Annotated in this window: 207 protein-coding genes, 5 tRNA genes, 1 pseudogene and 1 riboswitch (2 of these 214 only partly in view); of the genes and pseudogenes, 162 read left to right on the plus strand and 51 right to left on the minus strand. The window is 58.8% G+C overall.

Features of this window, described 5'->3' with window-relative positions; genetic code table 11:
- Positions 1-213, plus strand: partial view of an ATP-dependent Clp protease ATP-binding subunit gene (locus tag FYJ74_RS00280; RefSeq protein ID WP_154527637.1) — the 3' end only. Its footprint begins 2112 nt before the window's first position; only the last 213 of its 2325 coding nucleotides appear in the window; the start codon falls outside the window, past its left edge; the stop codon is at positions 211-213.
- A 77-nt stretch (positions 214-290) separates the two neighbouring features.
- On the plus strand, positions 291-953 hold the full coding sequence (locus tag FYJ74_RS00285) for a Crp/Fnr family transcriptional regulator (RefSeq protein WP_154527638.1): 663 nt from the start codon (positions 291-293) through the stop codon (positions 951-953).
- A gap of 219 nt (positions 954-1172) precedes the next feature.
- Here the strand turns inward: FYJ74_RS00285 and trxA are convergent, their stop codons facing one another.
- On the minus strand, positions 1173-1481 hold the full coding sequence (gene trxA, locus FYJ74_RS00290) for a thioredoxin (protein WP_154527639.1): 309 nt from the start codon (positions 1479-1481) through the stop codon (positions 1173-1175).
- Between the two features lie 244 nt (positions 1482-1725).
- Between trxA and proB the strand changes: the two genes are divergently transcribed.
- The 3 genes from proB (at position 1726) to FYJ74_RS00305 (ending at position 5979) form a co-directional block, all read left to right on the plus strand.
- The gene (proB, locus tag FYJ74_RS00295) at positions 1726-2844 is read left to right on the plus strand and encodes a glutamate 5-kinase (RefSeq protein WP_154527640.1); all 1119 of its coding nucleotides are present in this window, start codon (positions 1726-1728) and stop codon (positions 2842-2844) included.
- A 30-nt stretch (positions 2845-2874) separates the two neighbouring features.
- The gene (locus FYJ74_RS00300) at positions 2875-4128 is read left to right on the plus strand and encodes a glutamate-5-semialdehyde dehydrogenase (RefSeq protein ID WP_195838751.1); all 1254 of its coding nucleotides are present in this window, start codon (positions 2875-2877) and stop codon (positions 4126-4128) included.
- A gap of 699 nt (positions 4129-4827) precedes the next feature.
- Positions 4828-5979: a hypothetical protein gene (locus FYJ74_RS00305; protein ID WP_154527642.1), complete on the plus strand. Its 1152-nt coding sequence runs from the start codon at positions 4828-4830 to the stop codon at positions 5977-5979.
- A gap of 61 nt (positions 5980-6040) precedes the next feature.
- Here FYJ74_RS00305 and FYJ74_RS00310 read toward each other — a convergent pair whose 3' ends face one another.
- Genes FYJ74_RS00310 through xth form a run of 4 tightly spaced genes read right to left on the minus strand, consistent with a single transcriptional unit; the run spans position 6041 to position 9268 of the window.
- Positions 6041-6508 carry a hypothetical protein gene (locus tag FYJ74_RS00310; protein WP_154527643.1) on the minus strand — a complete coding sequence of 156 codons (468 nt, stop codon included), beginning with the start codon at positions 6506-6508 and terminating at the stop codon, positions 6041-6043.
- Between the two features lie 2 nt (positions 6509-6510).
- Positions 6511-6912, minus strand: a complete 402-nt coding sequence (locus FYJ74_RS00315; RefSeq protein WP_154527644.1) for a hypothetical protein — start codon at positions 6910-6912, stop codon at positions 6511-6513.
- A 36-nt stretch (positions 6913-6948) separates the two neighbouring features.
- Entirely contained in the window at positions 6949-8481 is a 1533-nt protein-coding gene (locus FYJ74_RS00320; protein ID WP_154527645.1) for a YbaK/EbsC family protein, read from the minus strand.
- Between the two features lie 16 nt (positions 8482-8497).
- Positions 8498-9268: an exodeoxyribonuclease III gene (xth, locus tag FYJ74_RS00325; protein ID WP_154527646.1), complete on the minus strand. Its 771-nt coding sequence runs from the start codon at positions 9266-9268 to the stop codon at positions 8498-8500.
- 181 nt (positions 9269-9449) lie between these two features.
- On the opposite strand from xth, the gene FYJ74_RS00330 reads away from it, so the two are divergent.
- Together FYJ74_RS00330 and FYJ74_RS00335 are read left to right on the plus strand one after the other, a co-directional pair.
- Positions 9450-10070, plus strand: a complete 621-nt coding sequence (locus FYJ74_RS00330) for a hypothetical protein (protein WP_154527647.1) — start codon at positions 9450-9452, stop codon at positions 10068-10070.
- Between the two features lie 188 nt (positions 10071-10258).
- On the plus strand, positions 10259-11008 hold the full coding sequence (locus tag FYJ74_RS00335) for an N-acetyltransferase (RefSeq protein WP_154527648.1): 750 nt from the start codon (positions 10259-10261) through the stop codon (positions 11006-11008).
- A gap of 115 nt (positions 11009-11123) precedes the next feature.
- Here the strand turns inward: FYJ74_RS00335 and FYJ74_RS00340 are convergent, their stop codons facing one another.
- Positions 11124-12356, minus strand: a complete 1233-nt coding sequence (locus FYJ74_RS00340) for an HD domain-containing protein (RefSeq protein WP_154527649.1) — start codon at positions 12354-12356, stop codon at positions 11124-11126.
- 160 nt (positions 12357-12516) lie between these two features.
- Here FYJ74_RS00340 and FYJ74_RS00345 point away from each other — a divergent pair, with 160 nt between their 5' ends.
- Complete coding sequence (locus FYJ74_RS00345; protein ID WP_154527650.1) at positions 12517-13266, plus strand: transporter substrate-binding domain-containing protein; 750 nt, start codon at positions 12517-12519, stop codon at positions 13264-13266.
- Between the two features lie 86 nt (positions 13267-13352).
- On the opposite strand, the gene FYJ74_RS00350 is transcribed toward FYJ74_RS00345, so the two are convergent.
- Entirely contained in the window at positions 13353-16511 is a 3159-nt protein-coding gene (locus tag FYJ74_RS00350) for an ankyrin repeat domain-containing protein (protein ID WP_154527651.1), read from the minus strand.
- 226 nt (positions 16512-16737) lie between these two features.
- Between FYJ74_RS00350 and FYJ74_RS00355 the strand changes: the two genes are divergently transcribed.
- The 7 genes from FYJ74_RS00355 to FYJ74_RS00385 all read left to right on the plus strand — a co-directional run bounded on the left by FYJ74_RS00355 (position 16738) and on the right by FYJ74_RS00385 (position 23806).
- Positions 16738-18348 (plus strand): PucR family transcriptional regulator, encoded by a 1611-nt coding sequence (locus FYJ74_RS00355; protein WP_154527652.1) that lies wholly within the window; start codon positions 16738-16740, stop codon positions 18346-18348.
- 360 nt (positions 18349-18708) lie between these two features.
- A complete protein-coding gene (locus FYJ74_RS00360; protein ID WP_154527653.1) occupies positions 18709-19428 on the plus strand; it encodes a DUF5058 family protein in 720 nt (239 codons plus the stop codon).
- A gap of 27 nt (positions 19429-19455) precedes the next feature.
- Complete coding sequence (locus FYJ74_RS00365) at positions 19456-20112, plus strand: hypothetical protein (RefSeq protein WP_154527654.1); 657 nt, start codon at positions 19456-19458, stop codon at positions 20110-20112.
- Positions 20113-20235: 123 nt separating this feature from the next.
- On the plus strand, positions 20236-21420 hold the full coding sequence (locus FYJ74_RS00370; protein ID WP_154527655.1) for a M20 metallopeptidase family protein: 1185 nt from the start codon (positions 20236-20238) through the stop codon (positions 21418-21420).
- A 15-nt stretch (positions 21421-21435) separates the two neighbouring features.
- A complete protein-coding gene (gene yajC, locus FYJ74_RS00375) occupies positions 21436-21699 on the plus strand; it encodes a preprotein translocase subunit YajC (protein ID WP_154527656.1) in 264 nt (87 codons plus the stop codon).
- 139 nt (positions 21700-21838) lie between these two features.
- Positions 21839-21957, plus strand: a riboswitch (SAM riboswitch).
- A 106-nt stretch (positions 21958-22063) separates the two neighbouring features.
- Entirely contained in the window at positions 22064-23248 is a 1185-nt protein-coding gene (gene metK, locus FYJ74_RS00380) for a methionine adenosyltransferase (protein WP_154527657.1), read from the plus strand.
- Between the two features lie 168 nt (positions 23249-23416).
- Positions 23417-23806 carry a hypothetical protein gene (locus FYJ74_RS00385; RefSeq protein ID WP_154527658.1) on the plus strand — a complete coding sequence of 130 codons (390 nt, stop codon included), beginning with the start codon at positions 23417-23419 and terminating at the stop codon, positions 23804-23806.
- 149 nt (positions 23807-23955) lie between these two features.
- Here the strand turns inward: FYJ74_RS00385 and FYJ74_RS00390 are convergent, their stop codons facing one another.
- The 3 genes from FYJ74_RS00390 to typA form a co-directional block, all read right to left on the minus strand.
- The gene (locus FYJ74_RS00390) at positions 23956-24126 is read right to left on the minus strand and encodes an indolepyruvate ferredoxin oxidoreductase subunit alpha (RefSeq protein WP_154527659.1); all 171 of its coding nucleotides are present in this window, start codon (positions 24124-24126) and stop codon (positions 23956-23958) included.
- A 106-nt stretch (positions 24127-24232) separates the two neighbouring features.
- Positions 24233-25225: an NAD(P)H-dependent glycerol-3-phosphate dehydrogenase gene (locus FYJ74_RS00395; RefSeq protein ID WP_326830828.1), complete on the minus strand. Its 993-nt coding sequence runs from the start codon at positions 25223-25225 to the stop codon at positions 24233-24235.
- A 16-nt stretch (positions 25226-25241) separates the two neighbouring features.
- A complete protein-coding gene (gene typA, locus FYJ74_RS00400) occupies positions 25242-27116 on the minus strand; it encodes a translational GTPase TypA (RefSeq protein WP_154527661.1) in 1875 nt (624 codons plus the stop codon).
- Between typA and FYJ74_RS00405 the strand changes: the two genes are divergently transcribed.
- Positions 27100-27459, plus strand: a complete 360-nt coding sequence (locus FYJ74_RS00405; protein WP_154527662.1) for a hypothetical protein — start codon at positions 27100-27102, stop codon at positions 27457-27459. The two genes, typA and FYJ74_RS00405, sit on opposite strands and share 17 nt — an antisense overlap.
- On the opposite strand, the gene FYJ74_RS00410 is transcribed toward FYJ74_RS00405, so the two are convergent.
- From FYJ74_RS00410 to FYJ74_RS00420, 3 genes are all read right to left on the minus strand, one after another.
- The gene (locus FYJ74_RS00410) at positions 27456-27812 is read right to left on the minus strand and encodes a hypothetical protein (RefSeq protein WP_154527663.1); all 357 of its coding nucleotides are present in this window, start codon (positions 27810-27812) and stop codon (positions 27456-27458) included. The genes FYJ74_RS00405 and FYJ74_RS00410 overlap by 4 nt on opposite strands.
- 313 nt (positions 27813-28125) lie before the next feature.
- Positions 28126-29643, minus strand: coding sequence for a DUF1846 domain-containing protein (locus FYJ74_RS00415; protein WP_154527664.1), 1518 nt, complete (start codon positions 29641-29643; stop codon positions 28126-28128).
- 8 nt (positions 29644-29651) lie between these two features.
- Positions 29652-30143: a YchJ family protein gene (locus FYJ74_RS00420; protein WP_154527665.1), complete on the minus strand. Its 492-nt coding sequence runs from the start codon at positions 30141-30143 to the stop codon at positions 29652-29654.
- Positions 30144-30360: 217 nt separating this feature from the next.
- Between FYJ74_RS00420 and FYJ74_RS00425 the strand changes: the two genes are divergently transcribed.
- Positions 30361-30747, plus strand: coding sequence for a (deoxy)nucleoside triphosphate pyrophosphohydrolase (locus FYJ74_RS00425; protein ID WP_154527666.1), 387 nt, complete (start codon positions 30361-30363; stop codon positions 30745-30747).
- Positions 30748-30815: 68 nt separating this feature from the next.
- Here the strand turns inward: FYJ74_RS00425 and FYJ74_RS00430 are convergent, their stop codons facing one another.
- Together FYJ74_RS00430 and FYJ74_RS00435 are read right to left on the minus strand one after the other, a co-directional pair.
- Entirely contained in the window at positions 30816-32102 is a 1287-nt protein-coding gene (locus FYJ74_RS00430) for an amidohydrolase (protein ID WP_154527667.1), read from the minus strand.
- The gene (locus FYJ74_RS00435; protein WP_326830829.1) at positions 32099-33316 is read right to left on the minus strand and encodes a M20 metallopeptidase family protein; all 1218 of its coding nucleotides are present in this window, start codon (positions 33314-33316) and stop codon (positions 32099-32101) included. The genes FYJ74_RS00430 and FYJ74_RS00435 overlap by 4 nt, the downstream gene beginning before the upstream one ends.
- Positions 33317-33428: 112 nt before the next feature.
- On the opposite strand from FYJ74_RS00435, the gene tmk reads away from it, so the two are divergent.
- The 32 genes from tmk to FYJ74_RS00595 all read left to right on the plus strand — a co-directional run bounded on the left by tmk (position 33429) and on the right by FYJ74_RS00595 (position 62622).
- Positions 33429-34034 (plus strand): dTMP kinase, encoded by a 606-nt coding sequence (tmk, locus tag FYJ74_RS00440; protein WP_154527668.1) that lies wholly within the window; start codon positions 33429-33431, stop codon positions 34032-34034.
- A complete protein-coding gene (locus tag FYJ74_RS00445; protein ID WP_154527669.1) occupies positions 34031-34846 on the plus strand; it encodes a DNA polymerase III subunit delta' in 816 nt (271 codons plus the stop codon). Before tmk ends, FYJ74_RS00445 begins: the two co-directional genes overlap by 4 nt.
- On the plus strand, positions 34776-36236 hold the full coding sequence (locus FYJ74_RS11850) for a PSP1 domain-containing protein (protein WP_154527670.1): 1461 nt from the start codon (positions 34776-34778) through the stop codon (positions 36234-36236). The genes FYJ74_RS00445 and FYJ74_RS11850 overlap by 71 nt, the downstream gene beginning before the upstream one ends.
- Positions 36237-36239: 3 nt before the next feature.
- Positions 36240-37169, plus strand: a complete 930-nt coding sequence (gene ftsY, locus FYJ74_RS00455) for a signal recognition particle-docking protein FtsY (protein ID WP_154527671.1) — start codon at positions 36240-36242, stop codon at positions 37167-37169.
- 21 nt (positions 37170-37190) lie between these two features.
- A complete protein-coding gene (gene purB / locus FYJ74_RS00460; protein ID WP_154527672.1) occupies positions 37191-38483 on the plus strand; it encodes an adenylosuccinate lyase in 1293 nt (430 codons plus the stop codon).
- A gap of 33 nt (positions 38484-38516) precedes the next feature.
- On the plus strand, positions 38517-39524 hold the full coding sequence (gene glpX, locus FYJ74_RS00465; RefSeq protein WP_326830830.1) for a class II fructose-bisphosphatase: 1008 nt from the start codon (positions 38517-38519) through the stop codon (positions 39522-39524).
- A gap of 344 nt (positions 39525-39868) precedes the next feature.
- A complete protein-coding gene (locus FYJ74_RS00470; RefSeq protein WP_154527673.1) occupies positions 39869-40687 on the plus strand; it encodes a Nif3-like dinuclear metal center hexameric protein in 819 nt (272 codons plus the stop codon).
- Positions 40674-41417, plus strand: coding sequence for a segregation and condensation protein A (locus FYJ74_RS00475; protein WP_154527674.1), 744 nt, complete (start codon positions 40674-40676; stop codon positions 41415-41417). The genes FYJ74_RS00470 and FYJ74_RS00475 overlap by 14 nt, the downstream gene beginning before the upstream one ends.
- Complete coding sequence (gene scpB / locus FYJ74_RS00480; protein ID WP_154527675.1) at positions 41389-42024, plus strand: SMC-Scp complex subunit ScpB; 636 nt, start codon at positions 41389-41391, stop codon at positions 42022-42024. The genes FYJ74_RS00475 and scpB overlap by 29 nt, the downstream gene beginning before the upstream one ends.
- Complete coding sequence (locus FYJ74_RS00485) at positions 42011-42727, plus strand: pseudouridine synthase (protein ID WP_154527676.1); 717 nt, start codon at positions 42011-42013, stop codon at positions 42725-42727. The genes scpB and FYJ74_RS00485 overlap by 14 nt, the downstream gene beginning before the upstream one ends.
- Positions 42728-42753: 26 nt before the next feature.
- On the plus strand, positions 42754-43419 hold the full coding sequence (gene cmk, locus FYJ74_RS00490) for a (d)CMP kinase (protein ID WP_326830831.1): 666 nt from the start codon (positions 42754-42756) through the stop codon (positions 43417-43419).
- The gene (locus tag FYJ74_RS00495; RefSeq protein WP_154527678.1) at positions 43412-44050 is read left to right on the plus strand and encodes a lysophospholipid acyltransferase family protein; all 639 of its coding nucleotides are present in this window, start codon (positions 43412-43414) and stop codon (positions 44048-44050) included. Before cmk ends, FYJ74_RS00495 begins: the two co-directional genes overlap by 8 nt.
- 50 nt (positions 44051-44100) lie before the next feature.
- A complete protein-coding gene (hflX, locus tag FYJ74_RS00500) occupies positions 44101-45177 on the plus strand; it encodes a GTPase HflX (protein WP_326830832.1) in 1077 nt (358 codons plus the stop codon).
- Positions 45178-45193: 16 nt separating this feature from the next.
- Complete coding sequence (locus tag FYJ74_RS00505; RefSeq protein ID WP_154527680.1) at positions 45194-46075, plus strand: YicC/YloC family endoribonuclease; 882 nt, start codon at positions 45194-45196, stop codon at positions 46073-46075.
- A 3-nt stretch (positions 46076-46078) separates the two neighbouring features.
- Entirely contained in the window at positions 46079-46342 is a 264-nt protein-coding gene (locus FYJ74_RS00510; protein ID WP_009163576.1) for a DUF370 domain-containing protein, read from the plus strand.
- A complete protein-coding gene (gene gmk / locus FYJ74_RS00515; RefSeq protein ID WP_154527681.1) occupies positions 46329-46904 on the plus strand; it encodes a guanylate kinase in 576 nt (191 codons plus the stop codon). Before FYJ74_RS00510 ends, gmk begins: the two co-directional genes overlap by 14 nt.
- A gap of 11 nt (positions 46905-46915) precedes the next feature.
- Positions 46916-47248: a DNA-directed RNA polymerase subunit omega gene (locus FYJ74_RS00520; RefSeq protein ID WP_154527682.1), complete on the plus strand. Its 333-nt coding sequence runs from the start codon at positions 46916-46918 to the stop codon at positions 47246-47248.
- A gap of 21 nt (positions 47249-47269) precedes the next feature.
- Positions 47270-49057 carry a primosomal protein N' family DNA-binding protein gene (locus FYJ74_RS00525; RefSeq protein WP_154527683.1) on the plus strand — a complete coding sequence of 596 codons (1788 nt, stop codon included), beginning with the start codon at positions 47270-47272 and terminating at the stop codon, positions 49055-49057.
- A 32-nt stretch (positions 49058-49089) separates the two neighbouring features.
- Positions 49090-50421, plus strand: coding sequence for a ribosome biogenesis GTPase Der (gene der / locus FYJ74_RS00530; protein ID WP_154527684.1), 1332 nt, complete (start codon positions 49090-49092; stop codon positions 50419-50421).
- Between the two features lie 56 nt (positions 50422-50477).
- Positions 50478-50795 (plus strand): HU family DNA-binding protein, encoded by a 318-nt coding sequence (locus FYJ74_RS00535; RefSeq protein WP_268233973.1) that lies wholly within the window; start codon positions 50478-50480, stop codon positions 50793-50795.
- Positions 50796-51229: 434 nt separating this feature from the next.
- Positions 51230-52441, plus strand: a complete 1212-nt coding sequence (locus FYJ74_RS00540; RefSeq protein WP_154527686.1) for a DUF3798 domain-containing protein — start codon at positions 51230-51232, stop codon at positions 52439-52441.
- A gap of 232 nt (positions 52442-52673) precedes the next feature.
- Positions 52674-54272 carry a sugar ABC transporter ATP-binding protein gene (locus FYJ74_RS00545; RefSeq protein WP_154527687.1) on the plus strand — a complete coding sequence of 533 codons (1599 nt, stop codon included), beginning with the start codon at positions 52674-52676 and terminating at the stop codon, positions 54270-54272.
- Positions 54269-55312 carry an ABC transporter permease subunit gene (locus FYJ74_RS00550; protein WP_154527688.1) on the plus strand — a complete coding sequence of 348 codons (1044 nt, stop codon included), beginning with the start codon at positions 54269-54271 and terminating at the stop codon, positions 55310-55312. The genes FYJ74_RS00545 and FYJ74_RS00550 overlap by 4 nt, the downstream gene beginning before the upstream one ends.
- Entirely contained in the window at positions 55312-56424 is a 1113-nt protein-coding gene (locus FYJ74_RS00555; RefSeq protein WP_154527689.1) for an ABC transporter permease, read from the plus strand. Before FYJ74_RS00550 ends, FYJ74_RS00555 begins: the two co-directional genes overlap by 1 nt.
- A complete protein-coding gene (locus tag FYJ74_RS00560; protein ID WP_154527690.1) occupies positions 56421-56807 on the plus strand; it encodes a DUF6672 family protein in 387 nt (128 codons plus the stop codon). Before FYJ74_RS00555 ends, FYJ74_RS00560 begins: the two co-directional genes overlap by 4 nt.
- 164 nt (positions 56808-56971) lie before the next feature.
- Positions 56972-57592 carry a 30S ribosomal protein S4 gene (rpsD, locus tag FYJ74_RS00565; protein ID WP_154527691.1) on the plus strand — a complete coding sequence of 207 codons (621 nt, stop codon included), beginning with the start codon at positions 56972-56974 and terminating at the stop codon, positions 57590-57592.
- 165 nt (positions 57593-57757) lie between these two features.
- Positions 57758-58507 carry a 2,3-diphosphoglycerate-dependent phosphoglycerate mutase gene (gene gpmA / locus FYJ74_RS00570; protein ID WP_154527692.1) on the plus strand — a complete coding sequence of 250 codons (750 nt, stop codon included), beginning with the start codon at positions 57758-57760 and terminating at the stop codon, positions 58505-58507.
- A 99-nt stretch (positions 58508-58606) separates the two neighbouring features.
- Complete coding sequence (locus FYJ74_RS00575; protein ID WP_154527693.1) at positions 58607-59485, plus strand: lysophospholipid acyltransferase family protein; 879 nt, start codon at positions 58607-58609, stop codon at positions 59483-59485.
- Between the two features lies 1 nt (position 59486).
- Entirely contained in the window at positions 59487-59924 is a 438-nt protein-coding gene (locus FYJ74_RS00580) for a RuvC family protein (RefSeq protein WP_154527694.1), read from the plus strand.
- Between the two features lie 19 nt (positions 59925-59943).
- On the plus strand, positions 59944-61308 hold the full coding sequence (locus FYJ74_RS00585) for a chloride channel protein (RefSeq protein WP_154527695.1): 1365 nt from the start codon (positions 59944-59946) through the stop codon (positions 61306-61308).
- Between the two features lie 266 nt (positions 61309-61574).
- Complete coding sequence (locus FYJ74_RS00590) at positions 61575-62150, plus strand: hypothetical protein (RefSeq protein ID WP_154527696.1); 576 nt, start codon at positions 61575-61577, stop codon at positions 62148-62150.
- A gap of 91 nt (positions 62151-62241) precedes the next feature.
- Positions 62242-62622, plus strand: coding sequence for a hypothetical protein (locus FYJ74_RS00595; protein ID WP_154527697.1), 381 nt, complete (start codon positions 62242-62244; stop codon positions 62620-62622).
- Between the two features lie 422 nt (positions 62623-63044).
- Here the strand turns inward: FYJ74_RS00595 and FYJ74_RS00600 are convergent, their stop codons facing one another.
- The 3 genes from FYJ74_RS00600 to FYJ74_RS00610 all read right to left on the minus strand — a co-directional run bounded on the left by FYJ74_RS00600 (position 63045) and on the right by FYJ74_RS00610 (position 66919).
- Positions 63045-64142 (minus strand): ABC transporter ATP-binding protein, encoded by a 1098-nt coding sequence (locus FYJ74_RS00600; protein ID WP_154527698.1) that lies wholly within the window; start codon positions 64140-64142, stop codon positions 63045-63047.
- Complete coding sequence (locus FYJ74_RS00605; RefSeq protein ID WP_320633539.1) at positions 64142-65827, minus strand: ABC transporter permease; 1686 nt, start codon at positions 65825-65827, stop codon at positions 64142-64144. Before FYJ74_RS00605 ends, FYJ74_RS00600 begins: the two co-directional genes overlap by 1 nt.
- A gap of 105 nt (positions 65828-65932) precedes the next feature.
- On the minus strand, positions 65933-66919 hold the full coding sequence (locus FYJ74_RS00610) for an ABC transporter substrate-binding protein (RefSeq protein ID WP_195838753.1): 987 nt from the start codon (positions 66917-66919) through the stop codon (positions 65933-65935).
- Between the two features lie 232 nt (positions 66920-67151).
- Between FYJ74_RS00610 and FYJ74_RS00615 the strand changes: the two genes are divergently transcribed.
- A complete protein-coding gene (locus tag FYJ74_RS00615; protein ID WP_154527700.1) occupies positions 67152-68114 on the plus strand; it encodes an ABC transporter substrate-binding protein in 963 nt (320 codons plus the stop codon).
- An 87-nt stretch (positions 68115-68201) separates the two neighbouring features.
- On the opposite strand, the gene FYJ74_RS00620 is transcribed toward FYJ74_RS00615, so the two are convergent.
- On the minus strand, positions 68202-69476 hold the full coding sequence (locus tag FYJ74_RS00620; RefSeq protein WP_154527701.1) for a Glu/Leu/Phe/Val family dehydrogenase: 1275 nt from the start codon (positions 69474-69476) through the stop codon (positions 68202-68204).
- 464 nt (positions 69477-69940) lie between these two features.
- On the minus strand, positions 69941-70558 hold the full coding sequence (locus FYJ74_RS00625; protein WP_154527702.1) for a class I SAM-dependent methyltransferase: 618 nt from the start codon (positions 70556-70558) through the stop codon (positions 69941-69943).
- Positions 70559-70787: 229 nt separating this feature from the next.
- Between FYJ74_RS00625 and FYJ74_RS00630 the strand changes: the two genes are divergently transcribed.
- From FYJ74_RS00630 to recQ, 4 genes are all read left to right on the plus strand, one after another.
- The gene (locus tag FYJ74_RS00630) at positions 70788-72098 is read left to right on the plus strand and encodes a Na+/H+ antiporter NhaC family protein (RefSeq protein ID WP_154527703.1); all 1311 of its coding nucleotides are present in this window, start codon (positions 70788-70790) and stop codon (positions 72096-72098) included.
- A gap of 258 nt (positions 72099-72356) precedes the next feature.
- The gene (locus FYJ74_RS00635; protein WP_154527704.1) at positions 72357-73640 is read left to right on the plus strand and encodes an ArsB/NhaD family transporter; all 1284 of its coding nucleotides are present in this window, start codon (positions 72357-72359) and stop codon (positions 73638-73640) included.
- A gap of 54 nt (positions 73641-73694) precedes the next feature.
- Complete coding sequence (locus FYJ74_RS00640) at positions 73695-74174, plus strand: CBS domain-containing protein (protein ID WP_320634391.1); 480 nt, start codon at positions 73695-73697, stop codon at positions 74172-74174.
- Positions 74175-74264: 90 nt separating this feature from the next.
- On the plus strand, positions 74265-76133 hold the full coding sequence (gene recQ, locus FYJ74_RS00645; RefSeq protein ID WP_326830833.1) for a DNA helicase RecQ: 1869 nt from the start codon (positions 74265-74267) through the stop codon (positions 76131-76133).
- 56 nt (positions 76134-76189) lie between these two features.
- Here recQ and rsmA read toward each other — a convergent pair whose 3' ends face one another.
- Both rsmA and FYJ74_RS00655 read right to left on the minus strand, forming a co-directional pair.
- Entirely contained in the window at positions 76190-76999 is an 810-nt protein-coding gene (rsmA, locus tag FYJ74_RS00650) for a 16S rRNA (adenine(1518)-N(6)/adenine(1519)-N(6))-dimethyltransferase RsmA (protein WP_154527705.1), read from the minus strand.
- A 55-nt stretch (positions 77000-77054) separates the two neighbouring features.
- Positions 77055-77132 (minus strand) — tRNA-Pro (locus FYJ74_RS00655).
- 231 nt (positions 77133-77363) lie between these two features.
- On the opposite strand from FYJ74_RS00655, the gene ychF reads away from it, so the two are divergent.
- From ychF to FYJ74_RS11585, 28 genes and pseudogenes are all read left to right on the plus strand, one after another.
- Positions 77364-78455, plus strand: coding sequence for a redox-regulated ATPase YchF (gene ychF, locus FYJ74_RS00660; protein ID WP_154527706.1), 1092 nt, complete (start codon positions 77364-77366; stop codon positions 78453-78455).
- Between the two features lie 35 nt (positions 78456-78490).
- A complete protein-coding gene (locus FYJ74_RS00665) occupies positions 78491-78925 on the plus strand; it encodes a hypothetical protein (protein ID WP_154527707.1) in 435 nt (144 codons plus the stop codon).
- Between the two features lie 71 nt (positions 78926-78996).
- Positions 78997-80862: a polysaccharide biosynthesis protein gene (locus FYJ74_RS00670; RefSeq protein WP_326830834.1), complete on the plus strand. Its 1866-nt coding sequence runs from the start codon at positions 78997-78999 to the stop codon at positions 80860-80862.
- Entirely contained in the window at positions 80859-81341 is a 483-nt protein-coding gene (locus FYJ74_RS00675) for a type II secretion system protein (RefSeq protein ID WP_154527708.1), read from the plus strand. Before FYJ74_RS00670 ends, FYJ74_RS00675 begins: the two co-directional genes overlap by 4 nt.
- Before the next feature lie 53 nt (positions 81342-81394).
- Positions 81395-81967, plus strand: coding sequence for a signal peptidase I (gene lepB, locus FYJ74_RS00680; protein ID WP_154527709.1), 573 nt, complete (start codon positions 81395-81397; stop codon positions 81965-81967).
- Complete coding sequence (locus tag FYJ74_RS00685) at positions 81967-82833, plus strand: YlqF/YawG family GTPase (protein WP_154527710.1); 867 nt, start codon at positions 81967-81969, stop codon at positions 82831-82833. The genes lepB and FYJ74_RS00685 overlap by 1 nt, the downstream gene beginning before the upstream one ends.
- Positions 82830-83390 (plus strand): ribonuclease HII, encoded by a 561-nt coding sequence (locus FYJ74_RS00690; RefSeq protein ID WP_326830835.1) that lies wholly within the window; start codon positions 82830-82832, stop codon positions 83388-83390. The genes FYJ74_RS00685 and FYJ74_RS00690 overlap by 4 nt, the downstream gene beginning before the upstream one ends.
- 45 nt (positions 83391-83435) lie before the next feature.
- Positions 83436-83930 (plus strand): YraN family protein, encoded by a 495-nt coding sequence (locus tag FYJ74_RS00695; RefSeq protein ID WP_154527711.1) that lies wholly within the window; start codon positions 83436-83438, stop codon positions 83928-83930.
- A complete protein-coding gene (locus FYJ74_RS00700; RefSeq protein ID WP_154527712.1) occupies positions 83914-85425 on the plus strand; it encodes a YifB family Mg chelatase-like AAA ATPase in 1512 nt (503 codons plus the stop codon). Before FYJ74_RS00695 ends, FYJ74_RS00700 begins: the two co-directional genes overlap by 17 nt.
- On the plus strand, positions 85422-86489 hold the full coding sequence (gene dprA / locus FYJ74_RS00705) for a DNA-processing protein DprA (RefSeq protein ID WP_154527713.1): 1068 nt from the start codon (positions 85422-85424) through the stop codon (positions 86487-86489). The genes FYJ74_RS00700 and dprA overlap by 4 nt, the downstream gene beginning before the upstream one ends.
- 18 nt (positions 86490-86507) lie before the next feature.
- Positions 86508-87389, plus strand: a complete 882-nt coding sequence (locus tag FYJ74_RS00710; RefSeq protein ID WP_154527714.1) for a pyruvate, water dikinase regulatory protein — start codon at positions 86508-86510, stop codon at positions 87387-87389.
- A gap of 70 nt (positions 87390-87459) precedes the next feature.
- The gene (gene ppsA / locus FYJ74_RS00715; protein ID WP_154527715.1) at positions 87460-89838 is read left to right on the plus strand and encodes a phosphoenolpyruvate synthase; all 2379 of its coding nucleotides are present in this window, start codon (positions 87460-87462) and stop codon (positions 89836-89838) included.
- A 160-nt stretch (positions 89839-89998) separates the two neighbouring features.
- Complete coding sequence (locus FYJ74_RS00720) at positions 89999-90268, plus strand: hypothetical protein (protein WP_154527716.1); 270 nt, start codon at positions 89999-90001, stop codon at positions 90266-90268.
- 24 nt (positions 90269-90292) lie between these two features.
- Entirely contained in the window at positions 90293-92593 is a 2301-nt protein-coding gene (gene topA / locus FYJ74_RS00725; protein WP_154527717.1) for a type I DNA topoisomerase, read from the plus strand.
- Positions 92594-93931 carry a methylenetetrahydrofolate--tRNA-(uracil(54)-C(5))-methyltransferase (FADH(2)-oxidizing) TrmFO gene (gene trmFO, locus FYJ74_RS00730; protein WP_154527718.1) on the plus strand — a complete coding sequence of 446 codons (1338 nt, stop codon included), beginning with the start codon at positions 92594-92596 and terminating at the stop codon, positions 93929-93931.
- A 177-nt stretch (positions 93932-94108) separates the two neighbouring features.
- Positions 94109-94996 (plus strand): tyrosine recombinase XerC, encoded by an 888-nt coding sequence (locus FYJ74_RS00735; RefSeq protein ID WP_229769269.1) that lies wholly within the window; start codon positions 94109-94111, stop codon positions 94994-94996.
- A 2-nt stretch (positions 94997-94998) separates the two neighbouring features.
- Positions 94999-95541 (plus strand): ATP-dependent protease subunit HslV, encoded by a 543-nt coding sequence (gene hslV / locus FYJ74_RS00740; RefSeq protein WP_154527719.1) that lies wholly within the window; start codon positions 94999-95001, stop codon positions 95539-95541.
- Positions 95541-96947, plus strand: a complete 1407-nt coding sequence (gene hslU, locus FYJ74_RS00745; protein ID WP_154527720.1) for an ATP-dependent protease ATPase subunit HslU — start codon at positions 95541-95543, stop codon at positions 96945-96947. Before hslV ends, hslU begins: the two co-directional genes overlap by 1 nt.
- Before the next feature lie 30 nt (positions 96948-96977).
- Positions 96978-97868, plus strand: coding sequence for a GTP-sensing pleiotropic transcriptional regulator CodY (gene codY / locus FYJ74_RS00750; RefSeq protein ID WP_154527721.1), 891 nt, complete (start codon positions 96978-96980; stop codon positions 97866-97868).
- Positions 97869-97985: 117 nt separating this feature from the next.
- Positions 97986-98612, plus strand: a complete 627-nt coding sequence (locus FYJ74_RS00755; RefSeq protein ID WP_195838754.1) for a transglycosylase SLT domain-containing protein — start codon at positions 97986-97988, stop codon at positions 98610-98612.
- 63 nt (positions 98613-98675) lie between these two features.
- Positions 98676-98981 (plus strand): hypothetical protein, encoded by a 306-nt coding sequence (locus FYJ74_RS00760; RefSeq protein WP_009164346.1) that lies wholly within the window; start codon positions 98676-98678, stop codon positions 98979-98981.
- A 37-nt stretch (positions 98982-99018) separates the two neighbouring features.
- Positions 99019-99450 carry a S1 RNA-binding domain-containing protein gene (locus FYJ74_RS00765; RefSeq protein ID WP_154527723.1) on the plus strand — a complete coding sequence of 144 codons (432 nt, stop codon included), beginning with the start codon at positions 99019-99021 and terminating at the stop codon, positions 99448-99450.
- Complete coding sequence (locus FYJ74_RS00770; RefSeq protein ID WP_154527724.1) at positions 99451-100035, plus strand: DUF501 domain-containing protein; 585 nt, start codon at positions 99451-99453, stop codon at positions 100033-100035.
- Positions 100036-100098: 63 nt separating this feature from the next.
- Positions 100099-100174: transfer RNA gene (locus FYJ74_RS00775), tRNA-Lys, on the plus strand.
- A 7-nt stretch (positions 100175-100181) separates the two neighbouring features.
- Positions 100182-100257, plus strand: a tRNA-Glu gene (locus FYJ74_RS00780).
- Between the two features lie 9 nt (positions 100258-100266).
- Positions 100267-100342 (plus strand) — tRNA-Thr (locus FYJ74_RS00785).
- Positions 100343-100401: 59 nt separating this feature from the next.
- Positions 100402-100572: pseudogene (locus FYJ74_RS00790) on the plus strand (type II toxin-antitoxin system RelE family toxin); the annotation flags it as partial.
- A gap of 82 nt (positions 100573-100654) precedes the next feature.
- Positions 100655-100960, plus strand: coding sequence for a hypothetical protein (locus FYJ74_RS11585; RefSeq protein WP_195838768.1), 306 nt, complete (start codon positions 100655-100657; stop codon positions 100958-100960).
- A 115-nt stretch (positions 100961-101075) separates the two neighbouring features.
- On the opposite strand, the gene FYJ74_RS00795 is transcribed toward FYJ74_RS11585, so the two are convergent.
- The 6 genes from FYJ74_RS00795 to FYJ74_RS00830 form a co-directional block, all read right to left on the minus strand.
- Positions 101076-102353, minus strand: a complete 1278-nt coding sequence (locus tag FYJ74_RS00795) for a TRAP transporter large permease (protein ID WP_154527725.1) — start codon at positions 102351-102353, stop codon at positions 101076-101078.
- Between the two features lie 14 nt (positions 102354-102367).
- Entirely contained in the window at positions 102368-102877 is a 510-nt protein-coding gene (locus FYJ74_RS00800) for a TRAP transporter small permease subunit (RefSeq protein WP_154527726.1), read from the minus strand.
- 91 nt (positions 102878-102968) lie between these two features.
- Positions 102969-103949 carry a TRAP transporter substrate-binding protein gene (locus tag FYJ74_RS00805; protein ID WP_154527727.1) on the minus strand — a complete coding sequence of 327 codons (981 nt, stop codon included), beginning with the start codon at positions 103947-103949 and terminating at the stop codon, positions 102969-102971.
- A 96-nt stretch (positions 103950-104045) separates the two neighbouring features.
- Entirely contained in the window at positions 104046-104978 is a 933-nt protein-coding gene (locus FYJ74_RS00810) for a hydroxymethylglutaryl-CoA lyase (RefSeq protein ID WP_154527728.1), read from the minus strand.
- A gap of 52 nt (positions 104979-105030) precedes the next feature.
- Complete coding sequence (locus FYJ74_RS00815) at positions 105031-106227, minus strand: CaiB/BaiF CoA transferase family protein (RefSeq protein WP_154527729.1); 1197 nt, start codon at positions 106225-106227, stop codon at positions 105031-105033.
- Between the two features lie 606 nt (positions 106228-106833).
- On the minus strand, positions 106834-107709 hold the full coding sequence (locus FYJ74_RS00830; protein WP_229769270.1) for an isocitrate lyase/PEP mutase family protein: 876 nt from the start codon (positions 107707-107709) through the stop codon (positions 106834-106836).
- A 245-nt stretch (positions 107710-107954) separates the two neighbouring features.
- Between FYJ74_RS00830 and FYJ74_RS00835 the strand changes: the two genes are divergently transcribed.
- The 42 genes from FYJ74_RS00835 to pfkA all read left to right on the plus strand — a co-directional run bounded on the left by FYJ74_RS00835 (position 107955) and on the right by pfkA (position 154436).
- Positions 107955-108995, plus strand: a complete 1041-nt coding sequence (locus tag FYJ74_RS00835; protein ID WP_154527730.1) for an AraC family transcriptional regulator — start codon at positions 107955-107957, stop codon at positions 108993-108995.
- A 1230-nt stretch (positions 108996-110225) separates the two neighbouring features.
- Entirely contained in the window at positions 110226-113783 is a 3558-nt protein-coding gene (nifJ, locus tag FYJ74_RS00840; RefSeq protein WP_154527731.1) for a pyruvate:ferredoxin (flavodoxin) oxidoreductase, read from the plus strand.
- 245 nt (positions 113784-114028) lie between these two features.
- A complete protein-coding gene (locus FYJ74_RS11695) occupies positions 114029-114253 on the plus strand; it encodes an aconitase family protein (RefSeq protein ID WP_229769271.1) in 225 nt (74 codons plus the stop codon).
- Positions 114254-114905: 652 nt separating this feature from the next.
- The gene (locus tag FYJ74_RS00850; RefSeq protein ID WP_154527733.1) at positions 114906-115739 is read left to right on the plus strand and encodes a P-loop NTPase family protein; all 834 of its coding nucleotides are present in this window, start codon (positions 114906-114908) and stop codon (positions 115737-115739) included.
- A gap of 184 nt (positions 115740-115923) precedes the next feature.
- Positions 115924-116139 (plus strand): 4Fe-4S dicluster domain-containing protein, encoded by a 216-nt coding sequence (locus FYJ74_RS00855; protein ID WP_154527734.1) that lies wholly within the window; start codon positions 115924-115926, stop codon positions 116137-116139.
- 17 nt (positions 116140-116156) lie between these two features.
- Positions 116157-117209 (plus strand): 3-methyl-2-oxobutanoate dehydrogenase subunit VorB, encoded by a 1053-nt coding sequence (gene vorB, locus FYJ74_RS00860; RefSeq protein ID WP_154527735.1) that lies wholly within the window; start codon positions 116157-116159, stop codon positions 117207-117209.
- A 13-nt stretch (positions 117210-117222) separates the two neighbouring features.
- The gene (locus tag FYJ74_RS00865) at positions 117223-117966 is read left to right on the plus strand and encodes a thiamine pyrophosphate-dependent enzyme (RefSeq protein WP_154527736.1); all 744 of its coding nucleotides are present in this window, start codon (positions 117223-117225) and stop codon (positions 117964-117966) included.
- 11 nt (positions 117967-117977) lie between these two features.
- Positions 117978-118529 (plus strand): 2-oxoacid:acceptor oxidoreductase family protein, encoded by a 552-nt coding sequence (locus FYJ74_RS00870; RefSeq protein ID WP_154527737.1) that lies wholly within the window; start codon positions 117978-117980, stop codon positions 118527-118529.
- A gap of 376 nt (positions 118530-118905) precedes the next feature.
- Positions 118906-119553: a histidine phosphatase family protein gene (locus FYJ74_RS00875; RefSeq protein ID WP_040550392.1), complete on the plus strand. Its 648-nt coding sequence runs from the start codon at positions 118906-118908 to the stop codon at positions 119551-119553.
- 132 nt (positions 119554-119685) lie between these two features.
- Positions 119686-120276: a sigma-70 family RNA polymerase sigma factor gene (locus tag FYJ74_RS00880; RefSeq protein ID WP_154527738.1), complete on the plus strand. Its 591-nt coding sequence runs from the start codon at positions 119686-119688 to the stop codon at positions 120274-120276.
- Between the two features lie 25 nt (positions 120277-120301).
- Positions 120302-120922 carry a hypothetical protein gene (locus tag FYJ74_RS00885; protein WP_154527739.1) on the plus strand — a complete coding sequence of 207 codons (621 nt, stop codon included), beginning with the start codon at positions 120302-120304 and terminating at the stop codon, positions 120920-120922.
- A gap of 26 nt (positions 120923-120948) precedes the next feature.
- Positions 120949-122733, plus strand: a complete 1785-nt coding sequence (locus tag FYJ74_RS00890) for a BamA/OMP85 family outer membrane protein (RefSeq protein WP_154527740.1) — start codon at positions 120949-120951, stop codon at positions 122731-122733.
- 59 nt (positions 122734-122792) lie between these two features.
- Positions 122793-124070 (plus strand): hypothetical protein, encoded by a 1278-nt coding sequence (locus FYJ74_RS00895; RefSeq protein ID WP_154527741.1) that lies wholly within the window; start codon positions 122793-122795, stop codon positions 124068-124070.
- 28 nt (positions 124071-124098) lie between these two features.
- The gene (gene lpxD, locus FYJ74_RS00900) at positions 124099-125142 is read left to right on the plus strand and encodes a UDP-3-O-(3-hydroxymyristoyl)glucosamine N-acyltransferase (RefSeq protein ID WP_154527742.1); all 1044 of its coding nucleotides are present in this window, start codon (positions 124099-124101) and stop codon (positions 125140-125142) included.
- Positions 125111-125941, plus strand: coding sequence for a UDP-3-O-acyl-N-acetylglucosamine deacetylase (lpxC, locus tag FYJ74_RS00905; RefSeq protein ID WP_154527743.1), 831 nt, complete (start codon positions 125111-125113; stop codon positions 125939-125941). The genes lpxD and lpxC overlap by 32 nt, the downstream gene beginning before the upstream one ends.
- A gap of 96 nt (positions 125942-126037) precedes the next feature.
- Entirely contained in the window at positions 126038-126481 is a 444-nt protein-coding gene (gene fabZ / locus FYJ74_RS00910) for a 3-hydroxyacyl-ACP dehydratase FabZ (protein ID WP_154527744.1), read from the plus strand.
- A gap of 1 nt (position 126482) precedes the next feature.
- On the plus strand, positions 126483-127301 hold the full coding sequence (lpxA, locus tag FYJ74_RS00915; protein ID WP_154527745.1) for an acyl-ACP--UDP-N-acetylglucosamine O-acyltransferase: 819 nt from the start codon (positions 126483-126485) through the stop codon (positions 127299-127301).
- Entirely contained in the window at positions 127301-127774 is a 474-nt protein-coding gene (locus FYJ74_RS00920) for a KdsC family phosphatase (RefSeq protein ID WP_154527746.1), read from the plus strand. The genes lpxA and FYJ74_RS00920 overlap by 1 nt, the downstream gene beginning before the upstream one ends.
- Positions 127775-127777: 3 nt before the next feature.
- Positions 127778-128884, plus strand: a complete 1107-nt coding sequence (gene lptG, locus FYJ74_RS00925) for an LPS export ABC transporter permease LptG (RefSeq protein WP_154527747.1) — start codon at positions 127778-127780, stop codon at positions 128882-128884.
- Positions 128881-129705, plus strand: a complete 825-nt coding sequence (locus FYJ74_RS00930; RefSeq protein ID WP_154527748.1) for an LpxI family protein — start codon at positions 128881-128883, stop codon at positions 129703-129705. Before lptG ends, FYJ74_RS00930 begins: the two co-directional genes overlap by 4 nt.
- Positions 129690-130796, plus strand: a complete 1107-nt coding sequence (locus FYJ74_RS00935; RefSeq protein ID WP_154527749.1) for a lipid-A-disaccharide synthase — start codon at positions 129690-129692, stop codon at positions 130794-130796. Before FYJ74_RS00930 ends, FYJ74_RS00935 begins: the two co-directional genes overlap by 16 nt.
- Positions 130793-131902 carry a glycosyltransferase family protein gene (locus FYJ74_RS11700; RefSeq protein ID WP_229769272.1) on the plus strand — a complete coding sequence of 370 codons (1110 nt, stop codon included), beginning with the start codon at positions 130793-130795 and terminating at the stop codon, positions 131900-131902. The genes FYJ74_RS00935 and FYJ74_RS11700 overlap by 4 nt, the downstream gene beginning before the upstream one ends.
- Positions 131883-133628, plus strand: coding sequence for an ABC transporter ATP-binding protein (locus FYJ74_RS00940; RefSeq protein WP_229769273.1), 1746 nt, complete (start codon positions 131883-131885; stop codon positions 133626-133628). The genes FYJ74_RS11700 and FYJ74_RS00940 overlap by 20 nt, the downstream gene beginning before the upstream one ends.
- Positions 133625-135862 (plus strand): tetraacyldisaccharide 4'-kinase, encoded by a 2238-nt coding sequence (lpxK, locus tag FYJ74_RS00945; protein WP_154527751.1) that lies wholly within the window; start codon positions 133625-133627, stop codon positions 135860-135862. The genes FYJ74_RS00940 and lpxK overlap by 4 nt, the downstream gene beginning before the upstream one ends.
- Before the next feature lie 30 nt (positions 135863-135892).
- Positions 135893-136744 carry a 3-deoxy-8-phosphooctulonate synthase gene (gene kdsA, locus FYJ74_RS00950; RefSeq protein ID WP_154527752.1) on the plus strand — a complete coding sequence of 284 codons (852 nt, stop codon included), beginning with the start codon at positions 135893-135895 and terminating at the stop codon, positions 136742-136744.
- 8 nt (positions 136745-136752) lie between these two features.
- Positions 136753-137760, plus strand: coding sequence for a KpsF/GutQ family sugar-phosphate isomerase (locus tag FYJ74_RS00955; protein ID WP_229769274.1), 1008 nt, complete (start codon positions 136753-136755; stop codon positions 137758-137760).
- 2 nt (positions 137761-137762) lie between these two features.
- Entirely contained in the window at positions 137763-139016 is a 1254-nt protein-coding gene (locus FYJ74_RS00960) for a 3-deoxy-D-manno-octulosonic acid transferase (protein ID WP_154527754.1), read from the plus strand.
- 22 nt (positions 139017-139038) lie between these two features.
- On the plus strand, positions 139039-140238 hold the full coding sequence (locus tag FYJ74_RS00965) for a hypothetical protein (RefSeq protein WP_154527755.1): 1200 nt from the start codon (positions 139039-139041) through the stop codon (positions 140236-140238).
- Between the two features lies 1 nt (position 140239).
- Positions 140240-140968, plus strand: a complete 729-nt coding sequence (kdsB, locus tag FYJ74_RS00970) for a 3-deoxy-manno-octulosonate cytidylyltransferase (RefSeq protein ID WP_154527756.1) — start codon at positions 140240-140242, stop codon at positions 140966-140968.
- Between the two features lie 93 nt (positions 140969-141061).
- Positions 141062-142222 (plus strand): nickel pincer cofactor biosynthesis protein LarC2, encoded by a 1161-nt coding sequence (gene larC2, locus FYJ74_RS00975; protein ID WP_154527757.1) that lies wholly within the window; start codon positions 141062-141064, stop codon positions 142220-142222.
- Between the two features lie 2 nt (positions 142223-142224).
- Positions 142225-143373 (plus strand): ELM1/GtrOC1 family putative glycosyltransferase, encoded by a 1149-nt coding sequence (locus FYJ74_RS00980; RefSeq protein ID WP_154527758.1) that lies wholly within the window; start codon positions 142225-142227, stop codon positions 143371-143373.
- Entirely contained in the window at positions 143370-144407 is a 1038-nt protein-coding gene (locus FYJ74_RS00985; protein WP_154527759.1) for a glycosyltransferase family 4 protein, read from the plus strand. The genes FYJ74_RS00980 and FYJ74_RS00985 overlap by 4 nt, the downstream gene beginning before the upstream one ends.
- Positions 144408-144504: 97 nt before the next feature.
- Positions 144505-145602 carry a glycosyltransferase gene (locus FYJ74_RS00990; protein ID WP_154527760.1) on the plus strand — a complete coding sequence of 366 codons (1098 nt, stop codon included), beginning with the start codon at positions 144505-144507 and terminating at the stop codon, positions 145600-145602.
- A 1-nt stretch (position 145603) separates the two neighbouring features.
- Entirely contained in the window at positions 145604-146869 is a 1266-nt protein-coding gene (locus FYJ74_RS00995; RefSeq protein ID WP_195838755.1) for an O-antigen ligase family protein, read from the plus strand.
- A 46-nt stretch (positions 146870-146915) separates the two neighbouring features.
- A complete protein-coding gene (locus tag FYJ74_RS01000) occupies positions 146916-147905 on the plus strand; it encodes a hypothetical protein (protein WP_154527762.1) in 990 nt (329 codons plus the stop codon).
- The gene (locus FYJ74_RS01005) at positions 147895-148920 is read left to right on the plus strand and encodes a glycosyltransferase family 9 protein (RefSeq protein ID WP_154527763.1); all 1026 of its coding nucleotides are present in this window, start codon (positions 147895-147897) and stop codon (positions 148918-148920) included. The genes FYJ74_RS01000 and FYJ74_RS01005 overlap by 11 nt, the downstream gene beginning before the upstream one ends.
- Positions 148917-149921 carry a glycosyltransferase family 9 protein gene (locus tag FYJ74_RS01010; protein WP_154527764.1) on the plus strand — a complete coding sequence of 335 codons (1005 nt, stop codon included), beginning with the start codon at positions 148917-148919 and terminating at the stop codon, positions 149919-149921. The genes FYJ74_RS01005 and FYJ74_RS01010 overlap by 4 nt, the downstream gene beginning before the upstream one ends.
- Positions 149922-149928: 7 nt before the next feature.
- Positions 149929-151422 (plus strand): D-glycero-beta-D-manno-heptose 1-phosphate adenylyltransferase, encoded by a 1494-nt coding sequence (rfaE2, locus tag FYJ74_RS01015; protein WP_154527765.1) that lies wholly within the window; start codon positions 149929-149931, stop codon positions 151420-151422.
- Positions 151415-151960, plus strand: a complete 546-nt coding sequence (locus tag FYJ74_RS01020) for a D-glycero-alpha-D-manno-heptose-1,7-bisphosphate 7-phosphatase (RefSeq protein WP_195838756.1) — start codon at positions 151415-151417, stop codon at positions 151958-151960. Before rfaE2 ends, FYJ74_RS01020 begins: the two co-directional genes overlap by 8 nt.
- 10 nt (positions 151961-151970) lie before the next feature.
- Positions 151971-152558, plus strand: a complete 588-nt coding sequence (locus FYJ74_RS01025; protein WP_154527767.1) for a D-sedoheptulose-7-phosphate isomerase — start codon at positions 151971-151973, stop codon at positions 152556-152558.
- Between the two features lie 60 nt (positions 152559-152618).
- A complete protein-coding gene (locus FYJ74_RS01030) occupies positions 152619-153353 on the plus strand; it encodes a hypothetical protein (protein ID WP_154527768.1) in 735 nt (244 codons plus the stop codon).
- Between the two features lie 120 nt (positions 153354-153473).
- Complete coding sequence (gene pfkA / locus FYJ74_RS01035) at positions 153474-154436, plus strand: 6-phosphofructokinase (protein ID WP_120372035.1); 963 nt, start codon at positions 153474-153476, stop codon at positions 154434-154436.
- On the opposite strand, the gene hypF is transcribed toward pfkA, so the two are convergent.
- Positions 154433-156694, minus strand: a complete 2262-nt coding sequence (gene hypF / locus FYJ74_RS01040; RefSeq protein WP_154527769.1) for a carbamoyltransferase HypF — start codon at positions 156692-156694, stop codon at positions 154433-154435. The two genes, pfkA and hypF, sit on opposite strands and share 4 nt — an antisense overlap.
- A gap of 78 nt (positions 156695-156772) precedes the next feature.
- Here hypF and FYJ74_RS01045 point away from each other — a divergent pair, with 78 nt between their 5' ends.
- The 4 genes from FYJ74_RS01045 to FYJ74_RS01060 all read left to right on the plus strand — a co-directional run bounded on the left by FYJ74_RS01045 (position 156773) and on the right by FYJ74_RS01060 (position 162440).
- Positions 156773-157810: a tRNA-specific 2-thiouridylase gene (locus tag FYJ74_RS01045; protein WP_154527770.1), complete on the plus strand. Its 1038-nt coding sequence runs from the start codon at positions 156773-156775 to the stop codon at positions 157808-157810.
- 14 nt (positions 157811-157824) lie between these two features.
- Positions 157825-160266, plus strand: a complete 2442-nt coding sequence (locus tag FYJ74_RS01050; protein ID WP_154527771.1) for a Lon protease family protein — start codon at positions 157825-157827, stop codon at positions 160264-160266.
- Positions 160263-160967: an endonuclease III domain-containing protein gene (locus FYJ74_RS01055; protein WP_154527772.1), complete on the plus strand. Its 705-nt coding sequence runs from the start codon at positions 160263-160265 to the stop codon at positions 160965-160967. The genes FYJ74_RS01050 and FYJ74_RS01055 overlap by 4 nt, the downstream gene beginning before the upstream one ends.
- A gap of 153 nt (positions 160968-161120) precedes the next feature.
- A complete protein-coding gene (locus FYJ74_RS01060) occupies positions 161121-162440 on the plus strand; it encodes a replication-associated recombination protein A (RefSeq protein WP_154527773.1) in 1320 nt (439 codons plus the stop codon).
- Positions 162441-162511: 71 nt separating this feature from the next.
- On the opposite strand, the gene FYJ74_RS01065 is transcribed toward FYJ74_RS01060, so the two are convergent.
- Positions 162512-162597, minus strand: a tRNA-Leu gene (locus tag FYJ74_RS01065).
- Between the two features lie 231 nt (positions 162598-162828).
- Between FYJ74_RS01065 and FYJ74_RS01070 the strand changes: the two genes are divergently transcribed.
- From FYJ74_RS01070 to FYJ74_RS01090, 5 genes are all read left to right on the plus strand, one after another.
- Entirely contained in the window at positions 162829-163140 is a 312-nt protein-coding gene (locus FYJ74_RS01070) for a YerC/YecD family TrpR-related protein (protein ID WP_154527774.1), read from the plus strand.
- A gap of 340 nt (positions 163141-163480) precedes the next feature.
- Positions 163481-164023, plus strand: coding sequence for an FmdE family protein (locus FYJ74_RS01075; protein WP_154527775.1), 543 nt, complete (start codon positions 163481-163483; stop codon positions 164021-164023).
- Complete coding sequence (locus tag FYJ74_RS01080) at positions 164020-165135, plus strand: iron ABC transporter substrate-binding protein (protein ID WP_154527776.1); 1116 nt, start codon at positions 164020-164022, stop codon at positions 165133-165135. The genes FYJ74_RS01075 and FYJ74_RS01080 overlap by 4 nt, the downstream gene beginning before the upstream one ends.
- Before the next feature lie 3 nt (positions 165136-165138).
- Positions 165139-166209 (plus strand): FecCD family ABC transporter permease, encoded by a 1071-nt coding sequence (locus tag FYJ74_RS01085; RefSeq protein WP_326830837.1) that lies wholly within the window; start codon positions 165139-165141, stop codon positions 166207-166209.
- Positions 166206-166985: an ABC transporter ATP-binding protein gene (locus FYJ74_RS01090; protein WP_154527777.1), complete on the plus strand. Its 780-nt coding sequence runs from the start codon at positions 166206-166208 to the stop codon at positions 166983-166985. Before FYJ74_RS01085 ends, FYJ74_RS01090 begins: the two co-directional genes overlap by 4 nt.
- A gap of 130 nt (positions 166986-167115) precedes the next feature.
- Here FYJ74_RS01090 and grdD read toward each other — a convergent pair whose 3' ends face one another.
- From grdD to yedE, 4 genes are all read right to left on the minus strand, one after another.
- Positions 167116-168270 carry a glycine/sarcosine/betaine reductase complex component C subunit alpha gene (gene grdD / locus FYJ74_RS01095; protein WP_154527778.1) on the minus strand — a complete coding sequence of 385 codons (1155 nt, stop codon included), beginning with the start codon at positions 168268-168270 and terminating at the stop codon, positions 167116-167118.
- A 12-nt stretch (positions 168271-168282) separates the two neighbouring features.
- Complete coding sequence (gene grdC / locus FYJ74_RS01100; protein ID WP_154527779.1) at positions 168283-169812, minus strand: glycine/sarcosine/betaine reductase complex component C subunit beta; 1530 nt, start codon at positions 169810-169812, stop codon at positions 168283-168285.
- Between the two features lie 334 nt (positions 169813-170146).
- On the minus strand, positions 170147-170356 hold the full coding sequence (locus FYJ74_RS01105; protein WP_154527780.1) for a sulfurtransferase TusA family protein: 210 nt from the start codon (positions 170354-170356) through the stop codon (positions 170147-170149).
- 11 nt (positions 170357-170367) lie between these two features.
- On the minus strand, positions 170368-171465 hold the full coding sequence (yedE, locus tag FYJ74_RS01110) for a YedE family putative selenium transporter (protein WP_154527781.1): 1098 nt from the start codon (positions 171463-171465) through the stop codon (positions 170368-170370).
- Positions 171466-171636: 171 nt separating this feature from the next.
- Between yedE and FYJ74_RS01115 the strand changes: the two genes are divergently transcribed.
- From FYJ74_RS01115 to FYJ74_RS01215, 21 genes are all read left to right on the plus strand, one after another.
- Entirely contained in the window at positions 171637-171858 is a 222-nt protein-coding gene (locus FYJ74_RS01115; protein WP_154527782.1) for a DUF3343 domain-containing protein, read from the plus strand.
- Positions 171859-171966: 108 nt separating this feature from the next.
- Positions 171967-172158, plus strand: coding sequence for a hypothetical protein (locus tag FYJ74_RS01120; protein WP_154527783.1), 192 nt, complete (start codon positions 171967-171969; stop codon positions 172156-172158).
- Complete coding sequence (locus tag FYJ74_RS01125) at positions 172151-172540, plus strand: translation initiation factor (protein ID WP_229769276.1); 390 nt, start codon at positions 172151-172153, stop codon at positions 172538-172540. The genes FYJ74_RS01120 and FYJ74_RS01125 overlap by 8 nt, the downstream gene beginning before the upstream one ends.
- 99 nt (positions 172541-172639) lie before the next feature.
- Entirely contained in the window at positions 172640-174553 is a 1914-nt protein-coding gene (locus FYJ74_RS01130; protein ID WP_229769277.1) for a transketolase, read from the plus strand.
- A gap of 9 nt (positions 174554-174562) precedes the next feature.
- A complete protein-coding gene (locus FYJ74_RS01135; protein ID WP_154527785.1) occupies positions 174563-175114 on the plus strand; it encodes an epoxyqueuosine reductase QueH in 552 nt (183 codons plus the stop codon).
- A 15-nt stretch (positions 175115-175129) separates the two neighbouring features.
- Positions 175130-176245 carry a M24 family metallopeptidase gene (locus FYJ74_RS01140; protein ID WP_154527786.1) on the plus strand — a complete coding sequence of 372 codons (1116 nt, stop codon included), beginning with the start codon at positions 175130-175132 and terminating at the stop codon, positions 176243-176245.
- Positions 176246-176345: 100 nt separating this feature from the next.
- The gene (gene rd / locus FYJ74_RS01145) at positions 176346-176507 is read left to right on the plus strand and encodes a rubredoxin (protein WP_154527787.1); all 162 of its coding nucleotides are present in this window, start codon (positions 176346-176348) and stop codon (positions 176505-176507) included.
- A 200-nt stretch (positions 176508-176707) separates the two neighbouring features.
- A complete protein-coding gene (gene miaB, locus FYJ74_RS01150) occupies positions 176708-178015 on the plus strand; it encodes a tRNA (N6-isopentenyl adenosine(37)-C2)-methylthiotransferase MiaB (protein ID WP_320634266.1) in 1308 nt (435 codons plus the stop codon).
- Between the two features lie 21 nt (positions 178016-178036).
- Positions 178037-178654, plus strand: a complete 618-nt coding sequence (locus tag FYJ74_RS01155; protein ID WP_154527788.1) for a helix-hairpin-helix domain-containing protein — start codon at positions 178037-178039, stop codon at positions 178652-178654.
- Between the two features lie 6 nt (positions 178655-178660).
- Positions 178661-180073, plus strand: a complete 1413-nt coding sequence (locus tag FYJ74_RS01160) for a ComEC/Rec2 family competence protein (protein WP_154527789.1) — start codon at positions 178661-178663, stop codon at positions 180071-180073.
- A gap of 22 nt (positions 180074-180095) precedes the next feature.
- Entirely contained in the window at positions 180096-181097 is a 1002-nt protein-coding gene (locus tag FYJ74_RS01165; RefSeq protein ID WP_154527790.1) for a tRNA dihydrouridine synthase, read from the plus strand.
- A gap of 1 nt (position 181098) precedes the next feature.
- The gene (lysS, locus tag FYJ74_RS01170) at positions 181099-182637 is read left to right on the plus strand and encodes a lysine--tRNA ligase (RefSeq protein ID WP_154527791.1); all 1539 of its coding nucleotides are present in this window, start codon (positions 181099-181101) and stop codon (positions 182635-182637) included.
- Between the two features lie 128 nt (positions 182638-182765).
- Complete coding sequence (locus tag FYJ74_RS01175; RefSeq protein WP_229769278.1) at positions 182766-183941, plus strand: cation diffusion facilitator family transporter; 1176 nt, start codon at positions 182766-182768, stop codon at positions 183939-183941.
- 345 nt (positions 183942-184286) lie between these two features.
- Entirely contained in the window at positions 184287-186332 is a 2046-nt protein-coding gene (gene ligA / locus FYJ74_RS01180) for an NAD-dependent DNA ligase LigA (RefSeq protein WP_407692114.1), read from the plus strand.
- The gene (gene gatC, locus FYJ74_RS01185; protein ID WP_154527792.1) at positions 186325-186621 is read left to right on the plus strand and encodes an Asp-tRNA(Asn)/Glu-tRNA(Gln) amidotransferase subunit GatC; all 297 of its coding nucleotides are present in this window, start codon (positions 186325-186327) and stop codon (positions 186619-186621) included. Before ligA ends, gatC begins: the two co-directional genes overlap by 8 nt.
- Positions 186621-188081, plus strand: a complete 1461-nt coding sequence (gene gatA / locus FYJ74_RS01190; RefSeq protein ID WP_154527793.1) for an Asp-tRNA(Asn)/Glu-tRNA(Gln) amidotransferase subunit GatA — start codon at positions 186621-186623, stop codon at positions 188079-188081. Before gatC ends, gatA begins: the two co-directional genes overlap by 1 nt.
- Positions 188081-189553, plus strand: a complete 1473-nt coding sequence (gatB, locus tag FYJ74_RS01195; RefSeq protein ID WP_154527794.1) for an Asp-tRNA(Asn)/Glu-tRNA(Gln) amidotransferase subunit GatB — start codon at positions 188081-188083, stop codon at positions 189551-189553. The genes gatA and gatB overlap by 1 nt, the downstream gene beginning before the upstream one ends.
- 99 nt (positions 189554-189652) lie before the next feature.
- Positions 189653-191737, plus strand: coding sequence for an elongation factor G (gene fusA, locus FYJ74_RS01200; protein ID WP_154527795.1), 2085 nt, complete (start codon positions 189653-189655; stop codon positions 191735-191737).
- 93 nt (positions 191738-191830) lie between these two features.
- Positions 191831-192586: a triose-phosphate isomerase gene (gene tpiA, locus FYJ74_RS01205; RefSeq protein WP_154527796.1), complete on the plus strand. Its 756-nt coding sequence runs from the start codon at positions 191831-191833 to the stop codon at positions 192584-192586.
- A gap of 101 nt (positions 192587-192687) precedes the next feature.
- On the plus strand, positions 192688-193038 hold the full coding sequence (locus FYJ74_RS01210) for a hypothetical protein (protein WP_154527797.1): 351 nt from the start codon (positions 192688-192690) through the stop codon (positions 193036-193038).
- 222 nt (positions 193039-193260) lie between these two features.
- On the plus strand, positions 193261-194244 hold the full coding sequence (locus tag FYJ74_RS01215; RefSeq protein WP_154527798.1) for an NAD(P)-dependent oxidoreductase: 984 nt from the start codon (positions 193261-193263) through the stop codon (positions 194242-194244).
- A gap of 71 nt (positions 194245-194315) precedes the next feature.
- Here the strand turns inward: FYJ74_RS01215 and FYJ74_RS01220 are convergent, their stop codons facing one another.
- Positions 194316-195230 (minus strand): TIGR01212 family radical SAM protein, encoded by a 915-nt coding sequence (locus tag FYJ74_RS01220; protein WP_154527799.1) that lies wholly within the window; start codon positions 195228-195230, stop codon positions 194316-194318.
- Positions 195231-195466: 236 nt separating this feature from the next.
- On the opposite strand from FYJ74_RS01220, the gene FYJ74_RS01225 reads away from it, so the two are divergent.
- From FYJ74_RS01225 to FYJ74_RS01235, 3 genes are read left to right on the plus strand one after another with little or no spacing between them, the layout of a single operon-like run.
- Positions 195467-198571, plus strand: coding sequence for an efflux RND transporter permease subunit (locus tag FYJ74_RS01225; RefSeq protein WP_154527800.1), 3105 nt, complete (start codon positions 195467-195469; stop codon positions 198569-198571).
- A 1-nt stretch (position 198572) separates the two neighbouring features.
- Positions 198573-199865: a TolC family protein gene (locus FYJ74_RS01230; RefSeq protein ID WP_154527801.1), complete on the plus strand. Its 1293-nt coding sequence runs from the start codon at positions 198573-198575 to the stop codon at positions 199863-199865.
- A complete protein-coding gene (locus tag FYJ74_RS01235; protein ID WP_154527802.1) occupies positions 199862-200950 on the plus strand; it encodes an efflux RND transporter periplasmic adaptor subunit in 1089 nt (362 codons plus the stop codon). The genes FYJ74_RS01230 and FYJ74_RS01235 overlap by 4 nt, the downstream gene beginning before the upstream one ends.
- 57 nt (positions 200951-201007) lie before the next feature.
- Here FYJ74_RS01235 and FYJ74_RS01240 read toward each other — a convergent pair whose 3' ends face one another.
- Positions 201008-202324 carry a M18 family aminopeptidase gene (locus tag FYJ74_RS01240; RefSeq protein ID WP_154527803.1) on the minus strand — a complete coding sequence of 439 codons (1317 nt, stop codon included), beginning with the start codon at positions 202322-202324 and terminating at the stop codon, positions 201008-201010.
- 211 nt (positions 202325-202535) lie between these two features.
- On the opposite strand from FYJ74_RS01240, the gene clpB reads away from it, so the two are divergent.
- Complete coding sequence (gene clpB, locus FYJ74_RS01245) at positions 202536-205145, plus strand: ATP-dependent chaperone ClpB (protein ID WP_154527804.1); 2610 nt, start codon at positions 202536-202538, stop codon at positions 205143-205145.
- A 124-nt stretch (positions 205146-205269) separates the two neighbouring features.
- On the opposite strand, the gene FYJ74_RS01250 is transcribed toward clpB, so the two are convergent.
- The gene (locus FYJ74_RS01250; RefSeq protein WP_195838757.1) at positions 205270-214578 is read right to left on the minus strand and encodes an ESPR-type extended signal peptide-containing protein; all 9309 of its coding nucleotides are present in this window, start codon (positions 214576-214578) and stop codon (positions 205270-205272) included.
- Positions 214579-215195: 617 nt separating this feature from the next.
- Here FYJ74_RS01250 and FYJ74_RS01255 point away from each other — a divergent pair.
- On the plus strand, positions 215196-216185 hold the full coding sequence (locus tag FYJ74_RS01255; protein ID WP_229769279.1) for a biotin--[acetyl-CoA-carboxylase] ligase: 990 nt from the start codon (positions 215196-215198) through the stop codon (positions 216183-216185).
- 47 nt (positions 216186-216232) lie between these two features.
- Here the strand turns inward: FYJ74_RS01255 and pgsW are convergent, their stop codons facing one another.
- From pgsW to hpf, 11 genes are all read right to left on the minus strand, one after another.
- Positions 216233-217273 carry a poly-gamma-glutamate system protein gene (gene pgsW, locus FYJ74_RS01260; RefSeq protein ID WP_154527807.1) on the minus strand — a complete coding sequence of 347 codons (1041 nt, stop codon included), beginning with the start codon at positions 217271-217273 and terminating at the stop codon, positions 216233-216235.
- The gene (locus FYJ74_RS01265) at positions 217270-217707 is read right to left on the minus strand and encodes a poly-gamma-glutamate biosynthesis protein PgsC/CapC (protein WP_320634221.1); all 438 of its coding nucleotides are present in this window, start codon (positions 217705-217707) and stop codon (positions 217270-217272) included. The genes pgsW and FYJ74_RS01265 overlap by 4 nt, the downstream gene beginning before the upstream one ends.
- Positions 217704-218699, minus strand: a complete 996-nt coding sequence (locus tag FYJ74_RS01270; protein WP_154527808.1) for a Mur ligase family protein — start codon at positions 218697-218699, stop codon at positions 217704-217706. Before FYJ74_RS01270 ends, FYJ74_RS01265 begins: the two co-directional genes overlap by 4 nt.
- 101 nt (positions 218700-218800) lie before the next feature.
- The gene (gene rsfS / locus FYJ74_RS01275) at positions 218801-219154 is read right to left on the minus strand and encodes a ribosome silencing factor (protein ID WP_154527809.1); all 354 of its coding nucleotides are present in this window, start codon (positions 219152-219154) and stop codon (positions 218801-218803) included.
- 17 nt (positions 219155-219171) lie between these two features.
- Positions 219172-220479 (minus strand): LCP family protein, encoded by a 1308-nt coding sequence (locus tag FYJ74_RS01280; RefSeq protein ID WP_154527810.1) that lies wholly within the window; start codon positions 220477-220479, stop codon positions 219172-219174.
- The gene (gene nadD, locus FYJ74_RS01285) at positions 220476-221135 is read right to left on the minus strand and encodes a nicotinate-nucleotide adenylyltransferase (protein ID WP_154527931.1); all 660 of its coding nucleotides are present in this window, start codon (positions 221133-221135) and stop codon (positions 220476-220478) included. The genes FYJ74_RS01280 and nadD overlap by 4 nt, the downstream gene beginning before the upstream one ends.
- Positions 221136-221137: 2 nt before the next feature.
- Complete coding sequence (gene obgE, locus FYJ74_RS01290) at positions 221138-222439, minus strand: GTPase ObgE (protein WP_326830839.1); 1302 nt, start codon at positions 222437-222439, stop codon at positions 221138-221140.
- Between the two features lie 102 nt (positions 222440-222541).
- The gene (gene rpmA / locus FYJ74_RS01295) at positions 222542-222817 is read right to left on the minus strand and encodes a 50S ribosomal protein L27 (RefSeq protein ID WP_154527811.1); all 276 of its coding nucleotides are present in this window, start codon (positions 222815-222817) and stop codon (positions 222542-222544) included.
- Positions 222817-223140, minus strand: a complete 324-nt coding sequence (locus tag FYJ74_RS01300; RefSeq protein ID WP_326830840.1) for a ribosomal-processing cysteine protease Prp — start codon at positions 223138-223140, stop codon at positions 222817-222819. Before FYJ74_RS01300 ends, rpmA begins: the two co-directional genes overlap by 1 nt.
- Positions 223137-223451, minus strand: a complete 315-nt coding sequence (rplU, locus tag FYJ74_RS01305) for a 50S ribosomal protein L21 (protein WP_154527812.1) — start codon at positions 223449-223451, stop codon at positions 223137-223139. Before rplU ends, FYJ74_RS01300 begins: the two co-directional genes overlap by 4 nt.
- A gap of 197 nt (positions 223452-223648) precedes the next feature.
- Positions 223649-224179: a ribosome hibernation-promoting factor, HPF/YfiA family gene (gene hpf, locus FYJ74_RS01310; protein WP_154527813.1), complete on the minus strand. Its 531-nt coding sequence runs from the start codon at positions 224177-224179 to the stop codon at positions 223649-223651.
- A gap of 194 nt (positions 224180-224373) precedes the next feature.
- On the opposite strand from hpf, the gene FYJ74_RS01315 reads away from it, so the two are divergent.
- The 3 genes from FYJ74_RS01315 (at position 224374) to ade (ending at position 228891) form a co-directional block, all read left to right on the plus strand.
- Complete coding sequence (locus FYJ74_RS01315; RefSeq protein WP_154527814.1) at positions 224374-225573, plus strand: pyridoxal phosphate-dependent aminotransferase; 1200 nt, start codon at positions 224374-224376, stop codon at positions 225571-225573.
- Positions 225574-225780: 207 nt separating this feature from the next.
- Entirely contained in the window at positions 225781-227103 is a 1323-nt protein-coding gene (locus FYJ74_RS01320; protein WP_154527815.1) for an NCS2 family permease, read from the plus strand.
- 87 nt (positions 227104-227190) lie between these two features.
- Positions 227191-228891: an adenine deaminase gene (gene ade / locus FYJ74_RS01325; protein WP_326830841.1), complete on the plus strand. Its 1701-nt coding sequence runs from the start codon at positions 227191-227193 to the stop codon at positions 228889-228891.
- Positions 228892-228962: 71 nt separating this feature from the next.
- On the opposite strand, the gene frr is transcribed toward ade, so the two are convergent.
- The 3 genes from frr to tsf form a co-directional block, all read right to left on the minus strand.
- Positions 228963-229511 carry a ribosome recycling factor gene (gene frr, locus FYJ74_RS01330; RefSeq protein WP_154527816.1) on the minus strand — a complete coding sequence of 183 codons (549 nt, stop codon included), beginning with the start codon at positions 229509-229511 and terminating at the stop codon, positions 228963-228965.
- 20 nt (positions 229512-229531) lie between these two features.
- The gene (pyrH, locus tag FYJ74_RS01335) at positions 229532-230245 is read right to left on the minus strand and encodes a UMP kinase (RefSeq protein WP_154527817.1); all 714 of its coding nucleotides are present in this window, start codon (positions 230243-230245) and stop codon (positions 229532-229534) included.
- Positions 230246-230404: 159 nt separating this feature from the next.
- Positions 230405-230686: the final stretch of a translation elongation factor Ts gene (gene tsf / locus FYJ74_RS01340; protein ID WP_154527818.1), read on the minus strand. 312 nt of this gene lie beyond the right edge of the window; only the last 282 of its 594 coding nucleotides appear in the window; its start codon lies off the right edge, out of view — the gene reads right to left on this strand; the stop codon is at positions 230405-230407.

Here is a 230686-nt window from a genome sequence, read left to right on the forward strand (position 1 = left end):
CTCAAGGCCGCGGCGGTCCAGAATCAGGGGGCCCGGCCGCTGCGCCGCCTGATCCAGACGAAGATCGAAGACCCCCTGTCGGACCTGATCCTGTCCGGCGAGGTGCCTGACGGCTCTACGGTGGACTGCGTCCTCGACGGCGAAGCGCTCGCGTTCAGCGCGCGCCCGCCGCGCCGCCGCGCCAGACGGGAGCTGGCTGCTGTTTCCGAGTAAACGAAAGCCGCCGAAAAACTTCGGCGGCTTTGTCGTAAGAAGTTGTCCGGCATGGACGGCGAAGGAAGGCGAATCCCATGGAATTGAAAGACTGTTTCCCGTTTTGGGAGCGGCTGACGGCGGCCGAGCGGTCGGAGCTGGAAGCGGCGGCGCTCGTCCGCGGCGTCGAGGCGGGGGTGCCGCTCCATACCGGTTCGGCCGACTGCGACGGCCTGATTGCCGTCATGGACGGACAGATCCGCGCCTTTATCCTCTCTCCGGAAGGACGCGAGCTGACTCTGCACCGCCTCGTTCCCGGCGACATCTGCCTGTTTTCGGCGACCTGCGCCGTGCCGGGACTTCGTTTCGACGTCAGCGTCGAGGCGGAAAAAAACTCGCTGCTGTGGGTGCTCCCGCCGGCGGCATGCAAGCGTCTGGTGGCGCGGTCGCTGGTCTTCGCGAATTTCATCGGCGAGGTCGCGGCCTCCCATCTGTCCGATATCCTCTGGCTGGTCGAACAGGTGCTGTGGAAAAGTTTTGACGCCCGTCTGGCGGAATTTTTGCTGGAAGAGAGCGAGCTGGAAGGGACGGGGAAGCTGAAGATCACTCACGAGAAGATCGCCGCCCATCTGGGCACGGCCCGCGAAGTGGTGACGAGGATGCTGCGCTACTTCCAGGACGAGGGCATGGTGCGGCTTTCCCGTGGCTGCATCGAGCTGCTTGCGCCGGACAAAATGGCGCGGCTGACGGCAAAAAAATGAATCGGAACCTTGCGGAGCGAAAGCGCCCGACGGATGATCCGTCGGGCGCTTTCGCTCGTTTTCGTGCCGGTTTTTCGTTAAAAAGGGCGAGTTTTTTTTCGACTTTTTCAGAGCGCCGGAAGCGCGTCGAAAAACTGTATGAAACCGCGGCCCAACGCGGCGTTTTCAATAATGCTCTCTCATTGGAAATCAGTACCGGTCCGTGTTTTTTCGCGCCGGCTATTTGAGCATGGCGAGCACGTTTTCCTTCGACTGCACGCCGACGGCGCGGCCGGCGGGAGCGCCGTTTTTGAACAAAATCAGCGTGGGGATGCTCATGACGCGGAACGAGGCCGCCAGTTCGGGCTGTTCGTCCACGTTGACCTTGCCGACTTTGAAGCCCGAAGCTTCGGCGGCGATCTCGTCGAGGACGGGCGAAAAGGCGCGGCAGGGGGCGCACCACGGCGCCCAAAAATCGATCAGCACCGGTTCGCTGCTTTGAAGGACTTCGCTCTGAAAATTTTCGCTGGTAAGGACGATCGGCGTCATTTTTTGTTTCCTCCTGATAAATTGCCGAAGTTGCCCGGCTGCGGGCTGGGCTTTTTATTGACGAGATAAGTATAAATGAAGGGTCCCGTTTTGTCAGTGACAAAGTTACGAAGCGGCGTTTTGGATGCGCTGAAATCGACGAGCTTCCGGAGAACGTCGGGCGCCGATTTTTCGTGGTACAATAAACCACACATTTCGGGGTCGAAATGAATTACAAGTGTTTCAACAGGGAAGGTGCGTTTCAATGGATCGCAGCGAGCTGAAAAAATGTCGCCGCGTGGTGGTCAAGGTCGGCACGAGCACCATCACGCACAGTAACGGGAAAATAAATATCCAGCGCATGGACAGGCTTTGCCGCGCTTTGGCCGACCTTCACAACCGCGGTACCGACGTGCTGCTCGTTTCGTCAGGAGCGGTCGGCGCCGGCATGGGACGCCTCGGTTACGCGGAAAAGCCTTCCAGCTTGCCGGTCAAGCAAGCGTTGGCGGCGGTGGGGCAGGGGCTGTTGATGCAGATGTACGAAAAGCTTTTCTCCGAGTACGGCTGCACGACCGCGCAGATCCTGCTGACTCGCGCCGGCTTCAACGACCGCTCGCGCTATCTCAATCTGTGCAACACCATGCACGCTCTCGCCGACATGAACGTGATTCCCGTGATCAACGAGAACGACACGATTGCCGTGGACGAACTCAAATTCGGCGACAACGACACGCTGTCGGCCCTGGTCGCCTGCGCCGCCGGCGCCGATCTGCTGATCATCCTTTCCGACATTGACGGGTTGTACGATGCCGATCCTCGCGTTCACAAAGATGCCAAGCTGATCCATGAGGTGCGCACCGTTTCGCAGAGCATCCGCGACAACTCGGGCAGCAAGGGCAGCAGCATGTCCTCCGGCGGCATGTACACCAAGATCACGGCTGCCGACGTGGTGCTGCCGGCGGGCATCCCGCTGGTGATCGCTTCCGGTGCGGCGGAGAACGTGCTGTACCGCATTCTCGACGGCGAGGTGCTGGGCACTCTGTTCGTCCCGCCGATGGAGCACCGTCACGCGCGCAAGCAGTGGATCGCGGCCAACCGTCCCTTCGAGTCGGTGACAATCGACGCGGGAGCCGTCAAAGCGCTGACGGAACAGGGCGGCAGCCTGCTGGCCAAGGGCATCACGGCCGTCAACGGCGAATTCGAAGCCGGTCGTCTGTTGGCGGTGCTGGCTCCGGACGGGCGGGAGATCGCCCGCGGCCTGACGAATTTCAATTCGCGGGACCTGAAAAAGATTATGGGGCGCCGCAGCGATGAGTTTGAAGCGCTGCTGGGCGTGAAGGACTTTGACGAGGCTATTCACCGCGATAATCTGACGGTGCTTTAGCTCTCGACGTTTGAGAAATGGGGGATGATCATGGACGCATCGTTGATTTTGCACGAAATGGGAAAGAGGGCCCGCGCTTCCGCGGCCGTGCTGGCACAGGCCAGTTCGGCGAAGAAAAACGAAGCGCTGCGGGCCATGGCGGCGGCGCTGCGCGCCCATAAGGACGACATCCTGGAGGCCAACGGGCGCGACATGCGCGGAGGAGAGGAAAACGGCCTCGGCCAGGCGATGTTGGAGCGATTGAAGCTCACGGAGCAGCGCGTAGAAGACATGGCGGTCGGCATCGAAGAGGTGGCGGCGTTGCCCGACCCGATCGGTCAGACGGTGCGCGGTTATGTCAATTCCGACGGGCTGGAGATTGCGCAAGTGCGCGTGCCGCTCGGCGTGATCGGCGTCATCTACGAGTCGCGTCCCAACGTGACCGCCGATACGGCGGCGCTCTGCCTCAAGTCGGGCAACGCGGTGATTTTGCGCGGCGGGAGCGAAGCCATGGATTCCAGCCGTGTGATCGTCAGCGCGTTGATCGAGGCCGTCTCCTCCGCGGGGCTGCCCGAAGGCTGCATTCAGCTGCTCGACGTGCCCGGCCACGAGGCGACGACGGCGCTGATGCGGCTGGACGATCTGGACGTGCTGATCCCGCGCGGCGGCCGTGGTCTGAAAAAAGCCGTGCGCGAGCACTGTACCGTGCCCTGCATCATGACGGGCGACGGCGTGTGTCACACGTATATCGCCGCTTCCGCCGATCCGCAGATGTGCGTGCCGATCGTCATCAACGCCAAGACGCAGCGGCCTTCGGCGTGCAACGCCATGGAGACGCTGCTGATCCACAAAGACGCGGCGCCGAAGGTTCTGCCGGCCGTGGCCAACGCGCTGGTGGCTCACGGCGTGGAGCTGCGCGGCGACGCCGCGGCCCGCGAGATCTTTGCGGATATGGAACCGGCTGCCGACGAGGACTGGGGGACGGAACACCTCGACCTGATCCTCTCGGTCAAGATCGTGAACTCGCTCGACGAGGCTCTGGCGCACATTGCCCGCTGGGGCACGGGACATTCCGAGAGCATTCTCACGACCGATTACGCCGAGGCGGAAAAGTTTCTCGATCGCGTCGATGCGGCGGCGGTCTACGTAAACGCCTCAACGCGCTTCACCGACGGCGGCGTCTTCGGCCTGGGCGCGGAAATCGGCATCAGCACGCAGAAGCTGCACGCCCGCGGCCCCATGGGCATCGAGCAGCTGACCAGCACGAAATACAAGATTCGCGGCAGCGGCCAGATTCGGCGCTGAGCGATGAGTCCCTGCGGGGGCGCCCGGATGGAAGGCGCTGAGCCGAAGAAACGGATGCTCTCAGGCGGCGTTTTCCAGTCTGTTTTTCTCTTGGCGCTGCCCATCATGGTGGGGAATTTTTTTCGAAAGCGCCGGCAGAACTGCGCGACGAGACGATGGCCTGCACGCTCCTGTTTCTGAACGCCGCGGCGATCATGGGAATTTTCGTGCCCGGCGGTTCCAAACCGATGATCGTCCAAGCAGACGGCCTTTATCTGGGGCCTTAAGCGGTTTACCTCGCCCTCAGCGCGATCGACGTGGTGATGCAGAGTTTCTTTCGCGGGCTGGGCGAGTTTCGTATCGCGATGATCGTTTCGCTGCTGCAGACCGTCCTGTGCGTGATCCTTTCGTTCTGGCTGGTGCCGTCGCTGGACATCCCCGCTATCGCGCACGCTGCGGCGGTCGGCTGCCGATTTTCTTCGTGCTCAGCGTTCTTTCGCACCGCCGGTTGCGGCAGATCGACATGCGGCTCCAGCGTGCCTGAAAAACGCGTCCCCTCGCTCGGTGCGGAGCAAGGGGAACTTTGGCGTCGGGCGTTTCATTTTTGCCGTGGAGTTTGGGATATTGTGCAAGTCATCATTGACATCGGCGCAGATTTCCTGTATGAAAAGGGCGCGACACGCACGATCACCCGGGAGAATCCAAGGGGGTACGGAAGGAATGAAAGCTTTCAAGGGCGCGCTGTGGCTGGCCGCGCTGCTGTCACTGGCCGGCGCGGTCATGGCGGGGCGGGCTTGCGCTGCGCTGCCGGAGGCGGTGGTGTCGGAATGGGAAAACCTGACAGGGACTCTTGACGAGGCCACGGTTCTGCGCGAGAAGCAAAAACGTTTGCCGGAAAGTTCTTGGCTGGGCGCCGACCGGCAGAAGACGGGCGCCAAGATCGCCAAGCTGTTGCGCCGGGCTCAGGGAATTTTGCTGTCCTCGGAGACGCTCAAGCTGGTGGATCGTTCCGAGGAGATCAAAGAACGTCTGCCCAAACTGTATCAGAGGATCGAAGAATACAAGAACAAGCGTATCGGCGCGCCGCAGAAGTCCTACAATCCGTTTGTGAAGACGGTGAAGGACTGCGACGAGACGATCGCCGAGGCCGAGAAGGACGTCAAGCGTCTGCGCGGCGAGCTGGCGCAGATCCGCGATGCGATCACGGCGGAGCTGCGCGGCTGGGGACTGAAGCTGACGGACGCGCAGGCCGACGTGCTGTTCTCGTCGGTGGTCGGCGACAGCCTGCTGCGCAACGCCGTGATCTTCGAGAACGTCAAAGGCGTCACGGCGCAGCTGACGCAGCTTATGGCGCAGAACAAAGACGACACGTCCATCGCCCGCAAATATTATGGCATGTACGTGACGCTGATCGACGTGTTGCTGGACACGCAGCACGGATTCGTGAACAAGATCGACGGCGAATGGCGGCCGCAGGTGAAGAAGATTTCCGAAGGCGCTGCCGCCAGCCTGAAGGAAGCCCGTGCGGCGCTGAACCGCAGCGACTTCTCGGCGGATCAGAAGGCGATCTTCCGCAGCAACGCGGCCTCCAACGAAATGACGGTGAAAGCGGCCGAACAGTATCTGAAACTGCTGGACAACCAGAAGACAAGCGTGCAGAACTGCATCCGCAGCATCGAACGCGACCGCGAGGTGGCGGCCAATACCTACGCGACGGTGCAGCACATCAGCGACATGAACGCGGTGATCCAGTCGGGCATGCAGCTGTTCGACATGCTGGCGGCGATGCAGCTGCCGGAGCTTCAGGCTTTCGACAGCTCGGGCGTGCGCCGCGAGTTCGACGAGATCACGCGCCGCCTGCAGCAAAAATAGCTTCGCAGAGAAAACGGGGCCGGTTCCCATCAGGGGGAGTCCGGTCCCGTTTTTTGTGCGGTCATTGTTTTTCGGCGATCTTTTTCCAACGCTGGTTCAGCTCGTTGCCGATCGCGAGATAATCGGTCTCTTTTTGCTGAAGCTCTTCGAGGTCCTTTTTGTAGCGCTCTTTCCAATACCGAGACCGTTTGTCCGCCTGGGCGGCGGTCATGGAACCGCAGAATTCAATGAAGAAGGTCATGGCGGTCTGCAGGCTGCGCAGATAGGGGCGCATGGTCATGAAGAACTCGTGCAGCGGATCTCCGGCCTCGAGCTTGAGTTCGCGCACTTCGTCAAGCATGGACTGCGCCTCTGTTCTCAGCGCGCCGGCTTTCGCCGCCGCCGCCGCGGGATCGACGCGCTTCAACCCCAGCGCTTTCAGAAACGAGAATTTGAAGATGCTGTTCTGCACCTCGATGTAGCCGCGCACCACAGCGTTTACACGCTGTCCGAAGATGACGGCGTTTTCTTTTGTCAGCGCGAAGGACACGGCTACTTCCCGCTTTCCGCCAGGGAGACGATGAAGTCCGTCAGCTGCGCTTCCAGCGTCTCGTAAGCGGTCCGGGCGCCCGGGGACAGCTGCGTGGAATGCGGCGGCATGGCGAGCAGCTCTTTTTTCAGGTTCTCGACGTTGGCGCCGATTTTTTCCGTCAGGATGGCAACGGCCCGCTCATGGCCGCTGGCAGCGGCTTGCTCGCGTCCCTTTTCAACGAGCGCCTGGCCGAGGGAGACGGACCTCATCACCGAAGCGGCCAACGATTTGTCCAGCCGCGAGACGCTCTTGAGCAGGTCGCGCCCGGGATTGGAGACGAGATAGGGAGAGAGGGCGAACACGCCGCAGAGCAGCAGGGCTATCGAAACGAGGAATCGCTTTTTTCTGAGATCGAGTTTCACGTTCAGCACGCTCCTTTTCATGACGCTTTCATTGTATCACGTCCGGAACGGACGGCGCTCCGTGGCCGAAAAAGTTTCCTGCTGCGCGGCAAACTGTGCGGGCGAGAGCGTTTCGGTGCGGCCGTTTCGCGTTACGTCGAACAGCCAGCCGCCTTCGCCCTTTTTGAGGCAGACGGTCTGCGGCGCGCGGATCGCCGCGGCCTCGGCCTGGCGATTTTCGAACGCGCCGCTGCGGTCGTCGCCGACGACGCGGAATCCGGAGCTTTCGAGCGCGTCGATCAGCGGCGCGAGCGCGTCCGGCGTTTTGTCGCCTTCCCAGTAAACGTAGACGTCGAACGGGGCGATCTTGTCGGGCCAGCGTTCGGCGTATTCGCTCACGGCCGAAAGCAGCGCCGTCAGGTCGATCTCGGCGCTCCACGCGGGGACGCGGGTTTTTCCGGAACCGTTGAAAAAGGTCAGCGACGGTTCGGCAAGGCAGGCCGGGTCCACGGGGCGGAAGACGGCGACGGAGCGCAGTTCGCTCTTTTTCAGCGCCGCGCCGCAATTGGGGCAACGGTCGCCCGCCTGGAGCAGCGTCACGTCGGCGACGAAATCGGTCTTGAAATCGCGGCCCCAGCAGGCCCCCATTTTATGAAAGCCGGGCTTGTTGGCGCCGACGACGGCGTTTTTGACGCCGACGGCGCTGGAATCGGCAAGCAGCGTCACCGGGGCGGGCAGCCCCACGGGGCCCATATAGCCGGCCGAATCGCCCATGACGGCGGCCAGTTCGGCCGGTTCGGCGGGGCGGACGGACGCGCCCTGGAACGCGGCGCGGACTTTTTCCAGACAGACGTGGCGGTCGGCGCGCAGGATCACGGCGGCCAGGCCGCGCCCCTCGACGGCGTAGAACATGCACTTGACGACCTGCGACGGCGCGATCTTGAGATATCCGCACAGTTTCTCGACGGTGGAGCAGTCCGGCGTGGCCACTTCGCGCAGCTCTTCCGGCGCGGCGTCCGACGCCTCTTCGCCGAAGCGGCAGGGGCTGTCGAAGGCGGCCGTCCAGCCGCAGTCGGGACAGGCCAGCCCTTCTTCGCCGCGGAGCGGCGCTTCGGAACGGCACAACAGATCGACGCGATGCCCCGCGGGCGTCAGACGATCGACGCGGCGCACGCGAGCCCCCAGCGAGCAGACGGCGCTGCCGACGGTGCGCAGCGCGTCGTTGGCCATTTCGAGCGAGGCTTCGAAATCGCCGTGCAGTCCCAGCAGGCGGAGTTTGTCTCCGCGGCGCTCGGCGAAGAGCACCGGCAGGTCGCCGGCGCGTTTGATCAGGCGCACGGCGGCGTCGAGGGCGCCGCGGGCGGAAGCGCCGCAGTCGAGGCGCTGCGGGCGGAAGGCCTCGAGTCTGCGAAGCAGAAAGTCCTCGGCGCGCTGGAAGAGGATCCTCCCCTCCGGCAGCAGGATCAGCGTTTCGTCGTTGGGGTTCCAGAGGCCGTAACCGCCCTGCGCGATTTTGGCCAGGCCGGGATCGCGCAGTTTCGAGGAGCGCCCGCTCGAGACGGGCATCAGCAGTTCGCTCATCCATTTCATGGCGTTCTCCCTGCCCTCAGTCGGCGAAATCGGCCAGCATGGGCGTGTGGTCCGAGGGCTTTTCCCAGCCGCGCGGCTCCGCGTCGATCCAGCAGGCCAGGCTTTGTTTCGCCAGCGAGGGGGTGGCGAGCATGTGGTCGATGCGCCAGCCGATGCGGCGTTCCAGCGCGTTTTTGACGCGGTAATCGAAAAACGAGTACAGCTCCTCGCCGGGGTGGTGGACGCGCAGCAGATCGATGACCAGCGGCGCGCAGAGCTGCGCGAAGAGATCGCGCAGCTCCTTGACGAAGCAGACGTGTTCCTTTTTGTTGGCGGGATTGGTCACGTCCAGCTCGGTCGGGGCCACGTTGAGGTCGCCGGTCCAGAGCAGCTTTTCGTCCTTGCGCGCGGCGATCAGGGCGGCGGTGCGGCGCAGGAATTCCTTTTTGGCCTCGTAGTCGGGGTGGGTGATCTCCTTGCCCTGCGGCACGTAGGTATCGAGGATCCAGATGTCGCCGAAGCGCGCGGCGATCAGGCGCGTGTCCCAGAGCGGCGACGCGCCGTCGGCGAAGCCGTGGATCACTTCGTCAGGCTCTTGTTTCGAGAGGATGGCGACGCCGTTGTAGGATTTCTCGCCGCGGAAGGCGGCGCGGTAGCCGAGTTTTTCCACGTCGGCGAGGGGGAACTCCTGATCCTGCACTTTCGTCTCCTGCAGGGCCAGCACGTCCACGCCCGCGCCGGGCAGCCAGCGTTCGAGGATCGGCAGGCGGCTGCGCAGCGAATTTACGTTAAAAGTAGCGACTCTCATGACACGACCTCCGCAAAAATGTGTGTGCTGAAAAAACGCGCGGCGGAACGCGCCGCCGCCGAAAAACGACTCAAGTCTTTTTTTTCGCGCGGTTTCGATTATAATCGTTGAAGCAACGTCGAACTTCGCGGAAAACAGGGCTTGTTTGTTCCTCATTATACCCGATAGGGCGGTGAAAAGAGTGATTCGTCCCGAATTTTTCGAGCGGCGCGACCTGACGCCGCTACAGCGCAGCTTCCTGGAATTTCTCAAGGCGTTCCTTTTCATGGTGGAGAGCGCGGCCGGTTCCTTCGAGGAAAACCAGCCCTCCAATTCGCTGCAGACGGCCCATCAGGCCGAAGTGCTCGACGAACTGGCGCTGAACTGTCTCGATCGCTGCGAGCCGCGCGATCGCCGTTCCGTCAGGGAAACGCTGGAGATGGTCGCTTTGATGCGGCGCAGTGCGGCGGCGCTGAAGAAACTCTGCACGGCCGCCGCGGCGCCGCTGACCGGCCTGGATGAGAGCCGCGCCTTTCTTGGCTCGCTGTGCCGCTGCGTGGCCGATCGGATCGACTGGTCCCACAAGCGCCAGCTGCTCGGCTCCCAGCACCGCGGCGCCGAAGAAGAGGATCTGGAACTGTCGCTGTCGGAGCTGCCTTCCACGCTGGCGGGCGAGCGGCGCATCGAACGCGTGGAGGCGCTGCTCGATTTCCGCGACGCGCTGCTGGCGGCGCGGGAACTCTTCGAGGCGGTCGGCGACATCCGCCGCACGACCGACGAGCTGTTTCCGGTCAACGAGGAAAAGTACTGGCGCAGAAGCTGAGTCCGCGTCAAAGAAAATACATAATAAAAAACGGCGGAGACCGAGCATCCGTTTTTCATCGGTTCTCTTGCTGCTTATATGCCGTTTTTTATGAGAAACGCCTTTTCGTGGACTGAGAGTCCTGTGTGGTTATGGTTATGCATCGAGTCCTGGCGGCCAAGAAAGCGACAGCATAAGGAGCAAAGGAAATGGGCGGAGACTATGTGAATCTGACAGTCGGCAACCTTGACGCGGAGCACGTGTGCTGCGCAATTGCGGATAAGAAATATCAGGGCGGCGTGGCAGCCAAAAAACAATGGCTTAAGGAACGTATCCGGGAAGGGCATGTCTTTCGTAAACTCAATGAACGGGGAAAGGTGTTTATCGAGTACGCGCCCTTGGAATCATCATGGGTTCCCGTGTGCGGCGAAAACTATATATATGTCTATTGCCTGTGGGTGGCCGGCTCATTCAAAGGCAAAGGGCACGCGCGGGATCTCATCGAGTACTGCATCGCTGACGCAAAGGAAAAGGGGAGATCCGGCGTATGCGCTCTGAGCTCAAAAAAGAAGAAGCCCTTTTTGTCCGAAAAAAAATTCCTGCTCAAGTATGGTTTCGAGGTAGCGGATACCGCCGGAGATGATTACGAGCTGTTGGCTTTGTCGTTTGACGGGCGGAAACCCCGCTTTTCTGAAAGTGCGAAAGCGATGAGGACCAACGACAGAGCGCTGACAATCTACTATGGGGTGCAGTGTCCGTATATTCCGAACTGCGTTGAGCAAGTGCGGATGTATTGTGATAAGAACCGCATCCCGCTGAATTTGGTCGCAGTCGACACTTTGGAAAAAGCCAAAAGAGTCCCATGTATTTTCAATAACTATGCGGTTTTTTACAACGGCGCTTTTCAAACGACACATTTATTGAACGAAACGTTTTTGAAGAAGATGCTCCATTTATAGGCGGGCGACTTCTCGGTACAGTTAAAGCTGACCGTCTTCACGGGCGGTATCGGGATTTAGGAACTGTTCCGCGTGGAACGTTTTTGGGAACGAGCGGCGGAGCGCTGCCGCGGCATTATTTCCTTTCGAGCACCAGCCGGGCGAGCGCTTCGGCCAAGCGCTCGTTCACCCACCGACCGCGCGCCTGCGGCGGCAGATCGGCGGGGAACGCCAGACGGGCGCGTTCTTTGTCGAGGACGGCGGCGTATTGGTCGTAACGCCGCAGAAAGTCGGGCAGCGCGCCGTGATCGGCGCGAATCACGGCGGCGACTTCCGCCGCGTCGAAACCGCCGCGCCGCATCTCCCCGATGACCGCCACGATAGCGCCGAGGCGGCGCAGGCGGGGGAGCCGCATGTGATTGGCGATCATAAAGCGGGCGAAACGATACCACGGTCGCGGCAGCGTCATGCGGCCGTTGAACCGTTCCAGCGCGGCCAGCCCCCGTTCCTCGTGGCCGACGTGGTGCGGCCACTTCTCCCGCGGCGTCAGCCCTTTGCCGAGGTCGTGGACGAGGGCGGCGAAGCGCGTCGCCTCTTTCGGCGTCAGCGCGGCCGTGCGGCGCAGGACCGCCATCGTGTGCGCGAAGGCGTCGAGCCCGCGGTGGGAGAGCGCCGGCTGCTGCACGCCGATCAGCGCCGCCAGCTCGGGAAAAACGGCGTCGAGAATCCCGGCGTCGCGCAGCGCGGTGAAAAAAAGTTCCGGCCGCGGGGAAGCGAGCGCCTTGCGCATCTCGGCGAAAACGCGCTCGGCCGGTTCCCGCGCCAGTTCGCCGCGGCAGGCGGACATCAGTTCGACCGTGCCGGGGGCGATGGAAAATCCAAGCTGGGCGGCCTGACGGGCGGCGCGCAGCGCGCGGACGGGATCGTCGCGGAAATGTTCCGACGTGGCGCGGATGATTTTGTTCTCGATGTCACCGCGCCCGCCGAACGGGTCGACCAGCTCGCCGCCGGGCAGGCGGACGGCCATGCTGTTCATGCGCGTGTCGCGGCGGTACAGGTCTTCTTCGATGGTCGTATCGGGGCTGAAGCGCGCTTCGAAACCGCGATAGCCCGTCCCGGCCTTGCGCTCGGTGCGCGCCAGCGCCACTTCGCTGAGTCGGCCGCCGACTTCCAGCAGGTAAACGGGAAACTGCCGCCCCACGGAGCGGACTTGGAATTCGCGCTCGAGCGTTTGCGCGTTGAGGCCGCAGACGACATAATCCTTGTCCTCGGACGGGCGTCCGATGAGGCGGTCGCGCACCCAGCCGCCGACCACGTAGAGCTGGCCGCCGAGCGCAGCGACGCGCCCGGCGAATTCGCTTTCATTCATGCACAGTCACCTCGTTTCTGCGGAGAAATCGAATTGCCGAAAACAATAAACTATTTTTTAATTCAAACTTGACAGATGAACTGAATAGTAATAATATACGTCGCAAGGACGAAACCGGTCCGTAAAAAATCCGCACATCATTTCAGGAGGTCGTTTTAAAATGTTCAAACGCATCGCCGCACTTTCCGCTCTGTTTGCTTTGGCCGCAAGCGCCGCTTTCGCGGCTTCGGCCCTGGACAAGGACACGCTGGTCGCCGCGACCGAAAGCACCTACCCTCCCTACGAGTCGCGCAACGAAAAGGGCGAGCTGGTCGGCTTCGACATCGAGCTGACCGAGACGGTCGCCAAAAAACTGGGAAAAAAGGTCGAATGGCTCGACATGCCCTTCGATTCGCTGATCCCGGCGCTGATGTCGGGCAAGGTCGATCTGGTCGCCGCCGGCATGTCGGCGACGCCGGAGCGCGCCAAGCGCGTCAACTTCTCGGCGCCGTACGAGATCTCTTTCAGCGCTTTCGTCACGGGAGTCGAGAATCCTCCCAAGGACACTGACGAGCTGGCCGGCAAGGTCGTGGCGGTGCAGATCGGCACGGTGCAGGAAAATTTCGCGCGCAGCCTCGGCAACGTGGAAGTGAAAACGTTCCAGAAATTCGACGACTGCGTGCGCGAGGTCGTGCTCGGCCGCGCCGCCGCGACGCTGATGGACATCCCCGTGGCGAAGCAGTACGTGCAGGCCAAGGATTTTGCCGGCAAGGTCACGGTCGCGTTCAACAAACAGATCACCGGCGCCGACAAGGCCATCGCCATGCCCAAGCAGGACGAAGCGCTGACCGCCGCGGTCAACGGCGTCATCGAGGAAATGGACAAGAGCGGCGAGCTGGCGGCTCTGCGCGATAAGTGGTTCAAAGAGTAACGCTCATCGATCCTTTGAGAAAAAGCCCCTGAAACGGCCTGTGCCGGATTCAGGGGCTTGTTTGTCGTCGCGGCGCTCGGGGAAGGTTAATTCGTCTTGATCGGCGACGGCGGGACGGAGTTGGCCAGCACGGACTGCTTGGGCTGGCGGTGAGATTCTTCCACGGATCTGAGCGCGTTTTTTTGGATGATCTCCAATTTTTTCAGCTCGGCGGCGTGGCTGGCGTCTTTCTGAGCCAGCAGGGCAACGAGGCGCTTTTCATACTCCTGCTTGAGCGCGGCGATCAGTTCCTCGCCGCTGCGGGCGGCGGCGTTCCGAACCTGTTCGATTTCCGAGGCGCGCCGCGCCGCCAGCTCCCGTTCGCGCTCCGCCAGCCGCCGCGCAAAGTCGACGCGCAGCGCGGCCATGTCCTGTTCCTTCTGCTGCTCCGCGCGGGCCAGCGCGCTTTTCAGGCTAAGCTCGGCCCGCGCGGCGGCTTGTTCCATCTCCTGGCGGTGTTTGGCGTTGAGAACGTCCCTGGAAGTGTCGAACTCGATCTGCTGCTGCGTTTGCTGTTCCTTGAGCATCTTGTCGTAGCGGAGTTCCGCCTGACGAAGCGATTGGGCGTAGGCCGTTTCGAGAAGCCGGCTGGCTTCCTGCCGACCCTGCTCGATGCCGGCTTTGGTCGCCGCGGCCTTTTCTTCCGCGGCCGCGCGCTTTTGAGCTTCGGCGGCGGCCATGGCCGCGTTCAGCGCTTCGCAGCTCTGGAACTGGGCGGCGTCGAAAGCGCGCCGCAGGGCGGAGACTTTTTCGTTCAGTTCGTCGCCATGGTCCTTCTTGAGTCGATTCAGCTCGTCGGTGTACTGGGCTTCCAATTTGGAAGCGGCGTCGAACATTTCCTGACGATGAACGGTCTCCAGACGGGCTTTTTCGATCTCGAACGCGGCTTTGAGCTGAGTGTCCTGCGCCGCCAGCTTCTTGTCCAGCTCGGCGTGGAGCTGTTTCTCCCGGCTGTCCAGACGGGCCTGAACTTCAGCCAGATCCCGGGCGGACTTTTCTTTCTGCGAGTTCAGCTCGGCTTCCAGAGCGGCGGAGATTTCGCGTTCCTTCCGCAGGCTGGCGTTCAGCACGGCCAGCGTCTCGTTGAACTGCTTCTTCAGGGCGGAGTTCTCCTGCAGGGCAGCTTCCATTTTCTCGTGGAGTTCTTCGTCTTTCTGGCGGCTTAACTCCGAGATTTTGGCCTCGTGGGCTTCTTCGAGGCGCTTCTGCTGCTCGATCAGTTCCATGGCGTGCCGACTCCGTTCCTGAAGGAGCGTGTGCCGCTGTCGTTCTTCCAGGGCGGCAACGGCTTCCCGAATTTCCGCGTTAAGCTTCTGTTCGTTTTGCTGCGTAACTTCCTGCAGCTCTCTGGCATGCCGATTCTTGAGCTCGGTCAACTGCTGTTCGTATTTCAGGGCGTTTTCTTCAAGCAGACGAGCCTGACGGGATTTCAGGTCGATAACTTCCTGTCGGTGCTGAGACAGGGCCACGCTTTGATATTGAACGGCCTGGCGGCTCTTTTCCTCGCCGGCACGGATTTGGGCATTCAATTGCTCCACTTCATTTTTGTGAGCTTCCTCGAGATGGGACTTGACCGTCGCCAAATTGTTCTCCGCCTCGGCGCGTTCTTTGCCGAAATTGGCTTCGGCGGCCGCTTTTTCTTCGGCCAGCTGATCCGATCGCGCTTCGGCGGCCTGCAGGCGAGCAACGAGCGCGTCGATTTCGCCTTTCTGCTTTTGGAAGTTCAGCGTGTTTTCTTCAACCAGTTTGAGGTTTTTCTGCATTTCGCTCTGCCATAGCGCCGTCAGCGTGTCGATGTTCCCGCGGTTCAGCTCCAGATCTTTTCGCTGGCTGGCTTGGAGTGCCGTCAGATTATCGGTGAGCCGGCGGATCAGGGCGTTCTGCTGTGCCGTTTGTTCGTGGCTGGCCTGAAGCTGTTTTTCGGCGTTTTGGGCCGTCTGCGTTGCGAGGTCGGCTTTTTTCCGCAGTTCGGCAGTGGCTGTCGTGAGGCGAAGGATCTCGTGCTGGTCAGCGGCCATTTTTTTATAGAGCGGCGCGACCCGCGGATCGTCCGCGGCGCCGCCGGCGCTTTTCTGGCGCTCGGCGCCGATCTGGATGCCGCGTTCTTCCGCTTCGTTCACGCTTGCGGCAATGGAGGCAAGCAGCTGCAGATCCTCGGTGGCGAACGCCGGATTGGCCTGGGCGTAATCGAGGGCGGTCTTGCCGTCGACGTCGCGGTAATCGACGCGGGCTCCGTGCGCGAGAAGCGCGGAAAGGACGTTCGGGTTGCCGTTCGCCGAAGCGGCCAGGATCAGCGCGGTGCGGCCGCGGCCATCGCGGGCGTTTTCGCGGGCGCCCCACTTCATGAGAACGCCGACGACGTCGGGATGTGCGTTGTACTGCGCGGCCCACATCAGCGGCGTCAGGCCGTCGACGGGAGCGTTCGGATCGGTGCGCGCTTCGAGGTAGAGGCCGACGCGCCGGGCCGTACCGCGGCGGCAGAGTTGGGCGAAGCGTTCCGGTCCCATGGGCGCGGGGGCATTCTTTTGCCGCGTACGCTCTTTGAGCGTGACCAGCTGTTCGGGAGCGTATTTTCTGCTGTTTTCTATGTAGCTCCAGGCCGTCTTTTTGTTGGCTCCGGTCACGGTCGGATCGGCGCCTTCGTCAAGCAGCGTGATCAGAACTTCGAAGGCGTTGCCGGCCCGCGCGGCCAGCATGAACGGTGTGGCGCCGGAGTTATCCGCGGCGGCAAGATCGGCGCCGAGATCGATCAGCGCCGCCGTGATCTCGGGATGGGGATTGCGCGCCGCGGCGAAGCTGAGCGGCGTCCAGCCGCGGGAGCCGCGTTCCTGCAGCTCGGCTCCGGCCGCGACCAGGGCGACGATAATCTCGGGATTGTCGCTGTCCTGGGCGGCGACCGCCAGGGCGCGCAGGTTGTCTTTGTTGGCGGCGTTGACGTCGCTTCCGGCGTTGACGAGCAGTTTGATTTTGTCGGGATCGGCGGCCTTGCCTTTGGCCTGAGCGGCCATCATCAGCGGCGTGTTGCCTTTGGCGTCGGCTTTGCCGACGGAGATCCCTTCGTCTTTTAGAGCTGCGGCGACCTGCAGCGCGTCGCCGTTGAGGCAGAGGTCCATGAACTCCTTCTGCGAAAGTCCCCACGCGGGGGTACAGAAACAGACGGCGGCGAACGCGAAAAACGCCGAGAACTTGCTTTTGAGCAGAGTCATGATTTCTGGAAAGCCTCCTTGAAATTTGCCTTGAGAGAATTTTCATGTAGAATTGAGACACCCGTCCCCGTTGGCGTCGGGCGTGTTGTCTTTTTCCGCTGCAGGGCGGCAAAATAAAGGCGGACGTTGACGAGCGAAGACGATACTTTACATAAATCAACTTCATAATAGTACTATACTTTGCATGAAGTTCGCAAGTTCAAAATGCATAAGGAGATCTTGAGCGATGACGACAACTGTGCGAGAAACGTTGGCCCTTGAATCTTTCAAAGGATTTCATGTGCTGGCGGGATTTGGCGGGCTTGACCGGGAAATTTCCACCACGACTTTTATCGAAGCCCCCGATTCGTGGAAATGGATCCGCGGCGGCGAGTGCGTGCTTACGCTGGCCTACGCGTTTCAGACGGAGGAACAGCTGCTCGCGCTCGTCCGCGAACTGATCGAGCGTCAGGCCACCTGCATTGGCATCAAGACCGAACGCTACATCAAACAGGTTCCCCAGTCGGTGCTCGATTTGGCCGACCAGCACAAATTCCCCATCATCGACATCCCCATTTCCGTCCCCTTTGCCGCCATCATTCATCCGGTGCAGTCGCTGATCATTCACGATCAGGCGCGTCTGCTCAAATACTCCGAAAAAGTTCGCCACACCTTTTTCGGCCTCAGCGTGCGGGCGGCGGAGATTGAGGAGATCATGCAGGTGCTCTGCGAATTCACGCACGTGGATCTGGCCTTCATGGATCTCGCGACGGACAGGAAATACATTTTCTCCGATTCGCCCCAGCTGCCGGCGGCGTTGGGTACGCTTCCGCTCAAGGACGTGCTGAATCTTTATCCCCACGAGGACGTGATGCTCAACGGCCGGCTTCTGGGACACCTCATTTTCGACGCCGACGCCGAAAAGCTCAAAGACCGCTGGTCGGAGATCCCGATCAACCAGGCCAAAGGCGCGCTGCTGCTGTACTTTCAGCGCCGCGAAGCTCAGCATCAGGTGGAATCGCGTTATCGCAACGAATTCGTGCAGGATCTGATCACCCGCAACATCCGCATGGAGCAGGAGGCGTGGAACCGCGCCAAAAGCTTCAACTGGAATCTCGAAGGCCCCCAGCGCGTGGTCATCGTCGACATCGACAACTACAAGAGCTGCCTGACCCGCGCCATTTCCGGCGGCCAGGGCGTGAACGCCATCGAAAACAGCAAGTCGCGCATCTACGCGATCGCCCGATCGTTCCTGGCGCGTCTTAACGGCGGAAAATATCCCTACGCAGAGATGAGCGACTCGATTGTCTTTATCTTTCCTTCGGGCGACGAAAACGGGGGAGGATTCTTTAACGACCTGCTGCGGCGCACTCTGGTCGATATGATGAAGGTAATCCAGACCGAAACCGGTTTTACGGTGACAGTCGGCGTGGGCGATCCGTGCAACAACGTCTTCGACTGTCCCGAAAGCTACCGTCAGGCCCAGCAGGGACTTGAACTTCTGCGTCTCAGCACGGGCGGCAACGTCATCGCATCGTGGTCGGAAATGGGAGTCTATAAACTGCTGCATGGCGTGGCCGGAACTTCCGAGGGCCGCAGCTTCATGGAGCGCTATCTGGGGCCGCTCCTGAACGATGAACGGCCTGCCGGCGCCACGCTGCTGGATACGCTTCAGACGACGGTGAGCTGCAATTGGAACTTGAAAGATGCGGCCATGGCGATGGACGTTCACTATAACACGCTCAAGTACCGTTGGCGGAAGATCTGCGATCTCCTCGGCATCGATCCGTCCAAAAGCGGCGACCGACTCAACGTGATGATCGCATTGAAGCTGTACCGCATGCACAAAAACGCGTAACGGAAACAGCCGATCCTCATGGCCGTATGATGGTAAAATGTCGGCGCAGTATTGTCTCTTGAATACAAAACAAGCCACGGGAGCATGAAAATAGTCTCTCGTGGCTATTTTTATCGACGTTAATTTGTTGTAATTCGAAAAATCGATATAAAAAAAAGAACTCAGATCGACGTTATGAAAAAATCTCCTTGTTTTTTGTCTTTTAAGAACATTGATGTTTGTGAAAGAAATATTTATGATAGAAACGACGTCGGCGGTGAGCGCTGAAGGAGAAAAGCTGACGTGAGGCTTTATCGAAAAAGGCCGGAACGTTGTTCCGGTTCATTTTATGGCGATCATTTTCGAGGAGGTACGGTTTTCATGGAGTCTTTGCAGGAAGTTATGAGAATTGGCAACCAGCCCATGGTCTGGGCTCTCTGCGCCGTCACCGTCGTGGTGTCGCTGGTCCAGTCGCTGCTGTTCACCCGTCTGGCCAAGAGGACGGCCCGCGAAGCGCAGATCAATCCGGAAATCACCAAGACGGCGTTCCGCGTCGGACTGATCTCGGCGATCGGTCCCGCCATCGGCGTCTTCATCGTCATGGTCGGGCTGATGGCGACGATCGGTTCGCCCATGGCCTGGCTGCGCCTGTCCATCATCGGCGCGGCCCCCACCGAGCTGACGGCGGCCACTTTGGCGGCCGAAGCGGCCGGCAGCGGCCTGGGCAAGGAGAATTTCACGCTTCAGGTCATGGCCGTGACCTGGTTCGCGATGGCCCTGAACGGCTGCGGTTGGCTCCTTGTCAGCGGGCTTTTCGCTCCCTATCTGGAAAAACTCCGTGAAAAAATGGGCGGCGGCGACACGAAATGGCTGGCCGCGATCGGCGGCGCGGCCTCTCTGGGCGTCTTCGGCTATCTGTGCAGCAACGAGATCCGCCGCGGCACGGGCAACATGCTCGCCGCGCTGACCGGAGCTGTGGCGATGGTCTTCCTGGTTAAGTGCGTCGTGCCGAAGCATCCCAAGCTCACCGAATACGCGCTCGGCATCGCCATGCTTTTCGGCATGGCCTGCGCCGTGATCCACGACGTCGTCATGATGTAACCAGGATGGATGAAGGAGGCTTTTTCTATGGATCTGAACGCTCAGTGGAAAAAAGGTTGTATCCGTATCGGCACGCCGACGAATCTTCTCGCCGCGGCCACGAGTTTTTTGCCCGTTTTGTGGCTGTGCAGCGCGTATAACTGCTGGCCCAGCCTCGACGTGGTGCTGAAGGCCTGGGGGCTTGTGGCCGCGTCCTTCGGTGCGTTCTATTTCGTCGAGCCGATTTCCTATTATTCCGTGATCGGCCTTTCCGGGTCGTATCTCGTGTTCCTTTCCGGCAACATTGGCAACATGCGCGTGCCCTGCGCGGCGCAGGCCCTCGACGCCACGCACACCGAACCCGGCACGCTTCAGGCCGAAGTGGTCTCGACACTGGGTATCTGCGGCTCCATCGTCACCAATCTGATCGCCGTCCTCCTGGCCGCGTTCATCGGCGCGTCCGTCGTTGCCGCGCTGCCCAAGGTCGTTTCCGACGCTTTCGTCAAGTACGCGGCCGGCGCGATTTTCGGCGGCACTTTCGGCAACTTCGCGATCAAATATCCCAAGATTGCCGTTTTCGGCCTCGCCATCCCTCTGGCGCTGATCTACTTCGCCAAAACTCCGGCCTACGTTACCATCCCCGCGGCGGTCTTCGGCTGCATCGCCATCGCCCGCGCGTTCTACGTGATGGAGAAGAAAGCCTGATTTACCGAAACTGTCCAAAAAAGGTGGATTTCGAACCTCTGTATCGAGTCAGGGCGGGGACGGGCCGTCTTTCGCCCTCTCTTTTATCACGTGTATGTCATGGACTGAAAGGAGCTCTTGAATATGTGGGAGAAATGCCAATCGCTTCAAAACGATCTCGTGGCGCTGAGGCGCCGGTTCCATCAGATCCCCGAGCTGGGCGAGGATCTTCCCGAAACTCAGGCGCTGCTGTGCGCGGAACTTGACAAGATGGGGATCCCTTACAAGAGGAACACGCTCGATTCCGGAGTCGTCGCTCTGATCGAAGGCGGCAAGTCCGGCAAAGTCGTGGCCCTGCGCGCCGATATGGACGGGCTGCCCATCGCGGAAGCGACGGGGCTGCCCTTCGCTTCCCGGCACGAGGGGCGGATGCACGCCTGCGGCCACGACACGCACATCACGATGCTTCTCGGCGCCGCCAAAGTTCTGAACGAGAACAAAGCCGACCTGAAGGGGACGGTCAAGCTGATCTTCCAGACGGCCGAAGAGACCTGCACCGGCTCCCAGATCATGCTCAAGGAAGGCGTGATGGAGAATCCCCACGTCGACGCCGTGTTCGGCATGCATATCGGCACCATCATCGACCCCAGTATCGCCGCGGGGACGGTGATCGTAACGCCCGGCTGCTGCATGGCGTCGTACGATCATTTCGTACTGCGCGTGACGGGCAAGGGCTGCCACGGATCGACGCCCGAGAAAGGCGTTGACCCGATCGTCGTCGCGTCCAACATCGTGCTGGCTCTGGAGGAGATCGTCGCCCGCGAGGTGCCTTCCACCAAGGCGGCGGTCGTTACCATCGGCCGGATCCACGGAGGCATCGCCTACAACGCCATTCCCGGCGAGGTGGAGATCGAGGGGACGACGCGTGCGCTCGAAGAAGACGTGCGTCAGTATCTTGGCAAACGCATCGGCGAGATCGCCGCAGGCATCGCCAAATCCTACCGCGCCGAGTGCGCGTACGAGATGATCTGGGGCGCGCCCCCCGTGGTGAACGACGAAGAAATGGCGAAACTGGCGGCCGGCGCCGCGGCCAAAGTGCTGGGCGAAAGCGGCGTGATCACCTCCATTCCCGCGCCGAACATGGGCGGCGAGGATTTCGCGTTCTATCTCAGGGAACGTCCCGGCGCTTTCATGTTCCTGTCCTCGTCGAACCACGAAAAGCACACCGACGGCCCGCATCACAACCCTCATTTCGACGTTGACGAAGACGTGTTCTGGAAAGGTTCGGCGGTCTTCGTTTCCATCGTCGAAGATTATCTCGGCAAATAAGACGGCCGCCCGGCGATGCAAAGCAAAGGCCTGTACTACACGCTGCTCTACGTCGGCGTCTTGATCGTTTTTTATTATCTCTTCATCCTGATCCCGGGAAAGAAACGGAAGCGCGCGCACGACGAGATGCAGCAGTGCGTGAAATCCGGCGACCGCGTCGTGACCATCGGCGGCGTCAAGGGAACGGTAGTCGAGGCCGGCGAGGAAACTCTGGTCATTGAAACGGGCGGCAGCCGCATCGAAATCCTTCGCGGCGCCGTGCAGATGGTCTGCAAATAATTTTTAACGCTCCCGGGGGCGTACTGCCCTACGTCGTCGGGAACAAGGAGAGGGAGCTTGCGAGGAGGCGCAAGCTCCCTTTTGTACGCTTTTGTTTGGTTGACAACTTTATGGGGCTGTGTATAATGAATCGGTAAAACTCTTATCGCGAGTGGCTGAGGGACTGGCCCGACGACGCCCGGCAACCTGCCCGTAAGGGAGTGTGGTGCCAAAACCAGAGACCGGCTTTTGCGATCGAGCCGGATCGGATGATGAGAGGAGCATACTCGGCGGCTTGTGAGTCTCTCCTCGTGGAGAGGCTCTTTTTTTATCTCGAGAAAGACACGTGACGGCATAACCATTCCACTTTAACGGAGGTACTGTAATGGCGGAAAAAATCCTTATTTCTTCGGAATCGGTGACCGAAGGCCACCCCGACAAACTGGCCGATCAGATTTCCGACGGCGTGCTCGACGCGATTCTCGCGCAGGACCCGATGAGCCGTGTAGCCTGCGAAACGCTGGTTGCCACCGGGGCGATCATCGTCGCCGGCGAAATCACCACGAAGGCCTACGTAGATATTCCCGGCATCGCCCGCAAAGCCGTGCTCGACGTGGGCTATAACCGCGCCAAATTCGGCTTTGACGGCGAAACCTGCGCCGTGTTCACCCAGATCGACGAGCAGTCCGGCGACATCGCCATGGGCGTTGACAAAGCCATGGAGATCCGCGAGTCGGAGATGGACGACGACCAGATTGACCGCGTCGGCGCCGGCGATCAAGGCATGATGATCGGCTACGCGACCGACGAGACGCCGGAATTCCTGCCCATGCCTTTTGCCTTGGCGCAACGCCTGGCCCGCCGCCTTGCGGCCGTGCGCAAGGATGGGACGTTGAACTGCCTGCGTCCCGACGGCAAGACCCAGGTCACGCTCGAATACCGCGACGGCGTTGCCGTCGCGGCTGACACGATTGTGGTGTCATCGCAGCACAGTCCTATGGTTTCGCTGGAGGAACTGCGCGACCTGATTATCCGAAACGTCATCGAACCGGTTATGCCCAAAGAATTGATGAAGAATCCTCGCATCCTCGTGAATCCTACGGGACGTTTTGTCCTCGGGGGACCGATGGCCGACACGGGACTGACGGGACGCAAGATCATCGTCGACACGTACGGCGGCATGGTGCCTCACGGCGGCGGCGCTTTCTCCGGCAAAGACCCGACCAAGGTGGACCGTTCGGGCGCCTACATGGCTCGCTACGCGGCCAAGAATGTCGTCGCGGCCGGGCTGGCCAGGCGTTGTCAGATCCAGGTGGCTTACGCCATCGGCGTGGCTCGCCCCGTTTCGGTGCACGTGGAGACGTTCGGCACTTCCCAACTCAGCGAGGAACAGCTGACCGAGCTGATGCGCGCCAACTTCGATTTTCGTCCCGCGGCGATCATCCGCGATCTCGAGCTGCGCACGCCGCAATATCGCCGTTTGGCCGCTTACGGGCACATGGGGCGTATCGACCTCGAACCTCTTCCCCGCTGGGAGAAGCTTGATCGCGTCGACGCTCTGCGACGCTGACGGAAAAGGCAGGCAGGCCTTCGCAAAATTTTGCGAGGGCCTGCCTGCGGTCTGGAGATGCCATGCGGAAAAGTTGTTCTTTGGGGTTGAATGCTGGTATAATTTTTACGGTCGGAGCAAAGACGTTTTCATGTGCCGTTTGAGAAAAACTTTAATGAGGTGAGATCGATGATCAAACGCTTGTTCGAGTGTCTGGCGCTGGGAATCCTGGCGGTGCTGGGCCTGGCGAAATTGAGGGGGAAAAAGGTCAATCCTCTGGCGCTGCGTGTGCTGCTGGGCATTCTTTGTCTCATGGCGATCTTCGTGGATTCCTCGCTGGTTCTTCTTTACGCGGGAACGTGGCTGCTGTTTTTGCTGGCGGGAGACGTGGGAAGAAGATTCAACGTCAATCTGAGCCTTTTTGTGCCCGCGGGGGCGGAAAACGGCAATGCGTCTTTTGAAGCGGAGGAAAATTCCGCGCTGATCCAGCCTGTTGAAGATATGACGACGGGATCCTTAAAGTTGGCTTTCTTGAAGAAGCCGCTCTCTCTTCTTGTCAAACGGAAGGGTAAAAAATAGATGATCTCTGCGGAGCCTCTTTTCCCGCCTCGCACGAGCTGGAGGGGAGAGAGGCTCCTCTGATTGCAAAACGAAAACCACCGGCACTGCCGGTGGTTTTCGTTTTGCAAAAAAATAAGGCCGTTCGTTGGGGAACGGCCCGATATTTCTTACAGGGAGATTGCTTCAACGGGGCAAGCGCTGACGCAGGAACCGCACTCCACGCACTTGCTCTCATCGATTTTGGACTTGCCATCCTCAAGAGTGATTGCCTCCACGGGGCAAGCACCCTCGCACGCACCACAGCCGACGCAGGTGTCGACGTTAACCTTAGCAGCCATTCTATTGCACCTCCTTCGCTTTTTGTCATTGACCAAAGTTTACAATAAGTCTTTGACATGCGCAAGAGTTAGCTTTTGTGTCAAGTGGAGTGCGCCTAAAAAGGGGTCATTCCGGTTTGGGATCGCGAGTCAGCAGATTCTGCAAAGCGTCTTTAAGATCGAGGCGACCGTAAAGGACTTCATGGACTGCGGAAGAGATCGGCATTTCGACGGAGAACTTTTCCGAGAGTTTCTTGACGGCCTTCACGGTATAAGCGCCTTCGGCCACCTGGCCAAGTGCGGCTGCGGCCTCGTTCAGCGTCATTCCGCGGCCGATCATCTCGCCAAGACGAAAGTTGCGCGAGTGGCGGCTGTAAGCTGTGACCATCAGATCGCCTATGCCGGCGAGGCCGGAAAAAGTCTGAGGACGGCCGCCCAGCGCGACTCCCAGACGGGTAATCTCCGAAAGACCGCGCGTGACCATCGCCGCCGTGGCGTTGTCGCCTATCTCCAAACTGTGAAGGAGTCCCGAAGCGATGGCGACGACGTTTTTAACGGCGCCGCCGACTTCCACTCCGGTTACGTCAGGATTCGTATAAACGCGGAATGTCTCTCTGTTGAGGAGCTTTTGCCACAGCGTCGCGGATTCCCGATTCCGCGAAGCGGAAACGAGCGCCATCGGCAAGTTGCGTATCACCTCTTCCGCGTGGCTGGGCCCCGAAAGGGCCGTGTAGGCCGCTCCCGGGAAAAATTCCTCCATCAGCTGGCTTATGAGCTTTAACGAACTTATTTCAACGCCTTTGGCCGCATTGGCGATTTCGACGTGTGACGTATAAAAAGGAACGAGCTTTTCCAGCGTCGCGCGCAGGAACTGCGTGGGGGTGACAAAAAGCCAGTAATCGGAGAACTCTGCCGCTTCCTGCAGCGCGTGTGCGGCATGAACCAGCGGAGAAAGCTGGAAATCCTGGAGATAAGAAGGATTGTAGCCGTTTGCGTTGATGGCGCGCGCTTCTTCTTCGACAAAACACCAGAGGCACACCTCATGACCGCTGCGGGCAAGGCTCTGCGCCAGCGCAGTTCCCCATGTGCCGTTTCCCCAAACTGTGACTTTGCTGTTCACCTGAATCGCTCCTTTATCAAATTTCGTTCTTGATCTTTTCAGCCTTCTTGCGTTCGGTCATATCGAGAATCGTCTTGCGGATGCGCACTTCCTTGGGCGTGGCCTCCACGAGCTCATCGTCTGCGATCCACTCCAGCGCCCGATCCAGAATGACTGTGCGGGGAACGTCGAGGTGGATCCCCATTTCCTTGGTCGACGAGCGGTAGTTCGTCTGAGCTTTTCTCTTGGTGGGATTGCAGGGAATGTCATTGGGGCGGGAATGCTCGCCGATCACTTCGCCGGCGTAAACTTCCGTGCCGGGACTGATGAAGAGCACCCCGCGCTCCTGAAGGTTCTCCAGCTGATAGCTCGTCGCAGTTCCCGTGTCCATGCTGACCATCGAGCCTCGGTTGCGGCTGACGACTTCGCCGCGCCACAGGTCGTAGCCGCGGAAACGCGAAGACATGATGCCGAGGCCGCGCGTGTCCGTCAGGAACGTGTTGCGGTACCCCAGCAGCCCGCGGGTGGGAATGTCGAATTCCATGCGGACGATTCCCGTGGAAAGGTTGTTCATGCTGACCATTTCGGCCTTGCGCCCCGCCAGTTTCTCGATGACTACGCCCTGATACGTTTCGGGAACGTCGACGATCAGCTGTTCGATCGGCTCGAGAAGATGCCCCGACTCGTCGGTCTTGGTGATGACTTCGGGGCGGGAAACGCACAGTTCCGAGCCTTCGCGGATCATCTGTTCCACCAGAATGGCCATCTGCAGCTCGCCGCGTCCGGAAACCTTCAGGCCGTCGGGGCGTCCCAGGTCTTCGACCCTCAAGGCGACGTTCGTCTGGCACTCGCGCTCGAGCCGGGCTTTGAGCTGCCGCAGCGTCAGCGGCGTGCCGTCGCGTCCGGCAAAGGGGCTGTTGTTGACGAGGAAGAACATGGAAACCGTCGGCTCTTCGATGTCGAGCGGGTGGAGCGTTTCGCCGTTCAGCGCTTCGGAGGCCATCGTATCGCCGATGCTGATCGACTTGGGACCGGAAAGCCAGACGATATCGCCGGCGAAAACTTCGTCGACTTCGACGCGCTCAAGACCGCGCGTGACCCAGAGATGAACGGCTTTCTCCTGATTGGAGGAAACCGTCTCCCAGCCTTTTTTGCGGTCGTTTTCGTCGATCCATTTGGTGCGGCTGTGAACGAACGTGTCGTTTTTATGCAGCGTTCCCGCGACGACGCGGCCGCAGGCGATCTGTCCGACGTAATCGTTCCAGGCCAGCGTGCTGACCTGCATGAGGAATGGCTTGTCGGCGGTGGCGGGAGGCGGCGGAACCCTGTCGACGATGGTCTGGAACAAGGCGTCCATCTCTTCATGGGCATCCTTTTCGAGGTCGCGCACCAGCCAACCGGCCAGCCCCGAGCCGTAAAGCACGGGAAAATCGGCCTGTTCGTCCGTGGCGCCGAGTTCGAGAAACAGATCGAAAGTCTTTTCAAGCGCCTGATAAGGCGTCGCCGCCGGACGATCGACCTTGTTGACGACGACGATCGGTTTCAGCCCCATGGCCAGCGCGCGGGAAAGGACGTAACGCGTCTGAGGCATGGGGCCTTCGTTGGCGTCGACCAGAAGGAGAACGCTGTCGACCATCGAAAGGACGCGCTCTACCTCGCCGGAAAAATCGGCGTGCCCGGGAGTGTCGATGATGTTGATCAGGTATCCGTTCCATTCGACGGTACAATGTTTGGACGTAATCGTGATGCCGCGCTCGCGTTCGAGTTCGCCGCTGTCCATGACGCGCTCCGCGATCTGGGCGTTTTCGCGGAACGTGTGGGCGCCGCGGAAAATGGAGTCGATCAGCGTGGTCTTGCCGTGGTCGATGTGAGCCACGATCGCGAGATTTCGAATTTTGTCTACTGAATACATAAGAATGCTCCTTAACTTTGCCGGATCGCTGCTGGAAGATGCCTTTCAAAAAAGAAATAATACAGCAGATTCCTCTAAAGTACAAGTTAGGGCTTCCGGCAAAAATCACAGAGGAACGCAGATGATGCTCTGCATTCCTCTGTCACTCGGCTTAGCGAAATTCGGTCATGATGTAGTAAAGCACGATGAGCAGGGAGAAACCGCAGACGAAGTCGAACGCGGCTTTCCCCGGGCGGCCGGCGCGCCGAAAGGAAAAACCCAGCCAGAAAAATGCCAGGGCACAGAGACAAAGGATCAACGGCGCTATCGCAGAAGTGAACATGTGCATGGTCTCCTTTTCTAAAAGCCGGACGGAGAATGGGAAACTTCGTTTTGAGGCGCGAGGAGTTCGTAGAATTCGTTTTTCCCGTGGCGTGCCGGTGCAGTTTCGTCGTTATTCTCCGCGAGCTTTTTCTTTTTATCCAGCTTTATCGAAATCCCCAGGCTGACGCCGCCGTGGGCAGGGCGGATTCTCGCGCTTTCGGCTTCGATTCCCAAAAGGCCGAGCGGTGCCTGTACGGCATTCAAAGTCGCTTCGTCGAGGTCCGTTATCGTCTTGCCGGCGCCCTCGACAAATTTTTGGATCCCTGGGGAAAACTTTATCCCGCTCTGCTGATCCTTGTCCTCAAGAAATTCGTGAGACGTCTCTTCGCGCACAAATCCCGTCTCGACTTTGCCGTGGGCGTTGCCGACCCCCTTAAAGCGAGGAAGCTGCGCAGGCTCCGGAGAAGAGCGATGATGGTTCTGAGCCGTCGCTGCCGGAACAGACGGGATCGTTGTGGCCGTGACGCTGTTGTCCGGAACGGCGAGTGCCGCGGAGAATGACGCGCAGACGAGGAAAAATACGCCGGCTGCGAAAAAGGATTTTCGTGCCGTGAAAGCCAAAAGGATCACCTCCTGATACTCGAAAGCTCCTGTTCGGTTCAGTCAATTTTAGCATAAAGAAAAGCCGACGGCACGCCGTCGGCTTTTACTCGTCGAAAAGACTTTTGCTCGAAAAAGACGGATCACTCGTGAGATTCATGCCCAGTTTGCGGAAGCCGCTCTCGTCGCCAGGCGTCGGGATGTGCGAGAGGTGACATTCCCGGTTCCTCAGATGACGCAGCTGTTCCACCGCGGCGGCGGCGGCAGGGTTGGAAGTGGCGCTGATGCTGAGGGCAAGCAGAGTTTCCTCAAGGTCAAGGGCCAGTTTGTTCTCGCCGAAAATCTCTTTCTTGAAATACGAAAGGGACTGGAGGATGTTGTGCGGCAGCAAGTCGATATCGTCGGGAATGTGAGCGAGGATTTTGGCTGCGTTCAGCACGGCGCTGGAAGAAGAATGGAGCAGCGGAGAGTTCTTTCCCGTTACGATCGTGCCGTCGGCAAGTTCGATGGCCGCTCCGGTAAAGATGCCGCCGTCGCCTTTGCCGCGCGCCTGGCCTTCTTTGACAGCTTCCCGCGCCGGAATCACCACGCGGCGGTATTCGGGCAGAAGATCCAGCTCTTTCATGATCAGACTGATGCGCTGGAGACAGTTTTTGTCCGCCTGCCCGAGCGCGACCTCGCAGGAGGTGCGGAAATAGCGGCGAATGATCTCCTGACAGGAGGCTTCGCGCACGGCGCCGTCGTCGACGATCCCCCAGGCGATCCGGTTGACGCCCATGTCCGTGGGCGACCTGTACCCGGCGTCGCCGCCGGTAATGCGGCAGAGGATCCGCTGGAGGATGGGGAAGGCTTCCAGATCGCGATTGTAATTCACGGTCTTTCGGTCGTAGGTCTCGAGATGAAAATGGTCGATCAGATTCACGTCGCCGAGGTCGGCGGTCGCCGCCTCATAGGCCAGATTCAGCGGATGCTTGAGCGGCAGGTTCCAGACGGGGAAGCTCTCGTATTTCGAATAGCCAGAATGGATGCCCCGCTTGTAATCGTGATAGATCTGCGAAAGGCACGTCGCCAGTTTGCCGCTGCCGGGGCCCGGCGCGGTAACCACGACGATCGGTTTGGTAGTGGGGATGTAGTCGTTGCGCCCGTACCCGTCTTCGCTGACGATGGTGTCCACGTCGGTGGGGTAGCCTTTGGTGGCGTAGTGAGTATAAACGGCGATGCCGCGGTTCTCGAGGCGTCGGCGAAAATTCTGGACGGTGGGCTGGCCTTCGAAACGGGTGATGACCACTCCGGCCACGCGCAGGCCGCGCTGCGTGAACTCGTCGATCAGACGGAGAACTTCGGAATCGTACGTGGTGCCGAAGTCGGCGCGGATCTTTTTGCGCTCGACGTCTCCCGAGTAGAGGCAGATGATGACTTCCGCCTCGTCGCGGAAACTCTCCAGCAGGCGCATCTTCACGTTGGGATCGAAGCCGGGAAGGCAGCGCGCCGCGTGATAGTCGAAAATAAGCTTGCCGCCGAACTCGAGGTAAAGCTTTTGCCCGTTGTGCCCGACCCGTTCCGCGATGGCCGCGGTTTGCTCCTTCAGGTATTTTTCGTTGTCGAAGCCGATTTGAGAAGCCATGGAAAGACCTAACGATTTTTGCCGCAGCAGAACTTGTATTTCTTTCCGCTTCCGCAGGGGCAAGGATCGTTTCGTCCCACTTTCGGGGCCGAACGGACGTACGTTTCGGGGACGATCTGACCGTCCACGAAGAACCAGTTCCCGTTGATCTTCTTGAAGTACGATTTCTCGTGGTGGTTTATTTTTTTGCCCTCAAGTTCGAAGCTGGCCACGAATTCGACGACGCCGTCGTCATCGTCCGGACCGCCGCCGATCGTGCTGAGGATCTCTATGCCGAGCCAGCGCGCCGAACGTGACCATTCTTCGGTCGCTTCCTTGCTGACGTTCTCCCGTGTTTCCGGATCATGGCTGGAAATGATAAAGTCGACGTCGCCGGTCGTGTAGGCCACGTAGCGGGCCTTCATCAGTTCTACGGCAGTTTGGGCACGGCGGCTGCCTTTGATGATGAGGCGGCAGCATTCTTCCAATTCACGGTTCGAACCACAAGGGCAAAGGGACATGATGGAGCTCCTTTCAGAAAATGCAGAAGATTGGCCGGAGGAGGCAAAAGTCTGCTCCGGCTGAACATTGTCTCATTATAGCACTTCTTCAGCGAAAGACGTGGGCTGCGAACTCGACCGCGCATAAATCGGCAGAGCTGCCTTGCGCAATCCGGGAGGACTGTTACAATAAAAATAACGGCGGAAAACCCACCGTGAGAAAGCGAGGAATGATGCCATGATCGACGTGGCGGCTGCCATTATCTGCGACGATAAAGGGAAAATTTTGATTTGCCAGCGGCAGGGCGGCGGAAACTGCGCCGATCGTTGGGAATTTCCCGGCGGCAAGCGCGAGCCCGGGGAATCCATGGAAGAATGTCTGATTCGCGAATGCCGCGAAGAGCTGGGCATCTGCCTCGAGCTGGACGGGCTTTATGCCGATCTGAGCTACGCTTATCCGGACGGGACGATCCATTTCAATTTTTTCAAGGCCCGGATTCAGAGCGGAACGGCGGCGATGAACGTGCATCAGAAAATATGCTGGGTCGCGCCGGAGCGGCTGTTGGATTTCGACTTCTGCCCGGCCGACGAAGGGATCGTTCGCCACCTGGCGGCGGGACGATAGCATGATTACGACGAAAGCGGGGAATTTGCGGCGAAGCGGACTCCCCGCTTTCTGCCGTTTCGCGTTCATTATCTTCCGGAAAGGCGCCTGATAGCGCCGCAGAGAACCTCGTAGCCGATGGGCAGGCAGGCCTCGTCGAAATCGAAATGGTCGTTGTGGTGCCCGGCGGCGATGGTCGCTCCCAGGCCGACGTACGTGGCTTGGCCGCCGCGATCCTGCACGCGCTTCATCATCCAGCAGGCGTCGTCGCTCCCAGACATCAGCTGTTTGGGGAAGACTTTCGTCACGCCTTCGACCTCGCGGGCCGCGTCGCAGATGACGTCGACGATCTTCCGATCGCTGTCGGCGGTGTTCGCCTCGCCGCGTTTGCAGATCTCCACCTTGCAGTCGTACATGGCGGCGGCCCCCTGGATAACCTGAACGGCGCGGTCGTACACATATTTGAGAATGTCGTCGGTCGCGCCCCGCGTCTCGATTTTCATGGCTGCCCTGGGGGGCACGACGTTGCGCCCTTCGCCGGCCTGAAGCACGCCGACGTTGATGCGCGTCGGCCCGTCGTGATGCGGGGCGATGGCGTGGAGGTTCAGCGCGGCCGAAGCGGCCGCCAGCAGCGCGTTTTTCCCCTGATTGGGTTCGCCGCCGGCGTGAGCGCCCTTGCCGGTGAAATCGACGTCGATCTTGGTGGTGCAGAGGAAGCCGTAGGTGCCGCCGTACACGGTCCCCGTCGGTACGCCGAGGCCGAGATGGAGCGCGATGAACCAGTCCACGTCGTCCAGCAGGCCGGCCTGCGTCATCGCGTAGCCGCCGCGCACGCCTTCTTCCGCCGGCTGAAAGAGAAAACGGATCTTGCCTTTGAAGGAGTCTTTGTGTTCGGCGACGTATTCGGCCACCGCCAGGCCGATCGCGGTGTGCCCGTCGTGGCCGCAGGCGTGCATCCAGCCCTTGTTGACGGAGCGGAATCCTTCCCTGGCGGGAAGGTGCCCTTCGTCCGCGGCCTCGTCGGTATCCACGCAGTCGATGTCGAAGCGCATGGCGACGACGGGACCTTCGCGCCCCATGTCCAGCTCGGCGGAAAGCCCCGTGGTGCCGTTCGTCCGTTTTACCCATGCGGGCTCGGCCCCCTGATCGACGGCGCGCCGCATCTGCGCTTCGACATCGATCGTCCGTCCCATGGCCGTCTCCGGTCTGATGAAATCCCCTCCGAATCTCAAGGCATAGCCAAGCCGGTCCATGATCTGGGCGACTTTGGCCGTGGTGCGGAACTCTGTCCAGCCGGTCTCGGGATAACGGTGGAAGTCGCGGCGGCGTTCGATCATTTTCTGAATGCGGTTGCTTTCGGTCGTCGTGCGGGTCATTTTTTGAGTCCTTTCAGGTCGGATTCGAGAAGTTTCAGCGCCATCGACGCGAGGTACTGAATCCCCCAGGGGAAGCACGCGGGGTCGGGAAGGAACCGGTCGTTGTGGAGCGCCGGCATGTCTTCGGGCTTGACGCCGTCAGGACGGCAGCCGAGCCAGGCGAAAGCGGCCGGGACTTTCAGCGTATAGAACGAAAAATCCTCGCCGGTCGGCGGCACGGGAAGATCGGGCAGCACGCCCTTTTCGCCCAGAACGTCGCGGATCACCTCTCGGCCGATGCTCACGAGCCGTTCGTGGTTCATCGTCGCCGGGAATCCTCTCTGATAATCGATCTCGGCCGTGCAGCCATATGCGGCGGCCGTGTTGGCGACCGCACGCTCGATCCACTGCGGCAGCTTTTTGTGATCCGCCTCGTCGAAGCTGCGCACCGTGCCGTCGAGGTCGACGCGGTCGGGGACGATGTTGTAGCGGTCGCCGCCTTTGATGGTGCCGATGGTGATGACCGCGGTATTGCGGGGACACAGGTTTCGTGAAATAATAGGCTGAAGCGCCATGACGACGGCCGAGGCCGCCACGATGGCGTCGACGCCCCGGTCGGGCATCGATCCGTGACTGGCGACGCCTCGGATCGTGGCGCGAAGGTGATCGGAAGAAGCGGACACCGCGCCCGCCTGCAGCCCGATCGTTCCCGTTGCCAGCGTCGGCCAGACGTGAAGACCGATGATCGCGTCGACGTGAGGATTTTCGAGCGCGCCGTCGCGGATCATTCCCGGCGCGCCGCCGGTTGGCGTCATCTCCTCCGAGGGCTGGAAGATGAACTTCAGCGAGCCGGCGAGCTGTTCCTTTATCTCGCAGAGCACGTGGACGGCACCCAGCAGGATCGCCGTGTGGGCGTCGTGCCCGCAGGCGTGCATCACCCCAGGAACTTGCGAGGAGAAGGGGCAGCCCGTGTTCTCCTGGATGCTCAGCGCGTCCATGTCGGCGCGCAGCGCGATGCACGGCCCGGGCCGCGCGCCCTTTAGGAGCGCGACGACGCCGTGACCGCCGACGTTCGGACGAATCTCGTCCAGCGGCAGGCCCTTCAAAATATCGTACACGAAAGCCGCGGTTTTCTCTTCGTGGTAGCTGAGTTCAGGATAAGCGTGGAGATGGCGGTAAAACGTCATGTAACGTTCGCGGTATTTCTCTTCGAGTTCTCTGACGAGCTGGTTCACCGTAGATCGCCTCCAAATGGATTGATTCGTGTAAAATGTTCGTGGCTTATAGTATAACTTTAGAAGCGCACGCATTCCAGTAAAAATTTCATTCTGGTGGAGTGAGGCATAAATGTTCATCACGATAGAAGGGATCGACGGCTCCGGCAAGTCGACGCAGGCCAGGCGTCTCGCGGCGCGTTTGAGGCGCGAGGGCAAAAAAGTGACGGAGACGCATGAACCGGGAGACTGGGCGCACGGGGATATTCTGCGCGCTCTTCTGCTGAACGGGCGGCTCCGGCATCCGCTGACCGAGATCATGCTTTTTGTGGCCGACCGGTGCGAACACGTCGCGCAGGTCATTCAACCCGCGCTGGATCAAGGGGAATGGGTCGTTTGCGACCGCTATAACGACTCCACCCGGGCCTACCAGTGTTGGGGACGCGGACTGGAAGAAGACATGCTGGAGAGCCTGATAAAGTGGTGCGGGATTCCGGAGCCGGATCTGACCGTCTGGCTCGACCTCCCGGTGGAAGAAGCGAGGAAGAGGATGTCGGGGCGCGGCGAAAGCGATAGGATCGAAAGCGAAGACTTGAAGTTCCATCGGGCCGTCGCCCGCGGATTCAGGAAATTGGCCGAAAGGAACGCTTCGAGATTTTTCAGAGTCGACGCCCGGGCGGGCGAGGATGAGATCGAAGAAGCGGTCTTCTCCGAATTGAAAAGGCGTTGCGTCAGATGAGTCAGAGCGAAGTTTTTTGGCAGAGTGACGTTCATTGGCGCGATTTGCTGGAATTTATCGCTCGGGGATCGATCCCCGGTTCGATCGGCATCGAGATCCGTCTGCCCTGGCAGCGGGAAGTCATGCTCTCGCTGGCTCGCCGCATCCTGTGCGAATCAGGTTCCGCCTGCGGCCGGTGCCCGTCGTGCCGGGCCTGGGTTGACATTGAACATCCCGACCTGTTGGTGGCCGGAGAACCGGATGCGCCAGCGCCCATCGACGAATGCCGCGCGAAAAGCGCCGACCTGTCGCTTTCTCCCGTCGTCGCGCCGGTGCGACTTCTGGTGTTTTACGCCCCCGAAAAGATGAGCCCGGGAGCTGTGAACAGTCTGCTCAAGATCACCGAAGAACCGCCGTCCAAAGGACGTCTTCTGTATATGATGGACCGCGGCACTATTCTTTCTACTTTGCGAAGTCGTCTGTGGATGTTGTCATTCTCCGTGGAAGAAAAAATCGAACCTTTGACGCCTCCGGCTTCTCAGTCCGAATGGCTGCGCTGGTTGAAAGACAACGAGAAAAACGACGGACAGAAATGGTACGCCATGGCGCATGGCTATGCGTCGTGGCTCTGCAAAAACGGGGAGCTGAAGCGCGCCGGCATGCTGCGTCAGCTTGCCGAGACGGCGCTCGCCACCCACCTGTCCGCGGCGATGTGGACAGATCTTTTGTTTCTTCTGTTGAGAGAGGAGTATCCCTTTGAGCATGTATTTGACGATTTTCGGCAAACCGCGTTACCTGGGGCTGATCGTTGCCGAAAACAACATTCGTTTTGAAAAAGGAGAGCAGCTGCTCGTAGAAAGTTCGCGGGGGACGGAGATCGCCGTCGTCGCCGGAGAGATCACTGAACGCCAGGAAGCTCTTTACCGGGCCATAGACAACCGTCAGGAAGGGCAGTCGGGCAACGATTCCGGGCTTCAGAACGTAACCTTTCTGCACAAGGCCGAGACGGAAGATCTGGAGAAAGAAAGGAACAACCGCGGCGAAGAAGAGCGCGTTCTTGTCGCCGCCAGACAGGTATTGAGTCGTCATGATCTCGACATGAAACTGGTCGACGTGGAATACATGAATGACCGCAAAAAGCTGTTCCTGTATTTCACTTCCGAGCAGCGCGTCGATTTTCGCGCTTACGTCCGGGATCTGGCCCGAGAATTCCGTACGCGCATCGAGCTGCGGCAAATCGGCGTCAGAGACGAGTCCAAAGTGGTCAAAGGGATCGGCGCCTGCGGCCGCGTCTGTTGCTGCAGCTACTGGCTCCATCGTTTTATGCCGATCGGCATTAAAATGGTCAAGGAACAGAATCTGGCTCTTAATCCGACCAAAATCTCCGGGCTGTGCGGACGGCTTATGTGCTGCATGAGCTTTGAACAGAACACGTACCATGAATTGTGGAAGGGATTGCCGTCCCACGGAGCCAAGATCAAAACGGAACAGGGAACGTGGATCTTGACGGGCGTCGATCTGACGACGCGGACCTGCAGCATTCACGGGCCGGAGGGGAACGTCAACATTCCCGTGACGATGTATCAGCAGTTCAAGGAAACGCTGCTTGCCGGCAAAACGTGGAGCAACGATGAACACGGCCTTGACGAGAGAGGGCAGCCGTTGATGGCGTTTGATGGAGAAGCCCCGCTTGTTGGCGAGGAGCGCGGCTGTTTCAGATGTGACGGCTGTTGTCAGTACAGCGGAACGAAAAGAATGTCGGGCGATTGCGACGAAACGCGGGTGACGGTTGCAAGCGTTGCTGACGCAACAGCGGGCAATGAGAAAGGCACTGCAGAATATGCAGAAGCACGCCGCCGGCATCGCCGGAAGAACACCCGCGTTTTTGCAGCAGGGGGCAAGGCAGACTCTAGGAACAAAGAGGAGCCAATTGGGGAGCAGAAGAAAGCGGGGCAGAAAAATATTCTCCAGAGGGACAAGGCAAAAACTCCCTCAAGATCGTCCGGCTCCAAAAATCAGAAGCGCAGAGACGAGCAGGGGACCGACGCGCAGCAGTCCCAGATCTCTGGAAGCATGGAGGCGGCGGTGTCGGCAGAGCAGCGCCGCTCGGGAGCGTGGGGGCAGCGGACCTCCGGTCATGGATTTCATCGCCCGAGCTCCAGGAAAAGATCTGTCTCTGAACCATCTTCGCGGGCAGATTCTTCTGAGGAGGGGAAACTCTAGCCCATGTCCTTTTTCGACACGTTGAAAGAGAAACTCAACGGCGTTCGTCATCGCTGGAGCGCCAATATAACGCGGCTCTTCGGCGGCACGATCGACGAAAACTTTTGGCTGGAGCTTGAAGATGTGCTGATCGCCGGCGACGTGGGGCTGGAGACGACGGAAACTTTCCTTGACGAAATGCGAGCGTATCATGCGCGACGCCGCTGCGATGGAAAAGAGCTGCTCCGACATTTCAAGGGCGAACTGATGAAACGTCTCAACGAAGTCCCATGCATGGGGGCGCCCCTGCAAAGCGGCGAAAATGGTCTCTCGGTCATTTTGATGGTCGGCGTGAACGGCAGCGGAAAAACGACCACGACGGGAAAGCTGGCCTGGCTTTACAAAAAGTCGGGCAAAAAAGTCATCGTCGCCGCCGCGGACACCTTTCGGGCCGCGGCGATAGAGCAGCTGCAGGTCTGGGGCGAAAAAAGCGGGATCCGCGTGATCGCGCAGAAGCAGGGCGGCGATTCGGCCGCGGTCGTCTTCGACGCGCTCTCGGCAGCGCGGTCTTCCGAGGCGGATGTCCTGATCGTGGATACCGCGGGAAGGCTTCAGTCCAAGCACAATCTTATGGAAGAACTGGGAAAGATCTATCGGGTGATCAAGCGTGAAGTCGGGAAAGAGCACGTGGAAAGCATCATCGTGCTCGATTCGGTCATCGGTCAGAACGCTTTCCGGCAAGCGGAAGTCTTCAACGAAGTGGCGCCGCTGACCGGCGTCGTTCTCGCCAAGTACGACAACACGGCCAAAGGCGGGATCGTCTTGTCGATCGCCGACAAGCTCGGTCTGCCCATTCGTTACATCGGTCTTGGCGAAGCGCCGGAAGACCTGAAACTTTTCAACGCCGAAGAATTCGTGGAAGCTCTTTTCGGAGAAACGGCGCCGGAAAATTAACTTATTGGAGGCTCGTATAGCATGATCCCACGGTATGAGACGAAAGAAATGAAAGAAATCTGGTCTCTCGAGAACCAGTATCGGAGCTGGGAAATCGTAGAACTGGCCGTTTGCCACGCCTGGGCGAAAGACGGCGTCATCCCGGCCGAGGCGATGGAGAAAATCGACGCGCGCAGCGGCTTCGACGCCGACGAGATCCTGAAGATCGAGGCCGAAGTCCAGCACGACATGATCGCTTTCGACACGAACATGGCCGACCATGTGGGGCCGGAAGGCCGTTACATCCATCTCGGCCTGACCAGCAGCGACGTGGAAGACACGGCGAGCGCCCTTCGCCTGCGGCAGTCGCTGGACGTCGTGATAGGCGAGCTCGACGTTTTCATGAAAGACGTGTTCGAACAGGCGGAGAAATACAAATACACGCCTGCCGTTGGGCGCAGCCACGGCGTTCACGCCGAGCCGATCACTTTCGGCCTGAAAATATTGAACTGGTATTCGGAACTGCTGCGGGACCGCAAACGCCTCGAGAACGCCAGAGAGGAAATTTCTTGCGGAAAGATTTCCGGCGCCGTCGGCACCTACGCCCATTGTCCGCCCCATATCGAGGCTTCCGTCTGCGCCGAACTGGGGCTGAAGCCGGATCTCGTTTCGACGCAGATCATCCAGAGAGACCGGCACGCCGTCGTCATGTTCGCTCTGGCCAGTCTCGGCGCTGCGATGGAACGGATCGCCACCGAGATCCGACACCTGCAGCGCACGGAAGTGCGCGAGGCGCTCGAGCCGTTTGGCAAGAAACAAAAAGGTTCGTCGGCGATGCCTCACAAGCGCAACCCCATCCAATGCGAAAAAATCTGCGGCATGGCGCGCATGCTGCGCTCCTTTACGGTCGTGGCGCAGGAAAACGTCGCCCTCTGGCACGAACGCGACATCAGCCATTCCAGCACCGAGCGGATCATCTGGCCCGACGCCTTTCATCTGGCCCATTACATGCTGAAAACGCTCGGGCGCGTCGTCCGCGGTCTTGACGTGTCGCCGCAGCGTCTGCAGGAGAACCTCGAGCTGACCGGCGGGCTCGTGTACAGCCAGCGCGTGCTTCTTCAGCTGGTGGAGAAGTTCAACATGCGCCGCGAAGACGCCTATCTGGCCGTGCAGCGCAACGCCATGAAGACATGGAACGGCGAAGGGCATTTTCTGGATCTGTTGGCCGGCGACGAACTGATCAAGGGGAGAATTGATCGAACGGAACTGGCGCAGCTTTTTACAAACGAGTATTACTTCCGTTTTGTCGACGAGATTTTTGCTCGTTTTGAATAGTTCCAACGATATCATTTCAAGGAGGGGTCTGTAGTGAAAAGTCTGTTTGGCAACGCTCGTCTGCCCGATCGAAATTTAGCGCTTGAGTTCTGCCGCGGCACGGAAGCCGCCGCGATGTCGGCCGGGCGTCTGATGGGGCGCGGCGACAAAAACGCCGCCGACGGCGCGGCCGTCAACGCAATGCGTTACATGCTCAATACCGTTGATATGGATGGCATTGTGGTGATCGGAGAAGGTGAAAAAGACGAAGCGCCGATGCTGTTCAACGGCGAACACCTCGGCACCGGCAAGAACGCCGAAGTGGACATCGCGGTGGACCCCATCGACGGAACGCGTTTGACGGCGCTCGGCATCAGCGGCGCGATCAGCGTCGTCGCCGGCGCGCCGCGCGGCACGATGTTCAATCCCGAGACCGTTTTTTACATGAACAAACTGGTCGTCGGTCCCGAGGCGAAAGACGTCATCGACATCGAAGCCCCGGTGGCGGAAAATATCCGCCGCGTCGCGGAAGCCCGCAAAAAGGCCATGGGCGACATCACGGTCGTCGTGCTGGACCGTCCCCGTCATGAGAAACTCATTGGAGAGATCCGCGCCGCCGGCGCCCGCATCAAGCTCATCACCGACGGCGATATCGCCGGAGCGCTGCTGACCTGCAAGCTGGAGCGCGGCGCCGACATGCTGATGGGCATCGGCGGCACCCCCGAGGCCGTCATCACGGCCTGCGCCATCAAGGCCATGGGCGGCAACATGCAGGGCAAACTTTGGGCCCGCAACGACGAGGAGCGTCAGAAGGCGCTTGCTGTTGGGATGGATTTCGATAAAGTGCTGACGATCGACGATCTGGTTTGCAGCGACGACGTGTTCTTTGCCGCCACCGGCATTACGGACGGCGACTTTTTGAAGGGCGTTCGCTATGAAGGCGAACGGATTTATACGAGTTCCCTCGTGATGCGCGCCAAAAGCGGAACGGTCCGTTACATCGACGCGGTGCACAGCCTCTATAAGCTTGATAAAATTGCCGGCATCGATTACAAAGCATGATCGGTCTTCTTGAAATGAGGCCGCCTCAAGAAACAATTGAGGCGGCCTCTGTGCTATTTTTTGATGAATTCTATCCAGCGCTAAAGCGCTGCATATGAGCGGAGCGAAGTGGCATCATTTGCCTTTAAAGGCAGTTCTGGGGTTTTGAGACAGTCTCGTGCCTTGGAGCTTAAAAGAAGCTTTGCCTTTTAACGAAAAACTACGATGAAAAATTTATTCCTCAGGCATCGTGGTATAATCATGAAAATTGTTCTTATTAAAAGGCTGAAATTGATTCTGTGTGTTCTCTGGCGGCGGAGTTTGCTCCGGCGCCTTGTAGTTTTGCTGAAGAGAGAGTGGTGTGAATGAGCGCGTTGAACGTGCGGGAGTTGATCCCGCTGATCGATGATCTGGCTCCCTTCGAACTTGCGGAGCGTTGGGACCATTGCGGCCTGCGGCTCGGCAGATATGACGCGCCCGTCGGCGAGATCGCCGTGGCGCTGGATTCTTCCGCGGAGGCCGTCGGGCAGGCGGCGCGCCTCGGTTGCGGGCTTTTGATCACTCATCATCCGCTGCTGTTCGCGCCGCAGGAAAATATGATCTGCGACCGTTGCGATCCGAAGACCGTCGAAGCCGCGTTTCAAAACGACGTCTGCCTTATCGCCTGTCATACGAATTTCGACAGCGCCCGCGGCGGCGTGAACGAAAGACTGGCGCAGCTGGCCGGACTCAAAGACGCGAGGCCGCTCGAACCTCCGGCGACGGAGCGCGGTTTTGGCATGGGGGCAGTCGGTTCCGTCTTTTCCGCCCCGGCCTGTGAAATCGCCCGTGAAATTGCGAGGAAATGGGATCTGTCCGGCTATCGCCTCTATGACAGCGGTTCGGCTGTGGATCGCGTCGCTTTGTGCGGCGGTTCGGGCGGCGATCTTTGGAAGAGGCTGGAACGGACCGATTCCGTGCTTTACGCGACGGCCGACCTTCGGTATCATGAGTGCATGGAAGCCGTCGACGCCGGCCTGAGCGTGATGCTTTGCGATCATGGCGAGATGGAAAATCCGCCGCTGTCGTATTTTTCGAAAGCTTTGGCGCAGAAGACGGGCTTGCCGGTCCATTTCCTTGATCTGATCGGTCCCAAACGCCGCCGGGAACGCTGGTGCAGCGTCGAGCGCCATGTTTCAGCTTGAAATCGAGGGGTTCTCCGGTCCGCTCGATCTGCTCTGCCATATGATCGATCAGGGGCAGATCGAGGCTGCGCGGGTCAGCGTCGCCGAGGTTATCTCCATATACGGCGCCTATCTGGCCCGAAGCGGCGGCCTGCCGATCGCTTCGATTGCCGAATTCATAGCGCAGGCGGCGCATTTGGTGCGGCAAAAAGCTTCGTCTTTGCTGCCGCGCTACGAGCCTTGCGAAGACGACGGTGAAATCGCCGTACTGGACGATGACGAAGATGTCGAAAGTCTGTTGGAGCGTTATCGTCCTTACCGCGAGGCGGTCTCGCGGCTGGTCGGGCTGAAGGAAAAAGCCGACCGGCGCCGTTTTCGCAAAGGGGAGGCGCTCGATCCGTTTTTCGATCTCGGCGATCTTTATTCGCTCTCTCTGCAGTGGCTCGAACTGCTCAATCGTCGTCGGAGCGCAAGTCTCGAGCTGCTCGACGAAGACGACTGGGACGACGGCGGGGTGCCGGCGCAGATCCCCGACGAAGTGCAGGTGGAAAATCGCATGGAGCGCGTGCTCGAGCGCCTGACTGCCTTTTCGGAAGGGCTGTCGCTGCGTTCCCTGCTGAAAGAAGAGCCGGGACGCGGCGCGCTGGTGGTGACTCTGCTGGCGCTGCTGGAGCTGTCGCGGAGGAATTTTGTGACGCTGGTGCAGAAGGAGCTGTTTGGCGATGTCTTCATCACGGCAAGAAGAGCCTGAAAATCTTCTGCTGCGGCAGATCGAAGCGATCCTCTTCGTCGCGTCCGACGGCGCTTCCGTGTCGGAGATTTCGCTGGCGACGGGCCGGCCGGCGGCCTCGGTGCGCAAGGCGTTGACTCAGTTGAGCGAAAGTTACGCCCTTTCGCACGGTCTGGAAGTCGTCGAACTCGGCGGGAAATGGTTCATGACGACCGCCGACGATCTGAGCGAAACCATGGATAAATTTCGCGCCGCCGACGAGAGCGAACGCGTCAGGCTGACGCGGGCGTCTCTTGAGACTCTGGCGGTGATCGCTTACAGCCAGCCGGTGACCCGTTCCGAGATTGAGGCGATTCGCGGCGTGCGCTGCGACCGCGTCATCGACACGCTGCTCGGGTACGGACTGGCGCGCATTGCCGGACGGCGGAAAAGCACCGGTTCGCCTCTTCTGTACCGCACGACGACGAAATTCCTGGAGATCTTCGGGCTGGGGGCCATCTCCGATTTGCCGACGATCGACGAACTCGAAGAGCTGAAGCGGCACCGTCCGGAAACGGAAAATCCTTCTGCGGGACTGGCAACGGTTCCGGAAACGGAAAGCGAGGCCGCCGAGGATGAGGCTGAATAAATATCTGGCCCTCTGCGGAGTCGGCTCGCGACGCAAGGTCGAAGGGTTCATCTTCGCCGGACGCGTCGTTTGCGGAGGCTATCAGGTCACCGAGCCGGGCTACGACGTTCCCGACGGGGAGATCGTCACGGTCGACGACGTAGAAGTCCGTCCGGAGAGAAAAATCTACATGGTCATCCATAAGCCGCGCGGCTATATCTGCGCCGTGAGCGACCGCAGTTATCCCGTGATCCTCGATCTGCTGCCGCGCGAGTACGACTATTACCGTCTGTTTCCCATCGGGCGTCTGGATCTGCAGAGCGAAGGGCTTTTGATGCTGACGAACGACGGGGATTTCTCGCAGGAGATGATCCACCCCCGCGCGGGGATCACGAAAGAATATGAAGTTTTGCTCGACCGCGTGCCGGACGAACGGGAAATACGGCAGCTCCGGGAAGGAACGATTTTCGAAGGGAAAAGGCTCCATCCCGTCGGCGTCGATTTTTTGCGACGGGAGCCGGAGGGGCGGTGGCTGCGCTTCGTCCTGAACGAAGGTGTCAAGCGCGAGATACGTCTTATCGCCGAGAGCGCCGGGCTGAAAGTCCAGGTGCTGTTTCGCCGCCGGATCGGCCGTATGGAACTGCGACATTTGAAAAGCGGCTGCGCCCGTGAGTACAGCGCAGATCAGCTGCGCCGCATGATCCGGCACGGCGGCGCCGTATAGAGCGGATGTTTAAGGAGGAAGCGACAGTGAACTGGACGGGAGTTATCGCCATCGACGGCCCTGCGGGCGCCGGCAAAAGCACCGTAGCCAAGCTTGTGGCCTCGAAACTGGGCATCAGTTATCTTGACACGGGAGCGCTCTATCGGGCGCTGGCTTATTACCTCGACAGCCTTTCGATCCCCGCGCAGGAGAGCCCGGAACTTAGAAAGGCCCTTTTCGACGTAACGGTGGAGATCCGCGCTTCCTCCGTTTTTCTCAACGGCACGGACGTTTCTTCCTTGATCCGTACGCCGGCGGTCGACAGGATCGCCTCGCTTTATTCCGCGCTGCCCTCGGTGCGCGAAAAACTGCTGATGCTTCAGCGCGATCAGGCTCTCAAAGGCGGTCTGGTGGCCGACGGGCGCGATATGGGCACCGTGGTTTTTCCGTATGCGCCGGTCAAGGTGTTTTTGACGGCTCAGGCTGAAGTGCGCGCACAGCGCCGTTATGACGAACTGGCGTCCCGCGGTGTGAAGGTCGATTATCGGAAACTGCTCGATGAGATTCTCCAGCGGGACGAAGCCGACGCCAAGCGAAGCATCGCGCCGCTGAAGCAGGCGCCCGGCGCCGTGCTGCTTGACTCGTCCTCGATGAACGCCGAACAGGTGGCGGACGCGATCGCCGATATCGCGCGGGCGGTGTGCCATGTTTAGAGCGTTCCTGTACTGGCTTGCCAAACACCTTTGTTTTGCTGTTTTGAAAATTCACAACGGCTTGAAAGTGACCGGGAGAGAGCTTGTGCCCAACGACCGCCCCGTGATCGTCGCCGCGAATCATGTCAGCAACCTCGATCCCGTCGTGGTAGGATGCGTGTTCCCGGGGCGGCTCCGTCCGCTCGGCAAGGAAGAGCTTTTTCAGATCAACCCGTTTTTCACCTGGCTCATGAACAATCTCGGCGTGATCTCCGTCAGCCGGACGACGGAAAAAGCCGCCGCGCTGGCGTTGAAAAAATTCCTTTCCCTGCTGAAAAACGGCGAAAGCCTGATGATTTTTCCCGAAGGGGCGCGGTCGTTCGACGGCCGCCTCAAGCCGCTTGAAGGAGGCGTCGCCGTGCTGGCGACCAGCGTAGACGCCCCCGTGATCCCGCTGTATATCGAAGGGACTTATGAGGCCATGCCCGTAGGTTCCTCCAAAATCAAGCGCAGTCCCATTACGGCGCATTTTGGCCCCCCCATCATGCCGCTCCCCAAGGAACGGCGGGGCTCGTTGAAAGAGGAGCGTGAACGGATACGAGTCACTCTTCAGAACGAACTGGAACGTATGGAAAAGGAGAGCATTGGCTAACGTCGCTGCCTCCGGATTTCAAAAACCGTACGGCGGCTTGCCGCCGCGCGGTGATCACCGGCCTGGAACTGCCGCTGCGCGACGATCTGGATCTGCTTCTGGAAGAACTGCGCCTGCTGTTGGCGAACATCGACGTGGAAGTCGTCGCCGTTTCTACGCAGAAAAAAGACCGCCCCGACCCTGCCTTTCTGCTGGGAGCCGGCAAAGTGGACGAGCTGAAAATCTTGGCTCATGCCTCGGAAGCCGATCTGATCGTCTGCAACGACTTGCTGACGCCGATCCAACTCAGCAACATGCGGCGGAAGACCGACTGCGAGGTGTGGGACCGGGCGCTGGTCATCATGAAGATCTTCGAGCGCCGCGCCGCGACCGCCGAGGCCAAACTGCAGGTGGATCTGGCGCGGTGCCGTTACGAAATGCCTCACATTCGCGGCTTGGGAAAGCAGATGTCGAACGCCGGAGCCGGAATCGGCACGCGCGGCCCCGGCGAAACCGAGTTCGAACGGCACCGCCGCAAGCTGCAGGCCCGCATCGTCGAAGCTTCGCGCAAACTGGAGGAGATGAAAAAGCGCCGCCAGGGGCAGCGGAAGCAGCGCCGCCGCAGCGGCATTCCCACGGTGGCTCTGGTAGGCTACACGAACAGCGGCAAGACCACGCTGCTGAAGCGTCTCAGCGGCGACAAAAAACTTTACGCCGCCGATCAGCTCTTCGCGACGCTGGACACGGCGGTCCGTTCGGTTCGTCTGCCGTCGGGGAAAAACATCCTCATGGCCGATACCGTGGGATTCATCCGCGAACTTCCGCCGGAATTGATCGCGGCCTTTCGGACGACTCTGGAAGAAGCCTGTCAGGCGGATATGCTTCTTGTGGTGCTCGACGCCAACGATCCCGATCTGACGGCGACGTACGACGTGATCCAGCAGACTCTTGACGAGATCGGCGCGGCTGCGCTCCCAAGGGCCGTGGTGCTGAACAAGGTCGATCGGTCGGGGCTCTTTCGGGTCGATCGGATCAAAGCGCAGCTGAGGCGTGACGGACTGCCGGTATGCGCTTTGAGCGCGCTGACGGGCGAAGGCGTCGAAAACCTGTGGGGAGTTTTCGATTGGCTTGCCGTGCGCCGCAGCTGAGGAAAGGAGAAAATAAATGCTTTACAGCATGACAGGTTTTCATCGCGTCAGGAAAGATTCTCCATGGGGAACCCTTGCCGTGGAACTTTCCAGCGTCAATTCCCGCTATCTGGAAATCGCCGTGCGCGCCGACCGGGAACTTTCGAGTTTTGAACCGCTGATCCAAAACGCCCTGCGCAGCCGTCTGGCGCGCGGCAAAGTCGTGGCGCGCGCGGAGATCAGATGGGCGCCGGCGCTGATGCGCGAACGCCTGAACGGCGACGTCCTGCGGGACTATTACCGGGAGATCCAGGAACTGCAGGGCGAACTCGGCGGGCCGGTGCCCGCGGTGACAAGTCTGCTTTGTCTGCCCGGCGTCACCGAGTCCTCTTCCCTGATGGACAAAACCTCCGGCGAAGTCCAGCCGGCGTTGTTCGAACTGCTGGATCAGTGCGCGGACGGCCTGATAAAAATGCGCGGGGCCGAAGGCGAGGCGCTTGAGCGCGACATCATGCAGAATCTCGAAGAGTACGACGGCCTTCTGGAGAAAATCGCCGCTCGGTGGCAGAGCATCTCGCCGCAGTTTTTCGACGACTATCGCGCCAAAATCACGAAAACGATCGCGCAGCTCGGCTATGAGGCGGACCCGGCTCGTTTGGCCCAGGAACTCGTGGTCCTGGCGGATAAGTGGGACATCTCCGAAGAATTGACCCGTTCGTCGAGCCACACGTCCCAGTTCCGCACGCTTTTGAAAAACGGCGGACCGGTGGGACGCAAGCTGGACTTTCTGGTGCAGGAAATGAACCGGGAAATCAACACGATGGGCTCCAAATCGGCCAGCACCGAGCTTCGCTGGCTTGTGGTGGACGGCAAGACGCTGCTCGAACGTATCCGCGAGCAGATCCAGAACGTGGAGTAGGCCATGGCGCGAACGCTTGTGCATGTCGGGTTCGGCAATATGATCGTGGCCGAACGGATCGTGGCGATCATCCAACCCGCGTCTTCTCCCGTCAAAAGGCTCAAGGAAGAGGCACGCGCGGCCGGCCGTCTGATCGACGCCACGAAAGGGCGCAAAACAAGGGCGATCATCGTGACGGACAGCAATCACGTTCTGCTTTCGGCCATTCAGCCGGAAACCATCGTCAATCGTATTTCAGAAGGGGACAGCGCCGATGACGAAGAATAGGAAGGGAACGCTGTTCGTCCTTTCCGGACCCAGCGGCGCCGGAAAAGGCACGATCCGCGCCAGAGTTTTCGAGGCGCTTGATGGATTGAGCTATTCCGTTTCCTGTACCACCCGTGCTCCGCGCGACGGAGAACGGGACGGCGTAGACTATCGTTTCGTCACGCCGGAAGATTTTGCGGCGCATATCGCGGCGGGAGACTTCCTCGAATGGGCCGACGTGCATCGCCACCGCTACGGGACTTTGAAAAGCGATGTGGAAAAGGTCTTGAACGAAGGCAAGGACATGTTTCTGGAGATCGACGTGCAGGGAGCGCTTCAAGTCAAGAAAAAGATGCCCGAAGCCGTAACGCTTTTCGTTGTGCCGCCGTCCATCGAAGTCCTTGAAAAGCGTCTCAGAGGGCGGCATACCGAAGGCGAAGCCGAGCTGCGGCTTCGCCTTCGGAACGCCGTTGAAGAAATGAAACAGCGGGACCGCTACGATTTCGTGGTGGTCAACGATTCCCTGGACGAAGCGGTGGACCGCGTGTGCCGCTTCGTGGAGCAGCGCCGTCAGGCTCTTTGAGGAGAGGTAAAATGAATTTTCATAATCTGGATAAGATAATGGACAACGTAAACGTGCACAACAAGTACCTTCTCACGGCGATCATCGCGCAGAGGGCGCGCCAGATCAGCGAAGTGAAGGGAGTCAACGGGATCCTTGAGAAGCATCCCGGCGAAAAGGCCATCGCTTTGGCGCTGTGCGACATGGAGGATGGAAACGTCAGCGTGCAGCTGCAGGCCGAAACGATCCCCGACGCCATCGAGAACGAGCTGGAGTCGGAAGCGGCGTTCGAGGAGGAACAGAAGAAGCTGGAACGCGCCGCGGAGAAAAAAAGTTCCGGATCTGCGGACGGTCGTCGGAAATAAAAGCGGTCTCGGGCTCGGAGCATGTTTCAACTGCAGGTTTTGATCCCCGGGCCATGGTGGCATGAACTGACGTATCTGACGGACTGCGACGTGCCACCCGGTGCGCGCGTGCTCGTTCCGATGGGGCAGGGCGTCCGCGTCGGCCTTGCGGCGGGAAGGACGCAATCCGCGGCGTCGATCCCGCTGAAAAACGTTCTGCGGATCCTCGACGCTCAGCCGGTGCTGAACCGTTCGTATCTGCAGGCCGTACATGAAATCGCCCGGGCCTTTTTGTGTTCGCCGTCGGAAATCCTGCGGCTGCTGGTACCGGCGTCATTTTGGCGAAGAGAAGCTTTTGCGCCGTACGGAGAGAGCGGAAAAATCCCGTTCTCGTTTGAATTCTGTTATCGCTATGACGATGAAGAGCGCTGGCGCTTCTATCGCGAAAAAATCCTCGCCTGCCGCCGTGGCGCGCTGGCGCTCTTTCCGGAACGGGAACAGGCGCAAAGATTTTATAAAAGCTTGCTCGGGGCGGTCCCAAAGGAACGCCTGATCCCGTGGCCGGCGTCGGGCGCTCAGGCGGCGACCAAGAGCTGGCGCCAGGCGCTGTCCCGCGACGACATCGTGATCATCGGCGGTCCGGGCGCGGCGGCTGCGCCGCTTGCCACGCCGGGACTGTTCATCGTCGACGAAGAAGCGAATCCATCCTGGCGCAGCAAAAAACGCCCGTCGTTCTCGCTGAGGAGCTTTGCCGCGGCCCGCGCCCGCGCCGCCGGCGGCTGCCTGGTCGTGGGCGGGAGGGTACCGTCGTCGCGAGTGTTCAAAAACTTTCACCCGGCCGAGCGGAAAACGCCGGCGCGGTCCGTCGTGCGCATCCTTGACTTTCACGGCGCTTCGCAGCTTCCGTTCAGGGGGATGCAGTTCCCGCTGCCTCTTGCCGACGTGCTTGTGACGGAAACGCTGCGGCATGCGGCCGACAAGCGCGTCGTCTTCTGGCTTTTGGACCGGCGCGGCGTGAGCGGCGAGCTGCAGTGCGCCGATTGCGGCCGGGCGGTGCAGTGTCCGCGCTGCGGCGCCGCCATGGCTTTTGAACGGGACGAGATGCGCTGTCCGCTCTGCGGCGCCAAGGCGAACGTGCCTGGAGTCTGCCCGCAGTGCGGCGGGCGGATGTTCCAGGGCACCTCTCCCGGTCTGGAAGCGCTTCAGCCGATGGCGCAGAATCTTTTGGGTGACAGCCCCGTGTGCCTCTGGCACGCTGAAAACCCCTCGAACCTGACCGAAGGGCGCCGCCGGCTTGCCGAACTGAAGCAAAAAGGCGGACTTTTGCTCGGCTCGCGGCGGGCCTTGAGTCTGCTCGATCAGATACATCCGGCGCTGATCGCGTGGCTGGACGCTGACGCGGAAGCGCGCCAGCCCGATTATGCGTCACACTTCTCAGCGTTTTCCATGTTCGAGGAATCCCTGTGGCGAGGACGGGAAGCGCGCACGGTCATGTTTCAGACGCGCCGCCCCGGGCAGTCGGTCCTCAAATCTCTTCAGGCCGGCTGGAGCTATTTCTGGCGGGAAGAACTGGCGGAAAGAAGCGCCTTCTCTTTTCCCCCTTGTTCGCACATGGTCAAAATGGAACTGCCGAAAGGCTGGAAGGAGAAGGACGACTTTGTCTTCGGACTTGACGAAGCCGGTTTTACGACCATGCAGTCCGATGCGGCCGGCGCGGCGCTGACCGTCTTTACCGCGCGCATGGCGCCGTTGCGGCGTTATCTTGAAAAATATTTCACCATCCGGAATTCCCGCCGAGGTTTTCCCAGCGTCAAAGTGTGCTCGGACTGACGGGAATTCCGCTCACATGAAGGAGTTATGCAATGGCAATAGTGTCGATCGTCGGACGTCCCAACGTAGGGAAGTCATCGCTGTTCAACAGGATTATCGGCGAACGCCGGGCTATCGTCGACGATATGCCCGGCGTTACGCGCGACCGTTTGTATGGCTGCGTGCAGTGGAAGGATAAAAGTTTTTATGTGGTCGATACGGGCGGCCTGCTGCTGAAAGACAAAGACCCGATCATGGAGGGCATGAAGGATCAGATATTCCAGGCCATCGAGGAAAGCGACGTCGTGATCTTCCTGGTCGACGGCAGCCAGGGAGTCACCTGGATGGACGAAGACGTGGCGCAGGTGCTCCGCTCTCATTCTTCGATGGTCGTTCTCGCAGTCAATAAAATAGACGACTTCAGCCACGAGGACGACGTCGTCGAAGCCTACTCGCTTGGTTTCGAGAGAGTCGTCGGCGTCAGCGCTCTCCATGACCGCGGCGTTGACGAGCTTCTGGATCAGGTCGTGCAGACCTTGGGTGATAAAGAGGATACGCAGCGCCCGGAGGAAGGCGTCGTCAGCGTGGCGCTCGTCGGCCGCCCCAACGTGGGCAAGTCGAGCATTCTCAACGCGCTGACGGGCAGCCAGCGTTCCCTGGTCAGCGACATCCCGGGAACGACCCGCGATTCGATCGACGCCGTGATCGAGTATAAGGGCGAACGGTTCCGCATCGTCGATACGGCCGGGCTGCGCCGCAAAAGCCGGGTTAAGGACGATATCGAGTTCTATTCCACAGTGCGGACCATGGATGCGGTCGATCAGTGCGACGTGGCCATCTTCGTGATGGACGCGCGGGAATTGGCGACGGAACAGGATCAGCGTCTGGTGGGGGAGATCCTCGCCCGCGGCAAGGGCGTCGTCCTCGTGGTCAACAAATGGGATCTGCTGCCCAACACGCCGGAGACCGGCGACGAAGTGAACAGGAAGCTCCGCGAGGAGTTCCGCTTCGTCAGCCATGCGCCGGTGCTTTTCACTTCGGCAGTTTCCGGCCGCCGCCTGCATCGGCTGCTTGATCTGGTCAGCCAGGTGCGCAAGCGCCGCCAGTCCAGATTCAGCACGACAATATTGAACCGCATCATCCGCGACATGCTGGCTTTTGACCGTCTGCCGACAGACGGCACGGGACGCCGGCTGCGGATCTATTACTGCACGCAGAGCGCCGCGGTGCCGCCGACATTCGTCTTCTTCGTCAACGATCCTTCAATCGTGACGAAGAACTTTGAAAACCACCTGTCAAGAAAAATTCGCGAAGCGGGAGATTTTGATGGCGTTCCGCTGCGCCTTTTTTGGCGTTCCAGCCATGGAAATAACGAAAAGGCTTGACCTTTCAGTGACATTGCGTTTAGAATAAGGGCGCCTCATTATGAGGTGCCCTTTTCATGCAGGCTTTTCGTATCGATAATTTAAGGAGGCAGAGAAAAATGACAAAGAACGATCTGATCAATGAAGTTGCTGCAAATGCCGGTATGAGCAAGAAGGCTGCGGGCGAAGCGATTTCGGCTACTTTTGCTGCGATCGAGAAGGCCCTTGCCAAGGGAGACAGGGTTCAGCTGGTTGGTTTTGGCACATTTGAAGTCCGCAGACGTGCCGCCCGCGTGGGGCGTAATCCTCAGGACCCCAAGAAGACGATCCAGATTCCCGCCAAGAAAGTTCCTGTTTTCCGTGCCGGCAAGGGACTCAAGGAGCAGGTCAACTAGTTTTTCGCAATTCCGGAAACGGCGTGCATGAGTTCTTTAAAGAAAGGCGCTCAGTAAAAACTGAGCGCCTTTCTGCGTGAGCGTCCGGCGTTTGGGCCGCGTGCGGAGCATGGCGGATTTTTTCTTTCTTGCATTGCATTAAATTTGAAATACCTGTTATTTTCAATTGCATTGTGTATTTATTATCTTAATATTTGACGAAAAGTCTTGGATAAACCGGCGTAAGGTCTCGACTCCGGAAGGGGACGTAACTTGAGTATCTTCCCATGCTACATTATTATAAATCTTAGCAGTAAATTCAATGTTTAGTTTTCGTTTTTTTACAACGGACTCGTGATTGACGGTATTCTTTTCCTCGTGTAAGCTTTTTCTATGCAAGTAAGAAAAGCTGAATTTCTTCTTGCTAAAATTTATGTATGCGGAGGGGATAAGTAATGAAAAAGTTTGTTGTTGGTCTGCTGACCGCGGCGTTGTTTGCGGGAGCTGTTTCTGCGATGGCGGCGGAACCCGCGAAGTTCCATATCGGCGTGTGCACGGGCACGGTTTCTCAGTCCGAGGACGATCTTCGCGGCGCGGAAGAGCTGATCAAACGCTATGGCGATGTCGCCAACGGCGGCATGATCAAGCACATCACCTACCCCGACAACTTCATGACCGAGCAGGAAACGACGATCTCCCAGATCGCTTCGTTTGCCGACGATCCGCTGATGAAGGCCGTCATCGTCAACCAGGCTATCCCGGGGACGACCGAGGCCTTCCGCCGCATTCGCGAAGCCCGGCCCGACATCCTGCTGTTTGCCGGCGAGAACCATGAGGACCCCGGCGTTATCGCGCCTTCGGGGGATCTTATCATTCACTCCGACAGCATTGCCCGCGGCTATCTGATCATCCTCGCCGCTCACAAGCTGGGCTGCACCGATTTCGTCCATATTTCCTTCCCCCGTCACATGAGCTATGAGCTCATGTCTCGCCGCGCCAAGATCATGGAAGCCACGTGCAACGATCTGGGCATGAAATATCACTTCGAGAGCGCTCCCGATCCCACCAGCGACGTCGGCGTGGCCGGCGCGCAGCAGTTCATCCTTGAGCACGTTCCTCAGTGGCTCGACAAGTATGGCCCCAACACCGCTTTCTTCTGCACCAACGACGCCGAAACCGAACCTCTGCTGAAGAGGATCGCCGAGAGCAAGGGGTTCTTCATCGAAGCCGATCTTCCTTCGCCTCTGATGGGCTACCCCGGCGCGCTGGGCGTCGAGCTTTCCGACGTGGCGGGCGATTTCCCCGCGATCCTGAAACGCGTTGAAGACGCCGTTGTCGCCAAGGGCGGCGCCGGACGTATGGGCACTTGGGCATATTCCTACGGCTTCACGACTACGTTCGCGCTGGGCGAGTATGCCAAGAGCTGCATCGAGAAGGACGTTTCCCCGAAGAATTTCCGCCGCAACTTCAAGCGCGAAGACCTTCTTGCCGCATATAACGGCGCTACGCCGGGCGCAAAGTGGAACGGCACCGTTTACATGGATGCCAACACGGGACTCGAGCTGAAGAACAACATCCTCGTCTATCAGGATACCTACATCTTTGGCAAGGGCTACCTCAACATGACCGACGAAGTCGTTCCTGAAAAATATCTGCAGCTGAAATAGCAAAACTTTATGCGGCAAAAACGGAGCGGGGGGAGTAATTTCGACCTCCCCCGCTCTGTTTTTTAAGCGTTCGTTGCGAGAGGCGGCCTAAAATTCTGAAAATATACGGCAGCAATCACTGCTTTAAAAGGGAACATACTCTGACGCTGATGAATGTGGCGTCGGAAGAATGCAATAAATCAAATTCTGACCGCTTAAGCGGCGTTTTATCCAGTAAAGGAGGTACTCGTCCATGGGAGGAGAACCTTTGCTTCGTGTGGAACAAATAGGCAAAGCCTATTTTGGGAATCGAGTTCTTAAGAATATTTCGTTCAGCCTGGGCAAGGGGCGGATCCTTGGTCTGGTCGGGGAGAACGGCGCGGGAAAGTCGACGCTGATGAACATTCTGTTCGGCATGAATGTGATCGCCGAGACGGGAGGCTACGAGGGGAAGTTTTACATCAGCGGCAAGGAAGCTGATTTCCGCAGCCCGAACGATGCGCTGGAGGCCGGCATCGGCATGGTCCATCAGGAATTTTCGCTGATTCCTGGCTTTTCGGTCACGGAGAATATCGTTCTCAATCGCGAGTCTCTCGTTTACAATCCTCTGGTTGAAGCTTTCGGCGATCGCCTGAAGACGCTGAACCGCGCCGACATGAAACTCCGCGCCGAAGAGGCGATCAAAAAGCTGAATTTCTCGCTCGACGGCGAGACGCTTATTTCCGAACTTCCCGTCGGGCATAAAGAGTTCACCGAAATCGCCCGCGAGATCGACAAGAGCAAAACGCAGCTTCTGGTTCTCGACGAACCCACGGCCGTCTTGACCGAGAGCGAAGCGGAGATCCTGCTTGATTCGATGCGCCGTCTGGCCAAAAACGGCATCGCGATCATTTTCATCTCGCACCGCCTGCGCGAGGTCATGGAAGTCTGCGACGACATCGTCGTTCTGCGCGACGGAGAAGTGGTGCTGACGACGGAGCCGTCGAAAACGACCGTGCGCGAGATCGCCAGCAGCATGGTGGGACGCAACATTGAAAAGGCGGCTCAGGGCGATGCGGAGGAGCGCAAGTTCGGGCGGGAAATCCTGAAGGTCCGCAATCTATGGGTCGATATGCCCGGTGAAACGGTGCGCGATGTCAATCTCGACATCAAGGAAGGCGAAATCTTTGGTATCGGCGGTCTGGCCGGACAGGGAAAACTTGGCATCTCGAACGGCATTATGGGGCTTTATGCGTCTGGAGGAGCGGTGGAATTCGACAGCAAGGCCGTACAGCTGAACGACCCAACCTCGCCCTTGTCGATGGGAATCTCCTCGGTTTCCGAGGATCGCCGCGGCGTCGGTTTGCTGCTCGACGAATCGATCGCGTGGAATATCATCTTTACGTCATTGCAGAATCAGAAACGTTTTCTCAAGCCGTCGTGCGGCGGTCTGGTCAAGGTTCGCGACGACAACGCTATTTTGGAATGCGCCAGAAAGTACATTCAGGAGCTGGAGATCAAGTGCGTCAGCCCGAAACAGCGCGTGCGCGAGCTCTCCGGCGGAAATCAGCAGAAGATCTGTCTGGCCAAAGCTTTCGAGACGCATCCGAGACTGCTTTTCGTTTCGGAACCGACGCGCGGCATCGACGTCGGCGCGAAAAAAGTCGTGCTCGATACGTTGAAGAGGTACAACCGCGAACTCGGCATGACCATCGTGATGATCTCTTCCGAACTGGAAGAGCTGCGTTCGATCTGCGACCGCATCGCGATCATCGACAAGGGAACGGTCGTCGGCATCAAGCCCGCTTCCGCTTCCTCGGAGGAGTTCGGCTATCTGATGCTTGGTACCAGCGAGGAGGCTGCGAATCAATGAAAGACATCAAGAATTTTATCGAGGATGTTGGCTGGCCGCGAATCCTCATCGCGTTATTCCTGCTCTCGTTATTTGTGCTTGCCCCGTTTGTCGGCGTCCGTCTTGACGCGTCGATCAACGACACTTTGGTGCGTTTTGGCATGAACGGCGTCATGGTGCTGGCCATGGTGCCGATGGTCCAGTCGGGCTGCGGCCTCAACTTCGGTCTGCCACTCGGCATCATCGCCGGACTGCTTGGTGCCGTGACGAGCGTCGAGCTCGAAGTCACCGGACTGCCGGGCATCCTCACCGCCATGCTGATCGCCACGCCCATCGCCATTGTGCTGGGATGGTGCTACGGGCTTCTGCTCAACAAGGTCAAAGGCAGCGAGATGATGATCGCCACCTACGTGGGCTTTTCGTCCGTCGCTTTGATGTGCATCATGTGGCTGGTATTGCCTTACAAGAGCCCGAACATGGTCTGGGGCTATGCCGGCAAGGGACTGCGCACGACCATCTCCATCGAAGCTTTCTGGCAGAACGCCATCAGCGGCATCGGCGCGTTTCGCATCAACGAGTTCTTGGCGTTTCCCACGGGAATGTTTCTCTTCTTCCTGCTGCTGTGCTGCGTGATGTCCCTTTTTATGCGGACCCGCACCGGAACGGCCATGACCATCGTCGGTTCCAATCCCGATTATGCCCGCGCCAGCGGCGTGAACATCGACAAGATGCGCACGCTGTCGGTCATCCTTTCTACGTGGCTGGGCGCGATCGGCATCATCATGTACGAACAGTGCTTCGGTTTCGTTCAGCTTTATATGGGGCCTTTTTACATGGCGTTTCCAGCTGTGGCCGCGATCCTGATCGGCGGCGCCTCCGTGAAAAAAGCCAACATCGTCAACGTGATCGTCGGAACGATCCTGTTCCAGGGGATTCTGACGATGACGCCGTCGGTTATCAACAGCATGATCCAGACCGATATGTCTGAAGTCATTCGTATCATTGTGTCGAATGGCATGATCCTGTACGCTCTGACTCGTGTGACGAAGGTGAGATCCTGATGAACAATACGAATAAATTCAAGATGTTCCTGATCAGGAACGCGGTGCCCATTGTCTTTCTCGTCGTGAGCGCGATTGCAATTCCCATTTCTCGGTTTTCGCTCGACTATCTGGTTCAGGAGATGCTGATCCGCCTGTCGCGCAACTCGTTCCTCGTCCTTTCGCTGCTCGTCCCCATTATGGCGGGAATGGGGCTGAACTTCGGCATGGTCCTGGGGGCTATGGCGGGGCAGCTCGGGCTGATCTTCGTCAGCGACTGGAACGTTGTCGGCCTGAACGGCATGGTGCTCGCCGCGGTCATCGCCACGCCGCTGGCGATCTTTTTCGGCTGGATCTGCGGCGTTGTCCTGAACAAGGCCCGCGGCCGCGAGATGGTCACTTCCTATATTCTGGGATTTTTCATGAACGGCGTTTACCAGCTGGCGGTTTTGTACGGATTTGGCAGCATCGTGCCGATTACGAACACGAAACTCGTGCTGTCGAGAGGATACGGAATCAGAAACACGATCAACCTCGACAGCATTCGCCGTTGTCTTGACGACTTGATTCCGCTTGAAATCTTTGGAATTCAGATTCCCGTCGCAACGTTTATCGTCATTGGCCTCTTCTGCCTGTTTATCGTTTGGTTCCGCAAGACCAAACTGGGGCAGGACATGCGCGCGACCGGACAGGACATGGGCGTGGCCGATTCGGCGGGCATTCCCGTGCTGCGCACCCGCGTCATTTCCATTGTGATCTCGACGGTGCTGGCCTGCTACGGGCAGATTATTTTCCTGCAAAACGTCGGGACGATGAACACCTACAACAGTCACGAACAGGCCGGCGTGTTCGCCATCGCCTCGCTGCTGGTCGGCGGCGCGAGCGTCAGCCGCGCTTCCATCTTGAACGTTTTCGTCGGCGTGATCCTGTTCCATCTGATGTTCGTCGTGTCGCCGATGGCCGGCAAATATCTGACCGGCGACGCTCAGATCGGCGAATTTTTCCGCGTCTTTGTGTCGTACGGCATCATTTCGCTGGCGCTGGTGCTTCACGCCTGGAGACGGCACGCCGATCGCGAAATTGCCCGCGCGCAGTTCCGCGGTCAGAATGCGGACGGAGGCACGAAAAAATGAAGATGAAAAGAGTCCTTGTGAATCTCGCGATAATTTTTGTTTTTGCGGCGCTTGGCTGGTACTGCTACGACCATGGCAAGGCTTACGACTTCATCGTCGAAAACGTCGCCTGCCAGGATGAGGGGCAGACCGTCGGGGCGATGGAGGCCGTTCAGATCTCCATCGATTCCGGAGAAGGAAAGATCCTTTATGCCGACGACCGCGACCAGGCCGTCGCGATCGGCAGCGGCACGCACAGAGCCAGAATCGATGTCCTCGATATGAACGACAAACCGATCGAAGGGCAGAGCCGGGTTTTCGCTTTCAAGCTGTCAGCGCTTGGAAAAAAGCCCGTTCTGAACGTTCCCTTTGCGTACAGGCACGGCAGTCCCGCCGCGAAATAACGAATCTGTCGAGGAATAAAGGGCGCGCGTCGCGTTTTTCATAGATAAAATACTGAAAAAACTCGCTTCTCTCTTGACAGAAACTGATCTTTGAAGTAAGTTTTACAGGCTGCTGGAAAGAAATATCCGTCCAATTTCTTTTGTGCGAAGGAGTAACATGATCAATGTCCAAGAATGTCAACAGAAAGGTCACTCCCAAGGGAAAGATTGTTCGCCGTCTTGGCGCCAACGTATTCGGCAACCCCAAGTACGATAAGCTGCTGGGCAAGAAGGCCACGCCTCCCGGAGGAGCGCCCCGTCGTCGTGCGAAGCAGTCCATTTATGGGCTTCAGCTTCAGGAGAAGCAGAAGATTCGTCTTGCCTACGGTGTGAGCGAGAAACAGCTTCGCGCCGTTTACGTCGCCGCCAAGAAGATGGATGGCGTTACCGGCAGCAACATGCTGATTCTGCTCGAGAGCCGCTTCGACAACGTGGTCTATCGCCTCGGCTACTGCGTCACCCGTCCTCAGGCCCGTCAGCTTGTTCGTCACGGTCATTTCCTCGTGAACGGCCGCAAGGTCGATATGCCCGGCGTGCGTCTCAATCCCGGCGACGTCGTCACCGTTCGCGAGAACAGCGCCGAGATGGTGGTTCTCAAGCAGAACCTCGAAGCGGCGGCAGCGGTTTCCAAGCCCGCGTGGCTGACTCTCGAAGGCGGCAAGGGAACGATCGTTCGTCTGCCCGAACGGGCGGATATCCCCAACATCGCCGACGAGCAGGTCGTCGTCGAGTTCTACTCCAAGTAAAAAAGCTTCGTGTTTTTGGCCCGTCCGGGAGGACGGGCTTTTTCTATTTTTCCCGCAGAAAACGAAACGGCACGTGTCGTGGAGAAAATCCTCGACGTCGGCTGTTTTTTCAGCTAAAATACATCTATCGGCACAGAATATTTTTACTCTCTGGAGGCTGCGATCATGACTTATAAGATAATTCTCCTGCGTCACGGCGAGAGTCAATGGAACAGAGAAAATCGTTTCACCGGCTGGACCGACGTGCCGCTGTCGGAGAAAGGAATCGAAGAAGCGCGTTCCGCCGGGCAGCTCATGAGGGAAGAGGGCTTTGTGTTCGACAAAGCTTACACGTCCTGCCTCAAGCGCGCCATCAAGACGCTGTGGCTCGCCCTGGAAGAACTTGACCAGATGTGGATCCCCGTCGTCAAAGACTGGCGTTTGAATGAACGCCATTACGGCGCTCTGCAGGGATACAACAAGGCCGAAATGGCCGAAAAAGCGGGCGAAGCCCAGGTGAAACTGTGGCGCCGCAGCTACGACGTGCCGCCGCCCCCCCTGACGCGCGACGATCCTCGGTATCCCGGCAACGACCCACGGTACGTGAATCTGAGCCCGGCCGAACTGCCCACGACCGAATGTCTGAAAGACACCGTCGCCCGCGTGCTGCCCTACTGGAACGAGGTGATCTGTCCGGAGATCGCGGCAGGGCGACGGCTGATCGTCGCGGCGCACGGCAACAGCCTCAGGGCGCTGGTCAAATACCTTGACGGCATCGGCGACGAGGAGATCGTCGGGCTCAACATCCCCACGGGGATCCCTCTGCTTTACGAGCTGGACGAAAATCTGCGCCCCGTTTCGCATCGTTACCTCGGCGATCCCGAAGCCGCGAAGGCCGCGGCGGAAGCCGTTGCCAATCAGGCCCGAAGAAAGTAATCTGACGGCGCACGAGGACCGGAGGCAGTTTCCGGTCCTTTTTTGCGGCGCGCCACGTGAAGCGGCCTTTTCATGGCGGCTGCGAAGAGAGGAGAATTCATGCAGAATTTTTACTGGTACGTGATTTGCGCTCTCAAAGCGATTTTTTGCCGACTGCCGCACAAAACGGCGGTCCGGTTGGGCGACTTGTTGGGAAGGGTCATGTGGCTGGTCTGCAAAAGCAGAGTCGACAAGGCGGAAGTGCGCTGCGTGCGCGCGCTGGGCGTCGGCGTCACACCGGCGCGTCGGATCGTCCTCGCCTCTTACCGCAATATCGGCAGGGCTGTGGCGGAAACGCTGCGCCTTCCCAAGATCGCGGCGACTGTCGAACGATATGTCGCTTTGCAGGGCGAAGAAAACCTTCGTCAGGCGCTTGCCCGCGGCCGCGGCGTCATCCTCCTGCTGGGACATCTCGACAACTGGGAGATCGCCAACATCTGCGTGTCGAAAAAATATCCGCTCAACGTCGTCGCGGCGAATCAGCGTGATCAGCGCATCACCGACCTGCTCATGAAGCTTCGTTCATTGGCCGGTTCGCGGAACGTGCAGAAAGGGCAGGGGTTGAAAGGCGCGATCCGCTGCTTGCGAAACGGCGAAGTGCTGTGCGTTCTTCACGATCAGGATGCCAAGGAACGGGGGCTTGTCGTCCCCTTCCTGGGGCTGCCGGCCAGCACGCCGACGGGCGTGGCCAAACTGGCCGCGAAGTTCGGCGCGGCCGTGGTGCCGACGCACATCGTACGGGAACCCGACGGCTTTACCCATCGGGTGATTTTCGAGACGGCGCTCGCGGAGCTCTCCGGAGCCGTGTTCGGCGAAAACGAAGAAAGCTGTCTGAAAATGTGCAACGACCGCATCAGCTCCTGGATCCGCGAGCGTCCCGGACAATGGCTGTTGTGGCTTTATCCGCGCTGGGCCAGCACGGTGCCGGGGGATCGCTGAAATGTATTTGGGCATCGATCCGGGACGGCAGAAATTCGGCTGGGCGCTTGGCGACGCTGAAGGCACGCTTGTGGCGTCGGGGATCGTGCCGGCGGAAAGGCTTGAGGATTTCGTCCTGAAAGCCGCTCGCTTCTGCAAAGGCTGCGAAGAATGGCTGCTCGAGGGAAAACTTCCCGAAGGCGGAAAGATCGCCAAAGTCTTCTGCGGCGACGGCACCGGCCACGCACGCTTTGTGCGGGAACTGGCGCGCCATTTTGAAGTGGCGCTTGTCGAAGAACTGAACACGACGCTGGAAGCGCGTAGTCTGTACTGGGACATGCATCCGCCGCGGGGGCTGAAACGGCTCGTGCCGCTCTCGCTGCTGATGCCGCCGCGCTGCCTCGACGATCTGGCGGCGTTCTGCATCCTGCGTCGGGCGCTTGCCGCCGACGCCGACTGAATCAAACGGAGGACTAAGATTGAAGAAGGACAATAGAGGCATCCGCGTTTTTCTGGAAGAGTTCGTTCTATGTTACGCCGTGATCAAATGGACGGCGTTGGCCGTGCTGTCGGGTCTTGTCGTCGGCGGCGCGGTCAGCCTGTTCGTCGAGTTGCTCGAGTTCTCCATCGGCGTTGCGGGAAAACTGACGGGGATCTGGCATTACGCCATCCTGCCGCTGGGATTGACCGCCAGCACCCTGATGGTCCATTATCTGGCGCCGGACGCCAGCGGTCACGGCACCGAAAAAGTCGTCGAGGCCGTTCACGAGCGGGCCGGGCAGATCGACGTCAAAGTCGTGCCGGTCAAAATGATCACCACGATCGTTACCGTCGCCGCCGGCGGCTCGGCGGGCAAGGAAGGCCCGGCTACGCAGATCGCCGCCGGGCTGACTTCGACGCTGGCCAGGCTGCTGAAGTTCAACGATCTGGATAAAAAGAAGCTCGTCGTCTGCGGCGTTTCCGCCGGTTTTGCCGCCGTTTTCGGCACGCCGGTGGCCGGCGCGGTCTTCGCGCTCGAAGTCCTGTACATCGGCCAAATCTTTTACGACGTGCTCTTCGCCTCGTTCCTGAGCGGCGTCGTCGCCTGGCGCACAGCGCTGCTGCTGGGACTGAAATATTCGTTCTTCCCCGTGGCGGAGCATCTGCCGCTCTTTTCGCCGCAGAACTTCCTTTGGACCTTAGCTGCCGGCGTCTTCTTTGGCCTTGTTTCCCTGTGCTTCATCGAGATCATGAACTTCTCCGAGAAATGGTTCCATGACCTGAAAACGCCGCTGACCGTCAAGGCCCTGATCGGTTCGGCGCTGATCCTGATTTTGACCTGGTGCGTCGGCGATTCTTATTTCGGACTCAGCGAAGCGGGCATGGTCTCCGTGCTTCATGGCGGCCGCGTCTCCCCGTGGGCGTGGCTCTGGAAGATCCTCATGACCGTGCTGACGCTCTCCTGCGGCGGCAGCGGCGGCGTCGTGACGCCGATCTTCTTCATCGGCGCGTCGGCTGGCGCGGCCTTTGCCTCGTTCTTCGGGCTGAACACGATCGCCTACGCTTCTTGGGGTTTGGTCGGCGTTCTCGCGGGCAGCGCCAACGCGCCGTTGGCTTCCACGATCATGGCCGTCGAACTGCTAGGCGGCCAGGCAGCGCCGTTTGCCGCGGTCGTCAGCGTCACCGCGTTCATGATCGTCGGGCATCGCAGCGTCTATCCCAGCCAGCTCCTGCAGCGTTCCAAATCCTCTCTGCTCGACGTTCCCGAGAGGGGACGGCGCATCGATCGAAACCTGACCGTCCCCGTGCCGGAACGTTCGCCCGTGCTGGGGCATTTGTCCCTGCGCATGAAACGCAAAAAATAAGGCCGGAGTATGGCGGCTGTTGAAAAAGCGCCGGACGTTCCTCGAGGCAGGAACATCCGGCGCTTTTTTCGTTGATGTTGATTTTCAATGAATACCTTTCCTCCCGCCTTTTAGAAATCGAAGAAGCGCAATGATTTGCAATGGCGCTTTCGGCCGGGAGTTTTCATGACCATTGGATATACGCTTAAGAAGTGCTTAAAATATGTCATAATACTCCTTGAGGAATCATCCTCCCGGAGGTCAGCATGAGTTTCCGAGTCAAACTGATGAAAAACAAGGACAGACTTTACGCGGCCATCGTCGAGGAGACTTACAATCCTTTCATCAAACGCAATTGCGGAAAAACGATCCGCACCTACGGCGACCTCAACAAACGCCGCCTCACAGAGCCGGACATCGACGCAAGGATTCAGGCGGATCTCGCTGAGTTGAAGGCAAACGCGGATCTTGCAGGACGGCTCAAAGCGCAGACGCTCAAGGAGCGGGCGGCTGTCTTCGAATCAAACAATAAACCGGACTGCGCGGGCATTTATAACTACGGCATCGCCCTTTACCGCAGATTATGGGAACGCCTTGGTCTGGACGTCTGGTTCAAACAGTATCGGCGCAATCACCGACTCAAGTTCGACTTCGACCTTGCCGCGTTCTTCCTCGCCGCCATGCGTATTCTGGCGCCCTGTTCAAAAAAACGGACGCACGAATACAGCGGGAATTTCGTTTTCGACTTCTCTTCCCTCACCCAGGCGGACCTTTATGAAACCCTCGGACTCCTGAGCAGGGGCAAGGATGTCCTGATACGTAACGTCAACAGGGGATCGCGGAGATTTACGAGCGAACGATGACCGTCGCGCTTTACGACTGCACCACGTTTTACTTCGAGAGTTTCGATTCCGACGGACTTCGCGCGCGCGGGATGTCCAAGGAGAAGGTAACATGTCGGAAATCAAGACCATGCTGCAGGTCGTCCGAAAGCACAAGGCGGATTCCGGACTGAAGAACGTCACGGTCATCGCGGATCGCGGACTCAACTGCAAGCTTAACCTGCAGCACCTTGCGGAAGAGGGCTTTGATTACATCGCGGCCCAGAGCGTCAGTCGGCTGAAAAAGGATGTGAAGGAGCGGGTTCTTTCCGAGGAGAACTGGGAACACAGCGAACGGTATCACGAGGACGTGTTCAGGATGAAGCGTCTGGACGCCGGAACACATCCGCGGGCACTTCCTCGTCTGTTACCTTGCGATGGTTCTGGAGCGTCTTTCCTGTCACCTCATCCGCATGAAGGGCATCGGGAACATCTCGCCTCGCAAGCTCATTGAACTCATGCGCCAGCAGAACGTCACTGTCTTGACCGGCAGAGCCAGGAGCACGCCCATTGGCCTTCGTCTGGGACACGACGGCAGCTCGCCGGAGAGAAAGAACGCGGACATCGCGTCGGCCGTCGCCGTGATGCAGATCTTTGGAATCGACCCTGTCAATATGATGGAAGCCTATCCTGATCTCAAGTACAAACTGGCTTGTCGACTGCCTTTTGCTGCACGGGAGGCGACAGCAGGGATTATCCGTAGATCTCGCGGTTGAAAATAATCGCGCTCACTCTTGATGCTGCTTGAGCTTGGCTTCGGTTTCCTTGGAAAAGTCGGGAAAAAAATGAAAGCGGCGTAACGAAAAAGGCACGGCGATCAGTTTATTGATCGCCGTGCCTTTTCCGTTGGAACGTTTGATGCCGCCGTTTTGCGGATTACTGACGGGGGGTGGCGATGATCACGGCGCCGCGGGGATCGAACGAGGCCTGGGCGCTGGCGCCGCCGGCGCGGATCTGGGTGCCGGGCAGGAAAGGAACGGACAGGCTCAGGACGGAGCGCGGATCGCCGATCGCCAGCTCGGCGTGATAGTCGAGACGATCGCCCTCGAAGAGGCAGCGCAAGACGCGGATCGGCAGGCTGTTCTCCTGGCCGTCGAGGCTGAGGTTTTCGGGGCGCACGATCAGCAGGGCATCCTTTCCGACCTGCGGCGGGTTCTGTTTGCCGAGTCGCGCTCTGACCTTGCAGCCCGCGACCTCGAAGACGCCCATGTCGCCTTCGGCCGCGGCGAGGACGCCGGGAATCAGGTTGGCCTGGCCGATGAAATCGGCGACGAAGGGGGACGCGGGATCGGCGTAAATGTCCATAGGCGTGCCAACCTGCTCGATGCGGCCGTGGTTCATGACCATGATGCGGTCCGACATGGTCAGGGCTTCCTTCTGGTCGTGGGTAACGTAGAGGCAGGTCAGCCCCAGCTCCTGCTGAATGCGGCGGATCTCCGCGCGCATGTGGATCCGCAGTTTGGCGTCGAGGTTGGAAAGCGGCTCGTCCATCAGCAGCAGCTTGGGGCGCAGCACGAGTACGCGCGCCAGTGCCACGCGCTGCTGTTCGCCGCCTGAGAGCTGGTTAGGGTAGCGGTCTTCCGCCTTTTCCAGCCCCACGAGCGCCAGCCCTTCGCGTACTTTTTGGGCGATCTCGGCGCGGCCGAGTCCGCGGACTTTGAGCCCGTAGGCGACGTTCTCGAAGATCTTCATGTGCGGGAACAGCGCGTAGTTCTGGAAGACGAAGCCGATGTTGCGCTCGTTGGCCGGCATGGTGGTGATGTCCGCGTCGCCCATGAGGATCCGCCCCGAGGTGGGCATCTCGAAGCCGGCGACCATGCGCAGCGTCGTGGTCTTGCCGCAGCCGGACGGTCCGAGAAAGGTCAGAAACTCTCCCGTGGTGACCGAAAGATCGACGTTCTGGACGGCGTGAAATTTCTCTCCGTCCTTCATGAAAACTTTATTGATATCGTTCAGAGTCAGTGAAACGGACATCAGCGAATTCCTCCTCCCGCATTGCCGGTGCGGCACAGAAGCCGGGCCAGAAGCGCCATCACGCCGCTGGCGATGAAAACAAGGACGATCAGCACAATCGAAAAAGCGCAGGCCTGCGCGAACTGAAGCTCGGTCATGCACTCGAGAATACGCGTCGTGATCAGGCTCCAGCGCACGGAGACCAGGAAGATGGTGGCGCTGATCGCCGTCATGGAGTGGATGAACAGATAGCGCATGCCCGCCAGGATGGCGGGGAGCACCAGCGGCAGCGTCACCTTGCGGAATGTCCGCGCCGGGGAAGCGCCCAGACTTGCCGAAGCCTCTTCGATGGACGGGTCGATCTGCTGCAGCGAGGCGATGACGTTGCGGATGCCGGCGGAGGAGTAGCGGAACACGTAAGAGGCGACGAGGATCGAAACCGTGCCCGTCAGCACCAGCGGCTTATCGTTGAAGGCGATCACGTAGGCGATGCCGACCACTGTGCCTGGCAGCGCGAAGTTGAGCAGCGAAACCGTCTCCAGCGTCTTATGCCCTTTGACTTTCAGACGTTCTGTGGCGTAGCCGACCAGAACGGCGAGCAGGCCGCCCAGCGGCGTGCCGAGACAGGCGATGATCAGCGTGTCCTTGATGGCCTTGCGCCCGAAGTTGAACACGTAGGCGTAATTTTCGCCCGTCAGCGCGTTGTTGATGCCCCAGACTTTGACGACCGAGCCCCAGAAAATCAGCGCGTAGATGTACACGACGAAAACCATCACGAACGCGATCAGGCCGATGATGCAGGCCGTGGGGAACGCCCCGGGGCCTTTCACGCTGCTGCGGCCGCCGGCCTTGCCCGAGATGGTCACGAAACTTTTTTTGCTCAGCCAGCAGTACTGGATCGCGTACACGATGAGCGCGGGCACCAGCAGCACGAAGGAGAGCGCCGCGCCGCCCTTGAGGTCGTACATGCCCGTGATCTGCAGATACGCCTGCGTCGGCAGCACGGGAAACGCGTGCCCGGCCAGGACCAGCGGCGTGGCGAAGTCCGCCAGCGAGCAGGCAAAGACGAGCAGAAAGGCGTTCGCCAGCCCCGGAGCCGAGAGCGGCAGCGTTACCGTGCGAAAGACCCGCAGCGGCGAAGCTCCCATCGAATAGGCCGCGTCCTCCAGATTGGAATCGATGCGGCTGAGGATCGTCGTCAGCGTCATGAACGCGACGGGGTAGAACGTGAGCGTTTCCGAGAGGAACGTGCCCCAGAAGCCGTAGAAGTTGAAGTTTTCAAGCCCCAGCAGCTTGAGCAGAAGGCCGTTCGGCCCCAGCGAGAGCGTCAGGGCGATGCTGCTGGTAAACGGCGGCGAGATCAGCGGCAGCATGGAAATGCCGGAAAGGAGGAATTTGAACCAGCCTGGCAGAGAAAGGCGCGTCACCGCGTAGGCGAAAACAAAACCCAAGACCGTGCCGGAAACCGCCACGCAGCCGCCCAGCAGCAGGCTGTTGATCAACGCCTGCCGGTCGTACCAGTTGGTGATGACCGGCGCAATATTGGCAAGGGTGAATCTGCCGTCGACCCAGAACGCGATCCACAGCAGACGGAGGGCCGGGTAAATTACGAAAATCCCCAGAGCGAGCCAGAGCATGGCGACGACGGCCCGAGTGGCGGGATCCCGCCGGGAGCGAGTAGAAAGACTGTGTGTCAAAATTTTCACCTGCTTCAGTCGAAAAGGCGCGCGCAGACGGCGCCGGATTCCTCGGCGGCCTGTCGGAGCGTCAAAAAAAAGGGCCCCGCGAGGAGCCCCGATAAATTGGCAGCGCTATTTGATGACTTCGTTCTTCCAGCGCTCCACGAACTCGTCGCGCTTGGCTCCCTTCCAGGCCACGTCGGTCTCGACAAGGTTGATCGCGTTCAGATCGAGCAGAGGATTGTCGGTTGTGACGTCGGTGCGGGTGGGGACGTAGTTGATCTTGTTGGCGACGATGAAATCGGCGAAGCTCTTGCTGACCATCCAGTCGGCGAACTTCTTGGCGTCTTCCAGATTCTTGGCCCCGTGCACGACGCCGCAGCCCTCGATGCCGTAGGACACGCCGTCCTTGGGATAGCTGACTACCACGGGGTAGCCTTGCTGCTGGATGTCGAGCGCGTCGACGATGTAGAAAATGCCGGAAGCGCACTGGCCGGTCGCGATCGGCATGGCGCCGCCCGCGCCGCTCTTCGTGTACATCTGGATGTTGGCGTGCAGCTTCTTCTGATACTTGAAAGCTTCGTCTTCGCCCATGATCTTCACCAGCGAGAAAATGCGTTCCGTCGCCGTGCCGGACGTGCGGGCGTCGGCCATCTGCAGACCGTTCTTGTATCTGGGGTCGAGCAGATCGTTCCAGGTCGCGGGAGCCTGCATCTTGTTCTTCTTGAGGAAATCCTCGTTCGTCAGGAAGCACAGCGGGATGATGCCGATGCCCGTCCAGTAGCCGTCCGCACTGCGGAACTTGGCCGGGATGGCCTCGACGCCCTTGGGAGAGTATTTCTCGAAGACGCCCTGCGCGACGATGGCTTCATAGGTATCGGCGGGGCCGCCGATCAGCACGTCGACCTGGGGATTGTTCTTTTCGGCCTCGAGACGCGTCTTGGCTTCGCCGGAAGACAGGCGCAGGAAGTTGACGTGGATCCCCGTCTCCTGCTCGAACGCCTGAGTCACCTTCGAAACGTACTTTTCCGGCATGATCGAGTAGGCGTTGATCTCCGCCGCGCGTGCGGGCAAAGCCGTCAAGCCCAGCAACAGAACGAGTGCAGCAAATTTTTTCATCATCGAAACATCCTTTCCGAAAATAATTGAGATGAGACGCCAGATGGAACGTAAACATTATAGCGCAGATAGTCAGTGATTCCAAGATAGTTTCGACAGATAATCGTTCGTCGGCGCGGTTGCAATTTTCACCTTTGTGAGCGAAAATCCTGTATGGGCAACGCGCCCATGGGCGCAGTCGAAATTTGTGTAATCACACAGTTTAAATTATATTTTTTAAGGAGGAGTTTTCATGAAATTGTTTTCTGCGGCAAAACGTCTTGCGTTCATCGGGATCTGTTTGTCGGCGCTGGATGTCGGCGGCTTGGGGACGGGCGGTTGGGCCCGCACGGTCGAGTCGATGAACTTCACCTACGTGCAGTCGCCGCTGAACGTGCCTTCCATCGTCGAGAAAGCGCGGGGCAGCTTCGCCTCTTATTTTAAGGAACTCGGCCTGCCGGTCGGCTACGCCAATCTGACCGCCGGGCCGCAGCAAACGGCGGCGCTCGCTTCCGGCGATCTGCAGATCCTCAACGCCGTCGGCGGCACCTCGATCATCCTTGCGGCGGCCAACGGCGCCGACGTCAAGATCATCAGCATGTACAGCCGTTCGCCCAAGGCGTTCATGCTCTTTTCCAACGACGCGGCCATCGATTCGCCGGCGGCGCTGAAGGGCAAGACCGTCGCCGGGCCGAAAGGCACCAATCTTCATGAGCTGCTGGTCGCGTACCTCAAAACCGGCGGCCTGACCATCGACGACGTCAAATTCGTCAACATGGGCATCCCCGCGGCGCTGGCCGCCCTCGAAGGCGGCACGATCGACGCGGCGCTGCAGGCCGGCCCCAGCGCCTACAACTGCATGAAGTCGGGCAAGCACCTGATCACGAACGGCGACGGACTGGTCGCGGCGCTCATCGCCACGGCGACCAGCCAGAAATTCTACGACGAGAACAAGGAATTGGTCGAAACGTTCGAGAGAGCGCAGCGTTCGGTGCTGCAGTTCATCGCCGAAAATCACGACGAAGCCATGAAGATGACGGCCGAGGCTACCGGCCTGAGCGTGGAAGCAGTGGAGGAAATGTTCCCCATGTACGATTTTTCCATGGACGTCTCCGAGAAAGACGTCGAAGATTTGAAGAAAACGGAACAGTTCCTGCTCGACAACGGCATGATCGACAAAGAAATCGACGTGAAGACGCTCTTTTTGAAGCGCTGAGGCAATTATGAACAACAAAAAAAGGACTGCTTTTCAGCAGTCCTTTTTTTGTTGCTCTGAATCACAACGACGGCGGAACGGCGAAACCTAGAGATACACTCCGCGCATTTCCGTGGCGTCGGCGACACGCTTGATGGCGGCGAGGAACGCCGCGCGGCGCATCTTCACGTTGTGCTCCTGGGCGTAATCCCAGACCTTCTTGAAATTGTCCTTCATGATGCTCAGCAGACGGTTGTTGTAGTCCTCTTCGGACCAGAAGAAACCGCCGAGATCCTGGCACCACTCGAAGTAGGAGCCGATCACGCCGCCGGAATTGGCGAGGAAATCGGGAACGACGAGAATGCCTCTCTGATCGAGGATCTTGTCGCCTTCGGGCGTGGTGGGGCCGTTCGCGCCTTCGACGATGTACTTGGCCTTGATGTCGCCGGCGTTCTTCTCGGTGATGACGCCTTCCAGCGCGCAGGGCAGGAAGATGTCGCAGTCGCACGTCTGGATGGAATCGATCATCTTGACGCCGGGTTCCTTGTCGAGACCGGTGAGGAGCTTCTTGGGGTTGGAGGCGATCAGTTTGAACGCCTTGGCGATGTCGATGCCGTTCTCACTGTAGTAAACGCCGGTGATGTCGCTGATAGCGACAACTTTGGCGCCGGCTTCGGCAAGCGTCTTGGCAGCGAAGGAGCCGACGTTGCCAAATCCCATCACGGCGCACTTCATGCCCTTGATGTCCTTGCCGAGGGCCTTCATGAATTCGATGGCGCAGGTAGCGACGCCGAGGCCGGTGGCCGCGTTGCGCCCCTTGGAACCCCAGAGCGGAATGGGCTTGCCGGTGAAGATCGCGGGCTCGAGACGGCCGCGCATACGGCTGATGGTGTCCATGAACCAGGTCATGACCTGACCGTTGGTGTTCACGTCGGGAGCGGGAACGTCCGTCCAAGCGCCGACGACCGGTTCGATGCGGGCCGCGTAGGTGCGGCTCAAGCGCTCGAGTTCCTTCTTGGAGAGCTTCAGCGCGTCGACGCGCACGCCGCCCTTGCCACCGCCGTAGGGGATACCGGCCAGCGAGCATTTCCAGGTCATCATGAAAGCGAGGGCTTCGCACTCGTCGAGGCAGACGTCCTGGTGGAAGCGCACGCCGCCCTTGGCGGGGCCGACGGCGCTGTTGTGAGCGACGCGGAAACCTTCGAAGACCTGGATGGAGCCGTCGTCCATTTCAACGGGGACGGAGACGCAGGTCTTGCGCTCGGAATGGGCGAGAATGTCGGTGATCCCCTCGTCGAGCCCCATTTCCTCAGCCGCGCCGTAGAAGTTCTCGAGTGCCGTGCGAAGGAGTACATTGTCAGACTTACGTTTTACCAAAGCCATAGCAAAACACCTCCTGAGATTTAGCGGTTAAATACCGCTTCAAACCGAACACATGCTACATCAATCACAATTTTATTTTAACACTCTTTCCTGGTGAGTCCAATGCGTTTATGTGTATACAAGCCTTGTCCATAAGTTATGAATATCGATCGCCACTGTAATTATTGATATTTGCTGATTTTAGACGAAAAATAACTATATATTATTCATCTTTTTGCTTTGCAGCGATAAATATTTATAAAGCCTTTAATATATCTTCGGGGTGACGCCGGTGAATCGGCTCAGAAAAAATTTCGAAACGTCCGCTCTGTCGCGGCTCAAATAAAAAACCGAGCGAATGCGGGGCATTCGTCCGGCCAAGAGAGCGATTTTCCGAGTTTGGTGCGGGGGGAGCACTGCGAGCGCACAAGACGGCAGAGCGCCGTCGGACAGGAACGATCATTGTGAAAGATTTTGGGCGTTCACTAAGCCTGCGCACGAAAAAAAAGCGCCGCCTTTTCCTCGGCGTGATTTTGCGGCGTGTGGCAGTTATAGACGAACGCCGGCGGAATGTTGCGGAGAACGAACGAAATTCTGACCGATTCGAAAAGGTGGCAAAAAAGGCGGTGCATTTGTCGGGAATATTGATAAGCGATGAATTGTCCGTTGGGTTTCAGACATGCGATCACGCCCTGGAGAATTTTGCCGGAAACTTCTTTGGGGAGCGTTGTCCACGGAAGGCTGGAGATGACCACGTCCAGCGAGCCTGGCCTGATGACCTGAGCGAGGTCGCAGGCGTCGGGAAACACGGCGATTTTAAGCTTGTTTTCGATTTTTTCGCGCAGTTTTTGATCCAGTTCGAAGACGGAAAGGCAGGCATCGGGAGAAATTTTTTTGAGCAGCGCTTCCGTCACAACTCCGGTGCCGGCGCCGAGTTCGGCAACGTCGGTCACTGCGGGCCAGTCCGTGAGCTTGAGCATCTCCTGAACGAGAAAGTGGGAGCTGGGCGCGACGCTGCCGATCTGCCCCGGCTGCGCGATAAAACGGCGCAGAAAAAGCAGGGTGCTCCGTCGAGGAAGCAGAGGAATCGGTTCTTTATCCATAAGAGGCCTCCGAATTGTCATGAAAAGATGAACGGGGCTTTGAAAGTCGTTCCGTAAAATGTGAACAATATTGTATCATAGATCTGCGGGCTGCATGAGGCAAAATGTCGACGGCGTCGTACGGCGTCAAGAAAACCATGGGCTTAAATATAAAACAGTTGACGCCTCCTGCTGTAATTTTTAAAATCAAACTCTCCATTTGTTGAACGTTATTACGGGGGGTGCGGGGATGGATCTTGTCGCAGCATTTGTCTTTTTCGCGGGAGCGATGGCGGTGGGGCTCGGTTGTCGTCTGCCCATGTTCTGGGCGATGATCGTCGGTTATTTCGCTTTTGTCGCCGTGGGGCTGCACCGGGGGTACCCCCTTGGCGTTCTGTTGAAAATGTCATGGCAGGGCGCGAAGAATTCGCTGATCGTCATTCGCGTTTTGCTGCTGATCGGCATGCTGACGGGACTGTGGCGTTCGGCGGGGACCTTCGCTTTCCTGGTAACGTGGGGAATGCGCCTGGTCAAACCTTCGTTGTTTATTCTCGCGGCCTACGCGCTTTCCTGCGGATTGTCCTACGCGATCGGCACCTCGTTCGGCGTCGCCGGCACTCTCGGCGTCGCCCTGATGGCCTTGGCTCGCGGCGGCGGGGCCAACGAGCTGATCACCGCGGGGGCCATCATGTCCGGCATCTACTTTGGCGATCGCTGTTCGCCGGCATCGTCCTGTGCAAATCTTGTTGCGTCGTTGACGGGAACGGAACTTTACAACAACATCAAGCTGATGATGAAAACTTCTCTGGTGGCGGTCGTGGGGTCCTGTTTGTTCTATTATCTTCTTTCCCTGGCCTACCCCATGCCACGCGCCGACAGCGGCATGATTTTGTCCTTGGAGAAGAGTTTCAATTTGACGCCATGGGTGATTGTTCCCGCGGTGATCATGTTTGTGATGCCGCTGCTGAAAGTGCGGTCACTCTATGCTTTTCTTGCCAGCATCGCCTTTGCCTGGGGCTGCACGGTGTGTTTTCAGCACGCTTCTTGGGACAACTCGCTTCGATACGCCGTCTTGGGTTTTTTCGCCGAGCCCGGTTCGGCGGCGGCGCTGTTTAACGGCGGCGGGCTGAAGTCCATGCTCGACATGTGCGCCGTCCTGTTTATTTCCGGAACCTATTCGGGAATTTTCGACGGCACGCATATGCTTGACGGTCTTCAGGAACGCCTTGCCGGCTTTATGCGCCGAACGAGTTCCTTTGCCGCTTTGACGCTGGTCGGCATTATTGCCAACGGGATTTTCTGCAATCAGACGATTGGCATCATGATGACAACTCAAATGATGAAGAGGCCTTATGAACGCGCGGGGCTCAGTCGCACGGAGCTGGCCCAAGACATTGCCAATTCGACGGTGGTGACGGCGGGACTGATCCCCTGGTGTATCGCCTGTTCCGTGCCGCTGGCGATGCTGGAAGTCTCGGCTCAGGCTCTTCCGTATGCCGCGTATCTTTATTTGCTCCCGCTTTCCTACGCGCTGATGAAAAAGATCTGGTTCAAAAGTTAATCGCCCCGAAGAACGCGAATGGCCAACGGGTCTGTCTCCCTTTGTTGCCGTTCGGAGGGGAGGCGTTTGTGCAGGCGCACAAAGAATTCAAGGGGCTGGCTCGTAACTTGCAATGTGTTGTTTATGTGCTCTTTGCCTTGCGTTTTTTCCGGATTGAGCTATACTGCGCTATGTAATTTGAACGCATATTCTCCGTTCCAGCGCACCGGACAGGCGAAGAAAACGCTTCGCGATATCATTTTGCTCAGGAGGCATAACATGGACATCAGAGCTTGGGCGGCGTTATCCATCTTTGTCGGCGTCATCGTCGCGATCGCCAGCGGCAAGGTGAAATCGACGACCGCCACGCTGCTGGGCGCCTCGGTGATGGCGTTGAGCGGTCTTCTTTCCGGCGATCAAATCGTCGCGGCGATCGACCACAACACGGTCGGTCTGCTCGTGGGCATGATGATCGTCGTGGGGATTCTGTCGAAGTGCGGCGTGTTCCAGTATATCGCCGTCAAGGCCGTGAAGGTGACCGGCGGCCGGGGCAGTTTAATCCTCTGGTCGATCTCGTTTATCACGGTGATCCTTTCGGCGTTTCTCGACAACGTCACGACGATTCTGCTTGTGACGCCGGTTGTTTTGTCGCTCTGCGACCTGATCGGCCTCAAGCCGCTTCCGTTTCTGATGATGGAGAGCTTCGCCTCGACCATTGGCGGCACGGGAACGCTGATCGGCGATCCGCCCAACATGATCATCGGTTCCATCGCCGGACTTTCGTTCAATGATTTCATCAGAGTGATGACGCCTGTCGCCTTGATTGTCTGGGGGAGCGTCACGCTGTACCTGGAGCGCTGCTACCGTGCCGAGCTGAGCGCCGTGAACGCCGAGGCGACGGCCCGCCTGAACCAGGTTGACGAGTCGAAGCTGATCACTGACCGGCGGCTGATGGCCAAAGCGCTGCTCGTCATCTTCTTTGTGCTCGTCGCGTTTGTGCTGCAGAAGCAAATCGACGTCGAGCCCTCGGTTTCCGCTCTGACGGCCGCGGCCGTGCTTCTGATCATCACCGGCGTCGACGACGCGACGATCATCCGCGACGAAGTGGGCTGGACGACGATCATTTACTTCGTCTCGCTTTTCGTCATGGGGGGCGGGCTGCGCGCCACCGGCGTGATCACCGCCATGGCGCACGGCATCGCGACGCTGTTTTCCGGATCGCCGCTGGCGATGGCCTTGGGGATTCTTTGGGTTTCGGGCATTGCCTGCGTCTTCATCAACAGCGCGGCTTTCGCGGCGATCTTCGTCTATGTCGTCGCGGAAATCGCTTCGGCGACCGGCATGCCGGCGACGCCGCTGTACTGGGCGCTGGCTTTGGGCGCCTGTCTCGGAGGCAGCGGCAGCTATCTGGGCGCGGCGGCCAACGCTGTGATGGCCGACCTGGCCGTGAAGAACAACGTCGGCATTTCCTTTGGGTATTTCATGAGGATCGGGCTGCGGGTCGTGCTGATCTCTCTGGTTATTTCTTCCGCAGCGGTGTATGTGATCTGTAAATTGTCGTAGAATCATGGTGCGGGGAACACCATTCGAAATCGATCGTTAAAGGGGCTGAGTATTGTGAAAATCGGCGAGTTGATGGACCGCGACCTTACAGCGCTGCACGAGGAAAACACCGTGGCGGAAGCGATCGAGACGCTTTTGCGGCATCACATGACGGGGCTCCCGGTGCTCGACGAGGACTGCCATGTCCTCGGTTTTGTCAGCGAAGAGGACATCATCAAATCCGCGCTGCCGGATTATGTTTCCAAGCTGCCCTCTTCGGCGTTCCTTCCCGATTACGGGCAGTTCTCCGTGCGTCTGGCCGCGGTCGGCGCCAAGACGGTGAAGGACATCATGCACCGAGGCTGCGTTGCCTTCGATGTGGACGATACGGATTTCGTCGTCGCGGCGGAAATGATCCGCCGGCACATCAAAGTCGCTCCCGTCCTCAAGGACGGCGTGATGGAAGGCTATATCAGCCGCGCCTACCTGATCAAGAGGATGATGCGCGCGGCGAAACCCGGAAGCGACGCGGAAGTTTTGGACGATCAGCACTGAATACGAAAAGGGAGGCCGGCAGCGGGCCTCCCTTTTCGTATCTGGTGTAGAATAGGCGGGAAGATCATTTGAAACGGAGGCGGAAAAACGGTGGATGAAAAACTGAAAATCTTGAAGCAATATTTTGGCTACTCTTCCTTCCGCCCCGGCCAGGAAAAAACGATCGACGCGCTGCTCGGCGGGCGGGACACTTTCGCCGTGATGCCGACCGGCGCGGGAAAGTCCATCTGTTATCAGATCCCGGCGCTTTTGGGGCGCGGCGTGTCGCTGGTCGTTTCGCCGCTGGTGTCGCTGATGAAAGACCAGGTCATGTCCCTTGTGCAGATGGGCGTGAAAGCGGCCTATATCAACAGTTCGCTGACTCCGGCGCAGATCCGCGTCGTCCTTGACCGGGCTTGCGGCGGGCAGTACAAGATCATCTACGTTGCCCCCGAGCGTCTGTTGACGGGCGGCTTTTTGCAGTTCGCGCAGAACGCGCCGATCGATTACGTGACGGTCGACGAGGCGCACTGCGTTTCCAAATGGGGGCAGGACTTCCGCCCCAGTTATCTGGACGTAAGGACGTTTGTCTCCGGACTGCCGAAGCGGCCGGTGCTCGGCGCCTTTACGGCCACGGCGACGGCGGAAGTCAGGAAAGACGTCGTCGATCTGCTGGGGCTGGACCGTCCGTACAAAGTGGTGACGGGATTCGACCGGAAGAACCTCTTTTACGAAGTGCGCCGTCCGACCGACCGCCGGGCGGAGCTGCTGCGCATCGTCAAGGACTTTTCCGGGCGCAGCGGCATCGTGTATTGCGCCACGCGGAAAAACGTGGACGAAATATGCGAGATGCTTCGGGACCGAAACGTTCCCGCCGCGCGCTACCACGCCGGGCTCGACGACGCCGAGCGTTCGCGCAGCCAGGACGACTTCGTCAACGACCGCGTCGGCGTCATGGTGGCGACGAACGCCTTCGGCATGGGCATCGACAAGTCGAACGTTTCCTACGTCGTCCACTACAATATGCCCGGCGATATGGAAAGCTACTATCAGGAAGCCGGACGGGCCGGACGCGACGGCGAACCGGCCTGGTGCATCCTGCTCTACGGCGCGCAGGATGTGCGCACGCAGCTTTTTTTCATCGAACGCATGGGTGAAAATTCCGAGACGGCCGCTGGAAACCTGAACGAGCTGCAGGAATTGGCGCGGCTCCGCCTGAAAGGCATGATCGATTACTGCTTCACTTCCGGCTGCCTGCGCGCCTATATTTTGAAGTATTTCGGCGAAGAGCCGCCGGCCCGCTGCGACAACTGCGGCAACTGCCAGAGAGTCCTCGAACAGGTCGACGTCACGATCGACGCGCAGAAGATCCTCTCCTGCGTGAAGCGCGCCCATGAAGCCTGGGGCGTCAAAGTCATCATGGATGTGCTGCGCGGCAGCAAGGCGGCCAAACTGCGCGAGAACGGACTCGACGGGCTGACGACATACGGCATCATGGCGGACGTTTCCGAGCAGCGCCTGCGCGACACCATCTTCTATTTGACGCAGGAGAAATACCTGGCCAGTTCCGGGGGCCAGTATCCGCGGCTGATTTTGGGCGAAAGAGCCGCGGAAGTGCTTCGCGACCGCAAGAATATCACGGCGCCGCTGCCGCAGATCGAGAGCCGGACCGTCCGCGGCGAAAAGAAGAAGCGCATGCAGGCGCAAATGACGTCCGGTTCTCGGCCGGAACTTTACGAGCGGCTCAAGGCGCTGCGCTTCGAGATCGCCCGCGCCAAAGGCGTGCCCGCCTTTATGGTGTTCACGAACGCCGCGCTGACCGACATGAGCGAAAAAATGCCGCGGAACATCGACGAGTTCCTCGAAATTTCCGGCGTCGGCGAGCGCAAAGCCGCGGAGTACGGCGAACGCTTCGTCGCCGCTATCGCGGACTGGCTGAGCGAACGGCGGCCGTCCGCGGGAAAAATAAGGAACCGATAACGAACAGAACGCGCGATGATCCGGGATCATCGCGCGTCCTGCCGTATGTGCGGGCTTCAATTTTCGGCCGCCGCAAGTTCCTGGAAAAGGGCGCGCCATTGGGGCGCGGTCAGCTCTTCGGCTCTGGCCGCGAGGCCGATCCCCGCCGCCGCGAAAATCGCGGCGCTCCGTTCCTTGCCGCAGCCGGCGGCGGCGAGGTTGTTGACGAGCTTTTTGCGCCGCTGGGCAAAGGCCGCGGCCAAGAGCCGCCGCCACAAAGGGGAAGCGGCGAGGCCGAAGTTTTTTGTAAGATCGATTGAGATGAGCGCGGACCAGACTTTGGGCGGCGGATTGAAGGAGCCGGGGGAGACTTTCATGAGCGTTCTGACGGCACCCATCTGTTCCAGCGTGATCCCGAGCGGCGAGCGCTCCTTCGTCGCCGGAGGCGCGTTCAGTCGGTCGGCGGCTTCTTTTTGAACCAGAAGGATCAGCCGCTCCAGACGGCGCGGCCCCAGTTCGACGAGGATTTTCCAGATCAGGTCGGTCGTGATGTTGTAGGGAATGTTGGCCAGAACCTTGTTGGGAGGCGGGAGAAGCCGTCGTAAATCGGCGACGAGCGCGTCGCCCCAGAAAATTTTGAAACGGCCGGGCTGCCCGGCCTGGAGCGGTTCCAGCCACGGCGCGAGCCGCCGGTCGATCTCCACGGCGTGCACGAAGCGGCAGGGGCTTTGCAAAAGCCCCCGTGTGAGCGCGCCCTGTCCCGGCCCAACTTCGAGGACGACGTCCGCGGAATTGAGCCGGGCCTCTTTCAGGCAGCGGCGCGTGACTTCGGGATTGTTGAGAAAATTCTGCCCGAGGCTGATTTTGTTGTTGAAAGTGTGTGTCATGACCGATCCCGGATTATGAAAAAAGCGGATGCCGAAGGCATCCGCCGGAAATTTCTGGTCGGGACGAGAGGATTCGAACCTCCGACCACCTGAACCCCATTCAGGTACGCTAGCCAGGCTGCGCTACGTCCCGTTCGAGACATTGGGCATTATAGCCCCGCGGTGAAGAAGTGTCAAGCGTCAATTTAAAAAGTTGCGATTTGCGGAATGCGATTTTCAGCAGTGAAAATAATAAGAATCCGATGTAAAATGTTCAGTGCATGTGAGACGGGGAAACTCTGCGCCGTACTCCGGGAAATCTTTTGCGCACGATTTTTTGCGGTCTGCCTGTTCATCTTCTCAAATCTGAAATGAGGGATCGTCGTTGAAATTAGGTATTGTAGGTCTGCCGAACGTGGGCAAGAGCACGCTTTTCAATGCCATCACAGCCGCCGGGGCGGACGCCTCGAACTATCCTTTCTGCACGATCGAACCCAACGTCGGCGTGGTGGAAGTGCCCGATCCGCGCCTCAAAGTCCTCTCCGATATGTTTCATTCGGTCAAGATCACGCCTGCCGTCGTCGAATTTTACGACATTGCCGGTCTTGTGCGCGGCGCCAGCAAAGGAGAAGGCTTGGGGAACAAATTTCTCGCCAATATCCGCGAGGCCAGCGCCATCGTTCAGGTGGTGCGCTGCTTCGAGAACCCCAACATCGTTCACGTGGACGGTTCCGTGAATCCGGCCCGCGACATCGAGACCATTGAACTGGAGCTGATCCTTTCCGACCTGGAAATGGTGGAACGGAACCTTGCCAGGCTGGAGAAACTGGCGAAAGCCGACAAAAAACTGGCTCCCAACCTCGAACTGCTGCGTCGGACAAAGGAAACGCTCGAAGCCGGCAAACTGGTGCGCACTCTTGAGTTGAACAATGAAGAAAAGCAGTATCTTCGCGGTCTGAATCTCCTGTCCGACAAGCCGATGCTCTATGTGGCCAATATCGCCGAGGACGAAATCGGTACGACGGCGCTGAGCGAGTACGCTCAGGTGGTCTGCGACCATGCGAAGGCCGAAGGGGCGGAGTTCGTGACGATATGCGCTCAGATCGAAGCCGAGATCGCCGAACTCGATGCGGCGGAAAAAGCGGAATATCTTCAGGCGCTCGGGCTGAAGGAGGCCGGGCTGGATCGTCTGATTTCCGCGGGCTACCGTCTGCTTGGGCTGATTTCGTTCTTGACGGCGGGAGAAAAGGAGTCGCGCGCCTGGCCGATTCGCGGAGGAACTTTGGCTCCGCAGGCGGCCGGCACGATTCACAGCGATTTCGAGCGCGGTTTTATTCGCGCCCAGATCGTCGGTTATGACGATCTGATCGCCTGCGGCTCGATCGCCGAAGCGAAGGCGAAGGGGCTGCTCCGTCTTGAAGGAAAAGAGTATGTCATGCAGGATGGCGACGTGGTGGAATTCCGTTTTAACGTTTAAACACGCATAAATTTCATGAAAGGTATGTGGTAAAAATGGCGATGCAGATCAGTCTTGACGAAGTGCTGTCCATGCTTCTCTCGCGCGTGGACGCCATGACGGTGGCCAACGAAAACATGAAGAGCAAGTTCAACATCCTGGCGCGCGCTCTTTATAAAAAAGGTTTTTTGACGGACGAAGACCTTGTTCAGTCGGTGAAGGAGGAGCATAAACTGCTCCTCGACCTTGGCGCCATCAAAGAGATGCCTGACGATGAAGCGCTCAGATCGATCGCGGACAACATGATCGTCTGGATCAAGAACGATGCCGAGGCCATTCGGAAGAACATGAAGGATTACGAGGCGAAGGTGAAGGCGATGATCGAGGAAGAGGAGAAGAAACCTCGTCTTGACGTGGCCTCTGCCGCCGATTTGCAGCGGCTTGATCGTATGAGCGGCAAAAAGTCGGGCAGCGGACTTATTATTCCTTAACAAGATGGGGCCGAGAACCGGCGTTTGGAGAGAAACCGTTAAAAACAGGCGGTTCAGGAGGGGAGACGGAAGTGGAGAATCGGAGCCTTCAGATCGTCAGGGCGTGGCGCAGCCTGGGCACCCAAAACGGCTGCGTGGCCCTGATCGATGCGCTTCTGTTGAGCCTGGCGGTCTATATAAGCTATGCCTTGAGATTCTCGATCTTTCTGGAGCACGCGGCGACTTATGGAATCTTTGCGGCGGGGCCGCTTTACGTCGCCGCCGTCATGCTTTCGTTTTATGCCGGCGGGGTCTATCGGATCTACTGGCTGCAGACGAGCATCGAAGAGCTTCTGATTCTGTTGAAAGCCTATGTGCTGGCCTGTGTCGTGCTGATCGGGCTGTATATTGGGATCGACGTTCCGTTCGTGGTGCCGCTGAGCGTTATGGGAATGCTGGTCCTCTGCGGTTTTGCCTTCCTGACGCTGTTGCGCCTCTCATGGCGGTTGACTTTGAAAGAACACAACGGACGTCCGCTCAGGAAAACGCTGATCGTCGGCGCCGGGGAAGCGGGCGCGCTTTTGGCTCGCGACCTGAAACGGCATGATTCTGACTTCAACGTCATCGGCTTTCTCGATGACGATCCGGCCAAATCGAAAAAGACAGTCGCCGGCATTCCCGTTCTCGGGGCGCTCGGCGATCTGATCGGCATTGTCGGGGCCGAGCGGATCAGCGACGTTCTGGTGGCGTTGCCTTCCGCCCCGGCCGTCAGAGTCCGCGATCTCCTGAACGAACTTCTGTCCTTGAAGATTTCCGTCCGCATTCTGCCCTCGCTGCAGGAACTCGCGGACGGCACGGTGACTCTGAACAAATTGCGCAAGGTCCGCCTCGAGGATTTGTTGTCCAGGGAGCCCGTCGTGCTTGACACGCAGCAGATCGGCCAGCTTCTTCGCGGTCGTGTCGTCCTGATTTCCGGCGCGGGAGGATCGATCGGCAGCGAAATCGTCCGCCAGATTCTGCCTTACGCGCCTGAGACGCTGGTTGTGCTTGGTCACGGCGAGCACTCGATTTACACTCTGCTGGAGGAATTGCGGGAAAGAGCATGCCGCGTCAAACTTGTGCCGATAATTGCCGATGTCGCTGATGAAAGAGCGGTGGAAGAAGTTTTTTCCCGGTGGCGCCCCGACATCGTTTTTCACGCGGCGGCTCACAAGCACGTGCCGCTGATGGAATGCAACGTCCGCGAGGCGATCCGTACCAACGCTCTTGGCACATGGACTCTCGGCAGAATGGCCGGCAAATATAATGCACGTCGTTTTGTGATGATTTCCACGGACAAGGCGGTCAATCCGAGCAGCGTCATGGGGGCCAGCAAGCGAATTGCCGAAATGGCTCTGACGGAATTGCAGCAGGACTCCCCACAGACCGCCTACGTGGCAGTGCGATTTGGTAATGTCCTCGGCAGCCGCGGCAGCGTTGTTCCCAAGTTCGAGCGCCAGATCGCGGCGGGCGGCCCCGTAACGGTGACTCACCCCCAGATGAGTCGGTATTTTATGCTCATCTCCGAGGCTGCCGGTCTGGTACTGCAGACGGCGGCCATCGGTTTGCCGGGAAGGATTTACCTTCTGGACATGGGAAAGCCCGTCAATATCGCCGAGGTCGCCCGGACGCTGATCCGTCTGAACGGGTACGATCCGGACCGCGATGTCAGGATCGCGTACACCGGCATTCGTCCAGGCGAGAAACTCTTTGAAGAACTTTTTTACGATGAGAAACACGTGGAAGCGACCTCGCACCCGAAAATTTTCTGCGCGAGAATCTCTGAAGAAGGATACGCCGAAGTCAAAGGAATGCTTGGCAAAATCAAAACGCTTCTTGAGGAGCCTGAAATCGTGTCGTCTCTTGCGAAGGTCGTCCCGGAATATAGAAGTTCGGGCGAAGCGGCTGGGGAAAAATGACGCGGGGACGGCGGCGGAAAGCTTTTTCTCTGACGGAAGTCCTGATCGGCATGGCGGTCGTCCTCACGCTTTCGGCGGGACTTTTCAATACGCTGCGCACCGAATCCGTTCAGGAGCTGGCCAAAAGGGATATGGACAATCTGAGGCAGTGGCTTGATTCGGCCATAGTTCGGGCGGATCGCTGGCGGTGCAGTTTTTATCTGAGCGTTTATATGCCCTCGAATTTGTCTGCGCCGCATTTCATGACGCTGCGCTGGCTTGGCAGACATTCGGGCAGCGCGGCAGGAGAGAAGTTCAGCGCCAATACAAAAGTTCGCTGGCGTCTAAATGGAACTTGCCGCAATTTCACGTATCGTTGGCAGACTCATACAGTCACGCCGGCGTTCGTAATCACAGCGTGCGAAGCAAGCGGGCGAAATACCGGGGAGGCCCTGACGCTGTCCTTGCGAGGGTTGCTCCGTCGCACGAGTTCGCAGTAAATATCCGATATTTTGTTATTATTGAAAAAGTTTTCCTGTCTGGAGGGAATGGCATGGTGATCAGGGAATGGTGGGAGAATTTGATCGCTCCCGCTGTCAGGCTTTGGGAAAAGATGATTCCCGCGGCGTGGCTTCGCGAGACTTTGGAAACCGTGATCTGGGCGGTCGTGCTGGCTCTTCTGCTGAAGACGTTCGTTATTCAGGCGTTCTGGATCCCCAGCGGTTCGATGCTTCCCACGCTGCTTGAGGGAGATCGCGTTCTGGTCTGCAAATTTGAATATTTGCTTCGTTCTCCGCGCCGTGGGGACATCTTTGTCTTCAAGTATCCCAAAGATCCCGGCGTCGATTACGTGAAGCGCCTGATCGCCCTGCCCGGCGATAAATTCGAGGTGCGAAACGGCGTTGTCTGGATCAACGACCAAAAAGTCGACGAGCCCTACGTGACGTTCCGCGACACGTACAATCACGCGCCGGTCGTCGTGCCCGAAAAATCGTACATCGCGCTCGGCGATAACCGCCCCAACTCGGCCGACAGTCGTTATTGGGGCTACGTGCCCGAACAGAATATCCGCGGCCCCGTGATCCTGCGCTACTGGCCGCTGAACAGGATCGGACTGGTAAAATAATGGCGGGCAGAACGGCATGGTTCCCCGGCCACATGGCCAAGGGGACCCGGCAGCTGGAAGAACTTCTCGACAAGCTCGACGTGATCGTCGAGGTCCGCGACGCGCGCGCTCCCGAGCTGACGGCGTCGCCGCTGACGAGAAAATTTGCGCGGCGCAAGCCCGTCTGGATCGTCATGACCAAACGGGATCTGGCGGATCAGGACGTCACGGCGCAATGGCTCGGCTATTACAAAAGCGGCAAGCGCGAGGCGTGGGCGTTCGATCTGCTGTCGCGCCAGATCGCGCCTTTGAAGCAGGCCTTCACGCGCTGCAAGCCAAAATATCGCGAGCTGCGGGTCGCGGTCGTGGGGATTCCCAACGTGGGCAAATCGGCGCTGCTGAATTTGCTGATCGGCAAAAAATCCGCGCCGGTCGGAGGCATTCCCGGCGTCACCCGCGGCGTCTCCTGGTATCGCGGCGGGGATTCCCTGGTCGTCGATTCGCCCGGCATCCTCGATCCGCGTTCCGGCGCCGCCATACAAAAGGCTCTGGCCTGGCTCGGCTGTTCCAAGGCGGATGTAATCGGAGGCTATGACACGGTCGCCTGTTCTTTGATCGACTATCTGCAGCGGCAGGGGCTCTGGCGCTTTATCGAGGAGAAATGGGGCGTCCCCGCCGATCCGGAAGACACGGTGGCCGTTCTCGAAGCGGTCGGGCGCCGTCTCGGCTGTCTTGTCAGCGGCGGGATGGTCGATTATACGCTCGCCGGACGGCGATTTCTCGAATCGTTCTCGACGGGGAAGCTGGGCAAATTTTCGCTGGAAAGTCCGACGATGCCGGCGGCTGAAAAACTTCAGGCGCCGGAGGACGGAGATGAGGACGAGTGATTCTGGCTGGAGTCGATGAAGCGGGGCGGGGCCCTCTGGCCGGTCCCGTCGTCGCGGCGGCGGTCGTGCTGACGGAAGCGCAGCGGGAAGAGCTGATCGGTTTAGGGCTCCGCGATTCGAAAAAGATGACGCCGTTGCGGCGGGAAAAGATATTTGCGCGCATGCTCGAACTGAACGTCGTTTGGCGCGCCGCGTCGGCGTCGGCCGAACGGATCGACCGGCTGAACATCCTGCGGGCGACTTTGTGGGCGATGCGCCGTGCGGTCGAAAAGCTCCCGCTCGGCGTCGACGGCGTGATCGTCGACGGCAACCAGGAGATCCCCGGCCTGAGCGTCTATCAGCAGGCGGTCGTCGGCGGCGACGATATCTATCCGCAAATTTCCGCGGCTTCCGTCGTCGCCAAAGTCCTCCGCGACCGCGTGATGACGGTTTACGACGGCATCTATCCCGGGTACGGTTTTGCCCGGCACAAGGGCTACGGGACCGCGGCGCACCGCCGTGCGATCGCCGAACTGGGGACAACGCCGATTCATAGAAGAAGTTTTTCATGGAGGTAACCTTCTTTCGAATCCCCATTTCTTTATTATTTAAGAGGCGCTGTCATGAAACAACTCACGTTGAATTTTAAAGAGAGGATCGGCCAGCTGCTGAAGCCTGCGCGGCCTGCGAAAGATACCGAGAGCGGTGTCCTGACGCAGGCCGAGCGGGCTTTTTTTCTGGCGAGGGAGCGGGCGGCCATCGGCCGGTGGGCTGAGGAACTGGCCGCCGGCTTTTTGCAAGCGCAAGGGCTGAAGATTTTGGAGCGCAACGTGAGAGAACGCTTCTCCGAGCTGGATCTGATCGCTCTGGAAGAGAATGTGCTCGTCTTTGTGGAGGTGCGCTGCCGGCGCAAGAATCCGCTCATGTCGGCGCAGGATTCGATCGGACCGCTGAAATGGAAACGCCTGGTCCGCGGCGCCGAACTCTACACGCTGCGCCGTCGGTGGCGCGGCGAATGGCGGCTGGATCTGGTCGGCGTCGACGTGGATCGCGAACGCTGGCATTTGCGGTGGCTCAGATATCTGGAAATGGAAGGAGCGGATGACCGTGGCTGCTGAAATACAAGGCATCACGCTGCGCGGCATCGAAGCGCTGCCGGTGGAAGTGGAATCGGAGATCACGTCGGGAATGTTCTCCTTTTCGGTCGTGGGGCTGCCCGACGCGGCGGTGCGCGAATCGCGCGAACGCGTGCGCGCGGCGCTGCGCGAGCTGGACATCTCCATTTACGGCCGCATCGCCGTCAACCTCGCTCCGGCCGATCTGCCCAAGGAGGGAAGCCTGCTCGATCTGCCGATCGCGGTGGCTCTGGCCTGCGAGAAAGAGTATTGTTCTCCGCCCGGCGCAGCGATTTATATGGGCGAACTGGCCCTGGACGGGCGCGTGCGCTCCGTCCGGGGAGCAGTCCCGGCGGCGATGCTGGCGCGTTCGCTGGGCCTGCCGCTTTTCTGTCCCGAAGGCAACGCCGCGGAAGTGGCGCTGGTCGATGGCGTTGAGGCGTACCGCGTGCCGACGCTGAAAGATCTTTTGCTCTTTCTGCGTCGCGAGAAAGAGTTGAATCGAGTCGTCAAAAACATGCCGCCTTCGGAGTTGAACGCCGTCGAACCGGATTTCGCGGACGTGAAAGGACAGATGACGGCGAGAAGAGCTCTCGAAATCGCGGCTGCCGGCCATCACAACATTTTGCTTGTCGGCTCTCCGGGCAGCGGCAAGACGCTGATGGCGCGCGCCTTGCAGGGCATTTTGCCGCCGCTGTCCGACGACGAATTTCTCGAAACGCTGCTGATCCGGAGCGCCGTCGGTTTGCCCGCGCCCGTTGACCGACGCCGGCCTTTCCGACAAGTTCACCATACCGCGAGCACCGTCTCCATTTGCGGAGGCGGCAGCGACGTCCGCCCCGGCGAAGTCAGCCTCGCGCACCGCGGCGTGCTGTTCCTCGACGAATTCACGGAATTCCGCCGGGATCTGATCGAGGCGCTGCGTCAGCCGCTGGAAGACGGTTTCATCACGGTGAACCGGGCGGCGGGCAGCGTCACGTACCCGAGCCGGGTTTTGCTCGTGCTGGCGGCCAATCCGTGCGCCTGCGGCTGGCGCGGAGATCCGATCGAGCCGTGCCGCTGCAGCGGCCAGGAACTGGAGCGTTACAGAAGAAAATTCTCCGGTCCGATGCTGGACCGAGTGGATCTCTACGTCTCGGTGCCGCGTTTGACGCCGCAAGAACTGCTCGAACTGGGCGGAACTCCCAGAGAAAGCGGCGCGGAAATCCGCGCCCGGGTCGTGAAAGCCCGGAAGCGGCAATGGGAGCGCAAAGGACGCGTCGGCGCGGAGTGCAACGCGGAATTGTCCGAGAAGATGCTGCGGCGCGAAATAGGCTTGAGCGTCGAGGCGCGAAAATATCTGACCGCGATGGCCGAACGCCTGCGGCTTTCCGGGCGCGGTTTGAGCCGCGTCCTGCGCGTCGCCCGCACCATCGCCGACCTTGCGGGCGACCGGAACGTGGATGACCGCGCGGTTGCCGAAGCGCTGGCCTACAGGGATTCGGGAGTGCTGGAATGAATGAACTGGAATTGTGCGTCTGGCTGAACGGGTGTGAAGGACTTTCGGCAAACGTGCTCCAGCATGTGGATCTCTCCGACGGACCGGAAAAAATCGTTGAAAAACTGCGCCGCGGCGGAATCGTTTCTCAGCGCGGCGCCGAGAAATTGAAAAAATTGGCTCGGGAAAACTGGCACGAAAAGGAGATCGCGCGCGCGGAAAACGCTGGTATTTTTTTAATTTCATGGTACAGTAATGAAAGATATCCGTCTCGCTTGCGCGACATCGCCGAACCGCCGCTGATACTTTACGCGAAAGGGAATTTACCGAACTTCGAATCGGCGTATTCGGTCGTAGGAACGCGCCGCTGTACTCCCTACGGGTTCAAAGTCGCCGCACTGATTGGCAAGGGATTGTCGCGCGCGGGAATGATCGTCGTCAGCGGCGGCGCGCGCGGTATCGACGGCGCCGCACACGGCGGCGCGCTGGAAAACGACGGAACGACCGTGGCCGTTTTGGGGACGGGCGTGAACGTCGTCTGGCCGCCCGAACACGACGAGCTTTTCGGCAACATCCTGCGCCGCGGCGCGCTGCTCAGCGAGTATCCTCTGGACACTTGCGGACGGGCCTGGCGTTTCCCCCGCCGCAACCGCATCATCGCGGGGCTGTCGAAAGCGCTGATCGTTGTGGAATCGCCGCTCAAAGGCGGTGCGATGATCACGGCGCGCCTGGCCATGGAAATGGGGCGCGACGTGTGGGCGGTGCCGGGGCGGATCGACGAACGGATCTGCGAGGGCAGCAATCGCCTCATTCTCGACGGCGCTTCGCCGCTGGTCAACGTGGCGGATTTTATCGATCATGTCAGTCATTTCGGGCAGCTCGACCTGTTCGCTCCGCTGGAACTCGGCGACGATGAACGGCGGGTTCTGGACTGTCTTTCCGATCAGGGAGACCTGACGCTGGATCAGATCTCAAAGAGAACCGGCATTTCTGCGGTAGAATTGATGCGCTTGATTTCCGGACTTCAGGTTCAGTCGCTTATTTACACTTCAGGGGGCGGGCGCTGGAGAGCGGTTCCACATTAGAAAGCCGAGGGAAGACCGATGAGTACGGACAGTTACGAACTTTTCTCTTCTGAAGCCGAACAGAACGGCGTGAAGCTGGAGATCTTCATCGTTTCCGATTTTACGGGCGAAACCGCCGAAAGCGTGACGCGCGCCGCGCTGCGCCAGTTCGACGAGGCGCGGCACGTCGTGGCGCTGCGCCGTTTCCGCACGGTCGACACGATCGACAAGCTGATCAACATCTGCTGGCAGGCGAAGGAAAACAAGGCGATCATCGTCTGCACTCTGGTGGCGCAGTCGGTGCGCGAGGCCCTGATGCGTTACGCCGGGGAGATGGGGCTGAAAGTCATCGATCTGATCGGCCCGACGCTGGATACGATCTCGGCCCGGCTGGGAATTCCTCCCAAGGGGACTCCGGGGTCGCAGCACAAACTCGACGAGGCCTATTTTCGCCGCGTCAAGGCCCTCGAGTTTTCGAGCACCTGCGATGACGGCGCCAATCCCAACCTCCTTCCGGAAGCCGAACTGGTCATCGTCGGCGTTTCGCGGACCTGCAAGACGCCTCTGTCGATGTATCTGGCCAACAAAGGCATCCGCACCGCCAATGTTCCGCTCGTTCCTGAACTGGCGCCGCCGGATGAACTTTTCACGCTGCCGCACGGCCGCATCATCGGTCTGGTCATCCAGCCCGAAGCGTTGCGCAAGATTCGCCGGGAACGGCTGCAAATCATCGGTCTCGATCCCGACAAGGCTTTTTACGCTCAGGAGGGCCGCGTCAAAGCCGAGCTCGATTACGCGCGCCATATTATGGAGCGCCTGCAGATCAAAGCGATCGACGTGACGGGCCGCGCTCTGGAGGAGACGGCTCAGGTCGTTCTGGACTATCTTCGCGAGCAGGGCTGCTCTGCTCTGCTGGATTGAGTGGCTCTGACCGGGCGAATACTCCCGGTTTCACGCAATAAACATCTTATATTTTTTGGAGGCTGCGCCGATGGAAAACTACAATGCAATTAAGTGGTTTGAAGAGATACGCAAAGATGACATTCCCGTTGTGGGCGGCAAGGGAGCCAACCTGGGCGAGCTGACCTCGACCGGCGCTCCCGTTCCTCCCGGATTCTGCGTTATTGCCGAAACCTATGCGCGTTTTATCAAGGAGAACAGTCTGAACACGCAGATCTCGGAGCTTCTCAAGGACCTGGATTTTGAAGACACGGCGGCGCTTCAGCAGAAGACGGAGACGATTCGAAGTTTGATCCAGAAAGCGCCGATTCCCGCTTCGATCGAAAAGCAGATCGTCGAAGCCTACGAAAAACTGGCGGACAAGGTGGGGCTGAAAGATCCCGACGTCGCCGTCAGAAGCTCCGCTACCGCGGAAGACCTGCCCGACGCCTCGTTCGCCGGGCAGCAGGACACTTACCTCCATGTGATCGGAGCCCCGTCGGTCGTGGATCACGTGAGACAGTGCTGGGCTTCGCTCTGGACGGCCCGCGCGACGTATTACCGCCAGAAACAGAATTACGATCACTTCAACGTTTCGCTGTGCGCCGTCGTGCAGAAAATGGTGGCCAGCGAAAAATCCGGCGTGATGTTCACCGCCAACCCCATCACGAACGAACGCGGTCAGCTGATGATCAACGCCAGCTGGGGGCTGGGCGAAGCGGTCGTGTCGGGGTCGGTCTCGCCCGACGAGTTCATTCTCGACAAGGAGACGCTTACCGAACTCGACGTCACCATCGCGGACAAAAAGGTCATGATCGTCGACAAGGAAAAGGCCGGCGGCACCGTGACCGTGAACGTCGCCGATTATCTGGGGCCGGCTGCGGTCAGCTCCCGCTGCATGAGCGTCGAAGAAGTCCGCCGCCTGGCCGAGGCCGGCAAGGCCATCGAAGCGCATTACGGTGTTCCTATGGATATCGAATGGGGACAGGACAGGGACACGAAAAAACTTTACATCCTTCAGGCTCGTCCGATCACGACCCTGAAAGAGGAGCCCGCCAAAAAGGAGAACACGATCATGGATCAGAAAACTTTAACGGTGCTTGTGCGCGGACTGGCGGCCTCGCCCGGAATCGCCCACGGGCGCGTGGTGCGCATCGACTCGCTTCAGGAAATCGCCCGCGTCAAAGACGGCGACGTGCTGGTGACGGGCATGACCAATCCCGACATGGTCCCGGCGATGAAAAAAGCCTGCGCGGTCGTCACCGACGAAGGCGGACGCACCTGCCACGCGGCCATCGTTTCCCGCGAACTGGGGATCCCCTGCATCGTCGGCAGCAAAAACGGCACCGAAATCCTTGCGGAAGGGATGGAGATCACCGTCGACGCCACCCGCGGCGTCGTCTACCGCGGCAACGTCAACCTCTCTTCGGATCAGGACATTCATTCGCCCGTTGCCGAGGGCGCGGCTGCGAAACAATCGGCGGCCGCCGTCGCGGAAGCCGCTCCGATCACGGGCACGAAGATCTACATGAACCTGGGCGACGCTTCGATCATCGGCAAGTACAGCCGCCTGCCGTTCGACGGCATCGGGCTGATGCGCACCGAGTTCATCTTCTCGCATGTCGGCGTTCACCCCATGTATCTGCTGCGCACGGGGCGCGGAGAAGTGCTGATCAACGACATGAGCGAGGCCATCACGACCGTGGCCCAGGCCATTTATCCCCGGCCTCTCGTCGTGCGCATGAGCGATTTCCGCACCAACGAGTTCCGCGGCCTCGAGGGCGGCGAAGTGGAGCCGGAAGAGAACAATCCCATGATCGGCTGGCGCGGCGTCTCGCGTTATATCTCGCCGGCCTATGAAGAGGGTTTCCGTCTCGAGTGCAAGGCCATCAAGAAAGTTCGCGACGAGTTCGGCCTGATCAACGTCTGGGTCATGCTTCCCTTTGTGCGCACGACCTGGGAAGTGGTCCGCGTCAAAGAGATCATGGCCTCCGAAGGGCTGGTCCAGAATAAATCCTTCAAGATCTGGATCATGGCCGAGGTGCCGGCCGTCGTTTTCCAGGCGGAAGAGTTCGCCCGGCTGGTCGACGGCTTCAGCATCGGCAGCAACGACCTGACTCAGCTGGTGATGGGCGTCGACCGTGATTCCGGCATCCTCAACAACATGGGCTACTTCGACGAGCGCGACCCTTCCGTGAAAAATGCGATCAAGACGCTGATCCATGCGGCGCACAAACAGGGAATCACGTGCTCGATCTGCGGCCAGGGGCCGTCGCTCTATCCCGACTTCGCCGAGTTCCTGGTGCGCGAGGGCATCGACAGCATGAGCGTGAATCCCGACACGGTCGCCTACACGCGGCGGCTCGTCGCTGGCGTGGAGCAGAGAATGATCCTGGGCGGCATGAGAAAAGTGATGGGACAGGAGCTTTAGCTTTTCATGACAAACGAAAAGGAGCCGGAGGTTTTTGCCTTCGGCTCCTTTTTTCTATTTAAAGACACAAATTTGACAACTGGAAATTGGACGCTAAAATGTCCGACAGTCATCAAGCGTTTTTTCGGATTTTTAAATCGAGGAGAAAGGATGTGCCTGCATGATGCGAGTTTTGAGTTCCGCAGAACAGTCCTGTCTGACTGTGGACGCGCAGGCTTTGATCTATCGATATCGAACCCAGAAGTGGCTTACGCAGAAGCAGTTCGAGGATCTGATCACCGAAGTTGTCGCGATCTCCAGAATGCGCCAGTTCCCCGGCGATGCCGAATTGGTCGCCGCCGTGCTCCGCAGTGTGGGGGAGCACGATACTCCGGCAGGCTTTTGGGAAGTATCGCTTCAAAAACAGGAATCAGACCATCTCTTCAGTTGAAAACATCATCGAAAGGAGAGCATCATGGCTCCGACAGCAAAAACTCGGAAGACGGCCGCAAAAACGGTCTCAAAAAGAAAAACGGGCGCCGCGGCGACGAGAAGCGCGGCGCCTTCCGGAAAGAAAACGACGGCCGGCGCTTCTGCAAAGTCCGCATCGATAAGGAAAAAAACGACGAAGCCCGCCGGGAAAACGTCGGAAGAAGCGAAGAAGGCCGTGCCGCCCCGGCGCGACAAGACGTTGGTGGTCGTCGAGTCGCCGACGAAAGCGAAGACGCTGACGAAGATTTTAGGCTCCGGCTATGTTGTCAAAGCCAGCGTCGGCCACATTGTCGATCTGCCCAAGAGCCGCCTGGCGATCGACATCGAAAACGGTTTCAAACCGGAATATATTTTAGTGAAGGGCAAAGCCCCCGTAAAAAAAGAACTTCAGGCCGCCGCCGCTACGGCCAAAAGAATCCTTCTCGCCGCCGACCCCGACCGAGAAGGGGAGGCGATCGCCTGGCACGTCGCCGGACTGCTCGGCGTCGATCCCGCCGAGAACTGCCGAGTGCGTTTTCACGAGATCACGGCCGACGCCGTTAAAAGCGCCGTGAAGGAGCCGGCCCCGATCGACATGGACCGCGTCGACGCGCAGCAGGCGCGGCGCGTGCTTGACCGTTTGGTGGGCTACACGCTGAGCCCGCTCCTCTGGAAGAAGATCCGCCGCGGACTCTCGGCCGGACGGGTGCAGTCGGTCGCTCTGGCGATCCTCTGCGAGCGCGAGCAGGAAATCGAAAATTTCGTGCCTCAGGATTACTGGAATGTCTTTGTCGACGCGACAGCCGACGACGGACGCGCCTACAGGCTGCACGTCGAAAGGGAGAGCGGGCGCAGCCTGCTTTCCGACGGCAGAACTCTGGCGATCGACACGCCCGCCAAAGTCCGCGATATCGAAAAGACGCTGGAGGAGAAGCCTTTGCTCGTCGCGAGTTTCACGGCGAAGAAAAACGCGCGGAAACAGCCGGCCCCGTTCAAAACCAGCACGATGCAACAGATCGCCGCAAGCCGGCTGGGCTTTTCCCCGCGGCGCACCATGGGGATCGCGCAGAGCCTCTTCGAAGGCGTCGCCATTCCCGGACACGGCACGGTCGGTCTGATCACTTACATGAGGACCGACAGTCTGCGCATGGCGCCGGAAGCGCTGAATCAGGCGCGAAAAGTGATCGAAGGGCGCTGGGGCAAAAAATATCTTCCGGCAAAAGCCGTCGTTTATCAGGCTGGCGCCAACGCTCAGGACGCCCACGAAGCCATCCGCCCCACGGACTTCACCCTGACTCCCGAATCGGTCAGAGGATCTCTGACGACAGAACAGTACCGGCTCTACGATATGATCTGGCGGCGCAGCGTCGCCTCGCAGATGGCCCCCGCCGTCGTGGATAGCGCGACGCTTGACTGCGAGTGCGGGAAATACGGACTGCGCGCCCAGGGCGCCGCCGTCAGTTTCGACGGCTGGGGCGCCGTCTGGGATCTTGACGTCAAGGATTCCATGATCGAGAAAGCGCAGGAAGGCGAGCTGCTGAGGGTCCAGAACGTCGATTCCAAAAAGGAGCAGACCAAGCCGCCGGCACGCTTTACCGAGTCGACACTGATCAAGACCCTTGAGGACGACGGGATCGGGCGTCCTTCCACCTACGCGACCATCGTCGAAACGCTTTACGACCGTTCCTACGTCGCGCGGGAAGAAGGCCGCAGGCTGAAGCCGAGCGAATTGGGGCGGTCGGTGAATAAATTTCTGCTCGAGCATTTCGACGGAAAATCGACGTCGCCGATCGTCGACGTCGGTTTTACCTCTTCCATGGAAAGTTCTCTCGATCAGGTCGAGTCGGGAAAGAAAAACTGGGTCGAACTGATCGGGCAGTTTTGGGAGCCTTTCACCCACGCCATCGCCGAAGCCGAAAAAGCGCCGACGGTCCCGCCTCCGCCGCCCGAGCTGACGGGCGAGACCTGCCCGCAGTGCGGCAGGCCGCTCGTGAAAAAGCAGGGACGCTTCGGCGAATTCATCGGCTGTTCGGGATTCCCCGAGTGCCATTACATCAAGCCGGTTCAAAAGGAAATCGGCGTGCCCTGCCCTAAATGCGGAACCGAGCACGGCGGACAAGTCGTGCAGCGCAAAAGCAAAAAAGGGCGCACGTTCTACGGCTGTTCCCGCTATCCCGACTGCGATTACGTTTCCTGGAACAAGCCGGCGGCCGAAAAATGCCCGGCCTGCGGCGGCCTGATGGAATATGTCGGCCGGTCGAGGACGCCCGTCTGCACGAAGTGCGCCCATAAGGGAGAGAGCTAAATGCAGCCCGTCGTCGTCGCCGGCGGCGGTCTGGCCGGCTCCGAAGCGGCCTGGCAGCTTGTGCGGCGCGGAATTCCCGTGCACATGTTCGAGATGCGCCCAGTCGTCTCGAGCCCGGCTCACCGCACCGACAAGCTGGGCGAACTGGTCTGCAGCAATTCGCTGGGCTCCGACCGCGACGACTCCGCGGCGGGGCTTCTCAAGGAGGAGCTCCGCGCCCTCGACAGCCTGGTCATGAAAGCCGCCGATGCGCATTCGGTGCCTGCGGGAAAAGCGCTCGCCGTGGACCGCGAACGGTTCTCGCGGTTTATTACCGACGCGCTGCTGAAAAACCCTCTTTTTACGCTGACCCGCCGCGAAGTCACCGAAATTCCCGCAAGACCCTGCATCATCGCCAGCGGCCCCTTGACGTCACCGGCGCTGGCTTCGAAGCTCCAGACCCTGTTCGGGCAGGATTATCTCTATTTTTACGACGCCGTCGCCCCGGTGATCGAGCTGGAGTCAGTCGACATGTCCGTCGCGTACCGCAGAGACCGCTATGCCGACGGCGAGGGCGGCGATTACGTCAACTGCCCGATGGACGAACAGCAGTATCAGACGTTTTACGAGGCTTTGATCGCGGCCGAAAGGATACCGCTGCATGATTTCGAAGGGAAGGCGGAATACTTCGAAGGCTGCATGCCGGTCGAAGTCATCGCCTCGCGCGGGCGCGACACGCTTCGTTTCGGCCCGCTGCGTCCCGTCGGGCTGAACGATCCCCGCACGGGAAAGCGTCCCTACGCCGTCGTGCAGATCCGGCAGGACAACGCCGAAGGCACGCTTTACAACCTTGTCGGTTTTCAGACCAACCTGCGCTGGGGAGAGCAGCAAAGAGTTTTTCGTCTGATTCCCGGACTCGAACATGCCGAGTTCGTGCGGATGGGCGTCATGCACCGCAATATTTACGTCGACGCACCGCGCTGCCTCGACGGCTGCCTGCGGCCCCGGGGAATGGATTCGCTTTTTCTGGCGGGGCAGATGACCGGCGTGGAAGGTTACGTGGAAAGCACGGCGATGGGAGCTGTCGCCGCGCTGGGCGTTTTTTCCTTCCTGAACGGGCTGCCTCAGCTGCAGTGGCCTGCGGAGAGCGCCATCGGCGCGCTGCTTTTCAGATTGAAGGACGCCACCAATCCCCGCTTCGCTCCGACGAACGCGAATATGGGGATTTTCCCGCCTCTGGACGAGAAAATCAAAAACCGCAGGGAACGCCATGAGAAAATTTTAAGCCGCGGACGCCTGAGATTCTTACAATTTAAGGCAAACAACGCCTTGTTCTTTTCTGAACCAGGCGAAAAATGACTTCTTGAGTGAAAAAAGGATTTCGAATAGTTTTATTTGTATGAAGTGTCCTGTTATCTAAGATGTTTGGACAAAGTGGAGATTTCCCAAAATTAGTGATTTTTACGTGAATTCATGTTATGATTTAAATCGGCAGCGCTGTGAAACAGTTCGTATAACTATAGAGGAGAAACGCCAATGTCCGAGGTTTCAATGAACAGTCAGTTGGATTCTTTTCTTGAATACCTGCGGAACAACAAGGCCAGTTCCGAAAATACCGTGACGAATTATGCGGTCGATCTTGCGCAGTTTGCCGACTTTGTCGAGAATCAAGGGATCGCTCTCAGCGAAATTACGACGCCGCTGATCCGCGCGTTCCTGCGCTCGCTTGCCGGTTTCGGCTATGCGAACTCATCCATCGCGCGAAAACTTTCCACCGTAAAGGCATTTGAGCTTTATCTTCTTGAAAAGGGACTCATCGCGGCCGATCCCGCGGCCTCGGTCCGCAGCCCCCGCCTCCCCGAACGACTGCCACGAGCCTTGTCGCGCGACGGGATCGAGCGGCTGATCGAGGAAGCATGGAAAATAAAGCCCTCTTTGCGCAACGGCACGATCCTTGAAGTGATGTACGGCTGCGGCGTCCGCGTGGCGGAACTCGTTTCTCTGCGCTGGGAGGACGTCGATCTGGACGAACGCTGGCTCAAGGTCAGAGGCAAAGGCGACAAGGAACGTCTCGTTCCATTTGGCCGCTATGCCAAAGAAGCGCTGATAAAATGGGAAGCCGTGTGCCCGCGGGAACCGGGATTTCTTTTTCCGGGAAAGGCGGGGGCCGGCATCACGGTGAGGACGGTACACCGGCTCGTGGTTCAGGCCGCGCGAAACGCCGGACTTGAAAACGTCACGCCGCACTCCGTACGCCACAGCTTTGCCACGCATATGCTGGAAGGCGGGGCCTCGCTGAACGTCCTCCAGGAACTGCTGGGGCACGAGAGCCTGCTGACGACGCAGCGCTATTTGAAGATCACGCCCGGTCATTTGAGAGACAGCTACATGGCGGCCCATCCCAGGTCGGGCGAGGAGGAATGAAAATGTCTCGGGATATGACGATTCATGGTACGACGATCGTCTGTGTGCGCAGGAACGGCCAAGTGGCCATGGGCGGCGACGGACAGATGACTTTGGGCAACCAGATCATCAAAGCGGGGACGAAAAAGGTCCGCAAGCTCTACGACGGCAACGTCCTTGTCGGATTCGCCGGCGCCACGGCCGACGCGATGACGCTGATGGAACTTTTCGAGAAAAAATTGCAGGAGTACAGCGGAAATCTGATGAGGGCATCCGTTGAGCTGGCCAAAATGTGGCGCACCGACCGCATGCTACAGAAATTGGAAGCCATGCTGCTCGTGGCCGATCGGGAACATACTATTTTGCTGTCGGGCGCCGGGGACGTGATCGAACCGGAAAACGACGCGGCGTCCATCGGGTCCGGTTCGGGGTTTGCTTTGGCGGCGGCCCGGGCCTATCTGGACGTTTCCTCTCTCGACGCAGAAGCGATCGTGAGACGTTCTTTGCTTATAGCTTCCGAAATCTGCATTTATACCGACAATATTCTCACGGTGGAGGTCCTGTGATGCTTTTGACGGAAGAGATGAAAAATCTGGTGCCTTCGGCTATCGTGCAGTATCTCGACCGTTATATCGTCGGGCAGGAAAAGGCAAAACGCGCCGTGGCCGTCGCCCTGAGGAACCGCCTCCGGCGCCGCAAACTGCCCGAAGATCTGGCGCAGGAGATCGCGCCGAAAAACATTTTGATGGTCGGCCCTACCGGCGTCGGCAAGACGGAAATTGCCCGGCGTCTTGCCGACCTCGTCAACGCGCCGTTCGTGAAAGTGGAAGCGACGAAATTCACCGAGGTCGGCTACGTAGGGCGCGACGTCGAGTCGATGGTCCGCGACCTCGTGGAAAATTCCATGCAGATGGTCAAGAAGCGGATGATCGCCGGCGTCCAGTCCGTGGCGTTCGAACACGCGCAGGAGCGCCTGGTGGATTATCTGCTTCCGGTGAGAAAAAGCTCGTCCGCCGCGGGGATTCCCACGTTTCTGAACTATCTCAAGAAAGAGCAGCCGGAAGATGTGCCGCCGGAAGAGAGCCCGGCGGTGCGCCAGAGTACGCGCGAGCGCATGCTGAACATGCTGAAGGGCGGCAAGCTGGACGAACGGGAAGTGGAAATCGACGTTCAGGAAAGTACCAGTCCCGTCACTTCTTTTGGCAACGGCGAAATGGGCGGCATCGGCATCAACATCTCTGAGATGTTGGGCGGCATCATGCCCAAAAAGAGCAAAAAACGCCGCATGAAAGTGAAAGACGCGCTTCGCGTCCTGCAGGCCGAGGAAGCTGAGAAGCTCATCGACATCGAAGCCGCCACGCAGGAGGCTTTGGATAAAGCGCAGCAGGAAGGGATCATTTTCATCGACGAGATCGACAAAATCGTCTCCCGGGGGCGCGGCGGCGGTCCGGACGTCAGCCGCGAAGGCGTACAGCGGGATCTGCTTCCCATCGTCGAAGGCTGCTCCGTCACTACGAAATACGGCCAGGTGAAAACGGATCATATTTTCTTTATCGCCGCCGGCGCCTTTCACGATGCAAAACCCTCCGACCTCGTTCCCGAGCTTCAGGGACGGCTGCCCATCCGCGTCGAGCTGACGGCGCTTGGAAAAGAAGAGCTGCGGCGCATTCTGGTCGAACCGCAGCACAGCCTGATCCATCAAGCGGTCGCCTTGATCGAAACCGAAGGCGTTGAACTGCGTTTTACCGGCGAAGCCGTGGAAGAAATCGCGGCGATGGCCGAACGGATGAATCTGGAGATGGAGAACATCGGGGCGCGCCGCCTGCACACCATTCTGGAGCAGCTTTTGGAGGAAATCAGTTTTTCCGCGCCGGAGCGGGCAGGCGAAGCGATTGAAATCGACACGTCTTTCGTTGTGGAGAAGCTTGAACCACTTGTTGGCAATAAGGATCTGCGGCGGTATCTTCTTTGATTTTCATGGCTGAAAGGAGACGGAATTCTTATGAAACGCTCATATGCAAAGGAAAAGTTGCCCGAAGGTTTAAACGGCGCCGTCGATAACGACGAGATGCATGAACTGCTTGAGAAAACGCGTCAAGTCGGGAGAGCGATGCAAGGCCGTCGCGAAGGAACGCGCCCCGATTATAACAAGCTGGCGCGCCTGCTCTGCGAATTCTCGACCGCGAACGTCTACGTTTTGAGCAGAGAAGGGCAGATCCTGGGATACGCATGGGTGAACGAATACCACAGCGAAGCCATCGCTTCCTTTATTGAGCAAGGCTATATGCCCGAAAGCTTTGTGGAAAGACTGTCGCAGCAGAGAGAGACCGTCCTGAGCAAAGCCGATGGAGCGCTTTTTGACGATCAGGCAGAAAACGCGGCTGATAAGACGGCTCTCTATGTGCCGATCTATGGAGCCTCAGAGCGCTTGGGAACGCTCGTACTGGCCCGTTTTGCGAGCAACTTCTCAACCCAGGATCTCGTCCTGGCCGAATACCTGGCGACGCTGGTCGGCATTGAAATCCTGCACGACCGTTCCCGGCAGATCGAAGAACTTGCCCGAGAGCGTCTTGTTGTGAATATGGCCATGAAAGCCCTTTCGTATTCTGAAATTGACGCGATCAACCATATCATCACGCGGCTCAAGGAGCTCTCGGCCGAAAAGAACGCCGGTTTCAGAAAAGAGAACACCGAATGCGAAGGAGTCGTCATCGCCAGCAAGATCGCCGATCACGTCGGGGTGACCCGCAGCGTGATCGTCAACGCGCTGCGCAAGCTCGAGAGCGCTGGGATCATCGAAAGCCGCAGTTTGGGCATGAAAGGCACTTTTATCAAAGTGCTGAGTCCCTTGTTCGTGGAGGAACTGGCTTCCAAATTTAAGCGCACGGAATGACTGTCAGTACCTGGAGCATGCCGTTAAAAGTCTGGGGTTCTAAAAATTTGACACTGGCAAGCTCTCTTAACTTGAGATAAAATGGGCGTAATTCCACAAAACTTCTGGAGGTATTTCATGAGGATGAGACGCCCTTTGTTGTGGAGAAGTCTGCTGCTGTTCCTGTTGGCTTCTCAATTATGCTGGCAAGCAAGGGCGGCTGCCGAGCCTGCAGGGCAGGCGAGACAGTCTCTGGATTCCGTACATTCTGCAAAGCACGTGCAGAAAGCGAAAACCGATGCGGCTTCTTATATCTTCCGCTACTACAACAGTTCTTTGAGCATGGACAAAGCGAATGAGTACGCCCGTTATGTCATGGAAGCGTCGAGCCGCTTCTCGGTGGATCCGGCGTTGATTACTGCTATAATTGTCAAAGAATCGCGCGTCAAGGTCAACGCGCGTTCCAAGTACGCGGTCGGTTTGATGCAGGTATATTGGAAGCTGCACCGCAACACGATCATGGCTCAATTTCCCCATATCCGTACAGAAAAGATATTGATGGAACCTCGCAATAACATAATGGTTGGCACATGGATCTTTTCCAGGTACATGGCACACTGCAAGGGGAACGTTACAAAGGCGCTGGGGAGGTATCTGGGGTCCCAGGCTAATCGTTATGTGGCATTGGTCACGAAATATCGAGGGCATTACACTGAGAGAGTCCTGTTGAATCTGCAGCATGCTTCGAAACGGGCCGTTTCTTAGTGAACAACTATTGCGATGAAAAATGAATATCAATAAAATTTTTATGGAGGCGGAGAAATCATCATGAGCAAATTAGTCAATGACGTATATCTTTCCGGCGTGGTCCACTTTCTGAAGGGCGAGAGCTACGGCGAGAGCCGTTTGGGAAAATATTTCGAGTTCTCCCTCAAGCGCCAGTACAGCGATACGGACGGGTGCGACCGCGTCGATTATCTTCGCATGAGAGTCTTTGATCCGGCGATTCAGGAATGGATTGTCAAGCAGGAAGAAGGCGCGCCCGTGTGGATTGCCGGCGAACTTCGTTCGTCCCTCGGCAGCGGTCGGATCTACGTGATGGTTTCCAAGATTCAGGCATTGAATCAGCTTTAAAATTTCACAATAAATTTGAGAAAGGGAAGTTCACACTATGCCCGATTTGGCGCCAGGTGATGTGGTAACGGGAATCGTCGAACAGATCATGCCCTATGGGGCCTTTGTTCGTCTTCAAAGCGGCCAGAAGGCAATGATCCACATCTCGCAGCTTTCCCACAAGTTTATCAAAAGTGTCGATGCCGTTCTGCAGCCGCAGCAGGAGATTAAGGCGAAAGTTATCAAGATAGACGAAAAAGGCCGCATTGATCTGTCTTTGAAGGCGCTTGAAGAGCCTCCGGCGGTCCCGGTTCAACGAATGCCCCGGCATGTGACGGCCGCAGTTTCTGATGAAACGGTCGGCTCGGACGATTTTGAAAAAAAGTTATCCACTTTCCTGAAAAACAGCGAGGAGAAAATCTCTTCGCTGATGAACGCCAAAAGCGGCAAAGGGGGACGCTCGCCGCGCCGAAAAGGCGCTCGTCCCTAAATGTGTATGAGAAATTTGCGGCGAGAGGTTCACGGGAACCTCTCGCTTTTTTCGACGCGCGACGAGATTGTTACGGCTGGTCAGATGGTTGGGCGCAGTTTTCACAAGGGGCTTGTCTTATCCGTCGCGGCGCGCTGCACATGGGGAATGCCTCAGGTTCTGAAATGTCGTCCCTTTTACAGAGGACACCCCTTTCCGACGCTCTTCTGGCTGACATGCCCCCATTTGGCGTACCAATGCGGACGTCTCGAGTCCGACGGAGGAGTCAGGGCACTGGAAGACTTTCTCCGCGAGAATGAAAAGGCGTACCGCCTCTACAATTCCCGCTATGCATGGGTGCGGATCTCTTCCTTGAGCGGTTGCGAACGATTTTTCCTGCGCCGATATTCTCCGAAGATCTGGAAAACCATGCTTAAAACCGGCATTGGCGGCATCCGTTTGACTGAAAACCCGGCCGTGAAGTGTCTGCATCTCCAGGCGGCAACGATGCTCGCTTTGCCGGGGCATCCCGCCGAAGCGTGGTTTGCAGAAAAAATTGAAGAGTTCTGTTGTAAAAAGGCTCACTGTAAAAAATATTTAGACTGAAAAATATCTGATAGAATAAGCTTGACGAATCCTTGCCCAAGCGATAGAATATTCCTCGTTCGCGGGTCGTTAGCTCAGTTGGCAGAGCAACGGACTTTTAATCCGTGGGTCGAGGGTTCGACCCCCTCACGACCCACCATGGATGCGGTCCCATAGTCTAGTGGCCTAGGACATCGCCCTTTCAAGGCGAGCACCTGAGTTCGAATCTCAGTGGGACCGCCATTTTTTTACGCCGGTGTAGCTCAGTTGGTAGAGCAGCGCACTCGTAATGCGCAGGTCTCCAGTCCGAATCTGGACACCGGCTCCATCCGATAACTTCCGCGTGTTTCCGAATGCGTTTTTCAGCCCGCTGAAAGGCGGGCTTTTTTGCGTCTTCGTTCCGGTTTTCTCCGATACTGTTATACTATTTCTCAATTAAAAATAAAAGCCCGAACACAAGGACGCTGCGGGGGACAGTGGCGTTATCGAATCGGAGGTTACCGCCTGATTTGTCTTATTAACGATCAGGAGTTGATCATTTTGGCCTTGAGTGTCGGACATCGGCGAGAAGTGCACAGGAACTCGATACGACAAAACGGCCCCGGCGACGGATCGATCATTCGTCGCCGGGGCCGTTTTCATGAAAATCGAGAGAGCACGCACGATGCGCTCCACGAACAGGCTAGCGCGGGGAAGCGGGAAGCGGCTGCTGCTCGGCGGCCGGTTCCGATCGGGGGACAGGCATCATTTCATCCTGCAGTCTGGTGCCGCAAACGATGAACAAGATCCCCGAAATCAGGAACATCAACGCTCTTCCAGTCCTGAGGCCTCTGTTCCGGAAGTGACGGAAAACGAGCGCGCCAAGGGCAAAAACGACATTGGCCGTCCCCAGGCAAAAGCAGAAAACGGGCAAATATCTCTCCATGCAGTTCACTCCTTAAATTAAATTCATTGAGCTGCCAGTCGGCTGGAAGTGCGCAGAAGGAAAAGAGAGGTCGCCCCAAAAGTCGATCGGGGCGGCCTCTCTGACGCGAATTGCCCGGGACGCCCTCCCATTCCCATCACATCAGGGAAGGCAACCAGAGGCTCAGCTGAGGAACCAGGCCGGCAATGATCAGAAGGACGATGATAATCGCGGCGAACGGAATGACTCCTTTGATGACCTCCTGCATTTTTACGTTGGGGAACAATCCGTTGATGACGTACAGGTTCATGCCAACCGGGGGCGAGATCAGCGCCATGGTCATGTTGATGGTGACCAGCACGCCGTACCAAATGGTGTTGACGCCGAGCGCGTGGAGAATCGGCGTTACCAGCGGCATGGTCAGCAGCACGACGGAGACTGTTTCAAGCAGCGCGCCGAGGACGAACATCAGCAGGTTCATGATGATGATGAACGTTGCGGCGGAGAGCTTGTTGTCGACCACGAAAGCGGTAAGGGCCTGGGGAATTCTCAAATAGGTCATGACGCGGCCGAACAGAAGGGCGCCGCAGATGATGATGGCAATCATGCAGCTTGAAGGAACCGCTTTCATACAGATCTTGGGAATGTCGGCGAATTTAACGGTACGATAGACGAACAGCGTGATGAAAAGGCTGTAGACCAGGCCGACGGCGGCAGCTTCCGTAGGCGTGAAGATGCCGGTATAAATACCGCCGATGATCAACAGGGGCAGAAAAATGCCGGGCAGGTTCTTGATGGTGATGGACATGCGTTCTTTCCAGGGTGCTTTGGGTTCCGAGATGTAGCCGCCATGCTTGCTCTTGTACACGACATAAACGATGAACAGCGCAGCGAGAAGCAATCCGGGAACGACCCCCGCCATGAACAGTTTGCCCGTGGAATCCTCGGTAACGGTGGCATAAATGATCATGGGAATGCTCGGGGGAATCAGGATGCCCAACGTTCCGCCGGCAGCGAGCAGCCCCAGCGTAAGAGTTTTGTCATAGCCATGCTTGATCAGGGCAGGATAGGCGACCATGCCGATCGTGGCGGCGGTCGCCGCTCCGGAACCGGTGATGGCGGCGAAGAAAGCGCAGGCGAGGATCGTGCCGATGCCCAGACCTCCCGGCAGATGACGGACCCAGGTGTTCATGACTTCGAACAGGTCGTCTCCCACCTTGCCGTCTAACAGTATCTGGCTCATCAGGATGAAGATCGGGATAGACAGCGTGTTGAAACTTTCCAGAGACGACCACATGGTGGTGCCGATGATCTTCATGGGCAAGTGGAAAATCTGGATCAGGATCAGCGACGTCATGCCCAGAGAAAACGCCACCGGCAGCCCCAAAGCGAGGATAAAAAGCAGAATGGCGACGACGAGAAGAAAGTTGGTCATATGAGCGTCCTCCCTTACTTGCGAAGGCCTTCGCCCGCACGAAGAGCTGCGATACGGTCAAGCAGGTTGATGAAGAACTGCAGAGCAAGAAGTCCAAAACCCAGCAGCAGGGGAAGCTGGATCCACCACACCGGAATGTGCAGGAGATTGTCGGTCAGTTTGTTCAGCCTGATGCTGGAGGCGATCATGAGCCAGGCTTGCCAGGAGACGACAACGCAAAAGACGATGCCCATAATGCTGGTGACGACATCAAGATAAAGCTGGATTCTTTTCGGGAACTTATCGAAGATCAAATCAATGCGGACATGTTTGCCCAGCATCAGCGTATAGGCTGCGCCAGCCAGCATGGTCCACATGAACAGGTAGATAGCGGTGTTCATGACCCAGATCGTCGGGGCCTTGAAGATGCCGCGCATCACGACTTCGTACGCGAGAATCAGACTCATCACGAGAATTCCGAGCCCGCTGAGATAGCCGCAGAAGGTATTGCCGGCCTTGACAAGAGCGCGAAGTTTGTTGAGCATATTTTGGGGGACCTCCTCTTTTGAGCTGAACGGAGCCCCAGCGATGCCGTCGGGGCTCCGTTCAGCATGGTCTGTTACCGGAAAGATTCTTTTAGTCGAAAACTTTATGAGACAGATCAACGAGTTTCTGTCCCGTCTCTCCAGCGCGCGCAACGTAGGCGTCCCAAACGCTCTTGGTTGCCGCAACCATTTGGGCGCGTTCGTCGGCGGTCAGCGTGTTGACTTCAAGACCCGCGTCGCGGACGATCTTTTCGGCGGCGCCTTCGGATTCCGCAACCGCGCCGCGAAGCCATTTCTCGGCGACTTTGCCGGCTTCGAGGATGGCTTCCTGGCTGTCGGCGTCAAGGCCGTTCCACCAGTCGAGGTTGGCCTGAACGGAGAACTGGGCCGTGCTGTAATTGGCGATGGTCAGATATTTGCAAACCTCGTAAATCTTGCGGGACACCGCAGCGGGCATGCCGGTGGTTGCGCCTTTCACGGTGCCGTTCTGAATGGCCATGTACATTTCCGCCGAACTGATCTGAGTGGGCGCCGCGCCGAGAGCCGTCAAGGTGATGGAGTCGCCGGCGCTGTAGGAACGCATCGTCAGACCTTCAAAGTCCTTGGGGCTGTGCAGGGGACGCACGTTGTTCCACATCTGAATGAAGCCGTAATCGACCCAGAAAAGGTTTTTCACGCCTTTCTTGTTGAACTCGGCGTCAAGAATATCCGCCGCGCCGGCATTCAAAAACTTTTCCGGCGAGGACAGGTCGACGAACAGAAAGGGAAGGTCGAACACGTCGGCAGCGGGCACCATGCCGCCCCACTTGTAGGTGCCGACGAGGCCGACTTCGACAAGACCGTCTTGGACCGCTTCGAGAATCTGGCTGTCATTGTACAGGGAACCGGAATCCGCGACATTGACCTTCAGTTTGCCGCCGCTCAACTCAACAACTTTGTCGGCGAAAACATGAATGGCCTTGGAAATATGGTGGGAAGGGGGAAATTGATTGGAAACAGTGAACTCCGCGCCAAAGGCGGCAGAGCAGGACAAAACCGCGACCGCAGCAAAAGCCGTTACTTTCTTAAACATCTACGACACTCCTCTAGAGAAATTTTTTGGAACTAATCCCTGAAAATTCCAGGAAAAATGCGGAACGGAGTTCCGCCTGAAACCGTGAAAAAGTCACTACTTCTGCACGGGCATCTCCGGTTTGGGCTTGCCAAAGGAACTCGCGCACAGGCTTCCCATCGTCTTCAAACCGTATGCCTTCAGCGCGCGGGCAACCGTCACAACTTTAAGAGGGTCAAGCCCGGTGTCGACGCCCATGCTTTGCATCAGGTAGACCAGATCTTCCGTTGCCGCGTTGCCGGCCGCGCCGGGGGCAAAAGGACAGCCGCCGAGGCCGCCGATGGCCGCATCGAACCTGTTGAATCCCTCGTCAAGGGCGCATTTCACGTTCATGTCGGAAAAACCGTACGTGTTGTGAATATGCAGATAGGTGGGGATCCCCCGAAGCGCCGGTTTGACGACCTGGAGCGTTTCGGTGAAGTCTTTGGGCGTGCAGGTACCGATCGTTTCGGCGAGGGTGATGCAGTCCACCCCCTTGGCGCGCACTTTGCCGATCAGCTCGGCCACCCGGCGGGGATCGGTGCGCCCCTCGAATGGGCACATGAAGGACGTGGCCATGGAAACGCAGATCTTCGCTTTGCCCCTGACAAGCGCGATAATGTCGTCCATGCCGGAGAGCGACTGCTCTACGGTGCGGCGGATGTTGGCCATATTATGGCTTTCGCTGACGGAAAACACCACGTTGACGACGTCAGCCCCGGCAGCTAAGGCATTCTCCGCCCCCTTGACGTTGGGGACCAGGGCGGTGAACTCCACGTCGGGATATTCTTTCTTGACGGCTGGCAGCACCTGGGCGGCGTCAGACAGTTGAGGAATCGCCTTCGGGCTGACGAAAGACGTGATTTCCATCTCCTTGATGCCGGTCGAAAGCATTTGGCCGATGAATTCGATCTTCTTTTCCGTGGGGATGAAATCGCAGATCCCCTGAAATCCGTCACGTGGGCAGACCTCGCGAATAACAGCGTTCTTGGGCAGACCGTCAAAATGCATCTGTTAACCTCCTCCTAAAAGTCAATACGGATCGAAAGGGCCGAGCGGGCGTTTAAATGACGCCTTTTTCGGAAAGCTCCCGAAGCCGCTCGTTGGACAGGCCGAAAACGCCCCCGTAAACTTCTGCGTTGTCGGCACCGGGAACAGCCGGCGCATGACGCGTGATCTCCACCGGCGTTCCCATAAGTTTGACAGGATTGCCGTTGACCTGCATGGGACCGATGACGGGGTGGGGCAGATCCACGAGCATCTCGCGGGCTTTGACCAGATGTTCGTCGGTCGTGACATCGCGAAGGTCGAAGATCGGGGCTGCCGGAACACCCACTCCCAGGATCTTGTCGACAAGCTCGTCAGCGTTGTAATTCTTGGTCCAGTCGTTGATGATCTCGCCGAGCGCGATCCGGTTCTCGGGCTTATTGCGCTCGAGCAGGGTGGCGAAGCGGGGGTCCTCAAGAAGATCCTTTCTGCCCATCAGATCGAGCAGTTTCTCGAACAGCCCCTGGTTGCCGCAGCCGATAATGAATTCCTTGTCTTTGGCTTTGAAGGAGTCATAAGGATAAGCCGCCGCGTATTCATTGCCCATTCTCTCGGGAATCTCATGGTTGACGAGATATCTCTGGATCCCCGTCTCCAGGCTGGACACGACCGAGTCAACGAGCGCCACGTCGACGCGCTGTCCCTTGCCGGTGATACTGCGGGCATTCAGAGCGGCCAGAAGGCCGATGGTAAGGTTCATGCCGCCCAGCACGTCTCCCATCGCGCTGCCGGACCGGCAGGGTTTGCCGCCGCGCGGACCGGTGATACTCATCAGACCGCCCATCGCTTGGGCAATGATGTCGTATCCGGGGCGTTCGCTGTAAGGACCGTAGCAGCCGAAACCGGAAACGGCGCCGTAAATGATCTTGGGATTCACTTCCTTCAAGACGTCATAACCGAGGCCGAGCTTGTCCATGACACCGGGACGGTAATTCTCGACGACCATATCAGCCGTCTTGACCATTTCAAGAAAAAGCTGTTTTCCCTCTGGCGCCTTCATGTTAAGGGAGACGCCTTTTTTGTTGCGGTTCACGTTGGCGTAGTACATGCTGCTTTTATTCTTGTAAGGACCAAAACTGCGAGTGTCGTCGCCTTTGCCGGGGATTTCGATCTTGATGACTTCGGCCCCCATATCCGCGAGCATCATCGTGCAATATGGTCCCGCCAGAACCCGAGTGAGATCGAGAACGCGAATGTTGCTTAAAGCTCCCATGTGAATATGCCCCTTTCGAATGAGTCAAGAAACGTCGGACTTTTAGTATAATATGATAATCTCCGCACCATGGTTCGGAATTGTTGCGTTTCGGCAGGATGTAGTGTAACCAGCTTCCTGAGAAGTAATGTACTCTCTAATGGCTCGTGAACCGTGAGCTTATTGCTGATGATATTGCTCTTTTTAGTCTTTGTTTAACTGAGCAAGGGCACGGCATGTTGGGAATCATGGTTACTGCCGGGACTGAACAGGAATGTCATCGGATTACCCAACCCGACTACAGTGTTTCCACAATTTAAAATGTGCATAGACTGCTTGCCATTTGCCGTAACGCTCCGGAAACTCTCTCCATGGCTCTCCACTTCTGCAAGCCACAAAACCCCATTGATGATCCTGCGATTATCGTATTTTACCGAATGCCTATATTCTCCTACTTTCGGATGTTCTCGCGGCAGGATATCCTTGATTCGATTCCATTTGCTGCCGGTCAGTTCATATCTTCTCGTTTCTATAGTCAGAGTTTAAGTGATTGAATTGATTTGGGCAATATGGCATTTTACAGAGTAGGCCTAATTGTAATGGCAAAAGGATCGCCGATGATATCGACTACTTCCCGCAGGTGAACGACTTTTCTAACGCGCGGGCCTCGTCAAGACCGATTAGCTTGTTGAATGAAGGAAAATCAACCATATCGTCCAGACACGCCTCACTAGTCCCTGCCTCTTTCAGCTTCGCGAGTGCAGCAGAAAGCGCTCTGGTGACGACGTAGATGGGCATGACCGGATAGATTGCGATCTTAAAACCCAGAGCAGCTAGCTCTTTCTGCGACAAGTTAGGCGTCTTGCCGTGCTCAACCATGTTGGCCGGTAGCGGACAGTTGGGAAACTCTGCAACGATACGCTTCATCTCGTCAATCGACTGCGGTGCTTCGACGAAAATCACGTCAGCCCCCGCCTCTTCAAAGGCATGACCGCGGGCGATGGCATCGTCCAAGCCATTGACGGCACGAGCGTCTGTGCGGGCGATGATCACCGTGTCAGGATTGCGCCGCGCATAGACAGCCGCACGGATTTTGGCAACCATTTCCTCACAAGGAATAAGTTGTTTGCCTTCCATGTGTCCGCATCGTTTGGGCATCACCTGATCTTCGAGCTGAATGCCACATGCTCCGGCCTGCTCATACGCGCGTACTGTGCGCACTACATTGAGCGAACCTCCGTAGCCATTGTCAGCATCGGCAATCACAGGAACGTTTGTGGCTTCAGCGATATTGTGCACTGACTCAACCATCTCGTGAAAGCTCATCAGCCCGATGTCAGGGCGTCCGAGGACACTAGCTGATACGCCGTAGCCGGTCATGTACACAACAGAAAATCCGGCGTGCTCGATAAGCCGCGCCGACCATGCGTCATATGCACCGGGGGCAGTGATAATACCGTCGGATGTCAGAAGTTCTCTCAGTTTTTTTGCTTTTGTCATCATTTAAATTTAATCGAATTTTTGTTCCGCTGGCAAGGGAAAAGTTCCGAACAATCAGACACAAAGGTAAAAGGGCATCCGCTCCTGAGTCAATATGAATTCTCAGAAAACATCTTTTAATCCCTCGTTTCAAAAGGAGACGGGAATTTTGATTGATTTTCCTTCTGGCTGTTTTATAATTAAAAGGAACACAAACAATTTCCCTACGGGAAATATTTATAAATTGCTTTTCACACTCAGGAGGTATCATGAAATACATCTATACAAGTAACGCTCATCTATGGTCCTTCCCGCTGGAGCTGTATGTTCGCGATGTCAACTTCTTCTGTTTCAACTGGCATCCCGAATATGAACTGACAATTCTTCTCAAGGGAAAGGTCACGCTGTGTATGGACGGCAACATTCACAAGATACGCGAAAATGACGTGTATCTTGTCAACTCCAATCGAGGACACGCCGTAGTCTCTGAAGAAAAGGAATCCACCGCGCTTGTGTTCCACTTTTCACCAGAATATTTCACGCAGACGGAACCGTCACACACCAAGCTAGAGTTCGCCTGCATCTCGAACCAGACAAACCGCGACGAACAGCGTTTTGTTGCTCTTCGACAGTATGCAGCGCAGATGATGCTTGCTGCACTTTTTGATACGCCATCTTCTCGCTTCATTCTCCGTGGCGCTTTCAATATGTTGCTGGGCACGTTGCTTTCAGGATTCCCCGTCAAACAGAGTCCTATGATTGAATCTCCCCGTGACCGCAAGAATATGAAAACAATCCAAACCGTCACCGACTGGCTTGAAAAAAATTTCGACAAAAAGGTCACGCTTGGCGCCGCTGCCAAAGTGGCACGTTACAACCGCACGTATTTCTCGTCGTTTTTCCGGCGCAACGTCGGTATTTCGTTCTACGATTACCTCACGCGCATCCGCTTTCGCCACGCGATGTATCAGTTCAACAATACCAATCACAGTCTCACTGATATCGCTGCCGACTGCGGCTTTCCCGATCTCAAGACGTTCAGCTCCTATTACAAGAAGACGTTTCACGAACCACCCAGTGTACAGCACCGCGCTATCGACACGAGTTCATTCGCGCCTGTCCGTGAGAATGAACGTATCTACCTCGACACTAGCGCCTCGGACATCGAAGAAAAGCTGCGCGACTTTGCTCGCCTTAATCCACCCGTTCCGTCTTCACAGCTCAAGCCGGAAGTGACTCCCCCTGACAAATTTGACCGGATCGTGGCCTTGTGCGAGCAGCTCATGGCGGTCGCTAAGCAGTCATGCTGACTCTCATTAAGAGGCTTGTCTTTAAATAATAATAGCAAAAGTAGCACTACATTATTTAGCGCTCCTGACTGATGGAATATATTTACTCAGTTCGGCATGCGCCGGGATTCCATATGGAGCAGCTTATAACACGCTCTTACCTGTGTTTTTATTGTACTGGCCAACATAGATATAGGCGTACTCTCGCTGGCTGGACAGTTCGATTTCCTTGCGGAATCCAGAATATGTATGATGCTTCCTGAGAAAAGCTACTTGCCCTGCTGTTCAGGTCCTTTACTCCCGATACTGGGTTTTGTGCGGGTAGTCCCTGCGTGCCAGCGTCCTGTCGGTGATTGTCTCCTCGGTTCCGATGTGGAATGTGTCCACCAGACCTGTTGGAGACATAGCCTGTATCCAATACAAGGGAATCAATCTCGATCCCGAAGATATCCGTAATATCGTTTACGACCGTTATGACCATGTTGATATCAAGGACATTCCCGTTGATATCAAGGACATTCCCGGGGAGAATTCCATACCATACTGGAACTCCGCTCTTCTCATCCAACACGAAGATCAGGCGGGGCATGATCTCAGGTGAAGAAACACTGCGGCAGTAAAGTGCATTGACAGGATCATCATTGATATCATTTGGGAGCGACGTGGAGTTGACAGCGTAGTCCCTTCAAAAGTCCAAATCTTTTTTCTAGATATCCCCATGTTGCATATCACAGCCAACACGCTTATCAGAAGGATATCCTCAGGTCGATAGTGGATCCGTTTTCTGTGTGGAAGTCTTCGATCTCTGCCAGCCATTCCAGAAATGTTTGGTTCATTCTTTTGTCTCCTATCGGGGGGCTTGGCGTTGCTTTCATTCTACTGTAGGAGGCTTTCTTGAGATGGACTGCTTTTTTGGGGTCTGCTTTCTCCTTCCTTTTGTTGCTTCTCATGGCTTACAGGCGCTTTGCACGAGCGCTTTTTCGTAAGCGATCGTCTTGGTGGTCCCCTAGTAGGTGACATGATCGTCGGGAAATTTGCCTGGACTCCCTCGCAACGGCAGTGAGGTCGCAAATATGAACTGGCGGAAAACGATATTTTTAGTCAATTATAAATATTTAGTTTTTCATTTTATGCATTGGTTTCAGAAAAAAAGTGTATAATTTGAGCGTGTAGGATCCTTGGAAATAAAACCAAAAACAGATGCGGCAGAGGGACAAGTCAGGGAATCGTAACAAAAAGGGGGAGACTGAAATGGCAAAGCAGATCATGACGATTGACGGCAACGAAGCGGCAGCGCACGTGTCTTATGCCTTTACCGAAGTGGCGACGATTTATCCAATCACGCCTTCTTCACCGATGGCGGAACATGTGGACGAATGGTCAGCGCGCGGTCGGAAAAACTTGTTCGGTCAGCGTGTCCATTTGATGGAGATGCAGGCCGAGTTCGGCGCGGCGGCTGCCATGCATGGGGCGCTGGAATCGGGCGCGCTTGCCACGTCCTATACGGCGTCGCAGGGGTTGATGCTGATGATTCCGCCGATGTATCGCATTGCCGGTCAGTTGATGCCGGGCGTGCTGCATGTCAGCGCACGGACGGTCGGCACTCACGCATTTTCGATTTTCGGCGATCATTCCGACGTCATGGCCGTACGGCAGACGGGCTTTGCCATGCTGTCTTCGGGCAGCGTGCAGGAAGTGGCCGACCTGGCGGCTGTGCCGCATCTCGCGGCGATTGCCGGCAGCGTGCCTTCCGTGCATTTTTTCGACGGCTTCCGTACTTCTCATGAAATTCAGAAAATCGAGATGCTGTCATACGACGATTTTGGTGAGATGCTGGATAAAGAAGCGCTTCTGGCTTTCCGCAAGAGATCTCTTAACAGCGACCGGCCGGTGCAGCGCAGCACCGTCCAGAATCCCGACGTGCTTTTCCAGGCGCGGGAAGCCTGCAATCGTTACTACCTGCGCATGCCTTACATTGTGCAGTCTTACATGAATCGCATCAACGCCCTGACGGGCCGCAGTTACCACCTTTTCGACTATTATGGCGATCCTCGCGCGGAGCGGGTCGTTATCGCGATGGGGTCAGTTTCGGGATGCCTTCAGGAAGTTGTTGACGAGCTGCGCTCACATGGCCAGAAAGTGGGTTTCCTGCAAGTCCATCTTTATCGGCCCTTTTCTGCGGAGCATTTCCTTACCGCTCTGCCGGGAAGCGTGCGCTGCGTGACCGTGCTCGATCGTACCAAAGAGGCCGGCGCACCGGGCGAGCCTCTGTACGAAGACGTTTGCTCGACGCTCTCCAATGTTTCCACGGCGCCGATGATCATCGCCGGGCGCTACGGGCTGTCTTCCAAAGATGTCACTCCGGCGCAGATGATTGCCGTGTTTGACAATATGGATTCGGTCCAGCCCAAGAATCATTTCACGATCGGCATCAAGGACGACGTGACCTATCATTCGCTGGAACTCGGCCCCAATATCGTTACCGAGAGCGAAGGCACCGTGGCCTGCAAGTTTTGGGGACTTGGTTCCGATGGGACCGTGGGAGCCAACAAGAACTCCATCAAGATTATTGGCGACAACACCGACCAATACGTTCAAGCTTATTTTGAATACGACACGAAGAAATCCGGAAGCGTGACGAGATCGCATCTTCGCTTCGGACGGCTGCCGATCCGCTCCACTTATCTGGTCACACAGGCCGATTTCGTTGCCTGTCATGTGCAAGCCTACATCAGCAAGTACAATGTCTCGGGCGAACTGAAAGACGGCGCTACCTTCCTGCTCAACTGCGCCTGGAAACCGGAAGATCTGGAGCGGCATCTTCCCGCTTCCGTCAAACGGGATCTGGCTCGTAAGCATATCAACTTCTACATTATCGACGCCACCCGCATCGCCATGGAAATCGGCATGGGAAACCGCACAAATTCCGTGCTACAGTCGGCGTTTTTCAAGCTGTCAGGCATCCTGCCCTTCGAGGATGCCGTGAAGTACATGAAAGAGGCGATCAAGAATACTTACGGCGCGAAGGGCGACAAGGTTCTTCGCATGAACTACGAAGCTGTCGACCGTGGCGGCGCCAGCGTAATCCGCATTGAAGTGCCTGCGGAATGGGCAAACGCCGAAGATAAGGCAACGGAAGAACGTGTTGATCCTTTGCTTCCCGATTATATCCGCAGAGTGCTGATTCCTGTCAACAGTCTGAGGGGCGACGACATTCCCGTCAGCGTTTTTGTCGACGCGGCCGACGGCACGGTGCCGCTGGGAACCTCCAAGTATGAAAAACGCGGCACGGCGGTGATGGTGCCGGAGTGGAATCCGGAGCGCTGCATTCAATGCAACATGTGTTCTTTTGTTTGCCCGCATGCGGCCATCCGACCTTTCCTGCTGAACGAATCAGAGGCGATGAATGCGCCGGAAAACTTTGAAACGGTTAATGCTCGCGGTCTGAAAAACGCTCAAGGCCTGAAGTTCCGCATCCAGCTCAGCGCTCTTGATTGCGTCGGTTGCGGCAGCTGCGCCGAAGTCTGTCCGGCCAAGGAGAAAGCACTCGTGATGAAGTTGCTTGAGACCCAGCTGTCTCAGCAGAAAAACTGGGATTATGCGCTGACACTCTCGCCGAAAGTGAATCCGATGGACAAATTCACCGTCAAAGGCAGCCAGTTCGAGCAACCGTTGCTTGAATTTTCGGGGGCCTGTGCGGGGTGCGGCGAGACCCCCTACATGAAAGCCATGACGCAGCTTTTCGGCGACCGCATGTACATCGCCAATGCCACAGGCTGCACTCAGGCCTGGGGCGCGGCCTGTCCCTGTGTGCCGTATACGAAGAACAACCGCGGCCATGGGCCGGCGTTCTCCAATTCGCTGTTCGAAAATAACGCCGAATTCAGCCTTGGCATGTGCCTGGCCGTCCAGCAGCAGCGCGAGCACCTGCTGATGACTGTCGAAAAGCTGCTCGGCGGTAAGACCGGCGATCCCGAACTGATTCGGGCACTGCAGGAATGGAAAGATCATTACCGCGAGGGCGAAGGCAGCAGGGCGTACAGCGACGCGGTGGAGACGGCAGCCAAAATCGCGTACGCTCGCGGCGAGGACAGTCTGGAGTTGCGTGACCTGCTGAACAACACCGAGCACCTTGTCAAAAAGTCCATGTGGATGTACGGAGGCGACGGCTGGGCCTATGATATCGGCTTTGGCGGTCTCGACCATGTGCTCGCGAATGGCCCTGACGTAAACGTTCTGGTCGTGGATACGGAAGTCTATTCTAATACGGGAGGCCAGTCTTCAAAAGCCACCCCAGTGGCGGCTGTCGCGCAGTTTGCCAGCTCCGGCAAGAAGACCGGCAAAAAAGATCTGGGGCTGATGGCTATGAGTTATGGCAACGTCTACGTCGCTCAAGTCGCCATGGGAGCCGATCCCGCTCATTTCATCAAAGTTCTGAAAGAGGCGGAGTCATATGACGGACCATCGCTGATCATTGCCTATGCGCCCTGCATTAACCACGGCATCGTCAAGGGAATGAGCTATGCGATGCCCGAGAGCAAGTTGGCCGTGCAATCCGGCTATTGGCATCTGTACCGCTACGATCCGCGCCGTGCCGCGAAGGGGGAGAATCCTTTCGTCCTGGACTCCAAAAAGCCCACGATTCCGCTACGCGATTTCCTCATGGGCGAAGTTCGCTACGCGGCGCTTGGCCGAACGTTCCCCGAGGAAGCCGCTCGCCTTCTGGCAATGGCGGAAGTTCAGGCAGACGCGAAGTATCGACGTTATGCGGCGATGGCCGAGTCAGGAAAGATTTCCGTTACCGCCTGAGCTCGAGAGATTTTAATCCTGATTCTCGAGAGAAACGACAAATGAATGCCCCATCCTCCGCGGAAAGTCCAGTCGCTCAGGACTATCCCGACCGCTGTGCGGTCTGCGCAACTCGCTTTGTGGATTTCTCCCCGCGGAGGGGGGAGAACATTCATCAGCAATATCCACGGCAGGAGTCTCTGTCCCCGCAAGGAGACTCGGGCTCCTTTTTTGCGATCGCGCGTGATGCAAAGGAACGATGCTGCTTGGTACGTGCTGGCGCGATTGTCACACAGCCGTTTTGCTCCCTTTGCCAGGGACGTGGCAGCGGTTTGCTGAGCGATGGCGAAATCGTGCTCGGGTCCCATAATCGCAATTTCCTTGGCCGCATGGGCTCCGCCAAGTCATTGATCTTCCTCGGCTCACCGGCCACAGTCGCCGCTTCGGCGCTGCGCGGGAAGATTACCGATCCTCGGGAAGTGCTCGAGTAACCATGGAGCGTCCCCCGCAGGGCGGCGAAAATCAGCAGAAAATACGTTGTGATAGATCAATGGACCTTCCTGCCAAGCGGGGAAGGTCCGCTTTTTTATCGAGAGGGGTGGATGCCTTCGACCGTAATATTGGCTTTTCATCTGACTTTCAATCAAAAAGCATAATCGAGAATCGGGATCAATGAAAAACCTCATTGATCCTTTTGTCTTTCGCGTGGGTCATATCCTTCTCTATAAAGGGCGAAAAAATAAATTCTACTATTGAGAATTGTTAAAAAATAAATTGTCGACAACCTGCGAGATGCGATGATAACGGAAAGTTCACTCATTAAAATCTTAAAATAAATTATTATCGGTAAATTGCAGGGGCTGGAATTATTAAAATAATAAGGTAGAATGAAGATAGAAAAGATACGGAGGGCGTCAGTTTGGAGGATGAGAGTTTGCGTCATGTTTCGCAAAAACTGATCGACACGCAAGACAAAGGTCTGTAACGTATCTTCGCGTGCTTTATGTCGCGGATCTTACGATAGTTTTTATTATCTTTCATCGTTCCTTGTTGAAAATAATGACTGCGCCCATGGCTGAGCAAATAGCATGACATGCATTACAGAGGAAACTTTTCTTTGCAAAAACACAGGGGAGGATAAAAATGCCTGTTGACATGCGGCTTTTCAAGGATCTGATCCAGCGTTACGAGTGGCCTAAAGCGATAGCGGTCACGGGCGCTCTGGGGTCCGGAAAAACTGAATGGGTCCTCAATCTTGCTCTGGGCTTGAAGATGATTGAGGAAAAGGTGACGATTGCTGACGCTGACATCATCAATCCATATTTCTGCATCCGACAGGTCGTCAATGCGCTGGAAAACAAGGGGTTTACTGTTTTGACCGCACCGGGGCAGGCTAAATGGGCGGATATGCCGGTCGTCAGTGCGGAGGTTGACTGGGCCTTGTCGTCCCCCGGCAAGCTGATGATCGACATCGGCGGTGACGCTGAGGGCGCGCTGGCGCTGAAACAGTTTCAGAAGCGCATCATTCAGGCGGGGTACCTGCTTGTGCTTGTCGTGAACGCTTTTCGTCCTCAGACGTGCACCGTGGAGAAGATTGAATTGATGTGCCGCCGCATGGAGGAAATCTGCGGGCTGAAGGTCGGCGCCTTGATCAGCAATTCGCATTTGATGGGCGAAACGACGGTGGAAACCGTAACGGAAGGATATCAGCTTGTTCAAAATGCGGCGCGGCGCATGGGGTTGCCTCTGCTTTATGCGGGAACGTCGCCGGAGCTCTACGACGACACCGTGAAAGCGTTGGCCGGGGAAAGAGTTCCCGTCTGGCCCGTCTCCAGATATATGCTTCTTCCCTGGGAACCCGGCGCGATCTGGGCGACCGGCTTTCCTGCAAGGCATCATGCGGGCCGTATCTTTCGGGAAAAAGGAGAATCTCCCTTCCAGAATCTGGGGAGAGGAATTCCGCCGGAAAATTTCTGACTCTGTTTTTCAATGAAAAGGCGTCATGGGGCAAAAAACGTGCGTCACGACGCGAAGCGAGTCCTTTACTTTAGGACGCGCTCTGAAAAGGACAAAAAAACTTCTCCTTTTCAACGAAAAACAGTACGACGCGGTTCGCGGAAGATCTTTCAGGGCAGCAATGATTTTAAAGGGGGTTGTATAAATGGCAAAGGGGAGAATTACGGTAGCGGAGGAATACTGCAAGAGCTGCGGACTGTGCGTTGACGCATGTCCGAAGAAAGTGCTCCGCATTTCGGACCACTTGAACGTCAAGGGGTATCGTCCTGTGGAGCAGTACCGAGAAGGCTGCATCGGCTGCGCATTGTGCGCGATGACATGCCCTGACGCAGTCATTGAAGTTTTCCGCGAGAACGCATAACTGAAGGAGGTTTTATCATGGCAAAAGTTCTTATGAAGGGCGCCGAAGCCCTTGCCCAGGCCGCAATCAGCGGAGGATGCCGGTACTTCTTTGGTTATCCCATCACGCCTCAGAACGAGGTCCCCGAATATATGGCGGCGCACCTTCCCGAGGTGGGCGGCGTTTATGTTCAGGGAGAGAGCGAAGTCGCTTCGATCAACATGGTGCTTGGGGCAGCGTCCACGGGAGCGCAGATTATGACCTCGTCGTCCAGCCCCGGAATTTCGCTGATGTCCGAAGGCCTGAGCTACCTTGCCGCAAATGAATATCCCTGCGTCGTCATGAACGTGGTGCGCGGCGGTCCAGGTTTGGGCGGTATTCTGCCTTCGCAGTGCGACTACGGTCAGGCTACCCGCGGCGGCGGCAATGGCGATTATCATCTGTTTGTGCTGGCGCCGAGCAACCTCCAAGAGGCAGTCGATCTGATCCAGCGTTCCTGGGATTATGCGTTTAAATATATGAATCCTGTCATGATCCTGGCAGATGGTTTCATGGGGCAGATGATGGAACCGGTAGAGATCAAGGAGCGCGCCGCAGAACGCGGCGACTGGAAGAAATGGGCTGTTGGCTGTTTCAAAGAGCGCGGAAATAAGCGCACCTTGTTCCACAGCCTGTATCTCGCGGCGGGCCCACTGGAAGAGCACAATAAAGAACTGCAGAAAAAATACGAGTTGATGAAGCAGGATGCGATGGCCGAGGATTACATGGTCGATGATGCCGAGGTAATCATCACGGCTTTCGGAACCACGGCGCGCATCGTCAAAACGGCGATCATGCACCTCCGTGCCGAAGGCAAAAAAGTGGGACTGATCCGTCCGATCACGGTCTATCCCTTCCCGGCGGACCACTTCAAAAATTTGCCTGCCACGGTGAGGCACATTCTCGACGTGGAAATGAACTGCGGACAGATGATCGATGACGTAAAACTTGCCACGGAATGCCGCTATCCGGTGACGTTTTACGGCCGGTGCGGCGGCTTCGCTCCTTCCGTTGAAGAAGTGGAAGACGCGTGCAGAAAGCTTTTTGCCTAGGGGGGAAAACGGAATGTCTGAAGTCAAAGTCTACTCGAGACCTGAAACATGGATGAAGGGCGTTCATACTCACTATTGCCCCGGCTGTGGGCACGGCATTGCTCACCGTATGATCTGCGAAGCCATTGACGAGCTTGGCATCCAGGGGGATGCGATCAGCATGTCGCCAGTCGGCTGCGCCGCGATGATGTACGATTATATAAACATCGACTTCATCGAAGCGGCTCATGGGCGGGCGCCGGCGACGGCGACCGGCATCAAAAGAGTTCTGCCCGATAAAGTTGTTTTCACCTACCAGGGCGACGGAGATCTTGCCTCCATCGGTATGGCAGAAATCATTCACGCCGCGAATCGCGGCGAGAAAATTTGCGTCTTTTTTATCAACAACGCCATTTACGGTATGACGGGAGGTCAGATGGCCCCCACGACTTTAATCGGGCAGAAGGCCACCACGTGTCCCCAAGGGCGTGACGCCGAACTGACCGGATATCCCATCCGCATGTGCGAATTGTTGACGTCCCTGCAGACGCCTGCGTATATCGAGCGCGTTTCTCTGGCGAAACCCTACATCGCCAAAGCCAAGAAAGCGATTAAAAAAGCCTTCCAGAATCAGATCGACAGGAAGGGCTTCAGCTTCGTGGAAATTCTCTCGACGTGTCCTACGAACTGGGGGCTCTCGCCTCTTGACGCCTTCGACTGGCAGATGAAGAACATGATCCCCTATTACCCCCTTGGCGTGTTCAAGGACTTTGAATAGGAGGAAGGAAAATGGCTGGATTCTACAAAGAATTGATCGCGGCCGGTTTTGGCGGGCAGGGAGTCATGATGCTGGGGCAGCTTATCGCCTATGCCGGTATGGACGAGGGACGCAACGTATCCTGGATTCCTTCTTATGGTCCCGAGATGCGCGGCGGCACCGCCAACTGCAGCACAGTTGTCAGCGAAGAACCCGTGGGTTCGCCGATCATCAACAAGTGCGATATCTGCGTGGTGTTCAATCAGCCGTCGCTGGCCAAATTCGAGAGCTCGCCTCGAGCGGGAGGCGTTCTGGTTTATAACAGCGATCTCGTCAAATATGAAAATCCCCGTAAAGACATCACGGTGATTCCCGTCCCCGCCGAGAAGCTTGCGGCCGAGTGCGGCAGCCCCAAGACGGCGAATATCGTTCTGCTGGGCGCGGCCGTTGCCGCTTCGGGAATCATCAGCCGCGAGTCTGCGCAGCATGTCGTGGAAGAAAAGCTCGGCAAGAAAAAACCACAGTTTTTGCCGATGAATCTCAAGGCTCTGCAGTGCGGTTTCGAACAAGCGGACAAAGCCTGACAAAACGATGAAAACGGCCACCGCAGTTCCGTATTGAGAAGTGAAAAAGCGCCTCCAGCCTGTAAAATTCGCTGGAGGCGCTTTTTGTCCATCGTCAGGAGCCATTCGATCGACGAGTCGGCGCTGCCTCAAGTTCAAAAAAACGTCTTGAAACGGCACGTTCGAATGAGGTATCATTTCATGGTCCTGCCGGTCTCTGCAACGTTGTACGGGCACTGCGCTTCTGCGGGGGAAAGACTATGTGCGGCGGCGAAAAAGGCCGCCCGGTTCCCTGCCGAAGGCCGGCGTAAGGATAACGGAAAAGCACCGACCGAAATGAAAATTCCGGCGGAAAGTCGCCGGATGAGTTGATCGTTCAGGAGAGCGTTGGATGACGATGAGAAAAATTCTACTGCTGCGCCACGGCCAGACTGACTGGAACGCGCAGATGCGCTTTCAGGGGCGCATGGACATTCCCTTGAATGAGCTGGGCATGCAACAGGCGGCAATGGCTGCGGAGCGGATCGCCGAATGGGCTCCCGAGGAAATTTATGTCAGCCCTTTGAAGAGAGCCGTGACGACGGCTGCGATTGCCGCAGGCTGTAGGCGGAGCGACCTTCATGTCATGGAGGATCTGCGCGAAATCGGCTTTGGCGATTGGGAAGGACAAAGCATCTCGTCGCTGCGAAAGAGCGGCGAAGATTATTCGCATTGGGCGGCGCATCCTTTCTCCGTGAAAATCCCGAATGCGGAATCGCCTGACGAGATCAGGAGTCGTGTCCGAAGAGTTCTTGCCGCCTTGCGGAAAGCGCGGGGGCAGCGTATTTTGGTCGTTTCTCACGGCGGAACTTTGCGGGCTTTTTTGGCCGAAGCCTTGAACCTCTCGCTGGAAGCGGTCTGGAAAAACTTTCGTATGAATAATTGCGCTTTGACCGGACTTGAGGACACAGGGGAGAAATTTGTCCTCTGCTTTTACAATGACACGCTCCACAGCTCTGTTTCATCGCAAGGGATTTCGCGGAAATCGTTGCCGGTTCCGTTTTAATGTTTCTTCAATGAAAAAGCTTCCCTGGCGCCGAAAAAGGCCGTCTGCTCTTCTTAACTGAAACCGGCGTCAGCGAGCAAAAAGCCCCAAGAACTGGTAGAATAGATAAAAATCCAATTGTGGGAGGACGAAATGGCCGAAGCAAGTGAACTTCAATGGGAAAAAGAAAAAAAACTCTGGCTTGCGATGTCCTCCGGAGATGAGGAGGCGCGAGAGCAGCTCATCCTTGCCTATCGTCCGCTGGTTTATTGGGTCGCCAAAAAATTCAGGGTCAACGGGCAGCGCTTTTCCGACCTCGTGCAGGAGGGAACCCTGGCGTTAATACGCGCCGTCGATAAATTCGACGTGAGCTTGGGGCACCGTTTTACAACTTATGCGTGCTACCGAATCAGAGGGCAAATGCTCAATTTTCTTCAAAGAGTGGAGGCGAAAGCCCCGATTCCTGTCGACGTCGAGTGCGAAGACGGCGATGAAACGGCGGAATTTCGAGAAGTCGAGGAGATTATCATGCTGCGGGAGGGCCTTCTTCAGCTTCCCGAACGCGAGGCGCACATTTTGCGCGAGCTGGTGATCGAATGCAGAAACGCCCGTGAACTGGCGGAAGAGATGAGCCTTGACGTCAGCCACGTTTATCGTTTGAAGAAAAAAGCGCTGACACAATTGAAAGAATGGTTTTCTCAAGAATATGCAACTTCTGGAGCGGCGGCAGGGATAATAAGATAATTCCATTGTCTCACAAGGAGGAAAAATGCTCGATAAGCAATACAGCCGAGTGATTCGCTGGATCCGGCGCGCTCAGACCATGAGTGCCGACGGAAATTTTTCCGATGCCATACTCGATGTTGAATGCGCTCGTGCTGAGCTGGATGACGCCCGGCAGGAGCTTTTGTTATGCCATCAGAGCGGAAACGCGCGCCGCTCTGTCCGCACCTCTGCGATGATTGTGCCGGCAGCCCTTGCGGCCGTATTGTTCCTGGCACGCCCTCTGCACGTGCCCGAGTCCGAAACGCCGATTGTTTTGTCGCAAATGCTGTGGGCGGAGGAAAAAAGGCAGGGGGAAGATTTTTCAGTGCCGCGGTTGCTGCGAACGGAGATGGACCGTTATAATGAGTGGCTGACGACAGAGGGAAAAAAGACTGCGGAGCCTCTGCGAGACGGCGTGCCGTCAGCGCAAAACAGCAAATCTCTCCAGACTGCGGAGAAGGGATTCTCGATAAATGCCGAGGTGTCCGTCGCCGAAGCAAGGACGGCTGCCCGTCCCCGGCCGGCCGCGTCAAAGCTTTCCGACGCCGATATGTACCGCCTGATGGAAGTTGGTCGAAAAGCGCTGCACAAAAACGCTAACTCAGTCGTACTCGAATTCAATTAAACTTGAGGTTCATGGAGGGAATACAGTTGGTTCGTTCTTTGAAAAAATTATTCGCAAGTTGCTTCATTCTGCTTGTCGTCGGCAGCGCTGCCTGTGCCCAAACGGTTTCTGCCTTGAGGGTCGAAGGAAATAACGAAATTGTCGCTTCTCATATCTTGCGGGCAGTGAAGACAAAGGTCGGCGATGAACTGAATCAGCAGCAGGTCATGGACGATATTCAGGCAATTTACGACCAGGGTTTTTTCTCCTACGTCGACGCGAAAGTTGCCACGGACGCGAACGGGGAGCTTGTTCTTACCTTTGTAGTCACCGAGAATCCCACGATCAAGGAAATTCGTTTTCGAGGCAACACGATCTACAAAGAAGACAAGTTGAAGAAGATGCTTTTCACGCAGCCCGGCATGATCTTCAACCGCGTTTTTTTCAGAAACGACATTCAGCGGCTCAGAGAACGCTTTCAGGCCGACGGCTACGTCATGACCCGCGTGCAGGACGTGCAGGTGGAAGACGGCGTGGTCACCGTGCTGTTCGTCGAGCCGCGCATCAACGACATCGTCATTCAGGGCAACCGGCGCACCAAAACCTATGTTATCCGCCGCAATATCCCCTTGAAAAACGGAGATCTCTTCAATTCGACGCTCCTGCGCCATTCCATCACAAAACTGCGCAACCTCGGCTTTTTCGAGGACGTCAACGTCGGTTTTGAACCGGTCGAAGACAGCGACAACGTCGACGTGATTGTCACCGTCAAGGAGAAGCGAAGCGCCAGCCTGATCTTCTCGGTCAGCTACGGATCGAGCAGCGGGCTGGGCGGCGGCGCTTCCTACCGCGAGAGCAACCTCGGCGGCCGGGCCAGGATTTTCGAAATCGGCTTCGATCAGGGCGACTACAAAAATTACTGGCTGTCGCTGTCCGATCCCTACATGGACAAGAAAACGTTCTCCTGGAAGATCGGCGCCTACAAGCGCGAAGATGACGATCTGACGTACCGTTACAACGGCAAAATCGGCGGCGTTCGTCAGCGCTTCAACGCTTTCGAGTACGAGGAGGATCGAACGGGATTCTATGCCGGTATCGGTCGTAAATTCGGCGGCAGCGAGATGTTCAGTTGGTACCTGACGGCCGACTGGCATAAAAGCAAGATCAATTATAGCGGAGCTGCGGGCGGCTTAAGCGACGCCAACAGTCGTTATTGGTTCGGTCGCATTGTTGACGAGGACTCGCTCAACAGCAAGGTGTTTTCAACGACTCTTGAGCTGACGCGCAACAACGTCGACAAATATCTGAGTTATCCCAAAGGAGACCGCGAGACGATCGGCGTCGAGCACGCCTGGGAAGCTCTCGGCGGCGAATGGGATTACACCAAGTACTGGGCCGAAGCCGTCGCCTACGTGCCCATCAAGGGGCTGGAAGATTACATCGACCTCGGACAGACCGAGGACCGGCCGATCATCCTCGCCCTGCGCGTGCGCGCCGGTTTCTCGGATGGCACGATCCCGCTTTCCGAGCGCTACTCGCTGGGCGGCGCCAACAGTTTGCGCGGCTATGAAAGCGGCGACTTCAAGGGACACGAGATGTTCCTCGGCAACGTCGAGCTGCGCATCCCCATCGACGAAAATTTCTCGATCGTCGCCTTCTACGACATCGGAAACGCATGGAGCAAAACGGAAGGCGAAGGCTTCAGCTTTGACGATCTGGAAGATTCTCCCGGCGTCGGCGTCAGAGTGAAGACGCCGCTCGGCAATATCCGCGTCGACGTCGCCAAGGGCGATGAAACGCAGTTCCACTTTGGCTTTGGGGAGATGTTCTAAAGCTTGAGCTTGGAATAACATGAAAATGAGCTGCTGCAGGAGGAGGGAGGCCGAAAGGAATGTTCCGGAGGAGACCCATTCCCGCGATCGTTTCTGAATGTTTTCGGTGCGTTCTTCTGGCAGCGGCTCTTTTTCTCGGCGTTATTCCCGCGCAAGGCCGGGCGATGCCCGCGCTGCCGCTGCGCTGCAATGCCCCGGCGTGGCTCAAAAGTTCGATCCAGGGGAGCATGAGCGCCGTCTGGCGCGAACTGCAAGGTAGCCGGCTCTCGCGTCAGGCGGCGGTGGAAGCGTTGGCCCTCGTGGGGAGCCGCCTTTTCCCGGGGTTTAAGGTTTCGCTCGTCAATCAGAAATTCGTCTCGATGGAGCCGCCGCACAGATGGAACTGGCGTCTTTCCCTGCAAATGCCGGAAGGGAGCGCTCGTCTGCCGGAGCCCTGTTCCACATGGATAAAGAACGACATCGAACGCGCTTTGCCTTCGCTTCGGGAAATCGTGGAGAATGTGCCGCCGGAAGCCCTGCGCTGGAGCGCGGAGAGCTTTCAGAGCCAGATCGATAAAATCATCGACGAATATATTCCGGGATGGCGCTGCTCGGTGCGCGTTCACGCCGAGGATCTGAATGTGCTGCTCGATCTGAAGCTTTACCTTCAGCCGCCGTTGTTGCTCGCTTTTTCTCCGGAAACGCTGTCGGCTTCGCTTCCGCAGTTGCTGACGGACCGGATGAGCGACAAGACGCTTGAGTATCTTTCGCCGCTGACGGGGCTGCCGCTCAGCTGGATCAGCTTCCACCTTGCGGAGATGGAGCGGTGGCTGGAGGAGAAGCAGCTGCAGAACAAATGGCTGAAAATGCTGCGGGCCTCGTCGGTGAACGACATTGCCGTCAAACCCATCACGAAGGTAACGACTCGCATCGAAAGCACGACCTATTCGTTTCGAGGCTGGTTTTCCGTGCATGCCGGAGGCCCCGCAAGGCTGGAAGCCGGGCTTCATTTGGGCAGGTATTTCCCGTTAGGGCCGAAAATCCCGGCGGAAGCTTACGCCGAGATCGTCATGGGACTTGAGCATTGGCATGTTGACGGCAGAGCGGGGCTGCGCTTCTCGCCGTTGGAATTCATGTGGCTGGGGCTGGAAGGCAGCACGGAAGATTCGTCTCCGCTCTGGTATCGCGTGTGGCTCGGACGGAACCGCCCCGGTCTCTATGGCTGGCTGAGATACAGCGACGATGACGATTTGGAAGCGGCCGTCGGCTACCGTCTGAATCGTTATGTCGCGTTCGAACTGTATTACGATAACCGGCAGGACGATCGCATCAGCCTTCGCGCTTTTAGCAACCTTTAAGGGATAATTTTTTAAGGAGAGATCTGCTATGGAAAATTCGTACAGTCTGCGCGAGTTGTCTGAGCGGATTGGCGCAGCTGTTTGCGGAAATGGCGGACGGATCGTCGCGGGCCTTTCCGAACTGAACGACTGCGCCCCTGAACGCTTGAGTTTTATAGAATCGCTGAAGCTCGCCTGCAACCTTCCGGAAAACATTGCCGTCGTCGCGGATGAAAAGAATTTTCCCAACGGGCGCGACGGCTTGAAGGTAAAGTCGTTCCGCGCGGCAATGGCGGCGCTTTTGGCGATTTTCGAACCGCGCTATCCGCTGCCTGCGGGGATCGCCCGTACGGCGTTTGTCGATCCGTCGGCCGTGGTCGCTCCGTCGGCCTACGTCGGGCCGAACTGCACCGTTTGCGCCGGCGCGCGCATCGGCAACGGCGTCAGACTTATCGCCAACGTATACGTCGGCCCGGATGCGGAAGTCGGCGACGACAGCGTGCTCGAGCCGATGGCCGTTCTCCAGCGCCGCACAAAAGTCGGCGCGAGGTGCCTTATCCATAGCTGCGCGGTTTTGGGGGCCGACGGCTTCGGCATTATCCCCGGCGGTCCTGACGGCGAGAACGTAAAAGTTCCGCAGATCGGGCGGGTCATCGTCGGCGACGACGTGGAGATCGGCGCCGGAACTTGCGTCGATCGGGCGACGATTGCCGATACCGTTGTGCAGAACGGCACAAAAGTGGACAATCAAGTGCAGATCGGCCATAACTGCCGTGTCGGGAAAAACTGCATCATCGCCAGCCAATCGGGCGTGGCCGGCAGCACGACCATCGAGGACGGCGTCGTCATGGGAGCGCGCAGCGGTTTGAACGGCCATATTAAAGTCGCTCGCGGCACCCAGATCGCCGGAATGGGGATCGTCATGAAGAACACCAAGCCGGGGCAGGTCCTCTCGGGACATCCCGCGACCGATCACAGGGAAGACTTTCGTTTCAAGGCTTCGCTGCGCCGAGTTCCCGATCTGCTGAAACGTTTGAAAAAATTGGAAGAGGCCGTTGCCCATGAGCCGCTACACGCTGAAAAAAGAGATTGACTTCGGCGGCGTCGGGCTTCATTCGGGCAAGCCGGTCTCCATGAAGCTGCTGCCGGCCGACAGCGGCGAGGGGTATATGTTTCTTTTCGGCGGCAAGCGTTTCCCGATCCAGTCCGCAAAGTACTCCGGCGACGGGCGCGGCACCGTTCTTGCGTTCGATTCCCATCGGGTGATGACCGTGGAACATCTGCTCGGCGCGCTGCGCGGACTCGGCGTTGACGATGTCGTTCTCTGTCCTGAGGGGATCGAAACGCCGCTGCTCGACGGCAGTGCCGCTCCGTTCTGCGAAGAAATTCTGAAAGCGGGGCTTGAAGAGCTTCCCGGAGAGCCGTCGTACCTGCGCGTCTCTTCCCCGGTGTACGTGACTTCCGAGGATGAGAAAAAGATATGCGCCGTCCTGCCGTCCGATCGGCTCAGCTTCACCTATGTGATCGAATACGGCGACAACGCCATCGGCACTCAGGCTGCGACCGTCGTGCCGACAAAAGACAACTTTGTTGCCGAGCTCGGGCAGTGTCGGACGTTTTGTCTGTACGAAGAAGTGGCGTACATGCGTTCTCTGGGCCTGGGGCTGGGGGGGACGGTGGAGACGGCCCTGATCGTTGATGGTCAAAGAGTTCTGACGCCCGGCGGTTTGAGGCGCCCGGATGAATTTGTCAGGCATAAAATATTGGATATGATGGGCGATCTGACGCTGATAGGCAAGCCGGTTATCGGCCATTTTGTCGGGATACGGGCCGGGCATGCCATGCATCAGAAGCTGGTCGATCGTATCGCGCGCGAGTGTGTCTCGGCTTGAAAATCCGCATCATGAAGTTTTGCCTGTTCACGGCGACGCGTCGGGGAATCATGTGCGCAGCATGGTACAGGTGAGTGACTGTAAGGAGATGGCGTTATGCTGGATATTAAAGAAATCATGTCGTGTGTGCCTCATCGGTACCCCTTTCTTCTCGTCGATCGCATTCAGGAGCTTGTGCCCGGAAAGAGCGTTGTGGCCATTAAAAATGTCACGATCAACGAGCCCTTTTTTCAGGGGCATTTTCCCGGCGAACCCGTGATGCCCGGCGTTTTGATCCTTGAAGCGATGGCTCAGGCCGGGGCCATGATGGTGCTCAACATTCCCGAGCTGCGCGGCACGATCGCTTTCCTGACCACGGTCAACAGAGCGAAGTTCCGGCGTCCGGTCGTGCCGGGGGATCAGCTTGTGATCTATACCGAGATGGGCCGTATCTTCGGTAAAATGGGCAAGGTCAAAGCCCACGCGGAAGTCGAAGGGAAAACGGTCGCCGAGGCCGAATTGGGGTTTATGCTGACCAAGAAACCTGAAGGGGAAAAATAAAATGGGGATTCAAATACATCCGACTGCGATTGTCTCGCCTCAAGCCGAACTGGCTGACGGCGTCGTAATTGGCCCCTTTTCCATTGTGGACGAGAATGTCGTTGTGGGGCGCAATACGATTCTGCGCCCGTTTGTCCACCTCTGCCCCTACACGAAAATCGGCGAGGACGCCGTGATCTTCGAGGACGCCGTGATCGGCCCCGAACCGCAGGACCATGCGTTCAAGGGTGAAACCAGCTGGGTCGCCGTGGGCAACCGGTCGGTCATCAGGGAAAACGTGACGATCCATCGCGCCTCCGGCGAGGGGAATGTGACCTCGGTCGGCGATGACTGCTTGATCATGGAAGGCGTACATTTAGGTCATAACGTGCAGATTTCCGATTCCGTGACGATTTCGAGCAAATCCGGGCTCGCCGGCTATGTAAAAATCGGGCGGGGAACGGTGATCGGCGGCATGTCCGGCTTCCATCAGTTTGTTCGTGTGGGCTCGTTCTGCATGATCGGCGGTGCCTCGCGCGTGGCGCAGGACGTGGCGCCGTTCCTGCTGGTCAACGGGGCGGAAGCTTGCCGTGTGTACAGTTTGAACGTTATCGGCCTGCGGCGCAATAACTTTTCATCCGAGCGCCGTCTGGAAATAAAACGGGCTTACAGAAGAATTTACCATTCGGGGTTGCCCATGCGCGAAGCTCTTGCCGAACTCGAAAAGCAGGACGCAAAATCCGCTGATGTGGAAGAAATTCTCCGTTTCTTCAAGGAGGGCGACAAGAAAAGGGGCTTCTGTCCCTGGCCTGCAAGCAGCGCAGGCAAATCCGAGGACTGATGTTCCGTCTTCTGGCCATGGATGTCGACGGAACGCTGACGGATGGCAGCGTGTTCATCGACGCGGCGGGGAATGAATTCAAGCGCTTCGACATTCAGGATGGAATGGGTATGGCGCTGTTTCGCAAAGCGGGCGGCAAGGTCGCCTGGATCAGCGGACGCTTTTCCGCCGTGACGGAGCTGAGAGCTCGGGAACTGCGCGTCGATTTTCTGGCCAACGGCGTTGCAGAGAAACTGCCCGTCCTTCGGAAAATTGCGGCGGAAGCGGGAGTATCTGCCGAAGCGGTGATTTTTATCGGCGACGACGTCAATGACTGCGAATGCGTCCGTTGGGCGGGGCTGGGAGTCGCCGTGGCGAACGCCGTCCCCGAACTGAAAGCGTCCGCCTCGTATGTGACGCAGCGCGGCGGCGGCAACGGCGCCGTTCGCGAAGTTGTCGATATGGTTCTTGCGGCACAAGCGAAGGAGGTCTAATTTATGAAACCTTTTCGCACGTTGGATCGTTTTATTATGAGAGAGCTCATGGGGCCATTTCTCTTCGGAGTGATGGCCTTTACGCTGATTATGGTCGCCGGCGGGTTACTGTTCAAGCTGGCCGACCTCATCATCGAACAAGGCGTTTCTCTGGGTGTCGCCGGCCGTCTTTTTATCTACGAGCTTCCTTCCGTCGTCGTTCTGACGCTGCCGATGTCGTGCCTTCTGGCTTCGCTCCTGGGCTTCAGTAAAATGTCCACCAACAGCGAGATCGTCGCGTTGAAAGCGGCCGGAATTTCGTTTTCGCGCATCGGCCGTCCCGTTTTGGTCGCGGCGTTCGGCGTCACGATGATCTCTCTTGCCTTGAACGAAACGGTCGTGCCGCTTGGCAAGATCGCCGCGCAGAACGTGATGCGCTACGAAGTCGCCCGCGAAAAACCCGCGCTTTTGAAGGAACAGGTGTTTTTGCGGAGCAGCGATCCTTCGTCCGAGGGGCTGAGAAGGATCGTCTACATCAACAAACTTTACGCCCGTTCGGGTACGATGGACGACGTGGTCGTTCAGGAGTTCAAGGGGGCCGATTTGGTCCGGCTGACGACGGCCCGAAAGGGCACGTGGATTGACGGAGTCTGGTATCTTGACGACGGCGACGTGTTCGAAGTGAAAGGCAGGAACACCGTTGAGCTGACGCTGCATTTCGAACGCCAGGCGCTTCCGATTCGCCTGACCCCGCAGCAGATCTCGCGCTCTACCGCCAAACCCGACGACATGAGCTGCCTGGAGCTGATCAAATATATCGAAATCCTCAAAGCTCAGGGGAAAAGTTTGGAACCGCTGTGGGTCGCCTTTCATCTGCGACTGGCGGTGCCCTGGGCCTGCGTGATCCTGGCGCTTATCGGCGCGGCGCTCGGCGTGCGGCCGATGAGAAAGGGCGGCGCCAGCGTCGGTTTCGGACAAAGCATTTTGATCGTCTTCGTCTATTATGTCGTTATGTCGATGGGGCGCTCTCTGGGGCAGGCGGGGCACATTCCTCCCATCCTCGGAGCGTGGCTGCCCAATATCCTGTTCTTTGCCGGAGCGCTTCTTCTCGCCCGGAGGGCAGACCGATGAACGTCGAGCATTTGGCCCTCGTCGCCGGGGAAGGCGCGCTGCCTCTGGAGATCCTGAAAGCGATGATCAAAAAGAAGGCACCGCCGCCGAAGGTGTACCTGCTGGCGGAGAACGACGCCCCTTATCTGGACGAAGGCATCGCCGTGCAGAAAATCAGCAATCCCATGGCGATCGCGATGATCCTCGCCAAGATGCGCCTGATGGGAATCCGCCGTTTGATGATGGCCGGCGGCGTGCCCAAAAAGAACATCTATTCCGAAGAAAAGCTCGATCGCGGCGCCAAGTCCATCCTTTCCGCCGTGCAGGACCGCAACGATCACAGCTTGCTGGCCGGGGTCGTGAAGTACATCGAAAAATTCGGCATTCAAGTCATGAGCTACGAGGAAGTCATTCCGGAACTTCTGGCGCCCGAGGGGCATATCGCCGGCCCCGTCGCCGACGCGGAACAGCTGCAGGACTGCGAATATGGGCTGAACATTTTGCGGACTCTGCTGCCGCTTTCGTTCGGCCAGTCCGTCGTCGTTTCGAATCGCGCCGTCGTCGCCGTGGAAGCGATGGAAGGCACGGATGAGACCATTCGGCGCGCGGCGTCGTTAAGCGCTCATGGGATCCTGTTGAAAGGGATGCGTGCCGACCAGGACCGGCGTTACGACCTGCCGGTCGTCGGCGTGCAAACGCTGCGAAACATGGCCGATTCCGGCCTGACGGGGCTTTTTATCGAAGCGCACAGCGTCCTTTTGTTGGAAAAAGAAACCTTCCTGCAGGAAGCGGAGCGCTTGGGAATCAGCGTGACGGGAGTTGCCACATGTCGATTTTTATAAGTACCGGGGAGCTTTCCGGCGATATCTATGCGGCCAAACTGAGCGCGGCGCTCCACAAAATCCTTCCCCACGAACGGCTTTGGGGAATGGGCGGCGCGCTTGCAGAAGGGATAAGCACGGAATGGGACAACGCGCTCCTGCACATCATCGGTCTGAGGCGGATCATCAAATCGCTGCCGTCGTTGTTCCGTCTGAGAAAAGAACTGGCGGAGGCCGTCGTGAAGCGAGCGCCGCGCGCCGTCATCGTCGTCGACAGTCCCGATTTTCACATCCCGCTGCTGAGCAAAATCCGCGCCCTCGGCTATAAAGGTCCCGTCGTCTATGTGTGTCCGCCGACGATCTGGGCCTGGCGCAGCGGCCGGGCGAAATATCTGAAACGTTACTGCGATCTCTGCCTGCCGCTGTTCCATTTCGAAGAAAAGGCCCTGCAAGCGTGGAATGTGCGGAGCTATTGGTGCGGAAATCCGCTGATCGACGATCTTGACAACTTCGTCCCGGTCGGAGCTTCTTTGCCGGACGATGCAAGGCGCGTCGCCCTGCTGCCGGGAAGCCGCCGTTCCGAAATAAAAGCGTTGCTTCCCGTTCTTCAGGAGACGGCGCTGAGATTGAAAGGGATGGGGCTTCATCCCGTGTTCTCCATCGCTCCGGGGCTCGACGAGGCCAGCAAGACAATGGTCAGGGACAACAAGGCCGGAATCGAAACGACGGGGATCAGCGGGCGCAATCTGATGCACGCCTCGAAATTCGTCATCGGCGCCAGCGGCACGACGGCCGTCGAAGCGATGTTGCTGAATCGTTACATGATCGTGCTTTACAAAGGAACCTCGTTGGAATGGCGGATTTACAAGATGCTGACGCACACACCCTTCGTTTCCATTCCCAACGTGCTGGCGGAAAAAATGATGTTCCCCGAACTTCTGCAGGACGACGCGCGCGCCGATAGGATTCTGCACTACGTCGATCTGTACCTTCACGACAAGGATTACTGCGACGGCATTCACAAACAGATTGTGTCGAACAGACGACTGATGGGGGAGCCGGGAGCAATTCAACGCTGGGCAGAATCCATTTCCAGGCTGGTGAATTCATGAAGGTCGCTTTTTTGGCCAACGGGCCGGGAGAAGTCTGGGGCTGGTGCCGGCCGCTCATCAAGGAAGCCGTCGGCAGAAATTGGACGGTGGACGTGCATCTTTTGCCCTGCCCTTTCGCTTCAGGCCGGGAGGTCAACGCGCTTTCGCGGCTTCCCGCGACGATATTGAGGCACCGGACGACCGCCGGCGCCCTGCGATGTTTTTTTTCGGCGGAAAAGTATGACGCCGTTTTACAGCTGGGGGGCGACTTGTTTTTCGGCCGCCTTCTGGCATGGAGACAGCGCGCCCCTTTGGCCTGCTATTCTTACGGTCGCAAAAAAGGCATGAAACGCTGTGAAAAAGTGCTGACGTCCCGCCCCGGACTGTTCAGTTCCGAGAGATTGGAAGTTGTCGGGGATCTGGTGCTGGACAGCCTCGATCCGGGCATTCCGGAAAGCTGGCACGCGCCTCGTGGCAAGCGGCTGGCGCTTTTTCCCGGCAGCCGTCCGAACATCCGGCGCAAGGCCTTTTTTTTCCTGAAAGATTTTCGTTCACATTTGCTGGAGATCGATCCCGAGATCGAATTAAGGGTTCTCCTGTCGCCGTTTTCGGAGGAGAGCGAGTCCCGACTCTGGAGCGAGAGCGGCTTTTCAGTCTGGATGGGAACGACGCCTGCGGGCGTTGACGGCGCGGATCTTGCCTTGACGCAGCCCGGGACGAATACCCTGGAGCTGATGTACTGCAAGCAACCACTTGCGGTGGCGGTTCCCTTTTCTTTTCTGCGGCAGATGCCGATCGCCGGGCTGGTTGGCATGCTCGACCGCGTTCCCTGGTTCGGCAGCGCGCTGAGGGAGCGGATCATTCGAAAAGCGATTCCCAAACACATCGGGAAGATGTCGTGGCCCAACCGGCTCGTGAAAGAGAGTTTTGTCCCCGAGTTCATCGGCGAATACAGCGCTTCGCGGCTTGCCGACGAGATCGCCAAGGTTTTGCGGGATCCGGAATCGCTCGAGGCGCAGAGGAAGCGTCTGTACGAGCTTGCCGCCGCAGTCGCGCCCGGCGCTCCGGCGAAGATTTGCAACATTCTCGAAAGGATGGCGGCCGATCATGAAAGAGAAAGGAAGTAAGCCTCTCTATCGTCGACTGGCGGCACTCCTTTTGCCTTACAGGGCAAAATTGGGATGCGCTTTCGTCTGTATGGTCGGCGCCGGGCTCTGCGCGGCGATCCCCGCCTGGCTGATGAAGAACGTCGTCGACGGCGTGCTGATACGCAAGGATTACGCGATGCTGAACGTGTTGGTCGTCTCGCTGGTGGTCCTTTTTGTCTTCAAGGCCGTATTTACTTACGGCCAAAAGTATCTGATGGGCTGGGTCGGGCAAAAGGTCGTCATGGATATGCGAGTGGCCGCTTACGCTCATCTGCAAACTTTGTCGCTGAAGTTCATCAACGACAAACGCGTGGGCGAGCTCTTGTCGCGAGTCACCAACGACGCCAACATGCTGCAGATGACCGTCACGAACGTCGCCGTGGATCTTGTCGTTCAGGGCGTCTCATGCGCGGCGATGCTTTCCTATTGCCTCTATCTGAACTGGAAGCTGATGCTCTATACGCTTTTGATCCTGCCGCTCGTCGTCCTCGTGTTGAAGAGCGCTGCGGAGATTCTCCGCAAGGTCGGACGCCGTATGCAGCAGTGTGTCGCCGATCTCTCCGCGGTAGCCGAGGAAGCTCTTTCGGCGATTCGCATCGTGCGGGCTTTTGCGACAGAGGATCTGGAACTTTCCCGTTTCAAGGAAAGCAACCGGCAGAATTTTGACGTCATCATTCAGGGCGTCAAGATCAACGCGGCTCTGAACGGCGCCGTCGAGGTCCTTCTCATTGTGGCGCTCGCTCTGATCCTCTGGCTGGGAGGCCGCCAGGTTCTCGACGATATCATGTCACCCGGCGAATTGATCGCCTTTCTCGGGTCGTTGGGCTTTCTGGCCTCGCCGATCAACAATTTTACGCGCGCCGTCAGTCAGCTCCAGTTCGGTTTCGCGGCGGCGGAGCGGATCTTCAGCCTTCTCGACAACGACGACCGGGTCGTGACACCGCCCGGTGCGGTCGTTTTGAAGCGCCTGCGAGGCGAAGTGCGTTTTGAAAACGTATGGTTCAGCTACGAGCCGGAACAATGGATCTTGAAAGATTTGAATCTGACGGTTCGTCCCGGAGAAAAGATCGCCGTCGTCGGGGCCACGGGCGCCGGCAAGTCGACGCTCGTCGATCTGGTGCAGCGCTTTTACGATCCGCAGAAGGGAACGGTTTTCATCGACGGGCACGACGTCAAGAACGTCGACCTCCAAAGCCTGCGCACTCAGATCGGCGTGGTGCCGCAGGATCCGGTTCTGATGAAAGGCTCCATCGCCTTCAACATCGCCTACGGATATGAAGCGAAAAAAAGCGAGATCGAAGAAGCGGCCGTCATCGCCGGCATCTCCGAATTTATCGATTCTCTCCCCGACAAATACGACACGGAAGTGGGGATCCGCGGCGTTACCGTGAGCGGCGGCCAGCGGCAGAGGATCGCCATCGCGCGGGCGATCGTCCGCAATCCCCGCATCATCATTCTCGACGAAGCCACCTCGTCGCTGGACGCCGCCGTGGAGCGACAGATCCAGGAGGCGATGGACCGCGCCATGGAAGGGCGTACGTCGTTTATCATCGCTCATCGGCTTTCGACGATCATCAACGCGGATCGCATCCTTTACCTCGAGAACGGGCATATCATCGAAGAGGGGACTCACGAGGAGCTCCTTCGCAAGAACGGGGCCTATCAAAAACTCTTTTCGCTCCAGTACGGAGCCGGGCATCCATGAACTTTCTCACGAAGTCCTATCTTGCCTATTCTCACGGAGAGAAGACCGTGTCGCCGTGGGTGATTTTGAAACCGCTGGGATGGCTGGGCTCCGTCATTGTCAGAACACGGCGGGCGTTTTACGATCACGGCGTTTACGCTTCGGAAGAACCGCCGCTGCCCGTCATCAGCGTCGGAAATCTCACCACGGGTGGAACGAACAAAACGCCTTTCGTCGAATTCATCGCCGAGCAGTTGTCCCGCTGGGGGCTGAAGCCTGGGATCGTCAGCCGAGGCTACGGCGGCACAACGTCCGAGCCGGTCGTCGTTTTGAACGGCAATGGCGACAGAAGCGTCGTCGGGGACGAGCCGCTTTTGCTCTCGTCGCGGCTGACGGACGTCCCGGTGGCGGTTTCGAGCGACCGCATGGCGGACGTGGCGGCGCTTTTGAACCACGACATCGATATCGTCGTCGCCGACGATGCGTTTCAGCATCGCAGAATGGTCCGCGACGTCGACATCGTTCTCGTCGACGCCACCTGTCCGTTCGGCAATGGAACCTCTCTGCCCAACGGCATTTTGCGCGAGCTCCCCAGTTCTTTGTCGCGGGCTCACGCCGTCGTCATTTCCAAATCGGATCAGACATCGCCGGAGGCTCTGCGACGCCTGAAAGAGCGGATCTCCCGCTGGGTCTCGCAAGAGCGCATATTCTATTCGCGGCTGGCTGATCCTCTGTGGGAGCGATGGGATGGAGAGCGGTTCGTTCCCGTCGGAGAAAGCATGACGGCCTTCTCTCTGATAGTTTTTTCCGCGATCGGCAATCCGCACAGCTTTCGAAACACGATCCTCAAAAGCGGCGCGGCCATACTCCATGAATTCGAATTCAAGGATCATCATCACTATGATGTGAACGATTTGCAAAAGATCGAAGATGCGGCCCGGAAATCGGGCGGCAAGGCCATATGCTGCACGGAAAAAGACATCTTCAATCTGCCGCGCGGATACGTTCCCCGCGTTCCGCTCTACGTGCCGAGAATAAGCGCGCTCGTCGAAGAGCCCGACAGATTCTGGAACGTCGTCGTTCAGGCGCTTCGTCCTCAGATTGTCGTCGCGTCGAACGGGTACGGCGAAGACGCCATCGGGGCCAAGCTTGCGCGCAAAGCCGCACAGAGATTTCCGCAGGCGGAGGTCTGCGCTTTTCCGCTTGTGGGATCTGGGATCCCTTACAAGAAGATCGGCGTCAGAATCCTGCCGCCCCTTTCGAAATCGCCGACGGGCGGGATCATAAAATATCATCTGCATGATCTTTATCGAGAGATCAAGGCCGGGCTTTTTCGGCAGATTTCCCGTCAGCTGTCCGCATGGGATCAGCTGCGCAGCAGTTGTCGTACGGTTCTTTGCGTTGGCGATGCGTATCTCCTCTGTCACACTTTATGGGGGCAGGGGAAAAAGGCCCTCATGGTGGCGACGGCGAAAACGAAATTTATCAGCGGCCATTGGAAGCTGGAAAGTTTTTTGTACCGAAAAGGCTGCAAGAAGGTCTGGACCCGTGACGAAGAGACGGCGGTCGAATTACGCCAAAACGGCGTTACCGCCGTCTTCGAAGGAAATCCAATCATGGACCTTTCTTGTGATAATACTAAAGAGACCGTTCCGTGGGGCGAAGGGCGCCGGCTTCTCGTGCTGCCCGGCAGCCGAGAGCGGGCGTACAAAGATCTGGGCCTGTTGCTGCGCGCTCTCAGCAAAATTTCCGAACGCTGCGCGATTGCGGCCGTGATGGTGCCCGCACCCAGCATCGATATCGACACGCTGGCGAAAACGGCGGTCGGCTGGGAGTTCGACGGCCTTCATCTTCGCCGCGGCATGCTGGACATCGTTATTTACCGCGGCGAGGTCGCGGAAGCGGCGCAGGGAGCCGAGCTTCTGCTGGGACTGGCCGGAACGGCCAATCAGGTCTGTGCCGGTTTGGGCGTTCCCGTTTTGTCGGTCATTGAAAAAGGAAAGTTGGTGCAGAAAAAACTTCTCGGAGACTCCGAACTTTTGGTGGAAGCCGATGCGGACGTCCTCGCGGAGGCGGCGCTCGATCTTTTGGCCGACGCCGGGCGACTGGCTTATATGAGTTCGGAAGGGCGCCTGCGCTTAGGCCAATCGGGAGCGCTCGACGCCGTTTTGAATTATGCTGCGGAGCATTTAGGCTGGAAGAAAAGGACTTTTGTTTATGACGAATTGAGCAAGCGAGTGAAATTCGATGGATGACAGCGCTTTGCTCCAAGGGAGGGAAGGGCGATGAAGAAGATAGAAATTGGAGATTTTGTGGTCGGAGGCGACCGGCTCACCTTGATTGCAGGCCCCTGCGCCTTGGAAAGCCTGGAACTCGGACTGGAAGTCGGCAGAAAAACTCAGGCTCTGTGCAAGAAACTTGGGCTCAATTATATTTTCAAGGCCTCGTACGACAAGGCGAACCGCACTTCGATTTCCAGCCCGCGCGGCCCCGGCCTCGAGAAAGGGCTCCAATGGCTGGCGCGGATCAAGTCCGAGCTGGGGGCGCCCATCCTGACGGACATCCACGAGTCGTGGCAGGCCGCTCCCGTCGCTGAAGTCGCCGACGTGCTGCAGATCCCGGCTTTCTTGTGCCGTCAGACCGATCTTCTGGTGGCCGCCGCCAAAACCGGACGGGCGGTCAACGTCAAAAAAGCGCAGTTTCTTTCCGCCTGGGACATGAAATCCGTGCTGGGCAAGCTGACGGAAGCCGGCAACGATCGCGTCATGCTGTGCGAGCGGGGCACGACGATGGGCTACAATCAGCTGGTCGTCGACATGCGCTCTCTCGTGATCATGCGCTCTCTGGGCGCGCCCGTCGTTTTCGACGCCACTCACAGCGTGCAGATGCCCGGCGGCATGGGAAACAGCTCCGGCGGCGACCGGCGCTTCGCTTTGCCGCTGGCCCGCGCGGCCGTCGGCATCGGCGTGGACGCTTTGTTCCTTGAAGTCCATCCGCAGCCGGAAAAAGCGATGAGCGACGGGCCGAACATGGTGCCGCTGGATCTTTTGGAGAAATTCCTCGAACCGGTCTGCGCCATCGACCGCCTTGTCAGAAGCGGCATCGGCCCTGTCTCCCTGGACTGGTGCGAACGATGAATCCGGCCATGACGCTGCCGTCGGATCGGCAGCCGGAAAAGCTCTCGGACGAAGAACTGCTCGAAGCGGGCTGCCAAGTGCTGCGGCACGAGGCGGAAGAACTTGTCCGCGCGGCCGATCGTTTCGGGCCGGAGCTCGTACAGGCCGCCCGTCTGCTGGAAGCCTGCAAGGGGAGGATCGTCGTCTCCGGCATCGGCAAAGCGGGGCACATCGGGCGCAAGATCGCGGCGACTCTTTCGTCGCTGGGAACGCCTTCTTTCTTTCTCCAGTCCAGCGAGGCGGCGCACGGCGATCTCGGCATGGTCCGCCACGAAGACGTGGCGCTGCTGATCAGCAACAGCGGCAAGACGGCGGAAGTCGTCGCCCTGCTGCCGTTTTTCCGCCGCATCGGCGCGCCGGTCATCGCCATTTCGGGTGACGCCGATTCGCCGCTGGCGCTGGGGGCGGATATTTTTCTGGACTCTTCGATCGAACGCGAGGCGGATCCTCTCAATCTGGCGCCGACCAGCAGCACGACCCTGCAGCTGGCCATCGGCGACGCGCTGGGAGCGATGGTGACGCTGCTGCGCGGCCTGAAAAAAGAGGACTTCGCCCTGTTTCATCCGGCCGGCTCGCTGGGGAAAAAGCTTTTGCTGCGCGTGTGCGACGTGATGAACACGAGCGGTTCCCTGCCGGTCGTCTCGCACGAAACTCTGGTCAAGGACGCCTTGTTCGAGATCACCAGCAAAAATTACGGCGCTACCAGCGTCGTCGACGACGAGGGCTTTCTCGTTGGCATCTTCACCGACGGCGATCTGAGGCGGCTGATCGCCAAAGAGGGGATCCGTTGTCTGGACCGCAGAGTCGAAGACGTGATGATCTGCTCGCCGCGCATCATCGCTCCCGAAGCGCTTGCCGCGGAGGCGGTGCACGTCATGGAAAAACTCGAGATCTCCGTTCTGATCGTCGTCGACAAGGACCGCCGTCCCGTGGGAATGGTGCACATTCACGAGCTGCTTCAAAGCGGCGTCGCCTGACCATGTCGTTTTATGGCTGTGTTGCCGAGCTCCTGTTTTTTGCCGCGCGCCCTTTCCTGAATCGGAAATACGACGAAGGCAACGAACAGAGATACGGCCGCTATCCCGACGATCTGCCCAAGGGCGCTCTGTGGATCCACGCGGTTTCGGTCGGCGAGGTGCAGTCGGCCTATCCTTTCGTCAGAGAAATCAAACGGCAGAATCCGGATACGCCCGTTCTGCTTTCGACAATCACGAAAACCGGCCGGGCCATGGCGGAACGGTTGATGGGGACACTCGTCCAGCACATTTATTATCCTTGGGATTCCCCCAGCGTTTTGAAACGGGCGCTGACGGCTCTGCGCCCCGCCGCCTACATCACGATCGAAACGGAGATCTGGCCGGAGATGCTTTTTCAGCTTCGGAAACGACGGATCCCGGCCTTTCTCGTTAACGGCCGGCTGTCGGAATCGAGCTTTCAAAAATACCGGCGCCTGCGCTTTTTCTGGAAACGGGTCATTCGCCGTTATTCTCTGATCATGACTCGTTCCGAGCGGGATCGGCAGCGCTTTATCGCCTTGGGCGCGGAACCGGAGCGGGTGAAGACGACCGGGGACTGCAAAGTGGACGCGCTGATCGACCGCAAAAACTCGGCCGACGGCGCCGGCCTGGGGGAGATTTTTGCCGGCAAAGAGCCGCTGATCCTTGCCGGAAGTACCCACGAAGGAGAAGAAGAGGTCGTCTTCGACGCCTACGCGGAGCTGCTGAAAGTCTATCCCGGCCTGAAACTCGTCGTCGTGCCGCGGCATCCCGAACGCGGCCGCGGGCTGCTGGACGAAGCGTCGGCGAGAAAGCTCGGCCAAGTTGAGCTGATGTCGGAGGCGCGCGGTGACTGGAACGTTCTCATTGTCGACCGCATCGGCGTGCTTTTCCCGATGTATCGGTACGTGAAAGCGGCGTTTCTCGGCGGTTCGCTCGTTCCCAAAGGCGGTCAGAACATCATGGAGCCGGCGATCTGGGGCATCCCATTCTGTCAGGGGCCTGACTACCGCGATTTTTCGGACGCCACGGAAGCCCTCAAAAAAACGGGACTGTGCACCATTGTGTGCGACGCGCGGGAGATGAGGGATTTTTTTGACGGCGTGCTGTCAAACGGTAATTCCGACTTCGGCCGGGAGCGTCAAGAATTTTTCGCCGCCCTGAGCGGTGCGTCCCGGCGAAGCTGGGATTTGATCAACGATTTTCGTAGCGGGAATTCTCCGGAAAAACGTCTGTAAACGTTAAGGAAGAAGGGGCATTATGGCATCGATTCACAGAGAACTGTTGAAAACTTTTTTTGAGCGTCAGGACGAGCGCACGCAGGCCGGCATCAAAAAGGCCACGGAAAAGATGGTCGAGGTCAAGAAGAACGGCGGCAAGATCGTCGTTGCTTGCGGCAGCGGTCCAAATATCCACGAAGGCGTGACGACGCTGATCGCGGAACTGATGGACAAGGGAATTATCGACGGCGTCACCACAAGCTCGGCGGTCGTCGGCCACGAAATGGCGGGGGCTCTCGACCGGGTGAAAATGGTCAGTTCCGACGAGCTGGGCTTCGATCCCGATGACATGCCGCGCGGCAACGTCTTCGAGTTCACCTGCATGACGCCCGACGAACTGGCGGCGTTGAAAAAGCAGATCGTCCTGGACGACGCGCTTCTTGCCAAAAAAGACCGGATCGCCGGACACGAAGTCATCAAAGCGGCCGGCAACATGGCCTATCCGATGGGGTACTGGAACGAGCACGTCGCTTCCGAAATCTGCGACATCGCCCGTACCTACGCGCTTCCGTTCGAAGTCGTCGCGGGCTGGGGCTGCGACCGTCGCACGATGCTGGGCGTCGGCGCGGCGAAAAACCTTCCCGTGCTGGTCAGCCTGCCGCAGATGGTAGGCGGCGGCAACATCGGCTCGTGCATCGGCGACAGCATCCCGATCCGCCAGCGCTGCATGCGCGTCGCGCGCATGCTCGAGGACGCGGACGTCATCATCGAGTCGGCCATCGCCCTTTCGCAGGAACTTCACGACGGTCCGTTCGAGAAGTACACGGGGCATGGCATCTGGGCCTGGTGGAACGGCATGCACACCTACAACCTGCGCGGCAAGACGCTGATCCGCCTTGACCTCGACGAAAATCTGCGCCGGGCCTGCGATTCCCAGGCGCAGATGCAGGAAGCGATCGCCAAGGGGCTGCCGAAAACGAAAATTTCCGGCATTCCTTTCCGCATGGAAATGTCGGCCTTTGCGCGCCACGAGGGGAGCATTCCGCTGATCGGCGACATCGGCGAAGTCTGGCCGGTTCTGGCCATCGGCGTCGCCGACGCGCTCGGCGTTGAACTCGATTTCATGAGCTACAAGCAGGAAACCGCCGAGGGCAAAGCCATGCGCGAATGGATCGTCGACAACGTCAAACCGCTGGACATTGGGGCAATCAGAGCCAAAGCTCTGACGTTCAGGCTGTAAAATGAAAACGATCGGAATCATTCCGGCCCGATGGGGCTCCAGCCGCCTGCCCGGCAAGCCGCTTGCCGATCTCTGCGGCAAGCCAGTCATTCAGCACGTCTATGAGCAGTGCCTGAAAGCCCGCTCTCTGGCGCGGGTGATCGTCGCCACCGACGACGAGAGGATCCTGAACGCCGTTGTCGCGTTCGGCGGAGAAGCCGAGATGACGGCTTCCGACCATCCCAACGGCACCAGCCGCGTCGCCGAGGTCGCCGCGCGCGTGGAGTGCGACTACGTCATCAACATTCAGGGCGACGAACCGATGCTCGACCCGCGCGTGATCGACCAGCTTGCCGACGTTCTGATCCATGCCGGCGAGCCGATGGCGACGCTCTCCGTTCCTTTTGCCTCCGCGGCGGAGGCGGCCGATCCGAACAATGTCAAAGTCGTCGTCGATCAAAAAGGGCGAGCTTTGTATTTCAGCCGTAGCGTCATTCCCTTCGCGCGCTGCGGGACGCCCGTCGTCTCCAAACACATCGGCATTTACGGCTACCGCAAAGATTTTCTGCCCGTTTATCTGCGCCTTACGGAAACGCCGCTTGCCGAAGCGGAAAGCCTCGAACAGCTTCGCGCCCTGGAACACGGCTACGACATCGTCGTCGCCGTTTCCGCGTATCCCGACCGCGGCGTGGGAATCAACACGCCTCATGATTTGGAGCTGGCGCGAAAGCTGATGAGCGAAAAAAGCTGAACAAAATCCGCGATAATCGGATATAATAAAAGCCAGTCTGCGTTTATTCAGACTGGCTTTTTTCGTATCGATATCCCCGTTCGAGGAGAAAAAATGAAAACTCTGTACATCGACTGCACAGCGGGCATCTCCGGCAACAGATTGATCGGGGCTCTGCTTGATTTGAAAGGAGAAAATGCCGACGAATTCGATCGGCGGATGTCATGGCTTCGTCGCTATGGCTGCACGTGGACCGTCAGGTCCGCAGGCCCGAACGGCTGGGGCGGCATCGAGGCGAAACCGGTTTCTTCCGGCTGCGAGACCTTTGAATTCGCGGAAATAGAGGCGCTTCTCGACGAGTCGAAGCTTTCGTCGGAGATGAAGCAACGCGCGTTCTCGGCCTTCAACGCTTTAAAAACGGCGGGGTGCGTTTTCCGCAGCGACGAAAGCGGGGCCTTTCTCCTTGACGCCTGCCTCGTGTTCGAAATTGTCGGAGCGCTCGCGCTCTTGGATACGCTCCGAGTCGATTCCGTCTATGCCTCGCCGGTCAATGTCGGCGGCCGTATGAACGCCCCTGAACGGAGCGTCGTGTCCGCGCCGGTTTCGTTTTTTTTGAAGGGGATGACCGTTTTCGCCCGCGAAGGGGAACATGAACGAACGACGTTAAGCGGCGCCCTGCTGCTCAAAGCCCTCTCCGCATCCAGCGAGTCTCTTCCGGCAGGCAGGCTGCTTGCCGGCGGCTGCGGGGGAACCGCGCCGCAGGGAAGCTCCGAGGCGCTGCACGTCATGGTGCTCGAGCGCAATGACGAAGCTTCCCTTCCGTATCTGACGGGAAAAATCGTCGTGATGGAGACGAATATCGACGACATGAACCCCCAGGATTATCAGAACCTGGAAGAGCGCCTCTTCGCGTGCGGCGCGCTGGACGTTTTTTTTACTCCCATATTGATGAAAAAAATGCGTCCGGCGGTGAGGCTGACGTGCGTTTCCCGCGCCGCCGACAGAGAAAAACTGGGCGAAATCATTCTGAGATACAGCACGACGATCGGCCTGCGCTGGAGCGAAGTCAACCGCATGACGCTGAAGCGCCGGATCCAGAAATTCGAGAGTTCCGTCGGTCCGGTGTCGGTGAAACTGTCACGCTGGGGCGATGAAATCGTCCGCGTCACGGCGGAGTACGAAGATTTAAAACGCATTTCCCGGGAGACGGGGCACCCCTTGGAACAGCTTCGTCCTCTTGTCGTCAGCGAATTCCGTCAAAAGGAAGATTTATAAAAATGGATTTGAGACCGCTTTTGATACTTCTTAACGAAAGTACCCGAGGACATATCGTCCAGAGCCGGGGAATACGCGACCGCATGCAAAAGCTCGCCGATTTCGAAGCGGTGGAATTCGACGTTCCTCGTTTACACGGAGCGGCGAGGATCAAAGCGCTCAAACTGCTTGCCCGCCGTCTTCCCAAAGCGACGCCGCAGGGCGCGGAGCGTTGGCTTTTGAGAGCCGGAGGCAAGGAGCTTCTTGACCGCATGGCCCTGGTGAATCCGGAGCGGCGTTCGCTTCTTTTCCTCTCCGCGGGAAGTACAGCCGCGCCGTATTGTTTGGCTCTCGCCAAAAGATTCAGCGGGAAAAGCTGCGTGGTGATGACGCCCTCCGTCTTGGGCACGAAACCTTTCGATATGGCGGTCGTGCCCAAACATGACGGGCGGCGCGGCGACAACGTTCTGGTCACGCTCGGCGCCCCCAATTCCATTTCTCCGGAGCTTTTGGAGAGCCAAAGCCGGGAACTGCTGAGCGATTATCCTCCGCATCAGAAAGACGCCTGGGGGGTCCTCATCGGCGGCGACGATCTGAACTATTCGATCGCTCCCCTCTGGGTGAACAAAGTCCTGCCGACGCTGCTCAACGCCGCGGCCGACGCCAACGTCGACCTGTATATCACGACCTCGCGCCGCACGCAGGCGGCGACGGAGATGGAGATCGCCAAACTCTGCGGGGACACCAGCGTGGTGCGGATGTTGCTGCTGGCCTCGCAGGATTCCCGCAATCCCGTTCCCGGCATCCTCGGCCATTGCTCGCGCGTCTTCTGCACCGAAGACTCCGTTTCGATGATCTCCGAAGCGGTCACCGCGGGCGTACAGACGGCGGTCATCACCGTCGGCCATCATCACGGCGTCAAACGGCTTCTGCAGGAGGTGACGGAATGGCTCGTGGACGCCCGTCTGCTCTCCACCAAACGTCTGTGGGGCGTACCGCGCTTCAACAGAATGATCGAGGATTTCGAAAACCAGAATTATCTGTGCTTGGTCACCCCCCGCAATCTGGACGACGATCTTCGTCATTTCCTCGAACGGCCGCTTGACGGGATGAAAGGCTTCAACGAAGCCGAAAAAGCCGCGAGGTGGATCCTGAACAGGTGGCTGCCATGAAAATCATTCACATCCTCCCCGAGCTTCAGATCGGCGGCGTCGAACGGCACGTGATCGACCTGTCGAACGAACTTGTCGGAAGGGGCCACGAGATCATGGTGATCTCGGCCGGCGGCCAGATGGAACGCCAGCTCGATTCCAAAGTGCTCGTGCGTCATCTTCCCGTGCACAAAAAAAATCCCCTGACGGGATTTTACAGCGCGGTGAAAATCGCCCGCTGGATCCGGCATGAGCGCTGGCAGCTCATTCACGCGCACTCCCGCGTGCCGGCGTGGATCGCCAGCTGGGCCAGCTCTTTGGCCCGTGTCCCGTGGCTGTATACCGCTCATGCGGTATACAGCCACAATTTAGGACTGTATCCGTTGAAAAGAGCTGACAAGGTCATCTGCGTCAGTCGAGCGGTAAAGGACGATCTCAGCGAATATATTCCTGCAAACAGCCAGGTTATTTACAATGGCTTGCCCGAAAGCGTGCCGCACTGGCGTCCGCTTGGCGGAGACACAGCGGTGATCCTTGCCGTTGGCCGTCTGACTCGTTTGAAGGGAATCGACACTGTTTTGCGGGCTTTGGCGCTGTTGAAACAAGAAGGAATATGCCGCTGGAAATTTGTAATCGTCGGAGACGGCCCGCAGAAAAGAGCGCTTGAAGAACGCGCCGCCGGTTTAGACATTGCGTCTCAGGTTGAATTTACGGGATACAGAGAGGATATTATCGAAAAGCTCCTGAATTGCAGCTGTTATGTTTTGCCGTCTATTTCCGAAGGGATGGGGCTGACGCTGATGCTTGCCGCGAAAATGGGCGTGCCGGTGCTTGCCTCGGATCTGCCGGCAATTTGTGAGCTGACCCTTGAGAGGGAAAAGCTGTTACCGCCTGCGGAGATATCGGCATGGACGCGCAGTTTGCGGCAAATCTTGAGCGGTTGTCTCGAGGTTGCGCCAAAATTTGATGAAAGCGTTCTTTTGACGGAGGCGCAGATGGCCGGGAAGTTGCTTGCGATATATCAAAATTTAAACGATACCTATGCCGAGAAATGAACAGGCAGTCGACGTGAATCCCCGTTCTCTCTCGCGAACCGTTTCGTAGATTTCTTACGACAGGTCCAAACGCATGACTGAGAGGGGATAATATGTTATGAGAGTATTACACTACGTTGACGAAAACCGTCTGGCCTGGATGGTGCCGTGGATTCAACTGCTGAAGGAGCTGGAGAAACACGGCGTCGAAAACCACGTGATCTGCCGAAGCGGCGGCACTTTATCGGCCGGATTGGCGCGGGAGAACATCGCACATTCCACGTACGTTCCTGTTGCGCAGTGGCTGCCCGTAATCGCTTATGGCATGGAGCGTCTCATCGATCGCGTGAAGCCGGCGCTGATCCACACGAGACTTTCAGCGGCCGCGGCGATCGGCGGCTATTGGGGACGGAAGAAAAACGTCCCCGTCGTTTCGACGTTCGACAAATATCCGAAAGCGAAATACTATCACCACTCCGACGTCGTGATCGGCTGCTCGTCCGCCGTCACGGCGCATATCAGAAGCTTGAAACTCAACCGGGCGTTTCTTACGGAGACGATTCTCAATCCCGTCTTATCCGAAAATTACGTTCGCAATGCCGAGACACGCCGACAGTTTCGCCGGCAACTTTCCGTTCACGGCGATGAAACCGTGATTTTGGGAATGGGACGTCTTGTCGGTTGGAAAGCGTGGGACGATTATCTTCGCGCTGTGGCGCTGCTGCCAAAGAAATTGAAGGCGCATTTTTGGCTTGTCGGCAGCGGCGATGAAGAGAAGAAATTAAGGGACTTGGCGGCGAAGCTCGACATCCAGAACCGCGTCCGCTTCTTCCCCTTCGCCGCGGACGTCAGGCCATGGCTTTGGGCGGCCGATCTTTTCGTACAAAGCTCCAAAGAGCCCGAAGGCTTCAGCCTGATGCTCATCGAGGCGATGGCGGCCGGTGTCGTGCCGATTGCCACGAATATCGGGGGCACGCTGGACATTGTCAAAGACGGGGAAAACGGCCTGTTGTTCCGCCCGTCCGACGTGAAGTTTTTAAGCGGTCTGATGATGCGTGGGATGGATGCTGCTTTGCGCCAAAAGTTGTCGGAGAACGCGTCGAAGAGCGCGGCGGAAGTGAGCGTGAGCAGGATCGCGGTTCAGACCGTGGCGCTCTACAAAAGAACGCTGCAGACTGCAGATGAGCGGGCCCTTTGCACCGGAAAGAAGAGTTGAAATGATAAAAGAGAGTTCCAAAGCGGACGCTATCGAAAATATCTTCGTAAATGTGTATGCGGCCTCCGCGTGCCTGTCGCCTTTAGGACCGATCGTCCACTACGTGTTGTGGCCGCTGTGTCTGGTTCTGATGACGGTCGGCAGAGTGAAATATCATGTTCCTTTCCGAGTGAAAAATCTGGATCGAACGGGGAAAATCGTCCTTGGATGCTGGCTGGCGTTATGCCTCTGGAGCGCTGTCGCGGGGCTTTTGACGTTCCATGATGTGGACAGCTACGGCAGAAATGTCACCATTTTTGTGGAGGTCTTTCTCGGCATGTATTTTGCGGCGCGTCTCCTGGCTCGCGAGACGATCCGCCAGAAGATGATGCGTTTTTTCGTCTGGGCAAGCGTGTTTATTCTCTTTGGAAATCTGCTGCGGGAATTGGGCTTTATCGACTATTTCCCCAATCGTTCTTTGGAGAACGGAAATAATCTGGGGCTGCTCGGCGTCCTGCTGCTGCCGCCCCTCGTCTGTTATGCGTTCTGGTGCGCCAAGGGACTTGTTCAGCGCGTGCTTATCGTCGTTCCTGTCTGTCTTGTCGTTTTTTTGTCTTTTTCTTCGGGGGCGTGGATGGCCGCGGCGATCGGCGGATGTTTTCTGTTTTATTGGACCTTCAAATTCAAGAAGATCGGGATTTCGTTTCTTGTGAGCGGAGCAGTATTGCTCGTATTGGTCTGCGTCGCGATCAATGTTCGTTCGGGAGGCGCCCTGTGGAGAAAAATCGCGACGGAATACCAGCAGATTACGTCGATGCAGGACATGGGAACGTTTACGACGTATCGCAACGAGATCTGGAGCGCTTCGGCTTATTTGATCCGGAAGCGCCCCTTCACAGGATGGGGTGGAGAAAAATTTCTACGCCTGTACCATGAACTTTTTCGAACGAAAGCCGACGAGTTGGGGCTGAAGTATCAAGCGAACGGCATGCATCCGCATTCGACGTTTCTGAATGTCGCCTATCTTGCCGGGATTCCCGGTTTGGCGCTCTTTCTGGCGGCGTATGCCGTTTCTTTGAAAAAGGCTTTCCGGCTGGCGCAGATGGAGAATGGAAGCCTCTTTCCGTGGGGAATCGTCCTTTTTGTCCTGTTGTTGGTCGTTCTGGTCTACGCATTGACCGCCGACGTTCTCATGGGACGCCGCGATACGTCGGTGATGTTCTGGTGTTTTTGGGGAATTTTGTTGATTTTGCCGGATGGGCGCGGTTCGCCTTGTGAGAAATCATAACCGCGCTCAACGTGATTTTTACCGATATGATGAAAGAGGCATGGCAATGAGCCGTTTTATGGAATTGGATCCGACCAAGGCAAAAACGTATCAGGCAAGAGAGCGCCCATCTCTCGTCACTGCGGCGATCGAAGGGAAAGCCTACCGCCACGGCATGAGCGTGGGGGAATTTTTTCTCGGCCTTCCGAACGTCCTGAAGGCCAAAGACCTCCTCGAGGTCGCCGCGGCGATCGCGCAGGCGAAAAAGGACGGCCGCGCCGTGATCGCCATGTTCGGCGGCCACGTCGTCAAATGCGGGTGTGTGCCATTGCTGCTGGATCTGGCGAAAGACGGATTCGTCACGCATTTCGCGTCGAACGGCGCCGCCGCCATCCACGATACCGAACTGGCGTTGTGCGGACACACCTCGGAAGATGTGGCCGCGCAAATTGAAGACGGTTCATTCGGCATGGCGGCGGATACGGCGGATGCGTTGAACCACGCCGCCTCTCGCGCTCACCTCAGAAAAGAAGGTTTCGGCGAGGCGCTTGGCGCTCTGCTGGCGGAAAAGCAGGCCCCTTACGACCGCCTCTGCCTCTCGGTGCAGGCGGCCCGGCTGAATATCCCTTATACGGTTCACGTCGCTTTGGGAACGGATATCGTACATCAGCATCCCAGCGCCGTCGGCGCGGACATCGGCGATGCGTCGCTGAGGGATTTCCGCATCTTTGCCGCTTCCGTTTCCCGGCTCGAAGGCGGGGTAGTTTTGAACTTGGGAAGTGCCGTGATCATGCCCGAAGTTTTTCTCAAGGCACTTTCTCTCGCCAGAAATTTAGGCTTCAAGATCAAAAACTTTACCACGGCCAATATGGACATGATCCAGCATTATCGTCCCCGCATGAACGTCGTTACCCGTCCGGTGCAAAATTCCGGGAGAGGGTACGCCATCACCGGGCATCACGAGATCATGATTCCGCTGCTTGGCGCCGCCGTCAGGGAGTTTGAGGCGGGAACTTTGCATTTGCCGAGAGACGAGGCGCGTTGCGATGAGGATTGAGCCGTCCGAAATCGAGCGAGTCTTCGTCGTCGGGCTCTCGTGCATCGGCGATATGCTGCTGAGCAGCGCGGCCCTGTATAATTTGAGGGCGTATCTGCCTCATGCTCATTTCACGATCGGCGCGAACGCTCAAGTTGCCGCCATGTTGGCCGATGATCCGTTATGGGATGAAATCAAGCTCTATGACCGCGGCAAGCCGAATTCCCCGTACAATGGATGGCGAGGGCGCATTCGCGCGATCCGCGAGTTCCGCGCCGGAAAATACGATCTTATCGTCGATCTGCGCAGCACGTTGATTCCGCTGTTCATGAACTGTCGGTACCGGCCGCTCTGGGAGTGGAGAGAACTTTTTCTTCCTCGTCGAATGCATGAAGCGGAGAGGAATCTCTATTGTATGGGATCGCTTGGCGTGCCGCTGAGAAGTCGAAGCATGAGGCTTTACGTACCCGAAAATATTTCCCGCGATGTTCGGCGCGAGCTGGCTCCCTATCGGAACAAACTGGTGATTTTGAATCCGGGAGGGCGCGCCTTCAAGCGCTGGCCGGCCGAAAACTTTGCGGCATTGGGACGTCGTTTGAGCGAAGAGGGGTACAAAATCGCCGTGATGGGCTACTCTGCTGAGGAGCAGGCCGCGGCAGCGCCGGTTCTGGCTTCATTGCCGGAAGCGCTCGATTTTTCGGGACAGGTTCCCATGCCGATCAGCGCTTCGCGCCTGGCCGCGGCGCGTCTGTGCGTCACGAATGACTGCGGCGCCCTTCACATGGCCAGCGCCGTGGGAACGCCGACGATCGGTATTTTCGGCACGACGGATCCCTGGCGGTATGGCCCGTGGGGGAACAGGCATGAAATTGTTTTTCCCAAGACGTGCCCGAAATCTTTTTGCCGCGACGAGGGCGCGGATTGTCCGATCGGACGCGACAATTGCTTACAGCAGATCCCGGTGGACGACGTGTGGGCGGCCGCGAAAAAGATCCTTGCGGAGTCCTCAATTGACTGCAATGGGGAGCGAAAATGAATTTTCCGCGGGTGGCTCTGGATAACAATGTCAAAGCAAAAGTTGTGCTGATCCGTTTTTCGGCTTTGGGCGATATCGTTCTCACGGCTCATATCGGCAAAAAATTAAAAGAACTGTTCCCGTCTTTCGAGATTACGTGGCTGACGGAGAAAGGCTACGCTCCACTGGCACAATGTATGCCTTGGATCGACAACGTGATGCCGTGGGACCGGCAGGAAGGGCAAAAGGGCTTTCTCAAACTTGTTTCCCGCATCCGCAAGGAAAAGTTTGACATCCTCGTGAACCTGCAGGACAATGACCGCACGGCCCTGCTGACCCTGCTCACCTCCATTCCTTTGAAGATCGGCTTCCATCGGCATTTTCAGTTTGTTTACCATCAGGATATCTATGCCGTGCTCGGTCAGTTGGGCATTTCACCGTGTCTGGAAAAGCGGATTCATAGTTCCTTGGTGCGTCCTGCGGGGGATTCTCCTCTGAGCTCCTGCAGTGAAATGGAGAACGTTCGAGGCTGCGCCGCCCTGGCCATCGGCGCCAGCATGGCACGAAAGCGCTGGCCAGCCGCGTATTGGGCTCGGCTCATCGATTATTTGTCACGGGAAAATTGCATGGCAGTTCTCGTTGGCGCCGGAGTCGAAGAGCTGAGAATGTCGGAGGAAATTATGGCGCTGTGCCCCGGCAAAAAAATTCTCAATCTCGTCGACGCGCTTTCCTTGCTCGATTTGCTCCGCGTGCTGGCCGACGCCTCTTTTGTCGTCGCTGCCGACACCGGGCCTCTCCACATGGCACGTGCGTTGGGCAGTAAAGTGATTGCGCTGTTTGGGCCGACGTCGCTTTCGATCGCCTATACGCAAAGCTTTGATAAAGTTGTTTATACATCCTGCGAAAAGATGGGATGTTGGGATTGGAAATGCTCTTTGCCCTGTATGGAGCGCATTTCGCCGCAAAAAGTCGTCGAAGCCGCCGGCGAGATTTTGAAAGACCTTTTTCCGTCAAAGGAGTGAATCCGCTTTGTCTGAAGCTACTCTTGTAAAGATCGTAGAACGAGTCGAGCGGCTTTCTCCATGTACAGTCGCCGTCATCGGCGACCTCATGCTTGACCGGTATCTTTACGGCAGCGTGGAGCGGATCTCTCCCGAAGCGCCGATTCCGGTCGTGAAGTTTCAGAGTGAGAGAAGCGTTCTCGGCGGGGCGGGCAACGTCGTCGCCAATCTTTGCGGGCTTGGCGCGGACGTCAAGTTCTTCGCTCAGCTCGGCGGCGACCCGGAGGCGCGGGAAGTCTTGGGGCTTTTGGGCGCTTTGAATGATCGGCGCCGGGGAAGCGTCGAACTGTTCCCGTCCCATAAGGAGACGACGACCGTGAAAACGCGCGTCATCGGCAACGGGCGTCAGCAGATGATGCGGCTGGATCATGAGGATATTCTCCCGTTGGGCCCGGAATTGGAGGGCGAACTTCTTTCCCGACTGTCGGGACTTGGCGCGGGCCGTCTGGACGCGGTCATCCTTTCCGACTACGGCAAGGGCATGTGTTCGCCTTCGGTGTGCCGCAGAGTCATCGAGATGTGCCGGACACGGCACATTCCGGTCTTTGTCGATCCCAAGGGAGCGGATTGGGGGCGCTATGCCGGAGCCGAGCTGGTCACGCCCAACGTGAAAGAGCTTTCGGACGCGGCCGGAGTGAGCATATCGAACGACGAAGACGAAGCGCTTGCGGCGCAGGCTCGAAAGGTTCGTTCTTCCTTTGGGCTGAACAATTTGCTGGTCACCCGCTCCGAAAAGGGCAGCACGTTCGTCGGCGAACAAGAATGTTTTGACGAACCGTCTCAGGCGGTCGACGTTTACGACGTTTCCGGCGCCGGCGATACGGTTATTGCCACAGTCGCCTTTTTTCGCGCCTACGGCGTCGACTGGCGGAACTGCTGTCGGCTGTCGAATGCGGCGGCCCAGGTGGTCATCGGCAGGGCGGGAACGTATCCGATTTCCTATCGAGAGTTGAAGGATCTGTGCCTCTCCAGAATGGAAGCGTCGTCTCCGTTCTCCGCAGGGCAGAAGATTTTCGATGCGGCCGCTGCGGTACGGCTGGTGAAGGAATGGAAAGAACAAGGGAAAAAGGTGGTTTTCACGAACGGCTGCTTCGACGTCTTTCACGCCGGTCACGTCGACTCGCTGACGCGCGCCAGAGCTTTGGGCGATCGACTGCTCGTCGGCCTCAACTCCGACCGTTCGGTAAGAAATCTGAAAGGCGATACTCGTCCGATCAACAGCGAGCAGAACCGAGCCGCCGTTCTGGCGGCCCTTGAATGTGTGGACGCGGTGGTCATTTTTGACGAGAATACGCCGGAGCGGCTTCTTTCTCTGATCAGGCCGGATGTTCTGGTCAAGGGCGGCGACTACCGGCCGGAGCGGATCGCCGGCGCCGCGCATGCCGGCAGAGTGGAGATTCTGCCGTTGCTTCCGGGGCTTTCCAGCACGTCGATCATTGACAAACTGCGCGAAAATGAATAAAAAAAAGTGGGTGATTCTCGATCGCGACGGGACGATCATCGAGGAAAAAAACTATCTTCATCGTCCCGAACAGGTGGTTCTCCTGCCCGGCGCGGCCGAAGGACTGAGACTTTTGTGTGAGCGCGGGTACGTGCTGACGGTTGTCACCAATCAGTCGGGAGTCGGCCGCGGTTACTTTTCGATGGCTGACGTTGACCGCGTGCACTGCCGCTTGACGGAGCTGCTGGCGGACCGGGGAGTCACGCTGCAGGGAATCTACGTCTGCCCGCATCGGGCGAATCAGCGTTGTGCGTGCCGCAAACCGGCCGTCGGGCTCATTTCACGGGCAAGCGCCGATTGCGGTTTGACCAGCGATACTATTGCCGCCGTGATCGGCGACAAAGAATCCGACATGCAGTTTGGCAAAAATCTCGCCAGCCCTGTGATACTATTAATGTCGGGCTACGGTCGCAGAGAGCGGGCGCGCGGCGTAAGCGCCGATTTCTACGCCGAGAACTTGCTGCAGGCGGCCCGTTGGCTTTTGGAACGTCAAAAATAAGGTGGAATCCATGGACAGGCACACGATAGAAGCGATCATTGCGGGAAATCTGGAACGCCACCGTCAGGTCTGCGAACGTCTGGCCGGTATGATGCCGCTGGTCGAGCGCGCTGCGGCGCTGATGATTCAGTCGCTGAAAAACGACGGGCGCGTTCTTTTCTGCGGCAACGGCGGCTCGGCCGCCGACGCTCAGCATCTCGCCGCGGAACTTTCCGGACGATATCTTTTCAACCGGCCGGCGCTCGACGCCGAAGCATTGCATGTCAACACGTCGGCGCTCACCGCGATCGCCAATGATTTCGGTTACGAGACGGTTTTTTCGCGGCACGTCGAGGCGCATGGGCGCCCCGGAGACACGCTGGTGGCGATTTCGACCAGCGGCGGCAGCGCCAACGTCGTGAAAGCGGCCGAAGCCGCGCGCCGCAAAAAAATGCGCGTCATTGCCATGACGGGGGAAAAAGACTCGCTTCTGTCCGGCATGGCGGACGTCGTGCTGGCGGTGCCGACGGCCGAGACGCCTCGGATTCAGGAAATGCACATTCTGATCGGACACACGCTGTGTGAAATCATTGAAAAAAACCTTTTTGAAGAGAAGTGATTTTCCGGTGGGCTTTTTTCTGATTGGGGAACGCGTTTTTATCATCAAGGAGGGACTCGAATGAGTGTCAAAAGAAGAGGATTTTATTTTGCGCTGATGGTATGTGTGCTGAGCGTTTCGACCGCCTCTGCCGCGGAGTGGCGCCAAAAGAAGGAATATCGCGACGATTTCGGCGCCAGCGTCGAGATTCAGGCGACGTACTATGCGGCGGAATACGTGGAACGCTCGACTCAGGATCAGGCGCAGAAAAATCTGTGGACGGCCGACGAGGCGGAGGATTACCGTTACAATTTGCTGCAGCAGCTGAAACTTGATGATACGATCCCCGTGTTTATCAGATTCACGAACCGCGGGCCGGCGATCCGCATGGCTCCTTTCGAGAGTCAGGTTACCCTGACCGTGGGCAAACATCGTCTTTCCCCTGTCGATTACGACAAACGCTTCAACTTCAAAATCACCGATGAACGTGAAGGCTTCGTCTACTTTCCCCGTTACGATTCCAAGGGAAAGCCCTATCTGACGCCGAAAGTCAAAACGGTCAAGTTCACCATCGACGGCGCCATCACGCCCGTGACGCTCGGCAAGACCATTGATTTCTTCTGGGACGTCAAAGACGACGACCCCAACAAGCTGCTGCAAGGCAAATCGGGCGCCCGCATGGAAATGGATCGTCTGAACAAACGCGTCGGCAACCTGACAAAGGAAGGCAAGGAGCTTCAGGACCGCCTGAACGAAATCCAGGAGGAACTGAGCAAGCTCAACAAACGCATGATGGAACTGCAAAAAGAAATTTAATTGGCGGAAAACGAAAAGGGACTCAACTCGCGCGGAGTTGGGCCCCTTTATTTGTCTCGATGGTTCCGGTCGAAGAGAAAAGTGTATAATTGGAAAAACAGCGCGCAAGGAGGATAAAAAATGAAACGTATTGCAGTGTTGACCAGCGGCGGCGACGCGCCGGGGATGAACGCGGCCATCCGGGCCGTCGTCAGGTGCGCGGCCTATCACGATATAAAATGTCTGGGCGTGGCGCAGGGATATGAAGGCCTCATCGACGGCATCTTCCGCAAGATCGAAGTGCGGGACGTGGGGTCGATCATCCAGCGCGGCGGAACGGTGCTGCGAACCTCGCGCAGCGAACGTTTCCTGACGGAGGAAGGCAGAAAAAAAGCGCGCCAGCAGTGCGACGACCGCAACATCGACGGCCTGATCGTCATCGGCGGCGACGGTTCGTTCCGCGGCGCCTGGGAACTGCAGAAAATGGGGCTGCCCGTCGTGGGGATCCCCGCGACGATCGACAACGACGTCAACGGCACCGACATGACGATCGGCTTCGATACGGCGCTCAATACGGCTCTGGACGCCGTGCGGCGGCTGCGCGATACGGCCCACAGTCACGACAAGCTTTTCATCGTCGAGGTGATGGGGCGTCACTGCGGCTTTATCGCGCTGCAAACCGCCGTGGCCGGCGGCGCGGAATTTGCGGTACTGCCCGAGATCCCCTTCGACATCGGCGCTCTGTGCAAAAAGCTCAAAGCGTCGCGCCTCAGCGGGAAAAATTATTCTCTCATCATTCTTGCGGAAGGCGTCATGTCCGGCTACGAACTGCAGAAAAAGCTTGCCGAACAGGCTCCCGGTTACAAAGCGACGGTAACGGTGCTCGGCCATATCCAGCGCGGCGGCGCGCCATCCAGTTACGACGCGACGATCGCCACCCGCATGGGGGCCTACGCGGTCAACTGTCTGCTGGAGGGAAAGCACGGCGTCATGACCGGACTGGTCAACGGGCACATGACGCCGGTTCCTCTGCCGAACACGTGGGAGGTAAAAAAGCGACTGAACCCCGAGCTGCTCGAGCTGGTGAAAGAACTCAGCATCTAACTTTCGTTCCGCCGCAGGCCGCCGATATAGGCCTGACCGACGGAGAGGCACTCGTCGTTCGGAGAAAGCAGTTTGTGAGTGAGCGGCGTCAGCCCCCGAGCGCGGAGCAGAGGCAGCGTCTCTTTCAAGAGCAGGCCGTTCTGCCAGCAGCCGCCGGAAAGGGCGACCAGACGGATACCCGTTTGACCGGCAACGTTCGCTGCGCACTGGGCCAGCGCCTGCGCCAGCCGCGTGTGAAAAGCCCCGGCCGCAAAAAGGACGTTGTGCGGGGGCCGCGCCAGAGCGGCGACGAAAGGGCGCCAGTCGATGACGCTGTTTTCAACGTCAAAGGGCAAACCGGTACCGAGCGCGGGATGTGTCTCCGCAAAAGCCTGCAGTTCCATGGCCGCTTCGCCGTCATAGCTGACGGTTTCTTTTTTCAGAACGATCGCGGCCAGACCGTCGAAAAGGCGTCCACAGGAACTTGTGAGCGGAAACGCCTCCCAGGCATTCAGAAGCTGCCGGGCGGCGGCGGTTCGTCCGGGCCAGAGGCCCTGGCACAGTTCAAGCGCCTCGTGAGCGCCGCAGCCTTCCACCAACAGGCTCAGGCCGCAGCGCCAGGGTTCCATGACGGCGCGGTCGCCTCCGGGCAGACGGAATTCCTTGAGATGACCGCAGCGTTCGAAGCTTTCCGCGTCGCCGCAGAGGATCTCTCCGCCCCAGATCGAGCCGTCGCCGCCATATCCCGTGCCATCCATGATGATGCCAAGGGCGGGAGAATCGACGCGGTTTTCCGCGAGACAGGCCATCATGTGGGCATAGTGATGCTGCACGGCAAGCGCCGGCAGCCGGGAGAAAATTCTCTTCGCCACGGCGGTGGAGAGGTAAAGCGGATGCAGATCGGTGACGAGCCGCTCGGGAGCGAAGTTGTAGAGGCCGAGAAAGTGCCGCAGGGCTTTTTCGTAGAACTGCGCGGTTCCCATCTCCTTCATGTCGCCCAGGTATTGGCTGGAAAAGATCATGGCGTCCTGGCTGAACGCGAAAGTCCCTTTCATCTCCGCGCCGGCGGCGAGCACCGGCGCCAGCTCGCGTGCGGCGATAATGGGATTGGGAACGTAGCCGCGCGCCCGTCGGATCAGGACGGGGCCGCTGTCGTGATGGAGCAGGACGGAGTCGTCGATCTTCATGTGGATCGGGCGGTTGTGGACGAGGAACCCGTCGCAAATCCCGGCGAGGCGCCGATACGCTTCCTCGTTTTCGGAGACGAGCGGCTCGCCGCTCAGATTGGCGCTCGTCATCACGAGGGCGTCGAATTCTTCCATGATCATATGATGAAGCGGGGTATAGGGGAGCATCACGCCCAGACGATTCAAGCCGGGCGCGACCGACGGAGCGAGAAAGTTGGAATCGTTCCGTTCCAGCAGTATAATAGGAGCTCGTGCGCCCATCAGCAGCTTTGTGTCGGCGGCGCTCAGCTTCACGATCTTTTCGGCGACGGCGACGTTTTTGACCATGACCGCAAAGGGACGGCGCGGACGGCGCTTGCGTCGGCGCAGCAGGGAGACTGCCTCTTCCCGGGTCGCGTCGCAGGCCAGATGGAAGCCCCCCAGCCCCTTGACGGCGATGATTTGGCCGTTCGCAAGTGCAGCGATCGTCAGCCCGAAGGCTTTTTCATCCCGCGCTATCTCTTGCCCTTGAGCGTCGCAATACGCCAGGCGAGGGCCGCAAACGGGACAGGCGTTCGGCTGGGCGTGAAAGCGGCGGTCGTTTTCGTCGGCGTATTCCTGTCGGCACGCTGGGCACATCGGAAAGGCCGACATGGTCGTCTTGGGGCGGTCGTAGGGGAGTTCCCTGACGATCGAAAAGCGCGGGCCGCAGTTCGTGCAGTTCGTGAAGGCGTAACGGTAACGCCTGTTGGCGGGGGCACTGATGTCGGCCAGGCAGTCCCGGCACGTCGCCATGTCGGGCGGAAGCAGGACTCTCTGCCGAAGCGAACGTACGCTTTTGAGTATGATAAAATCGTCATCGGTCTGTTCCACGTTCTTTTGTTCGAGCAGTTTGAGATCCACGATCAGCGCCACGTCAGGGCAGTCGCGTTTCAGTTCCGCCATGTACCGTGCGATTGCGTCCTCCGTCCCCTGCAGGCGAAGCAGAACGCCGTCGGAAGTGTTTGCCACGGAGCCGCGGATCCCGTTGCGATGCGCGATTCTTACGCACAGCGGGCGGAAGCCGACGCCCTGGACGATGCCGCTGACGCTGTATGTTTTTTCGATCAGCATGAGTTTCACCTCGAATACGAAAACGCTCCGATTATTTTAATCGGTTGAAGACTTGCCCACAAGCGGCGCGGAGAGAGCATGAGCGAAAAAATTCTTGTCGGAGTCAGCGGCGGCGTTGACAGCACTGTGTCCGCACTGCGGCTCAGAGACCTCGGCTACGACGTGACGGCGGCGCATTTGATTTTGAAAGACGGCGAGGATCCGACCGACCGCCTGCGGCTGGAATGCTTGGCGCAGCATGTGCCAGTGCATCGCCTGGATTGTCGGGAGCAATTTGACGACCGCGTCGTCCGTCCCTTCCTCGACGCTTACAGAAAAGGTCTTACGCCCAATCCCTGCGTGATCTGCAACGCCGCCCTGAAGTTCAGGGCGTTGTTCGAGCTGGCCGACCGGCTGGGCATCGAGAAGGTCGCCTCGGGGCATTACGCGCGCGTTCTCAAGCGCGGGGACCGTTGGGCTATCGCCCGGACGACCTCGCCGAAAGATCAGACGTACATGCTGTGCCGGTTGCCGTACGAATGGCTGCCGCGGCTCTGTTTCCCGCTTTCGGAAGAGCGGGATAAAACAGGCGTGAAAGACGAGCTCGCGTCCAGAGTGGGCGAACGGCTGGCGCAGGGCGACAGCCAGGGCATCTGTTTTCTTGAAGGCGGCTCGCTGGAACGTTTTCTCGAAGATCACATTGCGCTGGAAGAACGCCACATCGGCCGCATGGTCGATCATGACGGCAAAGATTTAGGCCCGCACAAAGGCCTGATCTTCTATACCGAAGGACAGCGCCGCGGACTGGGGCTGTCGCGCGGCCCGTGGTTCGTGGAGCGGCGGGATTTTACGGGCAATCGCCTGCTGCTGTCGCACGGAGCGGAAGCCGCGGTCGGGACGATTTATTTTGAAAACGCCCGCTGGCAGCAGGAAGTCCGCGCCGGGCAGGACTGTCTCGTTCAGTTCTGCTATCGCGCCCGGCCGGTTCCCGGCCGGCTGGCGGACTGTCGTGACGGCTGCGGGACGGTCAAACTGCAAAAAACCGCCGGGAGCGTTTCGATCGGACAGGCGCTTGCTCTTTATGACGTCACGGAGCGCGTTCTCCTCGGCGGCGGATTTATCAAATACATGGAATGACTGGGGGAAAGGCCATGAAAATACGGGCCCGAAAATTAACGGCGGCGCAGGCGCGAAGAAAGACGGATCCCAAGGTGCTGCGCTGTTCTTCTTCTGCTGAGCTGGAGGGATTGACTCGTTTCATCGGGCAGGAACGGGCTGTCAAATCGATCGATTTCGGCCTTGCCGTCAAGAGCACCGGCTACAACGTCTTTATCGTCGGGCCGCAGGGCAGCGGGCGCACGAGCTACGCGCTGAAAAGCGTGCGCGAAAAAGCGGCTCGCATGCCGGCGCCTCACGACTGGATCTACGTCAACAATTTCGACGAGCCCGCGGCGCCTCTGGCCATCGACCTGCCGGCCGGGCAGGCGAAAAAAGCCGAGGAAGACTTCACCAAGCTGATTGAAGAGCTGAAGTCCGTGATCAGCGGCGCCTTCGAGAAAAGCAGCTACGAAGACGCCAAGGCGCAGGAAATCAGCTCGTTTCAGGATCAGATCTCAAAGATGATGAATCACGTCCGCGAAGAGGCCGAAAAGGACGGTTTCCTCGTCAAGCGCACGCCGCAGGGTTTTGTCAACATTCCTCTCAAAACCGTCAAGAACGGCAAAGGCAAAAAGGAGTTCAAGGAACTTCAGACCGACGAATTCGAAGCGTTGCCGCGGAAGGAGCAAAAGCGCCTCAAGAGCGTCTCCGACGCCTTGACCTCGAAAACTCTTGAGGTCCTGCGGCAGATCCGGGAGAAGGAACGCGCGCTCAAGGCCAAGCTTTCGGATATGGAAGCCGAGATCTGCCGCACAGCGATCAGCCCTTACCTGGACGAGATCCGGGAAAAATACGGCCAGACGGAGAAATTCGCTCAGTGGATCGATTCGCTGGAACGCCAGATCGTCGCCAATTACGCCCTGTTCATTGCCGCCGCCCGCGACGAGAGCGGCGAAGTGGATTTCACGCCGTACAAGATCAACGTCTTCGTCGGCAACGATCCCAAGGGCGGCGCGCCGGCCGTGTGGGAGACCAACCCGACTTTTTACAACATTGCCGGCAAGATGGAATACGAGAGCCGTCAGGGATATTATTATACCGACTTCACGAGGATCGTGAGCGGTGCGCTGCATCGGGCCAACGGCGGCTATCTGGTCCTCGACGCGGAAGAGCTGCTGCGCAATTTCATGTCCTACGATCTGTTGAAGCGCGTGCTGCGCTCCGGCCTGCTCACGGTCGAGAACCTCAGCGACCAGTACAGCGTCATGCCGATCACGACGCCGCGCCCGGAAGCGATCCCCATCAAAACCAAAGTGATCCTCGTCGGCAGCTACTGCATTTATTATCTGCTGCGCGAGTACGACCCCGACTTTCCCAAATTCTTCAAGACCGTCGCGGAGTTCGACTACGAAATGCCGCGCACGCCGGAAAACGAGTGGGATATGGCGCGCTTCGTCAAAACGACGGCCGAACAGGACGGCTGCCTGCCGTTCAACAAAAAAGCGCTGGCCGAACTGATCGAATGGGCTTCGCGCCTCGCCGACGATCAGAACAAACTCTCGACTCAGTTCAACAGGCTGAAAGAATACGTCGTCGAATCGTCCGCATGGGCCCTGTCCGAAGGCGCCAAAGCGGTGGACCGCAAGCACGTGCTGCGGGCGATCCAGGAGAAGCGCTACCGCTCGAGCCAGACGGAAGAAAAGATCCGCGCCGCCTTCGCCGAAGATATCATCCGCATCGACACGGACGGCGCCGTCGTTGGGCAGATCAACGGGCTGGCCGTCGTCAGCTTTGCCGAAGTCTCCTTCGGGCACCCTTCGCGCATCACGGCCAACACGTTCATGGGGCAGGAGGGCGTCATCAACATCGAACGCGAGATTTTAATGGCAGGGCCTATTCACAACAAAGGTCTGCTGACTTTGAGCAGCTACCTCGGGCGCGTTTACGCCCAGGACATGCCGCTGACGCTTTCCGCCCGTCTCTCGTTCGAGCAGAATTACGGCGGCATCGACGGCGACAGCGCCTCGTCCACCGAGCTGTACTGCCTGCTTTCCTCGCTGGCCGACGTGCCGATCGCGCAGAACATCGCCGTGACCGGATCGGTCGATCAGTTCGGCAACATCCAGCCGATCGGCGGCGTCAACGAGAAGATCGAGGGCTTTTTCAGCTATTGCCTTGCGCGCGGTCTGACCGGCTCGCAGGGCGTGCTGATCCCCTGGCAGAACGAGCGGCATCTGATGCTGAACCACGACGTGGTCGAAGCGGTCCGCCGCAAACAGTTCCACATCTGGTCCGTGAAGACGATCGACGAAGGCATCGAGCTCCTGACCGGCTGCCCGGCCGGAAAGCGCCGAGCCGACGGAACGTATCCCGAGGATTCGGTCCATGGCCGGGCGATGGCGAAGCTGAAACGCTGGATCGAAAAAAGCGCCGCCCTGAGCAGGGGCCAAAAGGGGAACGCGCCTGCCGCCGCATCGCGGGAGCGAAAACAATGAGCCGGGTCGACATCGGCAAAAAGGTCGCGCCCGGACGGATCGAAGCGCCGTCGATCACGGCCGTGCTGGAGATCCTGGAGCAACTCTGGAAACAGGGGACGGACTCGGCCAAAATCGTCTATGAAGAACCGCTCGACGGGCTGATCGAGACGGTGCTGTCGCAAAACACCAACGACCGCAACCGCGACATGGCTTTCGAGCGCCTGAAATCCTGGTACGGCAGCTGGGAGCGCGTCGTCGCGCTGCCGCAGGATCGGATCGCCGAGGCGATCAAGCCGGCGGGAATCTGCAACAACAAGGCGGCGACGATCCTGCGCGTGCTGAAAACCGTGAAAGAACGCTTCGGCGAGTATTCGCTCAAGCGCCTGAAAAGCGGTACGCCTGCCGCGGCTTGGGATTTTATGACGCACATCCAAGGCGTCGGCCCGAAAACGGCCGCCTGCGTGCTCGCTTTCGATCTTGGCTTTCCGGCCTTTCCCGTGGACACTCATGTGGCGCGTATCTCGAAACGGCTCGGCTGGGCCGACTCCAAAGAAACGCCCGCGGAGATTCAGGCCCGCCTCGAACGGCTCGTTCCCGACGAGATGAAGTGCGCCGGGCACCTGAACGTGATCCAGCATGGAAAAAACATCTGCAAGGCTCGAGCGCCGAAGTGCGGCGAGTGTCCCCTCAGGGGCATCTGTCCTTCCAGCGAAGCCTGACAAAAAAGGAGTTTCCCGGTATTTTGCGGGGAACTCCTTTTTCTGTCTGTGCGTAAGCCTTGGAGCGTGATAGAATATTTTCAGTCAGTCGTCAACGTTTCCCGTCCCGACGCTGAACCGCGGGGAATCGTTTGCGCAAAGGGGGAGTGATCCATGGAAGAGCTCAGCTTGTTTGAAAGCGGGCAAACGCAGCCTCTTGCCGCCCGGCTGCGGCCGCAGAACCTGGACGAGTTCGTCGGGCAGACCCATCTGCTGGGGCCGGATAAAATCCTGCGCCGCCTGATCGTCAACGACACGATTTCCTCGATGATCTTCTGGGGGCCGCCGGGCGTCGGCAAAACCACGCTGGCCCGTATCATCGCCAACCAGACCAAGGCGGAGTTCATCAACTTTTCGGCGGTGACCAGCGGCATCAAAGAGATCCGCACGGTCATGCAGCAGGCCGAGAGCAACCGCACCTTCGGCGGCAAAACCATCGTCTTCGTCGACGAGATCCACCGCTTCAACAAAGCCCAGCAGGACGCCTTTCTGCCGTTCGTCGAGAAAGGGAGCATCATCCTTATCGGCGCGACCACGGAAAATCCTTCCTTCGAAGTGAACGGCGCGCTTTTGTCTCGCTGCAAGGTGTTCGTGCTGCAGGCGCTCGCAACGGAGGAACTGGTTGCGCTGCTGCAGCGGGCGCTCGCCGATCCGCGCGGCTTCGGCGGACAAAACGTCCGCATCGCGCCCGGGCTGCTGGAAGCGATCGCCAACTTCGCCAACGGCGACGCCCGTTCGGCCCTCTCGACGCTGGAAATGGTCGTGCTGAACGGCAATCGTGCCGGCGGCGAGATCGTCGTCACGCCGGAAGTGCTGGAACAGTGCATCTCCAAGAAATCGCTGCTTTACGACAAGAAAGGCGAGGAACATTACAACCTCATCTCGGCGCTGCACAAATCGATGCGCAACTCGGACCCTGACGCCGCGGTTTACTGGCTGGCGCGGATGCTCGAGGCTGGCGAGGATCCGCTCTACGTGGCGCGTCGGATCGTGCGCTTTGCCAGCGAGGACGTTGGTCTGGCCGATCCGAGAGCGCTGGAACTGGCGGTGGCGGCCTATCAGGCCTGCCATTTCATCGGCATGCCCGAGTGTTCCGTCCACCTGACGCAGGCGGCCGTTTACCTCTCGCTGGCGCCCAAGTCGAACGCCCTTTACCGCGCCTATGAGTCGGCCCGGCGCGACGCGATCTCTCAATTGGCCGAGCCCGTCCCGCTCGCGATCCGCAACGCTCCGACCAGACTGATGAAAGAACTGGACTATGGCAAAGGCTACCAGTACGCGCACGACGCCGCGGAAAAACTGACGGGCATGCAGTGCCTGCCGGATTCGCTGCTGGGAAAGATCTACTACGAACCGACGGAGCAGGGGCTTGAAGCGAAATACAAGGCGCGCCTCGAGTTCATCAAAGACTGGAAAGCCAAGCACGGCAGTTGACGCGTTTTCTTAAAAAATCCCGTTGTGCGGCGCGTTCGGCGCCTTGCACGACGGGATCGGCATCTCGGCGGTGGTGCTCAGAGCGGGACTCGAACCCGCACGGCGCAATGCCAGGGGATTTTAAGTCCCCAGTGTCTACCGATTCCACCATCTGAGCCTTTGCAATTACCCAAAAATAATACCATAGGTTGGGTGACGTCTCAAGATATTTTTGCTTCCGTGGCACACACTTCCGCTCGCAAATTTGGCCGGGATGGGGATACGAAAATCTGTGCGAATTCTTGAAGGCGCGGGGCTGATTGTGTTTTGCGCTTCTGTGTGCTAAAGTGAGAATGAAATGGAGTTTTTACAGTTATCTCTATTAATACCAGCCGGGAGGCGCGATCACATGGAAAAATGGAAGGACGAACTGACAGAGCAGCTTGCCTCTGCGTTTCTTTCTTTGAACACGGTGGAAGAAGTTTATAATTTTCTCGAAGATGTGGCGACTATCGGCGAGATCAAGGCGCTTTCTCAACGATTGGAAGTAGCGCGCTTGCTGCGCCAGAATCACACCTATCCGCAGATAGCGCAGCTGACCGGCGCCAGCACGGCGACGATCAGCCGCGTACGCAAATTTCTCGACTATGGCGCCGACGGTTATGGGATGGTGTTGAGCAGGCTCGAAGAGAACGGGAAAAAACGTCACGAAAAAAAATGACCTTCAATACGTCAGGGCGTCGGCAACATGGATGGCCCTGGCGTATGTTAGTACTGTTTCTCAATTAAAAAGCTGAATACAAGGGTGCTGTGAGGGAGATTCACAAAGCGAGCTGCGCAGCAGTCGAGGTAGTTCTGAGTGACTGAACGCCCTCTAAAAACATTATAGGACTTTTTTGAAAAAAAATTTATCCTTACAGAATATGCCGAAGAGGCAAGCTGGGAAGACGCTGTGGCAATGGGCATACAAGATTGTAATCCACGCGGACTGTGCTAGAATAGGCGTGCTACGTAAAAAATAAAAGGTAGCGTTTTTACTCTTTGAATCGGGGGTTATGAATATGGCATCGTTGAAAATTCCACCGGAATTAACGCCCGTCGTCGCTTTTCACGGGCATCTGTGTCCCGGTCTGTTGATCGGCTGGCGCGCTTCTCGAATGGCAATGAAGCTGCTGGGCCTGTCCCGCGACGTGGATGAAGAGATTGTGGCGGTTGTGGAAAATGACGCCTGCGGCGTGGATGCGATCCAAGCGGTTCTTGGCTGCACTTTTGGAAAAGGAAATTTCATTTTCCGCGATTACGGCAAGCATGCTTTCACCGTTTTCCGCCATTCTGACGGACGCGGCGTGAGGCTCGTTTATCGCTCTCCCGAAAACGAACTTTCTCGGGATGAACATACGCGCCGTCTTTTGACGGAACCGGATGAAGCTTTGTTCGACGTGAAGACGCCCGAAGAGGCGATCCCGCAGAAAGCGCGCATTCATGACTCGGAAAACTGTTCCGTCTGCGGCGAGAAAGTCATGGTCACCCGCCTCGAGACGCGCGCGGACGGGCGAAAAGTCTGCGTGCCGTGCGCGGCGAAGCTTCGGAGGATGGCGCAATGAAAATTCGAACGAAATATCTTGCGTTCCTTGCGGCGCTCATACTGTGCGCCTCTGCGGCCTGCGGCGCGGAAATGACGGTGACCGACTGCCTCGGACGTTCCGTAACCGTGCCCGCCGCGCCGAAACGGATCATTGGCTCCGGCTCCGGCGCCTTGAGGTTGCTGACCTACCTTCAGGCCACCGATCGCGTGGTCGCGGTGGATTCCATCGAAAAGCGCGACGATCCGCCGCAGAGCAAGGCATCGCGTCCTTATGCCTTGGCTCGTCCTGAGTTTGCCGGTCTGCCTCTTTTCGGCGAGTTTCGCGGCAAAGACAATCCGGAACTGATCGCCGGACTTTCTCCGCAGCCGCAGGTGATTTTCAAAGTGTCGCCTCTTTCCGGCCCTCATCCCGACCAGCTGACGGCCAAAACGGGGATTCCCGTGATCGGCCTGGAATACGGAAATCTGAGCGACGAAAAGGAACAGTTCTACGCGACGCTGCGGCTGATGGGAAAAGTTCTTGACAAGGAACAGAGGGCGGAAGAAGTGGTGGCTTTCTTCGAAAAGCACTTGGCGGAACTGCGCCGGAGGACTGCCGGCGTTCCCGAAGAAGAACGCAAAAGCTGCTATATCGGCGGCGTATCCATGCGCGGCACTCATGGGTTCACCTCGACGGAGACGGGATATCCGCCGTTCCTCTACACCGGCGCGAAAAACGTGGCCTCCGACGGTTCCGGCAGATCGGAAACGGTCAACGTCGCCAAGGAAAAGATCTTGCAGTGGGATCCCCAAGTCGTCTTTCTGGATGTCAACACGCTCCGGGCGAAAGGGGAGGCCAGCGGCTTCCGGCAGCTCAGTTCCGATCCTGTCTACGCCGAACTGTCGGCCGTCGAAAACGGCGAAATCTGGAGCGTGCTTCCCTACAACTCGTACACGATCAATTACGGCTCCGTGTTGGTGAACAGTTACTTCGTAGGAAAGATTCTCTACCCGTCCCGCTTTGCCGACGTCGACATCGCTTCCGTCGCCGACGAGATCTATTCTTTTTTGGTCGGGAAACCTCTCTACGCTCAAATCAGCGAGGCCCTTTCCGGCAAAATTTTCTGCCGCCTGAACCTTGAAGGGAAATAAACCGTGCTTCGGCAGGAATGTCTTCCTTCGTTGGAGTACAAAGCCTACGTCGGCCGTAAAAAGCTTTTTCTCCTTGGACTGGGAGGGCTGTGTCTGCTCCTCGGCCTGCTGTCCGTGGCCTGGGGCGCCGTAAGGATCCCCATATCCGACGTGCTCGAAGTCCTTTTCGGTCGAGGCGGAGGGCGAGCCAAAGTGATCGTCATGAACATCCGTCTGCCTCAAACTCTGGCCGCCATGCTGGCGGGAGGCGGACTGTCGCTTGCGGGGCTGGTCATGCAGGCGGTGCTGCGCAATCCCCTGGGCTCCCCGTTCACCTTGGGGATCTCCAACGCGGCCGCTTTCGGCGCGGCCTTCTCGATCATCGTCCTCGGCTCGGGAACGATGCAGAGCTCCGCGGCGGACGCGGTGACGATCATGAACCACTGGCTCGCGACGGGAGCGGCCTTCGCGGCCGCGCTGGCCTGCATGGGCATCGTGCTTTTCATCGTCTCCGTGACCGGCGGCGCGGGCGAAGTCATGGTGCTGGCGGGCGTCGCGCTGAGTTCGCTGTTTACCGCGGGGACCATGTTTCTTCAGTATTTCGCCGACGACGCCCAGCTGGCGGCTACCGTCTTCTGGACCTTCGGCGACGTTTCGCGCGCGTCGTGGCGCGAGATCCCCATGATGTCGGCGCTGTTGGCCCTTTCTTCGGCGCTGTTCTTTTACAGGCGCTTCGATCTGAACGCTTTGTGCTGCGGCGATGAGACCGCCTTGTCGCTGGGCGTCTCGGCCTCGTGGATCCGTCTCGAAGCCATGGTGGCAGCGTCGCTGCTTTCAGCCGTCATGGTGGCGTTTCTCGGCGTGATCGGTTTTGTCGGACTTGTCTGTCCTCATATGCTGCGTCGTTTTCTTGGAACCGACCATCGTTTTCTGATTCCCGGCTCGGTCCTGCTGGGAGCCATTCTTCTGACGGGCGCCGACATGGGAGCGCGGCTTCTGCTCGCGCCGCGCCTTCTTCCCGTTTCCGTCTTTACGGCGTTTATGGGCGCGCCGGTGTTCGTAGCGCTTCTGATGAAAAGGAGAAGCCGAAAATGACGCTGTCGATATCGGGACTTTCCTTCGCCTATGAGCACAATGATATCTTGAAGGACGTGAGTTTTTCTCTGGAGCAGGGGCAGATCGTCGTGCTGCTCGGTCCTAACGGCACGGGAAAGACCACTCTGCTGCGAGCCATTAACGGGATCCTGCGTCCTGCGATGGGGACAGTCCTTCTTGATGGGCGTTCGCTCGCCTCGTGTCCGCGGCGCGACCGGGCCAAGATTTTCGGCTACGTCCCTCAACGGGACGAACCGCAGCATCTGACCGTTTTCGACGCGGTCCTGCTCGGCCGCCGTCCGCACATCGCGTGGACCGTAAAGAAAGAAGACGTCGAAAAAGTGGGAACGGTCCTGCGCGCCCTGTCTCTCGAAAAATTTTCTCTGCGCTTTCTCGACGAGCTGAGCGGCGGCGAGTTCCAAAAGGTCGTTCTTGCCCGCGCTCTCGTGCAGGAACCCAAAGTGCTGCTGTTGGACGAACCGACGAGCAGCCTTGACCTCAAAAATCAGATCGACATGCTGCGGACGCTGCGGCAGATCGTTCAGGAACGAAACGTGGCGATTCTGATGTCGATCCACGATTTAAACACGTCTTTGCGCGTCGCCGACCGTCTGATCTTTTTGCGCGACGGCGTTGTTTGCGCCGCCTGCCGGCCGGCGGAGGCGACTGCCGATCTGATCGGCGACGTTTACGGACTCCCCGTAGACGTGATCGCGCACGACGGCGCGCCTTTGGTGATTCCGCGCCTGCAAAGCGGTCCCGCTCTCCGCGCGTAAGGCAATTTTTGCTTTGTTGAAGAAATGGTACGGAACAAAAAAATGGCGTTGGAAGGGCGAGCTTCCAACGCCATTTTCTGTTCCGCGACGCTTTTCCCCTTTTCCCTTGCGCGTGCCGTGTTGCGAAGTTCTAAATGTAGCTGGCCGCGGCAAGGATCTTGCGGGCTTCTTCTTCTTTGCTCTTGTTCAGCTTGACGACGGGGCCGGTGCAGCCCATGGAGCTTTCGGCGTAAATGCCGTGCTTCCACAGCTCGCGGACGGCGTCTTCGATAGCAAGCACGTCGACGCCGTGGATTTCTTCGTCGGTCGGCTCGGCCGCCGGGGCCTTGACCTCTTCTTCGGCCGCGGCGGGTTTGGGCATGAAGCTGGCGATGATTTCCTCGAGGCCGCAGCCCTTGGCCGCTTCGACTTCCTTGGCGACGAGTTCGGGAAGCTTGCCTGCCGCCGCGGCGCCGCAATAGGCGACGGCGTTGGCGATCACGGGAGCGCCCGAAGCGCGCGAGATGATGTTGACGACGTGCTTCCAGCCTTCGCCGGCGGAAGGGCCGTAGCCCCAGCCCAGCGCCTCGTAGGAACCGCCCGTGCTGAACGAGGAGAACATCTTCATCAGCACGTTGCCGGTCAGCGTATCGCAGACGCACACGTCGACGACGCCCTGAAGAATGTCGTTGCCGCGCAGGACGGAACCGCCGTCGGCGCGTTTGCTCTCGCCGAAAGCGATGTCGTAGCCGTTTTCCTTGAGCTTGCGCAGCGCCTTGAAAACCACCTGAGCGCCTTCGACGTTGAGAATGCCCACGGTGGGGTTCTGCTTGCCGATGGACTTGGCGACGGCGATGCCGTAGACGGCGTTGCGGATCATGGCCTCGACGCGGTTGATGGCGCTGGTCCCGGTGGTGGAGGCGACGATCATGTCGCGCCCGCAGGCTGGCGTAAAGACGCGGCCGATCGTGGTCACGCCCATGGGGAAGGGGTGATGCATGGCGACGATGCCGGCGACCTTGCCGCTGTCCATGGCGTCGTCCATGGCTTTTTCAAGGTCGATCTCGCAATCGTTGGTTTCGATCCATTCGAGGTCGTCGAAACCTTCGACTTTCTTGGGACCGATCATCACGACCTGGATGCTGGGATTCTGGCGCTGGGCGAGGCGTGCGGCGTTGGCGATTTCTTCGGAGCCGTGCTCGCTGCCATTCGCCTGCAGGCCGACGCGGACGCGGGGGCCGCCGTGAGCGGCGGAATCGATGATCTCGGAAAGAGCTTCACCGATGAGCTTGCGAACGTCAGACATACGGAGGCCTCCTTACTTCTTGAGGTCTGCTGCGATTTCGGAAAGAGACTCCAACAGCAGGCTCTTGATGTCGTCCTTGCTGACCGCCGCGGCCACGGGCGCGGGCTTTTCAAGCAGGAACGAAGCGCCGTCGGCGAGGTTGGTCAGGCGGGCGAGGAACAGGCTGCCCTTGCCGATGATCATGGCGCGGTTGATCTTGCCTTCCTTGATCCAGTCGGCGGCGGGGCCGATGAAAGGAGCGCCGGCGGGGATGTGTCCCTGAGTGTGAGCGAAGCCGTGCAGCCCTTTCTCCTTGACGAAGGTCATCATGTCCTTCTTCTCGATGCTCTTCTTCATGACGGCCAGCGCGGCGATCATCTTGATGTTGGCGAGCGGCACGTTGCCGGCGCCGGCGGGTTCGGTGATTTCGGGGATATGAAGCTCGGCGCCGAACTTGTCGACGTCGGCGAAGGTCAGTCCGGCCTTCTGAAGCGGCTCCCAGGTCAGGGCCTGCGTGACGGCCTGAGGAGAGGCGCCCGCGCCGACGGAGTGCTTGCCGAGGACGTCCAGACGCATTTCGGCGCTGACGCCGTCGCAGGGCGTGATCAGGATTGCGAACGAGCCGAGGCAGTCTTCGAGAGCGGGCATATCCTTTTTGACGTGATCGCGGCTGTTCATGTAAAGCTTGGGGATCGCCCCGCCGGCCAGGACGACGACGTTCTTGCGGGCGCCCGCGGCGACCTGGGAAGCGCCGTTGATCATGGCGTTGACGGGGCCGGCGCAGAAACCGCGCACGTCGCAGCCGCTGGCGTTCACGCAGCCGGCGATCTCGGCGATGGCCTTGGCGAAGTTGCCGCCGGCGCGCTGGCAGGCGTCGCCTGCGCCTTCCTCGGAGCACTCGATCACGAAATCGACCTCTTCGGGTTTCAGGCCAGTGTTGCGGAGCAGGTGGAGCAAGGCGAGGACGGAGCCGGCCTTGCTGGCAAGGTTCTCGAGCAGAACGTGGGCAAACAGATTGTCGTCCACGGCGTGCGCCGCACGGGCCATGCCCACGACCTTGCCGTCAAAATAAAGCGGCAGAACTTGCGTATGATCGCCGCTCTTGAGGTGCTCCTCGATCTCGGCACGATCGTGTCCGGCTTCGAGGCGGGCGAGGATGGATTCGGTGATCAGCTCGTGCTTGGAGAGTTTTTCGCGGACGGAGGCGGCAAAGTCCTTTTCGAGCCAGATCAGGTCGAAGACGTCGCAGATGTCGAGCAGGCCGAGGAACTCGTCCTCGGGCATGATCTCGCCGTATTTGCCGAAACGGGGCGCTTCGAGATTGTAGTTCTGGTACATGGGCGTCGGCTGCGCGTCAAGATCCTCAAGGGGCAGGGCTCCGATGTACGTCATGTTGGGAGCGTATCCCTTCGCTTGTTCGTAGGTCTGAAGATGCTTGGGAAGAGCCTGGAGATACTCTTTCTCGCCTTCGCCGGCCGTGTAGGGCGTGTTGCCGTAGTGAAGCCCCAGCTGGGGAACATGCTCAAGGCAGTAAGCGGAACCTTTGATTGCAACTCTGGACATTACTGAAAATACCTCCTCAGGGATTTTGTGGAGCGAAAATTTATTGCAAGGACTTTGCCTTGTAACCGACGCTATTATAATACAAGATGTCGCAATAAAAACCAAGATCCTTGATTTCTCAAGTGATGATGAAAGTTTTTATGTTTTTTGCTGAAATCGCCTCTTTCTCTTTCGCGACGAACATTCACAGTTTTTATAATTGCAGTGATATTCCAGTGAGAAGAGATTTTTTTGCCATGAAATGAGGCCTGCGAAAATACGATGGACGACAAAATCAAGTAAATATGAAAAGAGGCGGCGTCGAGCCGCCTCTCTTTAAAACATCGTCTCTGAATTATTTGACGAAGACAAGTCTGTTCGATTGATCAGGCTGAATATCGTTTGTCTTGAGCCGATATCCCTGGTTTGTCATGAAACGGGCAACGTTCGTGATTGACGTCGGGTTATCGAGAAAAATCTCGATCTCCTTTTCTCCCGTCGCCGCCGCTTTTTTGGCTTCGACGACAGGCTGGGGACAGGAAAGTCCGCGTGCATCAACAACCATTTTTCTCCTCCTTAAGCCTTCCTGCGCATCGCGAAACCGACGCAGAGACAGAAAATCATGCCGATGACGAAAGCGGTCGGGGCATGAGCGCCGATCCCGGCGCCGCTGCTGGCAAGACCGAAGTTATGAGCCACTGCCGCGCCCGCGATCATGCCAAAGACGAAAACAGCCGCATCGCCGTCGCCCTCGCCGGCCATGACCAGCTGACGGCCGGGACATCCTCCGGCGAGCGTGAAGCACAGGCCGGACAGGACCATGCCGAGGAAATTCCAGAGCGAGTCGGTATGAGCCACGGGCTGTCCCGCGAACCCGGACTTGAAGCTCCCCAGCACGAAGTTCATGCCGAACGCGGCGACGAGCAGGGCGACAATGCCCCAGAACAGGTAGCCGTCGCAGGCGAGAACGAGATCCCTGAGCGCTCCGATCGTGCAGAACCGGCTGCGCTGCGCAAGCCAGCCGACCAAAAGCATCACGGCCAGGCTGACATACCACGGCGCGTGCATCGAGCCGGGGCCTTTTTCGGAGAAGAAAATCGGCCCCGTCCCCTCGGCTCCCAGCTTGGGGGCGATCAGCAGCAGCGCCAGCAGCCCCAGCGCGAACAGCGGCATCATCAAACCGGATAATTTCGCTTCGGCCGGAGCGGGATAGGCTCTACCCAAATTGTAGTTGGAACTGATAAAATAAATGCCGATCAAAATCCCCGCCAAAAGTCCGGCGATGCCGTAAAGGGCGTTGAAATCGCCGCCCGCCAGACGGAGATACGCTCTCCAGGGGCAGCCCAAAAAGATCAGCGCGCCGATGGAAGCGAAAATGCCGAGCAGAAAGCGCACGGCGGGGGCCGATCCCGCGCGCGGCTTGAACTCCTTGAACGCCAGCGCGGAGCCGAAAGCGCCGAGAATCAGACCGATGATCTCCGGGCGGATATACTGGACCACCGCCGCCCTGTGAAAGCCCAGAGCACCGGCAATATCGCGCTCGAAGCAGGCAACGCATATCCCCATATTGCCCGGGTTCCCCAGAAGCACGAGAATCGGCGCGAGTATGCCCACGGCAAGGCCCGCGATAACGGGACCCAACCGTGACACCATGAGAGAATCAAAGTTTTTCAATGACAACCGCCTCCTGCGATGAAATGAAGTTTGAACAAGGCGCATTATAAATAACTATCATTGACCTTATTCTTGTTCTTTAGTATATTCGAAAAAAGCCGGAAGTCAAATTATCAAAACGCATGAATAAAACCTTTGCATAAATTCATAATCTATAAGGAGTTCTGTATAATGAAATGTCTTGCGACCTTCGACGTCACCAGTATGGCCCTGATGTTCGAGAAACAATGCCGCAGCGCCGGCTTCGACGTGAGGATCATCCCCGTGCCGCGCCAGATTTCCGCAAGCTGCGGACTGGCCTGTTCTTATCCCTGCGACCGTGAGAACGAGATCGCGCAGCTCTGCGAAAAGAACAATATCGAAATTTCCGAAACGCACCACATGACAGACTGACGGTTTCACGGAAAATCCGCCTTGAGAGAAAATGTGCGGTGCATTATACTGCAAGCGTGTGAAACACGTTCCCGCGTTTTCATATGGTTAAAGTCTGGAGAAGAGAGAATGCTTGACAGAAAATTGATCGAAGCGATGTACGATACGGCTGTTAAGAGCGAACTGCAGGGCGCTCGTTCGGCGGCGGCGGTTTACCGGCGGATGCTGGAGATGCCGCTGGGGTCGCAGATGACGGTCCGGTTTCAGGAAGGCGAAGATTTTATCGTCACACGCCGCGAGGAAGGTTACGAAGTTGCGTAGTTCCAAAAAGAAAATCGACACGGACAGGCTGGACTCCGAACTCTTTACGATCGCCGACGCCATGGGGCTGCCGCGGGAACCGGCCCGCCCATCCGCAAAAGAGACGCCTTGCGCCGGCGCCGAACCGGCGGCGGTCAGCGCGCTTGAGACGGCGTCGTTAAGACTTTTCCTGGAACGCAAGGGCAGGAGCGGAAAAACCGTCACGCGGCTTGCCGGACTGCCGCCGGGAGAACGGAGCGCCCGCCTCGTGAAGGAGCTTAAGCAGAGATTGGGCTGCGGCGCCGCGCTTGAAGAGAGCGCCGTTTTCTTTCAGGGGGATCAGCGGGCGCGCTTGCTGATACTCCTGAAGGAGTTTGGCGCGCGGAATGTGAAAATCGTGTGAGGCGACGGAAAATTTTGTCTTATAATGATTTTATAAAACGATGATCGAAAAATTTCATGCGGAGGCGTAAAAACGATGGTGTTCGATAAGGCTGTTAAAATGAATTCTTTTCAATGGAAGAAACTGCCGCCGGCGGAAGAGCGACAGCTGGACAAAGCCGCGCAAGTCTGCAAGGGGCTCGCGGTGGCGATGGTCGCCCGCGCCAACAGCGGGCACCCCGCGGGGGCGCTTTCCAGCATGAAAATGTACATGGCCGCTTACGGCGCCGCGAACGTGACGCCCCAAAACTGCGACTCGCTCGACCGCGATTTTGTCGTAATCAGCCACGGTCACACCTCGGCCGCGGCGTATGCGACCCTGGCGTATTACGGTTTTGTGGACGCGTTCGACGCCGTGAACGAATTTCGCCGGACCGGCAGCCGTTTTCAGGGGCACGTCGAGCGCATGGTCCCCGGCGTCGACTGGGGATCGGGCTGTCTCGGCCAGGGGCTGTCCGCCGGAGCGGGATTCGCTCTGGCGCAAAAGGCACGCGGCTACGACGGCCGCGTCTACGTTCTGATGGGGGACGGAGAGCAGCCGAAGGGGCAGATCGCCGAGGCTCGCCGCTTGATCGCGGCCCGCAAACTGACCAACGTGACGGCGCTGATCGACGTGAACGACATCCAGATCTCCGGGCGCTGCGGCGACGTCATGCCTGCGCACATCAAGGAGCTCTGGGAAGCCGACGGCTGGCAGACGATCCTGTGCGACGGCGATTCGTTCGCGGCGCTTTATGCCGCTTTGAAGACGGCGCGCGCCGCCGGGCGGCCGGTCGCAGTGCTCTGCCGGACGACCATGGGAAAGGGAGTCTCCTTCATGGAGGACAAGCCCGACTATCACGGCAAAGCCGCTTCGGGCGACCTCTACCGGCAAGCGATGAAAGAGCTGGGACAGCCGGATCTCGTCGCGTTGGCCGCGGAACACAAAAAAGCGAAGTTCAGCGCCGCGCGCGCCCTCGAACCGCTTGGAGCGGCGCTCGATCTGGGCGCGCCGAAGGTCTACGGCCCAGCCGACACGACGGACAACCGTTCGGCCTTCGGCTCGGCGCTGGCCGAAGTCGGGCAGCTCAACTACAAAAAGGCCGGGCGCACTCCCGTGCTCGTTTTCGACTGCGATCTCGCCGGTTCCGTCAAGACCGGCGAATTCGCGAAAAAATGCCCGGACAGCTTCATCCAGTGCGGCATTCAGGAGAACAACACGGCCACGGCCGCCGGCGCGGCGTCCGCCGGCGGCGTTGTGTCCGTCTGGGCGGACTTCGGCGTTTTCGGCCTGGCGGAAGCCTACAACCAGCAGCGCATGAACGACGTCAACCACGCGAACGAAAAGCTCGTCCTCACCCACGTGGGACTCGACGTCGGCGAAGACGGCATGACGCATCAGTGCATCGATTACGTTTCGCTGATGTCGAACTTCTTCAACTGGAAGCTGGTTGTCCCCGCCGACCCGAATCAGACGGACCGCGCGACGCGCTGGGCGCTGAAAACGCCGGGAAACATCTGCCTGGCGATGGGGCGCAGCAAGCTGCCGACGCTCTGCGCGAACGGCAAGCCGCTGCTGGCACGCGATTTCACGTACGGCGAAGCCGTCAAGGTCCGCGAGGGCAAAGACGCCGCCATCCTGGCGCTGGGAGCGATGGCCGGGCGCGCCGTTCAGGCCGCGGGGCTGCTTGCCGAGAAAGGCGTCGAAACGTCGGTGTACGCCGTCTCCTGTCCGCTGGAGATCGACGAGAGCGCGCTGACCGAGGCGTTCCAGACCGGAACCGTCCTCACAGTGGAGGACCACAACGTCAACAGCGGCATGGGCAGTCTCTGGCTGGCCCGCGCCGAAGAGCTTGGCCTGCGCGCCGCCGCGCGCCGTTTGGGGGTGCATCGCTACGGCGATTCCGGCCCAAGCGAAGAAGTGTACGCCGCCATGGGGCTTTCTGCGGACGCCATCGCAGCGGCTCTTGAAGATCTGAAAAAAGTCGCGCGCTAAGAGCTCTCGATGGAAGGAAAATTACTGTTCCACGCCTGCTGCGGTCCCTGCGCGACGACCGGTGTCCACGCTCTGACCGCGGAAAAGTGGAACGTTGCGCTTTATTTTTACGGCGGCAACATCCATCCCTACGATGAATGGCAGCGGCGGCTGGAAGCTTTGCAAAAACTGGCGGCGGCGTATTGCGTCCCGCTGATCGTCCGCCCTTACGACACTTCCGAATGGGACCGCCGTACGGACGGCCTTGAGAATGAAAGCGAAGGCGGACGCCGCTGCGAGCGCTGCATGCGCCTGCAGCTGGAAAGCGCCGCGAAAAAGGCGGCCGAGCTTTCCTTGTCGACGCTTTGCACCAGCCTGACGCTGAGCCCGCAGAAACACCCCGACCTGATCAACCTCTGGGGCGCGGAACTTGCCGGCCGTTACGCGCTGAACTGGGAAGGGCGAATCTGGAGGAAGAAGAACGGGCAGCTCTTCTCCGTTCAAGAATGCAAGCGGCTGGGGCTTTACCGGCAAAATTACTGCGGGTGCCGTTACAGCATGGGGCGCCCTCACCGTTTTTAGGAGTGTGAAGATCGTATGCCTCTTGAGAGTTACATGGAGAACCGTCTGGTCGGTCTGAGAAAGAAATTGCTGGAAGAAAAACTCGACGCTTTGCTTTTGATCGATTCCGAGTCGAGCGGCTGGGAGAATCTGTTTTATTACAGCGGCTTTCACGGCTCGTCCGCCGTCGTCGCGGTGACGCAGGAGCGGGCGGTCCTTGCCACGGATTCGCGCTATCTGACGCAGGCCGCGCAGCAGTCGCCTTTCGAGATCCGCGCGGTGAAGACGGGGGAGAGCCAGGTCGCGACGGCCGGACGCCTTCTCGACGAACTGAAAATCCGCCGCTGCGGCTACGACGGCGCCATGCTCTGCGCGCAGACCTATCTGGCATTGAGCGAGTTCTCCGTCGAATGGCGCGATTTTTCGGCGGCCATGGCCGAGCAGCGCCGCCACAAAGACGCTCGTGAAATCGAATTGATCGCCAGGGCGGCCGACATCGCCTCCGCCGCGTATCTGGAAACGCTGCCGCTGGTCAGGCCGGGCATGAGAGAAAAAGAATTCGCCAAGTTGCTCGAATTGAACATCGCCCGGCACGACGGCGAAGGAGTGTGGCACAAAAGCGACATGATCGTCGCTTCCGGCGTTCGCAGCGCCATGCCGCACGGCGTGGCCAGCTCGAAAAAAATGGAGCTGGGCGATCAGGTCACCGTCGATTACGGCGCGATCTTCGGCGCCTATATGTCGGACCTGACGCGGAACTTTTCTCTGGGCGCGCCCAAAGACGCCGAGTTTCTGGAGATTCATGAAGTTCTCCTGAAAGCCCACCGGGATTCCGCGGCGCTGCTGAAGCCGGGCGCGCGCGGGTGCGACGTGCATGCGGCCGCCGCCAAGGTCATCGCCGACGCCGGCTACGGAGCGTATTTCGGGCATGGGCTGGGACACAGCTTCGGCCTGGAAATCCATGAAGCGCCGCGCCTTTCGCCGCTGTACCAGGGAACGCTCCGGTGCGGCGACGTGATCACGGTCGAGCCGGGGATTTACATTCCCGATCGGGGCGGCCTGCGCATCGAAGACGATTACCTGATTACGGAAGACGGGGCGCGCCGCCTTTCCGCCAATTTACCGCAGGAGTTCGTTCGCCTGCCGCTGTGATTAACAAACTTGAATCATCGTCGTCGCGGTGGCGGACGGAAAATTTATATGATAGAATTTCGGTAGTGTTTTACAGATACGATATGGGGGAGGAAAAAACATGAAAAAGTATGTGTGTTCTGTGTGTGGGTGGGAATACGATCCGGCGGCGGGCGATCCCGATAACGGCATCGCGCCCGGCACGGCCTTCGAAGATCTTCCCGAGGACTTCGTCTGCCCCGTCTGCGGCGTAGGCAAGGATCAGTTCGAAGCGGCCGAATGATTTCAGGTTCGTCGTAAGATAATAAAGAGACTCTCGAGTTCATCTCCCTCGAGAGTCTCTTTTTTGTGCCGTTCTGTTCGCCGGTCGGACGAGGCGCGGCGGAAAAACGCCGTTCTTTTCGTATGGCGCTTTATTTCGTGCCCCGTTCGGGTATAATTGACAAAGAATTATTCTGAAATGTGCTCGTGGAGGTTTTTTCAGTGTACGGTTTTGCGATGAAAGTTTACGGGTGTCAAATGAATCAGTACGACGCCGACAAAATCAGGACGGCGCTCGTCGCGCGCGGAGCTTACGAAACTGCGGAAGAAGGCGCCGACGCGATCGTCTTCGTCGGCTGCAGCATCCGCGACAAGGCCGAGCATAAAGTCTGGAGCGAATTGGGCCATTACGAAGAACGCTGGCGCAAAGAGGGGCGTCCCGTCGTCGCCATGACGGGCTGCATCGCCCAAAACGTGGGCGTCGATATGTCCAGACGTTATCCGTGGGTCCGGGTCGTTTCCGGTCCCCGGCACATCGGCCTGGTGCCCGACGCTTTGGAAACGGCCTTGTCGGGCGACGAGAAAGTCGTTTTGCTCGACGACGATCCCCGCGAACTGCACGAACTGCGCTTTGCCCCGCTGGAGCGCCAATTTCCCTGGAAAGCTTCGGTGATGATCTCGCACGGCTGCGACAATTTCTGCACCTACTGCATCGTCCCTTACGTGCGCGGGCGATTCGCTTCCCGCAGTCCCCGGGAGATCATGGACGAAGTGAAGCAGCTTGTCGAAGGGGGAGTCAAAGAAATCTGCCTGCTCGGGCAAAACGTCGACACCTACGGAAGAGATCTCGACCGTTACAGCTTCGCCGATTTGCTGAACGACGTCGCCCATATCGCGGGCCTGGAGCGTCTGCGCTTCATGACTTCTTATCCGACGGATTTCACGAAAGACGTGGTCGACGCGATCGCGGGAAACTCCAATATCTGCCCCGCGATCAATCTGCCGATCCAGGCGGGCAGCGACCGGATCCTGAAAGCGATGAACCGGCGCTACACGGTGGAGGAGTATGCCGAAGTCGTCGACTGCATCCGCCGCGGCCTGCCCGAAGTCGGTCTGACGTCCGATCTGATCGTGGGTTTTCCCGGCGAGACGGACGAGGACTTCGCCTGTTCCGTGGCGGCGCTGAAGCGGTTCCGCTTCGATCAGGTCCACACGGCGGCCTATTCGCGCCGGCAGGGGACGCCGGCGGCCGCGATGAGGGAACAGATCCCCGAAAGCGTGAAAAATCGGCGCTTGAACGAGGTCAATCGACTGCAGACGGAAATCGCCAGAGACATCAACGAAAAACTGATCGGGCGGCGCTACCGCGTACTGGTCGACGGCAAGGCGCTGAAAGGGAATCTCCTGCAGGGGCGGAATCCGGCCGACAAAGTGATCCTTTTCGAAGGCGCCGAAAGCGTGATCGGGACGTTCGCCGACGTGGAAGTGACCGCCGCCGACAGCTGGTCGCTGAAGGGGAGAATTCTTTAGAATCAGGGAGGGGAGCCGCCTGTGGAGAGTCGGACGAAAATTTCTTTGTGCGTCGCCGGAGCCATATTCTGCATAGGCTGCGCCGGCGCCGCGGTGCAAATTTTCAAGGGAAGCTGGCGGGACGAAGCGCCGACGACGGTCGCGGGGCCCGCCCTGTGGCTTCAGTCGCCGTCTTACAAGCTGCCCGCTTCGTCTTCCTCCGAGCACTACGCTTATATCACCGGCGCCGTTTCCCGTCCGGGCGTTTATCCCATCTCATCGGACGCGCGGGTCTTCCAGCTCGTGGAAGCGGCCGGCGGTTTCCGCTTCGACGCCGATCAGTCGCAGGTCAATTTGGCCGCTCCGGTACGCGACGGCGCGCATGTTCACGTCAAAGCCGCCGCGCTCGCGCCTCAGCCCCGCGCAAAAAGCAACTCTTCTCAAAACAGGGGACGGGAAAACGAAACGCAGTACGTTTACGTCAACACGGCGACGGAGGAAGATCTGTGCGCGCTTCCCGGCGTCGGCCCGTCCACGGCCCGGAAAATCATAGAATACCGCCAGACCCACGGGCCTTTTCATTCCGCCGAGGCGCTGCTGGAAGTTTCCGGCATCGGCAAAGGCAAACTGAGCCACATGCAGACGCTGCTTCGGTTTTGATGCCGCATGGATTCCCTGTTGAACGAGATTCCCGCGCTTCTGCTGCTGCAAAGCTGCGCGCTCTCGCTGGCGGCGGCGGAACGCGGGCTCCCTTTATGGCTGGCGATTTTCCTTTCCGCCTGCGCGCTCGGCGCGGAAATGCTGCTTTCGGAAGAGCGCTGGTACGCGCGCAAGTTTTCTTTCGCGCTGGCGTTCGTTGCGCTGTCGGGCGTTTTCTCCGTGTTCCTGCAGTCGCGGCTCGAAGAAGGAACAACGCCCGTAAAAGCCGTTTCCGGCCGTTTCCTTGTGGCGGAGCGGCGGCAGTGGGGAGAGCGCGAAGTGCTTCGGGTGACCGACGAGCGCGGCGCCGGCTGGCTTCTCGCCGTCGGCAAAGGACTGCAGGACGTCGAAGAAGGCGACGAACTTTCGCTGGAAGCTTCCGTCGTTCCGCTCCGGAACGGCTCTTTGAGAAGTTCCTTTTCCCCGCGGCAGTACTGGATGGCCCGCGGCGTGCAGGGCGAACTGCGCCGGGCCGCGCGCGTCGAAAAACGGGGCAAAAGCCTTTCGAGTCACAGCTTCCGCCAGTATTTAAGGACGCAGCTCGAAACGCTGCCGCGCAACACGCGCGCTCTGGCGGCCGCCATCCTTCTCGGCGATCGGGACGCCGACCTCCGCGAAGACTACAGACGATGGGGAATCAGCCACATCTTGGCCGTTTCGGGATGGCACGTCGGGCTGGCCCTGATACTCGGCTGTCTGATCTTCGGCAGCGGGCGGCGCGGGCTTTTTTGGTGCTCTTTGCTCCTGTGGGGATATTGCCTCACCAGCGGAGCGTCGATGAGCGCCGTGCGCGCCTCTTTGATGGTGCAGATCGGCATGCTCGGGCTTTACTGGGGGCACCCCTCCCATGCCCTGAATGCGATCGGCGTCGCCGGGATCGCTATGCTCCTGTGGAATCCGTGGTGCTTCTTCGATCTCGGCTGGCGATTGTCCGTTATCGCCGCGATCGCCGTGACGGCTTTGGAAAAATCCAGATCGTCGCTGCTCGTCTTTTTTTCTCCGCTTGTCATGTGGATCTTGACGTCGCCGCTGATCGCGCCGCTGGCCGGAGGCATTTACCTGTCGTCCCTGCCGATCAACGCCATGGCTTCCGCGCTGTTTGCCGTGATCCTTTTCGCCGTGCTCGTCGCGGCGATCCCTTGTATTTTGGGGATCCATCTTTTATGGCTGGCTTGGCCGGCGGAAAAGCTGATGCAGATCTGGGCGCTGGCGGCCGATCAATGGGTCGAATGGCTGCCGCAGGCGCTTCCGGTCCATTTTTTCTCCGCCTGGCTGTGCACGGGCGTTTTGTTTTTTCTCGTCGCTCTGGCGGGAAAAGTTTCCCTCCGGCGGGCCGTCCTGCTGGGAGGCTGCGGAGCGTTGATCGCCGTCATCTTTTAGAAAAATTGCCTGAGAGGACTTTATGGAAACGAAACTCACGATCGGCGGGGTGGAAGTCGAGAACCCCGTGTTTTTTGCGCCTTTGGCTGGCGTCAGCATTGCGGCGGTGCGGCGGCTTTTCCGCCGCCTGGGGGCCGCTGTGACCCATACGGAGATGATCAGCAGCGCGGGGCTCCTTTACGCCGGAACGAAGACCTGGCGGATGACGGAATGTACCGACGATGAAAAGCCGCTCGTACTGCAGCTTTTTACGGGCGACGCGGACAGTCTGTGCCGCTCGGCGGAGCGGTGTTTGCAAAGTCGCTCGTACGCCGCGTTCAGCATCAACATGGCTTGTCCGATGCCGAAGGTACACAAAAAGGGCGCCGGCAGCCGTCTGCTGCAAAATCCCGACGTCGCCTTCGCGATGGTGCGCGCGCTGAAAAAATTCGGCCTGCCCGTCTGGCCCAAGATCCGCAAGATCGTTCCGGACGGCCGCGAATATCGTTTGGATACGCTGCAGTTCGCCGAGGGTTTGCTTGCGGCCGGGGCCGACAACGTGACGATCCATGGACGCACGCCCCAGCAGCGGTACGAGGGGAAAGCCGATAAACGCGAAGTCGTCCGCGCGGCGCGGCGCTTCGAAGGCAAAATCACCGCTTCGGGGGACGTTTACGCCCCCGCCGACGTCGCGTTCTATCTCGACAACGGCTGCGCGGCGGTGCTCTGCGCCCGCGGCGCGATCGCGGATCCTTTTATGGTCGTGCACGCTTTGCAGGTTTTGGGTTATAATGTTCGAATGTCACACGGCGATCCTTCGCTGGAAGAACGCGCGGAAATCCTTATTGGCTTTGCGGACGATCTCTGTCGGCTTCATGGCGAGCGCGCGGCTCTTGTGCTCTTGAGGCGTTTTCTTTCCGGATTTTTCAGGGGCAGGGCGGGGACCGCGGAGTTCAAACGCGCGCTGGCCAGCGCGAAAGACTGGGATTCTGCGTACGGGCTCCTCCGCGGCTGGCGCTCATATTTTGAAAGGGGATTCATGTAAAATGGCGGAAATTGCAGCCGGCACTCAGGAAACGGAAATTCTCAGACAACGCGTCGACAAGCTGAGACGACTTCGCGAAGAGGAAGGCTATAATCCTTTCGAAAACGAAAAGTGGAACGTCGATCACACCGTCGCGCAGGTGCGGAAAGATTTCGATTATCTCAAGGCGGAAGAAGCCGTCCCCGAGACGAAATTTTCCATGGCCGGACGCCTGATGACGCTGCGCCGCCAAGGCAAGGCAGCGTTTGTCAACATGCAGGACGAGACGGGAACGATTCAGCTTTATTTCCGCTACGACACGCTGGGCGAGAAAGACTACACTTTCTTCAAGAAGTGGCTCGATTCCGGCGACATCATCGGCCTCGTCGGACATCCGTTCCGCACGCAGCGCGGCGAGCTGACGGTCGCCGTCGAGCGGTTCCGCCTGCTGACCAAGGCGCTCCGTCCCCTGCCCGAGAAGTGGCACGGCCTGACGGATCTCGAGATTCGTTACCGCAAGCGGTATCTCGATCTGATCGTCAATCCGGAAGCGCGCGAAGTTTTCAGAAAAAGGGCGAAGATCATCTCCACCTTCCGTGCCGTCCTCGAGAAGCACGGCACGCTGGAAGTCGAGACGCCGGTGCTTTCTTACCTTGCCGGCGGCGCCAACGCGCGTCCTTTCATCACCTATCACAACGCGCTGGGCGCCAACATGTACCTGCGCATCGCCACGGAGCTCTACCTGAAGCGGCTCGTCGTCGGCATGATGGGGCGCGTGTACGAGATCAGCAAGGACTTCCGCAACGAAGGCATGGACCTGACGCACAATCCGGAATTCACGATGATGGAAGTTTACTGGCCCTATGCGGATTACGTCGACATGATGGATCTGACCGAAGAACTGATCCGCGAGTCCTGCATCGCCGCCAACGGCACGCCGGTCATCGAACGAAACGGCGTCGCGCTGGATTTTGCCAAGCCGTTCCGCCGCGCCACGATGGTGGAGTTGGTGAAAGAGACCTGCGGCGTCGATTTCGCCGCCATCACCGACGAAGAAGCCCGCGACGCCGCCCGCCAGAACAAGATCGAGATCACGGGGCACGAATCGCGCTTCAAGATCCTCACCATGTTCATGGAGGAGTTTGTCGAAGAGAAGCTCGTGCAGCCGACGTTCGTGATGGGACATCCCGTCGAGATCTCGCCGCTGTCGAAGAAGGACCCCGAGCACCCCGACTACACCCACCGCTTCGAGCTGTTCTGCTGCGGCAAGGAACTCAGCAACGGCTACAGCGAGCTGAACGACCCCATCGACCAGAAAAACCGTTTTCTCGATCAGGCGCAGAAAAAGACCGAAGGAGAGGACGAAACGCATCCTTTCGACGAGGATTTTGTCGAAGCGCTGGAACAGGGGCTGCCGCCGACCGGCGGGCTGGGGATCGGCATGGACCGCGTCGTCATGTTCCTCACCAACTGCCGATCGATCCGCGACGTCATCTTCTTCCCGACGATGAAACCCGTGGAGAATCAGCAGCCGTCCAAGGATTCTGAGAATAAAGGATAACACGACAGATACGCGAAGGGGCAGGCAGCACATGCACCTTCGCGTATCTGTCGGCATGCATTTCGAAGAACCGTTTCGATCGTAAACTTAAGATAAAAACTCATCACAGGCAAAGAAGGGAAACATTAATGCTGGCAATTAAAATGAAAGAAGCCGAACGTGCGAATATGTCATCGGCAGAGATAGAAAAAGCGGTGTCAAGGAATCGCATCATCGTGCGTACCAGCATCATCGGAATTCTTGCGAATGTCGTGTTGGCCGCATTCAAGGCGGTGATCGCTGTGATGACCGGCTCGATTGCCATCACGATGGATGCCGTCAATAATATCAGCGATGCGGCCTCTTCGCTGATCACGATCATCGGCACAAAATTGGCGGCAAAGCCGGCAGACCGCAAGCATCCGTTTGGATACGGACGGATCGAATATCTGAGCGCCATGATCATTTCCATCATCGTCTTCTACGCCGGCATCACCTCTTTTGCGGAATCGGCAAAGAAAATCGTGCACCCGGAAACACCGGAATATTCTGCGACATCTTTGGTGATTGTCGCGGTAGGCGTCCTTGTCAAAATCGTGCTTGGACATTTTGTCAAGAAGACCGGCCGGAAGGTGAACTCGGATTCGCTTGTCAACTCCGGAGAGGATGCCAGGCTGGATTCCGTCATTTCCGCTTCGACGCTGGCGGCGGCAGTCGTTTTTATGACCTTTCGCGTGTCGTTGGAATCCTGGCTTGGAGCAATCATCTCTATTGTCATTATCAAGTCCGGCTTGGAGATGTTGAGGAACACGGTGTCCGAAACTCTTGGCGAACGGGTGGATGCCGAACTTGCAAAAGGAGTCAAAGAGACGGTCTCGTCTTTTCCGGAAGTTCGTGGAGCTTATGATCTGGTCCTGAATAATTACGGGCCAAGCGCCTACAGCGGCTCCGTCCATATCGAGGTCCCCGACACGCTGACCGCCGCTGAGTTGGATGTTTTGACGCGGAAAATCACAGCTGAAGTCTTCGCGAAAAATCATGTATACCTTACGGCAATCGATGTTTATTCCTACAACACAAAAGATCTGGAAGCCGCCGCAATGCGGGACAAAATCAGAAAGAAAGTCATGGCGCATGAACATGTTATGCAGATGCATGCATTTTACGCAGACAGGGAACGGAGGGTGATCCGTTTCGATATGGTCGTAAGTTTTGACGCAAAAGACAGAGCGGCGCTTTATCGCGAGATTACCGACGAGGTTCGAGAAATGTATCCGGAATATACAGTCATTACTGCTCTCGACACAGATTTTTCGGAGAGTTAAATTGAAGGGGCGTCTCTTTGTTCATTATGATGCAGAGATCAGCAACGGAGAAACGAGATTCCTATCAGAAAAGGTACCGGCCCACAGGGAATCGGCGCATAAAATCCCAGGGACAACGCAGACCGTCGGAGCTCGCAGCTCCGGCGGTTTCTTTTATACTCATTCTTGATGATTTATCATCCTCCGCATTCGAACGGCGGGGCTCCCTTGCTGGAAAAGCATTTTGGGGTTAGAATTTATAAATGTTCTGCATACATAATGAGCGTCTGTCCCGCTTCGCTTCATGAAGTCAGGAAGATCGCTCGGGCAGTGGCTTTTTTCGCCGCTGGCAATGTTACAGGGGTGGTGTTCTGCGTGGAACAGGAAAAACTGGACCGCTATCATTGGCTCGTCGACGAATTGAATCGTCATGGACGCCTCTATTACGTTCTGGACGCTCCGGAAATCGAGGACGACGAATACGACGCGCTGATGCGCGAGATGCTTCAGTTCGAAAAAGAACATCCCGACCTGATCCGCGACGACTCTCCGTCGAAGCGCGTCGGCGGCGCGGTGCTGGAGGCGTTCGAAAAAGTTGCGCACGCCAAACCGATGCTCAGCCTCGAAGACGTTTTCTCGAAGGAAGAGCTTCACGACTGGCTGCAGCGGGCGGCGGAAGGCGTCGGTCAGCCGTGGATCCCCTGGTGCTGCGAATTGAAGATCGACGGCCTGGCGGTGTCTTTGATCTTTGAGGACGGCAAATTCGTTCAGGCGTCCACCCGCGGCGACGGTATCGTCGGCGAGAACGTCACGGAAAATCTGAAAACGGTCAAAGACCTGCCGCTTCGCCTCCTCGGCGATGTCCCCGGGCGTCTGGAGCTGCGCGGCGAAGTGTACATGAGCAAAGAGGGATTCGCCCAACTGAACGCCGCAAGGGAAGAAGCGGGGCTACCGCTTTTCGCCAATCCCCGCAACGCGGCGGCGGGCAGCCTGCGACAGCTTGACACGGCGGTCGCCGCTAAACGGAATCTGCGCCTTTTCACCTACTACGTGCAGGATGCGGAATCCTACGGCCTGCACAGCCAATCGGAAGTCCTCGAATGGCTGAAAGTCCGCGGGCTTCCCGTGCAGAAAGCCTGGAGCCGGGCCGGGACGGAAGCCGAGGTCCTCGATTTCCTGGAGCGATGGAGCGGCGAACGTTTCAGTCTGCCCTACGCGACGGACGGCGCCGTGTTCAAGGCCGATCCGACGGAATACTGGAAGATCCTGGGAAACAACGTCAAAACGCCTCGCTGGGCCGTGGCCTACAAATATCCGCCGGAAGAGCGAAAAACGAAGCTCGAGAGCATAGAGATTTCCCTCGGCCGCACGGGCGTGCTCACGCCGGTGGCGAATCTGACTCCTGTCTTGATCTCGGGAACGGTCGTGAAGCGCGCCAGCCTCCACAACGACGAGGAGATCCAGCGCAAGGACATCCGCGTCGGCGATCAGGTATGGGTTCGCAAAGCCGGCGAGATCATTCCCGAGATCGTCCGCGTCGACACCGCCAGCCGCACGGGCACAGAGGAATCTTTCACAATGCCCGCAGCGTGTCCCGTGTGCGGAGCGGCCGTGGCCAGGCTTCCCGGCGAAGTGGCGCTGCGCTGTCCCAACAGGTCCTGTCCGGCGCAGCTGACCCAAGGGCTGATCCATTTCGCCTCCCGGCAGGGCATGGACATCCGGGGAATCGGCGACCGTCTGGCGGAGCAGCTCGTCCAGAGCGGGCTGGTCAAGAGTTTCGGCGATCTGTACGCCTTGCGCGTCGAGCCGCTTGTCCGTCTGGACCGCATGGGAGAAAAATCCGCGGGGAAACTGATCCAGGCCATCGCAAAATCCAAAGAGCGGCCGCTGAAATTTTTGATCACGGCGCTGGGGATCCGGGAAGTCGGCGCGGGAGTCGCGGCGGAGCTGGCGAAACGCTTTTCGTCGCTCGATGAGATCGCCGCCGCCGACGAAGAACGGCTCGCCGCCGTCGAGGGCGTGGGGCCGGTGATTGCCCGTTCGATCAAAACTTTTTTCGGCGAAGAGCATAACCGGCGCCTTATCGACGGACTGCGCGAAGCCGGAGTATCCATGCGGAGCGAAACGGCGCCCGAAGCGCCAATAGGGCCGCTGGCCGGCAAGACGTTCGTCTTTACGGGGGAGCTTTCGCGTATGTCCAGGACGCAGGCGCAGGAACTCGTGGCGCAGCGCGGGGGGAAAAGCGTCGCTTCCGTGAGCAAAAAAACGTCTTATGTCGTCGTCGGCGAAGCGCCGGGCGGCAAGGCCGAAAAAGCGCTCCGCCTGAACGTGCCGACCCTGAACGAAGAGGAATTTTTCGCAATGATCGATAATTTATCGCAGCACATGCCTGGAGGAACAAACGATGCCTAGACTGTCCAAAGAAGAAGTCCTGAAGATCGGCAAGCTTGCCCGCCTGGAGATCGCCCCTGAAGAGCTCGATTCGCTGTCGGAGCACTTCAACGGCATTCTCGATTACTTTTCCAAACTCGAGGAGCTCGATCTTCGCGCCGTCGATCCGTTCACGATGGAAGATACCCGGCCGGTCCGCCTTCGCGACGACGAGGTGGAGGAGAACGACCGGAGAGAAGCGATCCTGAACCAGTCGCCATCGCGCGAGGGCGACTTCATCAGAGTCCCCCGCATTGGAGGCGACAAGTGATGGAACTGTACAGACTGAGCGCCGCGGAAATCGTCGCGGGACTGAAAGCGCGCCGGTTCAAGTGTGGAGATGTCGTGCGGTCGTGCCTGGAGCGCATGCGGAAAATGGAACCCCACATTCACGCCATGCTTCATATCGCGACGGATTCCGCGCTCGAATCGGCCGCCGCCGTCGACGCCGCCATTGAGAAAGGCCGCGTTCCGGGGTGCCTGATGGGCGTGCCCGTCGTTCTCAAAGACAACATCTGCACCAGCGACATGCCGACCACCTGCGCCAGCAAAATCCTCGCCGGCTGGACGCCGCCTTACGACGCCACCGTCGTGAAGATGCTCAAGGCCGAAGGAGCCGTCATTCTCGGCAAAACCAACTGCGACGAGTTCGCCATGGGAGGTTCCACGGAGAACTCTGCTTTCGGCCCGACGATGAACCCCTGGGACGTCGGCCGCGTTCCGGGCGGCAGTTCCGGCGGCAGCGCCGCCGCCGTCGCCGCCGGCTATGCGCCGTTGTCCCTCGGCAGCGACACCGGCGGTTCGATCCGCCAGCCCGCTTCGTTCTGCGGGATCTACGGCATGAAGCCGACTTACGGGCAGGTGAGCCGTTACGGGCTGGTCGCTTTCGCCTCGTCGCTCGACCAGATCGGCCCTTTTGCGCGAACCGCCGAAGACCTCAGACTGATCCTCTCGGCGATCTGCGCGTTCGATCCCTGCGACTCGACCAGCGAAGACCGGCCCGCGCCCCGTTTCGATCTCAGCGACGCGCCGTTGCGCGGGAAGAAGATCGGCGTGCTTGCGAAACTTGTCGACAGCAAGCTGACGGCCGATCTGCAGGCGGCACTGGACGGACAAATCGCAGAGTGCCGCCGCCTGGGGGCGGAAATCGTCGAAGTCGCTCTGCCGAAAGCGCTTGAGTACGGATTGGCCTGCTATTATATCCTCGCCCCCGCGGAGGCAAGCTCCAATCTCGCCCGTTACGACGGCGTGCGCTACGGCGCCGCTCATAAAGAGGCCAAGTCGCTGCTCGAGCTCTACGTCAAAACGCGCGGCGAAGGTTTCGGCCCGGAAGTGAAGCGCCGCATCCTGACCGGCACCTACGTGCTCAGTTCAGGATTTTACGACGCCTATTATCTGACGGCGCAAAAGGTCCGCAAAGTCGTCAAGCAGGAATTCGCCGCAGCTTTTGAGCGAGTTGACGCCATCCTGCTGCCGACTGCGCCGACGCCCGCCTTCAAGCTGGGCGAGATGAGCGCGCCGCTGACGATGTACATGGCGGATATTTTTACGATCCCCGTCAATCTGGCCGGCCTGCCCGGCATTTCTTTCAACGCCGGCTTTTCGTCCGCGGGACTGCCGCTGGGGATGCAGCTGATCGGCCCGCGCTGGTCCGATGCGATGATTCTCGACATGGCCGCCGCGCTCGGCAAAAAATCGGAAGGCAGCATCGCCGAGGGAGGTGTCCGCTAATGGCTCTTGAGTTTACGACCGTCATCGGGCTGGAAATCCATATCCAGCTCAACACGAAGACGAAGATTTTCTGCAATTGCTCGACCGATTACATCGGCGCGACGCCGAACTCACACATCTGTCCGGTCTGCACCGGACAGCCGGGCGCTCTGCCGGTTCTCAACGGGAAAGTCGTCGAGTTCGGCGTGCGCGGCGGTTTGGCGCTGCACTGCAAGATCAACAAACTGACGCGCTTCGATCGCAAGAACTATTTCTACGCCGACCTTCCCAAGGCGTATCAGATCACCGAATACTACGTGCCGCTCGCCGAAAACGGTTATCTGACCATCACCGGCGACGACGGACAGCTTCGCCGCATCGGCATCACGCGGCTCCACCTTGAAGAAGACGCCGGCAAACTCGTTCACGTCGCAGCCGACGGACGGATTGTCGGCTCCAGCCAGTCTTTCGTCGATTACAACCGCGGCGGCGTGCCGCTTGCCGAAGTGGTGTCCGAGCCCGACATCGCTTCGCCGCGCGAAGCCCGCGAGTACGTGTCGGCGATGCGCCAGCTGGTGCGCTATCTGGGCATTTCCGACGGCGACATGGAAAAGGGATCCATGCGCGTCGACGCGAACATCTCGCAGAAAGTTTCCGACGGCCGCTGGGGCAGCCGCGTCGAAGTCAAAAACATGAACTCTCTCAAGGCGCTGGAACGGGCCCTGGAATACGAGACGCTGCGCCAGCGCGACCTGCTCGCCCGCAGCGAACGGATCGCTCAGGAGACCCGCAACTGGGACGACGCCGACGGCATCACGACGCCGTCGCGCAGCAAGGAAGAGTCCAACGACTACCGTTATTTCCCTGAGCCGGATCTGCCGCCGCTGCTGCTTGACGACGAGTATATCGAAGGCGTCAAAGCCGCCATGCCGGAGCTTCCCGACGCCAAGCGCGAGCGGTTCCTCGCGCAGTACAAACTGCCTGCGGAAGATGTGCTGGTGCTGACGGAGACGCCCGAAGTCGCCGCGTATTACGAGGACGTCGTGAAGGCCGGCGGCGAGCCGGTCAGATCTTCGAACTGGGTGCGGACCGACCTGATGAGAGCGCTGAAAGAGCGGGGTCGGGAGATCTCCGACGCCCCGGTGAGCGCCGAAACTTTGGCCGAGCTGATCAAGCTTGTCGACGGCACAAAGATCTCCACGACGGCCGCGAAAGACGTTTTCGAGAAACTCGCCGGCAGCGAAATGACGCTCGAACAGGCCATCCAGGCCTGCGGCATCCAGATCGGCGCGGTAGGCGGCGACAGGCTGCGGGAAATCGTCGCCGCGGTCGCCGGCGCCAACGCCGACGTTGTCGGGGTGATCCGTTCCGGCCAAGACAAGAAAGACAAGAAGCTCAAGTTCCTCATGGGGCTGGTCATGAAGGAGAGCCGCGGACAGGCGAAACCGGACGAAGTTTTGAAAGCTTTGAACGAGTTTCTTGCGGGGAAGTAGTGTTATGTTTGAATAAATCTGTTAAAATACGGGAGTATAGAAAAACTTAAACAAGAGTCTGCGTCATCGTCGAAATCATCGAGGAGGTTGGCAAGAGATATGGGAATGAAAACGGAAGACATCAGAAGTATCGCGATTGTTGCTCACGGAAGCGCAGGCAAAACTTCGCTTGCGGAAGCGTTGCTCTTTGACGCCGGCGTCACGACCCGCCGCGGCAGCGTGGAAAACGGGAACACCGTTTCGGATTACACGCCCGAAGAACAGAAACGCCAAATTTCCATAAGCACCTCCCTCCTGAATTACGACTACAAGGGCAAAAAAGTCTTTGTTCTTGACGTTCCCGGCTATGCCGACTTCATTGGCGACCTGCGCGGTTCGCTGCGCGTCGCCGGCTCCGCCGTGATGGTCGTGAGCGCGGTCGACGGCATTGAAGTGCAGACGGAAAAAGCATGGGAGTTCGCGCAGGAATTCGAAACGTCGACCATTTTCTTCATCAATAAAATGGACCGCGAAAACGCCGATTATAACGGCGTTTACGAACAGATCCGCGCCAATCTGACCAAGGGTGCCTACCGCTTCATGCTTCCGATCGGCAGCGAAGATTCCTTTAAAGGCGTCGTCGACGTCCTCAAGGATATCGCCTACGTTTACAACGACGACTCGGGAAAATTCGAAGAGCAGGGGATTCCCGAGGAGATGATCAGCGACGCGCATCGCGCCCGCGGCTATCTCGTGGAAGCCATTGTCGAAGAAGACGAAGAGATGATGATGCGCTACCTCGACGGCGAAGACATCCCCATCGACGAACTGCTTCCCGTCCTGCAGCGCTGCATTTACAAGTGCAAGATCTTCCCGGTCATGCCCGGTTCCGCGCTGAAAAACATCGGCGTCCGCCAGCTCATGGATCTGATCGTCGATTATCTCCCCAGCCCGCTGGAGATGCGCGAGCGTCCGGCAGTCAAGGGAGGGGAGACGGAGATCACGATCAAACCGGACGACGACGCCACGTTCAGCGGCCTGTGCTTCAAAGTCCTGGTCGATCCCTACGTGGGCAAACTTTCCTATATCCGCGTCAATTCCGGCAAACTGACCACCGACGAACCGATCTTCAACGTCAGCACCGGACAGGAGGAACGCGTCAGCACCTTCAAGATCATGCAGGGCAAGGACAGCGTCGACGTCAAGGAAGTCACGACCGGCATGATCGTCGCCATTCCCAAGCTGCAGAGCACTAGGGCCGGCGACACGATGGGCAAGGCCGGCAGCACCGTGCTCTATCCGGCCATCAAATTCCCGCGTCCGGTGTATTCGGTCGCCGTCGATCCCGAGAGCCGGGGCGACGAGGACAAGCTGGGAACGGCGGTGCGCCGTATTACCGAAGAAGATCCCACCGTCAGCTTCGAGAAGAACGCGGAAACGAACGACAACATCCTTTCCGGCATGGGCAATCTCCACCTCGACATCGTTCTCGCCAAGCTGAAGGATCGCTTCGGCGTCAACCTGAAGACCCGCGTGCCGCAGGTCGCGTATCGCGAAACGATCCGCAAGTCGGCCAAGGCGCAGGGCAAGCACAAAAAGCAGACCGGCGGCCACGGCCAGTACGGCGACGTTTATATCGAGTTCAGCCCCCTCGAGCGGGGAGAGGGGTTCGTCTTCGAAGACAAGATCACCGGCGGCACCGTGCCGAGACAGTACATCCCCGCCGTCGAAAAAGGGCTGCGCGAGTGCCTGAACAAGGGCGTGCTGGCGGCGTTCCCGACGGTGGACTTCAAAGCGTCGCTGTATTTCGGCTCGTATCACGACGTCGATTCTTCGGAAATGGCCTTCAAGACGGCGGCGCATCTGGCCTTCAAGAAGGGGATGGCCGAAGCTTCACCGATCCTGCTCGAGCCGATCATGGACGTGAAAGTCATCGTTCCCGATCAGTATCTCGGCGAGATCATGGGCGATTTCAACACCCGTCGCGGCCGTATCATGGGCGTCGACACGCTGGGGCACCTCCAGGTCGTCAACGCGCAGGTGCCTCAGGCGGAGATGTTCCAGTACGCCATCAATCTGCGTTCCATGACTTCCGGGCGCGGAACTTACGAAATGGCTTTCTCGCATTACGATCCCGTTCCCGAAGAGATCACGAAGAAGATCGTCTCCGAGCGCCAGGGTCTGCTGACCGAGGAAGAGGAATAGTTTTCGATTTGACAGAAGCCTGCTTTCCGCATTGCATTCACTCGAAAAGCAGGCTTTTTGACACTCATCAGCGCAGACAAAGCGAGGTCAGGCATGAAAAAAATCTTCTTGTTCGGCAATTGGAAAATGAATCAGAGTCTTCGCGCCACAGAGAATTTTGCCGCTGAGAGCGCCGCGTTCTTTTCAGAACGGCCGGGCTTGAAAGCCGAAACGGAGATTTGCATTTTTCCGCCCTTTGTCCTGATCCCCGAAGCGGTGAAAAACTTCACGAATCTCGGCGTCACCGTGGGGGCGCAAAACGCCAGCGATCATGGCGAAGGCGCTTATACCGGCGAGGTCGCGCCGTCGATGCTGAAGGAAGCCGGCTGTCGGTATGTGATCGTCGGGCACAGCGAGCGACGCCATATCTACGGCGAATCCTCGGAGCTGGTCAACAAAAAAGCGTTGAATTGCCTGACGTCCGGTCTGATCCCGGTGCTGTGCGTCGGTGAAACGCTCGAAGAGCGCGACGCCGGACGAACGACCGACGTCATTTCCGATCAGCTTCGAAAAGGCGTGAAAGACTTTCCCGCCGGCGCGGCGTATGTCGTCGCTTACGAACCCGTCTGGGCCATCGGCACCGGCCGCGCGGCCAGCGCCGAGGACGCCGAGAAAGTTTGCCGCCTCATCAAAGATTCGGTTCGCGTTCCGGTTCTGTACGGCGGCTCGGTCAAACCGTCGAACGCGGCGGAACTCTTCAGCCGGCCGTCGATCGACGGCGGCCTGATCGGCGGCGCTTCATTGAAAGCGCGGGATTTTTTCGCGATCCTGAAGAATTTCCGCGCCGCGGAGCTGGAGGCTGTACTTTAGTCGAAAACCGACACAAGCTCTTCTATAAGCAACATAAGATACATTATAGGACACGATGAAAAATGAAATGACTGGAACAAAATTTCAAGGAGGCATATATAATGGAAGAAAAAACGAAGATCGCCGAATACATCAAAAGTTTGGGTGTAAAGAAAATTGTTCTGATCGTTCTTGGCGTTGTTCTGCTCCTGAACATTTTGGCTACGGTGACGAACAGCCGTTTCGACTCTCTGAAGGCCGAGCTGGATCAGATCAAGACGTCAGCCGTCGGACAGATGCCGAGCGACGAGATCGCCCAGGTCAAAAAAGACCTGGCGTCGATGCAGAAATCCGTCGACGAGCTCAAAGCCTTCACCCAAAATCTTGCCCGCGCCGAATACGACGCCTTCAAAGCCCAGCTTGAGCAGATGAACAAGCATCTTGACGAAATGGGCAAAGTGATCGGCAAATAACACTATTTCTCAATTAAAATGCCGAACACGGAGGCACTGCGGGGAGATTCACACAGCGAGCTGCGCAGACTGCGCAGCGGTCGAGGCAGTCCTGAACGACATTAGTGCTTTCTATCGAGAAATAGTATAAGGTATCTGGCTCAAAGACGAATCCCCGGAAAAGAGACGCTTCTCTTCTGGGGATTCTCTTTATAATGAGCAGGCGAAAGGAATTTTTCAGACATGAAGCCACGTGTGACAGTCATCGAGCCGGAAGGACCCGAAGCATGGTTCGCCGCTTTGAGCGAGATCGCCGAGGTCGAATTTTTCAATCCCCGCGGCCCCGTGCAGCCGGCGGAAATCGACGGTATCCTCGCCCATTCCGCGGCGGTCGTGATTACCTCCGCGACGGCGATATCCAACGATCAGCTGCTGGCGGCGAGCGGACTCAAACTCATCGCCAAGTGCGGCGGGGCCCCCTCCAATATCGACGTCAAATATGCCGCCCGCTGCGGCGTTGCCGTCTCGTGCGTTCCCGGCGCTAACACGACGACGATCGCCGAATATACCGTCATGCTGATTATCGCCGCGCTGCGGCGTTTCGACCTGCAGCTGCCGGTCATCCGCCAGGGCGGCTGGCGCAGCCCTGACTTTCTGCTGGGGCATGACCTGCGCGGCGCGACGATCGGGATCGTCGGGCTGGGAGCCATCGGACGAGAAGTCCTCGACCGACTCGTCCCCTTCGGCTGCCGCCTGCTCGTCTACTCCCCTCATGCCCGGAAGAGCTGCGCGGACGACGCCAGGTTCTCCTTCGTCGAGACTTTGGAAGAGATGCTGCCTCGATGTGACGCCGTGACGCTTCACTGCCGGGTGGACGAAGCCACGCGGGGATTTTTCGACGAGCGCCTTTTCAAAATGATGAAGCCCGGTTCCGTCTTCGTCAACACGGCCCGCGGCGCGCTCGTCGACGAACCGGCGCTCGCCCGGGCGCTCGAAAACGGCCCCTTGTCCGCCGCGGCGGTTGACGTCTTTCAGGTCGAGCCGCCGCAGTCCGGAAATCCGCTTCTTCGCTGCGGCAACGCCCTGCTTGCGCCCCATTCCGCCGGCTGGACCGGCGAAGCGCTGCGGCGCGAGTGCCGCGGAGCCGTTCGCTCTGTTCTCGCCTATTTCCGGCACGAACGAATTCCCGGTTTGCTGAACGAAGAATATATTCGACATCTCCGCTGAAAGGACAACTCTCCACGCCGGCTCCTCCGAGCCTGGGTGTAGAGTGTTGTCCTTTTTGTCTTATAATTATTTTACAAGGCCGGCACGTCGCGTCGAGCCGACAGGAATCGAGCGGCAATGGCGCGTTCCAGCGGTTCTTTCTCCAGAATCCAGGCGGGCGCGACGAGCCGAGAGGGGCGCACTCCCGCCGTCAATCTCTGCAGAACGACGCCGTCGGGCAAACGGCAAAGGGCGTCGACGAGCCGGTCGACGTATTCTTCCCTGCTCAGCGGCGCGAATCGTCCCGACCGATACAGTTCTTCCAGCGCGGTCCCCCGCAGGACGCATAACGGATGGAATTTGAGCGCCTGCACTCCCCTGTCTGTAAGCCACAACGCCGAGCGTGCCAGTTGGTCTTCGAATTCTCCGGGGATGCCCGCGATCAGGTGCGCGCAGACCTGCACGCGCGTTTTGCCGAGGCGGGCAAGAGCCCGCTCCACGACGTCCAGCCCATGCCCGCGGCGCAGCCACTGCAAACCACGCGGATCCGCCGTCTGCACGCCGAGCTCCAGCCAGACTTGACACAGCTCCGTCAGCTCCTGCAGATAATCCAGAACCGGCTCGGGCAGCAGGTCGGGGCGCGTGCTCACGGAAATGGCGCGTACGTTCGCGCCCAAAGCGGCCGCGGCGTCGAGCGCTTCATTGAGCGCCGCGGCGAAGCGTTCCAGCGGCAGATTGGTGGCCGAATAGCTCTGAAAGTACAGAATGATGGAACGAGTGCCGTAATGTTTCCAGGCTCCGGCGATTCCCTTTCTGACCTGTTCCCGCAGAGATATGCCCCGAATGAAGGCGCCGCTGCCGCCTCCCCTTTCGTCGCAGAAAATGCATCCGCCGCCGTGGAGCCCCTGTCGATGGGGGCAGCCGGCTCCGATATCCAGAGAAACTTTCTGGACCCGTTCGCCGAATTGCCGGCGCAAAACGGCCGACCATCGTAACAGCTGTTTCATGAATTTTGCGCTCCTCTGCCGCGCGGAAAAATCGTTTTTTTTCCGGATTCGGCCGCTCTGATCGCATGATCGTCGCGGATTTTGCCGAACGTTAAGCTCTAATTGTCATAATCTACATTGTGTGCGCGTTCAAAATAGAGATATAATTCAAAATCGGAGCCATTATAACTCAAGCAGGGCGAAATTTGCGCGTCTTCGGTCGGGGCGCCGTTCGATGGCGGGAAAGGACGGATAAGATGAAAATTGTCGAAGGTTCGATGCGCCGGCCTGTCGGCGTGATCATCGGCACGCTGGCGCTGATCGTCTTCGGACTGTACGGGCTGTATCAGATCGGCATCGAGCGGATGCCCAACGTCGATATCCCCGTCGTCATGGTGCGCACGACGCTCGAGGGCGCCAGTCCCGCCATCGTCGACAACGACGTGACCGACGTCCTGGAAGCGCGCATCAACACCATCGAAGGCATCAAAAACATCTCGTCGAGCAGCTACGAGGGCCGCTCTTTCATTATCGTCGAGTTCGTCCTCGAGCGCGACATCGACAACGCTGCCGCCGACGTCCGCGGCAAAGCGAGCATGGTGCAGAGCAGCCTTCCCGACGACGCCGAAAGCCCGCAGATCGACAAATTCAACATGGACGACCGCCCCGTCATGTTCATTGCCGTCGAAAATCGAGGACAGACCAACAAACGCGACCTTTCCCGATTCGTCGACAAAGTCGCCCTCGAACGTCTGCAAACGGTTCAGGGGGTCGGCGGCGCCGAAAGCGGCGGTTTTCAGGAACGGCAGATCCGCGTCTGGGTCGATCCGGACAAACTGGAATCGCGCAACCTCACGGCTCTCGAAGTGAAAAACGCGATCCAGAACAAGCATGTGGAGCTGCCCGCCGGTCGGGTCGAGACCGGCGCGCAGGAGTACGGAATCCGTCTTAACGGCGAATATGCCAGCGTCGATGAACTGGCCAATCTGCCGATCAAAAACGTCAACGGCGCCATCATTCGCCTTCGCGACATCGCCCGCATCGAAGACGGCTTTGAAGACGTCAGGAACGTCGCGATCTACAACGGCAAAGACACAATCCTGATTTCCATCCGCAAACAGCGCGGCGCCAACGAGGTCGATCTCGCCGCAGGCGTGAAAAAGCGCCTCGAAGAGCTGAACGCCATCGCGCCGCCGGGCGTGACGCTGAAAGTCGTTCAGGACAACTCCGTCTACATCCTCAACTCCATGCACGGCGTGCGCGACGACATCATCATGGGAATCCTGCTGACCTCCCTGATCATGTTCCTGTTCCTGCGCACCTTCAGGGCGACCGTGGTCACGGTCATCACGATCCCCGTCTGCCTTTTGGGAAGCGTCATCGTCCTTTGGGGCATGGGGCTGACGCTGAACAACATGAGCGCCATGGGATTGTCGCTGGCCGTCGGCATGGTCGTCGACGCGACCACCGTCGTGATCGAAAACGTGCAGCGCCACCGTGAGATGGGCAAGACGGCCCTGCGGGCGGCGCTCGACGGCACCGGCGAAGTAGGCGCTTCGGTCATTGCCGGCGCGGCGACGACGATCGCCGTGTTCCTGCCCGTCGCGCTGATGCCCGGCATGATCGGTCGTTTCTTCAGCTCCTTCGGCACCACGGTGACGGTGACAATCGCCATCTCGCTGCTCCTTTCGGTGACCCTGACGCCGTTTCTGTGCGCCAATCTGTTGGGGCGCATGAAAAAGCCGGCTCGCTGGCAGAACTGGATGGAGAAACCGCTGATCTGGCTCGAGCGCGGCTACGGGCGCGTCCTGAAAGCGGCAGTCCGCCATCGTCTCGTTACGCTGACAATCGCCGTCGGCGCTTTCAGCGCAGGCATTTTCATCGCCGGGAAGCTGGGCAGCGAATTTTTCCCCAACGAAGATCAGGGCCGCTTCAATATCAGCATCGAAATGGCGGCCGACGCTTCGATCGAGAGCACGCTCGCCTTCATGAAGGAGCTTTCCGAAACGGTCCAACAGGACCCGCGGGTTCTGTACACCTACGGCAACGCCGGCGGCGGCGCCGGTTCGGCCGTGTACAAAGGGACGCTGCATGTCCATCTCGTCGACCGCAAGCTCAGGCCCTCGTCCGGCGCGATCATGCGCGAATGGCGCGAAAAGCTCGCCGCTTACAAGGACGTGGACATCAAGCTCGGCAACTGGGGCGGCAGCGATCTGACGCTGGTCATCCAAGGGCCGACCACGGAAGATCTGGCCAAGCTCGGCGACGAGATCAAAGCCGATCTGCAGCGCGAAAAACGCGGTCTCACGGATATCGTCACCGACCTGCAGATGAACAAGCCGCGCATCAACCTTGAACTCAACCGCGCCCTGGCGGACGACCTCGGCGTCAACGTGAGGACGCTTTCGTCCGAGCTCGACGCCTGGTTCGGCGGCACGACTGCCGGCACGTTCAACGACGAAGGGTATCGCTACGACATCCGCATCCGCGCCGACGAACCCGGACGCAACACGCCGGACAAAGTTCTCAACACGCTCGTGCGCACGAACGGCGGCGAGCTGATCCGCGCCGACGGGCTGGTTTCGCCCGTCATGGACATGGCCCCGAACGTCATCAAGCGCTACAACCGGCAGCGTTCCATCCAGATCCAGGCTAATACCGAAGGGATCTCGCCCGGCGAAGGCATTCGGATCATGGAAGAGGTCTTCCATCGCCACGCCCCGCAGAACGGGCTCTTCACGATGACGCCGGCCGGAGATTCGGAAAACATGCGGGAGAGCTTCGGCTACATCCTCACGGGCATCGTTTTCGCCATCGTGCTGGTATACATGGTCATGGCCGTACAGTTCGAATCGTTCCTGCACCCCCTGACGGTGATGTTCTCCCTGCCGCTCATGACCAGCGGCGCGTTCGGCTTCCTCTACCTGATGGGACTGCGCTTAAGCGTCATGAGCCTGATGGGGATCATCCTCCTGATCGGCATCGTCGTCAACAACGCCATCATGCTCGTCGACTTTGCCAACAAGGAACGCGCCAAGGGGCTGGACAAAGTCACGGCGATGTTGAACGCCGGGCCGCTGCGCCTGCGGGCCATCCTGATGACGACGGTCTCGACGATGATCAGCACGCTGCCGATCGCCCTCGGCCTCAGCCTTGGCGGCGAAGTGCGCCAGCCCATGTCGGCGGCCGTGATCGGCGGCCTTTTCACTTCCACGCTTTTAACGCTGCTCGTCATCCCCGTCGTGTATCTGCTGATGGACGATTTCGCCGATTACGTCAAAGGCACAGTGCGCCACGCAAGGGCCGTGCGCCGCGGGCGCGAGATGAAAAAAGCGGCGCTTTCCCAGACGAAAGGAGCGTAACATGAAACGGATTGTGCGGGCGGTTCTTCTTGCGGGCGCTCTCTTCTGTCCCGCCGGGCTGCGCGCCCAGGATCTTTCCATCGAAGAAGCGATCGCCACGGCCTTGAAACAGAGCCCGACGCTCAACGCCCGGCGGCAGGAGCTCAACAAGGCCAAAGGCAGCATCGTGCAGGCCCAGGGAAATTTTCTGCCGCGGCTGAGCCTGACCGGCCAGTACAGCGACAACCGCTCCCCCACCGTCAGCGGCGGTTCGCGAACCGACAGCGTCAGCGGCGGCATCGCGCTGACGCAGAGTCTTTACGCCGGCGGCAGATACACAGCCCAGCAGCGTCAGGCGCAGGCGACGCTGTCGCAGGCGGAGCTCGGCGTGCGGGAGGCGGAAGAGGCGCTGGCCGTAAACGTTTACGACGCCTTTTACGGCGTCATCCTCGCGCGCGAGAAAGTGGCCGCGGCGCAGGACGCCGTGGAAACGTCCCGCACTCACCTGCGGGAAGTCCGGCAGATGCTCGGGGTCGGCCTGGCCAATCAGCTCGAAGTGATCCGCGCCGAGCAGCAGCTCAGCGCCAACGAGGCGGCGCTGGCTTCCAGCCGCGGCGCCTTCGACGCCGAGCGCATCACGCTGCTGAACTTGATGGGGCTGGCGCCTTCCAGCGCGCTGCTCCCCAAGGGCCCCCTCGAACTCGCCGCCCCCCGGGGCACGGCGCAGCAGTCCGTCGCGCTGGCGCAAAAACAGCGCGCCGATGTCGCCATGCTGGAAAAACAGATCGCGATCCAATCGGAACAGATCAAAATCGTCCGCAGCGCCGCCAAGCCCTCTTTCGACCTCAGCGCGACCGCCGACTACTCCGACCCATATCATAACCGGGACGCCGGCGACGACTCCTGGAAAGCGACGCTGACCCTCGAAATCCCGCTCTACGACCGCGGCCAGACCCGCGGTGAGGTCATGAAGGCGAAGGCCGTTCAGGAGCAGAACAAACAGGCGCTGCGGCAGAAAGAGCTGGACGTCCTTTCGGAGATCGAGCTGGCCTGGGTCGAGATCGGCGACAGCGCCGTCCAGGTCGAAGCGCACCGCAAATCGCTGGCATTGGCCCGGGAGACGCTGCGCCTCTCTCAGGTCGGTTTTCGCGAGGGGGTGACGCCGCAGCTCGACCTGCTGGAAGCCCAGTCGAACCTGACGGCGGCGCGCAAGGATTACAGCCAGTCGCTCTTCGACCATCTGATGAAAGTCGTCGCGTTGAAACGCGCCGAGGGAGCCTTGATTGCCTGGACGCTGGAAGGGGAAAAAAGATGAAAAAGCGTTTCTGTCTGATACCGCTGCTGACGCTGGCAATGCCTCTTTTTCGGCCGGCCCCGCTTGCGGCCGCCCCCGCCGGGCCGGCTTATGTGCGGACCAAAGTGCTGCACGCCGACGCGACGATCCGCGAGGGCTTCACGCAAAACACCTCGCTCGAGGCGCTTCAGCGCGTCGTCCTCTATCCGCGCGTCACGGGACGGCTGGAAAAACTGACCGTCGCCAAGGGCGCCGTCGTCGAAAAAGGCCAGCAGATCGCCGTCCTCGCCCACGCCGAGCAGGACGCCCAGATCGCCGCGGCCCGGGCCGCGGTCGCCCGCACTCGCGCCGAGTGGGCCAACGCGCAGATCGAGCTGCAGCGGTACCAACGTCTGAAAAAGGAAGGCTTCAGCACGCAGCAGCTGCTCGACAGCAAAGACACGGCCTACCGAAGTGCCCGCGCGCAGTACGATGCCGCTAAATCCGATCTGGACCGCCTCACGGTCACCCGCGACGAATACATCATCACCGCCTCGATCGCCGGCACCGTGCTGAACGATTACGCCCTCGCCCCCGGCGCCATGCTCTCCCCCAACACGCCCGTGGCGGAACTGGCCGACCTGAACGTTATCAAGGCGACCTTCCGCGTGCCGGAAAAGCGCTTTTATTCCGTCCGTCCGGGCATGTCCGTGCTTCTCTCTCTCGACGCCCTCCCCAGGGAAGAGTTCAGGGCGCAGATCGTTAAAGTCGACGATTACATCGATCCGCAGTCCCGCACCGCTGCCGTGGAAGCGCAGTTGGAGAACGCCGCGGCGGGCGACAAACTCCGCCCCGGCATGTTCGGCCGCGCCTTCGTCGTCGAACGGGAAGCCGCCGGCGCGTTCGTCGTGCCGACGAGCGCGCTGCGCCTCGACCGCGCCGCCGATCCGGAAAACAACGAACTGGTGCTGCACGACCATGGCGCGGCGAAAGTCGTCAAGGTCAAAACCGGCATCTCGCAGGGAGTCGACGTGCAGATCCTGGCGGGCCTGAAAGACGGCGACGAAGTGATCGTCTTCGGCGGCAACGCCCTCAAAGACGGCGATCCCGTCAGGCTGATGCAATAGCGAAAGAGGAAGGAACCGGCACGGTTCCTTCCTCTTTCGCTATCGTTACAACCTCGTTCATTCCAGCTCGATTCGTCCGTCGGCGCCGTGGCGGAAGCTTTTGCCGTAGAACGCGCGCGCGGCTTCGATCAGGTATTCGGCGTCCTTGACGCCGCCCACTTCGCAGCAGCTGTGCATGGCCAGCTGCGGCAGGCCGATGTCGACCGTCGGCACCGACAGGTGCGAACCGCTGATGTTGCCCAGCGTCGAACCGCCCGGCAGGTCGGCGCGGTTGCTGTAGCGCTGCACCGGCACGCCGGCCAGTTCGCACAGCCGCGTGAAGACCGCACCGGAAAGGCCGTCGGTCGTGTACTTCTGCGCGGCGTTGTACTTGATGACGACGCCGCCGTTCAGCACCGGGGACTCGTTGCCGTCGGCGTATTCGGAATGGGCGGGATGGATCGCGTGGGCGTTGTCGGCGGAAATCATGAAGCTGTCGGCGACGGCCGCGCCGCGCTCGTCGGCGCTCATGCCCAGACTTTCGCAGATGCGGCCGACGGTGTCCTCCAAAAAGGTGGAATTGGCACCCTGGCGGCTGCCGCTGCCCACCTCTTCGTTGTTGAAGACGCAGAACAACGGCGCCGAGGCGGACGGTTCGCTTTCGCTCTCGACAAAGCCGGTGTAGCAGCAGAACACGCACTCGAGGTCGTCGAGCCGCGGCGAGGCGATGAACTCTTCGTTCAGTCCCACCAGCGTGCCGGGCGTACGCGGATAAAGGAACAGCTCCGTCGAAACCACGTCGTCCGCGCCGACGCCCGCGGCCTCGGCGACCAGACGGCGGAACGCGCCCTCCTCGCCCGCCGCGGCAAACAGCGGCAGCATGTCGACGTTGGCTTTCAGCTCCACGCCCTTGTTCATTTCCCGGTTCATGTGGATGGCCAGGCTGGGGATGACGAGCAGGTCGCGGTCGATGTCGATCAGTTTGGAGGCAATCCCCGCGCCCTCTTTGACGAAGACGCGCCCGGCCACGGACAGCGGCTTGTCGAGCCAGGAGCGCATGATGGCCCCGCCGTAGCCCTCGACGCTGAGGCGTACCGTATTGCCCGCGGAAGGCACTTCGGCGTTCTGGCGCAGCTTGAACGTCGGCGAGTCGCTGTGCGAGGCCGTCAGCATGAAGCCGCGCAGCTCGCCCGCGGGGAGCCGGAACGCGATCAGCGACGACTCGCCGCGCGTTACGAAATATTTGCCGCCGCGCTCGAGCGTCCATCGTTCGGACTCGCGAAGCGGCGCGTAGCCTTTTTTCCGCAGTTGCGAAGAAAGATTTTCGATCGCCTGGTAACACGTGGGACTGTTGTCGAGAAAGTCGATCAGCCGCCGCGAAACGTCGTTTTTCATGGGGATCCCTCCGCCGTCATCGCAAAATTTTTTTTCGATCACACAAGATCATTGCCGCCGCACGCATCATAGCACGATCGCTTGGAATTGCCAAATCGCCGCAAAAGGTCAATAAAAAGCAAAAAATTTCTCGAAAACTCTTGACTGACCAATGTTGACCATATATAATGCAGCTGTGAAAAAGAAGCGCACCCCGAAAGGAGGGTTCTCCATGAACCTCAATAAACTGACGCAAAAATCCCAGGAAGCCCTGTCCGAAGCCCAGAACTTGGCCATCCAGCGCGGCCATCAGGAAGTCGATGTCGAGCACCTCACGCTCGCCCTGCTCTCCCAAAAGGACGGGCTGATCCCCTCGATCCTCGAGAAGACCGGCGCCAACGCGGCGGCTCTGAGCGCCCGCGTGGCCCAGCTTTTGGAGCGCAAGCCGCGGATCACCGGCGGCTACGACAAAGACCGCATCTATCTTTCTCAGAACCTGTCGAAAGTTCTGACCGACGCCGAGAAAAGGGCGCAGGCGCTTGGCGACGAATACGTTTCCGTCGAGCACCTGTTCGCGGCGATCCTCGACCTGCCCGGTCATCCCGTCGCCCAGCTGCTGGCCGAGGGCGGCGTCGGCGCGGACGCGTTCCTGAAAGCGCTCGAGAGCGTGCGCGGCGGCGCGCGCGTGCAGAGCGCCAATCCGGAAGAAACCTACGAAGCCCTGAAAAAATACGGCATCGACCTCGTCGAGTACGCCCGGAACGACAAGCTCGACCCCGTCATCGGCCGCGACGACGAGATCCTGCGCGTGATCCAGATCCTCAGCCGCAAGACCAAGAACAACCCCGTGCTGATCGGCGAACCCGGCGTCGGCAAGACCGCCATCGTCGAAGGGCTGGCGCAGCGCATCCTCAAGGGCGACGTGCCCGAGGACCTGAAAAACCGCACCGTCTTCTCCCTCGACATGGGATCCCTGATCGCCGGCGCCAAGTACCGCGGCGAATTCGAAGAGCGCCTCAAGGCCGTCATCAACGAAGTGAAGCGCAGCGAAGGCCGCATCATCCTCTTCATCGACGAGATCCACACCATCGTCGGCGCCGGCAGGACCGAAGGCTCGATGGACGCCGGCAACCTGCTCAAGCCGATGCTGGCGCGCGGCGAACTGCACTGCATCGGCGCCACGACCATCGACGAGTACCGCAGGAACATCGAGAAGGACGCCGCGCTCGAGCGCCGCTTCCAGCCCGTGATGGTCGATCCGCCCTCCCAGGAGGACGCCATTTCGATTTTGCGCGGCCTGAAAGACCGCTTCCAGGTCTATCACGGCGTGCGCATCACCGACGGCGCCATCGTCGCCGCCGTCACGCTTTCGGACCGCTACATCAGCGACCGTTTCCTGCCCGACAAGGCCATCGACCTGATCGACGAAGCCTGCGCCATGGTGCGCACGGAGATCAACTCCATGCCTTCAGAGCTGGACGGCGTTTCGCGCAAAGTCGTGCGTCTGGAGATCGAGGAAGCGGCGCTGAAAAAGGAAAAGGACGACGCCAGCGCCGCCCGCCTGGCCGAGCTGCAGAAAGAGCTTTCCGACCTGAAAGACCGCCAGAAGGAGCTGACGGCGCGCTACAATTCCGAAAAGGAAAAGCTGACGGAAGTGCAGCGGCTGCGCCAGAAGATCGAAGCGACCAAACACGACGTCGAGACGGCGGAACGCCGGTACGACCTGAACAAGGCCGCCGAGCTCCAGCACGGCGTGCTGCCCCAGCTCCAGAAAGAACTGAAAGAAAAAGAAGCCGCCCTGCGCGGCGCTTCGGGCGACGGTTCGCTGCTGCGCGAGTCGGTGACGGAAAACGAGATCTCGCGCATCGTCAGCGACTGGACGGGGATCCCCGTCGCCAAGCTGATGGAAGGCGAGCGGGAAAAACTCCTCCACCTCGACGACGAGCTTCACAAGGGCGTGATCGGCCAGGACGAGGCCGTTTCGCTGGTCGCCGACGCGATCATGAGAGCGCGGGCCGGCATCAAGGACCCGCGCCGCCCCATCGGCTCTTTCATCTTCCTCGGCCCCACCGGCGTCGGCAAGACCGAACTGGCCAAAACACTGGCGCGGACGCTTTTCGACAGCGAAGACAACATGATCCGCATCGACATGTCCGAGTACATGGAGAAGTACTCCGTCTCCCGCCTGCTCGGCGCGCCGCCCGGATACGTGGGTTACGACGAGGGCGGCCAGCTCACCGAGGCCGTGCGCAGCAAACCGTACAGCGTTATCCTCTTCGACGAGATCGAAAAAGCCCATCCCGACGTGTTCAACGTCATGCTCCAGATCCTCGACGATGGGCGTGTCACCGACAGCCACGGCCGCACCGTCGACTTCAAGAACACCGTCATCATCATGACCAGCAACCTCGGCTCCGACCTGCTGCTCGAAGGCGTGCGCGACGGGACGATCCCGCCGGACGTCAGGGACGGCGTCATGGAACTGTTGAAAAGCCGCTTCCGCCCCGAATTCCTCAACCGCGTCGACGACATCGTGCTCTTCTCGCCGCTGGACAAGGCGCAGCTCCGCAAGATCGTCGGACTGATCCTGAACGATCTCGCCAAGCGCCTCAGCGAGCGCCGCATCACCCTCAACGTCAGCGACGCGGCGCTTGATTTCATCACCGAACACGGCTACGACCCCGTTTTCGGCGCCCGTCCGCTGAAACGCTACATCAGCCACAACGTCGAAACGCTCGCGGCGCGCTACCTGATCGCCAATTCCGTCGTCGAAGGCGCCACGCTCTCCATCGACGTGCAGGACGGCCGCCTCGCGCTTTCCGCGCAGCCGCCCCGGGAATAGCGGTATCAAAAACAAAAAGGTCACGGCATTTTGCCGTGACCTTTTTGTTTTTGTTTTGCGAAACGAGCGCCGGAGTGCGGGATGATACGTTTTTCCCGATCCGCGCGTCCTGGCCGCGTCTGTCCTATCGCCGCGAAGCGCGAAGCAGACGCCTCATTTCCTCCATGTTCGCCCTCAATTCCGCCTGCATCGCCTTCAGTTCGGCGATCTCCTGGCTCTGCAGCGCGTTCGTTTCGGCCTGCTGGACGTTTGTCCGTTTCAGCGAGGCCACCTGCGCCTGCAATTCGGCGTTCTCCTTCTGCATCACGTAGACGCTGTTCATGGGACCGGAACGATAACGCGCGGGGATCTTTTCCTTGTCCTCCTTGCGCCCGATCTTCCACGTCAGTCCGGCGTTGGCCATCGACTCGCCGTGGTGCGAGACCGACACGCCGGCGTGCACCATGAAGTCTTCCTTCACGTAATGCGCAAAGCCGAGCGCCAAGGCGTACTCGCCCTTGTAGGCTCCGAATCCGGCCATCAGCTGGCTGGGTTCGACGGGGTCGTAGTGCATCGGTTTCAGGGCGCTCAAAGCCGAGCCGAGCGCGCCGGTGGTCTTGATGCTGCCTCTCAGTTCGCCCATCTGGTTGTAGACGTTGCCGAAGTTGTTGTAGACGTTGGTGAACTGCTTGTCCACCGCGCTGAGGGCATCGCCGACGTTGTGGTACGTGCCGCCGCGGATGTTGTAGGTGGGAGCGGAGACGGAACCGTCGACGTTGATCGTGGAGCCGCCGCCGAAGTGATTGGAGACGCTTGACGAGACGCCCCACAGCTGCGAGCCGTTGACGGCGTCGGCGCTGGTCTGGCTGACTTCGCCCTTGGCGACGTTGACGACTTTGTTGCCGGTGGCGTCGAAGCCTTTGGCGGTGACTTTGCCGGTGAAGGTGGGGGCGTCGACGACGCCGATCTTGAGGGCTCCGGAGTCGTTGCTCAGCTTGATGTTGCTGCCCGTCTTGAAGTTGAGGACGTTGTCGTTCTTGCTGACGGTCTTCACTTTCACGCCGTCGATCTGGGCGTCCCAACTCTTCAACGTGTCGGCGGAGACAGCGGCAATTTTGTCGTCCACGGCTTTAAGCTGATCTTCGGTAGCCGCCTGGCCGGAGGTGATAGTGAGAGGGTTCCAGGTTGTATTGGTCAGGCCGTTGATCGTGCCTTTGCCGTCCTTGTTGATCGTGAGCTTGTTTGTCGTCCCCGTGACGTCGAATTTCAGCTCGTTCTTGAGGGCGACGACGAGTTTCTTCTCGCCGGAGGTCTCGGTAACGACTTTGGTCTCGGTGTTGACTCCGTCGCCGGCGACATGCACGGATTCGCCCAGTTTTCTGCTGACGGTGCCGCTGTCGTCGGCCGAGAGGGCGAAGCCCTTGTCCGTCAGATTGGAACTGGCGTTCTCGATCGCTTTCTTCACGTCGCCGATGTTGGCCGCATTGGTGTCGACATCTCCGCCGCTTCTCACGTTGGTGATCTGCAGACCGCCCATGTTCACTTCTGTCTTGGTGATCTTGGGGCCGCCGGTGATCGTCAGGCCGCTGCTGTTAAGCAGAGTATCGCCGATGGTCAGACTGCCGGCGTTTGTCAGGTTCAGGTTCTGCGCCAGCTGGATCTTCAGCTTGCCGTCGTCGTTGTTCACGCCGATGTTGGCGTCCGTCAGTTTGGTCGCGTCCGCGCCGCCGACGATGTCGAGCGTGCTGTTCAGTTTCTTCTTGATGACTTTGCTCGCGTCGCTCTGGCCGTCGTCGCCGGCGTACTTCATGCCGTCGTCCAGCGTCGCCACGTCGTGCGTGTTGCCATCCTTATCTTCGTACACGATACGGGTCAGCGTCGTCCCCGGCGCGCCGTCCACTCCCGGAGCTCCTTCGTGCACATGGATATCCGCAGACGCCCCGTCTTTCCCGTTCAGCCCGATATGCCCGTCCACGCCGTTCTGTCCGGCGGGGCCTTCGCTCCAGATCGTCACGCCGTCCTTGCCGTTGGCTCCGGCGACGCCGATTTTGCCGTCTTTGCCGTCCTTGCCCACCGTGATACTTTCCGCTTTCAGGTTCTTGTTCAGCAGGATGTCGATGGTGGTGTTGCCGTCAGAGTCCTGAGCGATCTTGGTCTTGAGGTTCTCGCCGGAGTACTTGTCGTCGTCCTCGGCGCCTGCACCCTGGATCTTCACCGTGCTGCCCAGTTTGTTCGTCACATCTGCGCCGCTGTTGGCGCCAAATATTAGGCCTTTAGCCGTAATACCGGTAGTTGCCTTGTACAGCTGGCTGCCGTTAACTGCATCCGTAGAACTGGAATCTACCGCGCCGTCAGCTACGTTGACAATCTTCTGGCTGTTGGCGTTCAGGCCATCTTTATTGGCATAGGTCTTGCCGTTGATGGTCAGACTGCCTTCTGCACCCAGATTCAGATCTTTTGCCAGACGGACTTTCAGGTTGTTGGAACCGTCCGACACCACGCCGATGTTGTCGTCATCCGTCAGCTTGGATGCGTCGGCGATTCCGCCGATCACATTCACCTGTTCGTTCAGATGTTTCTTGATCACCGCCCCCGTGTCTCCGCCGTACTTCATGCCGTCGTCCAGCGTCGCCACGTCGTGCGTGTTGCCATCCTTATCTTCGTACACGATACGGGTCAGCGTCGTCCCCGGCGCGCCGTCCACTCCCGGAGCTCCTTCATGCACATGGATATCCGCAGACGCCCCGTCTTTCCCGTTCAGCCCGATATGCCCGTCCGCGCCATCCTGCCCCGCAGGGCCTTCGCTCCAGATCGTCACGCCGTCCTTGCCATTGGCTCCGGCGACTCCGATCTTGCCGTCTTTGCCGTCCTTGCCGACCGTAATGGTTTCCGACTTCAGGTTCTTGTCCAACCCTACAAGCAGATTGCCATTGCTGTCCACGATCGTTCTGACATTGGACGTATCGTATTCAGTGTCTGCCTTCGCACCGGTCCCCTTAATGGTCATGATGCCATTCAGCTTCTTCGTGACTTCTCCCGTGTTACCCGCGAATTTCAGACCGTCGTCCATTGTCGCGACCTGATGGTCGCCCTTCTCATCCGTGTAGTAGATGCGGGTCATCTCGGTGGCGCTCAGGTTCTTCGCCGGATCGAGGCTGGCGGGGCCGGCATTGATGCCGATGTCAGCATGAGCGTTCTTGCCGTCGGAACCCTTCGGGCCGGTCAGGCCGATCTTGCCTTCCGTTCCATCTGCGCCGTCCTTGGCATAGATGGTGACGCCGTCTTTGCCGTCTTCACCCTTGATGCTGATCCCGTCCTTGCCATGGATCACAACGGATTGACCGTCTTTGCCGTTGATACCGATGGAACCGTCTTTGCCGTCGGCCCCAGCCTTGCCCAGTACGAGATCGTCCTTGACGTTGACCTTGTACGGATTGGCAGCCGTGCCTTCGCCTTCGACAGTCGTATTATGGCCGTCTTTCAGGATCGTCTTGCTGTTGGCAATCTGTGCAGTCAACTGGCCATAGTTGACGGCATCGGTCGGATCCGAGCCGTTAGCCACGTTGGCGATCTTCTGGTCGTTGGCGTTCAGTCCGGCGTTCGTCACGTAGGTCTTGCCGTTGATGGTCAGGCCGCCGTTGTTGATCACGGTCGCGCCCGTGGTTACGCTGCCGGTCGCGCCAAGATCGATGTCTTTCTTCAGTTTTACGTTCAGCTGCGTTCCATCCGAAGCCACGCCGATATTGTTTTCGGTCAGATCGGCGGTTGCGCCGCCTTTGATGTTCAACTGCTCGCCCAGCTTCTTGTTGATCTTCGCGCCGGAGTCGCCACCGAAATCAAGGCCTTTGTCGATCGTGTTGTTGATGTTCGTAATCGACGAATTATTGCTGATGTCGATGGTCTCGCCCAACTTCGGGTCGGCTTTCACGGTTACAACGGGGATGGAATCGGTTCCGGCCACTTCGACGGCGATTTTGTCCGTCTCGCCCTTGAACTGGATCTCGGGCACGCCGCTCTTGCCGATGGTAAGGGTCTTGGTATTGGCGGACGTGCCGTCGCTCACCTTGAACTTGCCGTCGATGTTGGTCACCGGATTGCTGGTGGTGTTGTTGATCTGGTTGATGACGTCGCCGGTGATGTTCTGCACGAGTTTGGTCTTGTCGATGCCGTAGGTGACTTTCGTGCCCGCCAGGCCGACGGTCATCGTGTCGTCGGCCGTCGCGAACTCGACGGTCGGGGCCGTAGCTCCGCCCAGCGCCACGTTGTTCGTGGTGCCGCCAGCTTTGAGGTCGAAACCGGCTTTCAGCGCGTTCACCGTCGTGTTGTTGCTGATGTCGATGGTCTCGCCCAGCTTCGGGTCGGCTTTCACGGTTACGGTCGCTCCGTCGGCGGCGTTGGCTACCTCGACGGCGATCTTGTCCGTCTCGCCTTTGAACTGGATGTTCTGTTTGGCCGTGCCGCCGAGGGTGATGTCCTGTTTCGTGCCCGCCTCGTTGCTGACGGTGAAGCCGCCCTTGAGGTTGCTGATGTCGGTGGTGTGATTGTTCACCGTGGTGGTCAGGGTGCTGATGTCGGTCTTGTTCTGCTGGACGGTGGCGTTGTTGGTGATGGCGGTGTTCAGCTCTGTGGCGTTGACTTTGTACTTCACGCCGTTGCTGCCCACTTCCGACTCGATCAGGCTGCCGTCGCCCTCGAACTTGATGGTCTGCGTTCCCGTTTTGTCCGCAGTGATCGTCTGCGTGCCGGTTCCGGCGTCGGCGATCTTGAATTTCGCTTCGACGTTGTTGATCACGGTGGAGCTGTTGTTGATGGTATTTCCCAGCGCCGCACCATCAAGGCCGATGGTCAGACCGCCGGCGGTTACCTTCGTGGTGACGCCGTCAGCGCCGGTCACGACCAGCGGGGTGACGGAATCGATCACTTTCGTGCCCGGCGTGCTCTCCGCGTCCTGGATCGTCCATTTGGCGGCGGCGCCGATGGTGGTGGAAATGTTGTCGATCTTCGTCTTGGTGGCGTCGTCCAGGCCGATGGTCATCTTCTTGGCGGCGCTGTCGTACTCCGTTTCCACGTAGTTCTTCCCGGCGAATTCCAGCGTATTTCCCGCCTGGATCGCGCCTTGATTCGCACCCGCCTTAACATTGAAGCCTGCTTGCAGGTTGGTAATATCCGTCTTATTCTGGTTTACTGTCGTGTTGTTGGTGATGGCGTTGTTCAGCGCCGTCGTGTCGAGATTGTACTTCACGCCGTCGGCGGTCATCGCAGACTTGATGTAAGTTCCGTCGCCTTCGAACTTGACGGTCGGTTCGGTGTCTTTGGCGAGCGTCACGGTTTTCTGAGCGCCGCTTTCCGCGGTCACGCCGAACTTGGCGCTGATGTTGATGACCGGGTTGGTCGTGGTGTTGTTGATCTGGTTGATCACGTCGCCGGTGATGTTCTGCACGAGTTTGGTCTTGTCGATGCCGTAGGTGACTTTCGTGCCCGCCAGGCCGACGGTCATCGTGTCGTCGGTCGTCGCGAACTCGACGGTCGGCTTCGTGCCGCCCAGGGCGACGTTCGACGTCGTAGTCCCGGCTTTGAGGTCGAAACCTCCCTGCAGTTTGGTGATGTTGGTGGCATTGTTGGTGATGTTGCCGGCGTTGGCGGTCACGCGATTATCCAGGTTGGTGATCGCGCTGTTGTTGCTGATGTCGATGTTGGTCCCGAGGTTCGGATTGGCCGATACGGTCACTTTCGCGCCGTCGGCCGCGTTGACCACCGTCACGTCGATCTTGTTGGCTTCGCCCACGAACTGGATGTTCTGTTTGGTCGTTCCGCCGAGGGTGATGGTCTGTTTCGCGCCTGTCGCGCCGCTGACGGTGAAGCCGCCCTGCAACGCAGTGATGTCCGTGGAGTTCTGCTCGACTTTGTTGTTCACGGCTTTTAGCTGAGCCACGTTGACAGCGTCGCTGTCTTCTTTTCCGGCCGCGACGTTGACGATCTGGCGGGTACCCGCAGCACTACCGATGGAGAGCGCGCCGAGGTCGCCCTTCACGGTCGCTTGCACATTGGCGTCGTCGTTGAGATAGACATCGTTAGGAGCCGCCGTGCCACGGTCGGCTGTGCTGGAGGAACCGATTGCAACGCTGTTGCCGACACTTGCATTAGCACCGTTTCCAAGAGCCACAACACCGCGAACGTACGCCTTCGCGCCGTTACCCAAAGCAACGGATTCACTTCCGCTCTGCGAGTTGGCGCCGATCGCGACGCCGCTGTTGCCGCTTTGTGATTTAAGGCCAATGGCGACGCCGTTGTTCGTCTCGACCTGTGACTCGGAACCGATGGCAATGGAGTCGCTTCCTTTTGCTTTACTCGATACGCCGATCGCAATGGCCTTTGCTCCTGTAGCCCCGTCGTTGTTCCAGTTGGTGCTGGCAGGGGAGGCGCTGTCATCTGCGTTGACGGAAAAATAGTGCACGCCGGCCGCCGTCTCTACCATTGCGGCCACGGCCTTGAGCTGAGCCACGTTGACGGCGTCGGTGTTCTCCGTGCCGGCCGCGACGCCGGTGATCTGGCGGTTAAACGGGGAGGCCCAAGATTCGTTGCCGCCTGTCGTCCGCCCGACGGCAACGGCGCTTCTTGTGTATGCAGCGGTATCCTGCACTGCTGTATCGCTGCCCATATAGACCGAGGTTTTGTCGGCCACGGGATCGCGGTCGGCGACGCTGTAGCTGCCCAGGGCCACAGCATCCGTTTTGTTGCTCACGGCCCGTATGCCTAGCGCGACAGAGGCAATTACCTCTCCGGGATGATCCTTGACTCCGGCAATAGCATCTGTTCCAATAGCAATGGAATCGTTTCCCAAAGCGCCCTGATACCGGTAATCCTGCCCTTCAGTCATGCGGCCGATCGAAATGCCTCCCATTCCGGCCGCGTGCGAATCGAGTCCAAAGGCCACCGAAGAAGCGCCTATGGCACGGCTCTTCCGGCCGACGGCTATAGCCGAGTCTCCCGTAGCGCCGTCGTTGTTCCAGTTGGTGCCGTCGGGAGAAGCGCTGTCGTTAGCGCTGACGGAGAAATAGTGCACACCGCCGCCAGACGCCGTGCCAATGGCCGCTTTCAGCTGGGCCACGTTGACAGCGTCCGTATCCGAGGAACCGGCCGCCACGTTGATGATCTGCCGGCGGACGGAGGAACTGCCCACGCTGACCGCGCCGTCCGTGGCCTTGGTGGCGTTGATGGCGTTCTGCTGCGCGGTACCTGCGGTAGAAGGGATATATACCGAAATCCCTGACGGGTCCCAGTTGTTACGGTCCGCCTTGCTGCCCGCGCCCAAGGCCACGCCGCCCTCCGCCGTTGCCGAGGCTTGATACCCCAACGCGGACGCTTTTTGCACGTTGGCATTGGCCTCCGCGCCGATCACCGTAGCGTATTGGCTGGAGCCGGTAGCTTCCGCTTGGGCGCCGACGACGACCACTTTCTGTTGGCTTCCCTCGGTCTTGGCCTGATATCCCAGCGCCATGCTCTGAACACCCGTCACGCTGGCTTCCTGCCCGATGGCAATCGGAGCTCCGTCATTACCGGAAGAATTGGTCGCCGTCGCGTTTTTGCCGATGGCAATGCCGCCTTCTTGGGCGTCAACTTTGGCGGAATTACCGATGGCGATGCCGCCGCCTCCTTCTGTAGAACTCGATGTCACGCTGGCGGAGGGGCCGATGGCCAGACCGTCGCCGCCGACATTGCTGCCTGTGCCGATAGCAATCGCATTGGCATGGGCAGAGCTAGCGATGGTCGCCCCCTTGCCGAAAGCGATCATGCCGCCGGTCTGGTTGGATTCGACCTTCGCGCCGCTGCCGATGGCGATGCTGTCAGCTCCGCGGGTCACAGTGCCGGAAGCGCCGATAGCGATGTTGTTTCCCAGCGCCGACAGATCCGTGGAGGCTTGATAGCCGATCACGACGTCCCCTGTTCCCCGGGCCTGGGCGCTGACACCGGCAGCCAGCGCATTGCCGCCGGTAGCTCCGCTGTTGTCATAGTTGGTATCGGAAGCCGGAGTAGTGGAATTAACGCTGTAATCATGGACTCCTGTAATTCTGTAATTCTGCCCGTTGATCTTCAAATCCGTCAGTTCCGCGTCTGCGGTATAAGCGGCGCCATTGTTGGCGATAACCGAAGCTCCCACCGGAATGTCAAATTGCCCCTCCGTAACCACGTCTCGGAATTTCAATTTACCGTCCGTATCAATATATTGTTCCTTTACGACCGCTCTGTTGGCAAAGCGGATTTTACGGTCTTCCCCGTTCGTGCCGCCGACACCTGTGACATTAACGGTCCCGGGCACATCTGCGCCGCCGTTCGTATCCAGAGCGATCGTCCCGCCTCCGGCAATCGGAGCTACGTCGATTTTTTTCAGGTCGTCTTCATGAAGCTTCAAATCGTTTTCTTTCAGCTCATTGATGATATTGTTGAACTGATGCATGGTCATGCTGCTCAAAGGCGCGTTGGGATCTACGACCTCCGTCGCCCAATAGCTGTAATATTTTTTGCTGACAGGGTCCTGCGCGGTCATCAGCACTTCGTTGTTGAAACCGAAAACCTTACCGCGGTAGATATCATTCCCTGCGGTGTCATTCGTAAACACTCCGAGAAGAACTTCCCAGGCATTTGTCCCCTTATTCCAATGCCTGATCGCATACAATGCATCATTGGGCACCACCTTGCCATTCAAGCGGTAGGTATTGGTGTCCCCTATGTCTTTGGTTACTTCTTTAAAGTGATTATTGAACAAATCGGGGTTGATTTTTCCGGTGACGGGATTTCTTGTATCCCCCACCCATTTCCCGTCAATCTCCATAACATAGCCGGAATCAGTAAGCGGCCTGTACGCACTGCTGTTTACGCCGCCCGCATAGGCCCCCGCCTCGCCTTTATTCAGACTCTTCTCATTCAAGGTCGTTACCCCGGCGTAAGAAATAAGAACCTGGGTATCGGAAAGCAAGCCGCCGTCGTCTGCGTTCGCGTCGATCTTATAGGTGCGGATCAGATTCGGAGTCGTCGAGAGAGAATGCCGGTAATCCTGCTCGACGAAAATGGTATAGCCGTCGCGGACGTAGTACCATTCCTGCAATCCTCCAGAGACCTGCATGGCCGTATAGTTATGTACGGCTCCGCTGGGATCGGCAAATTGCTTTGTCATCTCCCCCGGCACCGGTTGGTTCGGACCTATATAAAGAGCAACATACTGCCCCTGCATGGTAATTTCATTATCACCCGCGCCGCCCTGTACGTAGGCTCCAGCCGGCATAATCCCCGCTTTTCCGGTCGTCAGCATAAGCGCCAGAAGCAGAGCCGTCCCCGTCTTCACAACCCCGCCAGGTATATTGCCGCTCGTCGTTTTGCCGCCTCGTTTCACCAACTCGGAAACAACCACATGGCAATTCCTTACCTTGCTCCAGATGACCTTGTAAATCTTATTCATAAATGCACTCTCCTTAGGCAATATCATAAAATAAGCCGAAGAATCACGTTCTTCGGCCGTTTTTTCCGCAAGGTTTCGTTCGCATGGCTCCTCTCCCGTCGCAAATTTTTCCGCTGCTTTCTCAGGACTCTCCTGATGCAGCCCTTTGGGCTTGTTTCAAATTTCTTCGAAGAATGGGAGCCGTCGTTCATAATTTCGTTGAATGCAAACTGATAACTCTCGTATATTCAAATTGTAATTAAATTGTAGACGGATATCATATCATCCCTCTCTCCGCGCGTAAAGATATCTCACTGTTTATTCTTTCCCTTCCGCGCTCGGCCGTGCAGACTGGAACGACTCTGCATAGCGGCGGATGTCCGAAGGGAACCTGCCGAGCTCGAAAAAGAAGGCGCCGGACGTTTTCGAAATGAAAATGTCCGGCGCCTTCTTCATTGTAGCCTCAGTGGATTTATTCCGCTTTTTCCTCTTCGTCTGGCGGCGGGTGCTTCAGGCGCGGAACGACGAGCGAAGAGCATCGCTGGCTTTTGATCCGCTTTTAGTTTATACTGAAGGCACTCAAGCCGGGAGACGGCATACCTATCGGCGCGACCGGCGCGCCGCGACAGGAGAGAATCATGACGACGAGAGACGAAGTGCTGGGGATCCTTATGCGTTCGCAGGGGCGATACGTTTCGGGCGAAGAGCTGGCCCGCCGCCTTTCGCTCAGCCGCAACGCGGTCTGGCGGGCGGTGAAGTCGCTGCGGGACGAAGGCTGCTCTATCGACGCCGCGACGCGGCGCGGCTACTGCCTGACGGGCACGCCCGACCTGCTGTCGCCGCAGGCGGTCGAAAAGCATTTTTCGCGCCGGGCCCCTTGCTGGGACGTCGAAATCCGCAAAACCGTGACCAGCACCAACACGGTGCTCAAGGAAATGGCCGAAGGCGGCGCGCCGGAGGGGAAGATCCTCGTCGCCGTGGAGCAGACGGCCGGAAAAGGGCGCATGAACCGCCGCTTTTATTCCCCCGCCGGCAGCGGCGTTTACATGAGCCTGCTGCTGCGCCCGTCGTGCGGGCCTGCGGAATCGCTGTACATCACCACGGCGGCCGCGGTCGCCGTGGCGGAGGCTGTCGAGAGCGTCGCGGGGGGGGAAGTACGGATCAAATGGGTCAACGACGTCTATCTGCGCGGCAAAAAAGCGTGCGGCATCCTCACCGAAGCGGCTTTCGACATGGAGACGAAACGCCTCGCCTACGCGGTGCTCGGCATCGGCGTCAACATGCGCCCGCCCGCGGGGGGCTTCCCCGACGAGTTGGAGCCGATCGTGACCAGCGTCTTCGGCGAAGCGGATTACGATCCCGAGAAGCGCAACCGGATCGTGGCCGAAATCGTCGAACGCTTCTGGCGCTTCTACGAAAATCTGGGCGAAAAACCGTTCCTGAAAGGCTATCGGGACCGTTCGTTCCTGACGGGCAAGGACGTTTACGTCGTCAGCGGGGCGGAGCGCCGCCCGGCGCGCGCGCTGGACATCGACGACGAGTTCCGGCTGCACGTGCGCTACGAGGACAGCGCCGACGAATATCTGCAGTCCGGCGAGGTTTCCGTGAAGCCCCGCGGCACAGCATAAAAAAACGGCGGGACGGGGAGCTTTTTTCCCGGTCTCGCCGTTTCCTTTTAAAAACTCCATCTTTTGTAAACCGCCATGACGGCGACGAACGCCGCGAGGCAGGCCAGCGAAGCCCAGAGGCTGCGCGCGCCGTGAAAAACCGCGCCGGGCGGCGCGTCGAACGGCACGCCGTTGGCGGCGGCCAGCCCCTTGACGTTCAGCAGGTGCACGACCGGATAACCGGCCTGCAGCGCCCGGCCGATCACGCCGCTGCCGGCGCTGCCGGAGCGGTGCAGGCCGGGGCGCAGGCGCAAAATGTCGTTGCCGGGGCCGAGGTTGCTCTCCGAGCCGCCGATGCTGACGAGCGCTTTCGCATGATGCTGCGCGAGCAGATCCACTTTCCATTGGATCACCTCTTCGAGGGAATCCTTGACGACCAGCGGCACGCGGTTTTCGTCGGCCGCGGCCCGCAAGAGTTCCAGCGCCTCCGGCGGGAGGCCGCCGCCGACGTCACGGCCGCCGCCGGGCGTGTAGGCGTACGCCTGCGTGCGCAGGAAACCGGCCGCGCGCAGTTCCTTCTCGAGCGTCGGCCAGGGAAAGCGCGGATCGTTGGCGCCCCAAGTCGACGAGCCCAGCGAGACCACGAGCAGCGGCCGCGCGCCGAGCGATTCCAGAGCTTTCAAAACGTTGAAGGCCATGCCCGGGAACGACGACGACGAATAGACGGCCACGCAGTCGCCGGGCTGCACGTTAAGCGATTCCATCCAGCGGCGCACCACTACCGACCAGCGCGGGTCGCAGGCCGTGCGTTTCGCTTCGAGCGCGCCGAGCGTCGTGCTGAGGGGGCTCCATTCCAGGCCGATGAACCCTGTCCGGTAGGGATCGTCCTCTTTTTCGAACTCGCTGCCGCGACTGACGCGCAGATCGTACAAAAAATTCTGCGCCTCGCGCACGGAGCTCATCAGCTTCCGCTCCTGAACCGACGATCCGCCGCCGGCCCAGAACCAGAGCGCGGCCGAAACGGCGGCCAGCGCCAGCAGAAGCAGCCGGTTGCGCCGGACGGCGGCGCGCTGGCGCTTTTTGTATTCTTCAAGCTCGGCCAGCTTCATGACAGCGCGCCTCCCAGCCGGAACAGCCACTGCGACGCGAACGCCGTCAGCACGGAAACGGCCGTCAGCGCCGAAAGCGTCTCCACGACGCCCTGGCGCTGGATGTCGGCGGCGATCAGGCCGGGGATGACCCAGCCCAGCCACGGCAGCGGTTGCACGAAGTTCCCGGCGGCCAGGCGAAACGCCAGAGCCATCAGCATGGCCCAGCCGACGCGGGCGCGGCCGTGCAGGCCCCAGCGCCTGACGGCGAATTCGAGAAGCGGCCAGATCAGCAGCGCGGCGAGCAGGCTGACGCCGACGCGGAGCGGGCTGTACAGCGTCAGCGCGATCGTTCCCGCGGAAACGAGCCCGCCGCTGCCGTATCCGGTGCGCCAATCGCAGATCATGGAGACGGCGATGCCGATGCCAATCGTGAGAATGCCGAGATCGTTCACAGGTGAAGCCCTCCTTCTTCGGCGGTCAGTTTGAGCGTCAGCGGCAAGCCGTAGACCGTGTTGCCGCAGCCCATCCAGCGCGCGCCGTCAAGGCGGCGGGCCAGTGCGTTCACGTCGCCGCCGCGCCAGAAATCGCAGCGCAGCCGCGCGCGCGGCGGCCGGTCGCCGATGATCAGCACTTCGCGCCAGGGATGTTCGCGCATCCAGCCCTCGAAGCAGCGGAAGCGGTCGACGCGGTCGGAACGGTGGTTGAAGAGGACGCCCGTCTCTTCCCGCCGCCAGCCCGTGGAGCGAAACAATTCTTCCGTCGTGACGACGTCGTTGGCCGAAAACGCGAAAGCCAGCTCTCCCCCTCCGACGCCGAGCACGCGGAAATCCGCGAGATCGGGCGGCAGGTTTTTCATGGCTTCGAGACAGAGTCCTTCGTCGAGGCCGCAGAAACGGCACGCCGCCAGCGCCAGCCCCATGTTGGCGCTGAGGTGCGGCGGCAGGCCGGGGAGCTTTTGCGCCGGCAGGACGGTGAGATTTTTTTCTTCCGCGAGGAGCCGCATAGCGGGATTTTCCGCCAGTTCCGCCGGGACCGCGACGACGCTGCCGCGCGGCAGCGCGCGCGACAACGCCCGCAGCACGTTGGGCTCCCCCGGCCCCCAAAAGGCTTCGTGGTCGGGGCGGACATTGGTCAGCACGGTGACGGCGGGTTTCAGCCACAGCGCGCACAGGCCCTGCAGCTCCGGCGAGACGGCGCTGTTTTCCAAAACGACGGCTTCGGCGTCGGCGGGAAGCGAGCGCAGCCACCATTTCATCTCGGAGATGTTGGCGCCGCTGGGGCGCAGGATCGAGCGCTCCGAATCGGGGCCCAGTTCGCGCGGCACGACGCCGGTGATGCGTCCGTAAGCGCGCCGGCCGCAGCCGCGCAGCGCCGCGTGAATCAGGCGGACGACGCCGCTTTTGCCGCGGCTGCCCGTGACGGCGACGCGAATGGCAGCGGGCATGTTTCACTCCTCCTTACGGTACAAGCGACCGAAAATTCCCAAAAATTCCCAATGAAAAACTGCCGCCGAGCCGGAAGATCTCGCGGCAGTTTTTTCGTTTTCTAGTCGCGGCTCTCGTAACGCTGGATCGGCACGTCGCCCCACAGGCGCTCCACCTTGTAAAACTCGCGGGCTTTGACGCTGAAAATATGGATCACGAGGTCGCCCGCGTCGATCAGCGTCCACTGGGAGCTCATCGCGCCTTCGACGCGGTAATCCGCGCGCAGCCTGTCGAGGCAATCGGTGACGGCGTTGACGAGCGCGCTCATGTGAACGTCCGAGTTGCCCGAGGCGACGATGAACCCGTCGGCCAGCGGCGTGACCGCGCCGACTTCCATCGAGACCACGTCCAGCGCTTTTTTGTCGAGGAGCGCGCCGACGATCTCCTCCTGGATCTTGCCAATGTTTTCGTTCATGAAATGACTCCTTTGATTCACTGCCGCTTCGCCAGCAGAGCTTCGATCCGCGCCATCACGTCTTTGCTGTTGTTCTTGCCGAGGACCAGCGCCGCGGGATAGGTGATGTTCGCTTTGCGGACGAGCCCTTCGGAAATGCCGCACAGTCTGGCCAGATCTTTGGCCAGGTCGGGATCGCCTTTTTCCGGGTACTGGACTAGGCAGTAGCGGAAATCCGCGTGTTTGGCGTTGCCGGTAAAGGCGACTGCGATGCCGGCCCTTTCGAATAAGGTCGTGACCTGTTTCCCCAGTCCCGGCGTGCCCGTGCCGTTGAGGATGGCGATCGGCTCTCTGAAACGGGAGACGATCCCGCTCAAGTCGCCGGGCAAGCCGCCGGCGGGGGCGTCCGCCTTGGGCGCCGGCGGTTTGTCCGTGTCTTTCGGATCCGCACGGTCCTTGGCGTCCTTGTCCGCGCTCAGAACGGAGTTGGGATCCATTTCCTGCGACGCCCGCTGCAGGTCCGCCACAAAGTAGCTCAGACCGTCGATGTAGGCGGTCGAACCCGGCATCGTAAAGAAACGCACGTTGCTTAGCTTCATGTCTTTCAGCTGCCCGGCGAGCTGCAACGCCGTCTTGACGGGGATATCGGTCTTTATTTCCGCAAGGACGAGTTCGATCAGCTCGGGGATCCGCGGCAGGATCGCCGGCGATCTCACCTTGTCGAGAAAGGCCTTGGCGAATTCCTGCTGGCGCTTCATGCGGCCGATGTCCCCGAGGCTGTCGTGCCGGAAGCGCACGTATTTGAGCCCGTCGGCGCCGTTCATGTGACGCCTGCCCGGCGCGAAATCGATGTGGAGATTCTGGGCGCGGTCGGTGTACTGCATCCGCCGCGGCACGTCGATATCCACGCCGCCGATCGCGTCGACGATCTTCGGGAAGGAGGCGTAGTTCAAAACCAGATAATAGTTGACGGGCACTCCCGTCAGGTTGATCACCGTGTCGCGCAGCAGCTCGATGCCGCCGAAAGCGTAGGCGTGATTGAGTTTCTGCGGCTGCTTGCGTCCCTTGATCGAAACTCTCGTGTCTCGCGGGATCGACATGATCGAGGCCGTTTTGCGGTCGATGTCGATTCTGGCCAGGATGATCGTGTCGGAGCGGTGCACGGCTTCGACCTCGTCGACGCCGAGGACCAGGACATTCACCGTGCCGTGCCGTTCGTCGAAATTGATGGTCTTTTTGATCTCCCCCACGTCCGCGGTGACGAGCGAATACAAACGGTAAGTGGCGCCGACCGCGAACGCGGCAAGCGCGATGAGCACGGTGAGGATTATGCTTCCGCGTCTCATTTTTTCAGGACCACATCCCTTCCAGGGTCTTCGTCTTTGTACAGGCCGCGCTTGTAAATGTACTGCTCGACTGGATGCGGCAGCAAATACCTGAGGTTTTCTCCGGCGGCGACGCGGTGGCGGATCTCCGTGCTGGAAATGGACAGCAGCGGGATCTCGAGGCGCAGGACGCGCGAGCGCACCTTTTCCGGAAGGTTGCCGAGATTGTAATGCTCGTAATCGTAGCCGGGGCGGTTCGCGGCCACGATCGTGCAGAGTTCGGGGATCTTCTCGTATTCCGTCCAGGTGTCCATGCTCATCAGCGCGTCGATGCCGGTGATGAAGAAGAACTCGACCGCCTGGTCCGCGTACCAGTAGCGCATTTCGCGCAGCGTGTCCACGGTATGGCTGGGATCCTCGCGGTCGATCTCGAGGCGCGAAACGGAGAATTTGGGATTGTCGAGCGTGGCCAAAAACGTCATCATATAGCGCTCTTCGGCGGGGGTGACGGAACGGTAGGACTTCTGATAGGAATTCCCGGTGGGGACGAAAATGACTTCGCGGAGAGAAAGCCTCACGAGCGCCTCCTGCGCCGCCAGCAAGTGGCCGAAATGGATGGGGTCGAATGTCCCGCCCATGATGCCGATACGCAGCACCGACGCCTCCTCAGCCGGCATGGTCACAAGGCCCTTTCCGGCTCGAAGGTGAAGGACGTCTCGCCGATGTTGACCGTGTCGCCGGCCGCCGCGCCGGCTTCTTCGAGCAGATCTTCCACCTTGAACTGCCGCAGCAGGCGCAGCAGGCGCAGCGGCGCCTCTTCCTGGCTGAAGTCGTAGCGGGCCACGGCTTTTTCGATGCGGGGATGGACGACGCGGTAGACGCCCTCGTCCTCCTTGACGATCCGGGGCTTGCCGGAGGAAATCGAATCGACGTCGAGCGGCGCGTCGTAGAGACGATACGAGCCCTTGGGGCGCGGATTGGCGCGGACGACTTTCACGATTTCATCGATGAGATCCTCGATGCCGTCGCCGCGAAGTGCGCTGGTGACGATCGCCCGAAGCCCCTTGCCCGCGAAAAATTCCCGCAGCTGCCGCACGACGCCGGCGTCGGAGAGCAGATCGACCTTGTTGAGGGCGATAATGCCGGGGCGCTCGGCCAGTCCGGCCCCGTAGTGCCGGAACTCGTCGAGCACGACGTGCCACTGATTCACGATGGTATCGAAGTTTCCTTCCGAAAGGTCGAGCACGTGGACATTGACCCGCGTCCGCTCGATATGGCGCAGGAAGTACAGTCCCAGTCCCTTGTTTTCGTGCGCGCCTTCGATCAGGCCGGGCACGTCGGCGAGGATGATCTTCTGGTCGTCGACGGCGAGGACGCCGAGATTGGGCGTCAGGGTCGTGAAAGGATAGCCGGCGATCTTCGGATTGGCGTTGGAGATGGCCTTGAGCAAACTGCTCTTGCCGGCGTTGGGAAGGCCGACCAAGGCGACGTCGGCGATCATCTTCAGCTCGAATGTGATGTCCCGTTCCTCGCCCGCTTCGCCTTTTTCCGAAAAGCGCGGGGCGCGCCGCTGCGAACTGGCGAAATGGGCGTTCCCTTTGCCGCCGCGGCCTCCCCTGGCGACGACGCAGCGATCGCCCGGTTCGACGAGATCGGCCAGCGGCGCGTCGGTGCCGGCGTCGTAAACGACTGTGCCGCAGGGAACGTAGATGGTCAAGTCCTTGCCGTTGGCGCCGTAACACAGGGCGCCGCTGCCGGACACGCCGCGTTCGGCGGCGAAACGGCGCGTGTACTGATAATCGGCGAGCGTCAGCAGATTCTGCGCGGCTTCGACGATGACGCTGCCGCCGTCGCCGCCGTTGCCGCCGTCGGGGCCGCCTTTGGGGACGAACTTTTCGCGCCGGAAGCTGACGCAGCCGTCGCCGCCATGGCCGGCTTTAACATGGATCCGCACGAGATCGACAAATTTCAGGGAAAACACCTCTTTTACTCAATAAACGCCACGGGGTCGGTTATAAAAAAAGGACCCCTGTCGATACAAGGGTCCACGAGAAATCGGAGTGCCGCAGAGCGGCAAAGGGATTTACTCGACTCCAACGACTTTTCGAGCACCCTTTGTAGTAAACTTGACGACGCCGTCCTTGAGGGCAAAAAGCGTGTAATCTTTGCCGAGTCCGACGTTCGCGCCGGGATGGAACTTCGTCCCGCACTGTCTGACCAGGATGTTGCCGGCCTTGACGACGCATCCCCCCGACTTTTTCACGCCCCGGTACTGGGGATTGGAATCGCGGCCGTTGGTGCTGTTTCCCTGGCCTTTTTTATGAGCGAAAAACTGCAGATTCATTCTTTCAAAAAGCATTACAAAGACACCTCCACATATTTGACGTAGCTTCCGTACGACCGCGCCGTTTCATAGAGGGCGCGGGCGATCGTCTCGGACAGAACGCGCACGTTCTCAGCGTCCGCGTCGTCCCAACGCAGCTCGATCGACGCTTTTTTTTCGTCGATTTCACTTTTCGGGTTCTGCCCGAGGACGTCCGCCAGCCCGATATGCAGCGTTTGCACAAGGACGCTGACGGCGGCGCACACCACGTCGGTCCCCGACTCCGCGCGGCCGCTGTGGCCGTAAACGCGCAGGCCGGTCGGGACGCCGCCGCGGCGATAAACCTCGATAACCGTCACTCAGCGTTGACGCTGTCGATCGTCACAACCGTGAACGGCTGGCGATGGCCGCGGAAGCGGCGCTGGTTGGTCTTGTTCTTGTACTTGAAGACGATGACTTTCTTAGCCTTGCCCTCCGCTTCCACGGTGCCCGTCACGGTCGCGCCGGACACGAAGGGAGCGCCGACGGACACGCCGTCGTCCTTGCCGACCAGAAGCACCTTGTCGAAGGTCACGGGGGAACCGGCTTCAAGGCCCAGTTTCTCGACCGTGATTTTCTCGCCGGGAGCCACTCTGTACTGTTTGCCGCCTGTTTCGATGATCGCGTACATATTTTTCCTCCTCTCGCTGGCGCAGGTACTCGAACGAGTTTACAACCTCTGCCATGCGGAATAACTATGTCATTTTATCCGCTGGCGGCAATTTCGTCAACAAAGAACTCGTCATGAAATATCTTTTCCGAAAAAAAAGGAGGGCCTGAGGCCCTCCCTTTGGTGCTTATCTGAATATTTATCGGCGATCCGGCGTTTCAATTCGGGATCAGGACTCCGTATCCGCCGGCCTCGCGTTTGTAAACGACGTTGACCTTGCCGCTTTCGGCGTTGAGGAACATGTAGAAGGAATGTTCGAGAAGATCCATCTGCATCACGGCTTCATCGGGCGTCATCGGATAGAGATCGAAGTGTTTTTCCTTGACGATCGTCCCGACGGGGAGCTCGTCAAGCTCCGGCTGATCGTCGAAGGAGAATTCCCGGTCGTGCGTCTTCAAATGGGCGCGATCCACCAGATATTCCTTGTGTCGGCGAATGCGGCGCTCGAGGTTCTTGAGCCCCAGATCGAAAGACTTGCGCAGGTCCACGTCCTTCTCTTCACCGCGCATGATCACGCCGTTGACGTTGGCCGTCACTTCCGTGATATACGTGTTCTTGATCATCTTCACGAGGATCTGGCTGTCGGTGATGCGCGGGAAAAACTTTTCCATCTTGGAAAGTTTCTTCTCCATATACTCCTTGAGGTCAGCAGGAACTTCAACATTTTTCATCAAAAAACGAATCTCCATGCATACTTCCTCCTTCCAGTGTGCGATCCGTCACTCTCTGTTGCAAACTTATCATACCACTCAAATTATATTCCGGCAAGTCCCGATATAGAAATATTAAAAAGTTATTGTCAACTGGATTTTCATGGCGTTTTCTGCTACATTGGATCCGTTTCAGTTTATTTTTACCAAAACAAAACAAGGAGTGGTACACCATGTCACTGTCTCTGTCGAAGAAAGCCATGAACCTGAAGCCTTCCGCCACGCTCGCCGTGGGGGCCCTCGCCAAGGAAATGAAGCGCGAAGGAAAGCCGGTTATTTCCTTCAGCCAGGGAGAGCCCGATTTCACGTCGCCCCGTGCCGTGCTCGAAGCGGGGCATGACGCCATCAACAAAGGCTATACGCATTATACCCCCAGCAACGGCATTGCCGAGCTGCGCGAAGCCGTGTGCGCCTACTATAAAAAGCATTTTGGGCTCGAATACGCGGCCAATGATGTGCTCGTCGGCGCCGGCGCCAAGCCGGTGCTTTACTGCGCGCTGGCGGCGATCCTCGACGACGGCGACGAAGTCGTCGTTCCCGCTCCCGCCTGGGTCAGCTATGTCGAGCAAATCCGCCTCTGCGGCGGCAAAGAGGTTCTCGTCGAGTGCGGCGACACCGGCAACGTGCCGACGCTGGAACGTCTGAAGGCCGCGATCACGCCGAAGACGAAGTGCATCCTCCTCAACAGCCCCAACAATCCCACCGGCGCCGTTTACAACGCGGAGACGATGAAGGGCATCGCCCAGCTGGCGCTCGATCACGACCTGATCATCATCAACGACGAAATTTACGAGCGTCTCGTCTACGGCGACGCCAAGTTCAGCGAGATCGTCGCGCTGTGCCCGGCCGTCAAGGACAGGACGATCATCGTCAACGGCGTCAGCAAGGCGTTCGCCATGACAGGATGGAGAATCGGCTACGCGCTCGGCCCTTCGAAATACATCAAGGCCATGGGGAGCATCCAGGGACATCTGACCTCCAACGCCTGCTCCATCGCCCAGTACGCCGCGCTCGGCGGCCTGAAGGACGCCGACGACGTGGACGTCGAGGTGATGAGAAAGGCTTTCAGCGCCCGGCGCGAGCTGGTCTTTTCGCTGCTCGACAAGATCCCCGGCATCTCGTACACGCGTCCCGACGGAGCGTTTTACGTGCTGATCGATCTCAAAGGGCTTCTCGGCAAAACTCATAACGGCGTGGCGCTGGCCGACGACGCCGCGTTCTGCTCCGACCTGCTCAAGAGCAAATACGTGGCGGTGACGCCGGGCAGCGCCTTCTTCGCCGACGGCACGATGCGCATCGCTTACGCCAACTCGGAGGACGATATCCGCGAAGGTCTGCGCCGCTTCGCCGAGTACGTGGCCGAGATCAAATAGGTTCGTCCCGTTTCCGGAGGGGAGTATTTCATGCAGCGGAAATACTCCCCTGCTCCATTTCGGACGCCGCTGTCCGACGGGCGCGGCGGCGCCGGCAATGGCGGCAGGTCGTGCGGGAACTTGCGGAGTTGCGGCAAATAGTGTATTCTCATCCCGTGATTTTCGTTCCGAAAGCTCCATAATATCAGCGATCAGGAGGAATTTTGCATGTTCGAGAAGTTGTTCAAGATCAAAGCGGCGGGCAGCTCCGTCCATACGGAGATCATGGCCGGGATCACGACGTTCATGACGATGGGGTACATCATTTTCGTCAATCCCAACATCATGGCGAACGCCGGCATGCCGTTCGACGCCGTGATGGTGGCCACGTGTCTGGCCAGCGCTTTCGCCACGGCGCTGATGGCGTTTCTGGCCAATTATCCGATCGGCCTGTCCACGGGGATGGGGCTGAACGCCTTTTTCGCTTTCTCCGTCGTCCTCTCGATGAAGGTTTCCTGGCAGGTCGCGCTGGCGGCGATCTTCGTCGAGGGCGTCATCTTCATCCTGCTGACGCTGACGAAGATCCGCGAGGCCGTCATCAACAGCATCCCCAAAACTCTCAAGGTGGGCATCGCGGCCGGCATTGGTTTTTTCATCGCTCTGATCGGACTGATCGGCTGCGGCATCGTCGTCGATAACCCGGCGACGCTCGTTTCCGTCGGCGACCTTACTTCAAAGCCCGCCCTGGTCGCCATTTTCGGCTTCCTCGTGATCGTCTGTCTCGAGTGCCACCGCGTCAGGGGCGCCGTGCTGTGGGGGATCCTCGCCTCCACGCTGGCCGCGATCCCCGCCGGGCTCACGAAAGTGCCGGCTTCTTTCGTGTCCATGCCGCCTTCCATCGCGCCGCTGTTCTGCAAGATGGACTTTTCCATGATCGGCACGGCGACGTTCTGGGGCATTGTCTTCACGTTTTTCTTCGTCGATTTCTTCGACACCGTCGGCACTCTGGTCGGCGTCACCACGCGCGCCGGCATGCTGGACGGAAAGGGCAACCTGCCCCGCGCCAGCCAGGCGTTGATGGCCGACGCCATCGGCACGGTGGCCGGCTCGGTCCTCGGCGTTTCCACCGTTACCTCCTTCGTCGAGAGCGCTTCCGGCGTCGAGCAGGGCGGCCGCACCGGGCTCACCGCGCTGACGACGGCGGTCCTCTTCCTGCTGGCCGTTTTCTTCAGCCCGCTCGTGGCCATGGTCCCCAGCGCCGCAACTTCCCCCGCCCTGGTCATGGTCGGCATTTACATGATGATGAGCCTTCGCGACCTGGATTTCAGCGATTTCTCCAACACGATCCCCGCGGCCGTCGCCATCTTCACGATGCCTTTCACGTACAGCATCGGCAACGGCATCGAGTTCAGCACGCTCACTTTCGTCGTCACCAAGGTTTTGGGCGGCAAGATCAAGGAGATCAGCCCGATCCTCTGGCTGCTGGCGCTGCTGTTTCTGGCCAAGGAAAGCAGCTCGTGGTGGCTGCCGGCCGTCGCGGCGATATTTTAAGCGCTCGTTTTATGATAGTATTGAGGAGGTCTTTGACAGACCTCCTTTTTTGTATTGCCAGACTTATTTTCGTAAGGGGGAACGCAGGTGGATTATCGGAAGTTGACGTCACAGGCCCGCGGCGCAAGCCCCGCCGACTGTGTCATCAAAAACGCGAAGGTGCCCAATCTCTTCTCCGGCGAGATCGAAGAAGCGGACGTCGCCGTGAGCGACGGACTCGTCGTCGGCGTCGGAACGGGATACCGCGGACGGGAGGAATTCGACGCCGCGGGGAAATTCCTCGTGCCCGGCTTTATCGAAGCGCACTGCCATATCGAAAGCACGATGCTGACGCCGCGCGGGTTCGCCGAGCTGGTGCTGCCTCACGGCACGACGACAGTGTTCGCCGATCCGCACGAGATCGCCAACACCTCTTCTTTCGAAGGGCTCCGCTTCATGCGCGAAGCGAGCGACGGGCTTCCAGTGGACATCTATTTGAACGCGCCCTCGTGCGTTCCCGCCTCGCCGTTTGAAACGCCGCACGAGATCCTCGAAGCCGGCGCGATCGCGCGGATGTTCGCCGAGGGGCTGTGCCGCGGGCTGGGCGAGATGATGAACTATCCCGGCGTCGTCGGCGGCGACCGGGGCACGTGGGAAAAGATTCTCGCCTCGCGGGGACAGGCCCGCAACGGACACGCGCCCTGCCTGACGGGAAAAGATCTCAACGCTTACCTGCTGTCGCGCTGCAACTCCGACCACGAATGCAGCTCTTACGAGGAAGCGCTCGACAAGCTTCGCCGCGGCTGCTGGGTGATGCTGCGCCAGGGAGCGACGGAGCACAATCTGGCGGCTTTGGCGCCGCTGGTCGCCGAGGACGAACGGCGGGCCAGCCGCTGCATGCTGGTCAGCGACGACTTGAGCGCCGCCGTGCTTCACGACGAAGGGGACTTGGATCGGATCCTGCGCCTGGCCGTGAAAAACGGAATCTCCCCCGTCAGCGCCCTGCGCATGGTGACGCTGAACCCGGCGGAGTTCAACCGCATTTACGACCTCGGGGCCATTGCGCCCGGTTACCGCGCCGATATGGCGCTGTTGGACAATCTCGAGGATTTCAACGTCCTTCATGTCTGGAAAAACGGCAGGACCGCGGCGTTCCCCCGCCGAAAACCGCTCCGCAGCGCGAGTTTCCCCGGCGTCAGCGGCAACGGCTGCACGTTGACGGCCGACGATCTGAAGATCCCGGCGCGGGGCAGGCTTCGCGTCATCGCAGTCGTTCCCGGGGAAGTCATCACCCGCGAACGGATCGTCGACGGCGCGGTAGTGAACGGGGAATTCACGGCGTGCCCGTCCCGCGACCTCGCGAAGATGGCCGTCGTGAACCGAAACACCGCGCAGAGAAGGATCGGCCGCGGATTCGTCGCCGGGCTGGGACTGCGGCGCGGCGCTCTGGGCTCGTCCGTGGCGCACGACGCGCACAACTTCAGCGTCGCCGGCATGGACGACCGCTCGATGCTGACGGCGTTCGAAGCCATCCGGGAAAAGGGCGGACTGGTCGCAGCCGACGGAAGCGAGGTCCTGTTCCATCTGCCGCTGCCGATCGCCGGGCTGATGAGCGACCTTCCGCCCGAAGCGCTGCTGAGGGATTTCAGTCGGCTGCTGGACGCCGCGAAAAAACTCGGCACGCCGCTCCCCAATCCGTTCATGGTGCTCAGTTTCCTCTCGCTGTCCGTGATCCCTTCGCTGAAGCTGACCGATCATGGCTACGTCGACCTCGCCCAGGGCGGCCTGGTGCCGCTCAGCGTTCAATAAAAGCTTCTTCGATACAGACAAAGCGAAAGCAGGCGTTCCGCGCGGAACGCCTGCTTTCGCTTTGTCCGTATTTATTTGTCGAGAATCTCTTTTTCCTTTTTCTTGAACTCGTCGTCGACCTGGGCGATGAATTTATCGGTGGTCTTCTGCGCGTCGTCGAGCATCTTTTTGAGATCGTCCTCGGTGATCTCCGAAGCTTTCTCCTGCTTCTTGTAGGCGTCGTTGGCGTCGCGGCGGATGTTCCTCAGGGCGATTTTCGCTTCTTCGGCCGCTTTCGAAGCCATTTTGACGAATTCCTTGCGCCGCTCGCCGGTCAGTTCCGGAACGACAAGGCGGATGTTGTTCCCGTCCACGTTGGGCGTCAGGCCGATGTTGGCGGCCAGGATCGCTTTTTCGATGAGCTTGATCGCCCCCTTGTCGAACGGCGCGATGATCAGCATCCGCGCTTCGGGCACGGTGATGTTCGCCAGCTGCTTTAACGGCGTGGGCGACCCGTAATAATCGACTTTGACGCCCTCGACAAGCCCGGGATGGGCGCGCCCGGTGCGAATGCCCTGAAACTCGGAATCAAGGTGATCGAGCACTTTTGCCATTTTTTCGTCGAGATTGAAATCCGCCATACTGAATCCGCTCCTTTGTCTTATTTGGATACGATGGTGCCGATATTTTTGCCCTCGATCAGGAACGCGCGCAGGCTCCCCTCCTCGAGAACGTTGAGAACGGCGATGGGAATGCCGTTTTCCATGCAGAGGGAAAACGACGCGGCGTCCATGACCTCGATGCGGCGCTGCAGCGCGCTCATATATGAGAGTTTCTCGAACTTGACCGCGTCGGAATATTTGAAAGGATCTTTATCGTAGATGCCGTCGACCTTCGTCGCCTTGACAAGGCATTCGGCGCCGATCTCCGCCGCGCGGAGGGCGGCCGTCGTGTCGGTCGAAAAATAGGGAGAGCCCGTCCCGGCCGCGAAAATCACCACGCGGCCTTTCTCGATGTGGCGCAAAGCCCGGCGGCGGATGTAGGGCTCCGCCACCTGACGCATCTCGATCGCCGTCAGCACACGCGTCGGGATGTCGTTTTTCCGTTCCAGGACGTCCTGCAGGGCCAGGGCGTTGATGACGGTCCCCAGCATCCCCATGTAGTCGGCCTGAGAACGTTCGACCCCCTCGTCCACGGCCTGTCGGCCGCGGAAAAAATTGCCGCCGCCGACGACGAGCCCGATCTGAATGCCGTCTGCCGCCACCTGGGCGATCTGGCGGCACATCCGATCGATAGCGCGAAAATCGAGACCAAATCCCTGGGGCCCGGCGAGGACTTCTCCTGACAGTTTCAGCAGCACACGTTTGAACTTCATGACGGTTCCTCCTCATCGCTTCGCAATCCACGCTCACATCCACCGCATCCCACGCAGCTTGATTTTAACATAAATCATCAAAAGAGCGAAACTTTCACAATAAAACCGCACATAAAAAGGCACAGAGCTCATCAGGAACTCTGTGCCCCCCAATACATACTATTCCCCGATGGAGAAGCGGGAAAAACGGCGCACCTTCATGTTTTCGCCCATTTTGGCGATCAGGGCGACGATGAGGTCGTTGATCTTCTTGTCTCCGTCGCGGATCCACGCCTGCTCGAGCAGACAGGTCTGCTCGTAGTACTTGCGGACCTTGCCTTCGAGAATCTTGTCGAGGCGATCGGCGGGTTTGCCTTCGGCGATCAGCTGCTCGCGGTAGATGTTCTTCTCGCGTTCGAGAACGTCGGCAGGCACGTCCTCCGGAGTCACATAGACGGGATT

Source organism: Pyramidobacter porci (assembly GCF_009695745.1).
GTDB lineage: Bacteria > Synergistota > Synergistia > Synergistales > Dethiosulfovibrionaceae > Pyramidobacter > Pyramidobacter porci.

Coding starts and splice junctions, on each gene's coding strand:
- rd (WP_154527787.1), top strand. CDS start 176,346: ATGAAAAAGTATGTGTGTTCTGTGTGTGGGTGGGAATACGATCCGGCG.
- FYJ74_RS00850 (WP_154527733.1), top strand. CDS start 114,906: ATGCCTGTTGACATGCGGCTTTTCAAGGATCTGATCCAGCGTTACGAG.
- FYJ74_RS00930 (WP_154527748.1), top strand. CDS start 128,881: ATGAACGTCGAGCATTTGGCCCTCGTCGCCGGGGAAGGCGCGCTGCCT.
- nadD (WP_154527931.1), bottom strand. CDS start 221,135: ATGCCGGCTGAGGAGGCGTCGGTGCTGCGTATCGGCATCATGGGCGGG.
- FYJ74_RS00415 (WP_154527664.1), bottom strand. CDS start 29,643: ATGGCTTCTCAAATCGGCTTCGACAACGAAAAATACCTGAAGGAGCAA.
- FYJ74_RS01135 (WP_154527785.1), top strand. CDS start 174,563: ATGGAAGGAAAATTACTGTTCCACGCCTGCTGCGGTCCCTGCGCGACG.
- FYJ74_RS00735 (WP_229769269.1), top strand. CDS start 94,109: ATGTCCGAGGTTTCAATGAACAGTCAGTTGGATTCTTTTCTTGAATAC.
- FYJ74_RS00355 (WP_154527652.1), top strand. CDS start 16,738: ATGACGACAACTGTGCGAGAAACGTTGGCCCTTGAATCTTTCAAAGGA.
- FYJ74_RS00875 (WP_040550392.1), top strand. CDS start 118,906: ATGAGAAAAATTCTACTGCTGCGCCACGGCCAGACTGACTGGAACGCG.
- FYJ74_RS00880 (WP_154527738.1), top strand. CDS start 119,686: ATGGCCGAAGCAAGTGAACTTCAATGGGAAAAAGAAAAAAAACTCTGG.
- FYJ74_RS00505 (WP_154527680.1), top strand. CDS start 45,194: ATGCTTTACAGCATGACAGGTTTTCATCGCGTCAGGAAAGATTCTCCA.
- FYJ74_RS01045 (WP_154527770.1), top strand. CDS start 156,773: ATGAGCGAAAAAATTCTTGTCGGAGTCAGCGGCGGCGTTGACAGCACT.
- larC2 (WP_154527757.1), top strand. CDS start 141,062: ATGAAAACTCTGTACATCGACTGCACAGCGGGCATCTCCGGCAACAGA.
- FYJ74_RS01255 (WP_229769279.1), top strand. CDS start 215,196: ATGACGACGAGAGACGAAGTGCTGGGGATCCTTATGCGTTCGCAGGGG.
- FYJ74_RS00985 (WP_154527759.1), top strand. CDS start 143,370: ATGAAAATCATTCACATCCTCCCCGAGCTTCAGATCGGCGGCGTCGAA.
- FYJ74_RS00540 (WP_154527686.1), top strand. CDS start 51,230: ATGAAAAAGTTTGTTGTTGGTCTGCTGACCGCGGCGTTGTTTGCGGGA.
- rpmA (WP_154527811.1), bottom strand. CDS start 222,817: ATGCTTTTTGAAAGAATGAATCTGCAGTTTTTCGCTCATAAAAAAGGC.
- FYJ74_RS01240 (WP_154527803.1), bottom strand. CDS start 202,324: ATGAAAAACGACGTTTCGCGGCGGCTGATCGACTTTCTCGACAACAGT.
- hypF (WP_154527769.1), bottom strand. CDS start 156,694: ATGCTGATCGAAAAAACATACAGCGTCAGCGGCATCGTCCAGGGCGTC.
- FYJ74_RS00805 (WP_154527727.1), bottom strand. CDS start 103,949: ATGTTTAAGAAAGTAACGGCTTTTGCTGCGGTCGCGGTTTTGTCCTGC.
- FYJ74_RS01105 (WP_154527780.1), bottom strand. CDS start 170,356: ATGGTTGTTGATGCACGCGGACTTTCCTGTCCCCAGCCTGTCGTCGAA.
- FYJ74_RS01060 (WP_154527773.1), top strand. CDS start 161,121: ATGGAAGAGCTCAGCTTGTTTGAAAGCGGGCAAACGCAGCCTCTTGCC.
- FYJ74_RS00560 (WP_154527690.1), top strand. CDS start 56,421: ATGAAGATGAAAAGAGTCCTTGTGAATCTCGCGATAATTTTTGTTTTT.
- FYJ74_RS01090 (WP_154527777.1), top strand. CDS start 166,206: ATGACGCTGTCGATATCGGGACTTTCCTTCGCCTATGAGCACAATGAT.
- FYJ74_RS00305 (WP_154527642.1), top strand. CDS start 4,828: ATGAAAGCTTTCAAGGGCGCGCTGTGGCTGGCCGCGCTGCTGTCACTG.
- FYJ74_RS00995 (WP_195838755.1), top strand. CDS start 145,604: ATGATAAAAGAGAGTTCCAAAGCGGACGCTATCGAAAATATCTTCGTA.
- FYJ74_RS00965 (WP_154527755.1), top strand. CDS start 139,039: ATGGCATCGATTCACAGAGAACTGTTGAAAACTTTTTTTGAGCGTCAG.
- FYJ74_RS00545 (WP_154527687.1), top strand. CDS start 52,674: ATGGGAGGAGAACCTTTGCTTCGTGTGGAACAAATAGGCAAAGCCTAT.
- FYJ74_RS00445 (WP_154527669.1), top strand. CDS start 34,031: ATGAGTCAGAGCGAAGTTTTTTGGCAGAGTGACGTTCATTGGCGCGAT.
- FYJ74_RS00335 (WP_154527648.1), top strand. CDS start 10,259: ATGGGCGGAGACTATGTGAATCTGACAGTCGGCAACCTTGACGCGGAG.
- der (WP_154527684.1), top strand. CDS start 49,090: ATGGCAATAGTGTCGATCGTCGGACGTCCCAACGTAGGGAAGTCATCG.
- FYJ74_RS01280 (WP_154527810.1), bottom strand. CDS start 220,479: ATGAGACGCGGAAGCATAATCCTCACCGTGCTCATCGCGCTTGCCGCG.
- FYJ74_RS00590 (WP_154527696.1), top strand. CDS start 61,575: ATGAAAAACAAGGACAGACTTTACGCGGCCATCGTCGAGGAGACTTAC.
- lpxC (WP_154527743.1), top strand. CDS start 125,111: ATGAGCCGCTACACGCTGAAAAAAGAGATTGACTTCGGCGGCGTCGGG.
- lepB (WP_154527709.1), top strand. CDS start 81,395: ATGGTGATCAGGGAATGGTGGGAGAATTTGATCGCTCCCGCTGTCAGG.
- FYJ74_RS01210 (WP_154527797.1), top strand. CDS start 192,688: ATGGAAGAAAAAACGAAGATCGCCGAATACATCAAAAGTTTGGGTGTA.
- scpB (WP_154527675.1), top strand. CDS start 41,389: ATGTCTTCATCACGGCAAGAAGAGCCTGAAAATCTTCTGCTGCGGCAG.
- grdC (WP_154527779.1), bottom strand. CDS start 169,812: ATGTCCAGAGTTGCAATCAAAGGTTCCGCTTACTGCCTTGAGCATGTT.
- FYJ74_RS00365 (WP_154527654.1), top strand. CDS start 19,456: ATGGATCTGAACGCTCAGTGGAAAAAAGGTTGTATCCGTATCGGCACG.
- FYJ74_RS00520 (WP_154527682.1), top strand. CDS start 46,916: ATGAATTTTCATAATCTGGATAAGATAATGGACAACGTAAACGTGCAC.
- kdsA (WP_154527752.1), top strand. CDS start 135,893: ATGAAGAAGATAGAAATTGGAGATTTTGTGGTCGGAGGCGACCGGCTC.
- FYJ74_RS00575 (WP_154527693.1), top strand. CDS start 58,607: ATGCAGAATTTTTACTGGTACGTGATTTGCGCTCTCAAAGCGATTTTT.
- FYJ74_RS00285 (WP_154527638.1), top strand. CDS start 291: ATGGAATTGAAAGACTGTTTCCCGTTTTGGGAGCGGCTGACGGCGGCC.
- FYJ74_RS01075 (WP_154527775.1), top strand. CDS start 163,481: ATGGCATCGTTGAAAATTCCACCGGAATTAACGCCCGTCGTCGCTTTT.
- FYJ74_RS00615 (WP_154527700.1), top strand. CDS start 67,152: ATGAAATTGTTTTCTGCGGCAAAACGTCTTGCGTTCATCGGGATCTGT.
- FYJ74_RS00765 (WP_154527723.1), top strand. CDS start 99,019: ATGCCCGATTTGGCGCCAGGTGATGTGGTAACGGGAATCGTCGAACAG.
- pfkA (WP_120372035.1), top strand. CDS start 153,474: ATGAAACGTATTGCAGTGTTGACCAGCGGCGGCGACGCGCCGGGGATG.
- FYJ74_RS00955 (WP_229769274.1), top strand. CDS start 136,753: ATGACGCTGCCGTCGGATCGGCAGCCGGAAAAGCTCTCGGACGAAGAA.
- fusA (WP_154527795.1), top strand. CDS start 189,653: ATGGGAATGAAAACGGAAGACATCAGAAGTATCGCGATTGTTGCTCAC.
- FYJ74_RS00720 (WP_154527716.1), top strand. CDS start 89,999: ATGATGCGAGTTTTGAGTTCCGCAGAACAGTCCTGTCTGACTGTGGAC.
- FYJ74_RS00675 (WP_154527708.1), top strand. CDS start 80,859: ATGACGCGGGGACGGCGGCGGAAAGCTTTTTCTCTGACGGAAGTCCTG.
- FYJ74_RS00700 (WP_154527712.1), top strand. CDS start 83,914: ATGACCGTGGCTGCTGAAATACAAGGCATCACGCTGCGCGGCATCGAA.
- FYJ74_RS00595 (WP_154527697.1), top strand. CDS start 62,242: ATGTCGGAAATCAAGACCATGCTGCAGGTCGTCCGAAAGCACAAGGCG.
- FYJ74_RS00920 (WP_154527746.1), top strand. CDS start 127,301: ATGTTCCGTCTTCTGGCCATGGATGTCGACGGAACGCTGACGGATGGC.
- gpmA (WP_154527692.1), top strand. CDS start 57,758: ATGACTTATAAGATAATTCTCCTGCGTCACGGCGAGAGTCAATGGAAC.
- FYJ74_RS00510 (WP_009163576.1), top strand. CDS start 46,079: ATGGCGCGAACGCTTGTGCATGTCGGGTTCGGCAATATGATCGTGGCC.
- FYJ74_RS01225 (WP_154527800.1), top strand. CDS start 195,467: ATGAAAATTGTCGAAGGTTCGATGCGCCGGCCTGTCGGCGTGATCATC.
- FYJ74_RS00340 (WP_154527649.1), bottom strand. CDS start 12,356: ATGAATGAAAGCGAATTCGCCGGGCGCGTCGCTGCGCTCGGCGGCCAG.
- proB (WP_154527640.1), top strand. CDS start 1,726: ATGGATCGCAGCGAGCTGAAAAAATGTCGCCGCGTGGTGGTCAAGGTC.
- pyrH (WP_154527817.1), bottom strand. CDS start 230,245: ATGAAGTTCAAACGTGTGCTGCTGAAACTGTCAGGAGAAGTCCTCGCC.
- xth (WP_154527646.1), bottom strand. CDS start 9,268: ATGAGAGTCGCTACTTTTAACGTAAATTCGCTGCGCAGCCGCCTGCCG.
- FYJ74_RS00425 (WP_154527666.1), top strand. CDS start 30,361: ATGATCGACGTGGCGGCTGCCATTATCTGCGACGATAAAGGGAAAATT.
- grdD (WP_154527778.1), bottom strand. CDS start 168,270: ATGTCTGACGTTCGCAAGCTCATCGGTGAAGCTCTTTCCGAGATCATC.
- lpxD (WP_154527742.1), top strand. CDS start 124,099: ATGGAAAATTCGTACAGTCTGCGCGAGTTGTCTGAGCGGATTGGCGCA.
- lpxA (WP_154527745.1), top strand. CDS start 126,483: ATGGGGATTCAAATACATCCGACTGCGATTGTCTCGCCTCAAGCCGAA.
- dprA (WP_154527713.1), top strand. CDS start 85,422: ATGAATGAACTGGAATTGTGCGTCTGGCTGAACGGGTGTGAAGGACTT.
- FYJ74_RS00430 (WP_154527667.1), bottom strand. CDS start 32,102: ATGACCCGCACGACGACCGAAAGCAACCGCATTCAGAAAATGATCGAA.
- FYJ74_RS00800 (WP_154527726.1), bottom strand. CDS start 102,877: ATGCTCAACAAACTTCGCGCTCTTGTCAAGGCCGGCAATACCTTCTGC.
- FYJ74_RS01030 (WP_154527768.1), top strand. CDS start 152,619: ATGAGTGTCAAAAGAAGAGGATTTTATTTTGCGCTGATGGTATGTGTG.
- FYJ74_RS00495 (WP_154527678.1), top strand. CDS start 43,412: ATGTTTAGAGCGTTCCTGTACTGGCTTGCCAAACACCTTTGTTTTGCT.
- FYJ74_RS00665 (WP_154527707.1), top strand. CDS start 78,491: ATGGCGATGCAGATCAGTCTTGACGAAGTGCTGTCCATGCTTCTCTCG.
- FYJ74_RS00855 (WP_154527734.1), top strand. CDS start 115,924: ATGGCAAAGGGGAGAATTACGGTAGCGGAGGAATACTGCAAGAGCTGC.
- codY (WP_154527721.1), top strand. CDS start 96,978: ATGAAACGCTCATATGCAAAGGAAAAGTTGCCCGAAGGTTTAAACGGC.
- FYJ74_RS00385 (WP_154527658.1), top strand. CDS start 23,417: ATGATCAAACGCTTGTTCGAGTGTCTGGCGCTGGGAATCCTGGCGGTG.
- FYJ74_RS01070 (WP_154527774.1), top strand. CDS start 162,829: ATGGAAAAATGGAAGGACGAACTGACAGAGCAGCTTGCCTCTGCGTTT.
- FYJ74_RS00895 (WP_154527741.1), top strand. CDS start 122,793: ATGTTCCGGAGGAGACCCATTCCCGCGATCGTTTCTGAATGTTTTCGG.
- FYJ74_RS01315 (WP_154527814.1), top strand. CDS start 224,374: ATGTCACTGTCTCTGTCGAAGAAAGCCATGAACCTGAAGCCTTCCGCC.
- FYJ74_RS01235 (WP_154527802.1), top strand. CDS start 199,862: ATGAAAAAGCGTTTCTGTCTGATACCGCTGCTGACGCTGGCAATGCCT.
- FYJ74_RS11585 (WP_195838768.1), top strand. CDS start 100,655: ATGAAAATCGAGAGAGCACGCACGATGCGCTCCACGAACAGGCTAGCG.
- FYJ74_RS01160 (WP_154527789.1), top strand. CDS start 178,661: ATGGATTCCCTGTTGAACGAGATTCCCGCGCTTCTGCTGCTGCAAAGC.
- nifJ (WP_154527731.1), top strand. CDS start 110,226: ATGGCAAAGCAGATCATGACGATTGACGGCAACGAAGCGGCAGCGCAC.
- FYJ74_RS00610 (WP_195838753.1), bottom strand. CDS start 66,919: ATGAAAAAATTTGCTGCACTCGTTCTGTTGCTGGGCTTGACGGCTTTG.
- FYJ74_RS00525 (WP_154527683.1), top strand. CDS start 47,270: ATGTTTCAACTGCAGGTTTTGATCCCCGGGCCATGGTGGCATGAACTG.
- tmk (WP_154527668.1), top strand. CDS start 33,429: ATGTTCATCACGATAGAAGGGATCGACGGCTCCGGCAAGTCGACGCAG.
- FYJ74_RS00960 (WP_154527754.1), top strand. CDS start 137,763: ATGTCGTTTTATGGCTGTGTTGCCGAGCTCCTGTTTTTTGCCGCGCGC.
- FYJ74_RS00635 (WP_154527704.1), top strand. CDS start 72,357: ATGGACATCAGAGCTTGGGCGGCGTTATCCATCTTTGTCGGCGTCATC.
- lptG (WP_154527747.1), top strand. CDS start 127,778: ATGAAACCTTTTCGCACGTTGGATCGTTTTATTATGAGAGAGCTCATG.
- FYJ74_RS01270 (WP_154527808.1), bottom strand. CDS start 218,699: ATGCCCGCTGCCATTCGCGTCGCCGTCACGGGCAGCCGCGGCAAAAGC.
- FYJ74_RS00755 (WP_195838754.1), top strand. CDS start 97,986: ATGAGGATGAGACGCCCTTTGTTGTGGAGAAGTCTGCTGCTGTTCCTG.
- lysS (WP_154527791.1), top strand. CDS start 181,099: ATGGCGGAAATTGCAGCCGGCACTCAGGAAACGGAAATTCTCAGACAA.
- FYJ74_RS01025 (WP_154527767.1), top strand. CDS start 151,971: ATGGACAGGCACACGATAGAAGCGATCATTGCGGGAAATCTGGAACGC.
- FYJ74_RS00770 (WP_154527724.1), top strand. CDS start 99,451: ATGTGTATGAGAAATTTGCGGCGAGAGGTTCACGGGAACCTCTCGCTT.
- FYJ74_RS00980 (WP_154527758.1), top strand. CDS start 142,225: ATGGATTTGAGACCGCTTTTGATACTTCTTAACGAAAGTACCCGAGGA.
- FYJ74_RS01140 (WP_154527786.1), top strand. CDS start 175,130: ATGCCTCTTGAGAGTTACATGGAGAACCGTCTGGTCGGTCTGAGAAAG.
- FYJ74_RS00870 (WP_154527737.1), top strand. CDS start 117,978: ATGGCTGGATTCTACAAAGAATTGATCGCGGCCGGTTTTGGCGGGCAG.
- FYJ74_RS00555 (WP_154527689.1), top strand. CDS start 55,312: ATGAACAATACGAATAAATTCAAGATGTTCCTGATCAGGAACGCGGTG.
- FYJ74_RS01080 (WP_154527776.1), top strand. CDS start 164,020: ATGAAAATTCGAACGAAATATCTTGCGTTCCTTGCGGCGCTCATACTG.
- FYJ74_RS00345 (WP_154527650.1), top strand. CDS start 12,517: ATGTTCAAACGCATCGCCGCACTTTCCGCTCTGTTTGCTTTGGCCGCA.
- purB (WP_154527672.1), top strand. CDS start 37,191: ATGATCCCACGGTATGAGACGAAAGAAATGAAAGAAATCTGGTCTCTC.
- FYJ74_RS00300 (WP_195838751.1), top strand. CDS start 2,875: ATGGACGCATCGTTGATTTTGCACGAAATGGGAAAGAGGGCCCGCGCT.
- FYJ74_RS00795 (WP_154527725.1), bottom strand. CDS start 102,353: ATGACCAACTTTCTTCTCGTCGTCGCCATTCTGCTTTTTATCCTCGCT.
- FYJ74_RS00810 (WP_154527728.1), bottom strand. CDS start 104,978: ATGCATTTTGACGGTCTGCCCAAGAACGCTGTTATTCGCGAGGTCTGC.
- gatC (WP_154527792.1), top strand. CDS start 186,325: ATGCCTAGACTGTCCAAAGAAGAAGTCCTGAAGATCGGCAAGCTTGCC.
- FYJ74_RS01215 (WP_154527798.1), top strand. CDS start 193,261: ATGAAGCCACGTGTGACAGTCATCGAGCCGGAAGGACCCGAAGCATGG.
- hslV (WP_154527719.1), top strand. CDS start 94,999: ATGTCTCGGGATATGACGATTCATGGTACGACGATCGTCTGTGTGCGC.
- gmk (WP_154527681.1), top strand. CDS start 46,329: ATGACGAAGAATAGGAAGGGAACGCTGTTCGTCCTTTCCGGACCCAGC.
- FYJ74_RS00470 (WP_154527673.1), top strand. CDS start 39,869: ATGAGCGCGTTGAACGTGCGGGAGTTGATCCCGCTGATCGATGATCTG.
- tpiA (WP_154527796.1), top strand. CDS start 191,831: ATGAAAAAAATCTTCTTGTTCGGCAATTGGAAAATGAATCAGAGTCTT.
- FYJ74_RS01175 (WP_229769278.1), top strand. CDS start 182,766: ATGCTGGCAATTAAAATGAAAGAAGCCGAACGTGCGAATATGTCATCG.
- FYJ74_RS11850 (WP_154527670.1), top strand. CDS start 34,776: ATGTATTTGACGATTTTCGGCAAACCGCGTTACCTGGGGCTGATCGTT.
- FYJ74_RS00360 (WP_154527653.1), top strand. CDS start 18,709: ATGGAGTCTTTGCAGGAAGTTATGAGAATTGGCAACCAGCCCATGGTC.
- FYJ74_RS00350 (WP_154527651.1), bottom strand. CDS start 16,511: ATGACTCTGCTCAAAAGCAAGTTCTCGGCGTTTTTCGCGTTCGCCGCC.
- ftsY (WP_154527671.1), top strand. CDS start 36,240: ATGTCCTTTTTCGACACGTTGAAAGAGAAACTCAACGGCGTTCGTCAT.
- FYJ74_RS00600 (WP_154527698.1), bottom strand. CDS start 64,142: ATGTCCGTTTCACTGACTCTGAACGATATCAATAAAGTTTTCATGAAG.
- FYJ74_RS01130 (WP_229769277.1), top strand. CDS start 172,640: ATGAATTCTTTTCAATGGAAGAAACTGCCGCCGGCGGAAGAGCGACAG.
- topA (WP_154527717.1), top strand. CDS start 90,293: ATGGCTCCGACAGCAAAAACTCGGAAGACGGCCGCAAAAACGGTCTCA.
- FYJ74_RS01120 (WP_154527783.1), top strand. CDS start 171,967: ATGCTTGACAGAAAATTGATCGAAGCGATGTACGATACGGCTGTTAAG.
- trmFO (WP_154527718.1), top strand. CDS start 92,594: ATGCAGCCCGTCGTCGTCGCCGGCGGCGGTCTGGCCGGCTCCGAAGCG.
- FYJ74_RS00370 (WP_154527655.1), top strand. CDS start 20,236: ATGTGGGAGAAATGCCAATCGCTTCAAAACGATCTCGTGGCGCTGAGG.
- ppsA (WP_154527715.1), top strand. CDS start 87,460: ATGGAAAACTACAATGCAATTAAGTGGTTTGAAGAGATACGCAAAGAT.
- FYJ74_RS00485 (WP_154527676.1), top strand. CDS start 42,011: ATGAGGCTGAATAAATATCTGGCCCTCTGCGGAGTCGGCTCGCGACGC.
- FYJ74_RS01230 (WP_154527801.1), top strand. CDS start 198,573: ATGAAACGGATTGTGCGGGCGGTTCTTCTTGCGGGCGCTCTCTTCTGT.
- lpxK (WP_154527751.1), top strand. CDS start 133,625: ATGAACTTTCTCACGAAGTCCTATCTTGCCTATTCTCACGGAGAGAAG.
- FYJ74_RS00815 (WP_154527729.1), bottom strand. CDS start 106,227: ATGGGAGCTTTAAGCAACATTCGCGTTCTCGATCTCACTCGGGTTCTG.
- FYJ74_RS00625 (WP_154527702.1), bottom strand. CDS start 70,558: ATGGATAAAGAACCGATTCCTCTGCTTCCTCGACGGAGCACCCTGCTT.
- FYJ74_RS01250 (WP_195838757.1), bottom strand. CDS start 214,578: ATGAATAAGATTTACAAGGTCATCTGGAGCAAGGTAAGGAATTGCCAT.
- kdsB (WP_154527756.1), top strand. CDS start 140,240: ATGAAAACGATCGGAATCATTCCGGCCCGATGGGGCTCCAGCCGCCTG.
- rplU (WP_154527812.1), bottom strand. CDS start 223,451: ATGTACGCGATCATCGAAACAGGCGGCAAACAGTACAGAGTGGCTCCC.
- FYJ74_RS00685 (WP_154527710.1), top strand. CDS start 81,967: ATGGCGGGCAGAACGGCATGGTTCCCCGGCCACATGGCCAAGGGGACC.
- FYJ74_RS00990 (WP_154527760.1), top strand. CDS start 144,505: ATGAGAGTATTACACTACGTTGACGAAAACCGTCTGGCCTGGATGGTG.
- FYJ74_RS01010 (WP_154527764.1), top strand. CDS start 148,917: ATGAATTTTCCGCGGGTGGCTCTGGATAACAATGTCAAAGCAAAAGTT.
- FYJ74_RS01000 (WP_154527762.1), top strand. CDS start 146,916: ATGAGCCGTTTTATGGAATTGGATCCGACCAAGGCAAAAACGTATCAG.
- FYJ74_RS01050 (WP_154527771.1), top strand. CDS start 157,825: ATGAAAATACGGGCCCGAAAATTAACGGCGGCGCAGGCGCGAAGAAAG.
- rpsD (WP_154527691.1), top strand. CDS start 56,972: ATGTCCAAGAATGTCAACAGAAAGGTCACTCCCAAGGGAAAGATTGTT.
- FYJ74_RS00695 (WP_154527711.1), top strand. CDS start 83,436: ATGAAACAACTCACGTTGAATTTTAAAGAGAGGATCGGCCAGCTGCTG.
- FYJ74_RS01220 (WP_154527799.1), bottom strand. CDS start 195,230: ATGAAACAGCTGTTACGATGGTCGGCCGTTTTGCGCCGGCAATTCGGC.
- FYJ74_RS01320 (WP_154527815.1), top strand. CDS start 225,781: ATGTTCGAGAAGTTGTTCAAGATCAAAGCGGCGGGCAGCTCCGTCCAT.
- FYJ74_RS00420 (WP_154527665.1), bottom strand. CDS start 30,143: ATGTCCCTTTGCCCTTGTGGTTCGAACCGTGAATTGGAAGAATGCTGC.
- FYJ74_RS01055 (WP_154527772.1), top strand. CDS start 160,263: ATGAGCCGGGTCGACATCGGCAAAAAGGTCGCGCCCGGACGGATCGAA.
- FYJ74_RS00865 (WP_154527736.1), top strand. CDS start 117,223: ATGTCTGAAGTCAAAGTCTACTCGAGACCTGAAACATGGATGAAGGGC.
- FYJ74_RS00935 (WP_154527749.1), top strand. CDS start 129,690: ATGTCGATTTTTATAAGTACCGGGGAGCTTTCCGGCGATATCTATGCG.
- trxA (WP_154527639.1), bottom strand. CDS start 1,481: ATGACGCCGATCGTCCTTACCAGCGAAAATTTTCAGAGCGAAGTCCTT.
- FYJ74_RS00835 (WP_154527730.1), top strand. CDS start 107,955: ATGAAATACATCTATACAAGTAACGCTCATCTATGGTCCTTCCCGCTG.
- pgsW (WP_154527807.1), bottom strand. CDS start 217,273: ATGAAGCTGGCCGAGCTTGAAGAATACAAAAAGCGCCAGCGCGCCGCC.
- FYJ74_RS01020 (WP_195838756.1), top strand. CDS start 151,415: ATGAATAAAAAAAAGTGGGTGATTCTCGATCGCGACGGGACGATCATC.
- vorB (WP_154527735.1), top strand. CDS start 116,157: ATGGCAAAAGTTCTTATGAAGGGCGCCGAAGCCCTTGCCCAGGCCGCA.
- FYJ74_RS00885 (WP_154527739.1), top strand. CDS start 120,302: ATGCTCGATAAGCAATACAGCCGAGTGATTCGCTGGATCCGGCGCGCT.
- FYJ74_RS00630 (WP_154527703.1), top strand. CDS start 70,788: ATGGATCTTGTCGCAGCATTTGTCTTTTTCGCGGGAGCGATGGCGGTG.
- FYJ74_RS00580 (WP_154527694.1), top strand. CDS start 59,487: ATGTATTTGGGCATCGATCCGGGACGGCAGAAATTCGGCTGGGCGCTT.
- frr (WP_154527816.1), bottom strand. CDS start 229,511: ATGGCGGATTTCAATCTCGACGAAAAAATGGCAAAAGTGCTCGATCAC.
- typA (WP_154527661.1), bottom strand. CDS start 27,116: ATGTATTCAGTAGACAAAATTCGAAATCTCGCGATCGTGGCTCACATC.
- FYJ74_RS00535 (WP_268233973.1), top strand. CDS start 50,478: ATGCAGGCTTTTCGTATCGATAATTTAAGGAGGCAGAGAAAAATGACA.
- FYJ74_RS00940 (WP_229769273.1), top strand. CDS start 131,883: ATGAAAGAGAAAGGAAGTAAGCCTCTCTATCGTCGACTGGCGGCACTC.
- FYJ74_RS01165 (WP_154527790.1), top strand. CDS start 180,096: ATGGAAACGAAACTCACGATCGGCGGGGTGGAAGTCGAGAACCCCGTG.
- FYJ74_RS00550 (WP_154527688.1), top strand. CDS start 54,269: ATGAAAGACATCAAGAATTTTATCGAGGATGTTGGCTGGCCGCGAATC.
- FYJ74_RS00390 (WP_154527659.1), bottom strand. CDS start 24,126: ATGGCTGCTAAGGTTAACGTCGACACCTGCGTCGGCTGTGGTGCGTGC.
- gatB (WP_154527794.1), top strand. CDS start 188,081: ATGGCTCTTGAGTTTACGACCGTCATCGGGCTGGAAATCCATATCCAG.
- metK (WP_154527657.1), top strand. CDS start 22,064: ATGGCGGAAAAAATCCTTATTTCTTCGGAATCGGTGACCGAAGGCCAC.
- FYJ74_RS00830 (WP_229769270.1), bottom strand. CDS start 107,709: ATGATGACAAAAGCAAAAAAACTGAGAGAACTTCTGACATCCGACGGT.
- rsmA (WP_154527705.1), bottom strand. CDS start 76,999: ATGACACACACTTTCAACAACAAAATCAGCCTCGGGCAGAATTTTCTC.
- FYJ74_RS00710 (WP_154527714.1), top strand. CDS start 86,508: ATGAGTACGGACAGTTACGAACTTTTCTCTTCTGAAGCCGAACAGAAC.
- FYJ74_RS01115 (WP_154527782.1), top strand. CDS start 171,637: ATGAAATGTCTTGCGACCTTCGACGTCACCAGTATGGCCCTGATGTTC.
- FYJ74_RS00475 (WP_154527674.1), top strand. CDS start 40,674: ATGTTTCAGCTTGAAATCGAGGGGTTCTCCGGTCCGCTCGATCTGCTC.
- gatA (WP_154527793.1), top strand. CDS start 186,621: ATGGAACTGTACAGACTGAGCGCCGCGGAAATCGTCGCGGGACTGAAA.
- FYJ74_RS11700 (WP_229769272.1), top strand. CDS start 130,793: ATGAAGGTCGCTTTTTTGGCCAACGGGCCGGGAGAAGTCTGGGGCTGG.
- FYJ74_RS00620 (WP_154527701.1), bottom strand. CDS start 69,476: ATGGCTTTGGTAAAACGTAAGTCTGACAATGTACTCCTTCGCACGGCA.
- yajC (WP_154527656.1), top strand. CDS start 21,436: ATGCAAAGCAAAGGCCTGTACTACACGCTGCTCTACGTCGGCGTCTTG.
- hslU (WP_154527720.1), top strand. CDS start 95,541: ATGCTTTTGACGGAAGAGATGAAAAATCTGGTGCCTTCGGCTATCGTG.
- hpf (WP_154527813.1), bottom strand. CDS start 224,179: ATGGAGATTCGTTTTTTGATGAAAAATGTTGAAGTTCCTGCTGACCTC.
- FYJ74_RS00760 (WP_009164346.1), top strand. CDS start 98,676: ATGAGCAAATTAGTCAATGACGTATATCTTTCCGGCGTGGTCCACTTT.
- FYJ74_RS01005 (WP_154527763.1), top strand. CDS start 147,895: ATGAGGATTGAGCCGTCCGAAATCGAGCGAGTCTTCGTCGTCGGGCTC.
- FYJ74_RS00320 (WP_154527645.1), bottom strand. CDS start 8,481: ATGAAATGGATGAGCGAACTGCTGATGCCCGTCTCGAGCGGGCGCTCC.
- fabZ (WP_154527744.1), top strand. CDS start 126,038: ATGCTGGATATTAAAGAAATCATGTCGTGTGTGCCTCATCGGTACCCC.
- rsfS (WP_154527809.1), bottom strand. CDS start 219,154: ATGAACGAAAACATTGGCAAGATCCAGGAGGAGATCGTCGGCGCGCTC.
- clpB (WP_154527804.1), top strand. CDS start 202,536: ATGAACCTCAATAAACTGACGCAAAAATCCCAGGAAGCCCTGTCCGAA.